A 230686-nucleotide genomic window follows, 5' to 3' on the forward strand; every position below is an offset into this window, starting at 1 on the left:
CCTGCGGCTGACCCCGGCCCCCGCCGGCACCCGGCTGGACTTCACCGGCCGCGCCACCGCCGACGGACGCGCCGCCTCCTTCGCCCCCGAGGCCGCGGCCACCGCCCTGCGCAGGCTCCTCGACCGGGCCGCCCGCCAGCTGGCCGCCGGGTCCGCGATCAGCGACCCCGTCGCCGAGGCCGAAGCCGCGGAGGCCGACGCTCCGGTGGAGCCCGGCGACGACGTCACCGAGGTCAGCGCCACGGTCTTCGAGACCGAGGTGCCGCCCCCGTCCCTGGACCCCTCCCTGGACCCGTTCCTGGCCGGAGGGTTCGAGGACCTCGACGCGAACGGAGCCCCGCGGCCCCCGGCCGAGGCCGCCCACGCCCGCCGCACCATGATCGGCCGCAGCGCCGAGGAGGTCGACCACGCGCCCCCGCGCGGCCGTTACGCCCCGGTGCCCGCCCCGGCCGCCACCGCCACCGGCGACAGCCTGCGCTGGATCGCCCCGGCCGCCGCGCTGGCGCTCGCCTCGGCCGTCGTCATCGGCCGGGCCCTGCGCCGCCGCCGCTGACCTGCGCCCTCGGCCACGTCGATCCGCCGGACACCCCCTAGGGTCGACCGCATGAGTACGCAACTGAGCGCCGGCGGCACCGAGGTGACTGTCGACCAGGAGAACGGCTGCCGGATCAGCAGCCTGCGCATCGACGGGACCGAGTTGCTGCGTCAGGGGCCGCGGTACGGAGCCTTCCCGATGGTCCCGTGGTGCGGCCGTATGAAGGACGGCCGGTTCCACGACGGTGCGACCGTGCACCAGATGCCCCTCGACCATCCGCCGCACGCCCTCCACGGCTTCGGCCGTGACGCGCGGTGGCGGCCGGCCGGCGCCTGCGCCACCGAGGCCGCTTTCACCTACGACCTCGTCGACCCGTGGCCGACCCCCGGCCGGGTCACCCAGGTCGTCACGCTCGCCGAGGACTCGCTGACCCTCACCATGGGTGTCGAGACGTACGGGGACTCCTTCCCGGCCCAGGCCGGCTGGCACCCCTGGTTCCTGCGCAACCTCGGCGGTCGGGACGTGGAGCTCTCCTTCGACCCCGCCTGGCAGGAGGAGCGCGGCGCCGACCACCTCCCCACCGGCAAGCGCATCGACCGGCAGCCCGGCCCCTGGGACGACTGCTTCGGCATGCCCGACGGCGTCGACGTCACCCTCACCTGGCCCGGCACCCTGGAGCTGCGCGTCACCAGCAGGTCCGAATGGGTGGTCGTCTACGACGAGGAGGCCGAGGCCGTCTGCGTCGAGCCGCAGTCCGGCCCGCCGAACGGGATCAACACCGCTCCGCGCCTGGTCACCCCCGTGGACCCGTTGGAGGTCTCCACGACCTGGACGTGGCGTCGCCTCGCGTAGCCCGCAACTAAGCTCGTCGGCATGAGTGACGTACGCGATGCGCTTCTGCAGCAGATCAAGGACAAGGCCGTCGTGCACGGCAAGGTGATCCTCTCCTCCGGCCGGGAGGCCGACTACTACATCGACCTCCGCCGGATCACCCTCGACGGCGAGGCGGCCCCGCTGGTCGGCCAGGTCATGCTCGACCTCACCGCCGAGCTCGACTTCGACTGCGTCGGCGGTCTGACCCTCGGCGCCGACCCGGTCGCCACCTCGATGCTGCACGCCTCCGCCGCGCGCGGCCAGCGCCTGGACGCCTTCGTCGTCCGCAAGGCGCAGAAGGCGCACGGCATGCAGCGCCGCATCGAGGGCACCGACGTGAAGGGCAAGCGCTGCCTGGTCGTCGAGGACACCTCGACCACCGGCGGGTCCCCGCTGACCGCCGTCGAGGCCGTCCGCGAGGCCGGCGGCGAGGTCGTCGCCGTCGCCACGATCGTCGACCGCGGCGCGGCCGACGCGATCGCCGAGGCGGGTCTGCCCTACCTCACCGGCTACCGCCTCGAGGACCTCGGGCTGTCCTGACCGGCCACCGCGACAACTGGTGACGAAGGTCCTCGGCCGCCCTTGAGGTGGACCTGACCTGGCCTTTCCCCACGGCCCGGGATGTTTCACGTGAAACATCCCGGGCCGTTCGCCCACCACGTGAGACCGGCGGGCTGGACCCTTGCGCGGAGTCTGGAAAGATAGGCGCGACGATGACGTCGCCCCCAGGTCAGGGCCCGCAATAAGCACACTCCCCGCACATCCAAGGAGCGGACAGATGCCCATCGCAACCCCCGAGGTCTACAACGAGATGCTCGACCGGGCGAAGGCAGGCAAGTTCGCCTACCCGGCCATCAACGTGACCTCCTCCCAGACCCTGCACGCCGCGCTGCGGGGCTTCGCGGAGGCCGAGAGCGACGGCATCATCCAGATCTCCACCGGTGGTGCGGAGTTCCTGGGTGGCCAGCACAACAAGGACATGGTCACCGGCGCCGTCGCCCTGGCCGAGTTCGCGCACATCGTCGCCGCCAAGTACGACATCACCGTCGCCCTGCACACGGACCACTGCCCCAAGGACAAGCTGGACGGCTACGTACGTCCGCTCCTGGACATCTCCGCCGAGCGCGTGGCCCGCGGTCTGAACCCGCTCTTCCAGTCGCACATGTGGGACGGCTCCGCCGAGACCCTGGCCGACAACCTGGCGATCGGCCAGGAGCTGCTCGCCAAGGCCGTCGCGGCGAAGATCATCCTTGAGGTCGAGATCACCCCGACCGGCGGCGAGGAGGACGGTGTCAGCCACGAGATCAACGACGAGCTCTACACCACCGTCGAGGACGCGATCCGTACCGCCGAGGCCCTGGGCCTGGGCGAGAAGGGCCGCTACCTGCTGGCCGCCTCCTTCGGCAACGTCCACGGCGTCTACAAGCCGGGCAACGTCGTCCTGCGTCCCGAGCTCCTCAAGGACCTCCAGGCCGGTGTCGCCGAGAAGTTCGGCAAGGCCTCGCCGTTCGACTTCGTCTTCCACGGCGGTTCGGGCTCCACGGCCGAGGAGATCGCCACCGCGCTGGAGAACGGCGTCGTGAAGATGAACCTGGACACCGACACCCAGTACGCCTTCACCCGCCCGGTCGTGGACCACATGTTCAGCAACTACGCCGGCGTCCTGAAGGTCGACGGCGAGGTCGGCATCAAGTCGAAGTACGACCCGCGCACCTGGGGCAAGGCCGCCGAGGCGGGCATGGCCGCGCGCGTCGCCGAGGCGTGCGCGAACCTGCGCTCCAGCGGTACCAAGCTCAAGTAACCGGCCGCAGCCGCAGTCGCGGCAGCAGTCGCGCAGGAGGGCCCGGCCCCCGTCCCAGGACGGGGGCCGGGCCCTCCGGCTGTGTGAACGGCCTCCGCGCGCGGCCCACCCCGCAGCACAACGGGCGGGTGCCGGACGGGACGTCGGGTCGGTGGTGGCGGGGGGACGGCGGGTTTTGCGGATCACCGCACCCGGCAGACTGGGGGCATGTCCATTCACCAGAACCTGCTCGGGGGCCCCGCCCCCACCCACCTCCCCGACGAGCCCGGCCGTGAGGCCATCGCCGCCGGCACCCCGGCCGTCGAGGTGGCCGCCGCGCACCCCACCTCCTCCCTCGCCTGGGCGGTCCTGGCCGACGAGGCCTTCGCCGCCGGCAGCACGGTGGAGTCCTACGCCTACGCCCGTACGGGCTACCACCGCGGTCTCGACGCGCTGCGCCGCGCCGGGTGGAAGGGCCACGGCCCGGTCCCGTGGGAGCACGAGCCGAACCGCGGCTTCCTGCGCGCCCTGCACGCCCTGGCCCGCGCGGCCGGAGAGATCGGCGAGAAGGAGGAGTACGAGCGCTGCACGACCTTCCTGCGCGACTCCTCCCCGACGGCCGCGGACACGCTGAGCGCCTGAGGCCGTACAGCGGGGAGTGACGCGCGGACATGCTGTGTGGTCTGCGTCACTCCCCGCTGGAGCGTTGCCATGACGGGGTCCTATGATGCGGGCAGGGGACCGGGGCTCCACTCACCTCACGGAAGGAGCGGACCGCTACCCGGAAGCACGTGTCGAGGAGACAGCGATGTCGAACACCCTTGATGCCTCCGGAGTCGGCGGGGACACCCCGAACCTCGACTTCGACGGCACGACCCCGTACGAGGACTACGTCCAGGCGGACGTCCTCACCCACCTCCAGCAGCTCCGCTCGGACGACCCGGGCGAGATGGTCTTCCTGGTCACGACCCAGGTCATGGAGCTGTGGTTCACGGTCATCGTCCACGAGTGGGAAACCGCCGCGAAGGCGCTGCGCGAGGACCGGATCCCGGTCGCGATGGACGCGCTGAAACGTTCCCTTCGTGAGCTGGAGGCCCTCAACGCCTCCTGGCGCCCGCTCGCCCAGCTCACCCCGGCGCAGTTCAACGCCTACCGCGGCGCCCTCGGTGAAGGTTCCGGTTTCCAGTCGGCGATGTACCGCCGGATGGAGTTCCTGCTCGGCGACAAGTCCGCCTCCATGCTCGTCCCGCACCGGGGCGCGCCGCGCGTCCACGCGGAGCTGGAGAAGGCCCTCCAGGAGCCCAGCCTCTACGACGAGGTGCTGCGCCTCCTGGCCCGCCGCGGCCTGCCGGTCCCGGAGTCCGTCCTGAACCGCGACCTGTCGCTGCGCTACGAGGCCTCCCCCGAGGTCGAGGCCGTCTGGACCGCCCTGTACGCCGCCCCGGACGAGAACCTGGACCTCCACCGCCTCGGCGAGGTCCTCACCGACGTCGCCGAGCTCGTCTGGCGCTGGCGCAACGACCACCTGGTCGCCACCCGCCGCGCGATGGGTGCGAAGACCGGCACGGGCGGCTCCGCCGGCGTGGCCTGGCTGGAGAAGCGCGCGACGAAGAACGTCTTCCCGGAGCTCTGGACGGCGCGCAGCCATGTCTGAGGCCTCGACCGACCGCGCCACCGAACTGCGTGACCGCGCGGCCGCCCTGGACGCCGCCGACGAGCTCGGGAAGCTGCGCGAGCGCTTCACCCTGCCCGACGGTGTCGTCTACCTGGACGGCAACTCCCTCGGCGCCCTCCCGGCCGGTGTCGCCGCGACCACCGCGGACGTCGTCGCCCGGCAGTGGGGCGAGCTCCTCATCCGCTCGTGGGACGAGAGCGGCTGGTGGACCGCGCCGGAGCGGACGGGCGACAAGATCGCCCCGCTGATCGGCGCCGCCGCCGGCCAGGTGGTCGTCGGCGACTCCACCAGCGTCAACCTCTTCAAGGCCCTGGTCGGCGGCGCCCGCCTCGCGGCCCCCGGCCGGACCACGATGCTGGTCGACTCCGCCACCTTCCCCACCGACGGCTACATCGCCCGGTCGGCGGCCCGGCTGACGGGGCTGACCGTGGTCCCCGTGGACCCCTCGCAGGCGGCGGAGGCGATGGACGCGGACACCGCCGTGGTGCTCCTGAACCACGTCGACTACCGCAGCGGCCGGCTCCACGACCTGCCGGCGCTCACGGCGGCGGCCCGCGCCGCCGGGGCGGTCGTGGTGTGGGACCTCTGCCACTCCGCGGGCGCCCTGCCCGTGGGACTCGACGCGCACGAGGTCGACCTGGCGGTCGGCTGCACGTACAAGTACCTCAACGGAGGCCCCGGCGCCCCCGCGTACCTGTACATAGCCGCCCGTCACCAGGACGCCTTCGACTCCCCCCTCCCCGGCTGGAACGGGCACGCGGACCCCTTCGCGATGACCCCGGACTACGAGGCGGCGCGGGGCGCGACCCGCGGCCGCGTCGGCACCCCGGACATCCTGTCCATGCTGGCACTGGAGGCGGCGCTCGACGCCTGGGACGGCGTTTCCATCGAGGCCGTGCGCGCCAAGTCCCTCGCCCTGACCGACTTCTTCCTCGAATGCGTGGCGGCGTACGTCCCGCAGGGCCTGGTCGAACCGGTCACCCCGGCCGAGCACGAGCGCCGCGGCAGCCAGGTCTCGCTGCGCACCGAGAACGCCCGCGAAGTCATGGGGGAACTCATCTCCCGGGGCGTCGTCGGCGACTTCCGCGCACCCGACGTCCTGCGCTTCGGCTTCACCCCGCTCTACGTCGGATTCGCCGACGCGGAGCGCGCAGCACGCACGCTGGGTCACATTTTCGGGTGACGCCGTAGCGAAACGTCACATCGCAGGGCGGGCGGGGCCACGGCTCCGTCCGCCCCGTCGCATTCCGGGCCCCGCACGGAACAGCCTGTTCCAGACTGATACGGTCCCGCTCTGCCGGAACACCGGAACATCTGTCCCCGCTGTCCCACGCGTTACCGAGAGGTTGAGCCGATGACGGACCCCGCCGCCGTGGAACGGGACGCCGCCGAGGCCGCCTCGGCCTTCGCCCATCCGGCGGTCGCACCGGACGTGACGGCCGCGTACGGGGAACACCCCGACCAGGTCGTCGACTTCTACGCCCCGCGCGGCGAAAGCGGGGGCCCGGTTCCGCTGGTGGCGGTCCTGCACGGCGGAGCGTGGCGGGCGCCCTACGACAGGCAGCACGTCACCCCCTTCGCGGACTTCCTGGCCCGGCGCGGTTTCGCCGTCGCCAACGTCGAGTACCGGCGCGGCAGTTCCCTGCCGCGCCAGAACGCCGAGGGGCCGGTCGCCGGGCGCTGGCCGGACACCTTCGACGACGTCGCGGCCGCGATGGACGCCCTCCCGGGCCTCGCCGGGACCGCCCTGCCGCAGGCCGACGTCCGCCGCGTGGTCGTCACGGGCCACTCGGCGGGCGGCCACCTCGCGCTGTGGGCCGCGGCCCGGCACGTGCTCCCGTACGGATCCCCCTGGCGGCTGCCCGCCCCGCCGATGCTGCGCGGGGTGGTGGCGCTGGCGCCGATCGCGGACTTCGCGGTGGCGCAGGAGCTGGGCGTGTGCGGCGGGGCGAGCGCGCAGCTGCTGGGCGGCGCGGACCACTGGGACGAGCGGCTGCCGTCCGCCGACCCGGCGTCCCTGCTGCCGACGGGCATCGCCACGGCCGTCGTCCAGGGGCGGGACGACATCGTGGTCCCGCAGCAGGTGGCCGAGGCCTACGTGGCGGCGGCGGCGAAGGCCGGGGAGATGGTGGGGCTGACCCTGCTCGACGGGGTCGGGCACTTCCCGCTGATCGACCCGGCGGCGGACGCGTGCGCGGTGGTGGCGGAGGAGATCTCCCAGCTGGCCTGGTAGCGGACGCCGGCCCTCCGCACACCCCTCGTGGCCAGGGCGGAAACCCATGGCGGCGATCGCCGACACGCTGGGTACTCTGATCAAGATTTGATCAGTTCGCTTTAAAGAGCAAACAAAATGGGGGGGCCGGTGCGCAATCGCCGACTCGTAATGACCGCTGCCTTCGTGGCGGCGGGTCTCGGGCTCGTCCCGAGCATGGCCTCGGCCACCGAGGGGCCGACCAAGCCCGTCGCGCAGGGTCCGGCCAAGACGGGCAATGCCGCGAAGGCTTCGGGCGAGAAGTTCCACAGCCCCGCCGACCGCACGGTGCGCACGACGCTGCCGGGCGCGGGCAACAAGGCCGCCGATGACCACCCGGGGCTGGCCGCGGAGATCACGGGTGAAAGCTTCTCCGCCCACCGGCTGGAGCTCATCACCAAGATCACGGGGCCGGACGTCACGCTCGACGTGGTCGTCGACTGGGGTGACGGCAAGACGGAGAAGACGACCGCCAAGGGCACCGGCGAGGTCTACCACAGCCACACCTACGCCGAGGTCGGCGAGTACGTGGTGAAGGTGACGGTCACCGACGTCGCCAACGGTATCCAGGCCGCCAACCAGATCACGTTCGCCACCGCGGGCGCCAAGTTCACCCCGCACGCCCCGACCCGGCTGCTGGACACGCGCAACGGTACGGGCGCGAAGGCGGGCAAGGTCGTGGGGCGCGGCACGACCCGTGTGCAGGTGGCGGGCAACTCCGGGATTCCCGCCGGAGCCAAGGCGGTCGTCCTCAACGTCACCGTCACGAACACCACCGCCGACGGGCACGTCACGGCGTACGCGGGCGGGGGATCCCGGCCCGACACGTCGAACCTGAACTACACCGCCGGTCAGTCCGTCCCGAACCTGGTCGTCGTGCCGGTGGGCGAGGACGGCTACGTGGAGCTCTTCAACGGCGGCTGGAGCCCGGTGGACCTGGTCGCCGACGTCACGGGCTACTTCACCCGTTCCGCGGCCGGCGGCTACACGGCGATGACCCCGGCCCGGTTCGTCGACACCCGTGAGGGCCTCGGCACCGCCAAGGGCCGGCTCGCCGGGCGCGGGACCTTCACCACCCAGATCGACGGCCTCAAGGGCGTGCCCAAGGGCATCACCGCCGTCGCCCTGAACGTCACGGCCACCAACCCCGGGGAGGCCGGTCACCTGTCCGTCTTCCCGGGCGGGGGCCAGACCCCGACGGCGTCCAACCTGAACTTCACGGCCGGCCAGACGGTCGCCAACTCGGTGATCGTGCCCGTGGGCGCCGACGGCAGGATCAGCGTCTTCAACGGCGCCTGGGCGGGCACCGACGTCGTCGTGGACGTCGTCGGCTACTACAGCAAGGACAGCAAGGCGGCGTACCGGGCGGTCGACCCGTGGCGCGCGATCGACACCCGCGACACCGTGGCGTGGCCGGGTAGGCTGCCGGCCCGCGGGTACTTCTCGCAGTGGTTCGCGCCCGAGCCGGAGGGCGTCGAAGCCTTCACCTTCAACACGACGGTCACCAACACCACGGACTCCGGGTTCCTCTCGGTGGCCCCCAGCCCGCTCCCGTGGGAGGAGAACACCGACCCCAACGCGCCGAAGCCGCCGCGTCCCGGCTCCTCCACCCTGAACTGGACGAGGGGCGCCACCGTCCCCAACCTGGTCCAGACGGGCGTCGGCGAGTACGGGATCATCAACTTCTGGAACCAGGGCTGGAAGGACGCCGACCTGATCGTCGACGTCTTCGGCGTCTACGAGACGAACTGATCCACCGGTCCGCGCACGACGACGAGGGCCCCGCCCGATCTCACGATCGGGCGGGGCCCTCGCTCGTTCTCGCCCGGCGTCAGGAGGTGAAGTAGCCGTTCAGGTCGGCGATCACGTCGGCGGTACCGGAGTTGTTGTAGAAGGTCACTTGGCCGTCGACGACGGGGACGACGACGAGGTTGGCGACGGTCTGCCCGGCCGTGTAGTTGAGGTTCGAGACACCCGGACGCGCGGCCCCGTGCGGGTGGACGATCAGGTGGCTCGCCTCGGTGGGGTTGGTGACCGTGACGTTCAGGACGACCGCGGTCACACCCTGCGCGGGCACGCCCTGGGCACCGGTGACCTGGAGGCTCACCGATCCGCCCGGACCCACCGCCCCGGCGCGGGCGCCGGTGCCGTCGCGGGTGTCGAGGAGCCGGACCGGTCCGGCCGCGGAGAAGGCCGAACCGGTGGCCGCGTAGTAGCCGGTGACGTCGGCGATCAGGTCCACCGAACCGGAGTTGTTGCGCAGGTCGACCTTGCCGTTGACGACCGGGACGGTCACCAGGTTGGGGACGATCTGCCCGGGCGTGAAGTTGAGGTTCGACACGCCCGGCGCCGCCTGCCCGTTGGGGTAGACGGTGACGTGCCCGGCCTCGGTCGGCTGGACGGCGGTGACGTTCATGACCACGGCCGTCACCCCGCTCGCCGGGATCCCCCTCACACCCGCGACCTGGAGGGTGACGATCCCGCCCGGGCCGACGCGCTGCTTCGCCGCGCCCGTGCCGTCACGGGTGTCGAGGAACCGCGCCGGCGTGATCGGGTTGAGTGCGGAGCCCGCCCCGGCCTGGTCGGTGTAGTAGCCGGTGACGTCGGCGATCAGGTCCACCGAACCGGCGTTGTTGCGCAGGTCGACCTTGCCGTTCACCACCGGCACCGTCACCAGGTTGGGGACGATCTGCCCGGGCGCGAAGTTGAGGTTCGACACCTTGGGCACGCTCTGCCCGTTCGGGTAGACCATCACGTGCCCGGCCTCGGTCGGCTGCACCGCGGTCACGTTCATCACCACGGCCGTGACCCCGCTCGCCGGAATCCCCTTCACACCCGCGACCTGCAGGGTGACGACCCCGCCCGGCCCGATGCGCTGCTTCGCCGCACCCGTACCGTCACGCGTGTCCAGGAACCGCGACGGACCGTGCGGCACGAACCGGCTGCCCTTCGGAGCCGGGACGGCGGCGGTGACCGTGTACGCCTTCGGCAGGTACCCGTGGGAGGGCACGCCGGTGGTGTAGCCCACACCGTCGAGGACCAGGTCGTACTGCCCGGGCGTCAGGTCGGTGGTGTCGACCTTGACGGTCAGCGCGGTGCCCTCGGGGTTGACGGAGACCGCCGTCAGGCGCCGCTCGGTGTCGTCCCGCTTCAGCTTCAGCTTGGTTCCGAGGTGCAGTCCGGTACCGCTGACCACGGCATCGGTACGGGTCCCGGACGGGGCGGCCGAGGGGCTGATGCCCTTCGGGTCCTGGCTCGGCGGACGGACGCACCCGGTGTCGCAGACTCCCTGGATGCTGTACTCCACCGGGGTGGCGGTCCTGGCCGGGTTCAGCAGCAGCAGGGCCCGTCCGGCGTCGGCGAAGTGGAGCGTCTGGCAACGCGCTCCGAACTCACCCGAGTTGCCGATGCACTGGTACCCGTAGTAGGAGCTGTCCCAGTTGGTCAGGCTCAGCAGATTGACCTGCGGCTTCGCGAGGTCCGGGGCGCTGGTGGTGCCGAACACGTTGAAGGCCTGACCGGGCTGCACGTCGATGACGGCGCAGTAGGCCGTCGAGGACTCGGTGAGCACCCCGCCGCGCGCGGGGAAGCCGTCGACCGCCAGTTTGTCGGCGGTGCATTCCGGGCTCCAGCCCGTTGCCGTGGCGACCTTCCAGGTGTCCACGTCGGTGTGGATGGGCTTGTCCTTGTACCCGGAGGCCATCACGACCATGACGTACGAGGTCGAGCCGGTCACCTGGCAGGAGAGCCCCAACTGGCGGCAGACGGGCTTGCCGTCGGCGTCGACCGCCATCATCGCCGTGGAGGGTCCGTACCGCGGCTCGTTGAGCGCGCGGGAACTCAGCCAGAACTTGTCGGTGGCGGCCGCGCTCACCCGGACGCACCGGGCGTCGAGCGCCGACGTCAGGTCGAAGGGTGTCGATTGGCCGCCTACCTTGGTGGAGGCGGGGGCGGAGCACTTCGCGGTCGGCGAGATGTCACGCCGGACCAGTTTGTACGTGTCCGAGCCGTAGCCCGTGAAGACCACCATGGCGGTGTACTGGACACCGGCGGTGAGCCGGCACAGGGTGGTGGAGCTGACCGCCGTCGAGCAGGCCGTGGTGCCGGACGGGTCCACCAGCTGGACGCCCCCGTTCACCTTGTTCTGCTCGTTGGTGTAGTCGATCATTTCCGCGGTGGAGTGCTTGTCCGCGGGCAGGCTCAGGCAGTGCTGCCGGACCTGCGACGTCACCGGGGCCTGTGCGCCCCAGGTGCCGTCGAACCCGCTCTGCGGCCAGGCGGCGCAGCCCGCGGCCTCGCCGGTCCGGTGGATCACCAGCTGGTAGGCCTTGTTCGCCTCGCCGCTCAGGACCGCGCGGAACGGCGCGGTACCGGTCAGCTTGCAGACGTGGAAGGCGGAGCCGCCCGCCTCGCACTGCTTGGCGCCGGCGGAGTCGAAGACCGTCACGGCGGCGCCGGTGCCCTCGGCGGGAGGCCGGCCCAGCAGGTACACGCCCTGGCCGGAGGCGGTCGGCAGGGTCAGGCACAGGCGCTGCCCCGGGCCGCCGAAGGTGCCCGCGACGGGACCGGCCGCCAGGCCGTTGTCGTGGGTCGCCGTGCAGCCGCGGGTCTCCTTGGCGGAGTGCAAGCGCATGCCGAACGCGTCGGCGCCGGTGGTCTGGGGGTCGATGGTCCACGTGTGGTCGCCGGGGGCGAGGTCGCAGGAGCCCTGCGAGCATTCGGGCGCCGCCGGGGTGCCGTTGCGGTTGAACAGCGCGCCGTAGAGCTCGGCGTCCTGCTTCACGGGGCCGAAGGAGTACGCGGCGCCCTGCGCGACCCGCAGGGTGCGGCAGCGCGCGGTTGCGCCGAGGTCCGGGGAGACCCCGAAGGCCTGGGGCTCCACCAGCGCACAGCCCTCCGGATCGGAGAGCCGGGCCGCGGTGAAGTCGTAGGTTTCCGCCGTGCCCGGGTGCGACATGACCGAGGTCCGGAAGGGCGCCGTGCCGGTGAGCTTGCAGTCCAGGGCGGAGCTGCTGCTCTGCTGGGAGGAGCAGATCTCCTTGCCGGTGGCGTCGTAGACGCTCCGCAGGACCCGCCAGTTGGAGGCGTACGCGCGCAGCACGTCACCCGCGGCCAGGTCCAGCCCGTAGCAGTCACCCGCCGAGCCGGCCGGCAGCGTGCTGGAGAACGCGGTCGGGGCGCCGAGCCTGCGGTCGGCGGCGCCGACCGTCTTGCAGGCGGTGGTGGAGAGCAGCGGGACGTACGACACCGAGATGGTGTTCGCGGAGCCGCTGGTGCTGCGGACCTCCAGCGTGTGGGTTCCGGCCCCGGTGGTGGGGCAGCGCAGCGCCCCGTACGAGGAGCCGGTGACGTTCTCGCAGGTCACGGCGGCGCCGCCGGGTGCGGTCAGCTTGGTGTGGGTCCACCCGGCCGTCCCCATGACCTGGAGCAGCACCAGGTCGTTCTGCTGCGCCAGGGTGAGCGGGAAGGAGACGCTCTCGTTCGGGCCGAGCGTGCACGTGACGACGGCGTGGGCGGCCACGGCCGCCGGGCAGTCGCCCGCCGCCGCGGTCTGCTGCAGCGTGCGTACGGCGCTCTCGTGGTCGGCCTTCGGGTCCCGCTTCGGCGGGGTCTGGGGCCCGGCCTTCGGCGCGGCCGCCGGGCCCTTGGACGCGTCCGGCTGCGATGCGGCGGCGTCGGCGGCGGGCGGTGCCGCGGCCGCGAAGGCCGGAGCCGCCTGGCCCGCGAACGAGGCCAGCACGGCGAGCAGCAGGGCGCCGGAGGCGGCGATCGCGCCACCCCTGCCCCGTCTGTGCCGGCTTCTTCTGCCGGTCGGCAGTGAACTCATGAACCCCCCTGTCGGACGGGCCCGGCCCCTGTGAGCTGCACAGGGAGCAATGGGCAGCCGGAACGTCGGGCCCGCCCCGCTGGACATAGGGATCAGTTCGGGACAGAAACGCGCCAACTCCCCTTGATCGCACAGGTATTCGCGATCTGTCGGGCGAAGATCTATGTACTCTAGAGCCCAGACCTGAGCACGTTCAAAAATGGGGGGACCGGTGCGCAGTCGCCGTCTCGTAATTTCCGTCGCCGTCATCGCGGCAACCGTCGGTCTCGCGCCGGGCATCGCCCAGGCCGCGGAGCCGGTCACGCCGGGGGTGAGCGCGCCCGCCGTGGACCTGGCCAAGGCCGCTGCACCGAACCTGAACACCTTCAAGAGCCCCGCGGAACGCTCCGTCCGCAAGGCCCTGCCCGGCGCCAAGGGCGGGGTCTCCGCCCAGCAGGCGGCCGGCAACCCGGACCTGGCCCTCGTCCTGAACGCCGCGGCCACCACGGCCCACGCGTTCGACCTGGAGACCACCGTCGTCAGCGCCGACTCCGCGCTGAAGGTCACCGTCGACTGGGGCGACGGCAGCACCGACGCCATGGACGCGTCCGGCTCGACCGTCCTGAAGAGCAGTCACACCTACGCGGAACTCGGCGAGTACACCGTCAAGGTCACCGTCACCGACCCGGCGAACCAGGCCGAGGTCGTCAACACCTTCGAGCTCATGACCGCCGGCTCGGACTTCGTTCCCTACGCCCCGACCCGTCTGCTGGACACCCGCAACGGGACCGGCACCGCGCAGGGCAAGGTCGCCCCGTACGGCTCGACCCGGGTGAAGGTCGGCGGCAACGGCGGGATACCGGAGGGGGTCACCGCCGTCGCCCTCAACGTGACCGTCACCAACACCACCAGCGCCGGCCACGTCACGGCCTTCGCCGAGGGCACCGAGCGGCCGACCACCTCGAACGTGAACTTCGAGGCGGGCCAGACCGTTCCGAACCTGGTGATCGTGCCGGTCGGCAAGAACGGCTACGTCGAGCTGGCCAACCGCGGTGAGCAGTCGGTCGACCTGATCGCGGACGTCACCGGCTACTTCACCCGGACCCAGGCCGGCGGCTACACCCCGATCACCCCGGTCCGCTTCGTCGACACCCGCGAGGGCCTCGGCACCACCCGCGGTCAGCTGCCCGGACAGAAGACCTTCGGCACCAAGATCAGCGGCCTGCGCGGCGTTCCGGAAGGCGTCACGGCCGTGGCGCTGAACGTCACGGCGACCAACCCGAAGGAGGCCGGCCACCTGTCCGTCTTCCCGAGCGGCGGCAGCGTACCGATCACGTCCAACGTGAACTTCACCGCGGGCCAGACGATCGCCAACGCGGTGATCGTGCCCGTCGGCCCAGACGGCAGCATCAACGTCCGCAACGGCGCCTGGGCCGGCACGGACGTGATCGTCGACGTCGTGGGCTTCTACAGCCCCGACAGCAAGGCCGCCTACATGCCGATCAAGTCGGTCCGGCTCCTCGACACCCGCGACCCCCGCTGGCCCCACGGTCCGATGCAGGGCCGCGGCTACATCTGGCACCCGCTGTCCGTGGGCGAGCCCGGCATCGCCGGGTTCGTGCTGAACACCACGGTCACGAACACCGCCGGCGCGGGCTTCCTGTCGGTCGCCCCGGACTCGAACACGCGGGAGCAGTACCGGGACGGCAAGCAGGTCTTCCCGGAGCGTCCCACCGCCTCGACCCTGAACTGGACGGCCGGCAAGACCGTTCCGAACCTGGTCCAGGCGGGCGCCGGGAACAACGGCATCGTCGACTACTGGAACCAGGGCTGGGACAACACCGACCTCGTCGTCGACATCTTCGGCTACTACGAGACCAACTGACCCACCGCCGAGCGCCCCGGGGACGGCCTCCCCGGGGCGCTCAGTGCTGCTCGGGGGGTCGTGGCCTGCCGCCCGGCGCCAGGTGCTCCACCAGTTCGGCCAGGTCCTCGCAGACCTGCTCGATCCTCAGCCGTACGTTGTTCTGCTCGGTGACCAGCGCGGACAGCAGCAGCCCGGTCAGGGCGGCCGCCCCGTTGAGGGCCTGCAGGTTGACCATGAGCTCCAGCAGGCTGTAGTCGACGAACGGTCCGACGTGGTCGTGCGCCGCCGAGATCGCCAGGACCGAGATCAGCAGGGTGCACGGCGCGCTCCCGGCGAACTGGAAGCGTACGGCCGCCCAGATCAGCAGCGGGAAGACGAGGAAGAGCACGGACAGGTGGCTGCGGGTGGCCACGAGGGTGACGAACACGGACGTGACCGCCAGGGCCGACACCTCGACCAGCCGGTAGTCCTCCCGGGGCAGCCGGGCCCGGCGCAGGACCAGGAGCAGCGGGGTCAGTACGAGCACCCCCATGGCGTCCCCGACCCACCAGGCCGCCCACACCGGCCAGAATCCGCCCCGGGGCAGATCGCCGGTGAGGACGAGGGTCCAGGTCCCGGCCGTCGCACTGATCAGCATCGGTAACAGGCCGCCCAGGAAGACGAGCGCCAGGGCGTCCCGCAGCCGGTCCATCTCCGAGCGGAAGTCCACCCGGCGCAGCATCAGGTACGCGCACACCGGGGCGATGGTGTTCCCCGCGAGGATGCCGAGGTCGCTGAGATCGAATTCGCTGATGCGTTCGATCGCGAAGTAGGTGCCGAGGGAGATCCCCGGCCAGACCCGCAGGCCCAGCCAGAGCAGGGCGGCCAGCGCGATGCCGGTGGGCAGCCACAGCGGGGTGACCTGGGCGCCGTCGACGGTGACGCTCTGGCGCAGGCCGATCCGGCCGCCGATGTAGTAGGCGACGGCGACGGCGAGGATCAGCAGGAGTACTTCGGCCGGCCGCCGCCATCGTCGCCATCGCTCGGTGCGCACCACAGCATCAGACAACAGCCCGCGGGCCGGGTGGGGCGTGACACGCGCTAGGGCGCGTCACGGGGTTGCAGGGGCGCTCCCGGCCCCGGCCCCGGCCCCGGCCCCGGCCCCGGGTCCGGCTCAGGCTCCGGGTCCGGCTCAGGGTCCGGACCGGCGGCCGGGGTGGGTCCGGCCGCGTCGTGGCTGAGGACGAGCACCGCGGCGTCGTCCGCGTGGCCCGTCGAATCGGCCACCTTCATCACTTCGGCGGCGAGCTCGGCGGGGTCGGTGCCCGCCGCCTCCCGCACGACCTGCAGGACGCGCTCCAGCCCCACCTCCAGCGGAAACCTCGGGCCCTCGACCACGCCGTCGGTCAGCAGGACGATCGATCCCGCCTGCGTCAGCCGCCGCCGGGTCACCGCGTACGCCGACCCGGGCACCAGGTTCAGCGGCAGCCCGCCGTTGTCATCGGCTATGCCGTATTGGCCGTCGACCGTGGCCCACACCGCGGGGACGTGACCGGCCCGGGCGCTCTCCAGCTCCCAGGTGTCCGGGTCGAAGCGGAGCAGGCTGCAGGTCGCGAAGAGGTCGCGGTTCATCGAGAGCAGCACCTCATTGGCCCGGCTCAGCACCTCGCCGGGGTCGACGACCACGGCCGCCACGGCACGCAGGCAGATCCTGACCTGCCCCATGAAGGCCGCCGCGTCGACGTCGTGCCCCTGGACGTCGCCGATGCAGAGGGCGAGCGCGCCCTCCGGCAGCCGGAACCCGTCGTACCAGTCGCCGCCGATGTCCAGGCCGTGCCGGGCGGGCGAGTACCTGGCCGCCGTACGCAGACCCGGCAGGCAGGGCAGCGTGGTGGGCAGCATCTCGCGCTGCAGGGCCTCGGCCAGTTCCACCCGGGCCTGTTGGAGCTCCACGCCCTGCCGCGCCTGGGCGGTCAGCCGGCCGAGCGTGCTCAGCAGGTCGGCGCTGGCCACCCGAGGGGGACGGCGCCGGCTCATGGAAGGCTCCGACGATGGTGCATCCATCCCTGCTTCCGCCGCCCGAAAGGACGTGCCCATCATATTTCCGCCGACCCGGACCCCGCCCCCCGAGCCCGGAGCCGGCGCAGTCGGCGGGGAGGGTTTTCCCGTGCGAACACCGGGGATCGGGCGATCTTGCAACCGGACCGCACCGCCGGGCAGACCGTCGCCAACTCGGCGGTCGTTCCGATCGGCCCCGACGGGAAGATCAACGTGCGCAACGGCGGCTGGGACCCGGCCGACGTGGTGGTCGACGTCGTCGGCTTCTACACCCCCGAGAGCCGGTCCGCCCTGGTGGCCCACGGGATCCCGTACCGGCTCCTGGACACCCGCAAGGACAGCTGGGGCGGCTGGAAGGCCGGCCCGCTGAAGGCGCGTACGCACTTCCCCATGCGGCTGGAGGGCGACACCACGACCCCCGACGTCGACGGCTGGGTGCTGAACACCACCGTCACCGACACCCGCGGCAACGGCTTCCTGTCCGTGACACCGGACCCGAACTTCTGGTCCGACTACGCGAACGGCACGGCGGTGACGCCGCAGCGGCCCGTCTCCTCGGTCCTGAACTGGACGAAGGGCGCGACCGTGGCGAACGTCGCGCAGACGCCCGGGGGCAAGGGCGGCATGATCGACCTGTGGAACCAGGGCTGGGAGGCCACCCACCTGCTGGTCGACCTGCTCGCCTACTACAAGACGGACTGACCCGGCGGCCGGTACGACGAAGGGGCGGTGCGCCGTACGGCGCACCGCCCCTTCGTGCCGCTGCTGCCTAGAGGAACGAGTTGATCTCGATCGTCTCGGTGCGGCCGGGGCCGACGCCGATCGCGGAGATCGGGGCGCCCGACATCTCCTCCAGGGCCTTGACGTAGGCCTGGGCGTTCGCCGGCAGGTCCTCGAAGGTCTTGGCCTTGGTGATGTCCTCGGACCAGCCGGGGAGGTATTCGTAGATCGGCTTCGCGTGGTGGAAGTCGGTCTGCGAGTAGGGGAGCTCCTCGACGCGCTTGCCGTCGATCTCGTACGCGACGCAGACCGGGATCTGCTCCCAGCCGGTCAGCACGTCCAGCTTGGTGAGGAAGAAGTCGGTCAGGCCGTTCACGCGGGTGGCGTAACGTGCGATCGGCGCGTCGAACCAGCCGCAGCGACGGTCACGGCCGGTGGTCACACCGCGCTCGCCGCCGATGCGGCGCAGGTCCTCGCCGTCCTGGTCGAACAGCTCGGTCGGGAACGGGCCCGCGCCGACGCGGGTCGTGTAGGCCTTGAGGATGCCGATGACACGGCTGATCTTCGTCGGGCCCACGCCGGTACCGGTGCAGGCGCCGCCCGCGGTCGGGTTCGACGAGGTGACGAAGGGGTAGGTGCCGTGGTCGACGTCGAGCAGGGTGCCCTGGCCGCCCTCGAAGAGCACGACCTTGTCCTCGTCCAGCGCGTTGTTGAGGATCAGGGTGGTGTCGGCGACGTACGGCTTGATCTGCTCCGCGTACTGGAGCATCTCCTCGACGATCTGGCCGGCCTCGATCGCGCGACGGTTGTAGAGCTTCGCGAGGAGCTGGTTCTTGCCCTCCAGCGCCGCTTCGACCTTCTGGGTGAGGATCGACTCGTCGTAGAGGTCCTGGACCCGGATGCCGACGCGGTTGATCTTGTCCGCGTACGTCGGGCCGATGCCGCGACCGGTGGTGCCGATCTTGCGCTTGCCGAGGAAGCGCTCGCCGACCTTGTCGAGGGTGACGTTGTACGGCGTGATCAGGTGCGCGTTGCCGCTGATGAGCAGCTTGGAGGTGTCGATGCCGCGCTCGTTGAGGCCGCGCAGCTCGGAGAGCAGGACGGCCGGGTCGACGACGACGCCGTTACCGATGACCGGGGTGCATCCGGGGGAGAGGATGCCGGAAGGGAGAAGGTGCAGCGCGTACTTCTGGTCGCCGACGACGACCGTGTGGCCGGCGTTGTTGCCGCCCTGGTAGCGCACTACATAGTCAACGGATCCACCGAGCAGGTCGGTGGCCTTTCCCTTGCCCTCGTCACCCCACTGAGCTCCGAGCAGCACAAGAGCGGGCACAGGCGTACACCTCTTCCGGATGGGGCATGTCCAAGGTCAGGGGGGCGTACGACGATGTACGCGGGCTGAGCCGTCGGACGGGTTGCCCCGGAATAGACGAAGGCCCTGGCGCAATAGCGCAAGGGCCTCTTGCACAAAGATGCTACCCGAGGAAGGACCGAGGTGTCGGCTCCAGAGCCCACCATGAGCGAAGCGGGCGCGCCGGTAGGCGGTCTGCTGGTGCTCGTCGACCCGGTCGCCCGCCGTCTTGACGGCGAGTCCGTGCGGATCGCGAAAGATGTGTTGTCAGCGGGCGCGGCGGCGAAGATCTGCCTCCCGGATTCGCAGGAGGAATTCGCGCGGGCGCTCGCCCGCAGGGGCCATCGGCAGCCGGTGATCGTGGGTGACGACCGGGCCCTGGTGCGGGCCGTGGGGCTGCTGCACCGGGAGCGAGGGCTGGGCGAGGGCGCGCTGGCGCTGGTTCCGGTGGGGCCGGTGGGGTCCCTGGCGCTGGCGAGGTCGCTGGGTGTGCCCGAGTCGGCCGTCGCGGCGGCCCGGGCGGTGCTGGACGGCTCGGTGAGGATGTGCGACCTGCTGGTCGACGACAGTGACGGGGTGGTGCTGGGCGCGCTGCGGATCCCGCCGCTGCGGGGGCCGGAGCGGGGGGTTCCCAGGCCGGCCGGGCCCTCGGTGTGGAGCGCGTACCGCTCGCTGGTACGGACCCTGGTCCGCCCGGTCGCGGCGGCGGGCGGGGTGGGCGGCGGGCACCACCGGCTGCGGGTGGAGGCCGACGGGGTGCAGCTGGCCGATGTGGACCAGCCCGTGGCGGACGTCTCGGTGCGCACGCGGGGCGACGGAGGGCCGGCGGAGGTCGCGGTGCGCACGGGCGGCGGCTTCGGCGGCTCGACGGTGACGGCCCGGGCGAAGACGGTGACGGTGTCGGGCGCGGACTTCCGCTACCGCGCCGACGGCGCGATGGCCGGCCCGGTCCGCCGTCGTACGTGGACGCTGCGCCCGGGGGCATGGACGCTCACCCTGCCCCGCTGACGGCGGGGGCGGCGACATCGCGGGCGGTGCGGGAGGCGCTGGGCGACTGGCGGCGGGACGCGCTGCTGCTGTGCCTGCTGCCGGTGTTCTGCTGGCCCGCGGTGGTCGCGGCGGTGCTCACGCGCCCGGTGATGCTGGTGGTGCTGCTCGGGCCGGTGGTGCTCGGGGTGCGCGAGCTGTGCGCCGTCCGCCGGGTGCGGCGCGTGGTGCGGGGTCCGGCGGTGCGCTGGGTTCCGTACGAGGCGGAGGTGGTGCGGGTTCGGTGGCGGCCGCCCGTGCTGGTCCTGGGGGATGACCTGGGTGAGGGGCGGCGGCGCGTCCTGACCCTGGGGGTGCTGGGCCGGCGGGTCCTGCCGCCGCGTCCGTGGCCCCGTAGGGAGCCGGCCCCGTCCGTGCGGGCGGTGCGGCTCGCGGGGGACCCGGCGCGGGGCGGGGTCCTGTGGGTCCCGGACGCCCGCCGGCTGGGCCTCGCCCGGCCGGTCCGGCCTGCCAGGGCAAGCCGGGCGACGCGGCCTGCCCGGCCTGTCCGGCCTGTCCGGCCCGGGCCGTCCGTCCGGCGCCGACGGGCGGGGGGTGCCGGCTAGCCGAGGTCGAGCGTCGCCCGGTGGGCGCGCCAGCGGTCCATCAGGCCCAGCATCTCGCCCTGCATGAACTCGAAGAACGCCGCCGTCTCCGCGACGCGCGCCCCGGCCGGCGAATGCGCGCCGAGGCCGGCCGCGCCCTCGCGCAGGGTCTTCTCCCACTGGGTCAGGACCTGGTCGCGCCGGGTGAAGGTCTCGTACCAGAGCTCGTTGTGCAGGACGTACCGGTCCCGGCGCGAGCCCGGTTCGCGTTCGCGGCTGACCATGTTGACCTGCGTCAGGTAGGACACGGCCCCGGAGACCGCCGCGGGGCTGATCCGGAGCGCCTCGCCCAGCTCCGCGGAGGTCATCGCGCCCCCGTCGCTGGCCAGCAGCTGCGCGAAGACCCGCGCGGCCATCCGCTGCATCCCGGCCTCGGTCAGCTGGGCCGCGAACCGCTCCACGAACCGGGAGACCGCTTCCTCGTCCCGCCCGGCGGCCGCGTCCGCGGCCCCGTCCACATCCGTCTTCACCATGTCGTCCGCCACCCTCCCGACTTTACGCGATTCTTGACATTCCCAAACTTCACAAACTTGTGAAGTTGGCGTACGTTCAGAAACATGACGAAGGCAATCAGCGTCGTCGGCCTCCACAAGGCCTTCGGCCGCACCCGCGCACTGGACGGACTCGACCTCTCGGTCACCACCGGCGAGGTCCACGGCTTCCTCGGCCCCAACGGCGCCGGCAAGTCCACGACCATCCGGGTCCTGCTCGGACTGCTGCGCGCCGACTCCGGCGCCGCCGAACTCCTCGGCGGCGACCCGTGGGCCGACGCGGTCCCCCTCCACCGCCGTGTCGCCTACGTCCCCGGAGACGTCACCCTGTGGCGCAACCTCTCCGGCGGCGAGGTCATCGACCTGTACGGGCGGCTGCGCGGCGGCCTCGACCGGGCGCGCCGCGCCGAACTCGTCGAGCGGTTCGAACTGGACCCCACCAAGAAGGGGCGCACGTACTCCAAGGGCAACCGGCAGAAGGTCGCCCTCGTCGCCGCCTTCGCCTCCGACGCCGAACTGCTCGTCCTCGACGAACCCACCTCCGGCCTCGACCCGCTGATGGAGGGGGTCTTCCAGAGCTGCGTCGCCGAGGCCCGCGCGGCCGGACGCACCGTCCTGCTCAGCTCGCACATCCTCAGCGAGGTCGAGGCGCTCTGCGACCGCGTCAGCATCGTCCGCCAGGGCCGCACCGTGGAGACCGGCACCCTCGCCGAACTCCGCCACCTCACCCGCACGTCGATCAGCGCCGAGCTCGCCGGCCCGCCGAACGGCGTGGCCCACCTGCCGGGCGTGCACGACGTCGAGGTGCGGGGGCTGAAGGTCCGTCTCCAGGCCGACACCGACAAGCTGGACGCCGTACTGCGCTCCCTCACCGCATCGGGCGTGCGCTCGCTGACCGCGACCCCGCCCACCCTCGAAGAGCTCTTCCTGCGCCACTACACCGACGGCGAGGCGAACGCGCGATGACGCGACGAACGGCGGAGCAACCGCCGGAGGAACGGCGGGCGGCCGGCCTCGCGGGGACCGGCGTCCTGCTCCGGCTGGCCCTGCGCCGCGACCGGGTGATGATGCCGGTCTGGATCCTGGCCACCACGCTCCTGGTGGCGGGCATGCCCGGCTCGCTCGGCAGCGTGTACGCCACCGCCGCCGAACGCGCCGAGGTCGCCGCCTCGATGAACGCCAACGGGTCCATGCGCGCGCTGTACGGCCCGGTCTTCGGCGATTCCCTCGGCGGCCTGACCGCCTGGCGCGCCGGCGTCTTCGGCGCCGTCCTCGCGGCTGTCATGAGCCTGATCATCGTGGTCCGGCACACCCGCGAGGAGGAGGAGACGGGCCGTCAGGAAATGCTCTCCGCGGCGATGGTGGGCCGCCGCGCCCCGCTGACCGCCGCCCTGCTCGCCGCCCTCGTGGCCAACACCTGCCTGGCCCTGCTCGTCGCCGGCGGACTCGCCGGGCAGGGCGCACCGGGCGCCGCCGCGCTCGGACTGGCCCTCGCCGGCACCGGCATGCTCTTCGCCGGCACGGCCGCCGTCGCCGCCCAGCTGACCGAGAGCGCCCGGGCTGCCAAGGGGCTCACGGCCGCCGTGCTGGGCGCGGCCTTCGTCCTGAAGGCCGCCGGCGACGCCGGCACGGCGGACGGCCGGTCCGCCCTGACCTGGCTCTCACCGCTCGGCTGGGTGGAGAACGTACGGGCCTTCGCCGTCGAACGCTGGTGGGTGCTCCTGCTGCTCGCCGCCGCCGTCGGGGCGCAGGTGGGCGCCGGGTACCTGCTGGCCGGACGCCGTGACCTGGGGATGAGCTTCCTGCCGTCCAGGCCGGGGCCGGCCCGGGGGCGTCTGGGCTCGGCGGGCGCGCTGGCCTGGCGGCTGCAGCGCGGCACCCTCGCGGGCTGGAGCGCCGGCTTCCTCACGGCCGGTGCGGTCTTCGGCGGGATGGCGGACGGCGCCGCGGACCTGGTCGGCGGCAACGACAGGACCCGCGAGATCATCGAGCGGATGGGCGGGCAGAGCGGGCTCACCGATGCCTTCCTCGCCACGATGGCCGGCATGTTCGGCATGGTCGCCGCCCTGTACGCGGTGTCGGCGGTCCTGCGGCTGAGCGGTGAGGAGTCGGCGCAGCGGGCGGAACCGCTGCTCGCACTCCCGGTCGGCCGGCTCCGCTGGGCCGGCGGCCACCTGGCCGTGGCCTTCGGCGGTTCGGCGCTGATACTCCTGCTGGCGGGGCTGGGCCTCGGCCTCGGGCACGGCGGCGACGTGGGGACGACGGTCGCGGCCACCCTCGCCCAGCTGCCCGCGGTGTGGGTGATCGGTGCGCTGGCGGCGCTGCTCCACGGCGCGCTCCCCGCCTACGCGGCGGCCGCCTGGGCGGTGGCCGGCGGCGCCCTGGCCCTGGGCTGGGTCGGCCCGGCGCTGGACCTCCCGCAAGGGGTGCTGGACCTCTCGCCCTTCGCCCACCTGCCCAGGCTCCCGGGTGCGGAGTCCCTCTCGTGGGCCCCGCTCCTGGCCCTGACCGCCCTGGCGGCGGCCCTGACCGCGGCCGGCCTCACCGCCCTGCGCCGCCGCGACCTGACGTCCTAGAACTCCACGAGCAGGCGTTCCAGCCCGCGGATGACGTACCCGTCCTGCCACCGCGGCTCCTCCACGAGCCGCAGTGGCGGGATCCCGTCCGCCAGCAGCGCCCCGAACGACGCCTCCAGCTCCCGCCGCGCCAGCGGCGCCCCCAGGCAGTAGTGGATCCCGGCCCCGAAGGTCAGGTGGGGGTTGTCGGCCCGCGAGAGGTCCAGCGTGTCGGGGTCGTCGAAGCGTGCGGGATCCCGGTTCGCGGAACCGAACAGCAGGGCGACCTCCGCCCCGCGGGGGATCTCGGTGTCGCCGACGCGGATGTCGTCGAGCACCCAGCGTTCGAACATCTGCAGGGGAGTGTCGTACCGCATGAGTTCATCCACAGCTGTGGACAACTTTTCGGGATCGCGGCCGGCGCGGAGCGCGGCGAGCTGATCGGGATTGCGGAACAGCGCCCACCATCCGTTGACCGTGGTGTTGACGGTGGCCTCGTGCCCGGCGTTCAGCAGGAGGACACAGGTGGAGATCATCTCCTGCTCGCTGAGTCGGCCCTCCTCATCGTGGGCGGCGATCAGTCCGGAGATCAAATCCTCCCCGGGGCGTGCGCGCCGCTCGGAAATCAGCTCCCGCAGGTACGCGCTGAAGTCGATGCTGGCCCGCACCGCGCGCCGCGCCGTCTCCTCGTCCGGCCGGAGCTCGAACATCCCGCAGATGTCCGCCGACCAGGGCCGCAGCAGCCCCCGGTCCGCCTCCGGCACGCCCAGCAGCTCCGCGATCACGGCCACCGGCAGCGGCTCGGCGACGGTGGCGAGCAGGTCACCGCCGCCGTCCGCGAGCAACCGCCCCACCAGTTCCCCGGCCATCCGCTGCACGGCCGGCACGAGCCGCTCCACCGTCCGCGGGGTGAAGGCCTTCGCCACCAGCCGGCGCACCCGCGCGTGCGCGGGATCCTCCAGGTCCAGCAGGCCGTTGCCATTGAGCACGTGGAAGGGCTCGTGCTCCGGCGGCGGCGCCTGCCGCCCGAACTCCTCGTGCGAGAACCGGTGGAGGTAGGTCCGCCCCAGCCGCCGGTCCCGCAGCAGCGCACTCACATCGGCGTAGTGCGGCACCAGCCACTGCCCGGTGGCCTCCCACCAGATGGCCCGCCCCTGCTCCCGCAACTCCCGGTACGCCGGGTACGGATCGGCGACGAACGCGGCATCCCACGGATCAAAGCCCATCCCGGCAGACTAGGGGGTGCGCTCCCCGATCGGGCCGGATCAGGCCGGGGTCACCAGGCGGGTCTCGTAGGCGAACACCGCCGCCTGCGTCCGGTCCCGCAGGCCCAGCTTCACCAGGATCCGGCTCACATGGGTCTTGATCGTAGACTCCGCGACGATCAGCCGATCGGCCATCTCCGCGTTGGACAACCCCTGCGCGATCAGGATCAGCACCTCCGTCTCCCGCTCCGTCAGCTCACCCACCCCCGCCGGATCCGCCAGCTTGCGCGCCTCGGAGATCTTCGAGAACTCCGCGATCAGCCGCTTGGTCACCGAAGGCGCCAGCAGGGCCTCGCCGGCCGCCACCACCCTGACACCGTCCGCCAGCTGACGGGCCGAAGCGTCCTTCAGCAGGAAGCCGGAAGCCCCCGCCCGCAGCGCCTGGTACACGTACTCGTCGAGGTCGAAGGTCGTCAGGACCAGCACCTTCGCGTCCGTGTCCGCGGCCACGATCTCCCGCGTCGCCTCCAGGCCGTTCATCTGCGGCATCCGGATGTCCATCAGCACCACGTCCGGCCGCAGCGCCGCCACCTGCGCGATGGCCTCCCGGCCGTCGACCGCCTCGCCCACCACCTCGATGCCGTCCATGGCGTTCAGCAGAACGGAGAACCCCTCGCGGACCATCATCTGGTCGTCGACGATCAGCACCTTGATCGTCATGCCGTCCCTTCCCGCGACTGAGCCACCGGCTCGGACCGGTGGCGCACCGGTATGAACACCGCGACCTCGTACCCGCCCGACTCCGTCCGCTCGGCCGTCATCTCACCTTCCAGCATGGCCACCCGCTCCCGCATCCCGGTGATCCCGTGGCCGGCCCCCGCCGAGGGCCGCACGTCCCCGGTCGGAGCCTCGTTGACGACCCGTATCCCCAGACCGCCCAGCACGTACGACACCTCCACCCCGGCCGCCGCGCCCGGCGCGTGCCGCAGGGTGTTGCTCAGGGCCTCCTGGATGATCCGGTAAGCCGACAGCTCCACGCCCTGCGGCAGCTCCCGCACCGCACCCGTGACCGTCTTCTCCACACGCAACCCCGCCTCGCGCACATTCGCCAGCAGCCCGTCCAGCGAGGCCAGCGTCGGCTGCGGGGCGTCCGGAGCCTCGTAGTCCGCGGAGCGCACCACACCCAGCACCCGACGAAGCTCCGTCAGGGCCGCCACCGCGTTCTCCCGGATGGTGACGAACGCCGCCTCCAGCTCCGGCGGAGGGTTCTTCACCCGGTACGGGGCGGCCTCCGCCTGGATCGCCACCACCGACATGTGGTGCGCCACCACGTCGTGCAACTCCCGGGCGATCGTGGTCCGCTCCTCCAGCAGCGTCCGCTTGTCCCGCTCGACGGCCGTGACCTCCTGCTGCGCGCTCACCTCCGCCTTGGCGTGCCGGCGTATCTGGATGCTGCCGGCGATCACCAGGGCGAACGCCGAGGTCACCGCCATCTCCGGCACGTTCGACCCCCACTGGCCGTTGAACACCACCGACAACGCGCTGCCCAGCGCGAGGGTGAGCGCCCACATCCAGGCCGCCACCCGCGGGCCGGTCCGCAGCGTGACGAGGACCATGACCACGATGTAGGAGAAGAAGGCGCCCGGGGTCCAGGGCCAGGTGCTGCCGCCGCCGAGGGAGGCCAGCACCACCGTCATCGCGACAGCCGCCCACCACGCGCCCACCGGCCGCACCAGCGTCATCAGGACCGGAACCGCGGCTATCAGCCCCATGACGAGCCGGCCCAGATCGCCCAAGTAGCTCGACTGCCCGTCCATCGTGAACAGCACGGCGACGAAGGCCAGGACGCCCACCGCCGCATACCGCCGCCACGGCGCATACCGTCGTATCCCCTTGGGGAGCCGTCGCGAGAAGCGTCCCGGTGCCCCCGCCAGGGGCAGCGGCCGGTAGGCGAAGGCATCGGTGACGAGGTCCCGGCGCAGGGTCGCGATCACCTCCGATGCCAGTCGGAATTCAGGCGTCCGGGCTGTCCCCCCGGTGGTCGTCTCGGTCATGCACACAACCGTAGGTCTGTACCGCCTTCGTCCGCGTCGCCGCTGATGGGGATTTCCCCGGATCCCTCTCAAGTACTACACGGGTCCGTCAGTAGCCCGTCGGACGGATCAGACCGCTCTCGTACGCGAACACCGCCGCCTGCGTGCGGTCCCGCAGCCCCAGCTTCACCAGGATCCGGCTCACATGGGTCTTCACCGTCTGCTCGGCCAGGACCAGGTGCTCGGAGATCTCCGCATTCGACAGGCCCTGGGCGATCAGCGACAACACCTCGGTCTCCCGCTCGGTCAGCACGTCGATCCGGGCCCGCGACGGCGCGCGCGGCGCCCCCAGCCGGGAGAACTCCGTGATCAGCCGCTTCGTGATGTTCGGCGAGAGCAGCGCCTCACCGGCCGCCACCACCCGTACCGCCTCCGCGAGCTGATCGGCCGAGGCGTCCTTCAGCAGGAACCCGGAAGCCCCGGCCCGCAGCGCCTCGTACACGTACTCGTCGAGGTCGAAGGTGGTCAGCACGAGCACCTTCACCGCGGCGTCGGGAACGCGCGTGATCACGGACGTGGCCTCGATGCCGCCCATGCCGGGCATGCGGATGTCCATCAGCACCACGTCCGGGGCCAGCTCGGCGACCTTCGCGACGGCGTCCGCCCCGTCCACCGCCTGCCCCACGACCTCTATGTCGGGCTGGGCGTTGAGAAGCACGGTGAAGCCCTGCCGCACCATCATCTGGTCGTCGGCGATCATCACCTTGATCGGGGTGCTCATGGGGCCTTCTTCGTCTCGGGGCCGGTGCCGGGGCCGGCGGGCCGGCTCTGCGGGTCCATCGGAAGCACTGCGCTGACCTCGTACCCCCCGTCGGGGCGTGGGCCCGCGGCCAGTTCGCCACCCAGCATGCCCGCCCGCTCCCGCATCCCCAGCAGCCCGTGCCCCGCTCCCTGCGAGGGCGCGGTCGGCCGGGTGGCCGCGCTGTTGGCGACGCACAGGTGCAGCTCGCGAGGCCCGTACGCCACGCCGACCTCCACCTGTGAACCGGGCGCGTGGCGCAGGCAGTTGCTGAGGGCCTCCTGCACGATCCGGTACGCGGTGAGCTCCACGCCGGGCGCCAGCGGCCGGCGGACGCCCGCGACCGCGGTGGTGACGTCCAGCCCCGCCCCGCGCACGTTGTCCACGAGGCCGTCCAACTCGGCGAGGGTCGGCTGCGGATGCTGCGGCGCCGAGGGATCACCGGGCTGTTCGGAGCGCAGCACCCCCAGCACCCGCCGCAGTTCCGTAAGGGCCTCCAGCGCGTTCTCCCGGATGCCCGCCAGGTTCTCCTTGAGTTCCTCGGACGGGTCGTCCACGAGGTGCGGGGCGACCTGCGCCTGGATGGAGATCACCGACATGTGGTGCGCGACGACGTCGTGCAGCTCACGGGCGATGCGGCTGCGCTCCTCCAGTACGGTGCGCCGGGCGCGTTCCTCCGCGGTGAGGGTCTCCTGCTCGACCAGTTCGCCCCGCGCCAGCCGCAGGGCGCGCAGCGCGTACCCGAGGAGACCGACGAAGCCGAAGAGGACGGTGACCCCCATGGAGGAGATATGGCTCCCGTCCGGATGGAAGGTCAGCTCGGCCGCCCCGGTCAGGGCGACGGAGATGCCGACGACCCATATGGTCACCCGCGGTGGCACCCGGAGGGCGACCAGCAGCAGCACGGGGGCGAACGCGAACATCCCGCCGGGCGTCCACGGCCAGGTCTGGCCCTGCCCGACGTGGTCGTGGATCATCCAGGCGATCCAGCCCGCGGTGAGCAGGGCGAGCCACCAGGCGGCGATCGGACGGAACATCGCCAGCCAGATGGACAGCGCCGTCAGCAGGGCGACGGCCAGCGGCGGCCCGCCCTTGACGTGGTAGTGGTCCATGAGCTGCTCGGTGGTGAGGAACCCGAAGAACACCGCGGCATAGGCGACGAGTGCGTGCGGCAGCCGGGCCAGCCACCGCGGCCGGCCCATCCTGGGAAGCGGATCACGCCGCAGCGTGAACAGGTCCAGGGCCAACGACAGACGCGGTCCGGCTCCCGGTGCGGCTTCGGCGGACTTCGGCTCGGCCGGGGGCACGCGCTGATCGTTCACATCGGCCAGCCTAGGCATGGGTGATCTCCTTGGCGGAAGTACCCGGGACGCGGGATGCGGCGATGACGGTGACAGGGCGGGGGCGCCGGGCCTGTTCGTGGACGCGGAACGCCGCCAGGCAGAGCCCCAGCGCGGCCGCGAACACCGGCAGCCACAACACCCGGGCCGCTGTCCAGCCGACCGAGTCGGGCACGGTGTGCAGGCCGGGCAGGTCGGCAGAGACCAGCAGCCCGAGGGCGGTGACGGCCATCATGGCGGTCTGGTGCCACAGGAAGACCGTCATGGCGGACAGGTTCACCAGAGCCACCTTCGCCCAGGCCGCCGGCCGCCTCATGCGCCGGGCCAGCCGGTCGCGGACCAGCAGGGCCAGCCCGCACTGGGCCAGTCCGAACGCGACCGCCGCCAGCGTCGGCGGGTTCAGGTTCGAGACGGCCGCTCCCGGCACGCCCACCATGGACGCCGGGTACCCGCCCCACAGGATCAGCGCGGCGGTGGCCGCGGCGCCGGCGCCGGCCAGGAGCCGGAGCCGACCGCGCCGGGCGAGGGCGCCGCGCGCCCACGCGGCGCCCAGCGTGAAGGGCGCGAGCCAGCCCGCGACCACATTGACCCAGCCGATCCACTCGGGCCCGCCCAGCTGGAAGCGCCACAGGTCGACACCCGCCACCACGGCGGCCGGCCACAGCGGGCCGAGCCGGGCCACGAGCGGGGTCGCGGCGGTGAGCGCGGCGAACACCAGCAGGAACCACAGCGGCGACAGCACCAGTCTGACCAGCGTCCGCACGGTGTCGAGCTCCGCCCCGCCGACGAGCATGCCGCCCGCCACGACCGTCCACAGGACGAGCACCGCGGCGACCGGCCGGAACAGCCGGCCCAGCCGCTGCCGCACCCAGGCCCCGTACGAGACGCCCCGCTCGCGCGCCGAGGCGTACCCGAGGGCGGCGACATGGCCGCCGACCAGGAAGAACACGGCCAGCGTCTGGAACACCCAGGACACCGGTGCCAGCCAGGGCAGATGGGCCAGCGGGCTGGTGCCGTGCAGACCGCCGTCGGTGGCGGTCAGGGAGGTGACCAGCCAGTGGCCGAGCACCACTCCGAGGATCGCGAGGGCCCGGAGCGCGTCCACGGCCCGGTCCCGGCCGGCCGGCGTGGCCGCGTCGATGCCCGCCGCCAGGGCGGACCAGCGGGCGCGGAGCTCACGCATGGGAGGCCTCCTGCGAGGGAGCGGTACCGAGCACGATGGCGGCCAGGGCGTCGAGGGAACGGCTGCCCGGCCTGAGGTAGTCGCTGTGGCCGCCGGCTCCGGCGGCGAAGGCCCGCGCCCCGAAGGCGGGGTCGACCGGATCGGTGCCGAAGCCGACCCCGCCGAGCCGGACGTGCGGCACGTTGCCTATCCAGTCGGCGCCGCCCCGGCCCGCCCAGACCCGGGCGGCGGTCGGCAGCTCCCGGACGGATCCGGCGCCCGTGCCCGGGCTGCCGAAGAAGACCATGTCGCCGACCGCGGGACCCGTCCGGGTCCGGGCGCAGACGACGGAGCCGTAGGAGTGGCAGAGCAGCGACAGCCGCGAGCCGGGCGCGGCCATGTCCCGCAACCGGTCCAGGAACGGGCCCAGTTCGGCAGCGGCCTCGTCGGCCCGGTCGGCCGTCAGCACGGCCGTGCTGACCGTGCCCGGGGTGTCGTACCCCAGCCAGGCGACCACGGCGGAGCGGGGATTTCCCGCCCGGAGGCGCTGCTGGAGGGCCACCGCCCCGGACCGGAACCTCTCGTACGTATCGAGGGTGGTGTCGGAGCCGGGCACCAGGACGGCGATCCGGTCGGCGGTCTCCAGCTCGCCGAACACCTCGACGGCCCGGCCCCGGCCGCGGCCGTCGAAGGCGAGGAACTGCGCCGTGCCGCCCGCCGCCATGGCCCGCAGCCGGCCGGCGCGGCCGGAGCGGTCGGCGTCCTGGGCCATCCGGGCCGCCTCGGCGAGGTTGTCGCGGTTGGCGGCATAACGGCTCTGGAGCGAGGCGTCCCCGGCGGACACGGCGGGCGCCGGGGCGGGGGCCTTCGCGGACGCGGCGGCGGACACGGGGACGACCACGGCCGCCGCGACCAGCGAGGCCAGCAGCGTGCGGCGCAGCCGCCCACCACGTGCCCCCGCCCTCCCGGAGCCGAACACCGCCCCGCCCGCGCCGACTCCGTCAGCCGCCCCCGCAGCCCGTGCCGTCCCCGCCCCCGCAGCCCGTGCCGTCCGCGTCGCCGTCCCCGTGGTCATGGTGTGTCCTTCGGTCTCCCGGAAGAGCCGTCAGCGCCCCTCTCCACCACCGAAGTTAGAAATCCGGCCCCCTCGTCCGCGTCCCGCCGCGGAGCCGTGTTCGCACGTAGCTCTCAGGTATGACGGGGGATACTTCAGAGGCACGGCGCGCCTCACCGCGCGCCCGACCAGGCCCCCAACACCCAGCTGGCGCTGGAGAATCGGAGTCCAGCGGTGAGCGACGACGACTGGCGCAGCGACCGCATCGGCAGCGCGCACCGCGGCGTGAACCCCACCGTCCTGCGCCGCCTCACCGCCGGCTTCGCCGTCATCGGGGACCGGCAGTTCCTCCCGGGCTACTCGGTACTGCTGACCGACGACCCGGCCGTGACCCGGCTCTCGGACCTGCCCCGGCCGCGCAGGACCGCGTACCTCGCGGACACGGAGCGGCTGGCCGAGGCCGTCGAGCGGGCCTGCGCGCGGCTCGACCCGGCCTTCCGCCGGGTCAACATCGAGATCCTCGGCAACACCGACCCCTACCTCCACGCCCACGTCTGGCCCCGCTACGACTGGGAGCCCGACGACCGCGTCGGACGGCCCGTGTGGCTCTACGAGGAGGAGTGCTGGCGCGGCGAGCGGCACGCGCTGGGTCCGCGCCACGACGCCCTGCGGGCAGCGATCGGCGAGGAACTGGACCGGATCGGAGCGGCCGTGGCGGCGCCCTGACCCAGGCGCCCTGACCCAGGCGCTCAGGCGCTCAGGCGCCCAGACGCCCAGACGCCCAGACGCCCGGTCGAGCGGCCGCCCCGAAGGAGGGCGGTGAGCCCGCCGCTCAGTCCGCCACCAGGGGTTCGACGTATCCCGCCCGCCAGCTCGGGGCGGGGTCCTGGCCGGGGCTGGTCCAGTACTCCCGCGCTTCCACGATCTCCCCGTCGTGCACGGTCCACAGGGAGACGGCCCGGTAGACGACGTGGTCCTGGGGCATCTCCACCTCGGTGACGACGTGGTCCCCGTCGGCCAGGATGCGGAGCACGCGCACGGGCTTCTCGTCCGAGTAGCCGTCGTCGCTGTTCACGGCGATGAAGTTGGCGCGCCCGACGATGCGCTCACCGCTCACGGGCCACTCGATGACGGCGTCCTCGGCGATGAGCCCGGCCACGCCGTCCCAGTCGCGTGCCTCGATCCGCTCCCACAGTCGTGCCACTACCCTCAACGGCTCCATGTGCCGCAGTGTCCGGCAGCCCGGGCGCATGCAACAAGCTTTGCCTGCAGGCTTATTGACCTCGACACAAACGGTGCCGGTCACTGCCTCCGGTAGTCGAGCGGGGGACTGTCGCTGCCCGCCAGCTCTCTGCGCAGGACGCCGTCGGGCAGAAGCCGCAGCAGGCTCCGGCCGCCCGGCGTGCAGGTCGGCGGGGCGCCCGAGGTGACGGTGGAGGCGTCCAGCTCCACGGGATCGGGCACGGCCAGCAGGGGCGCGGTCCAGGCGCAGGCGAATCCGGGGTCCTGGACGGACAGGGACATCACCTGTTCGCCGACGCGGCCGGGCGCGAGGGTGAGCCGCCAGGTCTGGCTGCCGCGGACTGCCTGCCAGGTGCCGGTGTAGGCCTCGGGCAGGCCGCCGGCCGCCGGGGCCGGGGACGGCGCGGACCCCATGGCCGAAGCGGAGGCTGAAGCGGAAGTGGAACCCGAGGCGGAGGCCGGGCCCGGCCCGGCCGTCCCCGGCGTACGGGAACTCGTGACGGGCGGTCGCGGATCGTCGGCCCCGCTCATGACCGCGTACACGGTGCCGGCCGACAGGACCGCGACGACCGCGGCGACCGCGAGGAGCAGGGCGGTGGACGCCATCCAGGGCCGGGTCGGAGGGTCCGGTTCCGGCGGCGGGTAGGCGGAGTAGGAGGGCGGCAGCGGAGGCGGCGCCGGCATCGCACGGTCCGGCCCGGCGTCCTCACGGTCCAGCAGCTGTACGGCGTGCCGCCCGAGCCGGGCCACCAGCGGGGCCGGCAGCCAGGGCTCCAGGGCCCTCCCGTCGGCCACGGTGTCGTCCGCGCCGACCCGGGCCAGTACCTCGGCGGGCCCGGGCCGCGCGCCCGGATCCCGGTGCAGGCAGTCCCGTACGAGGCCGAGCAGCTGGGCCGGTACGCCGGCCAGGTCGGGTTCCGCTTCGGTGCTGCGCAGCAGGAGTGCCGCGAGGCCGCCGGGCTGCTCCGCGTCGCCGAAGGGCAGCCGCCCCGTGGCCGCGTACGCCAGGACCGCACCGAGGCAGAAGACGTCGCACGCGGCGGTCACCGGCTCGCCGCGGATCTGCTCGGGGGCCATGAAGCCGGGAGAGCCGATGACTTCGCCGGCCCGGGTCAGGCCGGCGTCGTACCCGGTGGGGGCGCGGGCGATGCCGAAGTCGATGACGCGGGGCCCGTCGAGGGTGATCAGCACGTTCGAGGGCTTCAGGTCGCGGTGGACGATGCCGGCGCGGTGGATGTCCTGGAGGGCGTGCGCGAGGCCGGCGGCCAGGATCCGCAACGATCGGTCCGGCAGCGGACCGAAGTCGTGGGCGACGACCCGGCGCAGGCTCGGCCCGGCGACGTAGCCGGTGGCGAACCAGGGGGTCGGCGCCTCGGTGTCAGCGTCGAGGACCGGGGCGGTCCACTCGCCGCCGACCCGACGGGCCGCGTCGACCTCCTGGCGGAACCGGATGCGGAACTCCTCGCGGGCGGCGAGCCCGGGGTGGACGAGTTTGACCGCGACGGTGCGGCCGCGGTCGGAGCGGGCGAGGTAGACCTGGCCCATCCCTCCGGCTCCGAGCCGTGAGAGCAGGCGGTAGGGGCCGATGCGGTGCGGGTCGTGCGGATGCAGTTGTTCCATGGCCGGGTGGTCCTCCCCCTGCTGGCCGAACAGCTCCGCTGGGAAGGACGGTCGGGGGCGCCCGCCGGTTGCCTCCGGCGGCCCCCGCAGGGGCCCGAAACCCTGAGCGAACGGCTCACTCGACGGGGCTCGGGCCCGGAGGGCGGGGCCGTCGTCAGACCCCGGCCCGGCCGTGCCCCCCGCCCGTACCGAGCGGACCGACCGCAGAGGGACCGCCCGGATCAGCCGGACCGTCCGGACCACCCCGATCAGCCGGATCACCCGCATCACCCGGGTCGGCCGGGTCGCGCGGTGCGGGCAGGGTGTCCAGTGCCGCGGCGAGGCGCTCCAGGACCCGGACCGTCTCCGCGAAGGCGGTGTCGCCCAGCTCCGCCGCGAGGCGGGTGGCCATCGCCGCATGCCCCGGACCGATCCGGTCCACCGCCGCGCGGCCCTCCTGCGTCGGCCGCAGCAGCTTCGCCCGCCGGTGCGCGGGGTTCGGCGCGTACTCCGCGAGGCCCTTGGCGACGAGCAGGTCCGCGATGCGCTGGACGCTCTGCCGGGTGATCCCCATGTTCCGGGCGATGCCCGCGACGGGCAGCGGCTCCCGCAGCACCGCTCCCAGCACCTGCCACCAGGCGGCGGTCAGCCCGGCGGGCCGTGCCAGCTCCTCGGAGAGGGAGAGGAACTGGCCGTTCAGCCGGAACACCCCGAGCGCGGTGCGGCTCAGCAGGTCCTGCCGGGTCCGGGTCGACCCGGGCGGCGACAGCGGCTCAAGCATCGCCGGCCGCCGATGCCGCCATCAGGACCGGGTACGCGCTCGCGTCGGAGTCGTGGAAGAGCCCGTACCAGGCGTCCAGGACGTCCGGCTTGTAGACGTCCAGGCGGGCGAAGACCTCGCGGGCGAAGGCGACCGGCTCCGTCGGACCCGCGGTGATCAGGTCCCCGTCGGTCACCGCGTCGGCCTCGACGTAGTTCCCGGCACCGCCGTAGCCCGGCTGTTCCGCCAGGTAGAAGGAGACCCCGCTGGTGTGGGCGCGGTCGTCCAGCAGGCCCTCGCGGGCGAGGCCGGCGGTGGCCCCGCAGATCGCCGCGACCGGCACCCCGGCGGCCAGGAACTCCCGGGCCTTCGCCGCGAAGGGCGCCAGTTCGTCGCCCGTGTCCCACAAGGAGGCGCCGGTGAGGATCAGCAGCGAGGAGTCCTCCGGTCGCAGATCGGCGAGCCCCAGGTCAGGCTGGATGCGGATGCCGCCCATGGTGGTGACGGGCGCTCCGGCGGCGAAGCCGACCGTCCGCACGACGTGGCCGCGCTGGGTGAGGTGCGCGGTGGTGTGGCCGGTCTCCCAGTCCGCGTACGTGTCGTAGACCGCGAGGTGGACGGGCTTGCGTGCAGCGGTCTCGCTCATGGTGTGTCGCCTCCAGCGTCGGTGGTGCCAGGTGCCTGCGGCGCTCGCAGGGGCCCGGAGCGGACTCCGGGGTGGGCCCGATGGGCCGGAGCGGTCCGTGACGGCCGAGTGGTCCCGGGTGCTCGCGGTGCGTGCCGCGAGGCCGTCGTACCGGCCCTTCCATGAAAAGCGCCTATGACAAGAGACTGTCATATCGACAGGATGCTGTCAATACTTCGGGCCGGCGCTCCGGCGGCGCAGACAGACTGCCGAGACCGGCCCGCCACCCCCATACAGTCCGCCGATATCCCTCCCCACCTGCGCACTTCTAGCGTGTCGCCATGACCCCTCATGCCACCCCGCACACCCTTGCCGCCGTGAAGGACGCAGACCGGAAGCACGTCTTCCATTCCTGGTCCGCCCAGGCCCTGATCGACCCGCTCGCCGTCGCGGGGGCCGAGGGCTCCTACTTCTGGGACTACGAGGGCAAGCGCTACCTCGACTTCTCCTCCCAGCTGGTGAACACCAACATCGGTCACCAGCACCCCAAGGTCGTCGCCGCGATCCAGGAGCAGGCCGCCCGGCTCTGCACCCTCGCGCCCGGCTTCGCCGTCGACGTCCGCTCCGAGGCCGCACGCCTCATCGCCGAGCGGACCCCCGGCGACCTGGACAAGATCTTCTTCACCAACGGCGGCGCCGAGGCCGTCGAGAACGCCGTCCGCATGGCCCGTCTGCACACGGGCCGCGCCAAGGTGCTCTCCACCTACCGCTCGTACCACGGCGCCACCGCCGCCGCGATCAACCTGACCGGCGACCCGCGCCGCTGGCCGTCCGACACGGCCGCCGCCGGTGTCGTGCACTTCTGGGGCCCGTACCTCTACCGCTCGGCCTTCCACGCGACCACCGAGGCCGAGGAGTGCGAGCGCGCCCTCGCCCACCTCGCCGACACCATCGCCTTCGAGGGCCCGCAGTCGATCGCGGCGATCATCCTGGAGAGCGTGCCCGGGACCGCCGGCATCATGGTCCCGCCCGCCGGCTACCTCGCGGGCGTCCGCGAGCTCTGCGACCGCCACGGCATCGTCTTCATCCTCGACGAGGTCATGGCCGGTTTCGGCCGCACCGGCAAGTGGTTCGCCGCCGACCACTGGGACGTCACCCCCGACCTCATCACCTTCGCCAAGGGCGTCAACAGCGGCTACGTGCCGCTCGGTGGCGTCGCCATCTCGGCGGCCATCGCCGAGACCTTCGCCACCCGCCCCTACCCGGGCGGGCTGACGTACTCCGGCCACCCCCTGGCCTGCGCCGCCGCGGTCGCGACGATCACCACGATGGAGGAGGAGGGCGTCGTCGAGCACGCCGCCCACCTCGGCGAGAACGTGATCGGCCCGGCGCTCGCCGAGCTCGCCGAGCGCCACCCCTCGGTCGGCGAGGTCCGCGGCCTCGGCGCCTTCTGGGCCCTGGAACTCGTACGGGACAAGGAGACGCGAGAGCCGCTCGTCCCGTACAACGCGGCCGGTGCGGACAACGCCCCGATGGCCGAGTTCGCGGCGGCCTGCAAGGCCTCCGGGCTGTGGCCCTTCGTCAACATGAACCGCACCCACGTCGTCCCCGCCTGCACCATCACGGAGGCGGAGGCGAAGGAGGGCCTGGCCCTGCTGGACGACGCGCTGACGGTCGCCGACCGCCACACCACCGCGTAACCGGGTGCCCGGAGGGCGGTCGGTGGCGGTGGCCGGTTCGCGCCGGTGTGATTCTCGTCCTCACAGGGGTCGGATCCACACATAACCACCACCAACCGTCCGGTTTCGGCCTCGCTGTCTGGCCTATGGTGTCCGGAGCTCTACGACAGGAGACGGACCCCTATGCCAGGCAGCGGCGCTGTCACCCGCAACACACTTCGCCAGCAGATCGCGGACGCGCTGCGTGACGAGGTGCTCGCGGGACGCCTGCCTCCGGGGACCGAGTTCACCGTCAAGCAGATAGCCGAGCAGTACGAGGTCTCCGCCACCCCGGTGCGCGAGGCGCTCGTGGACCTCTCGGCCCAGGGACTGCTCGAACTGGTCCAGCACCGCGGCTTCCGCGTGCGGATCCTCTCGGTCGACGACTTCCGCGGGATGATCGAGGCCCGTGCGCTGGTCGTGGACGGCATCTTCCGCCGGCTCGCCGAGCGGGGCACCGCCCCCGGCTCCGGCGAGATGCTGGTGTCGGTGCGCCGCCGGGGCGAGGAGGCGCGCAGGGCGGCCGAGAGCGGCTCCCTGGAAGTGCTGATCGGCTACGACCTGCGCTTCTGGCGGGAACTGAGCGGGCTGGTCGCCAACACCTACATCACCGAGTTCCTGCACCGCATCCGTGTGCAGTGCTGGGTCTTCGCCGTCCCCCACCTCCAGCGCGAGGAGCAGCTGCGCGAAGCGCTATGGGACGGCCACAGCGCTCTGGTGGACGCCGTGACGCTGGCGGACGCCGACGCGGTGCGCCGCATCGTGCAGGGCTACAACGAGCACGCGCTGGCCTGGGCCGCCCGGCTCTGACCCCGGGGGCGTCCCCGCGGCCCGTAGTTCTGCGCACCCCTTCGCGGAGGGTGTCCGGCACACTACGCTGGCCGAATCGGCGACAACGACTGATCGGAGGCCGAGTGGCCTGTGACCTGTGGCTGGTCCCCCTTGTCGACGTGCTGTGCCACAGCCCCGACAACCCCTTCGCGGAAGAGATCGCCTCGTACGACAAGGCGCTGGGTGAGGCCGGACTCCCGTCCGTGCCCGTGTTCGCGTACATGCCGGGTCTGAGCGGGGACGTCGCCCCGGTCGCCGGTTTCGACTACGACGCCCTGCATTTCCTGAGACGGGCCTACCTGCTCCAGCTCTGCGGCCTGCCGGTGACCCCGGTGGACGAGCTGGGCGGGGACTACGAACAGCTGCTGGAGATGTTCGAACCCACCGCGCAGCAGTCGCACCTGGTGTGGCACTACGACCACGCGGGCGCGTACGTGCCGGTGGACTTCGCGGCGCCGCTGGCGAACGAGGAGCTGCTCGCCGGAGGCGGACCGCTGGGGTCCGCGCAGGGGCTGCTGCGGGAGCTGCTGTTCGTCGCCCCCGCCATCGGAATAGACCCGGGGAACCCGCCCGCGGCGCCGGCGCCGCCCGGGCGGCCGACGTCGCTGGAGGAGCCGGCGGGACCGGTCCCGTACGACGGCAGCCCCTTCGCCCGTGAGCGGCACGTCTGGCTGGGACTGCACGCGGCGGCGACGCGCAGTCTCGGACAGGGCTCGATGATCATCTTCAGCTGACCGGTGGGCGGGGCGGCCCCGCCCCGCCCCTCGGCCGGATCAGCGCGGCTGCTCCGGCGGCCGCTGGCGCGGCATGTTCGGGCGGGTGCCGGGCGGCAGCGGGAAGCGGGCCGGCGGGACGTACGCGTCCGCGCGGGCCCCGGAGGCCCCCAGCGACTGCATCACCAGCGGCGCCGGGCCCGACCGGAACTCCACCATCCAGTCCGCCGTCTCCGACCGCACCAGCTCCGTGATGTCCTCGGAGAAGCGGCGCAGCACGGTCAGGCACCGCTCGGCGGCCTCGCTGGCGGTGCCCTCGGTGGGGCCGAGCACCTCGCGGACGTTCTCCGACGCCCAGTCGAACTGGAGGGTCTGCAGCCTGCGCTGCACCGCCTGGGCGGTGGCCACGTCCCGCATCCACCCCGACGTCAGCCCGAAGAACCGGTCGCAGGCCAGCGCGGCCGCACCCAGCAGCAGCGCCAGGTACCCGTACGTCGACCCGCCCGGCGCCGAGCCCGTCAGTTCCAGCACCGGCATCGCGGCGCCGGTGACGGCCCCCAGGGCCGCGCCGACGCGCAGGACGCGCGCCCCCCGGCGCTTCCACGCCCGGTCGGACAGATACCACTCGGCGGTGCGCAGCGCGTCGGCCTCGACCCGCCGGTAGAGCTCGTCGAGCCGCTCGGCGGGTTCCCCCCAGTCCCCGAGGGGGAAGGGCCGACCGGTCAGATCGCCCGCCGCCATCGGTCCGCCGCCTTCCTCCCGGGGATCCCGGGGTGGCCCCTCGGGCTGCATCTCCGGCTGGCTCACCCGGCACTCCCTCTGCCTGCGCTGACGTGTGGTGGTGCGCGTGTGCGCAATGATGCGCATGCTCTTCCTACCTTCGAATGACGGGCGATGGACAACGAATCCCGCGATTTCCGCTCGCAAGGAGGTCTCCATCAGGTACGCGTACGCCCCGACTCTCACTCGAAAGAGTTGGTCCTCACGGCGTAGGGCGCGGCGCGCGGGGAGCACGTAGGCTCGGATTGACCAAGCGTTCCGAAGGTCTCGGGGCTGCGAAGGTCCCGACGGTACCGACGTACGGAAGTGAGTGCCCTGTGATTCCCGGTGGTGGCCAGCCCAACATGCAGCAGCTGCTCCAGCAGGCCCAGAAGATGCAGCAAGACCTCGCCGCGGCCCAGGAGGAGCTGGCGCGGACCGAGGTCGAGGGCCAGGCAGGCGGCGGCCTGGTCAAGGCGACCGTCACGGGTTCCGGCGAGCTGCGTGCGCTGGTGATCGACCCGAAGGCCGTGGACCCGCAGGACACCGAGACGCTCGCCGACCTCGTGGTCGCGGCGGTCCAGGCCGCGGGCGAGAACGCCCAGGCGCTCCAGCAGCAGAAGCTGGGCCCCCTCGCGCAGGGACTGGGCGGCGGCAGCGGCATTCCCGGGCTGCCGTTCTAGCAGTACCCTCCTGCGTCTCCCGTTCCTCCCCCATCCGACGAAAGAAGGCAGTCCGTTGTACGAAGGCGTGGTCCAGGACCTGATCGACGAACTGGGCAGGCTGCCCGGCGTCGGGCCCAAGAGCGCGCAGCGGATCGCCTTCCACATCCTGCAGGCCGAGCCCACCGACGTCCGCCGCCTCGCGCACGCGCTGCTGGAGGTCAAGGACAAGGTCCGCTTCTGCGCCGTGTGCGGGAACGTGGCGCAGGAGGAGCGGTGCGGCATCTGCCGCGACCCGCGCCGCGACGCGACGGTCATCTGCGTCGTGGAGGAGCCGAAGGACGTGGTCGCGATCGAGCGGACCCGCGAGTTCCGGGGGAAGTACCACGTCCTCGGCGGCGCGATCAGCCCGATCGAGGGCGTCGGCCCGGACGACCTGCGCATCCGCGAGCTGCTGGCGCGGCTGGCGGACGGCGAGGTGACCGAGCTGATCCTCGCCACCGACCCGAACCTGGAGGGCGAGGCGACCGCCACCTACCTCGCCCGCATGATCAAGCCCATGGGCCTGAAGGTCACCCGCCTGGCCAGCGGGCTCCCCGTCGGGGGAGACCTGGAGTACGCGGACGAGGTCACGCTGGGGCGGGCCTTTGAAGGAAGGCGACTTCTCGATGTCTGACGCAACGCTGCACGCACTCGGCCAGGACCCGGACGACTTCGCCGCCTCGATCGCCGACCAGATCGAGTCGTTCATCGTCGCGGTCACCGAGGTGGCCAAGGGCGAGGACCCGGACAGCGCGGTGCCCTTCCTCCTCCTGGAGGTGTCGCAGCTGCTGCTCGCGGGCGGCCGGCTGGGCGCGTACCAGGACGTGCTGCCCGACGAGCGCTACGAGCCCGACCTCGGCCCGGAGCCGGACGTCGACGAGCTGCGCGAGCGCTTCGCGCACATGCTGGAGCCGGTCGACGTGTACTCGGAGGTGTTCGACCCCTACGAGCCGCGCAAGGCCCCGGTCGCGCACCGGATCTCCGACGACCTGGCGGACGTCGTCGCCGACCTGCGGCACGGCCTCATCCACCACCAGGCCGGCCGGATCACCGAGGCGCTGTGGTGGTGGCAGTTCTCGTACTTCACCAACTGGGGCCCGACGGCCTCGGCGACCCTGCGCGCCCTCCAGTCGCTGATCTCGCACGTGCGGCTGGACCAGCCGCTGGCGGCCCTGGACGGCCTGGACACGGACGAGGACATGACCGAGGACGACCTCGCGGAGCAGGCCGGACAGGTGATGGCGCAGGAGCTCGGCGGCCTGGGCCGCACCTGACCCTCCCGCGCGGGAACCCGGACTCTGATCTTTTCGTCTCATGATGTGGTACGAGACGGTCGGATCCCGGGCGCTCGTTACACTGCACCAGCAATGAGACGGACTGAGCGAGGAGCGCACGTGGGCCTTGTCGTGCAGAAGTACGGAGGCTCCTCCGTAGCCGATGCCGAGGGCATCAAGCGCGTCGCCAAGCGGATCGTGGACGCCAAGAAGAACGGCCACCAAGTGGTCGTCGTGGTGTCCGCGATGGGCGACACGACGGACGAGCTGATCGATCTCGCCGAGCAGGTTTCACCGATGCCTGCCGGGCGCGAATTCGACATGCTGCTGACCGCCGGAGAGCGGATCTCCATGGCCCTGCTGGCCATGGCGATCAAAAACCTGGGCCACGAGGCCCAGTCGTTCACCGGTAGCCAGGCAGGCGTCATCACCGACTCGGTCCACAACAAAGCGCGCATCATCGATGTCACGCCGGGCCGTATCCGCACCGCGCTGGACGAGGGCAACATCGCCATCGTCGCCGGTTTCCAGGGCGTGTCCGCGGACTCCAAGGACATCACCACCCTCGGCCGCGGCGGGTCGGACACCACCGCCGTGGCGCTCGCCGCGGCGCTGGACGCCGAGGTCTGCGAGATCTACACCGACGTCGACGGCGTCTTCACCGCGGACCCCCGCGTCGTGAAGAAGGCGAAGAAGATCGACTGGATCTCCTCCGAGGACATGCTGGAGCTCGCCGCCTCCGGTTCCAAGGTGCTGCTGCACCGCTGTGTCGAGTACGCACGCCGATACAACATCCCGATCCACGTCCGCTCGTCCTTCTCGGGACTGCCGGGCACCTGGGTCAGCAACGAGAATCCGCAAGGGGACGAGCAGGTGGAGCACGCCATCATCTCCGGAGTCGCTCACGACGTCTCCGAAGCCAAGATCACGGTCGTCGGCGTCCCGGACAAGCCGGGCGAGGCCGCGGCGATCTTCCGCGCCATCGCGGACGCCGAGATCAACATCGACATGATCGTGCAGAACGTCTCCGCGGCCTCGACGGGCCTCACCGACATCTCCTTCACGCTCCCCAAGGCCGAGGGCCACAAGGCCATCGACGCCCTGGAGAAGGCGAAGGGCGCGATCGGCTTCGACTCCCTGCGCTACGACGACCAGATCGGCAAGATCTCCCTGGTCGGCGCCGGCATGAAGACGAACCCGGGCGTCACCGCCTCGTTCTTCCAGGCGCTGTCCGACGCGGGCGTCAACATCGAGCTGATCTCCACCTCGGAGATCCGCATCTCGGTCGTGACCCGCCAGGACGACGTCAACGAGGCCGTCCGCGCCGTGCACACGGCCTTCGGCCTCGACTCCGACAGCGACGAGGCCGTCGTCTACGGAGGCACCGGACGATGACGGCACCCCGGTCGACCCCGGCTCCGGCTCTCGCCGTCGTCGGGGCGACCGGAGCAGTCGGTTCGGTCCTGCTCCGGATGCTGTCCCAGCGGGCGGACGTCTGGGGCGACATACGCCTGATCGCCTCCGTGCGCTCGGCGGGCCGCATGCTGTCCGTCCGCGGGCAGGAGTGCGAGGTGCTCTCCCTCACCGAGGACGCCTTCGACGGCCTCGGCCCGGGCGACGTCGCGGTCTTCCTGACCCCGGCCGAGGTCTCGGCCCGGTGGGCCCCCGTCGTCACCGCGCGCGGCGCGGTCGTCGTCGACCAGTCCGCCGCCTTCCGGGACGATCCCGAGGTGCCGCTCGTGGTGCCCGAGATCAACGCCCACGCGGCCCGGATCCGGCCGCGCGGGATCGTCGCCGCCCCCGACACCGTCACCGCCGCGATGATCGCCTCCCTGGGCGCGCTGCACGCCGAGTACGGGCTGACCGAGCTGGCCGTTTCCACGTACCAGGCGGCGAGCGCCGCCGGCCGGGCCGGCTCCGAGGCGCTGCGCCGCCAGCTGTCGCTCGTCGCGGGGACCCCGCTGGGCGAGCAGCCCGGCGACGTGCGCCGTGCCGTGGGCGAGGACACGGGCCCCTTCGCGGCCCCCCTGGCCCTCAACGTCGTGCCGTGGTGCGGCGAGCTGAACGAGGACGGCTGGTCCTCGCACGAGCTGGCCGTACGGGCGCAGACCCGCCGGATCCTCCAGCTGGAGGCGCTCCCGGTGTCGGTGACCTGCGTCCGGGTGCCGGTGCTGACCGGGGACTCGCTGACGGTGCGGGCCGGTTTCCAGAACGAGGTGAAGGCCGCGCGCGCCCGGGAGATCCTCGAGGCCGCGCCCGGCGTCGTGCTCGTGGACGACCCCGCGGCGGGGGAGTTCCCCACTCCCGTGGACGCCGCCGGGACGGATCCTGCCTGGGTGGGGCGGGTGCGGGCCTCGCTCGACGACCCCTACGCGCTGGAGTTCTTCGTGTGCGCCGACAATCTCCGCCAGGGGGCGGCGCTGAATGCCACGCAGATCGCGGAACTGATCGCGGGTGAATTTGCGTAATTCGCTTTGTAGGATCGGTGCCGATCCCTTGATCAAGGTGATGGCCCGACTGCCGTTTCGCTGGACGGGGCAATCGGGAAGAGCGGGTACGCATGAGCGCAATACGGATTTCTCTGGTGAGGCTTCCACGCGCGTACAACCCTGACGGGGGGACGCGTGTCCTACAGGCGTGGCAGAGGCACTGCTCGAACTGGCCGTCCTACCGGCACGCACGGGGATCCTCCCGCCGCGCCGGGACTTCCGCACGCCCGGCGGCGGTCTTCCTGTGATCGTTCCCGTCCCGCCGACGGGGACCCCCGAGGCTCCCGCCGGGACCGCCGCACCACTCCCGGGCGGCCTCGTGCCCACACAGCGCGACAGCGCTGAGGCGGACGGGAGCGGCAAGGACTCGACGGCCGTGGCCGTCGCCGATGCGGCCGTCGCCGATGCGGTCGTGGCCGATGCGGTCGTGGCCGATGCGGTCGTGGCCGACGCGGTCGCCGACGTGGTGGCCGGCACCACCGTCGACCACCTCACGGCGACGTACCAGGCGCACTACCGCTCCCTCCTCGGCCTCGCGGCGCTGCTCCTCGACGACACCGCCTCCTGCGAGGACGTCGTGCAGGAGGCGTTCATCCGGGTGCACTCGGCCCGCAACCGGGTCCGCGACCGCGAGAAGACCCTGGCGTACCTGCGCCAGACCGTCGTGAACCTCTCGCGTTCCGCCCTGCGCCGGCGCATCCTCGGTCTCAAGCTGCTGTCGAAGCCCATGCCGGACATGGCGAGCGCCGAAGAGGGCGCCTACGACCAGCTGGAACGGGACGACCTGATCAAGGCGATGCGGGGGCTCCAGCGTCGCCAGCGCGAGGTGCTGGTGCTGCGCTACTTCGCGGACATGACGGAGTCCCAGGTCGCCGAGACCCTCGGGATATCGCTCGGCTCGGTCAAGGCGTACGGATCGCGGGGCATTGCCGCGCTGCGGGTGGCGATGGAGGCTGCGCAGTCATGATGGACGACCACACGGCGCCGGACGGCGCGAGCGGCGAAGAGGAGCTGCGCATCCTCCTGCGCGGCGCCGTCGAGGGCCTGCAGCCCTCCGAGGACGCACTGGAGCGGCTGCTCCACGCCGTCCCCGCCCGCCGGGCCCGCAGGCGCCGGGCCGTCGTCGGCGCGGCCGCGGCCGCGCTGCTCGCGGGGACCGCGATCCCGGCCGCACTGCACCTGAGCGGCGGCGGGAGCACGTCCACGGACCGCCAGGCGATGGCCGGCCACGAGGCGCACTCCGGCGACAAGCAGGGCGGCGCGTCCGACCCGCACCAGAACGGCTACGGGTCCTACCCGAAGGCCGGCGGCTCCCCCGGCGGCTCCCCGGACGCGGGCGGCGCCACCGGGCAGCCGGACCCCTCGCAGGGCGGCGCCCCGGCGGGCGGCCTGACGTCCGGCCCGGCGGGCACCGGCACCTCGGGCGGACCGGCCGGTTCCGCGGCCGGCTCGGGGACGGGCACGGGCCCGATGCCGCCGGTGGCCGCTCCGGGCGTGCCCGGGTGCGGTGCCGAGCAGCTCGGCGTCGTGGGCTTCGTGCGCAATCCGGAGACCGACGGCCGGGTGGCGGGCGGCTTCCGGGTCACCAACGTCTCGTCCCAGGGCTGCGCGGTCACCGGCCGGGACACCGTGAAAGCGGCCTCCACGCCCGTCGCGGCGCTCGGCCCGGGCTCCGGGGTCGCCGTGGTCGGCCACACCGCGGGCGGCCCCGGCAGCGGGCTGCTGCCCGACCCGTCGGCGGAGGCGTCGGTGGTGGTGCTCCCGCCGAACAAGTCCTACGAGGTCCGCTTCGCGTGGGTGCCGCCGGGCGAGCCCTGTACGGCGAACGGCTCGGACGGGTCCGGCAAGCCGCCGCAGACCGGCTCGGCCGGCACCTCGGGCGGTCCGGGCAGCGGGTCGGCGTCGGAGCCCCAGACGGGCACGCCCCAGGCGCCGAGCGTCGTCGAGGTGTCCCACACCCCGCAGACGAGCGGCGCACCGACGACGCGGACGTCGATCCCCGACGCCTGCGGCGGCACGGTCTACCGGACGGGTGCGATCCCGGTCGACGACTGATCCTCCGACGCGGTCGCGGTCGCGGTGGCGGTGGCGGTGGCGGTCTCGGTCGCGGCCGGCGCGGAGGGGTCGAGCAGACCCGCCTCCGCGTCGCGGAGCGTCTCCACCTCGCGGCGGTAGAGCCGGAACCACATGAAGAGCACGAAGGCGACGAAGACGAACCACTCGCCGGTGTAGCCGAGGTTCTGGAAGGCCTTCAGGTCGAGCCCGGTGTTGGCCGGAGCCTGCGCGGGCACCGGAAGCATCCCGTCCACCGGGGTCTGCACGGTCAGCCAGGCGTCGTACAGGTCGTGCGGGACGAGGTTGACCAGCGTGGCCGCCGCGATCACGCCGAGCTGCCCGGAGGGCAGACCGCCCTGGGCGTGGACTCCCTTCGTGCCCGCGTTCTCCGAGGCCTGGAGGGCACCCGTCACCTCCACCCGGCCCGTCGGCGCGGCCGGCGCCTTCGCGGGGTCCGCCACGCCCGGCAGCCAGCCCCGGACCACCGGGACGGCCTTGCCGGAGTCGGTCTTCAGCAGCGTCAGGACGTAGAAACCGGACGCCCCGTCGAGCCGCCGCTCGGGCACCAGCATCTGCTCGCCGTACTCACCGGACGCCGAAGCCAGCCGCCCCGAGGTCTGCGTGTCGACCGGGAGCAGCGAGTCCAGGGGGGCGGCCGCCCGGTCGACGGGCCGTTCGGCGGTCGCTTCCCGGTGGCTGTCCACGCGGGCCTCGAACCGGCCGAGCTGCCAGGACCCCATGAACAGGCAGAAGGGGACCGCGAGCGCGACGAAGACGTTGATCCCCCACCAGCGCGGGGTCAGGAGAAACCGGTGCACCCCACCACCGTACGGGGGGTGCACCGGCCACCGGTCCTCAGGGTCGGGCGGGCAGGTGCTTCAGCGCGAACTCCAGCTCCATGCGGACCTGCTTGATCCGCTCCTCCACGACCAGCGAACCGTGCCCCGCGTCGTACCGGTACACCTCGTGCACCGCCCCGCGCGCCGCGAGCCGGTCCACGTAGTTGTCGATCTGCCGGATCGGGCAGCGCGGATCGTTGACGCCGGCCGCGATGTACACGGGCGCCGTCACCCGGTCCACGTACGTCAGCGGCGAGGACGCCTCGAAGCGGTCCGGGACCTCCTCCGGCGTACCGCCGAAGAGCGTGCGGTCCAGGGCCTTCAGCGCCTCCATCTCGTCGTGGTAGGCCGTCACGTAGTCCGCGACCGGTACGGCGGCCAGGCCCACGGCCCACGCCCCGGGCTGCGTGCCCAGGCCCAGCAGCGTCAGGTACCCGCCCCAGGAGCCGCCCGACAGGACCAGGCGCGCCGGGTCCGCGAGGCCGCAGGAGACCGCCCACGCGCGGACCGCCTCGATGTCCTCCAGCTCGATCAGGCCGACCCGGTGCTTGAGGGCGTCCGTCCACGCGCGGCCGTAGCCCGTCGAGCCCCGGTAGTTGACCCGGACCACCGCGAAGCCGTGGTCCAGCCAGGCCGCCGGGGCCGCGGCGAAGGCGTCGCTGTCGTGCCAGGTCGGCCCGCCGTGGATCTCGAAGACGGTCGGGAAGGGGCCGTCGCCGTGGCCCGCCGGACGCTGCACGAGCGCGTGGATCCGCCCGCCCGGACCCTCCACCCAGGCGTCCTCCACCGGCAGCGAGCCCGGCGGCCGGAAGCCCGGCGGGTCCAGGACGACGCCGCCCGCGGTGGACCGCACCGCCGAGGGCTCGGCGGCCGAGGACCACATGTACTCCACCGTCCCGTCGGGCCGCGCGGTGGCGTCCGTCACCGACCCCGGCGGCGTGTCCACGCGTACGAGCTCCCCCGCGGCCAGGTCGTAGCGCCACAGCTCGCTGCGCGCCTCGAAGCTGTGCGCGATCAGCAGCGCGGAGCCGTCCGGATACCACTCGGCGCTGACGTCGCCCGGCAGGTCGATCGCGAGCTCCTGCTCGGTGCCGGTCGCCACGTCCCAGACCAGCGGCTCCCAGCGGCCGCGCCGCTGGTGGCCGATGAGCAGCCGCGTGTCGCCGGCGACGGGGGCGAAGCCGAGCACCTCCAGGCCGAGCTCCTGCGTTCCGCCCCGGGAGTCGTCCAGCTCGGCGACGGTGGTCCCGTCGAGGGTGAGGACGCGCAGGGCCGAGTGCATCGCGTCGCCGTGCTCGGTGTGCTCGACGGCCACGAGCGTCCCGTCGTGCGACAGGTCGCCGACGCCGGCGGACTCCCGGTGCCGGTAGATCACCGTGGGCGCGGACCCGTCCGGGCGGACCACGTGGATGGTCGAGCCGTCCTCGTCCGTGGAGCGCCCGACCACCGTGGTGCCGTCGCGCCCGATGGCCAGCCCCGCCGGGTACGAGGGCTCCAGGCCGGGGGTGGCCGGCTCGTCCGGGCCGCCCGCGAAGGGCTGGCGCACCCACGTGCCGAACTCGTCGCCGTCGGTGTCGGAGAACCACCAGATCCACTCGCCGTCGGGGGAGAGGGCGCCGTCGGTGGTGCCGTTGGGCCGGTTTGTGGCCTGCCGCTGCAGGCCGGTGGCGCGGTCCCAGGCGTAGATCTCGAACGTGCCGGTCGCGTTGGAGACGAAGAGCGAACGGTCCGGGGCGTCCTCCGCCCAGTCGGGCAGCCCGACGCGCGGCGCCCGGAACCGCTTCTCCCAGTCGGGCATCTCGGGGGTGATCTCGCTGTCGCTGGTCATGCGCCCATTGTTGCCGCAGAGCCCTCCGGGATGCCGACTGCTCCGAACGGGCGCACAGTGGAACCCGTACTCCAAGGAGGAACGATCATGGCCAAGAAGGCTCGCACCGGCCACCACATGCACCAGGACTCCGAACGCGCGCTGGCGAAGAACACGGCGGCCGAGGCCCGTGCGAAGGCCGCGTTCAGGGACGCGCACTCCACGGCGGCGAAGACGCGCGGCATGCAGCAGAAGGCCCAGGCCAAGCGCGGCTGAGCGCCTTCGTCCGTACGCTGGCGCCATGCGGATGATCGTCCGGGGTGCCCGGCTGCTCCACACACCAGGTCTGTCCGACGTCGAGGTCGGGGAGGACGGCCGCATCGCGCGGGTGATCCCCCACGACGACCAGAAGGAACCGCCGGCCACCGGTCTCCTCGTCGAGGCGCACGGCAGCCTGCTCACCGCACCCTTCGTCGACCCGCACATCCACCTCGACACGGCGCTGACCGCCGGCGAGCCGCGGCCCAACGCCTCCGGCACCCTGTGGGAGGGCATCGCCTGCTGGAGCGAGCGCAAGCGCACCCTCACCCGCGAGGACGTCGTCGAGCGGGCCACCGAGGTGCTGCGCTGGCAGGCGGCCAACGGCGTGCTGCACGTCCGTACGCACTGCGACGTCACCGACCCGTCCCTCACCGCGCTCGACGCGCTGCTGGAGGTCCGCGACCGGGTGCGGGACGTGATGACCCTGCAGATCGTCGCCTTCCCCCAGGAGGGCATCGTCTCCTTCCCCGACGGCGAGGCCCTGCTCCGCGAGGCCGCCCGGCGCGGGGCGGACGTCGTCGGCGCGATCCCGCACTTCGAGGACACCCGCGAGGACGGCGTCGCCTCACTGCACACCGCGTTCGCCGTGGCCGAGGAGCACGGGCTGCGCGTGGACGCCCACTGCGACGAGATCGACGACGAGCAGTCCCGTTTCGTGGAGGTGCTGGCCACCCTCGCGCTGCGCTCGGGCCTGCGCGAGCGCGCCACCGCCTCGCACACCACGGCCATGGGCTCCTACAACGGCGCCTACAGCTTCAAACTCCAGCGGCTCCTGTCCCGTTCGGGAATCAACCTGGTCGCCAACCCCTTCGCCAACCTCAACCTCCAGGGGCGCTTCGACGCCTACCCCAAGCGGCGCGGCCTCACCCAGGTCCGGGAGATGCTGGCGGCCGGGGTCAACGTTGCCTTCGGGCACGACGACGTGATGGACCCGTGGAACGCCCTCGGCACCGCCAATCCCCTCCAGACCGCCCTCGTCGGCCTGTACGCCGCCCAGCTCACCGGCGCCGACGACATCCCGGTGGCCTTCTCGATGGTGACGGACCGTGCGGCGCGGGTCCTCGGCCTCGGCGCCGAGGAGTACGGCATCACCGAGGGCGCGCCCGCCTCCTTCGTGCTCCTGCCCGCCCCCTCGCCCGAGGAGGCGCTCCGCCGCCAGGTCCGCCCCCGCTACGTGGTCTCGCGCGGCTCCGTCCTCGCCGAGACCCCGCCCGCACCGACCCGGCTGTCCTGGCCGGGGGAGCCCCGGTCGGACGTCGACTTCACCCGCCGCCTAGGCTGACGTGCCATGACGTGGACGCTTGACACCCCATCAGCCCGGGCCGCCCTGGAGATCGCGTCGGAGTACGCGGACACGGCGCTCCTGAACCACTCCGTGCGCTCCTACGCCTTCGGGGCGCGGTACGCGGCCGACCACGGACTGGATCACGACGAGGAGCTCTTCTACGTCGCGGCCCTCCTGCACGACCTGGGCCTGACCGTGCCGTTCGACAGCCACACCCTGCCCTTCGAGGAGGCGGGCGGCCACGTGGCGCGCGTCCTGACGGCGGGCCTGGGCTGGCCGGCGGAGCGCCGGGCCCGCGCCGAGGAGGTCATCGTCCTGCACATGCGGGACGACGTGAGCGCGGCCGAGGACGTGGAGAGCCACCTCCTCCAGGTGGGCACGAGCGCCGACGTCTCGGGTCTGCGCGTCGCCGAGTTCGACCCGTCCTTCACGGCCCGCCTCCTCGGCGCACACCCACGGGCCGGCTTCGGCCCCGTCTTCACCGCCCTCGTAGAGGACCAGGCCCGCCGCAAGCCCGACTGCGCGGCCGCCGCCTACGTCGCGGGCGGCGCGGCCACCCGCATCGCGGCCAACCCCCTGGACGCGTGAGGCGGCTGCGGCGGCTGCGGCGCCGGCGCAGGGTCACGTGGATCCGTCACCGCTTCGGATAGCGTGCCCGCATGTCGTGGGACGAGGACGGAACACCGCACCCGCTCGCACAGCGCCGCACCGGCCGCAGCGAACTGGACCCGGACCGGCTTCCCGAGATGCGGGAGCTGGAGGTGCTCGGCTGGGAGCCGGCCCCCGAGGACCTGCGCTGGGTCTACCTCCCCTACGTCTGGCCGCCGGCGGCCCGTACCTGGATCCCCGACCGCTCCACCCACTGGGCGGTGGACACCGAACTGGACGGGCACGGCCACATCACCGGCGTGGAGTGCGCCCCGCTGCCCGAGCCGGACCTGCGCGACCTCGACCGGGAGGCCGACGAGGCCCTCGCCGCCCTCGGCCTCCCGCCACGGCCCGGGGGGCGCATCTGGCTGCTCCGGCCGGTCGGCCCCTTCACCACCGTCGCCGCGGTCCTCGACCACCTCGACGCCGCCCTGGCCGCGGCGGGCCCCTCCCCGGACCTGCCGGCCCTGGCCCGCGCGGAACTGGCCGCCCTCGACGCCACCCCGTAGGCGCTCCGGTGCTCCGCTGACTACCCTGGACCTCGGGGGCAGCGGCGGGAGGCGGTCTCATGAGGCGGCGGCATCACTTCCACATCGACCACGCGGGGCACTCCGTCAGCGCCACGGTCCAGACCGGCCGCACCGCCGTCGTCGAGGTCCTGGTCGACGGCAAGGAGACGGGCCACGCGACGACGCACCACGACCACCCCGTGACCGTCCGCATCGAGCTGCCGACGGACCCGCCGACGAAGGTCTCCGTCCGCGCGACCCCGGGCCCGGGCATCCCCCGCTGCGTATTCGAGGCCCCGGCGATCGAGCCGCACATCATGTCGCCCCGCCCCTACTGACGCCCCAAACGCAGGAAGGGCCTGATCCGATTTCTCGGATCAGGCCCTTGACCTGGTCTTACTCTGTCGGGGTGGCGGGATTTGAACCCACGACCTCTTCGTCCCGAACGAAGCGCGCTGCCAAGCTGCGCTACACCCCGATCGTCGCCCTGAAGTGTTGCTGTCCTGGCGACATCGATTACTTTAGCGGACCTCTCGCCGGAGACGAAATCCGGTTTTCGCGGAGTGGGCGCGCGGTCGCTACTCCTTCGGGGTCAGCGTCAGGAGCGTCGCCTCCGGCGGGCAGGCGAAGCGGACCGGGGTGAAGCGGTTGGTGCCGCAGCCGGCCGAGACGTGCAGGTAGGAGCGGTGGCCGGCCGCCTCGTGCGTGGACAGCCCCTTCACCCGCCCGGTGTCCAGGTCGCAGTTGGTGACCAGCGCCCCGTAGAAGGGGATGCACAGCTGCCCGCCGTGGGTGTGGCCCGCGAGGATCAGCGGGTACCGGTCGGCGGTGAAGGAGTCCAGGACGCGCAGGTACGGAGCGTGCACCACGGCCAGCGAGAAGTCCGCGTCCGCCTCCGGGCCGCCGGCGACGCTCTCGTAGCGGTCCCGCTTGATGTGCGGGTCGTCGAGTCCGGTGAAGGCCAGCTCCAGGCCTTCCAGCTTCATCCGGGCCCGGGTGTTGGTGAGGTTCAGCCAGCCGGCCGCGTCGAAGGCGTCCCGCATCTCCTCCCACGGGTTGTGCACCGCGCCGACGACCGGCTTGTTGCCGTTCAGGCCGTGCCGGCCCTGGACCTTCTCGACCAGGTAGCGCGCGGGGTTGCGCAGCCGCGGCCCGTAGTAGTCGTTCGAGCCGAAGACGTAGACGCCGGGGAAGGACATCAAGGGGCCCAGCGCGTCGAGGACCTCGGGAACGCCCTCGGTGTCGGAGAGGTTGTCGCCGGTGTTCACGACGAAGTCGGGGCGCAGGCCGGCCAGCGACTGCAGCCAGGCCCGCTTCTTGCGCTGCCCGCCGACCATGTGGATGTCCGACACCTGGAGTACGCGCAGCGGGCGCATCCCCCGGGGAAGCACCGGCACCGTGATCCGGCGCAGTCGGAAGGACCGCGCCTCGAAACCGGCGGCATAGGCCACACCCGCGGCCCCCACCGCAGCGATTCCGGCAGCCGCTTTCAGGGGTACTCCGTAACGCGCACGCATGGACCCATCGTCGCAGACCCGAAAACAGGTGGGCGCCATCGTCCCCGCACCTGGCACACTCACCTGCATGACCACGCTCAAGGCCAAGCTCCAGGAAGACCTCACGACCGCCATCAGGGCGCGCGACGAGCTGCACTCGTCCACGCTCCGCCTGACCCTCGCCGCCATCACCAAGGAGGAGGTCGCGGGCAAGGAGGCCCGTGTGCTCTCCGACGAGGAAGTCCTCAAGGTGATCGCCAAGGAGGCGAAGAAGCGCCGCGAGGCCGCGGACGCCTTCGCCCAGGGCGGTCGTCCCGAGCAGGCCGCGCGCGAGAGTGCCGAGGGCGAGTTCCTGGACACCTACCTGCCCAAGCAGCTCTCCGACGAGGAGCTCGCCGGGATCGTGGCGGAGGCCGTCGAGGAGGCCCGGTCGGCGGGTGCCGAGGGGCCGCGGGCCATGGGCGCCGTCATGAAGATCGTGACCCCGAAGGTCGCCGGGCTGGCGGAGGGCGGGCGCGTCGCCGCCGCCGTGAAGAAGGCGCTCTCCTAGGGGTGCCTCGCCGAAGACGCACGACATGAGGGAGGGCCCCAGCCGGATCCGGCTGGGGCCCTCCCTCGTGCTGGCGCCGCGTACGGCCCGTTACGGGCCCTGGCCGCCGATCACGGCGCCCGGGTCGATCGTGATCCCGGGGAAGGGGGTGTCCGGTCCGCCGGTGCCGCCGCCCGTGGCGCCGCCGCCCGGGCCGCCCGTCTGGCCTGCGGTCTGACCGCCCGGCCGTCCGCCGGGCTTGCCGTCGCCGCCGGGCTTGCCGGGCCGGCTCGGATTGGTGGACGGCTTGTTGCCGCGGGAGCCGCCGGAGGGGACGCTCGGTTCGGCGATGTGGACCGTGGCGAAGCGCAGGGCCTCGCGGCCGGACAGCGCGCCCGTGATCGCGTCCTTCCAGATCGGGCCGGGCAGGCCACCGCCGAAGACCTTCTCGAAGGGCTTGCCGCCGATCACGATGTTCTCCATCGTGATCTTCTTCGCGCCGCCCGAGCCGACCCACACCGCGCCGGAGACGTTCGGGGTGTAGCCGACGAACCAGGCGTTGTAGCGGGAGTCCGTCGTACCGGTCTTGCCCGCGCTGTCGCGGTCGGTCAGGCCGGCCCGCTCACCGGTACCGGAGTCGACCACGCCGCTCAGCAGGGTGTTGATGGTGTCGGCGGTGTTCTGCGACATCGCCCGCTCGCACTTGGTCTTGGGCACCGCGAGCGCCTTGCCGTGCGCGTCGGTGATCGACTCGATGGCGACCGGGGTGCAGTAGACGCCGCGGTTGGCGAAGGCCGCGTAGGCGTTGGCCATCGTCAGCGGGGACATCTCCTCCGAGCCGAGCGCGATGGCGGGGCCGTCGGCCAGCTTCGCGCCGCTCGCCGGGACCACGCCGAGCTTCTGCGCCATCTCCGACACCGGGCACAGGCCGATCTCGGAGATCATCTCGACGAAGTAGGTGTTGATCGACTTCTCCATCGCCGTACGCAGCGCGTACGGGCCGACCTCGTCCTCGGTCTCGTTCTCCGCGGATTCCTTCTGGGTGTTGACGTACTGCGAGCCGTCGCAGCGGGAGATCGGGCTCGGGTAGTCCATCTTGTTCGGGGCCCCGTAGACCTTCGTCGGCGGCATGCCCCGCTCCAGGGCGGCGGCGGCGATGAACGGCTTGAAGGTCGAACCGACCTGGAAGCCGAAGTTCGAGCCGCCCATCCGCTTGTCCACGGAGTAGTTGATCTGCGTCTCGTTCTTGCCGAAGCCGTACGGCTTGGACTGGCCCATCGCCAGCACCCGTCCGGTGCCCGGCTGGACCATGGTCACAGCCGTCGCGATGGAGTCCTCCTGGTAGACGTGGTCCTTGATCGACTCGTTGGCCGCGTCCTGCGACTGCGGGTCCAGGGTCGTGCGTACGGTCAGGCCGCCCTTGTTCCAGAGCTTCGCCCGCTCCTCGCGCGTCTTGCCGAAGACCGGGTCGGTCAGGAAGGAGTTGCGCACGTAGTCGCAGAAGAAGCCCGCGCCCTTGACCGCCGTGATGCAGCCGTTCTTGGGCCTGGTGACCTTCAGGGCGACCGGCTTGGCCTTCGCGGCGTCGGCCTCCGCCTGGGAGACGTCCTTGGTGTCGGCCATCCGCTGGAGGACGACGTTGCGGCGCTTCGTCGCCTCCTGGTTGTCGTTCACCGGGTCGTAGCGGCTCGGCGACTGCACGACGCCCGCCAGCAGCGCGGACTCGTCCAGGGTGAGGTCCTTGGCCGGCTTGCTGAAGTAGCGCTGGGCCGCGGACTCGATGCCGTAGGCCTGCTGGCCGAAGTAGGTGATGTTGAGGTAGTTCTCGAGGATCTTCTTCTTCCCGAGCTCCTCCTCGACCTGGATCGAGTACTTCAGCTCGCGGATCTTGCGGCCGAGGCTCTTCTCCTGGGCCTCGCGCACCTTGGTCTCGTCGTCGCCGGCCTCTTCGACGAACACGTTCTTCACGTACTGCTGGGTGAGCGTGGACGCGCCCTGCGCCGCCCCGCCCTCCTGCGCGTTGCGGTTGACCGCGCGCAGGATGCCCTTGAGGTCGACCGCGCCGTGCTCGTAGAAGCGCGAGTCCTCGATCGCGACGATCGCCTTCTGCATGTACGGCGAGATCGACGTGAGCGGGACCACCTGCCGGTCACGCGAATAGACGGTGGCGATCAAGCCACCCTCGGCGTCCAGAATCGTGGTCCGCTGGCTCAGCGGTGGAGTCTTGAGATTGGCCGGGATCTCGTCGAATCCCTCGACCGTGCCCTTGGCGGCCAGTCCCAGGGCGCCTGCAGCCGGAATCGCCATGCCCGCCAGCACGACTCCGGAGAGAACCGACACCCCGAGGAACTTGGCGGCCTGCTGGCTCCCGGTGAGCCCGCCGCCCGAGCGCTTCTTTCCCATGGAGGGCAGCCTACGTTCTGATTCGCCGGACACACGCGAATGCCTTGGCCTAAGCTGTCCCCAACTGTCACAGCAGTCCGGTGCGACATCAACCCCTCGGCTTGATTTTCACCCTTCCCGAATGGGGTGGACTGATGTCCGAATCTCGCTGCCCCGGTGAACTCGATCTGCCGATTGCACCCGAATCGTCGGAATGGTCGGGCATGTCGCCGGATCACTCCGTCGGGTGATCTGCCGCTTACCCATAGTCCGTTCGGACCATTCAAGATTGGGCCCGTCGGGGGTGTTGCACTGTGCCCGCCTTCCGTAACGTCCTCAACTGGCAGCGGTGAATATGCCGCTACCGCCGTGGGGGAGCCTCGATTCGGGAGAGGACGGCGCCGGGATGGGCTGGGTTACCGACTGGAGTGCGCAGGCAGCCTGCCGCACTACCGATCCGGATGAACTGTTCGTTCAAGGAGCGGCACAGAACAGGGCCAAGGCGGTGTGCACCGGATGTCCGGTGCGGACCGAATGCCTGGCCGATGCGCTCGACAACCGCGTCGAGTTCGGCGTGTGGGGCGGAATGACCGAGCGGGAACGACGTGCGCTGTTGCGCCGGCGTCCCACCGTCACCTCGTGGCGACGGCTGCTCGAAACCGCCCGTACGGAGTACGAGCGCAGCACGGGCATCCTCACCATGGATGCAGACGCGGAGATCGACGTTCCGTACGAGACGTACGCGGCAGCCGGGTAGAACACGCGGCCGCCACCTTCGTACGAACGCCTACGCTCCGGCCGGCACCCCGGCCGCGAGTCGTTCTCCGATGGCCCGCAGCCCGGCGAGGTCGTGCACATCGCCGGGCAGGGCGGCCACTTCGGCCACCGCCACCTCTGGGTGAAGCGAGGTGAAGCGATCACGCGTGCGCTGCTCACGCGCGATCACCTGCATCCGTTCGGCGTGCAGGCGCAGCAGTCCTGCCGTGATCCGGTCGACGGCCGTGGTGTCGTCATCGGCGCCGGGGGGTTCGGCGGCCGTGTCACGAAGTCCAGCTTTCCCGGACTCCTGATCGACAATGCCGCCTTCTTCAAGATTCTCTGCGGCGGCCAACGCCCGTTCGGCGGACAGCTGGTCGGCGCCGCTGCCGTGCACCCGGTTGAGCACCAGACCGGCCAGCGGCATGCGCTCCGCGGCAAGCCGCTCCACGAAGTACGCGGCCTCGCGCAGGGCGTCCGGTTCGGGCGCGGCGACCACCAGGAAGGCCGTACCGGGTGCCTGGAGCAGCCGGAAGGTCGCGTCGGCGCGCGTGCGGAAGCCGCCGAACATCGTGTCCATCGCCGCCACGAAGGTCTGTACGTCCTTCAGCAGCGAAGCGCCCATCAGCTTGCTGAGGGTGCCGGTCATCATCGACATGCCGACGTTGAGGAACTTCATCCCGGCCCGGCCGCCGACCTTCGCCGGAGCCATCAGCACCCTGATGAACTTCCCGTCCAGGAAGGACCCGAGACGTTTCGGCGCGTCCAGGAAGTCCAGTGCCGACCGGCTCGGCGGGGTGTCCACGATGATCAGGTCCCAGTCGTCCCGGGCCCGCAGCTGCCCGAGCTTCTCCATCGCCATGTACTCCTGCGTGCCCGCGAATCCGGCCGACAGCGACTGGTAGAAGGGGTTCGCGAGGATGGCCCGGGCGCGTTCGGCGTCCGCGTGCGCTTCGACGATCTCGTCGAAGGTGCGCTTCATGTCCAGCATCATGGCGTGCAGTTCGCCGCCGTCCTCGCCGGCGCCCGCGACCCTTCGCGGGGTGTTGTCCAGCGAGTCGATGCCCATCGACTGCGCGAGCCGCCGCGCCGGGTCGATGGTCAGCACGACCGCTTTCCGCCCGCGCGCGGCCGCCCGTACGCCCAGTGCCGCGGCCGTGGTGGTCTTGCCGACGCCGCCCGCCCCGCAGCACACGATGATGCGGGTCTCCCGGTCGTCCAGCAGCCGGTCGACCGCCAGCGGCGGCGGAGTGTCCAGGCCCACCGTGTCCACTCCCTCGCGTCCCTCGCTCATTCGGCCACCGACTGCTTCCGGAGTTCCTTGGCCAGCTCGTACAGCCCGGCCAGGTCCATCCCCGCCCCGAGCAGGGGCAGTTCGTACGTCGGCAGGTCCAGGCCCGCCAGTACGGCGCGCTGCGCGCGCTCCAGCTCCACCCGGCCCGCGTGCTCGGAGGCCTGCGCGAGCAGCGGCTCGACCAGCCGCTCGGCCAGCCCGCCGCGGCGCGCGCCGCCCAGGCCCGCCCGCGACAGCGCCTTCGCGACCCCGGCGCGGTGCTCCTCGGCCGCGGTGCGCAGGGTGTCCTCGTCGAGGTGGTGCGGGCGGACCATGTTGACGACGACCCGGCCCACGGGCAGCCCCGCCTCGCGCAGTTCCTCGATGCCGTCCGCGGTCTCCTGGACGGGCATCTCCTCCAGGAGGGTGACCAGGTGCACCGCCGTCTCGGGGGACTTGAGCACCTTCATCACGGCCTGCGCCTGGTTGTGGATCGGGCCGAACCGGGCCAGGCCCGCCACCTCGTCGTTGACGTTCAGGAACCGGGTGATGCGCCCGGTCGGCGGCGCGTCCATGATCACGTGGTCGTAGACGTACTGGCCGGCCTTGTCCTTGCGGCGCACCGCCTCGCACGCCTTGCCGGTCAGCAGCACGTCGCGCAGGCCCGGGGCGATGGTCGTGGCGAAGTCGATGGCGCCGAGCTTCTTGAGCGCGCGTCCGGCGGAGCCGAGCTTGTAGAACATCTGGAGGTAGTCCAGCAGCGCCCGTTCGGCGTCGATGGCGAGCGCGAAGACCTCGCCCCCGCCGGGTGCCACCGCGATCTTCCGCTCCTCGTAGGGGAGCGCCTCGGCGCCGAAGAGCTGCGCGAGCCCCTGCCTGCCCTCGACCTCCACCAGAAGAGTCCGTCTGCCCTCGCGCGCGAGGGCAAGCGCGAGTGCCGCGGCGACCGTGGTCTTGCCGGTGCCGCCCTTGCCGCTGACCACCTGGAGCCTGCTCACATCGCCCGAGCCTAACCACTCGGGTCCCGGGGCGCGCATGAGCCCCGCATCTCAGGCACTACCCTCGCTCCCATGACCAAGAAGTTCGAATACGCGACGGTCCCGCTGCTGGTCCACGCCACCAAGCAGATCCTGGACACCTGGGGCGAGGACGGCTGGGAGCTCGTCCAGGTCGTGCCCGGCCCGAACAACCCCGAGCAGCTCGTGGCCTACCTCAAGCGGGAGAAGGCATGAGCGGCGTCGTCGACGCGAAGCTGGCCGAGCTCGGCCTGACCCTGCCCGAGGTCGTCCCGCCGCTGGCCACGTACCAGCCGGCCGTGCGCTCGGGTGCCTACGTCTACACCGCGGGCCAGCTCCCGATGGTCAAGGGCAGCATGCCGGTCACCGGCAAGGTCGGCGCCGAGGTCTCGCCGGAGCAGGCCAAGGAACTGGCCGCCACCTGCGCGCTGAACGCCCTGGCCGCCGTCAAGTCGGTCGTCGGTGACCTCGACAAGATCGCGCGTGTCGTGAAGGTCGTCGGCTTCGTCGCCTCGGCCCCCGACTTCACGGGCCAGCCCGGCGTGCTGAACGGCGCGAGCGAGCTGCTGGGCGCCGTCCTCGGCGAGAAGGGCGTGCACGCCCGCAGCGCCGTCGGTGTGGCGGTCCTGCCGCTCGACGCGCCCGTCGAGGTCGAGATCCAGGTCGAGCTGGTCCCCGGAGCCTGACCCCTGCGGTGAGCCGTACGCATCCGGGTGGCGGCGCCGCCACCCGGACTGCGCCCCGGCGCCGGGCCCGGCCCCCGTGGGCTTTGCCCGGAGCGGGGCGCGGGCCGGGGCGCCGTCCAGCCCGGCCGCACGTCGCGCGGCGCGCGGCGGGTGCCGGGAGGGGGCCCTCGAACATCGGGCCGGATGGCCGTAGCATCCGGCCATGCCGAATGGTCAGCAGCAGCCCCCCGCCGGGGGCCAGTGGTACCCGCCCGAATGGCCCGACCGCATCCGCGCGCTCGCGGACGGCTCGCTCACCCCGGTGCCACCGCGGCTCGCCGCCACCGTGATGCTCCTGCGCGACACCCCGGACGGCGGCCCCGTCGTCCACATGCTGCGCAGACGGGCCTCCATGGCCTTCGCCGGCGGCGCGTACGCCTATCCGGGCGGTGGGGTCGACCCGCGCGACGAGGAGCACCACGTCGGCTGGGCGGGGCCCTCCCAGGCGGACTGGGCGGCCCGGCTCGGGACCGATCCCCGCACCGCCCAGGCCATCGTGTGCGGCGCCGTACGGGAGACCTTCGAGGAGGCGGGCGTCCTGCTCGCCGGCCCGGCCCCGGACACGGTCGTCGGCGACACCACCGGCGACGACTGGGAGGCGGACCGGCAGGCCCTCGTGGCGCGCGAGCTGTCCTTCGCGGACTTCCTCCACCGCCGCGGCCTGTGGCTGCGCTCCGACCTGCTCGGTGCGTGGGCCCGCTGGATCACCCCCGAGTTCGAGCCGCGCCGCTACGACACCTGGTTCTTCGTCGCCGCCCTCCCCGAGGGGCAGCGCACCCGCAACGCCTCCACCGAGGCCGACCGGACCGTATGGATCCGCCCGGCCGACGCGGCCGACGGTTACGACAAGGGCGAGCTGCTGATGATGCCGCCCACCATCTCCACCCTGCGCTCCCTGGAGCCGTACGGGAGCGCCGCGGACGCGCTCACCGCGGCCGCTGCCCAGGACCTCGCCCCGGTGCTGGCCCAGGCCGTGCTGGAGGGCGGCGAGGTGGTGCTCAGCTGGCCGGGCCACGACGAGTTCACCAAGCGCGTCCGCCTCGGCCGTCCCGGAGGCCCCGCATGAGCGACGCCGCCGCACTGCCGGGACAGCCCCGCGGATTCGTCACCTCCGGGCCTGCGACCGCCCGCGCGGTGAACGTCCTGGCCCCCAACGCCTCCGCGATGACCCTGGACGGCACCAACACCTGGCTGGTGTCCGAGCCCGGCTCGGACCTGGCCGTCGTCATCGACCCCGGACCGCTGGACGAGGCACACCTGCGGGCGGTCGTCGCCACCGCCGAGGAGGCGGGCAAGCGGGTCGCGCTCACCCTGCTCACCCACGGCCACCCCGACCACGCGGAGGGCGCCGGCCGCTTCGCCGAGCTCACCGGTACCAAGGTCCGCGCGCTGGACCCGGCCCTGCGGCTCGGCGACGAGGGCCTGGCCGCCGGGGACGTGATCCGGACCGGCGGGCTGGAGCTGCGCGTCGTCCCGACCCCCGGCCACACCAGCGACTCGCTCTGCTTCCACCTGCCGGCCGACCGGGCGGTGCTGACCGGCGACACCATCCTCGGCCGCGGCACCACGGTGGTCGCGCACCCCGACGGCCGCCTCGGCGACTACCTGGACTCCCTGCGCCGCCTGCGCTCGCTCACGGTGGACGACGGGGTGCACACGGTCCTGCCGGGGCACGGGCCGGTCCTGGAGGACGCGCAGGGCGCCGTCGAGTACTACCTGGCCCACCGGGCGCACCGGCTGGCGCAGGTCGAGACGGCCGTCGAGAACGGCTTCACCACCCCCGAGGCGGTCGTCGCCCAGGTGTACGTGGACGTGGACCGCTCCCTGTGGCCGGCGGCGCAGTGGTCCGTCCGGGCCCAGCTCGAGTACCTTCAAGATCACGGACTGATCCCCGGAGGGCCCGAATGAACACCGTGTTCCTGCTCGTGATGCTGATAGGCACGGCCGGGTGGATCACCTCGACCGTGTCCCTGCGCGTGAAGAGCCTCCAGCTGCAGGCGGAACGGGCGGAGCGCCGTCTGGCGCTGCTGCTGGACCACCTGGGCATCGAGGAGCCGGAGCCGGCGGGCATGGACGAGGTGCGGGCCCTGATCCGGGAGGACCGGCTGATCTCGGCGATCAAGAGCTACCGCCGCATCACCGGCGCGGGCCTGGCGGAGGCCAAGCTGGCCGTCGAGGCCCTCGCCCTCACCGTCAAGAAGGACTAGGGCGCGTCTTGGTGCCGTGGCGCGCCGTGTACTCGTCCGCGAGCCACGGCCCGAGGTCCTCGACGTAACCGCGCGGCACGGCCGGGTCCTCGACCGGATCCAGGGCCACCGCGGCCGCGGCCCGCATCTGGGCGGCGCGCTCGGGGTAGTAGGCGCCGAAGACCTCCGCGGACTCGGTCAGATCGCTGGTCCAGCCGCCCCACCGCGGCATGACCAGGGTGAATCCCGTGCGCACCAGGCGCCGGGCGAACAGGCGGCTCAGCCGCCGGTACTCCTCCGGGGCGACGGCCTCCCTCAGCCTCGTGCGCCACGCGGGCAGGAGCGCGGCGAGGTCGCCGTTGGTCTCACGGGCGAGCAGGCTGTCCGGGCGGTAGCGGGGCAGGTGCTCGGCCAGGTCCGCGCCGAGCAGCGGGGTGCACAGGCAGGCGAGGAACCAGCCCAGGTCGAATCGTTCCTCCTCGCTCAGCACGGTGCCCTTGTCGTGGAGCAGCACACCGACCCCGTCGATCTGCTCGAAGTCCTCGTCGATGCCGCGCGCGAGGACCTCGGCGGTGTCGCGGTCCTCGTCCGAGGGCGCGCGGTGCAGGACGAGCAGCAGGTCGAGGTCGGAGCGCCCGGGCACCGCGGTGCCGCGCGGCACGGACCCGTACAGGTACGCGCTGTGCAGCCGCCGCCCGTACGCCTCGGCCGTGCGCTCGCGCGCGGCGGCCACGACCTCGCGGAACTCGCCCTGTACCTGCCCGAGGGAGCCCTCCCGCTCGAAGTACCCGTACGCGTCCAGACCCCTGTGCTCCATGCTTCCACTGTGCACAGGTCGGCCCCGTAGGCGTACGAGGCGCGGGGGCCCGGGGGACACGACCCCCGCCGATGGAGTCGCGGCGGGTACGCGGAAGGGCCCTGTCCGGTGCGGACGGGGCCCTTGCGACGGGTGCTGAGGGTGTCAGCGGGAGCGCTTCGCGAGGCGCTCCACGTCCAGCAGGATCACGGCACGCGCCTCCAGGCGGAGCCAGCCGCGGCCCGCGAAGTCGGCGAGGGCCTTGTTCACGGTCTCGCGCGAGGCGCCGACGAGCTGTGCGAGCTCTTCCTGCGTGAGGTCGTGCACCACGTGGATGCCCTCCTCCGACTGCACGCCGAAGCGGCGCGACAGGTCGAGGAGCGCCCGGGCCACGCGGCCGGGAACGTCGGAGAAGACCAGGTCGGACATCTGGTCGTTGGTCTTGCGCAGGCGCCGGGCCACGGCGCGCAGCAGCGCGGTCGCGACCTCGGGCCGGGCGTTGAGCCAGGGCTGGAGGTCGCCGTGGCCGAGGCCGAGCAGCTTGACCTCGGTCAGCGCGGTGGCGGTGGCGGTGCGCGGGCCCGGGTCGAAGAGCGACAGCTCTCCGATCAGCTCGCCGGGGCCGAGGACGGCCAGCATGTTCTCGCGGCCGTCGGGGGAGGTGCGGTGCAGCTTCACCTTGCCCTCGGTCACGACATACAGCCGGTCGCCGGGGTCGCCCTCGTGGAACAGGGCGTCACCGCGTGCGAGGGTCACCTCGCCCATGGAGGCGCGGAGCTCCGCGGCCTGCTCGTCATCGAGCGCCGCGAAGAGCGGGGCGCGCCGCAGAACGTCGTCCACGAGTCTCTCTCCTATGTCGACCTGCTCAGGGGACCGCTCCCCATTTTGCCGGACGGCTCAAACAGTGCGATCAATCACAAGGATGCCGGACGGACGGGCGTGCTGTGCGGCGAGAGGCCAATCGGAGTGGTGTTACCTGAGGTCCGGGCGGGTGTCAGCGGCCGGCCTTAGGCTGGCCGGGTGTCCAATAAGCCGGTGAGAGCACAGGCCAAGGGGTCCGCAGGAGTGACGGACGCCCAAAATTCAGCCGTGGGCGAACAAGCACCCTCGAAGGTGCCCCCGAAGGCCGCGACCGCCCCTCAGGGCAAAGTTTCGGCCAAGAAACCGAAGCCGGCCAAGCCGGAATCCCGCCTGGCCATGGTGCGCAGGGCGCGCCGCATCAACAGGGAGCTGGCCGAGACCTACCCGTACGCCCATCCGGAGCTCGACTTCCGCAATCCCTTCGAGCTCCTCGTCGCGACGGTGCTGTCCGCGCAGACCACCGACCTGCGGGTGAACCAGACGACCCCGGCCCTCTTCGCGGCCTACCCGACCCCCGAGGACATGGCCGCGGCCGTCCCCGAGGATCTGGAGGAGCTCATCCGGCCGACCGGGTTCTTCCGGATGAAGGCCAGGTCGCTGATGGGCCTGTCGCAGGCGCTGCGCGACGACCACGGCGGGGAGGTGCCCGGCCGGCTGGAGGACCTGGTGAAGCTGCCGGGCGTCGGCCGCAAGACCGCCAACGTGGTCCTCGGCAACGCCTTCGGCGTTCCCGGGATCACGGTGGACACCCACTTCGGCCGGCTGGTGCGCCGCTGGAAGTGGACGGAGCAGGAGGACCCGGAGAAGGTCGAGGCGGAGATCTGCGCGATCTTCCCGAAGAGCGAGTGGACGATGCTGTCGCACCGGGTCGTCTTCCACGGCCGCCGCATCTGCCACGCCCGCAAGCCCGCCTGCGGGGCCTGCCCGATCGCCCCGCTCTGCCCGGCGTACGGGGAGGGCGAGACGGACCCGGAGAAGGCGAAGAAGCTGCTCAAGTACGAGAAGGGCGGCCAGCCGGGCCAGCGGCTGAGCCCGCCCCCGGACTACCCGGGCCTGCCGGCGCCGCCGTTGGGCGCGGACCTCGCGCAGGAGTCGCCGGAGTCCTAGGCGGCAGTCCCAGGAACGATTCGGTACCCGGACCGCGTTTGCGGTGTGGGAGACGCTGTTGACAGTAGAACGCGGACAGAGGTGCCTATGACGCGCGGTACACGGGACGAGGCCGGGGTCACTGCGGGAGTGCGCGAGGGGGGCGGCCCGGCCGTCACCACCGCCGGGCTGCCCGACTGGCTGGATCCCGTCGTCGAGGCCGCCCGGACCGTGGAGCCGCGGCAGCTGAGCCGGTTCCTGCCGCCCGAGGACGGCCGGGGACGGCAGTCCGCCGTCCTCATCCTGTTCGGCGAAGGGGCCCGCGGCCCGGAGCTGCTGCTGATGGAGCGCGCCGGCACCCTGCGCTCGCACGCGGGCCAGCCGTCCTTCCCGGGCGGCGCGCTGGACCCCGAGGACGGGGATCCGCAGACCACGGGCCCGCTGCGGGCCGCGCTGCGCGAGGCCGAGGAAGAAACCGGACTTGATCCTTCCGGTGTTCAGCTCTTCGGGGTGCTTCCCCGGCTCTACATCCCGGTCAGCGAGTTCGTCGTGACCCCGGTCCTCGGCTGGTGGCACACCCCGAGCCCCGTCGGTGCCGTGGACCCGGCCGAGACGGCCCGGGTGTTCACGGTCCCGGTGGCCGATCTCACGGATCCCGGGCACCGGGTCACGACGGTCCACCCGCGGGGGCACCTGGGGCCCGGTTTCACCGTCGAATCGGCCCTCGTCTGGGGTTTCACGGCCGGGGTGATCGACCGGATCCTGCACTTCGCCGGCTGGGAACGTCCGTGGGACCGATCACGCCAGGTCCCGCTCGACTGGCACGCGTGAGACGGTGGCCCACGTGAACGTGCTGGACATCCTGTTGCTGCTCGCCGCCGTATGGTTCGCGATCGTCGGTTACCGCCAGGGCTTCGTCGTCGGCATCCTGTCGGTGATCGGCTTCCTGGGCGGTGGCCTCGTCGCCGTTGCCCTGCTCCCGCTGATCTGGGACCGGGTGACGGACAACGGCACCCAGGTGTCCACCACGGTCGTCGTCATCGCCGTCGTGGCGATCATCATCTGCGCCTCGGTCGGCCAGGCGCTGACCACCCATCTCGGCGGCAAACTCCGCCGCCAGATCACCACGACGCCGGCGCGCGTGCTCGACGCCACCGGCGGGGCCCTGGTCAACGTGGTCGCGATGCTGCTGGTGGCCTGGCTGATCGGCTCGGCGCTCGCCGGGACCTCACTGCCCACGCTGGGCAAGGAGGTCCGCAACTCCAAGGTCCTCCTGGGCGTTTCGCGGGTGCTGCCAGACCAGGCGAACAACTGGTTCTCGGACTTCAGCTCCACCCTCGCGCGCAACGGCTTCCCACAGGTGTTCAGCCCGTTCTCCAACGAGCCCATCACCGAGGTCAGGGCGCCCGACCCGGCGCTCGCCACCAGCCCCGTCGCGGACGTGGCCAAGCGCTCCATCGTGAAGGTCGTCGGTACGGCGCCCAGCTGCAGCAAGGTGCTGGAGGGCACGGGCTTCGTCTTCGCACCCGGCAAGGTCATGACCAACGCGCACGTCGTCGGCGGCGTCGGCGAGCCGACCGTCCAGATCGGCGGCGAGGGCAAGCTGTACGACGGCAAGGTCGTGCTCTACGACTGGGAGCGCGACATCGCCGTCCTGGACGTGCCCAAGCTGAAGGCGCCGCCGCTGGAGTTCACCGACAAGGACGCGGCGAGCGGCAGCGACGCGATCGTCGCAGGCTTCCCCGAGAACGGCGCGTACGACGTCCGCGCGGCCCGCGTCCGCGGCCGGATCAACGCCAACGGACCGGACATCTACCACCGCGGTACTGTCCGACGGGACGTCTACTCGCTGTTCGCGACGGTCCGCCAGGGCAACTCCGGCGGCCCGCTGCTGACGCCCGACGGCAAGGTGTACGGGGTGGTGTTCGCGAAGTCCCTCGACGACCCGAACACCGGCTACGCGCTGACCGTGGACGAGATCCGCGACGACATCCAGAACGGCCGGACCGCCGAGCGCCGGGTCGAGAGCCAGGGCTGCGCCCTCTGACGGGGCGCCCGCGCCGGGCCCCTACGTCCGTGGATGCCGCAGGCGTGCGGAGACCCAGCGGGCCCGGCGGCGCAGGATGCGGGGGATCCCCAGGTGTGGGTCGTGGCCGTGTCGGCCGGCCCTCTCGTGCGTGCCCGGCGTAGCGGCCGAGCGGCGTTCGTGCGCGGTGTCACCGAAGTCGTGCGTCCAGCTCATACTCCGAGCTGTGCCCGGGCCCCAAGGTCCGTAATCCCTCCCGGCGCGGCCAATTGGCCTATGCGCCAGGCATTTGAATGCTCGTAAGACGAACCGGCGAGTGAACTGCCGTTCGTACGAGGGGTGGTCAGCGGTCCGGCTCGGGGTCCTTCAGCCAGTTCACCAGCTCGGTCGAGAAGGCGACGGGGTCCTCCTCGTGCGGGAAGTGCCCGAGCCCGTCGAACAGCCGCCACCGGTAGGGGGCTTCGACGTACTCGCCGGATCCGGCGGCGCTGCGGGTGCGCATCACCGGGTCGAGCGAACCGTGCAGGTGCAGCGTGGGCACCCGTACCGGGCGCTTCATGCGCCGGTTGAACTGGAGCCCGTCCGGCCGGGCCATCGACCGCATCATCCAGCGGTACGGCTCGACCGAGCAGTGCGCGGTGGACGGGATGCACATGGCCCGCCGGTACACGGCGAGGTCCTCCTCCTCGGGAGGCCGCGGCCCCGACCAGTCGCGGATCAGGTCGCCCACGAGGGCACCGCCGTCGGCGACGAGCTGCCGCTCGGGCACGAACGGCCGCTGGAAGCCCCAGATGTGCGAACTCGCCCGGGTCTGCCCGAAGTCCGACAGCATCGCCGAGCGCCACCGCCGCGGATGCGGCATGGAGGAGACGACGAGCCGGCGCACCAGCTTGGGCCGCATCACGGCAGCCGTCCAGGCGAGGTACCCGCCCAGGTCGTGCCCGACGAGCGCGGCGTCCGGCTCGCCGAGGGACCGTACGACCCCGGTGATGTCGAGCGCCAGGTTGGCGGGGTCGTAGCCGCGCGGGGTGCGGTCGCTGCCGCCGACCCCGCGCAGGTCCATCGCGACGGCCCGGTACCCGGCGTCGGCGAGCGCGGTCAGCTGGTGCCGCCAGGTCCACCAGAACTGCGGGAAGCCGTGCAGCAGCAGTACCAGCGGTCCGTCACCGAGCTCGGCGACGTGGAAGCGCGCGCCGTTGGCGGCCACGTCCCGGTGCGTCACCGCTTCCCCGCCGGGGAGGCCGAGCCGCACCGCCGTGGCAGCGGTGGGCGGAATGCTGGGGTCCGGCGTGGGCGCTGTCATGAGGACGAGCGTGCCACACCCACAGCCTTGTCACTCACCGGCCGCGGGTGCGGCTTGACGGTCCCGACCAGTGCGGCGGTCTGCTTGACCGAGGCGATGGACTTCTCCGGCGGCTTGACCTTCTTGAACTTCCGTACGGCGATCAGCGCGAGGATGCCGGCGATCAGCAGGAACGCGCCGCCGACGATCAGGAAGGACCAGGCGAGGCCGAGCCCGAGGTTGTGGATCCCGTACGCCGCGGCGAAGGTCAGCACCGGGAGGGAGAAGACCGCGAACACTCCCGCGGCGGCGATGGAGGCGGAGCCGCTGCCCACGCGCTTGGCGTCCTCGCGGAGTTCCGCCTTGGCCAGGGCGATCTCGTCGTGAACCAGGGCGGACATCTCGGCGGTGGCCGAGGCGACCAGCTGGCCGAGTGTGCGCTCGGCTCCCTGCGCCTCTTGGTCCACTGCGCTCATCGCTCTCTCCCTCTGTCGTCTGCTGCCGGGCGGCCGTCCCCGCGGCCGCCGCCCGGCCGGCGTGCGGCTGTCCCGCGTCGGTCCTGCGTCGTCACTCAGATCATGCCGGACGGTCGGCCTCGGTGGTGGACCCGGCTGCGGTTTGGAGCGCGGCGGCGGCCGCCTTCTCCGCCTTGCGGCGGTGTTCCGCGGCCCGGTCCTCGTAGATCTTCGCCATCCGCAGGTGGTACTCGGGCTTGTCCTCCTCGTAGATGTCCGGGATGCCGTCGTGGTCCTCGTCGCGCTCCTCGGCCTCGGTGAGCGTCCGGTAGCGGCGGTTGCGGAGCTTGAGCAGGACGCACGCGATGACGGCGGCGATGAGGGACCCGATCAGGACGGCGGCCTTGATCTCGTCGGTGAGGGTCTCGTCGCCCGCGAAGGCGAGCTCGCCGATGAGGAGGGAGACGGTGAAGCCGATTCCGGCGAGCGTGGCCACGGCGAGTACGTCCGGCCAGGCCAGGTCCTCGTTCAGCTCGGCCCTGGTGAAGCGGGCGGCCAGCCAGGTCCCGCCGAAGATGCCCGCGGCCTTGCCGACGACGAGGCCGAGGACCACGCCGAGGGTCTCGGGGCGGGTGAAGACCTGCGCGATGGCCTCGTCGGAGAGGGAGACCCCGGCGGACAGCAGCGCGAAGAGGGGGACGGCGAGACCGGCGGAGACGGGCCGGACGAGGTGCTCGATGTGTTCGCCGGGTGAGGTCCGCTCGCCCTCCGCGCGGGTGCAGCGGAGCATCAGGCCCATGGCGACGCCGGCGATGGTGGCGTGGACGCCGCTGTTGTACATCAGGCCCCAGATGACCAGGGCGAGCGGGACGTAGACGTACCAGCCCCGGATGCCGCGGCGCAGCAGGAACCAGAAGAGGACCAGTCCCACGAGTGCGCCGCCCAGCGCCAGGAAGTCGATCTCGCTGGTGAAGAACACCGCGATGATCATGATGGCGAAGAGGTCGTCGACGACGGCGAGGGTCAGCAGGAAGGCGCGCAGGGCCGAGGGCAGGGAGGTGCCGATGACGGCGAGGACGGCGAGCGCGAAGGCGATGTCGGTGGCCGTCGGGACGGCCCAGCCGTCCATCGATCCGTTGCCGGTGAGGTTGACCAGCGCGTAGACGAGCGCGGGCACGGCCATGCCGCAGAGGGCTGCGATCACCGGGAGCGCGGCGGCCTTGGGATCGCGCAGGTCGCCCGCGACGAGCTCGCGCTTGAGCTCGATGCCGGCGACGAAGAAGAAGATGGCGAGGAGTCCGTCGGCCGCCCAGTGCTGCAGCGAGAGGTCCAGGCCGAGGGAGGCGGGGCCGATGTGGAAGGACCGCACGCTCGCGTAGCTGTCCGAGACGGCGGGGATGTTGGCCCACAGCAGGGCTGCGATCGCGGCCACGAGCAGCAGGATGCCGCCCACCGTCTCGGTGCGCAGGGCATCGGCGATGTAGCGGCTCTCGGGCAGTGAGAGGCGGCCGAGCAGCTTGCGGCTCTTGTGGTCGGTGGGGCTGGGCGCGGCCACGAGGGGCACCTCCGGGGGCTGTTGGACGGCATGGCGGAACTCGTTGCCGACCAGACTTCCCGGCGCACCCTGAGGTCTTTCTTTACGCTTTCAATATTTTACAGGGTGCACGCGAGGGTGTATCCGGCGATCATCACTTTATGCGCGAAAGGGGCACCCGGCGCGTCGCGCCGAGTGCCCCTTCCCGTGTGGGTCGCCGGTGTCGCCCTGTCAGTCCTCGCTGCCAGCGGCCGGGAGCTTGCTCTGGATCAGGTCCATGACCGAGGAGTCGGCGAGCGTGGTGACGTCGCCAACCGCGCGGTTCTCCGCGACGTCGCGCAGCAGGCGGCGCATGATCTTGCCCGAGCGGGTCTTCGGCAGCTCCTGCACCGGCAGGATCCGCTTGGGCTTGGCGATCGGGCCGAGCGTGCTGCCCACGTGGTTGCGCAGGTCCGCGACCAGGCCCTCGGTCTCGGAGGCGCTGCCGCGCAGGATGACGAAGGCCACGATGGCCTGGCCGGTGGTCTCGTCGGCGGCGCCGACCACGGCCGCCTCGGCGACCGACGGGTGCGAGACGAGGGCCGACTCGACCTCGGTGGTCGAGATGTTGTGGCCGGACACGAGCATCACGTCGTCCACCCGGCCCAGCAGCCAGATGTCGCCGTCGTCGTCCTTCTTCGCGCCGTCGCCCGCGAAGTACTTGCCCTCGAAGCGCGACCAGTAGGTGTCGATGAAGCGCTGGTCGTCACCCCAGATGGTGCGCAGCATCGACGGCCACGGCTCGGTGAGGACCAGGTAGCCGCCGCCGCCGTTCGGGACCTCGTGCGCCTCGTCGTCCACGACGGTGGCGGCGATCCCGGGCAGGGCGCGCTGGGCGGAGCCCGGCTTGGTGTGCGTGACGCCCGGCAGCGGGGAGATCATCATCGCGCCGGTCTCGGTCTGCCACCAGGTGTCCACGATCGGGCAGCGGTCGCCGCCGATGTGCTTGCGGTACCAGACCCAGGCCTCGGGGTTGATCGGCTCGCCGACCGAGCCCAGGACGCGCAGGCTCGACAGGTCGAACTTCGCGGGGATGTCGTCGCCCCACTTCATGAACGTGCGGATGGCCGTGGGCGCCGTGTAGAGGATCGTGACGCCGTACTTCTGCACGACCTCCCAGAAGCGGCCCTGGTGCGGGGTGTCCGGCGTGCCCTCGTACATCACCTGCGTGGCGCCGTTCGCGAGCGGCCCGTAGACGATGTAGGAGTGCCCGGTGACCCAGCCGATGTCGGCCGTGCACCAGTAGACGTCGCTCTCCGGCTTCAGGTCGAAGACCGCCTGGTGGGTGTACGCCGCCTGGGTGAGGTAGCCGCCGGAGGTGTGCAGGATGCCCTTCGGCTTACCCGTCGTCCCCGAGGTGTAGAGGATGAACAGCGGGTGCTCGGCGTCGAACGCCTGCGGGGTGTGCTCGGCGGACTGGCGGCCGACCACCTCGTGCCACCAGACGTCGCGGCCCTCGGTGAAGGCGGTGTCCTGGCCGGTGCGGCGTACGACGAGCACGTGCTCGACCTGCGGGCACTTGGCGACGGCCTCGTCGATGGCGGGCTTCAGGGCGCTGGGCTTGCCCCGGCGGTAGCCGCCGTCGGCGGTGATGACCAGCTTGGCGTCGGCGTCCTGGATGCGGGAGGCGACGGCGTCGGCGGAGAAGCCGCCGAAGACCACGGAGTGCGCGGCGCCGATGCGGGCGCACGCGAGCATGGCGACGACCGCCTCGGGGATCATCGGGAGGTAGACGGCGACACGGTCGCCGGCCTCGACGCCCAGTTCGGTGAGGGCGTTGGCGGCCCTGGAGACCTCGTCCTTGAGCTCGGCGTAGGTGATCGCGCGGCTGTCGCCGGGCTCGCCCTCGAAGTGGATGGCCACGCGGTCGCCGTTGCCGGCCTCGACGTGGCGGTCCACGCAGTTGTACGCGACGTTGAGCTTGCCGTCGGCGAACCACTTCGCGAAGGGCGGGTTGGTCCAGTCGAGCGTCTCGGTCGGCTCGGTGGCCCAGGTCAGCCGCCGGGCCTGCTCGGCCCAGAAGCCCAGCCGGTCCGCGTCGGCCTGTGCGTACGCAGCCTCTTTCACATTGGCGGCGGCGGCCAGATCGGCAGGCGGTGCGAACCGCCGCTCCTCCTTGAGCAGATTGGCCAGGCTCTCATTGCTCACGACATCTCCCTTTCCCAGGGTGTCCGTTGTGTCCCCGGGCATAGCTCATCAGTCTGCGGCCCAGGTGACAAGGGGTAGCCTGAAATTGGTTTAGACCTATATCACGCAGACGGCCCGCACGAGAACGGCGTGCGAACGGCCCCTCCCCGCTGCAGGGCGCGGGAAGGGGCCAATCGATGGCACGGATACCGGAGAGTATCGGTTCAGGCGTGCTGGCCGACGGTGTCGAAGACCCTGCAGTCGAAGAAGTCCTCACCCTCGGACAGCAGGTACGCCTGGGCCTCGCCCACGTGGAAGTACATCCCGTGCAGCTCCAGGGTGCCCTCGGCGAGCCGCCGGGCCACCGATTCGTGGGCCCGCAGGTGCTCCAGCTGCTGGACCACGTTGGTCAGGCACAGCTGCTCCACGGCGTCGGCGGGGAGCCGGCCCGAGATCCGGGCCCAGGCGTGGTGGCGGCTGGCCATCCGCTCCAGGCTGGGCAGGCCGTGCCGCAGCCAGCGGCGCAGCGGGGTCATCGCGACCCCCGGCGCGGAGCTGAGCAGGGCCTGCATGGCCCCGCAGCCCGAGTGCCCGCAGACCGTGATGCTGTCGACCTTCAGCACGTCCACCGCGTACTCGATGGCCGCCGCGACGGAGTCGTCCGTGGACTCCGCGCCCGGCAGCGGCACGAGATTGCCGACGTTGCGGACGGTGAACAGGTCTCCGGGACCGCTCGCCGTGATCATGCTGGTCACCAGCCGGGAGTCCGCGCAGGTGATGAAGAGCTGCGAGGGCCGCTGCCCTTCGCGGGCCAGCCGGGCCAGCTCGTCCCGTACGTGGGGTGCGGTGTCCCGTTGGAAGGCGCTGATCCCGCTGGCCAGTTGGCCCGCGCCGCGCCGCCGGGGCGCCGGCGAGACGTCCGGCGACCCGCCGTGCTCGGCCCCGCTCTCCCCGTCCGTGGCCGCCGCTGCCGCCATGGTCGCCGCGGTGGCAGTTGCCGTACGGGCGCTCGTGGCGCGGTGGTCGCAGTGGTTCTGCCAGGGGGTCCAGGGGCGGCAGCACTGGTGCGTTCCGCGGTGCTGCCCGCGCCGGGACCGGTCGGCCTGGTGGCCGCCCTCGCCGTGGCGGGCGTCGTGGCCGCGGTCGGCCCCGTGCCCGCCGCCGGCCCCCTCCGCCCCGTCTGCTCCGTCCGGCCCGTCGGGGGAGCCGGCCCCGCCGGCCGCGGCGGGGTCCGTCCCGTTGATCTGGGCGGCCTGCCCCGAGCGGCCGGTGACCTCCAGGGTTCCCCCGTGCGCCAGGTGGGACTGCTGCCAGTCCTGGATCGTCTCGTAGGCCGCGTGGTCCATGAAGGAGCCGTCGAGCTCGACCACGGCGTGCGCGTCGTACGGGATCTGGTTCAGCACCCGGCTGAGCCGCGGTACCGCCAGGAAGGTCAACTGCCCGCGCGCCCGCACCCGGTGGACGCCGTCGGCCGTCCGCTCAAGGGTGATGCGGGTCCGGGCGAGCCGGTGCAGGGCCAGGGCGACGGCCACCGCGATGCCCACGGCCACGCCCTCCAGCACCCCGCCGAGCACCACGGCCACGATGGTCGTGCCGTAGACGAGGGCCTCCCGGTGCCGGGTGACGCTGCGCAGGTGGGTGATGCTGACCATCTGCACGCCCACCGCCATCACCAGGGCGGCCAGCGTGGCCAGCGGGATCAGGTCGAGGAGCGGGACCAGCAGGAAGGCCGCGAGCAGCACCCAGAAACCGTGCATCATCGACGACTTCCGGCTGGCCGCACCGGACTTGACGTTCGCCACGCTGCGCACGGCCACACCGGTGATGGGCAGCCCGCCCAGGGCCCCGGAGACGATGTTCGCCGCACCCTGCCCGCGCAGTTCCCGGTCGAGGTCGGCGCGCGGCGGGCGGTTGTCCGTACCCCGCTCGGAGGCGATCAGCTTGTCGGTCGCGACCGCGGAGAGCAGCGACTCCACGCTGCCGACCAGGGTGATGGTCAGGACGGCGGCGATGAGCCCGAGGACCGGCCCTTCGGGCATCTCGGGAAGGGCATGGCTGCGCCAGGACGGCAGGTCCACCCGGGGCAGGCTGAGCCCGGCCAGTGCGGCGAAGGCGGTGGCGGCGGCGACGGCGGCCAGCGGCGCCGGCAGCTTGCGCAGGGCGCGGCCGGCCCGTCCGGGCAGCCGCGGCCAGCCGAGCAGGACGACCAGGGTCAGTGCGCTGACCCCGAGCGCCACCGGGTGCAGGTCCGCCAACTGGGCAGGCAGGCCGACGACGTTCGCCACGGCCGAGCTCTGCGGCGTGCCGCCGAGCACGATGTGCAGCTGGGCCAGCGCGATGGTCACACCGATGCCCGCGAGCATGCCGTGCACGATGGCCGGGCTGACCATGAGCGCGGACCGGGCGGTGCGCAGGGCGGCGAGGCCGAGCTGGCAGACCCCGGCGAGCACGGTGATGGCGCACGTGGTGCGCCATCCGTACCGCTGGATCAACTCCGCGGTGACCACGGTCAGTCCGGCTGCGGGCCCGCTCACCTGGAGCGGAGCGCCACCCAGGCGTCCGGCGACGATCCCGCCCACCGCGGCTGCGACCAGACCCGCCTGGAGCGGCGCTCCGGTGGCCAGGGCGATGCCGAGGGAGAGGGGCATGGCGATCAGGAAGACGGCGATGGAGGCGGAGAGGTCCGCCGGGAAGTCTTTGCGGACCCCTTCGGGTGCGCGTGTGGGGGAGGTGGCTGTCATCGGGTCCCGTCTCCTCTGGGATGAGGGTCGAAGCGGCGGGAATCTCAACACTCGGTAAATGAACGGTAATGGAGAGTAAAGATGAGTGGTGGAAAATTCGGGCAAATGGCTTATGAATTAACACTCAAGGGTGATTAAGCATTTTGTCCGGCTTGTCCTACCTTCCTCACGGTGGACCGCGTGGGACGTTGCGGCGCGGAAGTCCTGCGATGGCAACTGCGAGGGAGAGGTGGGGCGGATGATCGCCGCCACGAAGAAGATCGCCGGCGGCCTGGTCGCCACGGCGCTGGTCCTGGGCGTCGCCGGGTGCACCGCCTCGGAACCCGCGAAGTCCCCGCCCGCCGGCGGCCCGAACGCGCGGAAGGGCGCCGCGGAGGCCCCCGGCAGCGTCAACCGCCCCATCGGCGACGGTTCGACCGTGTACACCGGGCCGCAGCCGAACGTGGTGAAGCCGCAGAAGCTGAAGCCGGGTGAGAAGCCCCCGCAGTTCGTGGTGTTCTCGTGGGACGGGGCCGGCGAGGACAGTCAGAAGCTCTTCTCGCACTTCCGCGAGGTCGGCAAGAAGTACAACGCCCGAATGACGTACTTCCTCAGCGGCGTGTACATGCTTCCGGAGGAGAAGCGTTTCCTCTACACCGCTCCGCAGCATTCGCCGGGCCGCTCCGACATCGGCTTCGGCGATCTCCAGGGCATCAAGGACACCGCCACCCAGGTCCGCGCGGCCTGGCTGGAGGGCAACGAGATCGGCACCCACTTCAACGGCCACTTCTGCGGGCCGGACGGTGGCGTCGGCACCTGGTCCGTGGACGAGTGGAAGAGCGAGATCAACCAGGCCAAGTCCTTCGTCAAGAACTGGAAGACCAACGCGGGCCTGAAGCAGGAGGAGGGGCTCCCCTTCGACTACGACAAGGAGCTCGTCGGCGCCCGCACCCCCTGCCTCGAAGGCCAGAAGAACTTCATGCTGGCGGCGAAGGGCATGGGCTTCCGCTACGACTCCAGCGGAATCAGCAAGCAGATCTGGCCCAAGAAGACGGACGGGCTCTGGGACGTCCCGCTCCAGCTGGTGCCCATGCCGGGACGCGCCTTCGACACGCTGAGCATGGACTACAACTACATGGTCAACCAGTCCGGTACGACCTCGCAGGGCGACCCCTCGCAGCACACCTACTGGGGCGACCAGATGCGTGACGGCCTGCGGCAGGCCTTCGACCGCGTCTACCAGGGCAACCGTGCCCCGCTGATCATCGGCAACCACTTCGAGTCCTGGAACGGCGGCACCTACATGCGTGCCGTCGAGGAGTCCATCAAGGGCATGTGCACCCAGAAGGAGGTCCGCTGCGTGCCGTTCCGGGAGCTGGTGGACTGGCTGGACGCCCAGGACCCGAAGGTCCTGGAGTGGATGCGCACCCTCGACGTCGGCGAGGCGCCGAAGGAGGGCTGGACGAAGTTCCTGACCGCGGGGCCTCCGGCGCCGCCGGCCGCCCCCGCTGGCGTCAAGCCGGCTGCGGAGCCGGCTGATGGGTCTGGGGACGAGGGCTGACGATCTCCTCGACGCCCGCGCCGCCGTCGAACGCGTCGAGGGCGTCGAGGCCCTCGCGCAGGACGAAACCGGGGTCGACCTGATCCGCCAGGTCGGCCCCGGTCTTGGCGTTGCCCCAGCTCTCCGCGTTCTTGAGGTGGAAGCTCACCATCTGCTCGGTGTACCGGGCCCAGTCGCGGTGGGCGTAGGAGTCGTCGGCGGCGTCCTGGAGCGCCTGGAGGGCGAACCGGTTGGTCGCCTCCAGCAGTTCGAAGGGGGCCGGGCGGCCCTTCTCCATCGCCCGCACCCAGTCGGAGTGCCCGACGGTGACCAGCAGGTCCTCGCCCACCTCGTCCTGGAGGAACTCGATGTCCTCGGGGCCCTGCACCTTGTTGCCGATGACCTTGAGCGCGACCCCGAAGTCCCGTGCGTACTCCTTGTACTGGCGGTAGACGGAGACGCCCTTGCGGGTCGGTTCGGCGACGAGGAAGGTCACGTCGAAGCGGGTGAACATGCCCGAGGCGAAGGAGTCCGAGCCCGCCGTCATGTCGACGACCACGTACTCGTCCGGTCCGTCGACGAGGTGGTTGAGGCAGAGCTCGACCGCTCCGACCTTGGAGTGGTAGCAGGCCACGCCCAGGTCGGCCTCGGTGAACGGCCCGGTGGCCATGAGGCGCACGGGCTCCCCGTCGAGCAGGACCGTGCGCGCGCAGGCCTCGTACACCGGGTTGTCCTCGGTGACGCGCAGCAGGCGCGAGCCGCGGCCGGGCGGCGTGGTCTTGATCATCGTGTCGGCGGACGCGATGCGCGGGTTGGAACCCCGCAGGTACTCCTTGATCAGGGGCAGGTGCGCGCCCAGGGCGGGCAGTGCGGCGGCCTCGTCCTCGCAGAGTCCGAGCGCGGCGCCCAGGTGCTGGTTGATGTCGGCGTCCACCGCGACGACGGGGGCTTCATTGGCAGCGAGGTGGCGGATGAAGAGGGAGGACAGCGTCGTCTTGCCGCTGCCGCCCTTTCCCACGAAAGCGATCTTCATGTTCACCAAGCGTAGTGGGTGAGTAGCGCTCAGTTGTCAAGGTGAGTGAAGAAGACCACTCCAAGGAGGGGTCGGTGCCATGCCCGCGCAGTGCGTAGGCTCCCTACTTATGAGTAGCGCTTCTGACCCGTTGGCCGCCCTCGCCGGGCTGCCGGGTGTCGCCGATTCCGTGGATTCCGTACGCAAGGCCGTGGACCGGGTCTACGGGCACCGGGTGATGCGCCGCCGCAGCGCTGAGATCACCTCGGAGGCCGCCCTGCGCGGCGCCCGCGGCAGCGCGGCGCTGTCCGGCGCGGACTGGGCGCTGGAGGAGGTGCGGCGGCGGACCGACTTCGGCGCCGAGCAGGAGGCGCTGACCGTGGGCGCCGCTCTGCGCCTCACGGCGGAGGCCGGCCAGCTGCTGAGCATCTGGCGCCAGTCGCCGCTGCGGGTCCTGGCGCGCCTGCACCTGGTGGCGGTCGGATCGACCGCCGAGGGGGACGTGGTGGGCCGCCCGCGCCTCGCGGGCGAGCCGGTGGTCGAGCCCCTGGTGGAGGCGCCGCTGCCGAGTGCCGAGGAGGTGGCCGGCAGGCTGGACGGCCTGTCCCGGCTCATCATCGCGGGCGGTTCGGCCCCGGCCCTGGTCACGGCGGCGGTGGTGCACGGCGAGCTGCTGGCCCTGCGGCCGTTCGGCTCGTACAACGGGCTGGTCGCGCGGGCGGCCGAGCGCATCGTCCTGATCAACAGCGGGCTGGACCCCAAGGCGATCTGCCCGGCGGAGGTGGGTCACGCGGAGCAGGGGACCGAGGCCTACCTGGCGGCCTTCGACGGCTATCTCTCCGGGACGGCGGAGGGCATGGCCGCCTGGATCGGTCACTGCGGCCGGGCGATCGAGCTCGGGGTGCGGGAGTCGACCGCGGTCTGCGAGGCCCTGCAGCGCGGCGCGGCCTGAGCCCTCGCCCCCGCCGCAAGGGGCCCGGAAGTGCCCGGACATGGGTTGCGGCGACACCGTCTTGCTTTGGTGTCGCCGCTGGCATTCACGCCCAGGTACCAAGCGTCCTCGAAAAGTTGCCCATCAGGTCGGGTACTTTGCCCGTCACCTGGTGCGGCTGGCCCGTAATCGACGGGTCGACGTCGCGTGGGTGCTCGGCGTTCATGCTTCGGTCCGTGGGCCTTACTGCGGTTTAAAGATGATCCTCTCGGATGTTCTTTGGTCTCGCGGGCCGTTGCTTTATTTGTACTCCGCTTTGCTCCTATGCGAAACCCCTGGCTCCACTTTTTACTTTCCGGGACGAGCGGGGGCGAACCGGACAGCCCTCATGAGGTGCAGGCGGGGCAATCAGCCGGAGGCGGCCGACAGCGCGGCCCGGCGCCGGCTCGCGTACCAGACCAGCCCGGCGGTGGCGGCAGCGGCGCCCACCGCGGCCGCCGCGATCAGGGCGGGGCGTGCGGGCATCGACAGCCCGGGGAGCCGCTGCTTCAGCCGCACGGGCCGGTTGAAGACCAGGACCGGCCACTCCCGCGCCGTCGCCTCGCGGCGCAGCGCGCGGTCGGGGTTGACGGCGTGCGGGTGTCCGACCGCTTCCAGCATCGGGATGTCGGTCGCCGAGTCGCTGTAGGCATAGCACCGGGCGAGGTCGTAGCCCTCGGACTCGGCGAGCTCCCGCACGGCCTCCGCCTTGGTGGGGCCGTAGGCGTAGTAGTCGATCTCGCCGGTGAAGCAGCCGTCCTCGCCCACGACCATGCGCGTGGCGACGACCCGGTCCGCGCCGAGCATCTCCCCGATCGGCTCGACCACCTCCGCTCCGGAGGTCGACACGATCACCACGTCACGGCCGGCCGTGTGATGGGCCTCGATCAGGGACGCGGCCTCGTCGTAGATGATCGGGTCGATGAGGTCGTGCAGGGTCTCCGCGACGATCTCCCGCACCTGCTGCACGTTCCACCCCTTGCAGAGGGCGGACAGGTACTCCCGCATCCGCTCCATCTGATCGTGGTCGGCGCCTCCGGCCAGGAAGATGAACTGGATGTAGGCGGTGCGCAACACGGCTCGCCGGTTGATCAGGCCGCCTTGGTAGAAGGACTTGCTGAACGTCAAGGTGCTCGACTTCGCAATGACCGTCTTGTCCAGGTCGAAGAAGGCTGCGGTGCGAGGCGAGGAGTGCGGCAAGGGCTGATTTTCCACGCCCCGAGCATATGCGCCCTCCATTCGGCGTAAGGTGTGGCGCGTGGGTTTGCCTGAGAGGGCTCTCGGGTACACCATGGAAGTCACGGATCGTTCGCGACCGTGCTAACCCGGTCTGGCTCCTCCCCCCCCGAGTCGGACCGTGGGGACGACCCCCGCTCTCCCCCCCGGCGGGGGTCGTCGCATGTCCGGACGCGGTTCGCGTCCCCGGCTCCGGCCCTGACCGACCATCTCCTCGGTCCTTCCTCTTCTGTGCGGCCCGTCTGCCGCAGGCCCTCACCACGTCGAACTCGTCACGCTGCGTAGTGGTTCCGCCGCGCTCCGGAACTCACCTGTGAGGGTGACCGGGTTATTCACAATCGATGGGTTGTCCACAGTTATTGGGCAAGATCCACTTCTTTTTCCGGATCGCTGCACGGTGATTCCAGCCGCGAAGTCCGCGGTGCTGGGATTTGCAGTGAGAAGGGGGCGGAGATCGTGGCTCGATCGAAGTCGTGCGAAACGCCGAAGACCGTGTCGACCGGAGGGGTGGCGGGGACGGGGGGAGCGGCCGCGGGGGCCGCCGCGGACGCGCCCACCGGGCGCCGGCCGCTGATCATCACCGAAGATCCCCTGCTGCTCGACGACTTGCTGAGGCTGTGCGCGGCGGCGGGGGCCGATCCGCACGTGCTCGCCGCGGCGCCGGGGCGCGGCGGCGAGGCCGCGGAAGCGGAGGCCGCCCCCGCCGGAAGCGGGGGCGATGTGCCGGTTTACCCAACTGGCTTTAATGATACGGGAGTTGGCTGGGAGTCGGCCCCGCTGGTGCTGGTCGGGGACGACGCCGCGCGACGCGTGCGGGGCGCTCCGCGCCGGGCCGGGGTCTTCCTCGTCGGCCGGGACCTCGACGATCCCCTCGTGTGGCAGCGGGCGGTGGAGATCGGCGCCGAGGAGGTGCTGCGCCTCCCCGATGCCGAGAGCCGGCTCGTGGACCGGATCGCCGACGTCGTCGAAGGGGCCGGACGGCCCGCACTCGCCGTCGGCGTGATCGGAGGCAGCGGCGGGGCGGGCGCCTCCACCCTCGCCTGCGCCCTCGCCGTCCGGGCCGCCCGCGCCGGCGAGCGGACCATGCTCATCGACGGTGATCCCCTCGGCGGCGGCATGGACGTGCTGCTCGGCGGCGAGGGCGCCGAAGGACTGCGCTGGCCGGACTTCGCGGCCTCCCGGGGGAGGGTGGGCGCCGGAGCGCTGGAGGAGTCCCTGCCCGAACTGCACGCGTTGCGGGTACTCAGCTGGGACCGGGGGGACCGGGTGGTCGTGCCGCCCGCCGCCGTCCGCTCGGTGGTCGCCGCGGCGCGCCGACGGGGCGGCGTCGTCGTGGTCGACCTCCCGCGCCGGGTGGACGAAGCCGTGGCCGAGGTGCTGTCCCAGCTCGACCTGGTGCTGATGGTCGTGCCCGGCGAGCTGCGGTCGGTGGCCGCGGCCGGCCGGGTGGCCGCCGGGGTGCGGATGGTGGCCCGGGACGTCCGCGTCGTCGTACGGGGCCGCTGCCCCGGCGGTCTCGATCCGGAGGACGTGGCCGGGCTGTTGGGGGCACCGCTGGCCGGTGAGGTGCCGGTCGAAGTGGGACTTCCGGGGCGGGTGGCCGAAGGGGAGCCGCCGGGGTCGCAGGCGCGCGGCGCCCTGGCCCGTTTCTGCGACGGCTTCTGGCAGCGGGCCCTCGGCGCCGCCCAGGGGGTGCCGGTATGAGCGCGGTGCTCCTGGACGCGGTGCGCAGGCGGCTCGCCGAGAGCGGGGCGGAGCCGACCCCGGCGCGGGTGGCGGCGGCCCTGCGCGCACAGGGCCGGCTGCTGGGTGACGAGGAAGTGCTCGGCGCGGCCGCCGAGTTGCGTTCCGAACTGGTCGGCGCGGGGCCGCTGGAGCCGCTGCTGGCCGACCCGGAGGTGACGGACGTGCTGGTGGCGGCCCCCGACCGGGTGTGGGTGGACCGCGGTGGCGGGCTGGAGCTGACCCGCGTGACCTTCGCCGATGCGGGGGCCGTGCGCAGGCTCGCCCAGCGCCTGGCCGCCGTGGCCGGTCGCCGTCTCGACGACGCCCGCCCGTGGGTGGACGCCCGGATGCCCGACGGCACACGGCTGCATGCCGTGCTGCCGCCGGTCTCGGTCGGCTCGGCCTGTCTCTCGCTGCGGGTGGTGCGGCCGCGGGCGTTCACGCTGGAGGAGCTCGTCGCGGCGGGCACGCTGCCGCCCGGCGGGCAGCGGCTGCTCCGGGAGATGGTCGAGGCCCGGCTGTCGTTCCTCGTCTCGGGTGGGACGGGGACCGGCAAGACCACCCTGCTCAGTGCCCTGTTGGGGTTGGTGGGCCCGGGAGAGCGGATCGTGCTCGCCGAGGACTCGGCCGAGTTGCGACCCGACCATCCGCACGTGGTGCGGCTGGAGACCCGGCCGGCCAACCAGGAAGGGGCCGGTCTGGTCACCCTGGCGGATCTGGTCCGGCAGGCGCTGCGGATGAGGCCCGACCGGCTGGTGGTCGGCGAGGTGCGGGGCGCCGAGGTCGCGGACCTGCTCGCCGCCCTGAACACCGGCCATGAGGGCGGCTGCGGCACGGTGCACGCCAATGCCGCCGCCCATGTCCCGGCCCGGCTGGAGGCGCTGGGGACGGCCGCCGGGCTCGACCGGGGCGCCCTGCACAGCCAGTTGGCCGCCGCGCTGACCCTGGTGCTGCACCTGGTCCGGGATCGGGAGGGGCGGCGCCGGGTGGCCGAGGTGCACGTGCTGGAGCGGGACGCCGCCGGACTGGTGGTGACCGTACCCGCGCTGCGGTGGGCCGCCCGGGGCTTCGTGCGGGAGCAGGGCTGGGACCGGCTGCGTCCGCTGCTGCGAGGTGTCCGGTGAGCGCCGGGGCGGGGCTGCCGCTGCCGCTGTTCGCGGGAGTGCTGTGCGCGGGCGCGGCCGCCTGGGGGATCGCCGGGTGCGACCGGGTGTCCCGGCGGGCCCGGGTGGTGCTCGTCGGCGGGGGGAGGCCGCCGGTGTGCGGGCCGCCGCGCCGGGAGCTGCTGCTGGGCGCCGTGCGGGTGCGGGCCGTGCGGTGGCGGGAGTGGGCCTGCCTCGCGGCCGGGCTGTTGATCGCGCTCCTGGGCGGGTCGGTGTTCCCGCTGCTGGCGGGAGGGGCCGCGGTGCCGCTGGTGCGGCGGTGGCTCCGGGCGCGGGCGCGCGAGCGGGCCCGGTCCGCGCGGGCCGCCGAGGTGGTGGCCCTGTGCGGGGCGGCGGTGGGCGAGCTGCGGGCCGGGGCCCAGCCCGGGCAGGCGTTGACGGCGGCGATACGGCGGACGGCCGCGGGCCCGGGCGGGCCGGGTGCGGCGGAGGCGGGAGTGCTGGCCGCCGCGGCGTTCGGCGGGGACGTGCCCGGGGCGCTGCGGCAGGCGGCGCGGGAGCCCGGCGCGGAGGGACTGGCCGGGATGGCCGCCTGCTGGCGGGTGTCGGTGGACGGCGGAGCGGGACTGGCCGCCGGGCTGGACCGGTTGGAGGGGGCCCTGCGGGCCGAACGGGACCGGCAGGAGTCGCTGCGGGCCCAGTTGGCGGGGGCGCGGTCGACGGTGCTGGTGCTCGCCCTGCTGCCGCTGGTGGGCCTGTTGATCGGCACCGGGCTGGGCGCGGATCCGCTGCGGGTCCTGCTGCACACGCCGATGGGGTGGGGCTGTCTGCTGGCGGGCGGGGTGCTGGAGGCGATGGGACTGCTGTGGTGCCGGCGGATCGTCCGGGCGGGTGAGCGGTGATGGCCGGATCCTCCGTCCACAGGCTGGGGATGGTCCTGAGCCTGGTGGCGGCCCTGTGGACGGTGTCGGCGGTGGTGGCACGGGTCAGGGCGCGCGCCCTCCGGCGCAGGACCGCCGCGGTGCTGGGGACGCGTCTGCGGTCTCGCGGGCCGGTGTCCGGTGCCGCGCTGCGGGATGCGGTGGTGGCGTGGGCCGGTCCGGCCGGGGCGCTGCTGGCGGGCTGGGTGCTCGTCGGCGGGGTGGCCGGGGTGGCCGCCGGCTGCCTGGTCGCGGTCGGGGTGCTGCGCCGGCGGGCCCGGCCGCGGCCGCCGGCCGGGGTGGACCATCGGGAGGCGGAGCGCCAGCTGCCGTTCGCCGCCGACCTGCTGGCCGCGTGCCTGGCGGCCGGCGCCGGGCCGGTGGAGGCCGCGGAGGTGGTGGGCGAGTCGCTGGGCGGGCCGGTGGGCGAGCGGCTCGCGAGCGCCGGGGCGGAGCTGCGGCTCGGCGGTGAACCGGGCTCGGGGTGGGGGAGGTTGGCGGAGATACCGGGTGCCCGGGCACTCGCCGACTGCCTGGAGCGTGCCGCGCGGACCGGGGCGCCCGCGGCGGAGCCGATGTCCCGGCTCGCCGCCGGGCTCCGGGAGGACCGGGCCCGCCGGGCCGGAGCCAGGGCGCAGCGGGCGGCGGTCCTCGTCACCGCCCCGGTGGGGCTGTGTTTCCTCCCCGCTTTTCTCGCGATCGGGGTCGCGCCGGTGGTGATCGGTATGGCCTCGGGACTTCTCTCGAGCACCTGAAGTCGCATTGACCACACATCAACAACGGAAATACACAGGAGGTTGCCATGAGGATCATCTGGTTTCGTGTGCGGACGGCGCTCGGCGGTCGCGGGAGCGACGCGGGGATGTCCACTTCGGAATACGCCATGGGCACGATCGCGGCCTGCGCATTCGCGGCTGTTCTCTACAAGGTGGTGACGAGCGAAGTCGTCGCCACGGCCCTCCAGTCGACCATCGGGAAGGCGCTCGATGTGCCGTTCTGAGGGCTCGTCAGGGGGAGGCCGGGGAATGCGGGATCGCGGATATGTGACCGCGGAGGCCGCCCTGGTGATTCCGGCGCTGGTGCTCTTCGCGGCGATGCTGGTGTGGGCGCTGATGGCGGCTGCCGGACAGATCCGGTGCGTGGACGCGGCCCGGGCCGGTGCCCGGGCGGCGTCCAGGTCGGAGCCCGCGGAGGTGGCGGTGGCGGCGGCGCGCGAGGCCGCGCCGCCGGGGGCGCGGGTGGAGCTGGAGCGGGTGGGCGACCTCTGGCGGGTCCGGGTGGCGGCGCCCGTTCCGGGGCCGGCCGGGATCCCGCTGCGGCTGGGCGCGCAGGCGGTGGCACTCGCCGAGGACAGCGTGGGGCCGCCGCCGTGAGCCGGGACCGGGGCTCGGCCACGGTCTGGGCGGCGCTCGTGGCGACGGTGCTGGGGGCGGTGTTCGCGGGGGTGCTGCTGCTCGGCCAGGCCGTCGTGGCCCGCCACCGGGCGGCGGCGGCCGCGGACCTGGCGGCGCTCGCGGCTGCGGCCACCTGGGCGCACGGCCCGGACACCGCCTGCGCCGCGGCGCTCCGGGTGGCCCGGGCGCAGGGCGCGGAACTCGCCGGGTGCCGTCTCGGGGGCGAGGTCGCCGAGGTGGAGGCCCGGGCCGCGGCGGGCCCCTTCGCGCCCCTGATACGGGCCCGCGCGGGCCCGCCCCGGGAGCCGCCCGCCCCGAGGACCCGCGGAGCCGTCAGGGCAGGCCCGACAGTCCGCCCGGAGCAGCCGGCTCGCGGGCGGCTCGGGGCCCGCAGCGTCCCGTAGGGCCGCCCGCGGCAGGCCCGGCAGCCCGCCGCAGCTCCCAGCGCCTGGGAGCTGCGGCGGCGGCAAAGGGCCCGCAGGGTCCCGTGGGGTCCCGTGGGGCCCGTCCGGGGCGGCCCTGGGTGGGGCGGGGCCCGGGGTCTGCCGGGGGGCGCCAGGGGCGCCTGCCGGGGACGGCCCGGGGGTGTCCGGGGCGCGGCTCAGCACGGGGCTGGGGCCAGGACGGGGCTGGGGCGTGTCTTTCGGATCCTCGGTGCCGTGCCTTGCCTCGCAAGGCGGAGGAGCTCCCCGCCGACGTGGCGAGGCGCGGTGCCGGGCAGCGCGGGCCCGGCAGGATCCGAAAGACGCCCCCTAGGGCCGGTCCGGGGCGGACACGTCAGGGGGGCTTTCGGAGAGGAGGCGGGTGAGCAGGCGGATGGCGCCGCGCTTGTGGAGGGGGTCGTTGCCGTTGCCGCACTTGGGGGACTGGATGCAGGAGGGGCAGCCGGCCTCGCACTCGCAGGCGGCGATGGCGTCGCGGGTGGCCGTCAGCCAGGCGCGGGCCGTGTGGAAGGCCCGCTCCGCGAAGCCGGCGCCGCCGGGGTGGCCGTCGTAGACGAAGACTGTGGGGAGGAGGGTGTCGGGATGCAGCGGCACGGAAACGCCGCCGATGTCCCAGCGGTCGCAGGTGGCGAACAGCGGCAGCATGCCGATGGAGGCGTGTTCGGCGGCGTGCAGGGCGCCGCCGAGGATCTCCGGGTTGATCCGGGCCTCGTCGAGCTGGTCCTCGGTCACCGTCCACCAGACGGCCCTGGTGCGCAGGGTGCGGGGCGGCAGGTCCAGCTTGGCCTCGCCGAGGACCTCGCCGGTGATCAGCTTGCGGCGCAGGTAGGACACGACCTGGTTGGTCACCTCCACGGAGCCGAAGCAGAGCCGGGCCGAGCCCCAGGGGATCTCGGTCTCGGTTTCCAGGATGGAGATGGAGGTGGTGTCGCGGGCCGTGGTGGAGAAGGGCGGGTCCGCCGCCTCCACGAGGGCCGCAGAGCCCTCCAGGTCCAGGTGCTGCACGAGATACGTGCGGCCCTGGTGGAGGTGGACGGCCCCCTCGTGGACGGTGGTGTGGGCGGCCGACTCGTCGACCGTGCCCAGCAGCCGGCCGGTGGAGGCCTCGACGATCTGTACCGGGCGGCCGCCGCCGCCCCGGATGTCGGTCAGGTCGGAGGCCCGCTCCCGGCGGGTCCAGTGCCAGCCGGACGCCCGGCGGCGCAGCAGCTTCGCCGCTTCGAGCTGGGGGAGGAGTTCCTCGGTGGTCGGGCCGAAGAGGTCCAGGTCCGCGTCGGTCAGCGGGAGCTCCTCGGCCGCCGCGCACAGGTGCGGGGCGAGGACGTAGGGGTTGTCGGGGTCCAGGACGGTGGCTTCCACCGGTTGGCGGAACAGCGCCTCCGGATGGTGGACCAGGTAGGTGTCGAGCGGATCGTCGCGGGCGATCAGCACGGCCAGGGCGCCCTGGCCCGAGCGGCCGGCGCGGCCCGCCTGCTGCCACAGGGAGGCCCGGGTGCCCGGGTAGCCGGTGATCAGTACGGCGTCCAGGCCGGAGACGTCCACGCCGAGCTCCAGGGCGGTCGTGGCGGCCAGCCCCAGCAGCTCTCCGGAGTGCAGGGCCCGCTCCAGGGCCCGGCGCTCCTCGGGCAGGTAGCCGCCCCGGTAGGCCGCGACCCGCCGGGGCAGGGACCGGTCCACTTCCGCGAGGCGCTCCTGCGTGATCACGGAGATCAGCTCGGCGCCGCGCCGGGAGCGCACGAAGGCGACCGTACGGACCCCCTGGAGCACCAGGTCGGTCAGCAGGTCGGCGGTCTCCGCGGTGGCCGTACGGCGTACGGGAGCGCCCTTCTCGCCCCGCAGCTCGGTGAGCAGCGGGGGCTCCCAGAGGGCGAAGACCAGCTCGCCGCGCGGTGAGGCGTCGTCGGTGATCTCGATCACCGGTACGCCGGTCAGCCGGGAGGCGGCGGCCGCCGGGTCGCTGGCGGTGGCGGAGGCCAGCAGGAACACCGGGTGCGAGCCGTAGCGGGCGCACAGCCGCCGCAGGCGGCGCAGCACCTGGGCCACGTGGGATCCGAAGACGCCGCGGTAGGTGTGGCACTCGTCGACCACCACGTAGCGCAGGGCGCGCAGGAAGGAGGACCAGCGGGGGTGGGCGGGGAGGATCCCGCGGTGCAGCATGTCGGGGTTGGTGAGGACGTGATTGGCGTACTGGCGCACCCATTCGCGCTCCTCGAAGGGCGTGTCCCCGTCGTAGACCGCGGGGCGGACGGCGTTGCCCAGCGGGGCGGCCAGGTCCCGTACGGCGCGCCGCTGGTCGGCCGCCAGGGCCTTGGTGGGGGCCAGGTACAGGGTGGTCGCGCCCCTGCCGTTCGGCGCCTGGGCGCCGTCCACGAGGGCCGAGAGCACGGGCGCGAGGTAGGCCAGGGACTTGCCCGAGGCGGTGCCGGTGGCCACGACCACGGATTCTCCGTCCAGGGCGTGTTCGGCGGCCGCGGCCTGGTGTTCCCACGGATGGCCGATCCCGGCGGACTGGATGGCGGCTACTACATCCGTTCGGATGCGGTCGGGCCAGACTGCATGACGGCCCTCCCGAGGGGGCAAGTGCTCCGTATGGGTGATGCGCGCAGAGCGGAAAGGCCCCCGTGACAGGCGGTCCAGGACCGTGCCGGGGGTGGGTCGGGAGTCCGCGTCTGCCGTGGGCCGTCCGGGACCGTGAGTGTTGGCCATCGGAACCGAGTGTGTCACCGGCGTGCGGGACAATGGTCGGAAGGCGTCGTGCGCGCCTGCCGGTAAGTGATTGAATGCCATTGCGGCAGCCAATCCCTCACCTACCTTCGGGTGGGGAGGCCCCTGGGGGGCGCCGCTCGATAGCAAGGTGCTGGAGGATCCGTGGACCTGTCCCTGTCGACTCGCACTGTCGGCGACCGTACGGTCGTGGAGGTCGGTGGCGAGATTGATGTGTATACCGCGCCCAAGCTGCGCGAGCAGTTGGTCGAGTTGGTGAACGACGGCAGCTACCACCTGGTCGTCGACATGGAGCGAGTGGACTTCCTCGACTCCACCGGACTTGGTGTGCTCGTGGGAGGCCTCAAGCGCGTCCGCGCGCACGAGGGTTCGCTCCGCCTGGTGTGCAACCAGGAGCGCATCCTGAAGATCTTCCGCATCACCGGTCTGACCAAGGTGTTCCCGATCCACACCACGGTGGACGACGCCGTCAACGCCACCGACTGACGGCTCCAGGCGGCCCCCGGCAGTCTCCGGGCAGCTGGGGGCCGACAAGGAGAGCGGGGGTTCCGGGCCATGGATGGCCCGGGCCCCTGTCAAGGCACGCCCGTAGTCCGAGGGGGACGCGCATGGCCACCGTTGAACTGCGCTTCAGCGCCCAGCCCGAACACGTCCGGACGGCCCGCCTGGTCGCGGCCGCCGTGGCGCGCAGGGCCGGCGTGGAGGAAGCCGTCCTCGACGAGGTCCGCCTCGCCGTGGGCGAGGCCTGTTCGCGTGCCGTCGGACTCCACCGGACCAACGGCCTGACCGCACCCGTCCGGGTGGTGCTGACCGAAGAGGACAAGTCGTTCTCCATCGAGGTCGGCGACGAGGTCCCCGGCCCGGGCGGGAGTCCGGCCGAGACCGTGTCCGGCCTGGCCGCGGTCCAGGACTCCGACGGGGACACCGAGGACGAGATGGGTCTCGCGGTGATCAGCGGGCTCGTCGACGACGTCGAGGTGACCAGTGGGGAATCGGGCGGGACCATCCGGATGAGCTGGCCCGTCTCGGGGTCCTCCGACCTTCCCTGAGATCAATGGCGCGCACAAACCCTCCTATCTTCTGATCTTTATCAAGGCCCTGCTGAGCAGGGCCTTTTTCATTCCTCTAGATCAATGAGCATCCGTCAATGCCTTTGCCCCATTACTACTTTCGGGGGTAATGGAGTGACGCGATCTATTGCTGAGGAGCAGGAGCACGCCAATTGCGTTTCCTGCGCACTGTTTTGATCGGGGCGCGCTCCCTACAATCCGTCCACATCTTGAGCTCATCACGTCAAGGAGGACGAATGACGGGGCTCTTCACCCCTCTCGCGCCGGATAGCACCACTGATCTGGCATCCGCAGTACTCACCGATGACAATCGGCTCATCGTGATGGTCATTGCGGCCGTGGCACTCGCCGCACTCGTCGTCGCGCAGATCCTGGTCCGCCAGGTCCTCGCCGCCGACGAGGGAACCGACAGCATGAAGAAGATCGCCGCGGCCGTCCAGGAAGGCGCCAACGCCTACCTCGGCCGACAGCTGCGCACCCTCGGCATCTTCGCCGTCGTGGTCTTCTTCCTGCTCTTCCTGCTCCCCGCCGACGACTGGAACCAGCGGGCGGGACGCTCCGCCTTCTTCCTCGTCGGCGCCATCTTCTCGGCGGCCACCGGCTACATCGGCATGCGCCTGGCGGTCCGCGCCAACGTCCGCGTCGCAGCTGCGGCGCGCCGGGCCACCCCGGCCGAGGGGGAGCCCGCCAAGGACCTGACCGAGGTCTCCCACCAGGCGATGAAGATCGCCTTCCGCACGGGTGGCGTGGTCGGCATGTTCACCGTCGGCCTCGGCCTCCTCGGCGCCTCCTGCGTCGTCCTGGTCTACGCCGCCGACGCCCCCAAGGTCCTGGAGGGCTTCGGTCTCGGCGCCGCCCTGATCGCGATGTTCATGCGCGTGGGCGGCGGAATCTTCACCAAGGCCGCCGACGTCGGCGCCGACCTGGTCGGCAAGGTCGAACAGGGCATTCCGGAGGACGACCCGCGCAATGCCGCGACCATCGCCGACAACGTGGGCGACAACGTCGGAGACTGCGCCGGAATGGCGGCCGACCTCTTCGAGTCCTACGCCGTCACCCTCGTGGCCGCGCTCATCCTCGGCAAGGCGGCCTTCGGCGACCTGGGCCTCGCCTTCCCGCTGATCGTGCCCGCCATCGGCGTCGTCACCGCGATGATCGGCATCTTCGCGGTCTCCCCGCGCCGCAGCGACCGCAGCGGCATGACCGCCATCAACCGCGGCTTCTTCATCTCGGCCGTGATCTCCCTGGTGCTGGTCGCGATCGCCGTCTACGCCTACCTCCCGGCCACCTACGCGGACCTCGTCGGCGTCGACAACGAGGCCATCGCCAACCACTCCGGTGACCCGCGCGTCCTGGCCGTCGTCGCAGTCGCCATCGGCATCGTGCTGGCGGCCCTGATCCAGCAGCTCACCGGCTACTTCACCGAGACCAACCGCCGTCCCGTCCGGGACATCGGCAAGTCCTCCCTGACCGGCGCGGCCACCGTCGTCCTCGCCGGCATCTCCGTCGGCCTGGAGTCCGCCGTCTACACGGCGCTGCTCATCGGCCTCGGCGTCTACGGGGCGTTCCTGCTCGGCGGCACGTCGATCCTGCTCGCCCTCTTCGCGGTGGCCCTGGCCGGCACCGGCCTGCTCACCACCGTCGGCGTCATCGTCGCCATGGACACCTTCGGACCCGTCTCCGACAACGCCCAGGGCATCGCCGAGATGTCCGGGGACGTCGAGGGCGCGGGTGCCCAGGTCCTGACCGACCTGGACGCCGTGGGCAACACCACCAAGGCCATCACCAAGGGCATCGCCATCGCCACGGCCGTGCTCGCCGCCGCCGCGCTCTTCGGCTCGTACAACGACGCGATCGCCACCGCGGTCAAGGAGGTCGGGGCCAAGGCCGGGGAGATGAACCTCAGCCTGGACATCGCACAGCCCAACAACCTCGTCGGGCTGATCCTGGGCGCGGCCGTGGTCTTCCTGTTCTCCGGCCTCGCCATCAACGCGGTCTCCCGCTCCGCGGGCTCGGTGGTCTACGAGGTGCGCCGCCAGTTCCGCGAGCACCCCGGGATCATGGACTACAGCGAGAAGCCCGAATACGGGCGCGTCGTCGACATCTGCACCAAGGACGCGCTGCGCGAGCTCGCCACGCCCGGCCTGCTCGCCGTCCTGACGCCGATCGCGGTGGGCTTCAGCCTCGGCGTGGGCGCGCTCGGGTCCTTCCTCGCCGGCGCCATCGGCACGGGCACGCTGATGGCGGTCTTCCTCGCCAACTCCGGCGGCGCGTGGGACAACGCGAAGAAGCTGGTCGAGGACGGCCACCACGGCGGCAAGGGCAGCGAGGCCCACGAGGCGGTCGTCATCGGCGACACGGTCGGCGACCCGTTCAAGGACACCGCCGGTCCCGCGATCAACCCGCTGCTCAAGGTCATGAACCTGGTGGCACTGCTGATCGCGCCCGCCGTCGTGCAGTTCAGCTACGGCGCGGACACCAGCCCGACCGTACGGGCGATCGTCGCTGTCCTCGCGATCGGCGTCATCATCGGCGCGGTGTACGTCTCCAAGCGCCGCGGCATCGCCGTGGGCGACGAGAGCGACGAGAGCGACGGGACGGCCGAGCGGGTGGCCCAGTCGGCAGACCCGGCGACGGTCTCCTGACCGAGGAACCGACCCGAGGACGGGCCGGGCCGGGCAGGGCCGGCCGTGCGCCCGAACGGCGGACAGGCGGCGCGGACTGACGCGCCGTCTGTCCGCCTTTCTGCGTCCCCGGATGGCGGGCGTGTATCTTCCGGGCCGAGAGCCTTCGAAGGGACCAATCCGGTGAACAAGAAGCTTGCGGCCGCGTTGTCGGGCAGTGCGGTGCTGATGCTCGTCCTGTCCGGCTGCGGCGGAGACGACGGCGACGAGAAGGCCAACGCCTGGGCCAAGAAGGTCTGCGACCAGTGGCAGCCCGAACTCAAGAAGATCGAGACCGCCAACGCCGACATCAAGCGGGTGGCGACGGAGAGCAGCAAGCCCGACGAGGTCAAGCAGACGGACGCGGCGGCCTTCGCGACCATGTCGGAGTCGTACAAGACGATGGGCAGCGCCCTGCAGCAGGCGGGGGTGCCGCCCGTCAAGGACGGCGCCACGACCCAGGCCGCGGCGGTCAAGGGCTTCGAGTCGACCTCCAAGGGGTACGCCGACCTGAAGGCGAAGATGGACACCCTCGACCCCGCGGACCAGACGAAGTTCGCCGACGGCCTCAAGGAGGTCGCGGGCGGGCTGGAAGCGGCGACGAAGGGCGGCCAGGACGCGCTCGCCACGCTCAACGAGGGCGGCCTGGACAAGGCCATCAACAGCCAGAAGGGCTGCCAGGTCGCGGCGCCTTCGGCATCGCCCAAGTAGCCCGGCCCGCAGGGGCGCGTAGCGCTGTAGGAAGACCCGGGCGGCCGGGCTCCCGTGAGGGGGCCGCGGCCGCCCTTTCGTGCGTACGGGCCCGCGGTGAGCCGTAGTACGGGCCCCAGCGGACACAATGGACGCGTGAGTACCACGAGCCTCCCCACTCCCGACCATGCCGCCGAGCTCCGCAGCGCCATGCTGGCCGCCGGCTTCACCGCCGACGGGCTGCTCGACCTGCTCGGCGCCCCCGCCTACGCCGCGCTCGCCCGCAGCGAGACCGTGCCCGCCCTGCGCGCCACCCGGGGCGGCGGCGACGGACCGCTCGCGACCCTGGTCCGGCTGTTCCTGCTCCAGCAGCCCGTGCCGTACGTGCACGCCGCGTCGGCGATGCCGGTCGAGGCCGCGCTCGCGGACGGCTGGCTGCGGCGCGAGGGCGACGAGGTGCACGCCACCGTCGACGTGCGCCCGTACGGCGGCCCGGACGGCGAGGACTGGTTCATCGTCTCGGACCTCGGCTGCGCCGTGGGCGGGGCCGGCGGGATCGGCAGCCGGGAGGAGGGCGTCGTCCTCGGCGTCGGCGGCGCCTCCACCACCCTGGCCGGGATCACCGTGCGCATCCCGGTCGGCTCCGCCCTCGACCTCGGCACCGGATCCGGCATCCAGGCGCTGCACGCCACCCGGCACGCGACGCGGGTCACCGCCACCGACGTCAACCCCAGAGCCCTCGGATTCACCCGTTTGACGCTGGCGCTCTCCGGGGCACCGGCGGCCGAGCTGCTCACCGGCTCGCTCTTCGAACCGGTCGGCGAGGCCACGTACGACCTGATCGTGTCGAACCCGCCGTTCGTGATCTCCCCCGGCGCCCGGCTGACGTACCGCGACGGCGGGATGGGCGGCGACGACCTGTGCCGGACCCTGGTCCGGGAGGCGGGCGCGCGGCTCAACCCCGGCGGGTACGCGCAGTTCCTCGGCAACTGGCAGCACGTGGAGGGCGAGGACTGGCACGACAGGCTCCGCTCCTGGGTGCCGCGCGGCTGTGACGCCTGGATCGTGCAGCGTGACGTGCAGGACGTGACGCAGTACGCCGAGCTGTGGCTGCGCGACGCGGGCGACCACCGCACCGACCCCGCCGAGTACGCCCAGCGGTACGAGGACTGGCTGGACGAGTTCGACGCCCGCAAGACCAGGTCGGTCGGCTTCGGATGGATCACCTTGCGCCGGACGGACGCGGCCGAGCCCTCGATCGTGGTCGAGGAGTGGCCGCACACGGTGGAGCAGCCGCTCGGCGATGCCGTGCTCGCCCACTTCGCCCGCCAGGACTACCTGCGCGAGCACGACGACGCCGCCCTCCTGGAGGCCCATTTCACGCTGGTGGAGGAAGTGGTCCAGGAGCAGGTCGGCCCGCCCGGCGCGGAGGACCCGGAACACGTCGTGCTCCGGCAGAACCGCGGAATGCGGCGCGCCACGAAGGTCGACACGGTCGGCGCGGGCTTCGCGGGAGTGTGTGACGGCTCACTGAGCGCCGGGCGGATCCTGGACGCGATCGCGCAGCTGATGCAGGAGGACCCCGTCGTGCTGCGGGACCGGACCCCGGAGGCCATCCGGCTGCTGGTCGAGCAGGGCTTCCTGGAGCCCGTGACGCGCCCCGGGCAGTAGCCGGCACCGGGATGTAACCCGGGGTTCGCCCGGCGTACCCCGGGGTCCGGCAGTGTGCCGGACAGCGGGGTCCGGGGGGAGCCCGAGAGCGGCCCGGGGGTGAGGGGGAGCGGCACGGAAGGCGGTACGGCGATCTTCGCCGGGGCCGTGTTCCCGCTGTTCGGGGCCGCTCCGCAGGCCTGGACGGGAGCGCGCGCCGGCCACCGTGCGCCGGTGGAGCGAGGTGCGCGCCCCGTCGTGGTCGAAGCGGCGACTCCGCTTTTTCGGCGGGATTCCGGCGGGGTTCCGGCAGGGTTCCGGTGAGGGTTTCGACACCCTTCGGGGCCCGGGGCGCCGCACGGCTCCGGCGCCGCCGCGGGGGGTCCGCCGACGGCCGTGGCACCGGCCCGGAAAGCCGGTGCGGGACGGGCTGCGGGACGGACCGCGGGCGGGGGGCCAGACGGCCCCCCGGCCACTCGGCCCGGTGATCGGGAAGGGGCGGGCGCGGCATCCGGGCGGCAGAAACGGCACTTGTCGGGTTACCGTTCGAGTGGCCGTTGCGGGCTTGTGCCGTTTGACACGGGGGCGGGTTGTACCGTCACACTCCGCAGCGTCGCCGTACCGCGACCGAGTGCCGACCGGAGAGAAGAGCCAAGTTGTCCCCGACTAGCGAGACCGCAAAGGGCGGCCGCCGACTCGTCATCGTCGAGTCCCCAGCCAAGGCGAAGACGATCAAGGGCTACCTCGGCCCGGGATACGTCGTCGAGGCGAGCGTCGGGCACATTCGCGACCTCCCGAACGGCGCGGCCGAGGTTCCCGACAAGTACACCGGCGAGGTCCGCCGCCTCGGCGTGGACGTCGAGCACGACTTCGCGCCGATCTACGTCGTCAACGCCGACAAGAAGGCCCAGGTCAGGAAGCTCAAGGAGCTGCTGGCCGAGTCCGACGAACTCTTCCTCGCCACCGATGAGGACCGCGAGGGCGAAGCCATCGCGTGGCACCTGCAGGAAGTCCTCAAGCCCAAGGTCCCCGTCCACCGGATGGTCTTCCACGAGATCACCAAGGACGCGATCCGCGACGCCGTCGCCAACCCGCGCGAGCTCAACCAGCGCATGGTCGACGCCCAGGAGACCCGCCGCATCCTCGACCGCCTCTACGGCTACGAGGTCTCGCCGGTCCTGTGGAAGAAGGTCATGCCGCGCCTGTCGGCCGGCCGCGTCCAGTCGGTGGCCACCCGCCTCGTCGTCGAGCGGGAGCGCGAGCGCATCGCCTTCCGCTCCGCCGAGTACTGGGACCTGACCGGAACCTTCTCCACCGGCCGCGCCGGGGACCCGTCCGACCCGTCCTCACTGGTCGCCCGCCTGAACATGGTGGACGGCAAGCGCGTCGCGCAGGGCCGTGACTTCGGTTCGAACGGGCAGCTCAAGAGCGAGGTGCTGCACCTCGACGAGGCGGGCGCCCGGGCGCTGGCCGCCGCGCTGGAAGGTGCCTCGTTCGCCGTCCGGTCCGTCGAGTCCAAGCCGTACCGCCGCTCCCCGTACGCCCCGTTCCGTACGACGACGCTCCAGCAGGAGGCCTCGCGCAAGCTGGGCTTCGGTGCGAAGGCGACGATGCAGGTGGCGCAGAAGCTGTACGAGAACGGCTTCATCACCTACATGCGTACGGACTCCACCACGCTGTCCGACACCGCCGTGTCGGCCGCCCGGGCTCAGGTCACCCAGCTCTACGGAGCCGACTACCTGCCGGAGAAGCCGCGCGTCTACGCCGGCAAGGTCAAGAACGCGCAGGAGGCGCACGAGGCGATCCGTCCTTCGGGTGATCGTTTCCGCACCCCGGCCGAGACGGGTCTGACCGGCGACCAGTTCCGCCTGTACGAGCTGATCTGGAAGCGCACCGTCGCCTCCCAGATGAAGGACGCCGTCGGCAACAGCGTCACCGTGAAGATCGGCGGCCGGGCGTCCGACGGCCGCGACGCCGAGTTCAGCGCGTCCGGCAAGACGATCACCTTCCACGGCTTCATGAAGGCCTACGTCGAGGGCGCGGACGACCCGAACGCCGAGCTCGACGACCGCGAGCGGCGCCTGCCGCAGGTCGCGCAGGGCGACGCGCTCACCGCCGAGGAGATCACGGCGGACGGCCACTCGACCAAGCCGCCGGCCCGCTACACCGAGGCCTCGCTGGTCAAGGAGCTCGAAGAGCGGGAGATCGGCCGGCCGTCGACGTACGCGTCGATCATCGGCACGATCCTCGACCGCGGCTACGTCTTCAAGAAGGGCACGGCCCTCGTGCCGTCCTTCCTGTCGTTCGCCGTGGTCAACCTGCTGGAGAAGCACTTCGGCCGGCTCGTCGACTACGACTTCACCGCGAAGATGGAGGACGACCTCGACCGCATCGCGCGGGGCGAGGCCCAGTCCGTGCCGTGGCTGAAGCGGTTCTACTTCGGCTCCGAGGACGCCACCGAGGTCGTACCGGCCGACGGCGACCACCTCGGCGGTCTGAAGGAGCTGGTCACGGACCTGGGCGCGATCGACGCCCGGGAGATCTCCTCCTTCCCGGTCGGCGAGGGCGTCGTGCTGCGCGTCGGCCGCTACGGCCCGTACGTGGAGCGGGGCGAGAAGGACGCCGAGGGCCACCAGCGCGCCGACGTCCCCGACGACATGGCTCCGGACGAGCTGACGGTCGCCTATGCGGAGGAGCTGTTCGCGAAGCCGAGCGGCGAGTTCCAGCTCGGCAAGGACCCGGTCAGCGGGAACGAGATCGTCGCCAAGGACGGCCGCTACGGGCCGTACGTGACGGAGATCCTGCCCGAGGGCACGCCCAAGACCGGCAAGAACGCGGTCAAGGCGCGGACGGCCTCGCTCTTCAAGTCGATGAGCCTGGACACGGTCACCCTCGACGACGCCCTGAAGCTGATGTCGCTGCCGCGGGTCGTCGGCGCGGACGCCGAGGGCGTGGAGATCACGGCGCAGAACGGCCGCTACGGCCCGTACCTGAAGAAGGGCACGGACTCGCGGTCGCTGGAGACCGAGGACCAGCTCTTCACGATCACGCTGGACGAGGCCCTCGCCATCTACGCGCAGCCCAAGCAGCGCGGGCGGGCAGCGGCCAAGCCGCCGCTGAAGGAGCTGGGCACGGACCCGGTCAGCGAGAAGCCGGTGGTGGTCAAGGACGGCCGCTTCGGGCCGTACGTGACGGACGGCGAGACGAACGCGACGCTGCGGCGGGACGACGACGTCGAGACGATCACACCGGAGCGGGGCTACGAGCTGCTCGCGGAGAAGCGGGCGAAGGGCCCGGCCAAGAAGACGGCGAAGAAGACCGCCGCCAAGAAGGCCCCGGCGAAGAAGGCGACCGCGACGAAGACCGCGGCCGCGAAGAAGACCGCCGCGAAGAAGACGACGACCGCCAAGACGACGACCGCCAAGAAGACGGTCGCGAAGAAGACGGCGGCGAAGAAGACGGCCGCGGCCCCGGCTGCGGACGAGTAGTCACCACGGGAGCCCCGTGCCCTGGCACGGGGCTCCCGCGCGTCCGGATCCGGCCGCTCCGGCGTTTGACGCACGGGGTTCGGGGCAGAGTGCCGCAACGGCGCCGGGCCGCTTCCCGGAAGGTGGGTCCGGGGTCACACCCGGGCTTGTCCACAGGCTTCCGCAGCCGCCAAGCGCAGCGGATAGGCTGGGCGGATGACGCGAGCCGAGCAGCCGGCGGTCGTGACCGCCCCGGCGAACCCCACCTACGACGAAGCCCTAGCCGCGGATTCCCGTGAGCGTGCGGTGCGCGCACTGCTGCGCACCCCCCGGCTGCGCCGGCTGTGGAGCGCCCAGCTGGTGAGCGGCATCGGCGATGCCCTCGCCCTGCTGGTGCTGGTTCTGCTGGCCCTTCAGGCAGCCGCCTCCGAAGGGGCCTTCGGCGGTGGGTACCGCGGTGCGGCCCTCGCCGTCGCCGCCGTCTTCGGTGTCCGGATCCTCGCCACCCTGTTCTTCGGCGCCGTCCTGCTCGGCCCGCTGGCCGGACTGCTCGGCGCCGGCGGCAAGCTGGACCGCCGCTGGACGATGATCGGCGCCGACGGGGTCCGCCTCGCGCTCTTCGTCGTCGCCCCGCTGTGGCTCGACTGGATCCCGGCCCACGCGCTCACCGCGCTGCTGGCCACCGTCTTCGTGTCCGGCGCCGCCGAACGGCTGTGGACGCTGGCGAAGGAGAGCGCGGCGCCCGCCCTGCTGCCCGAGCCGCCGCCGGAGGGGGCCACCGTAAGGCCGCTCCCGGACCACATGGACGCCCTGCGCCGGCTGACCCTGCGTACGGCCTTCGCGGCGCTGCCCGTCGCGGCGGCCGCGCTGCTCGCGGCGACCCTGGTCGGCAAGGCCCTCGGCCTCGGCGTGGACTGGTTCGCCGCGAACCAGGCCGCCCTCGGCTCGTACGTCGCCGCCGGCCTGTTCGCCGCGTCGGTCTCCCTGCTGCTGCCGCTGGTGCTGCCCACCGGGGCGACCCCGCGGCCCCGTTCCCCGCTGGAGGGCCTGCGCGCCCCCAAGGCGGGCGACCGGCCCGACAAGGGCCGTACCGGCGTCGTCCCCCTGCTGGTCCTGAGCTGCGCCGCGGTCGCCGGAGCGGTGTCCAGCGCCGTCGCCGTGGCCGTCCTGCACGCCTTCGACCTGGGCGGGGGCCCGGCCGCCTTCGCACTGTTCGTCCTGGCGCTGGTCGGCGGCACCGCCGCCGGCATCCGCGCCACCCAGGCCGGCAAGGTGCTGCCCGGCCTGTCCCGGCGCCGGCTGCTGGCCCTCGCCATAGCGGTGACCGGCCTCGCGCTGCTGCTGAGCGGCCTCGTCCCCGACACGGCGACGGTGCTCTTCCTCTCGCTGCTCGCCGGCACCACCGCGGGCGTCGCCGCCAACACCGGCCACACGCTGCTGGACCAGGAGACCGAGGAGTTCCGCCGGGCCCGGGTCACCGAGCACCTCCAGGCCGTCGTACGGGTGGCCGTGGCCGTCGGCGCCGTCGCCGCGCCGGTCCTGGCCGCGGTGATCGGCCCGCACCGGCTGACCGGCGCCGAGATCGTCTTCTCGCACGGCGGAGCCGCCTTCACCCTGATGCTCGTCGGCGCGCTGCTGCTGCCGGTCGCCGTGGTCGTGCTCACCAAGGCCGACGACCGCAGCGGCGTGCCGCTGCGCCGCGACCTGCGCGACGCGCTGCGCGGCGGGGAGCCCGTACAGGCCCCGGCCACCACCGGTTTCTTCATCGCCCTGGAAGGCGGCGACGGAGCCGGCAAGTCCACGCAGGTCCAGGCACTGGCCGAGTGGATACGGGGCAAGGGGCACGAGGTCGTCGTGACCCGTGAGCCGGGAGCCACCCCGGTCGGCAAGCGGCTCCGCTCGATCCTGCTCGACGTGTCCTCGGCCGGACTGTCGAACCGTGCCGAGGCCCTGCTCTACGCGGCCGACCGCGCGGAACACGTGGACACGGTGGTGCGCCCGGCCCTGGAGCGCGGCGCGGTCGTCATCTCCGACCGCTACATCGACTCCTCGGTGGCCTACCAGGGCGCCGGCCGCGACCTCTCCCCGACGGAGATCGCCCGGATCTCCCGCTGGGCCACCGACGGGCTCGTACCGCACCTGACCGTGCTGCTCGACGTGTCGCCGGAGGCGGCGCGCGAGCGGTTCACGGAGGCGCCGGACCGGCTGGAGTCGGAGCCGGCGGAGTTCCACCAGAGGGTGCGGGCCGGCTTCCTGACCCTCGCCGCGGCCGACCCCGGCCGCTACCTGGTGGTCGACGCCGGGCAGGACCCGGACTCGGTGACCACCGTCGTACGGCACCGCCTGGACCGGATGCTCCCGCTCTCCGAGGCGGAGGTGGCCGCGCAGGCGGAGGCCCGGCGCCTCGCCGAGGAGGAGGCGCGGCGCAAGGCTGAGGAAGAGGCGGCGCGCAAGGCCGAGGAGGCGCGGCTGCGCGCCGAGGAGGAAGCGCGCCTGGCCCGTGAGGCCGAGGAGGCGCGGATCAGGGCCGAGGCCGAGGCCGCCCGCAAGGCGGAGGAGGAGCGGCTTCGCCTGGAGGAGGAGGCCCGGGCGCGGGCCGAGGCCGAGCGGCTGCGCGTGGAGGCCGAGGCGAAGGCGCGCGCGGCGGAGGCCGAGCGGCTGCGCAGGCAGGCCGAGGAGGAGGCCCGGCTGCGGGCCGAGGCCGAGGAACGGCGGCTGGAGAAGCAGCGGCGGGCCGAGGAGGCCCTGCTGAAGGCCGAGGAGGCGCGCCGGCTGGTGGAGGCCTCGGCGGCCGAGGCGGCGGCGAAGGCGGCTGCCGCCGCTGCGGCGGAGGCCCAGGCGGCTGCGGCAGAGGAGGCCCGGGCGGCTCAGGCGGCGCCGGCGTCCGGTCCGGCGGCGTCCGGTCCTGCGGGGGGTTCCGCCGCGGCGGACGCGCCCCGGATCGACATGACGAAGGAGCCGCACCCGGACGACGCGGTGACGATCGAGACCCCGTCGGTCAAGCGGGTCGTGCGGCCGGACGACGTCACCCAGACCGTGCCGGTGCCGAAGGTCGACCCGCAGGCTGCGGCGCCCGACGCGGCGGAGACGGCGGTGCTGCCGCCGGTGCGTCCGGCCGACGAGACGGCGGTGCTGCCGCCGGTGCGTCCGGCCGACGAGACGGCGGTGCTGCCGCCCGTACGCCCGGACGACCAGCGGGGCTCCGGTTCGGCCGGCGGCTCCGGCAGTGGCGGACGTGCCCATTCCGCCACCCGGCCGACGGCCCGCCGCCCCGAGGAGGACCCGGCCGACCGGGTCCCGTCGGGCATCTTCCGGGATGCGAGCAACGACCGGACCCGGGAGCTCCCCGTCGTCGACGACGACGGGCGGCCGCGCCGCCCCCGCCCGGACTGGGCGGAGGAGACCCCGCTCGACGACCTGCCGACCCTGGCGGACGAACTGCTCGGCCGCCGCCGGGACGACGAGGACGACGACGAGGGCGAACGCGGAGCGCGCCGCCGCCGCTGAGGGCGGACGTACGGGATTGTCAGTGGCGCCCGCGACAATGGGTGCACGGAGAGTGAGAGGTGGTGGGCGGGATGTCCGTGTGGGACGACCTGGTGGGCCAGGAGCGGATCCAGACGCAGCTGGCCGCCGCCGCCCGCGATGCCGATGCGCAGGTCACGGCCGCCACGGACGGGACCGCGCCGCCCGCCGCGTCGAAGATGACCCACGCCTGGCTCTTCACGGGACCGCCGGGATCCGGGCGGGTCACCGCAGCCCGGGCCTTCGCGGCGGCCCTGCAGTGCACCAGCCCGGACCGCGCCCTCGGCGGTGAGCCGGGCTGCGGGTTCTGCGACGGCTGCCACACCACGATGGTCGGCACGCACGCGGACGTCTCCAGCATCGCCGCGGTCGGCAGCCAGATCCTCGTCGACGACATGCGGGACACCGTCCGCAAGTCCTACACGTCCCCCGCCACGGGCCGCTGGCAGATCATCCTGGTCGAGGACGCCGAGCGGCTGAACGAGAAGTCCGCCAACGCGGTCCTCAAGGCGGTGGAGGAGCCCGCGCCGCGCACGGTCTGGCTGCTGTGCTCGCCCTCCCTGGAGGACGTGCTGCCCACCATCCGCTCCCGCTGCCGGCACCTCAGCCTGAGCACCCCCTCGGTCGCGGCCGTCGCCGACACGCTGGTGCGGCGCGACGGCGTCGAGCCGGCGGTGGCGCTGGCCGCCGCCCGGGCCACGCAGGGGCACGTCGACCGCGCCCGTCGGCTCGCCACGGACGAGGCGGCCCGGGAGCGCAGGGCGACGGTCCTGAAGCTCCCGCTCCGGGTGGACGACATCGGAGCCTGTCTCAAGGCCGCCCAGGAGCTGGTGGACGCCGCCGGCGAGGACGCCAAGCAGGTGGCCGAGGAGGTCGACACCAAGGAGACCGAGGAGCTGAGGGCCGCCCTCGGCGCCGCCGCCGGGACGGGCGGGCGGATGCCGCGCGGCACGGCGGGCGTGATGAAGGAGCTGGAGGACAAGCAGAAGCGGCGCCGGACCCGCACCCAGCGCGACAGCCTCGACCTCGCCCTCACGGACCTGACCGGCTTCTACCGCGACGTCCTGGCCCTCCAGCTGGGCTCCGCCCTCGCCATCGCCAACGAGGACGTACGGCAGGACCTGGAGCGCATCGCCAGGGCTTCCGGTCCGGAGCGGACCCTGCGCCGGATCGAGGCGATCATCGCCTGCCGGGACGCCCTCGACCGCAACGTCGCCCCGCTCCTCGCGGTGGAGGCGATGACCATGTCGCTGCGCGCGGGCTGATCCCCGCCGGGCGTGTCCACTCCCGGTTGACCGGCTCACCCTTACGAGGGAACCGGCCGCCGGAGCCGGAGCGGGCCCGGTCCGGGCGCCGCCCGGCGGGCGCCACGGAAGGCCCGGATCCGTCCGGAGCAGAGGGCCCGACCGGGTCCTCCGCCAGGACGTAGGCTCCGAGGATGGACACCAGTCGCGTGCTGCGTACCACCGGGACCGTGATCGCAGCTGCCGGGCTGCTGCTCTCCGGATGCACCTCTGGCGGGCCGGAGACGCTCCAGGCCGCCGCGTCGGCGCGAGGGGAGGCCGGCGGCACTCCGTCGGTGCAGCCGTCCCCCGACGCCGCCGCGATGCGCCCGTACTACGAGCAGAAGCTGACCTGGCGCGACTGCGGTGTCCCCGGCTTCCAGTGCTCCACGATGAAGGCCCCGCTGGACTACGCGGACCCCGGCTCCGGACAGGACGTGGACATCGCGGTGGCCCGCCGCGTGGCGACCGGCCCCGGCAAGCGGCTCGGTTCGCTCGTGGTCAACCCGGGCGGCCCCGGCGGCTCCGGGATCGGCTACCTCCAGGCGTACGCGGGCATCGGATACCCCGCCCCGGTCCGGGCCCGGTACGACATGGTCTCCTTCGACCCGCGCGGCGTGCAGCGCAGCAGCCCCGTCGAGTGCCTGACCGGCCCGGAGATGGACAAGTACACCCAGGTGGACCAGACCCCGGACGACGCGGCCGAGCGGGCGAGCCTGGTGGCGGCCTTCAAGGAGTTCGCGGCCGGCTGCCAGGCCCGCTCGAAGCGGGTCCTGCCGCACGTCTCCACCGTCGACGCCGCCCGCGACATGGACCTGCTGCGCGCCGTGCTCGGTGACAAGAAGCTCAACTACGTCGGCGCCTCCTACGGCACCCTCCTGGGGGCGACGTACGCGAACCTCTTCCCGGACCGGGTCGGCCGGCTGGTCCTGGACGGCGCCATGGACCCCACCCGCGCCGCGCTCGATCTCAACCGGGACCAGACCGCGGGCTTCGAGACGGCCTTCACCTCCTTCGCCAAGGACTGCGCGAAGCAGCCCGACTGCCCGCTGGGCAAGGGCAGCCCGGAGCAGGTGGCCGCCCGCCTGAAGGACTTCTTCCGCAAGCTCGACGCCCAGCCCGTGCCCAGCGGCGACGAGAGCCGCCCGCTGGGCGAGGCCCTCGCGACGACCGGGGTGATCGCGGCGCTCTACGACGAGAACGCCTGGCCCCAGCTGCGCGAGGCGCTGACCTCGGCGATGAACGGCGACGGGGCGGGCCTGCTGGGCCTGGCCGACAGCTATTACGAGCGCGGGGCGGACGGCAAGTACGCCAACCTGATGTTCGCGAACGCCGCCGTCAACTGCCTCGACCAGCCCGCCGCCTTCGACGGCCCGGACGCGGTCGACGCGGCGCTCCCGTCCTTCCGCAAGGCCTCCCCGGTCTTCGGCGCGGGCCTGGCCTGGGCCGCGTTGAACTGCGCTTACTGGCCGGTGAAGCCCACGGGCCAGGCGGGTCCGCTCACCGCGAAGGGCGCCGCGCCGATCGTGGTGGTGGGCACCACCCGCGACCCGGCGACCCCGTACAAGTGGGCACAGGCGCTGGCCGACCAGCTCGCCTCGGGCACCCTGCTGACCTACGACGGCGACGGCCACACGGCGTACGGACGCGGCAGCGACTGCATCGACACCGCGATCAACCGCTACCTACTGGAGGGCAAGCCTCCCCAGAACGGCAAGAAGTGCTGACCCGCCGACGGGCCGGCTGAACCTCCCGCGGAGACGGGCGCAGTGCGTGCGGGATCCGGCCGGGTCCGTGACCTGCGCCTCACCCTCACGAAACCTGGTTCGGGGCACCCGCCGAGACCCTGTAGACTTGGCGCCGCTGCTGATGAGCGATCCCTTCCGAGGGAATACTTGTCTCCCCAGCGGTGCCGCCTTAGCTCAGTTGGCCAGAGCAACGCACTCGTAATGCGTAGGTCTCGGGTTCGAATCCCGAAGGCGGCTCTGTAGAACCCCCAGGACTCACTCGCCGTGACCTGGGGGTTTTGCTATTTCCGGGGCCGGTCGGCGCATGCGGAGGCTGGGGCCCGAAACCCCGTGCGTGAGCGATGCGTGAGCGGAGGGGCCGTTAGCCCTTCTTAGCGGCCTTCTTGGCCTTGCCCTTCCTCTTCCCCTTGGCCTTCGCCTTCTCGGCGTGCCTGGCCTTCTTGGCGGCCTTGCGGGCCTGCTCCTCCTGCTCCGCCTTGCGTTGGAGGGGGACCAGCTTGGCCGTGGCCTCGGCGGCTCTCTTGCCGACGTGGGGGAGCACGCTCTGGTAGATGTCGCGCGTGATCCGGGTGTCGCTGTGGCCGAGCGTGTCCGACACGATCTTGATGTCGATGTCGGCCGCCAACATGAGCGTCGCCGCGCCGTGACGGAGATCGTGCAGCCGGATCGGCGGCAGCCCGGAGGCCGCGACGAGCCGCTCGAAGAGGTCGGTGACCTTGCCCGGGTGGAGCCAGGAGCCGTCCTCCTGGGTGAAGACGAGCCCGGTGTTCACCCAGGCCGCCCCCCACTCCGCGCGGTCGGCTTCCTGCTGCTTGCGGTGCCGCTCCAGGACGCCGACGGTGTCGTCGTCGAGCGCGACGACGCGGAAGCCGCTGTCCGTCTTCGGCTCGGACGCCTCGACCCCCCAGCCGTCCTGGACGAGCTGCCCCGTCACGGTGAGGGAGTGGCGGTCGAGATTGGTCTCCGACCAGGGCTGCCCGCACGCCTCCCCGCGCCGCAGGCCGCGGAAGGCGATGAGGTGCCACATGGCGTACAGCCGATCGCCTGCGACGAAGTCGAGGAAAGCGCCTGTCTGTTCCGGCGTCCAGACCATCACCGGGGAGGGCTTCTCGCCGGTCTGCTCCCACTTGGCGACTCGCTCGTCCGTCCATACCAGAGCCTTCGGCTTGCGCACCGGATCGATCTCGACGTGGGCCGCCGGGTTGAACGTGATGATCTGCTGCCCGATCGCATCGTTCAGGGACGCGCGGAGCGTGGCCTTCACGTGCTGGCGCGTGGCGGGGCCGGTCACCCGGCGGAAGGCCGGCATCGCGTCGAGCGCCGCCTTCAGCGCCTTCCGGCGAGCACGGTTCTCGCCGCCCTTCCACGAGATCGTCGCCAACTCCTCTACGGCAGCACGTCGCTGGGCGTTCTGCTCCAGGACCTCTGCGTTGCCGTCGGCGATGGCCGTGAACATCTCGCTCAGGTGGCTGACCCGCAGCCGGTCAAGGCGCCGGTGCCCGATGTGCGGCTTGAGGTGCACGCGGATGTCGGTCTCGTACCGGCTGATGCCCGACTTCCGGATTCGCTTGCCCGCCAGCCACCGGTCCAGCCACTCGGCGACGGTCAGGCTGCCGACGAGGTCCTGGCCGGCCTTGAGTCGCCGCCGTGTCTCCTCTACGTCCGGCAGGGGCAGCTTCTCGCCGCTGACCTCCGCCAGCATCTCGGCGACGAGCTGGATGCCTTCGGGGTCATCGGCCTTGGCGAGCCCGAGGAGAGCGCGCACATGGTCGAGGTCGGCCTGCGCCGCCTTGACGTTGGTGTACCCACCACGGGCGAACGAACGCCTGCTGCCGTCCTCGCGGAATGGCAGCTCCTGACGTATGGAGTACGTGCAGTGGTTCCTGCTGTTGCGCTTGGGGCAGGAAGTGCCGAGTTCCTTGCCGGTCTTGGGGTCGCGGCAGGAGCAGCGGCGGTAGGTGGAGCCCTTCAAATGTCGTCCTCTTCGTCGGTACCGGTATCGGGTGGGTCGATGTCGGCGAGTGCTGATGGCAGGTTTGGCGGGGTGGCGCCTTCGTCGCGGATTTCCCATCGGAGGCCGTAGAGCTCCTGCTTGGCGTCCTCGGCCTGTCTGGCGTAGTGGTCCCTCTTGCGTTCGGCCTCCTCGCGCTGGGCGGGGGTGGTCGCCGTTTTGGCCGCGAACCCGGTCCGTTCTGCCTCGTAGAGGGCGGCCTCGATGATGCGGACCAGGCTGGCGTGCCGGTTGAACTCGGGGATGAGTCCGGCGTCGTTGTCGCCGCTGGACTCTTCAGCGGTGAACTTCCGCATGGCGTCCCAGGTCGGGACGAGGTACTGGAAGGGGAGTTCCTGGGTCTCCTCGACGTAGCCGACGGGGAAGATCAGGCAGATCGGGGACGTGTACAGGGCCGCGGCCAAGACCATGACGTCCACCAGAGGCAGGTTGGCCCTTCGGCCGGACTCCAGGTTCGCGATCACGTTGCGCGGAATCGGGTGCCCTAGTTCTTCACATCGGTCTGCCAGCCGTTGGGCGCTCCACCCCATCTCCTTCCGTCGTCGGCGGACCTCGCCGGCGACGTTGTTCTTGATCCGGTCGACCCATTCCGGGAAGTCGTCAGGGTCTCCATCATCCAAACGGCGTTGTGTCATGGAGACACATTAACTTCCTTAGCGTTGTTCTCGTAGGCCCGGAGTCGGAAGCGGTTGCCGTGTTCGCCGAGGGCTGTGACGAGAGGAGCGCTGCGTGCGCGATGAACCGATGGCCGGCCAGTCGAATGGCATGAGGCGAGAGGAGTTGCTGGCCCTCCCGGTGGCCATTGACCTGGATACCGGCAACCGGGCCCTGGGTCTCGGGCGGAGTAAGGGCTACGAGTTGGCCAAGCGGGGCGAGTACCCGTGCAAGGTCCTGAGGCTGGGCAAGGCGTACCGCGTGGTGACCGCCGACCTGTTGAATCTGCTGGGTCTGGCTGCTTGAGGGCGAGAGAAGGTAGCAGACCCTTCTGCGCTGAGCTGACACAGAAACGCTGGACTGTGCCCGGGGTCGTACGTACTGTTCGTCGTCGCCCCGCGTGGCCAAGTGCCCACGAGAGACGAGCGGGCCCCTGGCAAGCCGACGCCGGAGGCACCCGCAACATCCCCATCCGCGACCACACGGTCAACCCCGGAGGCCTGCACGGCCGCAGCCACCGGAGAAGGAGCTGCCCCTTGGAAGCTGCGATACCTGACACCGAATCCCCATCCGATACGGCCACCTGGCCGCTGACCGCGATCCCCGGCCAGCCGGGCGCCCACCTCCAGGATCCACAGCCTGTGGGTGCCGAAGCACCCGAGAGCCCTGTGGCAGAGGTCGCGCCCGCCAAGGAGGACGCCCCTCTTACTGAGGGCGCGCAGGTCCTGTGTGACCTGCGCGCGGAGATCAGCCGCTATGTCGTGCTGCCGAGCGATGAAGCACTCTCGGCGGTGACGCTGTGGGTGGCCGCCACTCACCTGCAGACCGCATGGCAGCACGCCCCGCGCTTGGCGGTGCTGGGCCCCGCAAGGCGGTGCGGCAAGTCGCGGCTGCTGGACGTCATCACCGAAGTCGTCCACAACCCGCTGATCACGGTGAACGCCTCCGCCGCCGCGATCTTCCGGTCGATCACCGACGTCCCGCCTACGCTGCTCGTGGACGAGGTCGACACGATCTTCGGCTCAGTGAAAGTGGCGGAAAAGAACGAGGAGATGCGCGGCCTCCTCAACGCGGGCCACCAGCGCAACCGTCCCACCCTGCGGGTGTCCGGGCCCAACCATGAAGTGGTCCAGTTCCCCACCTTCGCGATGGCCGCTCTCGCCGGCATCGGGAACCTGCCCGACACGGTCATGGACCGGTCCATCGTCCTGCGCATGCGCCGTCGCGGGGGCGACGAGAGCGTTGAGGAGTTCCGCGTCCCGCGAGACGTCGCCAAGCTCCACGATCTGCGTGACCGCCTCAAGGCGTGGCTTCTCCCTCGGCACACGGAGGCAATGGATCTGGTGCCGCCCATGCCGGTCCGAGACCGGGCCGCCGACACCTGGCAGCCGCTGATCGCCGTGGCCGACCTCGCCGGTGGCCAGTGGCCCGCCCTCGCACGCACCGCGTGCGCCCGGATGGTCGCCGCCGAAACCGAGGCCGAGGAGGAGCACCCCGGCGGAGCGCGGATCCTCGCCGACATCCGCCGCGTCTTCGCAGCCCAGCGCGAGGTCGACAGCCTCACCACCGAGGAACTCCTGCACCACCTGTGCCAGGACCCGGAGGACCCGTGGGCGGAGTGGGGGCGAGGCGGGCTGAAGCCTCGTGACCTCGGCGCGATGCTGCGCGGGTTCGGCATCGTCTCCGGCAACGTCCGGCTCGCCGACGGCACCCAGCGCAAGGGCTACATGCGCCACAAGTTCCTCGACCCCTGGCGGCGCTACTGCCCCACTGTCCACCCCGTCGGCCCCACCGGTCCGCCCAGCGAGAGCTGACACCCGAGCCGCCACGGTTGCCGTCCTTGCCGTCCCTGCCGTGACATCGCAGGTCAACAGGCATGCGGCCAAGACGGCAACCGGGCCCAAGACATCCCACCCAGGACGGCACCCGCATCCGTCTTGCCCCGTCCCCAACGTCTTGGCCCGTATCACCCCAGGTCACAGGGCTGCCGCCCGAGACGGCAGACAGCAGGTCGCCGTCCTCCGGGCGAGAGCACCGGTACCCGAAATCGGCGGGGAGGCCCCGCCCTCGCTTGACGCCCAAGACGCCCGCAGGGCCCGCCAAGACGAAAGGCCGGCACGCCCCCGTACCGGCCCTGACCTGCGATTTCAACGGCCAAGACGTTTAAGACGCCTCACGCACCCCCGAAGCCACGTAGGAGCATCCCCACACCCATGGCCACCCTTGCCACACCCACCACCACAAAGCACGAGCCCAGGTGTGACGGCGCACCGCCCGGAGGCGGGAACGAAGTAACGGCCGCGCAAACCGCTGAGCGGTACACGCTCGCAGCGGCCGGGGCCGTCATCGTGGCCCTTACCGCCGGAGCGTTCTGGCTCTCGTACGCGCACCTCGCCGAGGTCGCCGGACGCCACGGTCTGGCCGCCTCCCCTGTCCGCCAATGGGCCTGGCCCGCGACCCTGGACGCGTTCATCGTCGCCGGCGAGCTCCTGATGCTCCGCGCAGGATTGCGCCGCGTCACCGACTGGTGGGCGATCGCCCTCACCACCACCGGTTCCCTCGGCTCCATCGCCCTCAACGTCGCGGGTGTCAGCGGCACCCGGGGCGCCACCACGGTGCCGCTGCTGGACTACGTGGTCGCGGCTGTACCCCCAGCCGCTGCTCTCCTGGCCTTCGGCGTCCTCATGCGCCAGATTCATGAGCACGTCGCCTCACCCGCCACCCCACGCAGCACGGATGACCGCAATCGCCCAACGGCGGTCCCCGTCCTACTCCCGGAGGCCGAGGGGAGCGCCTTCGACGGTCGACCCGAACCCATGGGGGGCGAGCCAGAGGGGCCAGGGGCCACCGCAGCCGAGACTGCCGCGGAGCCGGACGATGACCCCCGCGAGGCTGCCGCACCCGCGGCCCCGTCCCGGAAGGTCGGGCGACCGACAACCGGTGACCTGGACGACTTCCTCGCGATTGTGGAGAGGCTGGGAGGGGAGCCGACGCTGAAGCAGATGAGGACGGCCATCGAGGGCGAGGGCCACTCGATCAGCAACGAGCGCCTGGGGAAGGTCAAGAGGGAGCTTGCGGATCTCCGCAAGCAGCAAGCTCTGACCGGAACCATGCCCGGATACTGACCGATATTCACCGCAGGTCAACGCCGGTAAGGCCGGACGGGGACTGGGGCTGGCTGACGGCCACGATCCCCGTCGATCACCACGCGATCCCCGTCCCCTCGCCCCGGCCCGGTCCCCAGCCCGCGAGCTGTGCTCCACGTTCCCCTCACAGTGGCAGCCATCCGCTGCACTTCGGGGACCGCCGGCCATCCGGTCAGCTCTGGCTGCCGTGCGCCGCAACTCGTGCCAACACCATGGGCGCCCGCCCTCCGACCCCGTTTGTCCCGCACTGTCAGCCCACCCTCCGCATCGGAGAAGCACCCTGTGACGCTCGACCCGAACGACCCCGATTCCACGCCCTCGCTGAACTCGAAGCAGCCTGGGCAGAAGGCCCATTGGCGGACCGTGTTCGGGATGACGGCCCCTGGCGGAGCCAGTAGTACCCCGTGTCCGACTCAAGGTCGGTCTTCGGGGGTCTCCGCCCCGGGGGTGGCGGAGACGGCCCAGCGCCAGGGGGCGCCGGACCGTGAGGTCGGGTCCGAGGGCGGCCCCGACCAGGACACGCTCCACGCCGTCCAGCGCGAGATCCTCCACGCCGAACGCAGCGCCGCGCCCGCCGCCGGCGAGCCGACGGTGAAGAGTGTCCAGCCCACGATCCGCCGCTTCACCGGCAACAAGCGCGGTGACCGGGTCGGCCCGCTGCGCTTCACCGACGACGAACGCCCCCGCCTCCAAGAGGCCGCCGCCGAGCACGGCTACAAGGGCGAATCCGGCTTCGCCGCCGACATCGTCCTCGCCTTCATCAACGGGCGGTTCACCGCCAACCTGCCCCTGTCCGAGGATCGCCGCCGCACGCACGTCTTCCGCGCCCAGGTCCTGCGCCAGTGCAACCGCATCGGCGTCAACATCAACCAGATCGCTCGCGCCCTGAACAGCGATCTCACCCCGCCCGACATACGCCAGCACCTCGACGAGCTCCACGACCTCCTCGTCCTGATCGCCGAGACCTTGCGCGAGCCCGCCAATCCGAGGGAGGTCCGACAGCCGTGATCGCTGCCATCAAGCCCTCCGGCGCCAACACCCGCGGACTGCTCGCCTACCTCTACGGCCCCGGCCGCCACGACGAGCACACCGACCCGCACGTCGTGGCCGGCTTCGCCATGCTCGCCATGCCCGACCCCGGCCGCGACGAGAACGCCACCCTCACCCAGCTCGCCCGCTACCTCGACGCACCCGTACGCCTCCGCAATAGCGAGTTCGGCAAGAAGATCACCGACCACGTCTGGCACTGCCCCGTCCGAGCAGCCCCCGAGGACCGCCACCTCTCCGACGCCGAGTGGGGCGAGATCGCCCAGCGCATCGTCGCCGCGGCCGGCATCGCCCCCGAAGGCGACGACCTGGCCTGCCGCTGGATCGCCGTACGGCATGCCGACGACCACATCCACATCCTCGCCACAACCGTGCGAGAGGACGGCCGCCGACCCAAGCTCCACGACAGCGGCATCCGCGTGGGCGACGCTTGCCGGCAGATCGAGAAGGACTACGGCCTGCGCCGCTTGAAGAAGGGCGACCGCACCGGGACCCGCGCCCCCAGCCAGGCCGAGATGCACAAGGCTCAGCGCCTCGGCTGGGAACAGACGAGCCGCGAGTGGCTCCAGGACCGCATCCGCGCCGCCATCCCCCACGCCCGCACGGCCGAGGAACTACTCGCCTACCTGGAAGCCGACGGGATCGCGGTCAAGGCCCGGCGCGGCCCCTCCGGAGACCTCCTCGGCTACGCCGCGGGCCGCCCCGGCGACCTCAACAAGGACGGCGAACAGGTCTTCCACCCAGGCGGGAAGATCGCCCCCGACCTCACCCTCCCCAAACTCCGGGACCGCCTCGAAGCCGGCCAGCCCGAGGAACACCCCACCGCCCGCCGCAACCAGCCCGCCACCCCCTGGCACCAGGCCACCGAAGCCCTCGACTCCTTCCGCACCGACCTCGCCGACGACACCCACGCCCAGGCGCACATCACCGCTCTCGGCGAACTCCTCGAAGCCGCTGCCCAGAAGGCCCCCACCCAGCTCCGCGCTGAACTCCAGTCCGCATCCAAGGCGTTCACGCGCGCCCAGCGCTCCCAGATCCGGGCGGAAGACCGCGCCGCCCACGCCATCCGCAACGCGGCCCGCGACATTGTCCACACCGCCACCGGCCCCGACGGCAGCGCCCTCGCCGCCCTCATCGCAGCCCTCCTGTGGGCCGGGATCATCGCCGGCCGCTGGCACGAGGCCAAGGGCCACGCCCATCAGGCCGACGCCGCCCGCCAAGCCCTCCACCACCTGCAGGCAGCCGCCGACCGGGCCCTCACACCGACGCTCGTCGTACTCGAGCAGCGTCAGCCGAGGGAGGAAGCCCGCCGGACCCTCGCCAGCGACGTACGCGCCGCCGTCCCCGACCAGGCCGACCGGATCCTCACCGACCCCAGCTGGCCCGCCCTCGCCGCCCTCCTGGCCGACGCCGAAGCCCGAGGCCACCAACCCCACCAGCTCCTACAGGAGGCCGCAGCCCAGCGCGAACTCGCCACAGCCCGCCAACCCGCCCGCGTCCTGATCACCCGCCTCCAGCACACCGGCCGCAACCCCAGCCCCAACCCCCGCGCCGAAGCCGCCCGCCGCCGCACTACTGCCAACGGCATGGCACTCCCCGGTCAGCAGGCCGGGAACACGCCGCCAGCCACGGCACCTGTGCCCCCTGCGAGTCAGTCCGGTCGGTCTCGTCGCTAGCGACGGTGAAAACAAGAGAGCGGGGGGAGCGAGTTGATCTCACTCCCCCCGCCTCTTCATCCAGGTCAGCCCCGGGTGGCGCGAGCCCTCGTCCAACGCTCGGCAACGGATGCGTTCATCGTGTAGAAGAACTCCGACTTGAGCCCCGGCTCGCTCGTGAGCGCTTCCACCCACGTCATCGGCCAGTTGCGGCGCTTGTAGTGCTTGCGTACGGCGCGAGTGAATGCCGAGAGGTTGCCCTGCAGGCTCTTCTTCTCCATGCCTAGGTGGTTGGCGATCGAGGTGTAGCTCACGCGTGTGTCGGGCTGCTTTGCCAGGAAGTCGAGGACGCGGACGACTGTCTGAACCGAGCCCAACGGTTCGATGGCTAGCCTGCGGAAATCTTCTACGGTCCACTCGACGACCGGGAGCGTGTCGCTGTCCGGTGAGTCCGCCGCCGAGCTCGTTGCGGAATCAACCGACGGAACCATGGAGACACGTGGAGTACCGGCCGTGGCTCCGGTCAGTTCCGCAAGGTAGGCGTACACCTGCGTGACGTACTGGATCGGCACGGGCACCGAGACGAACTGCGGCTGGGTTTCCTGCGTCATGATCCCTCCCCTGGTCTGTCTGCCAGCGCTCTCGCCTGGCGACGTGTCTGACTCTGACACACCGACTGCTACGCGTCTACCAGTTAGTGCCGGTTACTGTCGTTCCTACTTCCGTTAGAGTTCCAGCTACTCACGGCTAGTGGACCTGTTCGTCAATGCGTACGTGGGCGCCTTGGATGCATCAACTGTTTGCGGCGGTGGACCATGGGCCCGCACGACGCCCGCCGGACCGTGAAAACCGTGGGGTCCCCTGTCACCGGCTGCCCTTACCTTTGTCGGCATGACAGAAGCTGCTGGTCCATCTGAGGCCACGCGTCGGAGTGCGATAGAGGCCGAACTGAAGCGGCTCGAAGAGAGCGCGAAGTACAGCGGGCAGATGCAGTTCGAGCTGACCAAGCAGTGGCGCGGCATCAACCTCGGCCTTGGCCTGCCAGCAAGCGTGCTGGCAGGTATCTCTGGTGCAGCCGCGCTCGTCTCTACCGCCGGGCGGGTTCCGGCCGGCATCCTGGCGCTCGTCGCGTCTGGTTGCGGCGCCATCCTCACCACCATCAATGCCTCGCACCGGATGAACCAGGCCGCGGCAGCGGGCAACGCCTACTTGGAGATCCAGACCGCAGCCCGTCAGGCCAGGGAGATCGACCTGGATTACTCCTCCATCGATGAGGCACGTCAGGCCTTGGCCGAGCTCACGGCTCGGAGGGATGAGCAGAACAAGACCGCTGAGCCCCCGAACAAGCGGGCCTACAAGCGGGCCCAGCGCAACCTCGACGGCGGCGGGCAGACCTACGCCGTCGACGAGACGACCACGACGACGGGGCGGTAGAGCAGGGATGGCACTCACGGTTTTCCAGGCCTTCGACATCTTCCTGGAACGGCTTACGCCCCTCCCGAGCGAGCGGGACGCCAAAGCCCGGCATCGGCTCAGCGTCGAAACCTCGCTTAAGGGCTCCGCCAGTTTCGGCGTGCACCGCTTCCGCGAGACCGGCTCGTTCGGCCACGGCACAGGCATCCGTAACCACTGCGACGTCGACCTGCTAGTCAGCATGACCGGCAGCAAGCCCACTTCTGACACCGCTCTGCGATGGGTGAAGGAAGCCCTGAAGGCCAGCTTCCCGATGACCATCGTCGAGATCCGCCGGCCTACCGTCGTCGTCAGGTTCGCTGGCGGAGCAGAGCAGTGGGAGATCCTCCCCGGGTTCCGTGCCTCACCTCAAGGCGAGACGCCGGTCTACGACATCCCCGGACCGGCAAGCGGGTGGATGAGCTCGGCCCCGACGGCGCACCTGGACTACGTCAACGGGGTCAACCAGCAGGCTGGCATCCTCGGGGGAGCGAAGAAGTTGGCCCGGCTCGCTAAGGCGTGGAAGTACTACAACCAGGTGCCGATCTCCTCCTTCTACCTGGAGATGCGCGCCGCCCAGTACATGGCGGCTCAGGCGTCCTTCAGTGCCGCCCTGCACCTCTGCGGCTATCTGGAGTGGCTCGACCAGATCGCTCTGGCAGACATGAACGACCCCATGGGGAAGGCAAGCCGGTTCTCCGCGTGCTCCAGCGCGGCAACAAAGACGACCGCGTTGTCCAACCTCCACACTGCCGCGACTCGCGCCAGGAAGGCCGTCACTGCTGAGCAGGCTTGGAACACACGGCAGGCCCTCGACTACCTGGACCTTGTGTTCGGCCACCAGTTCCCCAAGTCCTGACGGCAGCCTCTTCGTGGGCTTCGTCGGACCTAACCTCTCCGGCCGGCAATGCCCAGGAAGGCTTTCCCCCGCTGACCTGGCGCTGCCCGAAGCGCACGCGGCCGTCATGCACCACGACGGCCGCAGCGATGGGCCGCTGAGTGGCCGCCCTTACCTGCACACCTCTTCTTCGATGGCGCGAGCGATCTGGGGCCACGGGGCACGTAAGACGCTGAAGAGCGACCAGTAGTCGTAAGCCTCACGAACCACGGAACTGGTACCAAGGCATACCGCTCCCGAGTCGATCGTGCCTATGACCCGCCGGGCGATGCCCCCAGCCCCATGGGGTGCGGGGTAGATGCCGTTGCCAAGGAGGAGGGTGGCGGTACGGATGGCATCCAGCGTGGTTGGTGGTGCTGCACCGGCGAAGCGCCCATAGATCAACTCCTGCCAGGTCTGCTGGGTACGTGCCCAGGCGAGGCGTTCCAGTCCGGTTCCGAGATCTACGGCCATGCGGGTCGGGTCATCGGCATTCCACAATAGGACGATGTCGCCAAGGCCGAGGTCGAGGTGGCGGAAGTGCAGCGTGATGCCTGCGACCTCACGCCGGCGCCAGGGGGCGACAGTCCCGTAGATGCTCAGGTGGCGGGCGTGGAAACGGAGTTGGGAGAGGACTGAGAGCCAGCCGTCGAGAATGGCCCCGTACTCGTCGAGTCGTTCTATGGGCTGGACGCGGGAGACGTTGACGAATGAAGTCAGGAAGCCGTCACACAGGTTGCCTGAGGTGTCGCGTTCGCCAGTGAAGCGAACGACAGGCTGGGGGAGGAACCCGCGGCGGTACGTCTGGGGTCTGCCGTCTTTGAGGAGCGGGTCGAGAGCCTGGACAGCCGAGATGGTGAGCTCTGTATCGCGGCCCCAGCGGAGCGGGAGACAGTCGTCGCGTGGAGCGCCGACGTTGGCGAAGGCGGTCTCCAGACTGCGGAGGAGTTCCTTCCACGAAGGAGGCCGGCGCGGGGGACGGTATGGGCTGCCGCGGTGCGGGTGCTGGATTTCGATGCGGGGGCCGTCGACCGTGAACTCCCAGTGGGGGCCTAACGCCGCGCGGAGCACGGCAGGGATCCGTGCGGCCAGCGCATCTCCGGCCGCACTCTTTGCTGCAGTCAGCACGATCGGGCTGCCATCGCCGAGAAGTGCCGCGCGGGGTCGAAGCGGCGCAGGCCGATCTCTTGGACCTGACCGTGGTCGAGGTCCTCAGCCTGCCCGATGGCGCGGGCCAGCAGGTGGGCCGTCGCCTCGTCGTCCTCTTCGGGGTTGGCCACGCTGATGGCACCGGTCTGGTCGCAAAGGGCGGCTTCGGCGCAGGTTCCAGTGCGCCAGGTGAGGGCGGCCATGGGGGTGCCGGCTCGGAGGGACTCGCCGAAGACGGCAGCGCCGGCTTCCACGTAGGTGCGGGCGTAGGTGTAGACGAAGACGGAGGCGTCGCGGAGAGCGGCCGTCTTGGCAGGGCCGCCGAGTTCGCCGACCCACTCGACGTGGTCTGCTCCGAAGAGGCGGCCGTGGCTCTGTACGTAGTCGTGATCGAAGACCGGGCCGACGACGCGGATCTTCCGGCCCAGGATCTGGGCAGCGCGTACGGCCAGGTGTGGCGCCTTCTCGGCGTCGATGCGGCCGAGCCAGACCAGATCCTGTCCCGCGACGGCCGGCGGCTCCTCCTCGTTGAGGCCGAGGTGGACGGCCAGCTCGGAGATCGGCTGGTGGTCGGCGTACCGTTCGACCATCTCGGGCGAGTAGCAGTAGAGGCGCGACCGCTTGCCGTCGAAGGCGGTGGCGGTGTGCTGGAAGACCGGCGAGTGCTGGAACGTGGCGACGTCGCAGTCCAGAGCATTCCAAGTGCGGGTCCAGGCAGGCAGCGAGGGGTACTCGTGCCCCACGACCAGGAGGTCGTACCCGGCGTCGCGGAGCTCGCGCTCGGCGAGCGATCCGGCGGTGATGTCCTCCAGACGGACCGGCTTACGGACCCAGTCGTTCTCCAGGTCCGTGAGCCAGCCCGGCCCCAGGAGGTGTACGTCGGCGCCTGCGGCCCGGGCGCCTACGGCGACCGCCCACAGCCATCGTTCGATCCCGCCGTACCCGGCGGGTGGAAAGGCGTAGCTACCAGGGAAGTCGCAGACGCCGACGAGCACGTTATGCCTCCGGTGTTCCGTCCGCCGAGATACGGCGGAAGCCGAGGTACGGGAAGAGAGATTCGGGAAGGACGAGGGAACCGTCCTGCTGCTGGCACTGCTCGAGGAGCGCGGCCACGGTGCGGCCGATGGGCAGCCCGGAGCCGTTGAGGGTGGCGACGAGCTTGGGCTTGCCGTCCTCGCCTCGGGTGCGGATGTTCGCGCGGCGGGCCTGGAAGGTGCCGAAGTTCGAGATCGAGGAGATCTCGCGGTACGTGTTCTGGCTGGGGATCCAGACCTCGATGTCGTACGTGAGCTGGGCGGAGAAGCCCGTGTCGCCGGCGGCCAGCTTGACGACGCGGTACGCGAGGCCGAGCTCCTTCAGGCATGCCTCGGCGTGGCCGACCATCGTTTCCAGCGTGGCGTCCGCGTCCGCTGGGTCGACCATCTGGACGATCTCGACCTTGGCGAACTGGTGCTGGCGGATCAGGCCGCGGGTGTCGCGGCCGTACGAGCCCGCCTCGGACCGGAAGCACGGCGTGTGCGCGGTGAGGGCCAGCGGCAGGTCGGTCGGCGGGATGATCTCGTCGGCATAGAGGTTAGTCAGCGGGACCTCGGCCGTGGGGATGAGGAACAGTTCACGGTCGGCTACGCCGGTCTTGAACAGGTCCTCCTCGAATTTCGGCAGCTGTCCGGTGCCGGTCATCGTCTTTCGGGTGACCAGGTAGGGGACCGCGTGCTCGACGTACCCGTGGCGACGGGTGTGGATGTCGAGGAAGAGCGTCGCCAGGGCGCGCTCCAGTGCGGCGCCAGCGCCGCGGGATACCGCGAAGCGGGGGCCGGACAGCTTCGTGGCACGGGCGAAGTCGAGGATGCCGGTGCCCTCGCCCAGATCGACGTGGTCCTTCGGTTCGAAGGAGAAGGCCGGCGGGGTGCCGACGCGCCGGACCTCGACCGCAAACTCCTCCGAGTCGCCGTCCGGGGCCGCGTCGTCGGGCAGGTTCGGGATGGTCAGGAGGAGCTCGCTCAGCTCCTGCTGGACCTGCTCCTGCTCGGTGTCGATGTCTCGGATCTGGTCCTTGAGCTCGCGGGCGCGCTCCTTCAGCTTGGAGATGTCGCCGCCCTGCTTGGCCGTCTGCTGGACCTCGCTGGCCACCCCCTTGGCCTCCGCCCGCAGCTCGTCGGCTGAGCGGATGCTCTGGTTGCGCCGGGACTGGAGGTCTTCCAGCCGGGACAGGTCCAGGGAGTAACCGCGACGAGCGAGCCGACGAACTGCTTCGGCACCCATTTCAATCAGGGCGCGGGCATCATGCATGAGGAAGATCCTTTTTATCCAGCGAGTGGGATGGGGATACCCCATCGACGTTAGCAACCGTCGACCCCTCGCTGATCCGCAATATCGCCGCGTCACTGGCGCCGGTGATCTCCCTACACGCACCCGAATGAAGATCGCCCAGGAGTGCGGTGATCAGAATGGGCAGCTCGTCATCGGGAATGGCGACAGGCTCGACGTACGGGGCCTCGGGGAAGAACAGCGGCATGGCCTCTCCCTCCGCGCGGTCGCGGTACCAGAGGAGGACCGAAACCAGCAGGCCGTGCCCGACGAGGACCCGGGGCCCAGGGCGCTCCAGAGCCCCGAGCACTCCGGCGAGCATCCGGCGGATGCCCTCGCTCTGAGACTCGGAAGCGCCGGGTGGGCGCTCGCCGGAGCCGTGCGTGTCGAGCCAGACGGCGTATTCGAGGAAGGGACTGCTCTCGAATTCCCCGTAGTCCAGTTCGTTCAGCCGGGGGTCGACCACGAGCCCGGCGGACGGGATACCCATCAGCATCGAGGTCGTCTGGCGAGCCCTCGGGAATTCGCTGGTCAGCCACGTGGCCACCGAGTGCAGGGGGAGCGTGGTCCAGGCGTGGCGCAGGGAGTGCCGACCTTCCTCGTTGAGGTGGATGTGCTTGGTCGGGTCGCCGTTGACCAGGTAGCGCTTGCTGTAGTTCGTCTGGCCGTGACGGAGGACGTACGTCGTCATTGGTCACCCCCTGCTCCAGTAGCCAGCAGATCGGACAGGACCGCGGCGATCTTCGGCTCCGCGGGGTCGTGGATCTCCCTGTAGTAGAGGAGGCCATCGACAGCGAGGGCCCTGCACCACGGCAGGATCTCCGGTACGGGGATGCGGGAGATCCGAGCGGCGGTGGCCAGCCGATCGGCCATCCCCTGGTCGAGGTCGTAATAGACGCTCCAGAAGGCCCAATCGAAGACTGCGTCACCTTCCACAGGGTGTGGATCGATCACGTGTGGTTGCCGCCGCGCGTCGAAGATGACGTTCTCCGCGTACAGGTCCGCGTGCAAGACCGTCGTCCGGGCAGGGGCTTGGCTCAGGCCAGCGAGCCCGTGACACGCCTCCCGGACGAGTCCGTCATGGGTGCCGAGGTCGAGCGCCTGCGCTCGTTGGTGGATGCGAGGCAGAACGACCTCGCGCATGAAGTCGGTCAGCATGGGCACGCCCGATCCGGGCCTCCGGCGACCAAGGGCATGGAGCCGGTGGATCGCGCCAGCCACCGATTGCGTCGCCCGTTCGGGACGATCGGCACCCCCGGGCCGTCCGCCGACCAGCTCCAGAGCTGCCACCGAGAGGTCATCCGCCGCTTCGGCTACGTTCGCGGTCGGGCCGCTGGCCCATACCCGTAGCGCGGTGATCTCGTGGCGGTAGCGGATGGGGTCGACCCACGCCTTTAGAACCAACCGGCTCCCGTCGGGTGCCACGGCGAGCGCGACCGCAGAGGCGTGCCCGGCATCGTGGTAGCCCCTCAGCGAGAGGTCCCACCGCTTCGCCGCCTCGGCCAGGAGGCCCGGGGCGGCCTCCAGCCACTCCTGGACCGACGGACCGTAGTGCGCGAGCAGCCGCTCCCGACACCCCGAGGGCAAATCTCCGAGCGTCTGCGTCGCCATCAGCTCAGCACGATCCCGTCGGAGACCAGCTCGTCCGTGAGGGCGGGGAAGCCCTCCAGTGCCTCGGCCACGAGCGCCTGGATCTTGTCGGTCTCGACGTCCGGGGAGGACAACCGGACCAGGATCCGCCACGGCTGGTCGAGACACTGGCCGGTGGTGCTGACCAGGTGCACCTCCGCGTGCCCGTCGGTGGCCTCGTGCAGCCGCTCGGCCAGGCGCTGGGCGGCAATGTTGTAGAGCTTGCCGACGTGGTAGACGGGGTTCTTGCCGTTGGCGCCCTCCAGGTTCATGGGCCGCAGCGGCGTGATCAGCCCGTTGACCCGGTTGCCGCGGCCGACGACGCCCTCGTCGCCGGACTCGATTGAGCTCCCGGTGTACGTCAGGTACAGCTCGTCCTTCTCCGGGACATCGCGGGCGTTGAGCCGGAAGCGGGCCGGTGCGCCGGGGAGGCGGAGGCCGGCCATGCGGTAGCACTCGGCCAGGACGGTCTCGGCGTTGCGGACGTACTCGGCGCGGCTGCCGACGTGTCGCGACTTCTGCGGGACGCACAGGACGACGTCGGCCTGGTCCCCGTCCCAGTAGCCCATGAGCTTGACGTCGGATCCGCACCAGGCGTGGGAGAGGGTGAAGTCGCTCTCGCCGGAGAAGTGGTTCACCAGCTCGCGGACGAACGACTCGAAGGCGTTCTCCGGGGCCCAGCCGGTGCCGAGGGAGGTGTCGTTCGAGAGCCGCACCCGACGCTCTCGCAGGTCGTCGATGGAGCGTGGGTTGAACCAGCGGGTGCGGTCCGGCACCGCGTCGCCCGTGAGGACCGCGCCGGGGCTGGAGTTGCTGGTGATGTTGAACGTGATGTCGAGGTGATCCGACACTTCCGGGAGCTGCTCGGCGAAGAACGCCCTGACCTCGGCCTCGACGATCTCCTCAACGGGGATCGTCTGGCCTCCGCACATGGGCGCGGCCCGCCCGTTGACCAAAACACGGACCGGGGCCGTCATCCGACCAGCGCCGTAGCGGACCTCGCTGGCCCCGCCGAGGAGGGCGAGCTTGTCGAAGTTGTGGTGCAGCACGGCGCCGAAGCGCTGGACCGTGTAGTGGCTGTAAGCGCGGGACAGCCGCTCGGCGAGGTGGTCGGCCAGGGTATCGGGGTGTCCGAGTCCCTTCCGCTCCACGATGGTCGTCGCGTCGGGCTTGGTGGTGCCCGTCTCGATGGACAGGAAACCGCCCTCAGTCGTGATGGTTTTGCGCATGACAAACTCCGATCTCTCTGCCTGAAGAAGACGGGTGGGACGGATGAGCGTCATTAGCCAAAGCCGGTTGATGCAGGTTGAGTTGCTCGCATTTCCCAGCGGCGTTCTCGGTCTGTTGCGACAGTAGCCAGGGCGCCCCGCGACACCCCGGAAAAACCTTCCGGGGTCCACTTCGGCCACGAGGTGATGATCAGGACATGCGAGGGATGACAGAGAACCTGACCATCGGGGAGCGCGTTGCCTGGTATCGGCGGCGGCGCGGGCTCTCCCAAGAGGTCTTGGCCGGTCTTGTCGGCCGTACGACGGACTGGCTGAGCAAGGCGGAGAACAACCGGATCGAGCTTGATCGCCTCTCGGTGATCACCTCACTCGCCGACGCCCTCGACGTCTCCCTCGGAGACCTACTCGCGGAGCCGACGCTCATGGAGTGGTCGGCCGACAGCGGCCACCGCACAGTCCCCGCGCTACGCGAAGTGCTGATGGACTACAAGCAGCTCACGCCCCTGCTGGGCCCTGCACCCGATGACGAACCACCTGCCCTACAGGACCTTCGTGCCAACGTGGGCGACGTCCTCGACGCCTACCAGGCATCCCGTTACGGCTTCGCCACCCGACGTCTTCCCCTCGTCCTGGCCGACGCGCTCGCCGCATCCCGCGGCTATTCGGGGTACGAGGGGGAGGAGGCCCATGCTCTGCTCGCCCTGGCCTACCACGGCGCAGCCATGGTGCTGGGGAAGGTCGGAGAGCCTGAGCTGGCATGGATCGCCGCTGACCGAGGTCTGGCAGCGGCGCAGCACAGCGGCCGAAGCGAGGTCACAGGTTCGCTTTTCCGAGCGGTGACGCACTGCCTCCTGGCCACCGGACGCTTCACGGCAGCGGTTCAGCTCGTGAACGACGCGGCAGCCGTCATGCAGCCGGAACTGGGCACTGCAAACGCCGAGTACCTCTCGGTGTACGGCACGCTGTTCCTCACCGGGGCGATGGCCGCCGCACGAGCAGAGGACCGGGCAGCAACGCAGACCTTCCTCCGAGAGGCCGACGAGACCGCGCAGCGACTCGGCGCCGATGCCAACCACATGTGGACAGCCTTCGGTCCGACGAACGTCGCGATCCACTGCGTAGCCACCGCCGGCGAACTCGGAGACATCCAGATCGCCGCGGACCTCGGCGCACGCATCGACACCAGCGGAATGCCAGCGGAACGGCGCGTGCGGCACAGCCTCGAAGTTGCCCGGGCGCTGAGTGCCTGGAACCGGACCGACGAAGCCCTGGCCGTACTCCTGGAAGCCGAACAGGCCGCCCCCGAACAGGTCCGGCACCACTACATGAGCCGAGAGCTGGTCATCGGCTGGATACGCGGTACCCGAGGCCGGCCCTCCCATCCCGTGGCCGACCTGGCCCGCAGGCTCCGCATCGTCGCTGGCGGCTAGAGTCGAATCCGTGAGCGAGAACGAGCACGAAGCGAAGATGGCCCACCCCCGCATGGCGGCCGGCGCTCTCTTCTTCGACGAAGCTGATCGAGTCCTCCTCGTCGAGCCGTCGTACAAGGACTACCGAGACCTTCCCGGCGGATACGTCGAACAGGGCGAGTCGCCCCGACAGGCATGTGTGCGCGAAGTCCACGAGGAACTGGGCATCAAGCCCCACATCGGCCGCCTCCTCGTCGTCGACTGGGCGCCGAACCCGGGAGAGGGAGACAAGGTGCTCTACCTCTTCGACGGCGGCCGCCTAAGCGCAGACCACCGCCAGCAGATCGCACTGCAAGCGGACGAGCTACGCGGCTACGACTTCCACCACGCCGAACAGGTGCCTCAACTCACCATCCCCCGCCTCGCTCGCCGAATCGCCGCTGGCATCCAGGCCCGAACGAACGGCCTGACTGCCTACCTGGAACACGGGAAGTCGCCGGAAACCGGGGCCTGACCACACCTGCGTTTAAGCGACCCCGCCGGTCGAGCGGCTGCCAGCCGGGGCCCGAGGGAAAGAGAATGGCGACACCCTCTCCGTCAAGATCGGCGCCTTTCATTTACTGCCAGCCCTTGCTCCCCGAGGTCGGATGCGGGGGCGGCTTCGCCGGGCCCCGGGCGGCAGAGGCTGTTATAGGACATTGCTTCTCCGCCGGGCAGGCTGACCGGCTCGGTTGGGCTCAAAGGCTCCTCCGCATGAGCGGACGGTGAGGCGCGAGGTGGGCCGGGCCCGCTTCCCTGTCCAGCAGAAACGGATTTCGGGGAGCCAGCCCGGCATCAAGCGAGAGGATCTCGTGGGGCCAGCATGATTCGCCGCCGGAATCACCTTCCTTACTGGCGTTGCTGTTCGATGAGGTCTAGGTAGCGGCTGTAGTGGGCGTCGGCGACCTGCCGGTTCCGAACCAGGCTTCCTTCCTCCATGCGGTAGGTGCGGTCACGGTCACCTCGGAAGGAGAGCCAGTTGAAGCTGGTGGTAATCCAGACATCGTCGAAGACGAGAACCTTGGCATGGGTGCTCTTGAGCCGGGTGAAGGTGAATTTGCCCGGATAGCGCCCCGCGAGGTTCTCAAGCTTGCGCACGGCGGCTGGGTCCGTCTTGGTGTCGTTTTGCTCGTAGCCGTAGGCGATGTGGACGCTGACACCACGCCTGAGCCGGGTTTCGAGCTTGCTGAGGAAGTCCGTCGTGATGATCGCGTTCTTGATCCACGGCGAGATCAGTAGGATCCGGTTCCTGGCATGGATGAGGGCTTCGTCGAGCAGTTCGGGGTGCTCGAAGACGCCAATTGCGCGAATCTCTTCACGTACCGGCTCGGGTGTGACCAGAGGCCCGGCTACCGGCCCTGCGGAGCCGAGCTGGACGGCGGCTTGCTCGGCGCGTTGCTGAGCGACTGCCGGCAGGGGGACGCGGCTCTTCTCCAGTTCCGGGTCCAGGACGGGTCGTTCCGGCGCGGGTTCGACCTGGATCCCCAGTGCCTTGGCTCCGCCGTGACTGAGCAGGGCGATCTCGTGGGCGTGGCTGAGCTCGCCGTCGACGACGACGCCGAGCTGGATGTCGGTACGCTCCGCGTCCGCGTACACGAGGACCTTCGCGGGGATCACACGGCGGGCTTTGGCCTGAGTGACGCCCCTTACCTGAAGTACTTCGCGGTCAGTGTTGCCGCGTTCGCGCAGGAGCGTGTTGATGTCGGCCGCGGAGATGTCACTCATCTCGACCTGCCCCTGCTGGGATGCGGGCAGCAGAAGCATGCCGCTCTCTTCTGCCTGGCTGCGGGGTACGGCGGTGTGCCGATCGTAAGGCTTCGCCTTCCACAGCAGCTGGTCATAGACGAGCGGCTGGTCGACCCTTACGGGGGTGATGGCGGCGAGCTCGCGGGCGGTCTGTTCACCTCGGGCGGTTAGCCGCAGGTTCCTCGTGCCCGGCTGAGCTGCAGGGCCGGGCAGGGCGTAGGTGAGGAAGTCGGCGGAGAAATGGTCGGCGATGGTCTGGTTGACCATGCGCTCTGGGAGGCCGAGCAGCCCAGTGATTCCTGTCTCGCTGGTGACCTTGTTGTTGACCAGGCGGAGGACGAATTCGTCCAGGAGCGGCAGCCGCTTGCGATCCTGGGCCAGGACGTCAGCGGTGACGAGGGCGACTGGGAGGCCGGCGTCAACAATCGCAACCAGGTCCAGGCCGGGCCGGGCGTTGTGGAAGCGGACAGCGAGGAGGCTGTCGGGGCTAAAGGTAGGCATCGCGGATCTCGCACTCCTCGGTGTGGCCACTCATGTAGTCGAGCACTTCACGCAGGGCGCCGGGCTTGCTGCGGCAGAAGGCCCCGTCACCGACCACGATGAGTCCGAAGCGGGCTCGGGAAAGCGCCACGTTGATGCGTCGCCAGTACGGCTGGCCGAGGAAGCCGAACTCGGATCGCGCGTTGCTCCGCGTGACTGAGAAGACCGCGAGGTCGCACTCGCGTCCTTGGACGGCGTCAACTGACAACACCTCGGGCGCGAAGTGCTTGAGCCTCACCGAAGCCAGGCGTCGGCTGAGCTCCTCGACCTGCCGTCCGTAGGGAGCGATGACCAGAACCTCAAGCTTGCGGCTGCCAGGAGGTTTGATCAGCTGCTTCTCGATGGCCTGGTCGATAACCTCCAGGCGCTTGATAGCGAGCTGGGCCTCGACCCTGTTGGAGATGCTCGTCTCAGCGGCGCTGCGCTCAGACTCCCGACGGTTGGGCAGTGCAGAGGTGTCGAGCCACAGGACGGGCTTGTTGATCTGGTCGTAGCCGGGCAGCACATGCGGGTTAGGGGAGAGGAGCTTTCCCTCGTAGAAGCAAGTGGAGATCAGGTTTCCGATTGCGGGTGTCATGCGGTACTGCTCGCGCAGGAGGTGCTTGACCGGGGGTTTTGTGTGGTTGGCCAGGTACTGGAACAGGGTGGTGGTCACCAGTTCAGGAACGAGCTGGTGGTCAGACATGATCTTGTTGTCGCGGAGGAGATCCTCATCGATCGGCGGAAGCTGGTTGGTGTCGCCTACCAGGACCCACTGCTTGGCCTTCGCTAGCGGGACAAGAGCTTCTGTGGCGGTTGCCTTGGATGCCTCGTCGAAGATGCACAGGTCGAACTCGAGGTCCCGTGCTGCGGGATGGCCGAGGAAGCCCAGGGCGGTGCCGCCGATGACCTGTCGAGTGCGGAGGAAGGCAGCGATCAGGTTCTGGTCTGTTCCAATCCGTTGCAGCCATTCGCCCTGCAGGCGTAGCAGCCGCATCAGCTCCTGGCCGGGGCCGGAGGAGCCCAGTAGGACTTCGACCGCGTCACGTACCTCAGAGGCGGGCATTTCTTCACGCAGAGTGAGGTCACCGACGATCAGGCGCTGAGCCTCGGTGAATAGCTCTCTGCGCCGATCGAGGAGCTGATCACGGCGGGCGCGAACGGTGACAACTTCCTCACCGAGCTCACGTGCGGACGTGGTACGTTCCGGCGCTGGCTGGCTGGTGAGCTCATCCAGCTTCCCGGTGACGTGTTCGAGGTCGGCGGCCACGGAGGCCAGCTCTTCCAGCGACAGTGCGGCTTTGAGGTGGCGGCCTTCCAAGCCATTGCGAGTGGCGACGCCGTCGAGGTACTTCTCGGCGCGGGTCCGAACACCCTGAGTCCAGCGCTTGACCTGCTTGTCCAGGAGGAGGGGCTGGGCGCTGACTGCGACGCGCGGGTCATCGGGGTGGCCCAGGCGGACCAGGCCTCCGATGCCCGCCTCCTCGATCCTCCGCAGGGCGTTGTCGATGGCGATGTGGGTCTGGCTGACGATGAGGATGCGAGCGTGGGAGTTGCGCTTGAGGGTCTGTTCGACGATCTCGGCGATGACAGTGGTCTTACCCGTCCCGGGTGGCCCTTCGACGAGGAGCAGGTCCTGAGTGCCCAGGGCGTGGGCTACGACGGCGCGCTTGCTCTTGTCGAGATCGCCACGGAACCAGCTGGTGACGTCAGCAGGCGGCCGAGACTCGATGGCGGCGGGGTTGTCGATGATTTCCCGCAGGAGGGGGTTCGCCGTCTGGCCAGCGGCCACGTTGGTCAGGGCATCGCGCTGCCGATTCAGAGCGCTCTGGCTGGGGCCGAGGAAGGGCAGCAGCACACCGCGGCCGGGTAGGACCGTGTCCGGGCGCGAGAAGCGGATGACCAGGGTGTCGTCGGTCTGGGCGGTTACCTCCCCGCGGTCGACGGGCCGGCTGTACGGGTAGGCCGCAATCGACCACTCCTCGCCCACCAGAGAGGCATTGGTCGGCGAGGCCAGCTGGAATACACGGGTGCGGCCACTCCCGTTGACGCGGTCGTACTCCATTGGCTGGCGGCCGCCAGCGGCGACCTCTTCGCGGGCTTCCAGAAGCCTGCGCCAGCCCTCGAACAGGTCACCCAGGTTGTTGGCCTGGCGGGCCTTGGCCTCCTCCTCCCGCTGTGCCAGATGCTCGTCGAGGCGGTCTAGGAGGAGGTTCCGGCCCTCGTAGGCCGGGTCTTCGCCGGGGTCGGTGAAGGTCCACGTGAGGACCGGCCCCACAAGCATGGAGCGCTCACGCCGCTTCGCCAGCCACTCCTCCGACCTGGACTCCGCAGCAACAATCACGGACCGGTCTGAGTAGCGGTCGTCCGGTACGAGGCGGAAGAACCAGGAACGGCCAAAGATCCGCAGGGTCCCGGTGTCGACCTCATCGGTCTGCGGGTTATGCCCGTAGTCGGCATGGACCGTGCCGCTCAGGTCGGCGAGGACTGCGGATGTAGCCCGGTCCCAGTCGGGTTCGGTACCGCTGGGGACTTCGCTGAGGTTTTCCGCCGCGCGACGGGTCAGCTTGAGCCACAGGAAGTTACTTCGGCGGGCCTCACGACTACTGCAAACCCGGTCGGCGTCCAGGAGGCGCTGTTCGAGTACCGCAGCGTTCGCCGGGCGCTTCTTCGGATCGAAGTCGATGCAGGACCGCAAGACTTCGCGGATCTCCGTGTCGAGGTCGAGTTCGTCGAGCACCGGGGAAAGATCGGGGTAGTCAGCAGCCTTACCGCCGGAGAGCACCTGGATGGCCAGGACTCCGTAGCCGTAGACATCCCGGACGTACGGGATCGCGTCGTCCTGCTCCGGCGGTGCGTACAGGTTGGAGCGGAACTCGGCCACCGTCGCGTCCGTGACAGCAGCCTTGGAGCGGATCTTGGCGATCCCGAAGTCCGCCAGTTTGGGCGTACCGTCCTCGGCAAGGAGTACGTTGCCGGGCTTGAGATCGCGGTGCTCGACCTGGTTCGAGTGAGCGTGGGCCAGTGCGCTGGCGAGCGGCTTGCCGATGCGGTCGAAGTAGGACGTCCAGCTGAGAGGCCGGCCAGCGGCCATGTCGTCCTTGAGGCTGCGGTCGACCCACTCCAGAGCAATGAAGTACTGCTCGAGGTCCTCGTCCCATCCGGAGTCCAGCATGCGCACGATGTGCGGGTGCTGGAGCGCTTTGAGTGCGCCTGTCTCCCGTTCCAGGAAGATCTTGATGATCTCGTCGTCATCACGCTGCCGCAGCAGCTTGATGGCTGCGAAATCACCGACCGCACTGGTCCGATCGACTGCCTTGCGGACTTCGGACAGCCCACCGATGCGCGGAGCGTTCCCTAGCAGCAGGAAACGATCCTTGATCATCTGTGCCCCCACGCACCACTCCTCATTCAACATCACGACTGATCGCGCCCGCCCAGTGCCCATCTTGCCAGCCGTTATGGCCTCGATCAGGGTGTTTGGCAGAGCCCGTGATCGGGGTTCCGGTTCGATCCGAGGTCATCGACAGTCGACTTAGCCGCGGGCGTCGAGAAGTCACCAGCATGGACGTAGAGACGTCTCGGCCTGCCTTGCCGTGCTATCCGTTGGTTCGTGCGAGCCTCATGGCCCCTGCCTTCCATTGATCGTGCCGAGGGCCGCTCGGATGCTGGCACCCGAGCCCCGTCTGATCTGTGCTCTGCGTAAGCTGACGCTCAATCGGATCCAAACAACGGTGGGGGCACGGCAAGGTGGATCAGCGGCTTCGTCATCTCGCAAAGGCATCGCCGAACTTCGGAGACCTGTACGTTCATCAGCCACTGCTGGCGTTGTACGGGTCGCAGGCCGAGCTGAACGTCTTCACCAACCCGAATGCAGCGTCCGTCAGCGCGCGTCAGTTCGGCGAGGTGCTTGCTGAGGAGCTGGTGACCCGTACGGGTACGCGGGTCGAGGGCACCCGCCAGGTGGACCGGCTCCGTGCCCTTACCCGCATTGGCGCCCTGACACCGCCGGTACGCAACGCCATGGACAAGCTCCGCCGCAGCGGCAACGAAGCAGTCCACAACCACCTCTTCGACACGGCAGTTGCCCTGGAGGCCGTTCGTCTGTGCTGGGAGCTTGGGGTCTTCTTCGACCGGGCTCTGACCGGCTCGCGCGCGGTTCGGGCCTTCGTGCCTCCTGCGCTGCCGAAGCTGAAGAACCCTGGAGAAACTGCCAAGCTCCGGGAAACGCTCGACCACCAGCGGCAGACCCTCGCCGATTCGCGAGTAAAGCTCAGCGACACCAGCGACCGGTTGGAGGCCGAGCGCCAAGCCCGCACAGAGGCCGAGGCGCTCATGGTGAGTGCCCAGCAGGCGCAGTCGGCCCTAGCCGAGAAGCTAGAGCAGCTTCAGGCAGAGATCGCCTCGATGCGCACCGCTCAGCAGGCAACGTACGAGAAGGAGCGCAAGCAGCCTCGACAGATTGCCGTAGCTGCTCGGGACGCGATCGTGGAGCGCGCCCGGCGTCCTGCCCCGCTCAACGAGGTACAGGCTCGTGTCCGCATCGACGCGATGCTGGAGGCGGCGGGCTGGATTGTCCAGGACCGCAAGGACCTGAACATCACGGCCGGCCGAGGTGTGGCCGTACGCGAGTTCACGCTTGCCACCGGCCGCGCGGACTACGTGTTGTACGTGGACGAGCAGATCGTGGGCGTCATCGAGGCCAAGCGAGAGGGGTCCCACCTGGGCAGCGCGCTGGCCCAGAACGAGCGGTACGCCAACGGCGTCCATCGGGACTACCGGCTGGCTGTGTGGTCACAGGCAGAGCCCTTCGCCTTCCGATACGCGACAACCGGCACTGAGACGTACTTCGTCAACCGTCTGGACCCCGAGGCTCGCTCTCGCGAGGTGTTTACCTTCCACAAGCCGGAAACGGTCGCGGGCTGGATGGCGAGGGCTGAGAAGGCTGACGAGGACCGTCGGCTGGGTCGGCTGAATCCCGAGGCACCCACCTTCCGAGCAGCGTTGCGCGACCGGATGCCGGTGCTGGAAAAGTACGGGCTGCGCGACGCCCAGCACGAAGCGATCACGAACCTGGAGCAGTCGCTCGCGTCAGATCGCCCCCGAGCGCTGATCCAGATGGCAACGGGCGCGGGCAAGACATACACAGCCGTTACCTCCACCCATCGTCTCCTCAAGCACGCTGGCGCCAAGCGCGTGCTGTTCTTGGTGGACCGGAACAACCTGGGCCGCCAGGCACTGGCGGAGTTCCGCCGCTACAAGACTCCCGATGAGGGCCGCATCCTCACGGACATCTACAACGTGGACCGGCTCGGCGCAGCTGGCATCCAGGACACCTCGGCCGTAGTGGTCTGCACGATTCAGAAGATGTATGCCCTACTCAAGGGCGAGACTCTGGCAGACGACGACACAGCTGACGACATCAAGGACGCGCAGGAGGCCGAGGGCGGAGACCAGGCGTACCTGCTGGACCAGCCTGCCTCCGTGGAGTACCGGCCCGAGGTGCCGATCGAGGCGTTCGACTTGATCATCGTGGACGAGTGCCACCGGTCCATCTACGGACTGTGGCGAGCAGTCCTGGACTACTTCGACGCCCATCTGGTCGGCCTGACGGCCACGCCCACACCCCAGACACGGGGCTTCTTCGACAACAACATGGTGTCCGAGTACACCTTCGAGCAGGCCGTCGCTGACGGCGTCAATGTCGACTTCGACATCGTCCGCCTCAACACCACCATTCGCGACGACGGTGGCGCGAAGATCGAGGCGGGTACGACCGTACGTATCCGCGATCGCAAGACTCGGGCTCAACGCTACGAGGAACTCGACAAGGACTTCGACTACACCACCAAGGAGCTGGGCCGCTCGGTCATTGCCGAAGACGAGATCCGCGCGGTCCTCACCACTTACAAGAACAATTGGCAGCGCTGGTTCCCCAGCCGGGCCGACCTGCCCAAGACCCTGGTGTTCGCGGTCGGGGAGGACCACGCCGAAGAGGTTCTGAAGCAGGTCAAGGAGGTCTTCGGGCGGGGCGATGACTTCGCCAAGAAGATCACGTACAAGTCTCGCAAGAACGGCGAGAACCCTGATGAGCTGATCAACGACCTACGCAACTCTCCCCGCCTCCGGGTCGCAGTCACCGTCGACATGATCGCTACGGGCACGGACGTGAAGGCTTTGGAGTGCGTGATCTTCCTGCGCTCGGTGAAGAGTCCCGTCCTGTTCGAACAGATGAAGGGCCGCGGCGCCCGCTCCATCGACTCTGACGAGCTCCGGGCTGTCACTCCTGAAGCGGCCAAGGACGTGGCCAAAGACCGCTTCGTCCTCATTGACGCGGTCGGGGTCACCGACTCCCCGCTCGTTGACGCCCGTCCATTGTTGCCAGCCGGCGACAAGCAGATTGCTCTGTCCAAGCTGCTGGACAAGGCCGGCACGAAGTCCATCACCACGGACGAGGCGGAAACTCTGGCCCGCCGCCTAGCCCGGGTTGACCGCCAGCTCGTCCAAGAAGAACGAGACAAACTTGAGGAGGCCGCCGGCGGTACATCGTTGGCTGCTATCGCGCGGGCCATCGCCGATGCAGTGGACGTGGATCGTCAGGATGTAGCTCTGCGTGAGGGCGGCGAAAAGGCGGCCCGCAAATTGGTCACGGACGCCATCGCACCGCTCACCGGCAACCCTGAGCTGCGCAAGCTGATCCTCGACATCCGCCACAAGCAGGACCTCACCTACGACGAGACCACCGAAGTTGAGATCTCCTCCCTCGTCGAGGTCCCGCGCGAGGAACGCGCACGCAAGGAAATCGCTGAGTGGGGAACCCTTCTCACCAAGGCCCAGCGTGACCAGAACGCTGCGATCCAAATCGCACTTGGTTCTGGCAGCGGACGTCGTTCGGTTGCCGAGAAGCGTGCGGCGCTGCGTGACCTCATCGCCACGATCACGGTAAGCAAGCGCACCTGGACACCGACCATACTTTGGGGTCTCTACGAGGACCTTGGCCGCGCAGCATCCCATCCTGGCAGGGAGGCCGGCCTGGGTGACCTCATAGCCCTCATCCGTTACGAGCTGGGTGCGGACAGTGAGCTACGTCCGTACCGTACCGTGGTTCACGAGCGCTTCCAGGGTTGGCTGCTGCGACAGGAGCAGGCGGGCGTGGAGTTTACCGAGGATCAGCTGCAGTGGCTGGAGCGAATCCGTGACGTGATCGCGAGCGATGTCGGCATCGAGTCGGCGGAACTTCAGATCGAACCGTTTACCGCATACGGCGGTCGCAGCGGCTTCGCGAATGCGTTCGGCGGTAAGAGCAAGGCGCAAGAACTATTGGGCGAGCTGAATCAGGAACTGGCTTGAGAGGGACAGAACTTCCGGCGGGGTGGACTTGGGTGTCCCTCGATCAGGTCGCCGATGTCAGTGGGGGTATTCAGAAGCAGCAAAAGCGAAGGCCAGTCGATAACGCTTATCCGTTCCTTCGTGTTGCGAATGTGGGACGCGGCTCCCTGGACCTCTCGGATGTGCATCGGATTGAACTGTTCGAAGGGGAGTTGGAGCGGTTCCGCTTGCAGCGGGGTGATCTATTGGTGGTCGAGGGAAATGGAAGCCCCGATCAGATCGGGCGAGCCGCTGCGTGGCTTGGCGGCATCCCGGACGCTGTCCATCAGAACCACTTGATCCGGGTGCGTCCCGGTGGTGCTTTGCTGTGGCGCTATCTGGAGCTTGTCTGGAACTCTCCACTCGTTGCGGACCAGCTCTTGAGCGTGGCTCAATCCAGCAGTGGCTTGTACACGCTGAGCACATCAAAACTTAAGCGAGTCGAACTTCCGGTGCCGCCACTGGAAGAACAGCAGCGCATCGCCGAATCTCTCGAAGTCCTCATCTCGCACTTGGACTCGGCGGTTTCTACCCTGGAGAGCTCTCGTCGCAGGCTGGAGGGACTCCGCAAGACGGTCTTCCTCGACCTTGTCCCTGAGGAGCCGCCAACTGACTGGCGTCGTGCCACCGTCGAAGAGGCCGGCACTGTGGAGTTGGGGCGGGCTCGTCATCCGGATTGGCACAATGGGCCGGAGATGCGCCCGTATCTGCGCGTCGCCAACGTCTTCGAGGACCGCATCGATGCTTCGGACGTAATGGAGATGGATTTCACCGGCCTGTTCGAGAGGTACAAGCTTCACGATGGAGATGTGCTCCTGAACGAGGGGCAGAGCCCTCATCTCGTCGGGCGGCCTGCGCTGTATCGAGGGTATCCGGAGAACGTGGCCTTTACTAATAGTCTCCTTCGCTTCAAGGCGAACCCCGACGTTCTCCCTGAGTGGGCCCTCATGGTGTTTCGTAGGCACCTCCATGCCAGGCGTTTTATGCGTGAGGTGCGGATTACTACAAACATTGCCCACCTGTCTGCGAAGCGACTAAAGGTGATCGAGTTCCCGATTCCGTCGCTGGAGGTCCAGAAGGAGCGAGTCGCGCGCTGTGATGAGCTACTTTCCGGCCTTGCCGCAATTGATCGCGTAGTCGATGGGAATCTTAAGCGAGCAAAGGCTCTCCGGAAGGCTCTTCTTCGCCGTGCGTTCAGTGGCGGACTTGTGGACCAGAATCCCGCTGATGAGCCAGCCCCCACGCTGCTGTCGCGCATCCAAGCTGAGCGCGCTGTGCCGTCGAAGCCCAAGCGGACCCGGCGGGGCTCCACAGTCCTCCGTGAGACCAGCACTGCAAAGTCGACGGCTCCCGCACCTGATCATTCCCCTGCCCCCGCCCTCTCTGTACAGCAGGAGTTCCCCCTGTGACCGCCCAAGCCCCCGCCGATATCGAGTCTTCCTCCAGCCCCGTGGGCGGCGTTGCCGAGCCGTCCCCTGAGGTGAAGGCCAAGGCGGCTGCGCAGACAAACAGTTTGGTCGCCAAGCTGTGGAACTACTGCAACGTGCTGCGTGACAACGGCATGTCGACCATCGAGTATGTCGAGCAGCTCTCTTACCTGCTCTTCCTCAAGATGGTTGACGAGATGGTCGAGGAGGCTTGGGACGACGAGGTAGTCACCGAGATCGTCCCGGCGGGGTACGACTGGAAGTCTCTCGCTTCCAGGCGCGGTGTCGACCTGGAGAGGCATTACCGAGACATCCTCGACACCCTCGGACGCCACCCCGGGACAACTATCGGAACGATCTTTGCCGAGGCGCAGAACCGGATCACCAAGCCGGCCCTCCTTGAAAAGCTTGTGGTCGAGCTGATCGGCAAGGAAGAGTGGACGGTCAAGGGAACGGACCTCAAGGGCGATGCCTATGAGGGGCTCCTCTCGAAGGGCGCCTCCGACACCAAGACTGGGGCTGGCCAGTACTTCACCCCGCGAGCACTGATCGACGCCATGGTGGACGTCGTGCAGCCCACCCCGGAAGACACCATCGCGGACCCGGCCTGCGGCACTGGCGGATTCCTCATTGCTGCCCACAGCTACTTGCGCGCGCACCATATGCACGAGCTGGACACCGAGAAGCGGACCTCTCTGCAGCGCGGCGAGCACATCATGGGCAACGAGCTGGTCGTGGGAACTGCCCGGCTCGCTGCAATGAACATGCTGCTGCATGGCATTGGTACGAGCGATAGCCCCAGCCTGGTCACCGTGGGTGACGCACTTGCCGAAAAGCCCAGCGGGCGCCACGCATCTCTGGTTCTGGCCAATCCGCCCTTCGGCCGCAAGTCCGCCATCGCCGTGATCGGGCAGGACGGGGAAGTGGAGAAGGAGGACGTTCAGTACGACCGCGACGACTTCACTGCCACCACGACGAACAAGCAGCTGAACTTCCTCCAGCACATCATGTCGCTGACGGCTGTCGATGGCCGCGCGGCGGTTGTTTTGCCTGACAACGTCCTCTTCGAAGGCGGCGCGGGCGAGAAGATCCGCCGCCGGCTTCTCGATGAGTTCGAACTGCACACGATCTTGCGGCTGCCTACAGGCATCTTCTACGCCGGCGGGGTTAAGGCTAACGTGTTGTTCTTCGACAAGAAGCCTCCGCGTGCAGACGGCAAGCCGCACACCACCCAGACATGGATTTACGACTTCCGCACCGGCCAACACTTCACCCTCAAGCAGCGGCCTCTGACGCGCGCCCACCTCGACGACTTCGTCGCTGCGTATCGCCCAGGGGAGCCCCGTACCGCCCGTGTGTCTTCAGAGTCCCCGGACGGTCCGTGGCAGGTCTTCTCCTACGACGAGCTGATTGCCCGCGACAAGGTGAACCTTGACATCACCTGGATGAAGGACCCAGCCCTGGCGGATGCCGATAGCGGCTTGGCGCCAGAGGTCATCGCCCTGGAGATCATCCAAGACCTCCAGGCCGCTCTTGTGGATTTTGCCGCCATCGCCGAGGCGCTGGGCGAAGAGGTTCCGGAGGACTTGGAACCGGAGTAGACCGCCGCGGAAGGACGCCGTTGCGTGAGCGCTGCGTGAGCGGACTGGGTGGCACGGGGTGGATTGGGCGGCACGTGGGTTCAGGGGCGTAGGTCTCTGACCTGGGGAAACGGGATTCTGCGGCATGGCCCGGCACTAGCCGGGATGATCTTGTGGGGCCTCGTAATGCGTAGGTCTCGGGTTCGAATCCCGAAGGCGGCTCGGATCAGCCCCAGGACTCACTCGCCGTGACCTGGGGCTTTTTCATGTCTTGGCCCGTCGAGGGTGGCGCATGGGAAACCCCAGGGCGGAGTTTTCCGGCCTGGGGTTTCGTCGTGCAGGGGGTGGGTTGGGGCTCGGCGGCGGTGCGCGGCGGGTGGGCCGCGCACCGGCCGGGGTGGTCAGGCCTTGTCTGCGGCCAGGATTGCCTTGGCGGCCAGTTGGACGCCGGGGGCGCGCAGGAAGGTGTAGTGGTCGCCGGGGACGCGGACGGTGTGGGTGTCCGTGCCGAGCAGGGCGGTCCAGAGGGCCGACAGGTCCGGGGACTGTTCGGCCGAGACCACCAGGACGGGGGCCGCCACGGGCTCCGGGCGGTGGCCGCCGATCAGGGTGATGTGCGCCTTGAACACCTGGAACCTGCGGTTGATGTCCTCCTGGACCTCCTCGGTGTCGCCCGATCCGCCGGTCAGCTTCTCGCCGAACCAGCGCAGCTGCTCGGCGACCGGCGTGGTCTGCGGGTCGGGCAGTTCGCCCGCGTCGGGGCCGAGGGCGCGGGCGCCGTCCAGGACGAACTGGGCGGCGAAGGCCTGCTCGCCGACCCCGGAGACGTCGTCCGCGGAGAAGGGGGTGTCCAGCAGGCCGACCAGGGCCACCTCGGCGCCCGACTCCTCCAGGCGGCGGGCGATCTGGAGGGCGAGCAGGCCGCCCATGGACCAGCCGGCCAGGCGGTACGGGCCGGAGGGCTGGGCCTGGCGGATGGCCTCGGTGTACGCGTCGGCCATCTCCTTGAGGTCCTGCCGCGGCACGCTGCCGGCCCGCAGGCCCGCGGCCTGCACGCCGAGCACCCGGTAGCGGTCCTGGAGTTCCTGCATCAGCCCGAAGTACGGGTACACGGTGCCGCCGACGGCGTGGATCAGGAACAGCGGGTCGCCGTCGGTGCGCTCCGACAGGGGCACGATGGTGTCCGAACCGGGGGCGGTGACCGCGGTGTTCGGGGCGGCCGGGCCGGCCGTCTCCTCCAGGGCGTCGAGGTCGTCCAGCTCGTCCAGCGGGGCGTCCTCCAGGCCGTGCTTGGCGACCAGGGCCGCGGCGAGCCGGGCGGGCGTGGGCGCGAGGAAGATCGCGGTCACGTCCGTGTCGACGCCGAGGTCCTTGCGCAGGCGGGTGATCACCTGCATCGCCTGGAGGGAGTTGCCGCCCATCTCGAAGAAGTTGTCCTCGACGCCCACCCGCGGCAGCTTGAGGATGTCGGAGACGATGTCGGCGAGGACCGTCTCCAGGATGGTGCGCGGGGCGACGTAGTCGCCCGAGTCGCCGGGGCCGTCGGGGGCGGGCAGGGCGGCGCGGTCGACCTTGCCGTTCGCGTTGAGCGGGAAGGTGTCGAGGATGACCAGGTGGGCGGGGACCATGAACGCGGGCAGCGCCTCGCCCAGGTGCCCCCGCAGGTCGCCGACGGTGACGGCCGGCGCGTCGGGGTTGGTCCGGGCGTAGCCGATGAGGTTCTTCTGGCCGGCCTGGTCCTCGCCGACGATGATGATGGCCTGGGCGACGGAGGGGTGGGCGGCGAGCACGGCCTCGATCTCGCCGAGCTCCACCCGCAGGCCGCGGATCTTGACCTGGTGGTCGAGACGGCCGAGGTACTGGAGGTTGCCGTCGGGCAGGCGGCGCGCCAGGTCGCCCGTCTTGTACATGCGGGCGTCCGGGACCTCGCTGAACGGGTCGGTGACGAAGCGCTCGGCGGTCAGCTCCGGGCGGCCCAGGTAGCCGCGGGTGACGCTGGCGCCGCCGATGTGGAGTTCGCCCGCGACGCCGACCGGTACCGGGTTGAGGTGCTTGTCCAGCACGTAGGCCGTGTAGTTCGTCAGGGGCAGACCGATCGGCGGCGGGTCGATGCCGTCGTCCTGGCACCGGGCCATGGTCGAGCCGACCGTGGTCTCGGTGGGGCCGTAGCCGTTGATGAAGCGCATGCCGGGGCGCGCCCAGTTGCGGACCAGCTCGGAGGAGAAGGCCTCGCCGCCGGCGATGACGACGCGCAGGCTCGGGAACTGCTCCTCGGCCAGCAGGTTCAGCACGGCCGGGGGCAGGCACATGAAGGTGATGCCCTCGCCGCGGATCAGGTCGGCCAGGCGCGGCGGGGAGAGCAGGGTCTGGGTGCTGCCGAGGACCAGGGTGGAGCCGGACAGCAGCGCGCCGAAGATGTCCAGGACGGACACGTCGAAGTTGAGCGAGGCGAACTGCAGGATCCGGTCGCCCGGGCCCAGCGGCCAGAACTCGATCTCGGCGTAGCAGAAGTTGACGGCGTTGCGGTGCTCGACGACCACGCCCTTGGGGCGGCCGGTCGAGCCCGAGGTGTAGATGACGTAGGCGACGTCCGACGGGCTCGCGAGGGCTTCGAGGGGGCTGTCGTCCAGCGCGGTGAGGTCGTTCCAGGACCGGTCCAGGTCCAGCACCGTGACGTCGTCGGTCGGTACCGCGGAGGCGCTGGCCTCGTCGGTGAGGACCACGGTCATCTTGGCGTCCTCGACCATGAAGGCGAGGCGGTCGGCAGGGTATTCCGGGTCCAGCGGCACGTAGCCGCCGCCGGCCTTGAGGATGCCCATGAGGCCGACGATGCGGCGCACCGTGCGCTGCATGCTGACGCCGACGAGCGCCTCCGGGCCGACGCCGAGCTCGCGCAGCCGCCGGGCGACCTGGTTGGCGCGGGCGTCGAGCTGGGCGTAGGTCAGGCCCTCGCCGTCGAGCTCGACGGCCATGACGTCGGGGTGCGCCGCGACCTTGGCCTCGAAGGCCTGGTGCAGGTTCCAGTCGGGGAAGTCGGCCTTGTCGCTGTTCCAGGTGACGAGCTCCTGGTGGAGCTCCGCCTCGGTCATGATCGGGAGCTGCGAGATGCGGGCGTCGGGCTCGGCCAGGAGGCCGTCGAGCAGCGTCTCGAAGTGGCCCAGCAGGCGCTGCGCGGTGGCGGCGTCGTACAGGGCGGTGGCGTAGCTGAGGTTCAGCCCCAGCCGGCCACCGCTCTCGACGGCGGAGACGAGCAGGTCGAACTTGGCGGCCTCGGCCGGGAGTTCCTCGGAGGCCCAGGTCATGCCGCCGGGCCGCAGGTCCCGCTTCTGGTCGTCGGAGAGCATGAAGCCGACCTGGAACACGGGGGAGCGCGAGGGGTCGCGGGGGGCCTTGGCGGCTTCCACGATCTTGGCGAAGGGCAGGTCCTGGTGTCCGAAGGCGCCCAGCGTGGCGGTCTTGGTGCGTTCCAGGACCTCGCGGAAGGTCGGGTCGCCGGACAGGTCGACCCGGACCGGCAGGGTGTTGATCAGGTAGCCGATCACCGGCTGCAGTTCGGGGCGGCTGCGGTTGGCGCTGACGGTGCCGACCACGATGTCGTCCTGGCCGCTGTAGCGGTGGAGCAGGACGTGGTAGGCGGCCATCAGGGTCATGAACAGGGTGGCGCCCTCGTCCCGGCCCAGCGCGGTGAGCCGGGTCAGGACCTTGTCGCCGAGGTCCCTGGACTCGGTCGTCCCCTGGTACGTCTGGACCAGGGGGCGGGGGCGGTCGGTCGGCAGCTGGAGCACCGGCGCGCCCTGGAGGTTCTCGCTCCAGTACTCGGTCAGCTCACGCAGCGTCTCGCCCTGCAGCCGGTCGCGCTCCCAGACGGCGAAGTCGGCGAACTGGATGGGCAGTTCGGCCGGCTGCGCGGCCGTCCCGGCGACGGCGCCGGAGTACGACTCGGACAGCTCCGCCAGCAGCACGGGGAACGAGGAGCCGTCGAAGACGGTGTGGTGCACGGTTATCAGCAGCACGTGGTGCTCGTCGGACAGCTGCTGCAGCAGGGCGCGGAACAGGGGGCCGCGCTCCAGCTCGAACGGACGGGCCGTCTCCTTCTGGGCCGCTGTGCGCCAGGCCTCCTCGACCTCGTCGGCGGCGACGTGCCGCTGGTCCACGAAGGCCAGCTCGACGGGCGCGGCCGGGTCGACGACCTGGACCGGCGCGCCGTCCACGGTGACCAGGCGGGTGCGCAGCGCCTCGTGGCGGGCGACGAGGGCGTCCAGGGCGGCACCGAGGGCGGCGCGGTCGAGGACGCCGGTCATCCGTACGGCGCCGGCGATGGTGTAGGTGGATTCCCCGGGAGCCAGCTGGTCGATGAACCAGAGCTGCTCCTGTCCGTAGGAGAGCGGCAGGTCCTGCAGCGCGGGCGAGCGGCGGGGGATCGAGGAGATCGGGGGGGCCGTGCGACGCAGCCTGGCGGTCAGCGCGGCCCGCTGGGAATCGGTCAACATGACTGGGTAGTCCTTCTTTCAGGCAGTGGATGGTGCAGCGTCCGGGGCGCGGTCACGACTCGGCCGCGCGTGACTACGCGACGCTTGTGGGCTGGTCGGCGTCGACGGGACCCTGGGGCATCTCCCGCAGCCGGTAGACGGGAGAGAAGGTGATCCACACCGCCGGCAGCGCGATGCCGGCGACGCCGACGGCCAGGGCGGTGCGCAGCCCGAAAACGGAGGCCAGCGAGCCGGCCAGCAGTGCGCCGAGCGGGATCGTGCCGTAGAGGATGAGCCGGTAGCTGGCGTTCATCCGCCCCAGCAGGCGGGCCGGTGTGACGGTCTGGCGCAGGGTGAGCGAGTTGACGTTGAAGACGGCCAGGTTGAAACCGTGGACGGCGAGCGTCGCGCCGAGGACCACCAGCGAGAACAGGCCGGTGTCGCCGGGCACGAGCAGCAGTACGGGTGACAGGCAGGCCAGCAGCGTGACCAGGCGCAGCGCCGGGCCGAAGCCCAGGCGCTTGCTGATCCGTCCGGAGAACGTCGCGCCCAGCAGGGCGCCGACCGAGCCGGCGCCGACGACCAGGCCGAGCTGGAACGGGCTCAGGTCCAGTGTCCTGACCGCGTAGACCAGGAAGACCGTCGTCATGACGTTCTCGAACAGGTTGAACACGGCCGACTGGGTCGCCAGGTGCCGCAGGATGCGGCTGCCGACCACCGTGCGCAGGCCCTCGGCGATGTCGGCGCGTACGGACTTCGGTTCGGCGGGCTGCTCGGGTTCGGCCTCCGGCCTGCGGATCCACCACAGGGCGACGGCCGAGGCCAGGTAGGTGGCGGCGCCGACGGTCAGCGCGACGGGCGCGGTCAGCGCGCCGACGAGGAAGCCGGCCAGCCCGGGGCCGGCGATGCCGGCCACCGAGTAGCTGGCCGTCATCTTGCTGTTCGCGTCCGCCAGGTCGTCCTTGTCGACGAGTCCCGGGATGTAGGAGAGGATCCCCACATCGAACAGGACCGTCGCCACGCCGGCCATGAACCCGACGACGTAGAGCCACGGGAGCGAGAGCACGCCGAGCAGGTGGGCCACCGGCAGGGCGCCGATCAGCAGCACCCGGACCGCGTCCGCCGCGATCAGGGTCGGCTTCCTGCGCCGCCGGTCGAACCAGACTCCGGCCAGCAGGGTCACCAGTACGTACGGTGCGAACCTGGCGACATTGAGCAGGCCGATCTGGAACGCGCTGGCGTTCAGGGTGATGACCGCCGCCAGCGGCAGCGCGATGTCGGTCACCTGCGAGCCGACGAGGGAGACCGTCTGCCCGCTCCAGAGTTTGACGAAGTCCCGGTTGGCGAGGACGCCGCGTCGGCCCGCGGTGTCCTCACGCCCCTGCGTGGTGGTCAATGCTCTCGCCTCCTCAGTTGGCCAGGGCCACGCCGACGGGCTGCGGGACGGCAGCGTCGGTGTGCAGGCCGAAGGCGCTGTGCAGGACCCGGGCGGCCTCGTCGACCGCGCCGGAGGCGACGTGGCAGGAGACCCGGCTGGGGGTGCTGGTGACCAGCACCGGCCTGATGCCCGTGCGTTCGAGCGATTCCAGGATCCGCAGGGTGACCTCGGACCGGTTGCCGCAGGCGTCGCCGGCCACGCTCACACTGCCCAGTTCCTCGTCGTGGACCGCGACGGCGGCGCCGATGTCGCCGAGGGCGGCGATGACCGCCTGCGGTTCGGCTCCCGGCGAGGTGAACCGGAGTTCGCCCGGGCTGCCGATGATGGATCCGACCGGCAGGCCGTGGCCGGCGAGGGCCGCCGACACCTGCGCGGGCGTCAGGCCGTCGACCTGGTAGAGCGGGTCGTGCCGGCGGTGGGCGACGCCGATGATCCGGGCCGTCTCGAACATGTCGTTCTCCTCCCTGACTTCTGTGATCCATGTGCCGGGTTCGCCGGTGAACGAGGACCGGACGTGGATGGCGACACCGTGTGCCGCGGCGAGCTCCACGGCGCGTGGCTGCATCACCTGGGCGCCCGCCTCGGCCAGCTGGAGCATCGCCTCGTGGCTGAGCCGGTCCAGGCGCCGTGCGTCGGGGACCACCCGGGGGTCGGCGGTGAAGACCCCCGGGACGTCGGTCCAGATGTCGCACTCGGGCAGCCCCAGTGCGGCCGCCACGGCGATCGCCGAGGCGTCCGAGCCGCCGCGGCCCAGCGTGGTGACGTCACCGTCGTCGGTGACGCCCTGGTAGCCGGTGACCAGGACGATCAGGCCCTGTTCCAGGGCCGCCACGATCCGGGCCGGGTCGATCGACTGCATACGGGCGTTGCCGTGCGCGGTGTCGGTCAGCACTCCGGCCTGGCGGCCGTTGAGGGAGACGGCGCGCTCGCCCAGCTCGTGCACGGCGATCGCGGCGAGTGCGCACGACATGGATTCCCCGACGGCCAGGAGCGCGTCCAGCTCCCGGGCGTCGGGCTGCGCCGTGAGGATGTTCGCCATCTCCAGCAGGTCGTCGGTGGTGTCCGACATCGCGGACAGGACCGCGACGACGTCCGCCCCCGCGCGCCTGGCCTCCACCAGCCGCTGGGCGACCCGGCGCAGCCGGTCCATGTCGCCGACCGAGGAGCCGCCGAACTTCCACACCACCGGGCGCAGCGGGCGTCCGGACGGGCTCGTCGCGGACACGGGTGACTCGGGTGACACAGGTGACACTGGTCCTCCCCGTCCTCTAGCGCGCGGCCGACTGGTCGCCGACCAGCCGGACCCAGCTCGCGAAGAACGCCAGGCTGTGGCTGCGCCACAGCCGCAGCGGCTGGTCCAGGTCGACGCCGACCGGTGCCCGTACGCCGGCCACCTGCTGGTCCACGTCCCTGCGGTACTCCTCCGCCAGCCGCGAGCCGTAGTACTCGGGGTGGCCGGTGTGCATCAGGACGGAGTGGTCGTAGGACTCGGCGATCACCGTGCCGGCGCCCTCGGCCCGGGCCAGTGCGCGGACGGTGGTGCTGGCGTCCAGCGCCTTGTCGTCGAAGCCGGCGAAGCGGCTGTGCGTGGACCAGAAGCGGTCGTCGAGGGACGAGGCGACGGGGCCGTCCTGCGCCAGCAGCTCGGTCTCGTACATGCCGGAGATCTTGGCGCTGTAGATGTCCTTGGGCAGCCCGTAGATCAGGTGGCCCACGCCCATCGCGCCCCAGCACAGGCCGAGCAGCGGCGAACCCTGCGCGTGGACGTCCTGCACCATGTCGTTCAGCTCGTCCATGAACCGCACCTCCTCGAAGGGGAGGTGCTCCACCGCGGCGCCGCTGACGATCAGGCCGTCCAGCGGTGCGTCGGCGGTGGCTTCCTGGTAGGTGCGGTACGTCGCGGCGATGCGGGCCGGGTCGTCCAGGTGGTAGCGGCGCGAGGAGATCCTGATCCACTGCAGTTCGAACGGTCCCGCCAGGGACAGCTGCGGCATCAGCCAGTTCTCGTACTGTTCCGCGTTCGGCATCAGGTTGACGATGCCGATCCGCGGCGGCCGGCCGGCTCGTCCGGACACGATCGTGCTCATCGGCCGGCCTCCGCGGCGAGTTCCGCCTCCAGCGTGGTGAGCGCGTCGCGCAGGATCGCCACGGCGTCGTCGGCGACCTCGACGGTGATGTTCAGCGGCGGCAGCAGCCGCACGACGCTGTCGCCCCGGCCGCCGAGCTCGACGATCAGGCCCCGGCGCAGTGCCTCCTGCTGGAACCTGGCGGCGACCTGGGTGGCGTCCGCGGTCGGTGCGGCGGCCATCTCCATGCCGAGCATCAGGCCCAGGCCGCGTACGTCGGAGACCAGCGGGCTGTCGCCGAGCACGGTCAGCTCGCCGAGCAGGTGGTCGGCGATCTTGCGGACGTGGGCGAGCAGGTCCTCGCGCTCGACGACGTCCAGGAAGGCGTTGGCGCTGGCGAAGGCGAGGTTGTTGCCCCGGAAGGTGCCGATGTGGCTGCCCGGCGTCCAGGTGTCCAGGTGTTTGCGGTAGAGGATGGCGGCGACCGGCAGCCCCATTCCGGACAGGCCCTTGGAGGCGACGACGACATCGGGGGTGATGCCGTACTGCTCGAAGGCGAACCAGGTGCCGGTACGGCCGCAGCCGGTCTGGACCTCGTCCACGATCAGCGGGATGCCGAGCTCACGGGCGGTGTCGGCGACCCGGTGGACGAACTCGCGGCGGGCCGGGATGGCGCCGCCCTCGCCCTGGACCAGCTCCATGATGATCGCGGCCGGCAGCTGCACCCCGCCGTGGGTGTCGGTCAGCGTGTTCACCAGGACCTCGGCGCAGTTGGTGCTGCAGCTCGTGGGAGCGAGGCCGACCGGGCAGCGGTGGCAGTAGGAGTACGGGGTGAAGTGGATGCCCGGCAGCAGGTTGTGCAGGCCGGTCTTGGGAGCGTGCTCCGAGGTGAGGGACATGGCCCCCTGGGTGGAGCCGTGGTAGGCGCCCTGGAAGACCACGACCTGGCCGCGGCCGGTCGCCTTCTTGCACAGTTTGATGGCGGCCTCGACGGCGTCGGAGCCGGTCGGCCCGCAGAAGTGCATTTTGTAGTCGTCGCGGATGTGCTCCGGGAGCATCCCGATCTGACGGCGTTTGAACTCGTCGCGCACCGGGGTGGGGAAGTCCAGGCCGTGCGTCAGTTTCGGCAGCTGGGCGGTCACGGCCGCGACCAGCTCCGGGTGGTTGTGGCCCAGGGCGAGGACGCCCGCGCCGGAGAGGAAGTCGATGTAGCGGCGGCCGTCGACGTCGGTGATGTGGGACCCGGACGCCTCGGCGATCGCGACGGGGATGCGGCGCGGGTAGGTGCGGGCGTTGGACTCGGTGGCGGCCTGGCTGTCGAGCAGCACGCGTCCGTTGGGTCCGGGCTGGGTGAGGTCGACCGCCGGTCTCGGTGAGGTCGCTTCGAGCGTCTGCATGATCGTCTCTCTCAGATCTCGGAACCGGACGCCTGGGCGGCGACCAGGTCGGCAGCGCCCCGCTCGGCGACCAGGCGCCGCTCAAGGCTTTCGACGATGGCCTGGGAGCGCAGCGCCAGCAGGCTGAACGAGCCCGCGTCGCCGAGCCCGTGCGTGGACTCGCACAGCCCGTTGACGAAGATCGGCGGCACCTCGCGCTCGAAGGCCGGGTGCGGGACCACGCCGTAGTCGTAGCCGACGGACAGCGGCCGGCCGTCGGTCACGCCGAGCACCTGCGTGAGGTCCTTGAGCAGCGGCGGGAGCTGCTCGGTCCGGCCGGTGATCCCCAGGTCCAGGTAGCCGGTGGCGAGGACGACGCGGTCGGCGTGGATGCGCTCGCGCTCACCGGTGATGTGCTCGGAGAGGTCCAGCGCCACGCCCTCGGGGGTGCGCTCCACGGCCTCGACACGGCGGTTGGTGCACAGGCGTATGCGCTCGCGGCCGTCGAGCTCGTCCTCGTACATGCGCATGTAGAGGGCGCTGACCACGTCCGCGTCGGCGGCCGAGTAGTTGGTGGGCCGCAGCTGGTCGCGCAGCCGCTTCTTGCCCTCCTCCGACGCGTGGAAGTAGTACTCGACGAACTCCGGGAAGTAGACCTCCTCGGAGAAGGGGCTGGTGTCCTTGAGCCGGTAGCCGAAGCCGGTCATCACGTTGACGATCCGGGCGGCGGGGAAGCGCGCGATCAGGTCGAGCACCACCTCGACCGCGCTCTGGCTGGCGCCCACGACGGCGAGCGTGCCGTCGAAGTCCCGCTCCAGGTCGGCGATGTTGGGGAGGAACTGGGAGGTGTGGAAGAGGTGCGGGGCCGGCACGCCGGAGAAGACCTCGGGGACGTTCGGGGTGCGGCCGGGGGCGACCACCACGGAGCGGCCGCGGTAGGTCGTGCCGTCGGCGGTGCTGACCTCGACGAGCGGGCCGTCGCCGGTCGCGGTCACGTCGATGCCGGTGACCTCACGGCCGTAGTCCACGTCCGCCCCCACGTTCTGGGCGACCCACTGGACGTAGCGCGCGTACTCCTTGCGCAGCGGGTAGTGGGAGGGCAGGTTGAGGTGTTTGAAGAGACGGCCCTGCTCGTGCAGGAAGTTGGTGAAGGTGTAGCGGCTGCGCGGGTTGCGCGGGGTCACCAGGTCGCGCAGCGGGTTGTTCTGGATGTCGGAGCCGTCCAGGAGCATGGCGCGCTGCCAGTAGGGGCCGGGCTCCCGCTCGATGAACTTCACCCGGGCCTGCGGCCACAGCTCCTCGAACGCGACGGCGACGGCGACGTTCGCTGGTCCGTATCCGACGCAGAGAACGTCATAGGCATCGTGCACGCTGATCCTCCAAAGTTGAATGGCACGGGCATGCCGACGGCATGCCGGCTGGGTCACGGACGGGAGACCGCCTGCACATCAGCGCAAGCGCCGTCGGAGTACGGCCCGGCCGCATGGCGGCCGGCGAAGAACGCGCCGTCGCTGAGGGCCCCCGCTGCGTGCGGGACCGCCCACCCTGCGGCTTCCGGGCCGGTGAGGTCGCTTGCCGGCGCGGGGCCGGCGGTGTCCGTAGCCGCACCTTCGGTGTCCGCATTTCTGGTCATTTGAACTGCAGCTTCCGTCGGCGTCCGGGATGTAATGAGCTTTTCACTCACCGCTACCGGTTGGCTTCCGCCGGGCTTCCGACCGTGCGGTATCGTCCAGAAACGCAGGTCATCAGGTGGGGGGGCGGTGCCCCGTGCGCGTAAGGCGGACGGGGCCAGGAGGGAGCTGAGTGACATTCGAGTTCCGTGTTCTCGGGCCGATCACGGCATGGCGTGACGGACTCGCAGTCAGACTCAACGGGCGAAAGACCAGATCGGTGCTCGCCGCGTTGCTGCTCCGCTCCGAACACGTCGTCCCGGTGGAACGACTCGTCGCGATCCTGTGGGGGGAATCGCCGCCGCCGACCGCCGTGGCCCAGATCCAGAAGTGTGTGTCCCAACTGCGCGGCGAGCTGGGCCCGGAGCTGATCATCCGGTCGGGCAACGGCTACCGCCTGCACCTCGGCGAGCACCGGTTCGACCTGCGGACCTTCGACCGGGCCGTCGCGGACGCCAGGGCCGCGCTCGCCCAGGACCGCCGGCTCGACGCCCTGGAGGCGTACTGCGCCGGGCTCGCCCAGTGGCGGGGGGAGCCACTGGCCGACGGCACGGAAGAGCTGATACGGACCGAGTCGCCGGCGCTGGAGGAGCGCCGGATCGGTGTCCTCATGGAGCGCATCGAGACGGAGCTGGCCCTGGGCCGCCACGGCGAACTCGTCAGCGAGCTCAAGGCGCTGGTCGGGGAGCAGCCGCTGCGGGAGCGGCTGCGCGGCCAGCTGATGCTGGCGCTCTACCGCTGCGGCCGGGTGGCCGACGCCCTCGCGGTCTACCAGGCCGGGCGCACCCTCATCGCCGAAGAGCTCGGCCTGGAACCGGGCGGCGAACTCCAGCGCCTCCACGAGGCGATCCTGGTCGGCGGCCCCGGCCTCGACCTGCCCCGCAAGGAGCCCGACGAGGCGCCCGAGCGGGTCTGGTCGCCCATCGCCCCGGTCGTACCGGCCCAGCTCCCGCCCTCGATAGCCGACTTCACCGGACGCGCCGACCAGGTCGGCCGCATCCGCGAGACGCTGACGACGGGGGACAAGGAGTCACTGGCCCTCGTCGCCCTCTCGGGCAAGGGCGGGGTCGGCAAGTCCACCCTCGCGGTGCAGGCCGCGCGCCGCGTGGCCGACCAATTCCCCGACGGGCAGCTGTACATACGCCTGCGCACGGCCGACACCCGGCCGCTCGACCCCCTGGTGGCGCTCAAACGCTTCCTGCGCGCGCTCGGCGTCGGCGAGGAGGGCATCCCGGACGACCTGGAGGAGTGCAGTGAACTCTTCCGCAGCCGGACCGCCTCCTCCCGCATGCTCATCCTGCTCGACGACGCCGTCAGCGAGGCACAGGTCAGACCCCTGCTCCCCGGCTCACCCGGCTGCGTCGTCCTCATCACCAGCCGGCCACGGCTCACCGGCCTGGAATCCGCCACCCACGTCGACCTCGACGTGTTCAACGCGGAGGAGTCCGGGGCGCTGATCGAACGGATCGCCGGACGGCACCGCGTCGTCGGCGACGAGGCGACCACGGCGGAGATCGCCCGCCTGTGCGGCTACCTTCCCCTCGCCGTACGGATCGCCGCCGCGCGGCTCGCCCAGCACTCCCAGGGCGGCATCACCCGGTTCGCCCGCCGCCTCGCCGACGAGCGGCGGCGACTGGACGTACTGGTCTCCGGCGACCTGGAGGTGCGGGCCACGCTCGCGACCGGCTACCAGGAGCTGGGCCCGCGCGAACGCGAGGCGTTCTGCCTGCTGGGCCTGATCGACGCGCCGGACTTCGCGTCCTGGTTACTGGCGCCGTTGCTGCGCATCACCATCGACGAGGCCGAGGACCTGATCGAGGAGCTCGTCAGCACCCAGCTCCTCGACGTCATCGGATGTGACGTCGCAGGCCAGACCCGGTACCGGTACCACAACCTGGTCCGGCTGTACGCCAAGGAGCGGGCCCAGGCCGAGTACTCGCAGGCGCAGTGCCGCGAGGCGCTCGCCAGGGTGCTGGACGGGTGGCTGATCCTGTCCACCACGGCCGCGCAGCGCATCACCGGTGAGCGCTCCCAGGAGTGGCCGGCCGGGGCCCGCGGCGCTTCGCAGCGCTACGACGGCTTCGACCGCTCCGACGTCGACTACATCGTCGAGGACCCCTACCTCTGGTTCGAGGCCGAGCGTCCCGCGCTGGCGTCCGCGGTCGCGATGGCCTGCTCGAACGGCTTCGGCCGGATCGCGTGGGAACTGGCCGACAGCACGACCGACTTCCTGGAGCTGCGCCACCTCTACGACGACTGGGAGGCCAGCCACCGCCTCGCCCTGGCGGCGGCCGAAGCAGACGGCGACACCCTGGGTGTCGGCGTCATGTCGTTGCGCCTGGCCAACCTGCGGTGCATCCGCAGGGACCCCGAGGCCGGCCTGGAACTCGTCGACCGGGCGGGCGCCGTCTTCGAGGACCTGGGCGTCGGCGCCCTGCGCAGCGAGTGCCTGGTGATCCGCGCCGGCGCGCTGCGCGCGCTGGGCCGGCTCGGGCCCGCCCTCACCGAGGTGACGCGGGCCACCGAGCTGGCCCAGGACTCCTCCAGCCGCTTCGCGCAGGCGCTCGCCGCCCGCGAACTGGGCACGATCCGTTACGAGCAGGGGCGCTGGGAGCTGTCCTCGGCCGCCTTCCAGGAAGCGGTCCGGCTCGGCCGCCTGGCCGGCAACCGGCGTGAGGAAGCCCTGGCGTTGCGCCACTGGGCCGTCGTGCTGCGCCACCGCGGGGAACTGCAGGAGGCGAGGGAGAAGGCGGAGACCGCCCTCGCCGCCTTCCACGAGCTGGGGGACCGGCCCTACGAGGCGTTCAGCGGTCTCACTCTCGGCCTGAGCCTGCTGGAGCTGCGCGATCCGTCCGCCCGGCGGTTCATCGAGGAGGGCCACGCCGTCCTGCGGGACATGAACCTGGAGTTCGGGATGGGCGAACTCTTCTACGTGCTGGCCTCCCTGGAGCTCGCCGACGGCCACATCGACCGGGCCGTCGACCGGCTGGCCCAGTCCATCCGGCTGCTGGGCGCGGAGCCCGTCCACCACGTACTGCTCTCCGCCGTGGAGCTGCTCTGCCGGGCGCTGGACGCCGAGGACCGGGCGGCGGGCCAGGTGCTGCGCCTGGAACTCGCCGAACTGGCCGCCTGTATCGGCACCCCCGCACCGGCCCACCGGCTCGATTCGATCCTCGCCCTGGTTGCACGCAGAGTGACCGGAAGGAATCCGGTAGTGACTCTGTCTAGAGTTCCGGTTCTGCAACCGCTCCACTGACCACGGAAACGGACGGCGATCCATCGTGAAGAAGACCACCATCGTCAGCGACCCACGCGCGATGGCTGCGGGCAAGAGATCCGGCACGGACGTCATCGGCGTGCGCAGGACCCTTGCGGTGGAAGGACTCTGAGAAAGGCCGGAGGGCTGCTCCGCACATGCGTGTGACTCTGGTGAACATGCCGTGGGCTTCCTTGGACACGCCGTCCCTCGCGCTGGGGATCCTGCATTCCATCGGCCGCTCCCACCGGGCGGACGTGGAGACGGTGAACGCCAACCTGGACTTCTACGACTGGGCGGCGGAAGCGATCGGACTGAGTGTCGAGGACTACGAGTTCTTCGCCAGCCACGCGTACTTCGAAGGCTACGGGGACTGGGTGTTCTCCAGCGCCCTCCACGGTGTTCCGGCGTGGCGGGTGCGCGAATTCGAGGAGCGGATGGCGCACGGGCTCAGCCCGCACCTGCGGGCCGTGACCCTGGCCCTCCACGAGGCGTCCGCGCGGTTCGTCGACGAACTGGCCGCGCGGATCGCCGACACCCGGCCGGACGTGGTCGGCTTCACCACCACGTTCCAGCAGAACACGGCCGCCCTGGCCACCGCCGCGGCCGTCAAGAGGCTCTCGCCCGACACCGCCACGGTGCTCGGCGGCGCCAACTGCGACGGCCCGCAGGGCGCGGCCCTGCACCGCAACTTCCCCGCCGTCGACTACGTGGTCCGCGGCGAGGGCGAGCGGGCCTTCCCCGCGCTGCTCGGCGTGGTCCGCGGCGAGGTGGAGCCGGCGACGGTCCCCGGGCTGTGCTGGCGCCCGGCCGACGGTGCGCACCGGGCGAACGCGATGACCCGGCTGCCGCTCCCGCCGGGCGAGCTGAAGCAGCCGGACTACCGGCCGTACTTCACCCGGGTGCAGACGTCGGCGGCCCGCTCCAGGATCGAGCCGAAGCTGGTGCTGGAAGGCTCGCGCGGATGCTGGTGGGGCGAGAAGCACCACTGCACCTTCTGCGGACTCAACGGCTCGTCGATGGCCTTCCGCAGCAAGGCCCCCGAGACGTTCCTGAGCGAGATCCTGGAACAGACCCGCCGCCACCAGGTGCTCGACGTCCTCGTCGTGGACAACATCCTCGACATGGGCTACCTGCGCAGCGTGATGCCCGCTCTGATCGAGCGGGGCCACGACCTGCGGTTCCACTACGAGATCAAGTCCAACCTCCGCTACCGCCATCTGCAGACGCTCGCCGACGCCGGCCTCGTCCAGGTGCAGCCCGGTATCGAGAGCCTGAGCAGCCGGGTCCTGCGCCTGATGGACAAGGGCGTCACCGGCTGCCAGAACGTGCGCCACCTGCGCGACGCCCAGTCCGCCGGGCTCTTCGCCACGTGGAACTACCTCTACGGCTTCCCCGGCGAGCGGGAGCGCGACTACACGGACGTGATCCGGCAGTTGCCCGCCCTCGCCCACCTCACCCCGCCGGACGGCGTCACCCGCATCGAGATCGAGAGGTTCAGCCCCTACTTCGACCGGCCGGAGCTGGGCTTCGCCCCGCTGCGCCCGGCAGCCCACTACGCGATCGTGTACGACCTGCCGGAAGCGGAGCTGTACGACCTGGCCTACCTCTTCGACGCCCCGCACGCCGGCATCGACGAGACCGCCGCCAAGCAGCTCGCCGCCGCCGTCGAGCGGTGGCGCGACCTGCACCTCCACAGCAGCCTCACCCGCTGCGACATCGGATCGAGAATCGTGCTGACGAACCGGCGGGAAGACTTCGACTGGACGACGCGGAGCATCACGGACCCGGTCGAGGTGGCCGCGTTCCGCCTCCTGGAGGACCCGCGGAGCCCGCAGTCGCTGACCCACCGGCTCAGCGCCCGGTTCAACGCCAGCGTCTCCGCGGCCCGGGTCGCCGAACTGCTCGCCGAGTGGGGCGAGGCCGGGCTCCTCTACGAGGACGCCGACCGGTACGTCCACGTCGTGCCCCTGGGCACCAACGCGGAGCTGACCCGCCTCGGCGGCTGCGCCCCCGACCTGACCCGGGACTTCGCACGGGCCCCCGTCCCCGCGTACGAGGACGCCTCGTGACCGCCGCCCGCAAGCCGGTGATCGACCTCTGGCGGGACTACCGGGACCACGCGCGGACGCTTCCGGGCATGCACCTGGGCAGCGTCGCCGTCGCCGACGCCTGCGTGGACGCGGCGGACACCGCTCGTGAGCTGTACCGCACGGGCGTGCGCAGGGCCGAGTTCAGCACCCTGGTGGACCTGTCCGCCGCGGCCGAGCCGCTCTGCGCCGTACGGGTCCTGGACCTGGTCCGGGAGCTGACCGCCTGGGGCGTCGTCGTCGACTGGCGCGTGCGACTGCCCGACGCGGGGTCGTGCCGGTCCGGCCCGTCGGCGTTCACGCTCAGCCATCTCTACCCGCCGTCCGGGATCGTGGGACCGGCCGACGCGGCGGACCTGCGCTCGGCCTGGGCCGAGGGCTTCTTCCTCGGCAAGTGCCTCGTCCGCAACGGCCCCGGCTTCCTGGAGATCCGCGACCACCGGTCCGGTGTGCTGAACCGGATCGTGATCGACGAACCGGACTACCTCGCCGGGGTGGAGGCGGTCCGCGCGGCCCCGACGGCCGACGGCCTCGACCCGTCGGTCCGGGCCGATCTCGAGGCGGAGTCCCTGCTGGTCGGCGTCGGCGACCTCTGGTGGTGGGCGCCGCACCGCCCGCACCGCTGGCCGCAGCCGCCCTTCCGGGTCTGACCGGGCCGGCGCGGGTCCCCCGCCCAGGGGATCAGAACACGGGCAGGGCGGCGAGCGTCGTGCCGTCGAGGAGGAACACGCGGTTAGCGGCGGCTGCAAGGCCGCGTGACGCGGCGTCGGCGCCGAGGTCGGCGTCGACGCCGACGGTCCAGCGGTTCCTTCCGTCGGACCGCCGACGCTGCGCACGCGCCGCCGGTCCCCCGGTACCACGTAGACGGCCTCCTCGTCCGCGGCGAGGGCAGGTCCGCGCGCAGGTCACGACGCTCAGGGGCTTCCGCCCTTCAGGAGGCGCACGGATACAGGGTCGCGGTCATGGGTGTCTTACGTGGGGAACTCTCCGAGCCAGCCGTGTTCGACGAGGTACTTCGGGATGAAGGGCGATTCGACGCCGATCGGCAGTTTCCCGTCGTAAGCCAGGCATGCCATGGCGAGCGGCCCCAACGCGAGCGCGCCGTCGATGTCCTCCGTGCGTTCCTCGGACAGCGTCCAGTAACCCTTGTGGAGGTTCAGCGCCTCCGCCAGGGCCGGGCCGAAGCCGTCCACGTTCCGGCGTACGAAGGTGTAGAAGAGGTTGATCGGCGGATACAGCAGGCCCTGGAGCAGATCCTGCGGAAGGCTCCTCGCGACCTCAGGGTTCGACATCTCGATGGCGGAGATGAGCTTGTCCGCCACCGTCGGCCGCCGGAGCCAGTAGGACTGTTGGACGTCCACCCAGTGGTAGTAGAACTCCTCGTAGGAGTCGTCAGCGGAGCGCAGTCGCTCCAGCGGAATCTCGCACAACCCGGTCATCCGGCGCTGTTCACGGCAGATGACGGCCAGCCAGAAGGCAAGAAGCCAGTTGCCCGCATCGGCGAACGGCTGAGGGCCGATGGCCTTGAGGGTGCGTGCCCTACCACTGATGAAACATTCCACGGTCCCCTCGCTTGCGCCGGTCACGGCGAACAACGCCGAGCCGAGCTGCATCGCGGTGACCGTGGCCTGCCACGTCTCGAGCGTGTCGGCTTCCGGGTCGGCCACGCAATGGGCCTGAAGGGCAAGGACGGCGGTGCTGAACGCGAAGTCGATGGCGTCCGCCGACTCTTCGAGGTTGTCGACGCGGCGCGCCACGGAAGCGCTCAGCCGCCCGGCGAATCCAGCTGCATCGGGCCCGGCTGCCAGGTGGGTGGCAACGGTCACAGTCACGGAAGAGTCCTTTGCTGATGCCGACGACCTCGTGGGCGGGCCCGGTACCCGGGGAGCGACGGCGCCGAAGACGGACGAGTGCACCTGTACGGCCAGCAGCCAGGACTGCCAGGCGTTGGGCTACGCGTCGAACTCGCCGCGCCAGCCGAAGTCGAGCAGGGCCTCGGGGAGGTAGTCGGTCTCGACCTCGACCGGGATGCCGTTCGCCTTGGCGAGGCAGGCGATCGCCAGCGGTGCGAGGGCCACGACGCCCAGGATGTTGTGGGCACGGTCCTCGTCGGCGGTCCAGTACTCCTTGTGCCAGCGGACGGCGTCGGCCAGCGCCTCGTTGAAGCCGGCGACGTCGTTGCGCAGGTAGCGGTAGAGCATCATGATCGGCGGGTAGCGGAGCTTGCTCATCTCCTCCGCATCGACGACGCGGGCCTGCTCGGGAGCGCTGAGGTCCACAGCGCGCACCAGGTGGGTGCGCAGGTCGTCACGGCGAAGCCAGAAGCTCTGGAGGGTCTCCACCCATGCGTAGGTGTACTCGTCCAGGGCTCCGCCGAAGTCGCGGAGCAGCGAGACCGGGATCCGGGCCAGCATGTCGAGGCGGGCCGCTTCACGGCAGATGACCCCGAGGTAGAAGGCGTCGAGCCAGGTGTCCGCGTTGAGGTAGGTCTGCGGTCCCGTGGTGGCGAGGTGGCGCTCTTCCTGGCGGATCTTGCAGGTGACCGTCTCCTGGTCGGGAGCGGTGGTGGCGGCGAAGACGGCCGAGTGCACCTGCATGGCCAGCAGCCAGGACTCCCACGTCTCCAGCATGACGGACCGGGGGTCCCCCACATTGCGGACGAGGGCTACGTTCAGCGACTCCATGACGGCGTCGGCCCTGGAGGTGTGCGAGGTCTCGATCCTCTCCAGGGAGTCGGACAGGGACTCCTCCATGACGGGAACAACGGCCGCCATCTTGTCCGTCTGATAGTCCTGGCGAGGCACGATCACGGGCACTGCTCCTTTGTCATATCTTGAAGAATTCGAGGACGGCCCCAGCGTACTTACCGCCTCCGTCGGTGGCCTTCACCATGGCGTACTCGAGGTTGCCGTTGTCCAGGGCCGTTTTGAGCTCCTTGGCCAGGTCCGCGTTCGTCCATACCTTGCCCGCGGCATCCGTCACTTCCAGATCCGGCCGACGCCTCATCTCGGCGATGATCGTCCGCAGGTACGGTTCGGTGCCCTGCTTCACCATGAAACCTTGGGCCCCGGTACCGACACCCTTGCGCCAGAGCAGGCCGGAAGAGGGTGCCTTCGCCTCGATGACCATCAGCTTCCCGTCCGGGCGGCGGTACAGCTGGTCGAACATGTTGGCGCCGTTGGGCGTCTTCGGAAGGGGCTGCTCCACCGACCCGGGGAACCGCTCCGGGACCACGTGCAGCCGTGCCGCGTCCTCACCCAGGCGTTCCGAGAACGAGGTGTTGTTGGAGGTGTTCTCGCCCCACCGCGGCGTCATGCGCGTATCGAAACGCTCCTGCGCCCTCGTCAGCCTGTCCAGTGTCTCAGCGGTGGGCGAGGCCTTGTGCGCGCGCTCCGCGTTGGCGAGTTCCACCGAGGCCTTGCGGTCCTTCGCAACGTCATCGAGGTGGTTGATCTCGGGAAGGTCATTCCTGCGGCCCAGTTCCTCGCGGCCGAACCTCGTCTCGGAGCCGGCCGGTGGGAGGCTGTTCTTCGAGATCCAGGACCCGTCGCTGTCCTTCGCCAGGATCGGCAGCTCGACGTCGTCGATCTTCGTGTGGATGCTGTGACGGTGCCCGTCCGACCGGTAGTACTGGTTGAACCAGGTCTTGTCGGGGTCGTTCGCCTTCTGTACGAACTCGTCCTGCTTCGCCTTGACCTGTTCAGGCGTCAGCTGCTGCCCGGAGCCGGACGGCGTCGGCTGGCCGTCGTGGCCGCCCGCCGGGGTCGTTCCGTCGCCCGCCCGGGCCGCGTCGTCGCCGACGCCCGGTATGTCGTCGAAGCCACCGGGGCCGCGGCCACCCAGCGGGTCGTGGGTGCCGGCCGGGCCGCCGGGGGCGTCGCCGTGGCCCGCCGTGCTGCCGGGGCCGTCCGGGTGGGTGGCGCCGGAGCCCGGGGTGTCCGGGTGGGTGGCGCCCGTGGGGGACGGGGAGTCCGGGCGGGAGCCGCCGGGGTTGTTGAGGTCGTTGCGCGGCATGTTGTCCGGGGCGTGGCCGCCCGGTGTGTGGTCGCCCGCGTGGCCGCCCGGGGTGTGGTCGCCGCCGCGGCCGCCGACGCCGGTCAGTTCGTGCTCCGGGACCCTGACCGGGGTGGCGTCGACGCCGCGCGGGGCGTTGTCTATCGCGTGGACCGGGTCGGAGATGTCGGAGCCGAGCCGGATCGCGTCGTCGCCGCCGCGGCCGCCGACGCCGACCAGCTCGCGCTCCGGGACCCTGGCGGTGGCCGGGGTGTCGGCCTTCGGGGCATCGGTGCGCGGGACGTCCGCGCCCGCGTCCGGGCGGCCCTTCGGGGCGTCCTTGACGGACTGGTCGAGGGAGCCGTCCGCCTTGAAGATGTTGCCGTCGGGGTCCATGAACCGCGGCGGGCCGTCCACCGGGAGCTTGACCGTGCCCGGCGGGAACGTCGTGGTGCCCTCGGGGAGCTTGATGTTGCCGTCGGGGAGTTTGATCGCGCCGTCCGGGACGGCCGAGCCCGACGGGAGGTGGATCGCGCCGTCGGGGAGGTGGATCGCTCCCTCGGGGAGGGCCACCGCGCCGTCCAGGTTGATGTTCGGGACTTCGACCTTGCCCATGCCCCGCAGGCCGGCCATCACGTCGCCGATCTTCGAGAAGCCCGCGCCCGCGCCCTTGAAGATGTACGTCATCGGGTCGATCGCGTGCCCGGCCTTGCCCGCGAACGACAGGGTCTTGGCGACCGCTCCCGCCTTGCCGGCGCCGGAGGCGGCGCCGCCCGCGCCGCCGGTGAAGATCGTGGTCACGACGTTGAAGGTGACCGCACCCGCCGCGCGGGACGGGTTCGAGCCCCACTGGTCCCAGGCCAGGAGCGCCTTGCCCGTCTCCTTCATCGCCGTACGCGAATCCCGCAGCCACGAGGGCAGTTTGTCGTCCGGTGCGGCGAGGAAGAGGGGGCCGACGCCCGGGATCGTCGAGATCGCCAGACCGGTGCCCAGCTTGGCGAGGCCGGTCCAGGACTGCTTGAACACGTCCCAGCCCTGCAGGCCGACCAGGCCGCCCAGACCCTTGAGGGTGCCCCAGATACCGTCGACGACGATGCCCTTGCCGAACTCCCAGGCGTGCTCCCAGATCTGCCACGCCGGGATGGACTCCTCCACCGCGTCGCCCCAGGGCAGGGACTTGGACTGCTTCATCGCCTCGGCGTCGTAGCCGTACATGTCCTTGGCGTTGGAGCCGTCGTTGACCCGCAGCGGCTTGCCGCCCACCAGTGCGACGATCTTCGCGTAGGCCGCCCGTTCCACTTCCTGGAACTCGGCCCAGACCTCGGCGATCTCGTTGCGGCGATCGAGGTTCTCGTCGATCAGATCGCCGTCTTCACGCCACTTGCTGTCCTTGTCCGTCTTCTCGCGGAAGGCCGCCGCCTCCGCCTTCAGATTCTCCAGCTTCTTGATGACGGGTGCGGCGTCGCGCGAGTACGTGCCCAGCGCGCCGGCGATGGTGCACATGTCGGAGCTGAGCTTCAGGCCGAGGTCGGAGACCGGCTTCGTCGTCGCGAAGAGCTGGTCCGCCTCCGGCGCCTGGTAGAAGGCCTGCAGGCCGCCGAAGCTCGTGTGGACGTCCGACGCCTTCGTCGAGACCGTGGCCCCGCCGGACGAGATCAGCTTGACCTTCGCGTCCAGCACCGCCAGGTCACCCGTGAAGACCGGCACCTCGGCCGGATCGACCGGTGCGTTGCCGCTCACTTCTTGGTCCCCGTCTTCTCGCGCAGGATGTCGAGGTTCACGGACCTGGCCGCGTCCTGGGCGGCCTTGGCCTGCTCCAGGTCGCCTTCCAGGTAGTCGTTCGTCGCCGCCACAGCGCCGAGGATGCACGCCTCGATCCGCTCGGCCATCGACTTGAACTCGGGCTTGCGCGCCGTCAGGTACTCACCCAGGGCGGCCGCCACCGGACCCATCGCCTTCTGGGACAGGGGCGGCGCTCCCACCGGCACCGGGCCCTGCAGCTTCGTCTCCGCCTGTGAGCCCGGGACGGCCGTCCCCGCGGCCTGGGCCGCCTCCGACATGGCTGTGAGCAGCGCGTTCAGGGCCTTCTCCAGCTCGCCGGCGTTCCCGCCGACGGTCTTCAAATGGCCCTGCACACCCTGCGGCTTGATGTCCCATGACGTCATGGACGACCCACCCCCGTGAATCCGACTGTCCTGCTGCCCTACCGACCTGCTGCCCTACCGAACTACGGAAACGATCCTGCTCAGCCGATTCTGTCGACCGCGGCCTTCGCGCGCTGGAGCGTCTGCTGGGCCGTCGCGTCGTTCTTCTCCAGCGTCGTGTTCAGCAGCTGGATGATGTTCTTGACCTCCTGGGAGGCGTTCTTCCAGCGCAGTTCCTTGGCGTGGTAGTCGTCCGCCACACCGTCCGCCGCGAAGTCCGACATCGCCGCGGCCACCTGCGCCTCACGCGCGGCGATGACCTGCTCCAGCTGGCCGATCACGCCCTTGATGCCGCCCTGCACCTCCGTCGAGGCACCCAGGTCGTACGCACGACGGTCCGTCCCACCTGTACCCATGACAACCACACTCCCCGTTGAAGCCGAAGAAAGAAAGGAGACCCGGAGCCCGGCGGGCTCAGCGGCCGCGGAAGCGGGCCGCGTCGAAGTTCGCCGCGCCCTGCGACTGACGGGCGTTCTCGCCCTGCTCCTGGTCACCCGACCCGAACGCCTGCTCCATGCCCGACTGGCCGCCCAGGATCGCCGCCAGAGAGGCGTTCAGCTCCTTGGCGATGCCGTCCGCACGCAGCTTGAACGAGTCGAACGCGACCTTGCCCTGACCCTGGAACTTGCCCTCCAGCGGCTGCGCCGCGGCGACCAGCTGCTTGATGAGCGATCCCAGGTCGGTATTCGAGTTACGCGACCCCGACATCAGGTTCGTCAGAACCTGCGTCCCCATGTCGAACTTCATCCCACACTCCCCCGCACTCTCCGATGGCGATCAACCGATCGCCAGTATGACCAGTTCTATCAACATACATCGCACCTGCAACCAGCAACGAGCCAGTTGTGACTTACCCATGACAAACCGCCAGGCATCTTCACGATCCCTTCAGATGCCGCGTCAGCCGCTCGAAGTCCGCCCATCCCGCCAGGTCCGACGGGTCACCCGGCAGCGGGTAGTAGTAGCCCGGGCGGGACTTGGGCCCCAGCCGCACCGGCGGTTCGGCCAGCGGCGTGTGCCGGGCCCGGTCGTCCGGCATGCCGCGCACCTCCTCCGCACCCAGTACGAAGGCCAGCGGCACTCCCGGTCCCTCGAAGCGCGGCGGTACCAGCAGGTCGCGCCGGGCTTTGCGGAGCTGTACGAGCATCGACTGGAGCCGGTGGCGGGTGACGAGGGCCTCCGCGACGCGCGGGAGGGCGTCCAGCGGCGGCTCCTCGCCGTCGCCGTAGCCGAGCGCCATCGTCACGGTCTCCTCGACCCCCGCCTTCGTACGGCTGATCCGCACCGTGGCGAGTCCCGGCCGCTCCGGGCTGCCGACGACCACGAACCACGTCGGCTCGGGGGCCCGCGCGAACGCCACGTCCGTCAGCCGGCCCGGCGACCAGGGCAGGTTGGCGGGCTCGGCCGTGCCCCAACCGGCCGGCGGGGCGCCCGTCAGCTCGCGCCACGCCGTCTCCAGGGCCCCGCCGAGGACCAGCCGGTCGTCCGCGGGGTGGATGGTGCGGAAGGTGAGGGCCAGCTGCCGGTCGCCCGTTTCCACCACCTCCTTGTAGGCGGAGGCGACCGGGGTCCGCGGGTCCTCCTCGGTGGCGTCCGGCGACACGAGCGTGGCGAACATGCCCTCCTGCCAGCGCAGCACCGCGCCCGAGAGGCCGTCGTAGTAGCCGTCCCGCTGGTCCTGCACGACCCACCGCGAGGGCCATTCCGGCATGTTCGCCAGAACCGCCGGGGACAGCACCGTCCCGGGCGGCGTCACGATCTGCAGGCCCCGCTCGGCCGCGGCGGCGGCCCGGAAGGCGTCGGAGAGCCAGGCCGTCATCGCGACGACCGGGCGGTCCATGATGACCACCGCGACGTTCCGGGTCAGCACGTCGACGGCGGGCTGCGCCGCGGCGGGCGTGGGCGCCACGCTGATCCCGTCGCTCTGCACCACCGCCACCGACCGCGCGGCCTCCGGCGGCCAGGCGCTCCCGGAGGCGAGCGAGGCAAGGCGGGCCGCGAAGGTGCCCGCGAGGCGTTCGGCCTCGGGCACGCCGGTGGTGGCGCGGGCCTCGGTCCACCAGTAGGGGACCCGCGGCGGGGTCGCGCCGAGCAGCCGCTCCGCCTCCCCCTCGACCTGTACGAGCAGCGGTGCCTCGACCGAGACGAGCGGCCGCCCCTGCTCGTCGCAGAGCTGGATGACCGCTCCCTCGCCGGCGCTCTCCACCAGCTTGTCGGGGCCGCCGGAGAGCAGGCCGGCGAGCACCGCCCAGGGGGCGGGCATCTGCTGGGTCAGGGCTACGACGTCCTTGGTCATGTGCTCCTGCGGCCCTTCACTCGGATGCGTACACGGTCTGGATCAGGCGGTTGGACTGGCCCCTGCGGACGAGGACGCCGCGGCCGGCGGGCTGCTGGGAGGCGTACACCCCGGGGAACAGCTGGCCCTCGCTCCGGTCGCCCGCCATGACGACCGCCGAGGCCCCCGATTCGCGCAGGCCCTGCACCAGAGGCTCGTACATGCCGCGCGAGGCGCCCGCGACACGGCGGGTCAGGACGAAGTGCAGGCCGATGTCCGCCGCCGACGGGATGTAGGGGACGAACGGGGCCAGCGGCGACTGTCCCGCGGTGGTCAGCACGTCGTAGTCGTCGACGAGGACCACGATCCGCGGGCCGCCGCCCCAGCTGCCCGGCTCCAGGTCCTCCAGCGGGGCGCTGTCGTCGGGCATCCGCCGCTCCAGCTCGCTGGCGATGCCCGCGGCCAGTCCGGCGCACATCTTGGCGTTGTAGGCGTAGCCGCCGTTGAACTCCTCCGGGACCACGCCGCGCAGGCTGCGCCGCGGGTCCATGATCGCGAAGACCAGCTCGTCCTCGCCGTAGCGTTCGATGAGACCGCCGGCGATGGTCTTCAGCAGGTTCGTCTTGCCGCATTCGCTGTCGCCCATGACCAGCAGGTGCTGGTCGTGGTGGAACAGGTCGAGGAGTACGGGCGCCAGCGCGGTCTGGTCGAGGCCGACCGGCACTCGCTTCGGCTCGGCGACCGGGCCCGGCAGCAGGTGCGGCTCCAGGACGTGCGGGAGCACCCGCACCGGCTGGGCGGCGTCGCCGCTCCAGGTGGCGCGGATCGTGCGGGCCGTGCGCTCCAGGACGGCGCCCAGTTCCGAGGTGTCGGTGAGGCCGTCCGTGCGGGGCAGCGCCACCTGCGCGAACAGCTTGCCGTCGGTGAGGACGCGGCCCGGCTCGTCGGGCGCGAGGGTCTCGGCGAGCTTGCGCTCGATGCTGGACTCGCTGGGGTCGTTGAGGCGCAGCTCGACGCGGGTGCCGAAGTTCGACTGGACGGCGATGCGGACGTCGTTCCAGCGGAGCATGCCCGCGACGACGTGGATGCCGTAGCCGCCGCCGCGCTTGAGGATGTCGACGACGGCGTCGTCGAGCTCCTCGAAGTCGTCGCGCAGCGCGCCGAAACCGTCGATGACGAGGACGATCTCGGCGGAGGCCAGCTGCGGCAGCCGGCCGGCCGCGTGCAGGGTGCGCAGCTGCTCGACGGAGTCGATGCCGTGCTCGCGGAAGAGGTCCTCGCGCAGGGCGAGCATGGTGCGCACCTCCTCGACGGTGCGGGCGGCGCGCTCGCGGTCGGCGCGTCCCGCGATCCCGCCGACGTGCGGCAGGCCGGACAGGGCCTGGAGGCCGCCGCCGACCAGGTCGAGGCCGTAGACGCCGACCTCCTGCGGGGTGTGGGTCAGTGCGAGGGAGAGGACCAGGGTTCGCAGCAGGGTGGTCTTGCCGGACTGCGGGCCGCCGATGACGGCGGCGTGGCCGCCCGCGACGGTGAGGTCGAGGTACCAGCGGCCCTGCCACTGCTTCGTCGGGTCGTCGAGCAGGCCGAGCGGCACCACGAGCCGGTCGCGGCGCTCGGTGAGCTGCATTCCGCGCACGCCCACGTCGAGGGGGCCGGCGACGGAGTCCAGGGGGACCGCGGCGGGCAGCGGGGGCAGCCAGATGCGGCGCACCGGGCCGGCGGCGTGCTCCAGCTGCTCGACGATGACGCCCATCTCGGTGGGACCGGTCTCGCGCCGGCGCGCCGAGGGCTCCTGGCCACCCGTGCTCTGCGGCTCGGACAGGGAGTTGAAGGCCCCGTACTCCAGGGCGAGCGGGCCGCTGTCCTCGTCCTCGGCGCGCTGCACGGGGCCGCGGTAGGCGCCGGAGACGTAGCTCGCCTTGAAGCGTTCGTAGTGGCTGGTGTCGACCTTGAGGTAGCCGAAACCGGGCAGCGGCGGCAGGTGGAAGGCGTCGGTGGTGTCCAGGACGGTGCGGGACTCGTCCGCGGAGAAGGTGCGCAGGCCCAGCCGGTACGAGAGGTAGGTGTCCAGGCCCTTGAGCTTGCCGCCCTCGATGCGCTGGCTGGACAGCAGCAGGTGGACGCCGATGGACCGGCCGATGCGGCCGATGGACAGGAACAGATCGATGAAGTCGGGTTTGGCGGTGAGGAGTTCGCCGAACTCGTCGATGACGACGAACAGGTGCGGGAGCGGGTCCAGGTCGGGCCGGCGGTCTGCGCGCAGCGCGGCGTAGTCACCGATGTCGGCGACGTTGCCGGCGTCCTTGAGGACCTGCTGGCGGCGCTTGACCTCGCCGGCCAGCGAGGCGTGGACGCGCTCGACGAGACCGGCCTGGTTCTCCAGGTTGGTGATGACGCCGGCGACGTGCGGGAGGTCCGCGAACGGCGCGAAGGTCGCACCGCCCTTGTAGTCGACGAGGACCAGGGCGAGGTCCTCCGGCGGGTGCGTGGCCACCAGGGCGAGGACGAGCGTGCGCAGCAGCTCGGACTTTCCGGAGCCGGTCGCGCCGACGCACAGACCGTGCGGGCCCATGCCCAGCTCGGAGGACTCCTTGAGGTCCAGCAGGACGGGCTCGCGCGAGTCGCTGATGCCGATGGGCACGCGCAGGAAGGCGCGTTCGCCGCGCGGGGCCCACAGGCTCGCCAGGTCCAGGCGGGCGACGTCGTCGATGCCGAGCAGGTCGGCGAAGTCGACCGGTCCGGACAGCGGGGCGTCGATGAGGGACTCGGCGGACAGGCGCAGCGGGGCAAGCATCCGGGCGAGGCCCTCGGCGAAGGGGATGCCGACCTCGTCGACGGTGCCGTGGGCACTGATGGGTTCGTCCTGGCGCAGGTCCTCGATGAGTACCCGGTCGCCGTCGACGGTGATCCGTACGCCGACGTGTCCCGGCTCCTGGATGCGCTGTTCGAGCAGGTGGAGGACGGTGACGCCCATGTCGCGCAGGCCGACCGCCTCGTCGGGGAGCGGCAGTTCGACGGCGTCCTCGCCGTGTCCGTCGGTCACGACGAGCAGCCGGGACGTCATGGACAGGGCGTCCTTGCCGGACAGTCCGCGGCGCACCTCGGCGGCGTAGGAGGCGCGGCGGCGCAGCTCGGGGCCGATCTGCCGGGCGAGCTGGTCCGCGGAGGGGGCGATGCGGCGGGCGGCGACGGGGCCGTCGAGCTGCTCGGTGTCCAGGAGGTGCGGCATCCACTTGGCCCACTCCCAGTCGGGGAGCCGGTCGCCGGGCGCGGCCAGTGCGATGGCCACGTCGTCGGGGGCGTGCATGGCGGCGGCCTGGACCAGCAGGGCGCGTGCGACGCGCAGGCAGTCCTCGCGGGGCCCGATGACGCTGATGTTGCCGATGCGGTCGAGGGGCACGGTGAGGGGCAGCTCGGTGCCGTTGCGGAAGCGGGCCGTGAGCGCCGAGGCCTCGTTCAGCATGAACTGGTCGGGCGGGGTGAGGACCGTGGAGCCCTGCTGGCCGATCTGCAGGTCGCGGACCGGCATCTCGCCGGTGCCGACGCGCACGCGCAGGAAGTCCCCGTCGGTGCGGCGCCGTTCCCACAGCCGGGCCGGGTCGCGGACGATGTCGTACAGGGCGTGCGGCGGCGGGTTGAGCACGTCGGCGTGCTCGCCGCGTTCGCGTTCCTCGGCGGAGAGTTCCTCGCGCAGGTCCTCCAGGTAGGCGAGGTAGGCCTCGCGCTGGGTACGGCGGGTGCGCTGGGCCTTGCCGCGCTGCGAGAAGACGAGCGCGACCGAGCCGATGATGGTGACGACGAGGATCAGCGCGCCGAGCGCGGCGAACTGGCTGTTGCGGACGACCGTCATCATCACGACGGACGACATGACGCCCGCCACGGGCAGCAGCGACATCGCGATGCTGCCCGCCTTCCCCTCGGGGAGGTTGGGCGGGGCCTCGATGGTGCGTGCGGCGGGCGGCGCCGGGGGCCTGACGGTCCGCGCCGGGCGGTGGATCAGTCGGGTACTCATCGTCAGTGGCGCTTCTGGGAGAGCTGGAAGACGTCCGCGGCGAGCCGGGCGGCGGTCTGCCGGGTCGAGTGGGCGAGCAGTTCGGTGCGGATGTGGCCGCCGTCCGCGAGGTGGCGGTCGTAGGGCAGGACGTGGACGCTCGGCCCGGCCGCCTCCAGCGTGCGGACCGCGTCGGCGAGGTCGACTCCGCAGTGCGGCGCCTGCTCGGTGATGACGACGCAGGTGCTCGCCAGCATGTGCGGCGGCAGGCCCTGCATCCACTGGAGGACCGCGTACGTGCTGCTGACGCCGTCCAGGGTGGCGGGGGTGGCCAGGACACGGGCCTGGGAGGCGGAGAGGGCGACGCGGGCGACCTCGGCGGGGAGCGTCTCGCAGTCGACGACGGTCACGCCGAAGTAGCGGCGCAGCGCGACCATGGCCCGTTCGTAGGAGGGGGTGTCGAGCATCGCGCCGATCTGGCCCTGGCTGCCGGGCAGCAGCCAGGCGTTGTCGCGGAGCTGGACGAGGTAGCCGGTGATGTCGAGCAGCGACATCTGGGGCTCGACGATGTCGGCGACGTCACCGGTGGTCCAGCGCAGGTTCTCGGCGCCGAGCCGGATCGGCAGGGAACCGAGGGCCGGGTCGGCCTCCACGAAGAGGACGGGGTCCTGCCGGTAGTGCGCGTACGTGGTGCCGAGCAGGGCGGCGACCGTGGACTTGCCGGCGCCGCCGCGGATGGAGGTGACGGCGATCTGGCGGCCGGTGGTGACGGGCTGCTGGAGCAGTTCGGCGGCGCGGGTGGCTTCGGCGACCTCGCGGGCGGCCGACGAGGAAACGGTTCTCCGTACGGCGCGCAGGGCGCGGGCGGTGAAGGGCTCGCCGTGCCGGGGCTTGCGGCCGGCCCCGGAGAGCTGCCGGTCCACGGCCGGCTTGGAGTCGGGGGTACGGGCCCGCTGCCCCTGGCCGGCGGCGGGGGCGTACGCGCCCCGGGGCTGCGGCGGCTGCGGCTGCTGCTGCGCCTGCGGGTACGGCTGTGCCTGCGGCGGGAGCCCGCCCCGGCCGCCGGCGGGCGCCGGGGCGGCCGCGCCCGGGCCGGGTCCCTGCTGCGGATACCCGTAAGCGGGAGCCTGGGCGGGAGCGTGCCCACCGGGGCCGGCCGCCGGGCGCGGCGCCTGGCCGGGGCCCTGCGGTGCGGCGCCCGGGGCGGGGGCCTGCCCGGCGGGACCCGCGGCCGGCTGCTGCTGCGGCCCCGCCTGCCCCTGCGCCGGAGGCTGCGCTCCGCCCTTGAGGTCGCGCAGGACGTCGCCCTGCCAGTTCTCTGCGTTCGGCATGTCTGCCCCTGCCCCTCTTCCTCAGAACTTGTTGAGCAGCTGCCCGTACACGCCGAACACCCCGACGGCGAGCGGGAAGAGCCCCACCATGCCCACCGATTCGACGAGGTCGGCCGTGCGCCGCAGGCGGACCTGCACGTGGTCCGGCGGCTGCACCGCGAGGACGAGCAGCGGCAGCAGCGCGGCCACGACCAGTACGGCGAGCGGGCCGGCGCCCCCGTCGTGCCCGGTCCACAGCATCACCAGGCGTACGACGAGCAGGGCCGCGGCGGCGATCAGCGCCACGACCTCGGCCACCAGCGGGAAGGCGCGTGCCCTCGACAGCAGGACGACGGCGACGAGCGACGGCAGTGCGACCGTCCACACGGAGGGCTTCTCGGCGAGCGTCAGCAGCCAGCCGGCGGCCGCCGCGGAGATCGCGGTGACGATCGTGGCGAGGGCGAGCCCGCGGTGCGTGGCGGCGAGGGCGTTGCCCACCTCGTGGCGGCTGACGGAGGCGCCGCCGGAGCGGCGGTCGTCCAGGGCGGTCAGCCCGGAGGCCATCAGGGCGAGCCGCGGCAGCAGGCCGAGCAGCACCACGGAGACGAGGGCCATGACCGCGCCGAGCCGGGCCGGGTCGTCCTGGACGGCGGCGACGGCCTCCCACAGGGCGGTGATCACGGCGGTGGCCACGGCTCCGAAGAGCCCGCCGCGGCCGAGCGGCGAGAAGTGGCCGAGCAGTGCCAGTGTCAGCACGAGCGCGCCGGCGACGGCGGCGAGCCGCGCGGTGCCCGGCCAGTCGTGGGCGTCCGCGGCGGTCCACGCGGTGAGGACGCCCAGGCCGCCGGAGGCGAGCAGGAGCGCCGTCGCCAGGCCCCGGTTGCCCTGGCCGATCCGCGAGACGAGGGCGCCGGCCACCATCAGGACGAGCGTGACGGCGGCCAGGCCGCCGGCCAGTGCCCCGAGGGCGAACTCGTGGCGGGCGAGCAGTGCGGCGGTCACCGTGAAGGCCACGGTCGCCACGCCCGCGCTGCCCCGCCGGGCGGCGGGACGCCAGCGCCAGGCCTGCAGGTCGAGGTCGTCCGAGACCAGGTCGGTGACGTCGTGGACCACCGGGGCGGGCGGTGCGGAGTGGCTCCTGACCAGGCGCAGGACGGCGCCGTCGGCTATGCCGGCCGTCGCGAGGGTGCTGTCGTGCGGCAGCGCGGAACCGTCCGGCGCGATCAGCTGGCGGGTCAGCGGCCGGGACGCGGCCCGGTCGTCGAGCAGCTGGAGTATGTCCGGGAGCAGTTGGCCGATCGGGGTGTCGGACGGCAGGACCATGTCGGCACGGCGCCGCTCACCGATCAGGGTCACCCGGCTGAGTTGCGCCCGGGAAGTCGTTGCTGTGCTCACCACTTGCGGGAACCTATCATCGCGGGTTTGCGACCTTTCGGGGCCAAGGGGGACGAGGCGCCGCCGCCGGACCGTGAACTCTCCCGGATCTGCACGCCTGATGCTTCTTCCTCTAGGACTGCACCGGCCCCGGCGACTGGGCCGAGTGCGAGGGCGTCGGCTGTGACGTCTTCTTCGGTGGTTTCGGGGACTTCGACGCGGACGGGCTCGCCGGAGCGGACGGCTGCTGCGATTTCGCGGGCTGTCCGTACGGCTGCAGCTGGCCCTGCTGTTGCTGTTGCTGCTTCTGCTGCTCGGCCTTCTGCTTCGCCAGGGTGTGCTGGACGAAGGACCAGCCGACGCAACCCGCGCACAGGACGGCCGCGATGGCGATGCCCGCGAACAGTTTCCCGAGCCGCTCGTCCGCCGTGCGCCGCGCCCGCTGGGCGCCGAAGAGCAGGGCGTCCCTCATCCTGCGGCGGCGTACCGCCACCGACTCCAGAAGCTGGCTGTCGTAGTCCCGTGCCATCTGTCGTCCGTCGCCCCAGTCCCGGCTCGTCGAGCGCCTACCACCGCTCCAGGGCGCGGCTCCTGAGTGTGCGCCATGCCGAGCCCCCGTGTTTTGCCTCTGCAACATAGAGCATGTGTGCGGATCGAGCACATCCGGACCGGGGAGTGGGCCGGGCGACCCGGGTCGCCCGGCCGCGAGCGCGGGGTTAGCGTGGATGACGGGGCTTGCTCCCGGCGCGTGACTTCGTCCTGCTCGTGTGAGGAGGCCGGACATGAGGACAGCCTGGCGCAGTGCGGCCGTGGCCGCGGCGGCCCTCGGCCTGGTGGTGTCGCCGGTGGCCGCCGGTGCGGGAGCGGCGTACGCGGGGGGCGCGGCCGCCCCGGCGCGGCCGGCCGTGACGGTACCGGCTCCCACCCCCACCCCGGCCCCCACTGCCGTCTCCGAGGAGTTCCCGCAGCTGACCCCCGCCGTGGCGCGGGAGCTGGACGGCGCGATCCGGAAGGTCATGACCGAGGCCAAGGTGCCCGGGGTGATCGTGGCGCTGTCGGCGCCCGGCAAGGGCACGTACATACGGTCCTTCGGCGTCGCGGACAAGTCGACGGGCATGCCCATGTCCCCCGGCCTGAACATGCGGATCGGCAGCGAGACGAAGACCTTCACCGTGACCGCCCTGCTCCAGCTGGTCGACGAGGGCAAGGTCGGCCTGGACGACCCGATCGGGAAGTACGTGAGCGGCGTCCCCAACGGCGACCGGATCACCCTGCGCGAGCTGGCGGGCATGCGCAGCGGACTGTTCAACTACTCCGCGGACGAGGCCTTCGGCAAGGCGTTCCTCTCCGATCCCCGCCGCCCCTTCACCCCGCAACAGCTGCTCGGCTACTCCTTCAAGCATCCGGTGCTCTTCGAGCCGAACGCGAAGTTCGACTACAGCAACACCAACCTGATCCTGCTGGGGCTGGTGGTGGAGAAGGTCACCGGGCAGAAGCTCGACGACTACATCAACCGCGAGGTGGTCGCCGCCGCGGGCCTCAAGCACACGCTCTTCCCCGTCGGCGCGCAGTTCCCGAGTCCGCACGCCCAGGGCTACACGGACCAGACGCTGAACGGGAAGACAGCGGTCGCCACCGACTGGAACCCGTCCTGGGGCTGGGCGGCCGGCGCGATGATCTCGAACCTCTCCGACCTGCGGAGCTGGGCCAAGACCGTGGCCACCGGGACCCTGCTGAAGCCCGCCACCCAGGCGGAACGGCTCAAGGTCGTGCCGTCCCTGCCGGGAGCGGGCTACGGGCTGGGCATCTTCAACGTCCAGGGCTGGATCGGGCACAACGGCTCCCTGCCCGGCTACCAGTCGCTGACCGTCTACCTCCCCGGGCCGCAGGCCACGCTGGTGGTCCTGCTCAACACGGACACCGCCTACCGGGGGAACGAGCCCAGCACCCTCCTCGGACAGGCGATCACCAAGATCGTGACGCCCGGCCACGTCTACACGCTGCCGGCCCAGCCCGTGACGGGGCACTGACCGGGCGGCCACCGGTCGGAACTCCCGTCGTAGCGTAGGCGCTTCGAGGCGGCGCGCCACGCACACACCAGGGAGCGGCACATGAGCGGTCAGGCAGCAGAGCAGCACGTCGAACGGTCCACCACCCAGGCCGGTCCGGACATCGTGGTCCGCACGGCCGGCGAGGCCGACGTCGAGACGGCGGCCGCGCTCTTCCGCGGCTACCTCGACTTCTACGAGGTCGACGTCCAGGACGCCGACGCCCCGCGGGCGTTCCTGGCGGAGCGGATCGCGAAAGACGAGTCCCTGGTCCTGCTCGCCGACGTGCCCGGCGCCGGGACCGTCGGTTTCGCGCAGGTCTACCGGGCCTTCTCCTCCCTGACGCTGACGACCGCATGGATCCTCAATGACCTCTACGTCGCCCCCTCGGGCCGCCGCACCGGCGCCGGCCGGGCGCTGCTGCGGGAGGTGCTGCGCCGGGCCCGCGCCGCCGGGGTGGCGGGCGTGCAGCTGGAGACCGCGTACGACAACACGGTCGCGCAGGGGCTCTACGAGGCGGAGGGCTTCGTCCGCGAGGAGTTCCACGTCTACTTCCACGACCTGTCCGGTGTGACTTCGGCCGAAGGGTGAAACATTCCCCCGCCCCCGTCGCGTCAATGGAGTGAGACGGACGCGAGGGGGAGTGGATGCGACAGGGTCGCAGGGACGGGTTCCGTGAATTCGCGGCGGTCCGGTCGGGGCACCTGTACCGATCGGCCTGTCTGCTGGCGAGCGGGGACACCCATCTCGCGGAGGACCTGGTGCAGGAGACCCTGGGCCGGATGTACCTCCACTGGGGCCGGATCGCCCGCGTGGACAATCCGGCGGCGTACGCGCAGACGGTGCTGGTGCGGGCCTACCTCACGCACCGGCGCCGCCGGTCGGCGGGGGAGCGCCCGGTCGGGCGGTTCCCGGACACCGGGGCGGCGGCGACCGGCGGCGACGATCCGGCACTGCGGATGACCCTGCTGGAGGCGCTGGGGCGGCTGGCGCCCAAGGACCGGGCGGTGCTGGTGCTGCGCTACTGGGAGGACCGCAGCGTCGAGGAGACCGCCGACGCCATGAACGTCAGCTCGGCGGCGGTGCGTACGCGCACCTCGCGGGCGCTGGCCCGGCTGCGGGAGGAGCTGGGCGGCAGCCTCGGCGCCTTCGCGGAAATCTGAGGGCGCCGAAGGCGCCGGACCCTGCACCCCCTGCACCGCCCACCCCCACCCTTGAAACGGAAGGTCTAGTTCCTCATGCCCTTTGAAGATGATCTCGGTGCGGCCCTCCGGCAGGCGGGGGACGGCTTCACGGTCGACCGGCACGCCCTGGTGGACGCCGGCGAGGAACGCGGCCGGCGCCTGGTGGCGCGTCGCCGGGCCGCGGTGGTCGGCGGATCCGTACTGGCCCTGGCCGTGATCGCGACGGCCGGCGCCTACACCGGCGGCCTGCTCGACGGCGCGGGCGGCGCGGACGGCGTCGCCGTCGCCGCGGCGCCGTCGCCGGACGGCGGTTCGGGCACCGGCGGCGCGCCCGACGGCGGGGCGGGGAGCCCGAGGGTCGGCAGCGGCGCGGTCAGCGCCGAGCGGATGATGACCAACCTGGAGAAGGCACTGGCGCGCGCGGGCGGGAAGGTGACCCCCACGCATGCGCGCGGCACGGAGAGCGAGGGGGGAGCGGCGGTCTCCGGCGTGTACGACGACGGCAAGGGCAAGGCGGCCATCACCGTCAGCCTCTCCCGGGTGGACCCCAGGGGCAGCCGGGCCGAGCAGCTCACCCAGTGCGGGGACAAGAACCTCCGGGGCTACGACGACTGCCGCACCGAGCCACTGCCGGAGGGGGGCAAGGTCCTGATCGAGAAGGGGTACGAGTACTCCGACCGCCGGGTGGACACCAAGTGCTGGCGGGCCGTGTTCGTGACCGCGGCGGGCTTCCTGGTGGAGGCCTCCGAGTGGAACGCCCCGGCGGAGAAGGACGCGGCCGTCACGCGGCCCGACCCGCCCCTGGACGGCATGCAGTTGAGGGATCTGGTCGTCTCGCAGGTCTGGCGCCCGGCGCTGAACGACCTGCCGGCCGCCGAGCCGGAGCCGGCCCGGCCGGGAGCCGAGTCGGGCACGGCGCTGAAGGACCGGAGCGCCTCCGACGCCCTGGAGTCGCTGCTGGTCCCGGTCGGGATCCCGATCGCCTCCCGGGGCGGGGAGGGATCGTACGGATACGCCGTGCTCGACGACGGCAAGGGCACGTCGCTGGTCCAGCTCAACGTGTCCAAGGGTGCGAGCACCTCGGGCTTCCTGGGCGCCGACGTCATCACCCAGCCCGACGGGACGAAGGTCAGGATCACGCAGGGTCCCGCCGAGAAGGGCAAGGGCCTGGTCCAGTGGACCGTGGACACCCTGCGCGGCAACGGCCTGCGCGTGACGGTGTCCGGCTTCAACGCCGGGAACCAGAACGGCCCCGCCAACCGGCCGACGCCCGCACCCACGCTGGAGCAGCTGAAGGGGATCGCGCTCGCGCCGGGCTGGAACCGGGACCGCAACTAGCCTCGCAGCAGTGTCACTTGGCGTCGGCGTACGACTCCACGACCACTGTCGTGAACGGGAACCGGACCGGGGTGTCGCCGAAGGCGATCCGCCCGGCCCGGTCGCCGGCGGCGCGGATCGCCTCCACGACGGCCTCGGCCTCCTCTGCCGGGCAGTGCACCATCACCTCGTCGTGCTGGAAGAACACCAGCTCCGCGCGCATCCCGGCGGTCGCCTGCCGCAGGGCCGCGAGCATCAGCAGGGCCCAGTCGGCGGCGCTGCCCTGGACGACGAAGTTGCGGGTGAACCGGCCGCGGGCCCGGGTGTTGGTGGAGGCGTAGCTCGGGGTCCAGCCGTCCTCCCGGTCCTGGGAGGTCCCGGCCTCGCCCCCGGGCTCGCCCCCGCCGGGGTCGACGCCCCCGTCGCCGGCCTCGTGGTCGCCGGAGCCGGCGGGCGGCGGGCAGGTGCGGCCCAGCCAGGTGCGTACGAGCCGGCCCTCCTCCCCGGCCTTCGCCGCGTCGTCCACGTACGCCACGGCCCGGGGGAAGCGGCGGCGCAGCGCGGCCAGGTTCTTCAGGCCGTCGCCGGAGGTCTGCCCGTAGACGGCGCCGAGCACGGCGAGCTTGGCCTTGTCGCGGTCGCCGGAGAAGCCCTGCCGGGAGACGGCGGTGTAGAGGTCCTCGGGCCGGCCGGCCACCTCCATGAAGGCGGGGTCGCGGGAGATCGCGGCGAGGACCCGCGGTTCCATCTGGTCGGCGTCGGCGACGACGAGCCGCCAGCCCGGGTCGGCGACGACGGCCCGGCGGATCACCTTCGGGATCTGCAGGGCCCCGCCGCCGTTGGTGACCCAGCGGCCGGTGAGCGTGCCGCCGGGGATGAACTCCGGGCGGAACCGGCCCGCGTGGACCCAGTCGCCGAGCCAGCTCCAGCCGTGGGCGGTGTAGATCCGGTACAGCTTCTTGTACTCGATCAACGGCTCGACGGCGGGATGGTCCAGCTCCTGGATCTCCCAGCGGCGGGTGGACTTCAGCTTGATGCCGTCCTTGGCGAAGGCCCTGATGACCTCCGCGGGCAGGTCGGGGCGTACGCGCCGGCCGAAGGCGGCCGAGACGCGGTCGGCCAGCTCGGCGAGGCGCCGGGGCTCCCCGCCGCCCGCGTACCGCTCGCCGAGCAGCTCGGTCAGCAGGGCGCGGTGCACGTCGGCCCGCCAGGGCAGGCCGGCCCGGTTCATCTCGGCGGCGACGAGGAAGGCCGCGGACTCGGCGGCGACGAGCAGCCGCATCCGGTCGGGGTGCGCGGTCGCGTCGAGCCGCCTCACCTGGCCGGCGTGGACGGCGAGCAGGGCGTCCAGGGAGAGCGGGGCGGGCCGCGGGTCGAAGAGCGAGTCCTGGGCGCGCGGGTCGGCCGCCCGCTGCGGCGGATCGGGCGGTACGGGGGCGTTGTTCAGCCGTGCCCAGGCGGCGGCCGCCGATCGGGGCTCGCCGGAGCGGCCCTCGTGGCCGAGGAGCAGCAGCTCGGCGTCCTCGATGTCGTGGCACCGCTCGACGCGGACGCCGGCCGCGAGCAGGCGCGGGTACACGGCGGCGGTGGACGGCCAGACCCAGCGGGTGCCGTGCGGGGCGCAGCGGACCGCCTCGGCGGGATCGCGGACGCGGAGCGGGGCCGCGTCCGCCCGGGCCGGGTCCGCGGGGTGCACGGGGGCGGCGTGCCACCACCCGTCGCCGTCCTCGGCGAGGGCCCACCGGGGAGTGCGGTCGCTCATGGGTGCGAGTGTCCCACCGGGGTACGACAGCGGCGCCGCGCCGGGCCGTCCGCCTGCTCCGCGCCTCAGCTGCCGGCGGCCCCGGCGGTCTTCGCGCAGACCTCCAGGGCGACGTGCCGCCCGCGGATCGGGGCCGCCCGCGGGGAAGGGACCGGGAAGGGACCGGGAAGGGGACGCGAAGGCGGACATGCCAAGCTGAGAGGCGTGAGCAACCTTGCCGAGACCGTCGACCGGGCCTTCGCCGCAGCCCTCTACGCCCAGGACGACGCCGGGCTGGACACCGGGGCCTCGCTGCTGGTCGCCGATTCCCGGCGCTGGTCCGGGGTGGGCCGGGAGCTGCTGGCGCGCGGGGAGGCGTACGTACGCCAGGGCTGGGAGCGGGGCTGGCAGCCGGCCGACGTGCTGCGGCTGGTCCGCCGGGACCTCGACGAGCGGCACCTGCGGATCACCGGGGACCTGATCGCCGCGGAGGCGCGCCGCTACGCCCGGCTCCCGGAGCGCTGGACCACCGCCGAGGTGTGGTGGAAGAGCGACGAGGAGTACGCCGACGGGCTCGCGCAGCGGGAACGGGCCGACCGGTTCACGCTGGCCACCGCCTTCCTGGAGGTGCTGAGGCTGCTGATCCGGCTGCCGTCCGTGGAGCCCGTGGGTCCGCTGCCCGGCGACCCGGTCGACGCCCTCGCCGAGCACGCCCACATCGAGCCGCGCATGCTGGGCCGCATCCGGGCCCTGCTCGCCAAGGCCGAGGCGACCACCTACCCGGAGGAGGCCGAGGCGCTGAGCGCCAAGGCCCAGGAGCTGATGGCCCGGCACACCGTGGACGAGGCCCTGCTGGCGGCGAGCGGCAAGGGCCCCGCCCAGGTGCCCGCGGCCCGCCGGATCGGCGTCGAGCCGCCGTACGAGGAGGCGAAGGCGGTCCTGCTCGACGCGGTGGCCACCGCCAACCGCTGCCGGGCGGTGTGGAACAGCGGCTTCGAGTTCTCCACGGTGGTCGGCTTCGAGAGCGACCTGGAGGCGGTGGAGCTGCTCTACACCTCGCTCCTCGTGCAGGGGACGGCCGCGATGACCCGCGCGGAGGCCGCGCAGCGGTCGGGCGGACGCAAGCGGACCAAGACCTTCCGGCAGGCGTTCCTGCTGGCCTACGCCAGCCGGCTCGGCCACCGGCTCGCCGAGACCGCCGAGCACGCGGCGACGCAGGCCCCGGACAACCTTCCCGCCCTGGTGGCGCGCGACGTGGCGGTCACCTCCCGGGCCGAGGAGATGTTCCCGCGGACCACCACCACCCGGCTGCGCGGCGCCACCGACCACGCGGGCTGGGAGGACGGCACGGCGGCCGCCGACCGGGCCCACATGGGCGGCCGCCGCCGCCCGCTCCCGTGATCAATACACCTAGGCCGCGTCGTCCGCGCGCATGGCCCGCGCCTCCGACTTCAGGATGCGCATCGACTTCCCCAGCGAGCGGGCCATGTCGGGCAGCTTCTTGGAACCGAACACCAGCAGGCAGACCACCAGGACGACGAGCAGGTGCCAGGGCTGGACGGCGTTGCGGAACACGGGCGTTCCCCTTTCGGACGGACCGGCTTCTCTTCGGGATCCTTCGCGCGACCGGCCCATGGAACAGGCAGGACGATGCTCCGGACAAATCTGAAGAAGTCCTGAAAGTCGTCATTACCGGCGACATGAGCTGGTTGTGGCGGCTAGGTCGGCGCGCGACGAGGTCTCCGACGCCCCCCGGCCCCGAGGGCGGACCTGTCTGTGATCATCGGAACACCCCGCGTGCACGTGCATCTGCGCATGCAGCAGCCAATGAACACAGCTATGATCCGGTGGAGTTGACATCTGCACTATCGGGGGCTTCCTGTGGACCACGCGTACAACGGGATGGCAGCTGCAGAACTCGCTTCCTTGTTTGAGCTGACGTGGCAGAAGAGCAGACACAGCAACTCGCAGGGTTCCTGCGTGGAGTTCGCGAAGCTGCCCGGCGGCGACGTCGCCATGCGCAATTCGCGCTTCCCGGACGGACCGGCGCTCGTCTACACACCGGCCGAGATAGAAGCCCTGCTCCTGGGCGTCAAGGACGGCGAGTTCGATCACTTGATCGGCTGACGGAACGGCGCATTCATCAAGCCATGCACGTGCACTGGCCGGGACCGATCGCAGCGATCGGTCCCGGCCAGTCGTCTTGTACGGGGTGTACGGGTGGTGGCTCAGTCGTGGAGCAGGAACAGCGCCCAGACGACCTTGCCGGTCAGCCGCCCCGCGAGCGGGTGCCAGCCCCAGCTGTCGCTGTAGGAGTCCACCAGGAACAGCCCGCGCCCGGACTCCAGGTCGAAGTTCTCCTCGGTCCGCTCCGGCGAGAAGGCCCCGCCGGGCCGGTCCTCGCTGGGGTCGCGCACCGCGCACACCAGCCGGGTGCTCCACCGCATCAGGTGCAGCCGTACCGGCGGCTCCGGCTCGGCGTCCGGCCCCCGCGACTCCTCCGGCAGGGCGTGGCGCAGCGCGTTGGTGACGAGCTCGGAGACGACCAGGGCGACATCGTCGAAGCGGTCGTCGAGGCCCCACTGGGACAGCGTCGAGCGGGTGAAAGTACGCGCGCCCCGCACCGCGTCGAACCGCGCGGGCAGAGCGCATGAGGCGGACCCGGAGACAGCCGTGGGGTCGACCGGGGGAAGCCCCTGCCGTAACGGCTCGAGCATGGTCGATCCATTCGTCCCCATGCGAGGCACTCCCGGGATTCGCGGACGAAGCGGTGGCTTGTGTCCAAAGAGAACTGCGGGGTGGGTCCCGCGCCGGCGCGAAGAGCACGCAGGTGCGCGGGGACCATCGTTCCGAATGCTCGGGCCGGATGCAAGGGCAGATGCACGTGCACGCGCCGGACCTGTCCGCTCACGTGACGGTTCTTGCTCATTTCTTCCTACGCATACTTACGGACTTCTTTTCCCGGAGACGGGATTCCGTTACAGAACGAGTACGGCCCGATGCGTTTTGGTGGCAGACTGCGGCCTCTGGGGTACGGGGGCCCCGAGACGCCGCGCACACCACGCGCACGCCAATGCGATGGGGAGGGCAGTACTAGTGACCGCAGAAACAAGCGGTTCTGTGGTGCGCCGCATCCTCCTGGGCTCCCAGCTCAGGCGACTCCGAGAATCCCGCGGCATCACCCGTGAGGCGGCCGGCTACTCGATCCGCGCATCCGAATCGAAGATCAGCCGCTTGGAGTTGGGAAGGGTGAGCTTCAAGGCAAGGGACGTGGAGGACCTCCTCACGCTCTACGGGGTCACGGACAGCACCGAGCGCGAGTCCCTCCTGGGACTGGTCCGCGAGGCCAACGCGACCGGCTGGTGGCACAGTTACGGCGACGTGCTGCCGGGCTGGTTCCAGACCTACATCGGGCTGGAGGGCGCCGCGTCGCTCATCCGCATCTATGAGGTGCAGTTCGTCCACGGCCTGCTGCAGACCGAGGCCTACGCCCACGCCGTCGTCAGCCGCGGCATGCCCGGCGCCACCGCCGCCGAGATCGACCGCCGCGTCGCGCTGCGCCTGGAGCGGCAGAAGGTGCTCGTGTCCGAGAGCGCCCCCGTCTTCCACGCCGTCCTCGACGAGGCCGCGCTGCGCCGCCCGTACGGAGACCGCAACGTCATGCGCGGCCAGTTGGAGCACCTCATCGAGGTCTCGCAGCGGCCCAACGTGCAGCTCCAGGTGATGCCCTTCTCCTTCGGCGGGCACGCGGGCGAGAGCGGAGCCTTCACCCTGCTGCGCTTCCCCGAGTCCGACCTGCAGGACATCGTCTATCTGGAACAGCTCACCAGTGCCCTCTACCTGGACAAGGACGAGGAAGTGGGGCAGTACGAGCGGGCGATGGAGCGGCTCCAGGCCGACTGCCCCGACCCCGACCGGACCCGGGATCTTCTTCGCGGCCTACTCCAACTGTCTTGATCCGCACGTAGTATGACGTCTGATCAGTGCATGATGACCGATCGGTCTCCGGTGCAGCGCACGGGTGCGCGCTCGCAGTAAGGGATGGCATGTCCATATTCAGCGACCTCGCTCACCAGTACATCGACGGCGAATGGCTGGCCGGCAACGGTTCATGGGACATCATCGACGTCAACCCGTACAACGGGGAGAAGCTCGCGGCCATCACCGTGGCCACCGTCGAGCAGGTGGACCAGGCGTACCGCGGCGCCGAGCGCGCCCAGCGGGAGTGGGCCGCCACCAGCCCGTACATCAGACGCGCGGTCCTGGAGCGCGCCCTGCGGATCACCGAGGAGCGCGAGAAGGAGATCGTCGAGGCGATGATCGACGAGCTCGGCGGGACGCGTCCCAAGGCCGAGTACGAGGTCCACCTCGCGATGGAGTTCATCCGCGAGTCGCTCCAGCTGGCCGTCCGCCCCGAAGGGCGGATCCTGCCCTCGCCGGTCGAGGGCAAGGAGAACCGGGTCCAGCGGCTGCCCGTCGGCGTCGTCACCGTGATCAGCCCCTTCAACTTCCCCTTCCTGGTGACGTTGAAGTCGGTCGCCCCGGCCCTGGCGCTGGGCAACGCGGTCGTCGTCAAGCCCAACCAGAACGCCCCGGTCGTCGGCGGCGGCGTGATCGCCAAGATCTTCGAGGACGCCGGGCTGCCCGCCGGCCTGCTGAACGTCCTCGTCACCGACATCGCCGAGATAGGCGACGCGCTCCTGACGCACCCCGTCCCCAAGGTCATCTCCTTCGCGGGGTCGGACCGGGTCGGCCGGCACGTCGGCGCGATCGCCGCCCGCCACTTCAAGCGCACGGTCCTGGAGCTCAGCGGCAACAGCGCGCTCGTCGTCCTCGACGACGCCGACCTGGACTACGCGGTGGACGCGGCCGTCTTCAGCCGCTTCGTCTACCAGGGCCAGGTCTGCATGGCCGCCAACCGGATCCTCGTCGACGCCGCCGTCGCGGAGGAGTTCACCGAGAAGTTCACCGCGCGCGTGCGCGCCCTGAAGACCGGCGACCCGCACGAGGCCGACACCCACATCGGCCCGCTGATCAACTCCTTCCAGGCCGACGCCCTGACCGCGCTCGTGGACCAGGCCGTGGAATCCGGCGCGCGGGCACTCGTACGGGGGTCTACGCGCGGCAACCTGGTCGAGCCGACGGTGCTCGCCGGGATCCCCGAGGACTCCCCGCTGCTGGGCCAGGAGATCTTCGGCCCCGTCGCGCTGCTGGTGGTCTTCGACGGTGAGGACGAGGCGGTACGGCTGACCAACGCGACCCCGTACGGGCTCAGCGGCGCCGTGCACACCCGGGACGTGGAGCGGGGCGTGCGCTTCGCCCAGCGGATCGAGACGGGGATGATGCACGTCAACGACTCCACGATCGGGGACGAACCGCTGGCCGCGTTCGGCGGGGAGAAGGCCTCGGGCCTGGGCAGGCTGAACGGGGAGGCCACGGTCGAGGCGTTCACCACCCAGAAGTGGATCTCCGTGCAGCACGGGCGGACGGCGTTCCCGTTCTAGGTCATTAGACTCGGCCGGGCGTAGGCAGCCGCCCGGGGGAGATCGAGTTGAGCAACATACCGGAGACCGGCCGGACCCCTCGGGTCCAGAACCGGCTCGTCGTCATCCAGGTCGTGGTCTTCTCCCTGCTGCTCACGCTGGGCGGACGGCTCTGGTACCTCCAGATCCGCAACGGCCAGGAGTACACGGACGAGGCGAAGAACAACCACGTCCAGCAGGTGGTCCAGCCGGCCGTGCGCGGCTCGATCCTCGACTCGCGCGGGGTCCCGCTCGCCGACAACGCCACCCACCTGGTGGTCTCCGCGAGCCGTACCGAGCTGCTGAAGATGAAGGACAAGGGCAAGTCCGTGCTGACCCGGCTCGCCGGGGTGCTGGGCATGGACCCGCAGGAGGTCGTCGACAAGGTCCGGCTCTGCGACTCCAAGACCAAGCAGCCCTGCTGGAACGGCTCCCCCTACCAGCCGATCCCGGTCAGTGACGAGGCGACCACGGAGCAGGCCCTGCAGATCCGTGAGCACCCCGAGGACTTCCCGGGCATCACGGCCGAGGCGACCGCGCTGCGCCGCTACGCCGCCCCGGACCAGGCCAACACCTCCCAGGTGCTGGGCTACCTCTCCCCGGTCACCGACGAGGAGATCGCCAAGGCGAAGAAGACCGACTCCCCCTACCTGCGCTCCGACCAGGTGGGCCGCTCCGGCCTGGAGCGCACGTACGACAAGGAGCTGCGCGGCAAGGCCGGCATCACCCGCTACGAGGTGGACAACCTCGGCCGGGTCATCGGGCAGGGCCAGACCGACCCGGCGCAGCCCGGTTCGAACATCGTGACCTCGATCGACTCCCGCGTGCAGGCGGTCGCCGAGCGCGAGCTGAACAACGCGATGATCGACGCGCGCAAGGTCCACGACAAGAACACCGGCCGCAACTACGAGGCCGACTCGGGCGCGGTCGTGGTGATGGAGACCAAGACGGGCCGGATCGTCGCGATGGCCTCGAACCCGACCTACGACCCCAACGCCTGGGTGGGCGGCATCTCCGCGAAGGACTACGCCTCCCTCACGGACAAGGAGTCCAACTACCCGCTGCTGAACCGCGCGATCCAGGGACAGGCGGCGCCGGGCTCCATCTTCAAGGTGGTCACCTCGACCGCCGCGGTCAACGCCGGCTACCCCTTCAACAACCGATACCCCTGCCCCAGCTCGTACTCGGTGGGCAACCAGACCTTCACGAACTTCGAGTCGCAGGGCCACGGCGACATCACCATCGGCCGGGCCCTGGAGGTCTCCTGCGACACGGTCTACTACCTGATCGCGGACCAGGAGTGGAAGAAGGACGGGGGCATCAAGCCGAAGAAGGACCCGAACGACTGGTTCTTCAAGACGGCCCACGAGTTCGGTCTGGGCAAGCGCACCGGCATCGACCTGCCCAACGAGGTGCCCGGCCGGGTCCCCGACCGCAAGTGGAAGCAGGACTTCTTCGACGCCAACAAGGATGCCTGGTGCCGGGACGGCAAGAAGGACGGCAGCTTCGCCGAGAAGATCGCCTACGAGAACTGCCGCCAGGGCAACCAGCTGCGCGAGGGTGACGCGATCAACTATTCGATCGGGCAGGGCGACACCCTTGTCACGCCGCTCCAGATGGCGTCCGTCTACTCGGCCATCGCCAACGGCGGCACCCTGCACCAGCCGAGCGTCGGCAAGGCGGTCGTCAGCGCCGACGGGACGTCGGTGAAGGAGATCGCCCCCAAGGAGACGGGCAAGCTCCCGATGAACGCCAAGACGCGCGACAACATCGACGAGGCCCTCGCCGGTGTGGCCACCGACGGCAGCGCCGCCTGGCGCTTCGGCGGCTGGCCGCAGAAGCAGATCCCCATGCACGCCAAGACCGGCACGGCCGAGGTCCAGGGCAAGCAGACCACCTCGTGGTTCGCCTCCTACACCGAGGACTACGCGATCGTCATGACGATCTCCCAGGGCGGCACCGGCTCCGGGGCCTCCGGACCGGCCGTCCGCAAGATCTACGAGGCGATGTACGGGCTCGACCCGACGGGCCGGCAGGACCTCTCCAAGGCGCTGCTCCCGAAGCCCGCCACCGCGCTGCCCGCGATTCGGCCCGACGAGGAGAACGCGCCGAACGCATCGGCCAACTAGGACAGGATCTGACCGCAAGGCTCCGTAGCGTATGAGGTGTCGGGGGAGAGGCCTCCGGCGACACCACACAGAGGCGGTACGGTCATGGCCCAGATTTCCAGCGAGGTCCTCGGCGACGAGCGCGGCACGCTCCTCGCCTTCGTCGAGTCCCAGCGCACGGCGATCCGCGAGACCCTCCTCGGGCTCGACGAGGAGCAGGCGGCGAGCCGCCCGACCGTCAGCGAGCTCAGCCTGTCCGGGCTGCTCAAGCACGTGGCCGAGTGCGAACTGAACTGGCTGCGCATGGCCCAGCAGCGGCCGAACGAGCGGCTGCGCAGCGAGGAGAGCTGGGGTGAGGCGTTCCGGCTCGTCGACGACGAGTCGGTGGCGTCGGTCCTGGAGTTCTGGGACGGGATCCGGCAGGAGACGGAGGCCTTCGTCGCCGCCGTCCCGAGCCTGGACGCCACCTTCCCGCTGCCGCCGGCGCCCTGGTTCCCGAAGGACGGCAAGGTCTCGATCCGCTGGATGCTGCTGCACCTGGTGGAGGAGTTCGCCCGGCACGCGGGCCACGCGGACATCGTCCGCGAGTCCATCGACGGCACCAAGGCCATGGGCTGAACGACGGGGCCGTAGCCTGGCCCCATGTCAGCGATCCGGCTCCTTGTCCTCGGCGCGGTCCGCCAGCACGGGCGGGCCCACGGGTACCAGGTGCGCAACGACCTGGAGTACTGGGGCGCCCACGAGTGGTCGAACACCAAGCCGGGATCGATCTACCACGCGCTGAAGCAGATGGCGAAGCAGGGCGTCCTGCACGCGCACGAAGTGGCGCCGAGCGCGGCGGGCGGACCGCCGCGCACCGAGTACGAGGTGACCGACGCCGGCCGTGAGGAGTACTTCCGGCTGCTGCGCGAGGCGCTCGCGGCGTACGACCAGAAGACGGACGTGCTGTCGGCGGCGATCGGCTTCATGGTCGACCTGCCGCGGGACGAGGTGCTGGCGCTGCTCCGGGAGCGGCTGGCGAAGCTGGCGGGCTGGCGGTCGTCGGTGACCGACTACTACACGCCGGAGGGCGGCCCGGAGGCGCTGGGCCACATCGGCGAGATCATGCACATGTGGGTCCACTCCGCCGACGCCGAGGCGGAGTGGACGCGGGGGCTGATCGCCCGGATCGAGGGGGGCGCGTACTCCTTCGCGGGCGAGGGCGGCGAGCCCTTCGTGGGGGTCCTGGCGGAGGGCCAGGAGAACCCGTACGCCTAATCAAGTTTGACTAGCCTGCAAGCGGGCACTACCTTTGCGTCTCCTGGTAATCAAACTTGAGTAGTGGGGAGTGGTTTTGGCGATCTCCGTCGAAGGCGTCCACAAGAGGTACGGCGACAAGCAGGCCCTGGCCGGGCTCGACCTGGAGGTGGCGGGCGGCACCGTGCACGCCGTGCTCGGCCCCAACGGCGCCGGCAAGACCACGGCCGTGCGGATCATGAGCACCCTGCTCCGGCACGACGGGGGGACGGTCCGGGTGGCGGGCCACGACGTGGCCGCCGATCCGGCGGCCGTGCGCTCCCGCATCGGCCTGCTCGGCCAGCACGCGGCGCTCGACGAGGAACTGGCCGGCCGGCAGAACCTGGAGATGTTCGGCCGCCTCCACCACCTGGGCGCGCGCCGGGCCGGGCTGCGCGCCGACGAACTCCTGGAGCGCTTCGGTCTCGCGGACACCGGCCGCAAGGCGGTGAAGCAGTACAGCGGCGGCATGCGGCGCCGGCTCGACCTCGCCGCCTCCCTGATCACGGACCCGGAGGTGCTGTTCCTGGACGAGCCGACCACCGGCCTCGACCCGCGCGGCCGCGCCGAGGTGTGGAGCGCCGTCCGCTCCCTGGTGGGCGGCGGGACGACCGTCCTGCTCACCACGCAGTACCTGGAGGAGGCCGACCAGCTGGCCGACCGCATCACCCTCGTCGACGGCGGCCGGGTCGCGGCCGAGGGCACGGCCGACGAACTGAAGGCCCTGGTCGGAGCGGACCGGATCGTCGTGGTCCTGCGGGACGCGGCCCGGCTGGCGCAGGCGGCGCGGCTGCTGCCCGACCCTGCCGTCGACCCCGACACCCTGACCCTGAGCTTCCCGGTCCAGGACCGGATGGCCGGCCTGGCCCGGACCCTGCGGACGCTGGAGGAGGCGGGCGTCGAGGCGGCCGACCTCGCCGTCCGGCGCCCCACGCTGGACGAGGTGTTCCTGCGCCTGACCGACCGCGAGGAGGTGGCCGCATGAGCGCGGTCTGGGTGGTCTCGGACTCCTGGACGATGACCCGGCGCGAGCTGGCGCACTGGGCTCGCCAGCCCGTGCAGATGGTCGTCGGCCTGGTCTTCCCCGTGATGATGCTGCTGATGTTCGGCTTCCTGGTGGGCGGCGGCCGCGGGATCGACGGCGAGTACGTCGAGTTCCTCGTGCCGGGGATGCTCGCCCTGACCATGGCCTTCGGACTGGAGGCCACCTTGACGGCCGTCACCCAGGACCTGAACAAGGGGGTGATCGACCGCTTCCGCGCCATGCCGATGTCCTCCTCGGCGGTCCTGGTGGGCCGCAGCGCCGCCGACATGCTCCAGTCGGCGGTGGGCCTGCTGGTGCTGGCCGCGGTCGGGCTGCTGCTCGGCTGGCGCTGGCACGGCGGCGCGGCGGCCGCGCTGCTCGCCTTCGGGCTGCTCCTGCTGCTGCGCTTCGCGATGCTGTGGATCGGGATCTGGCTCGGCATGGTCGCGGGCCGGCCGGAGCTGGTCCAGGCGGTACAGATCCTGGTGTGGCCGGTGGGCTTCCTGTCCAACGCGTTCGCCACGCCGGAGTCGATGCCGGGCTGGCTGGGCGTGGTGGTGGAATGGAACCCCCTCTCGGCGACGGCCACCGCCGTCCGCGACCTGTTCGGCAACCCGGCCGCGGCGCCCCCGTCGTGGGCCGCCGACCACGCGGCCCTGCTGGCGGTCGCCTGGCCGCTCCTGCTGCTCGCGGTCTTCTTCCCGCTGGCGGTGGGCCGCTACCGGGCGCTGAGCAAGTAGCCCGCGAAAGGGGACTTGCACCTCACGCGGCGTGAGGAACCACAGTGAAGGGCGTACCCGAGCAGAGGAGGGAAGAGATGGGCTACTCCGTGGGCCAGGTCGCCGGTTTCGCCGGCGTCACGGTGCGCACCCTGCACCACTACGACGAGATCGGGCTGCTCTCCCCGGGCGGCCGCAGCCATGCGGGACACCGGCGGTACGGCGACGCCGACCTGGACCGGCTGCAGCGGATCCTGTTCTACCGGGAGCTCGGCTTCCCCCTCGAAGAGGTCGCGGTCCTGCTGGACGACCCGCAGTCGGATCCACAGGAGCATCTGCGCCGGCAGCATGCCCTGCTGACCGACCGGATCACCCGGCTCCAGCAGATGGCCAAGGCCGTTGAGCACGCCATGGAGGCGAAGAAGATGGGGATCGACCTCACGCCCGAGGAGAAGTTCGAGGTCTTCGGGGACAAGGACCCGGAGCAGTACGCACAGGAGGTCGAGGAGCGCTGGGGCGGCACCGAGGCGTACGCCGAGTCCCAGCGCCGCGCGGCCTCGTACACGAAGGGGGACTGGCAGCGGATGCAGGACGAGTCCGCCGAGTGGGGCCGCCGGTACGCGGCGGCCATGGAGGCCGGCGAACCCGCCGACGGCGAGGCCGCGATGGACCTGGCCGAGGAACACCGCCTGCACATCCACACGTGGTTCTACGACTGCCCGTACGAGATGCACACGTGCCTCGGTGAGATGTACGTGGCGGACGAGCGCTTCACGGCGTTCTACGACGCGGTGAAGCCGGGCATGGCCGCACACCTGCGGGACGCGATCTTCGCGAACGGTGTGCGCAAGGCGTAAGCGGAATGTCACGCACGCGACCCCCGCCGGTACCTGGAACCGGGCGGGGGTCGTGTGCGTTGATAATTGAAACCGCCCCCATCCCTGCCTTCCCCCCGATCCAGGAGAGCCCGGAACCCGTGTATACGCTTGCGCTCGGCCCTGAGTGGCTGTCCCCGGACTACCTGATCTCGCACTTCGGCCTGATCGGCATCCTGGTCATCGTCTTCGCCGAGTCGGGTCTCTTCGCCTTCCTGCCCGGCGACTCCCTGCTCTTCACCGCGGGCCTGCTGGTCGCGGACGGGCAGTACATCAAGCAGCCGCTGTGGCTGGTCTGCGCCCTGATCGTCGCCGCGGCCATCATCGGTGACCAGGTCGGCTACATGATCGGCAAGTTCTTCGGGCCGAAGCTCTTCAACCGGCCGAACTCCAAGCTCTTCAAGCGGGAGAACCTGGACAAGGCGCACGACTTCATGGACCGGCACGGCCCCAAGGCCATCGTGCTCGCCCGCTTCGTGCCGATCATCCGCACCTTCGCCCCGATGGTCGCGGGCGCCGGCTCGATGAAGTACCGCACCTTCCTGACCTACAACATCATCGGCGGCATCGGGTGGGGCGCGGGCGTCACCGTCGCGGGCTACTGGCTCGGCCAGATCGAGTTCATCAAGACGAACGTCGAGCCGATCCTCGTCGGCATCGTCCTCATCTCCGTCATCCCGGTGATCTTCGAGGTGCTGAAGGCCCGCAAGGAGAACAAGGCGAACGCCGGACAGGCGCCCGACGCGGTCGCCGCCGCCGACGGCACCGGCCCGCAGTCCCCTGGCCAGCGCGGCCGCCACGCCAAGCGCTGATCCGGCCACGGAGCAGTCACCGCGTACGCCCCCGCATGCGGGGGCGTACGTGTGTCCGGACGCAGGTCAGAAGCCCCTGGTCCGCTTCGCCGCCCTGCGCTTGGCGGCGCTCGCGGCCCCCGGGATGCGCATGAACAGCCGTGAGGCCTCCGAGCCCAGGTTGACCCCGATGGCGATGGCCAGCGCGATGGCGGCGGCGTTCACCAGCGAGCCCAGGCCCTCGTTCAGCCGGTTCTCGGCGATCAGCAGCAGCCCGTAGTAGGTCGCCGAGCCGGGCAGCAGCGGGCCGATGGCGGCCGTCACGTACGGCAGGGCGGAGGCGAAGCGGTAGCGGGAGAAGAGCTGTCCGAAGAGGCCCACCAGCCCGGCCGCGACGCACGTGGACGGCACGGGCGGGATCCCGCCCGCGTAGTGCATCGCCCCGAAGGTCACCCACGCCACGGCGCCGTTGAGGGTCACGATCCACACCGTGGAGCGTTCCTGCTGGAGCAGGATCGCGAAGGTGAAGACCAGCACCATGGAGGCCGCGATCTGGATCAGCGGCCGCTGCTGGATCTGGAGCACCTCTTCCGGCCGCGGCGAGGCGTCGAACTGCAGCCCGACGTAGAGCACCACCAGGACGCCCATGATGATGCCGATGAAGAGGTACATGACTTCCAGGAGCCGGGCCGACGCGGTGATGTAGTAGCCGGTCAGACCGTCCTGTACGGCCGCGACCAGGGCCCGTCCCGGCAGGAGCGCGAACAGCCCGCCGGTGATCACCGCGGAGGCCTTGACGTCGATCCCCGTCATGTTCAGCGCCACCCCGATGGCGGCGGGCGGCATCGCGGCCATCACGAACTGGTAGAACTCGGGCAGCCCGCGCCCGGCGCACAGCCAGGCCAGCCGGTCACCGAGGACGGCTCCGATCGCGGCGGCGAAGAAGACGAGGACACCACCGCCGACGAGGGTGGAGGCGGCCCCGGCCAGCAGCCCGGCGGAGGCGGTGAGCATCCAGCCCGGGTACGGGTGCCGGTTGCGGCGGATCTCGGCGAGGCGGCGGTAGGCCTCCTCCAGCGACACGTCGATCTCGTGCGCGCTGATGTCGTCCACGAGGCGGAACACCGCCGCCAGCCGGTTGTAGTCGGTGCCCCTGCGGCGCACGGTCCGGTTGGCCGACACCGGGTCGCCCACGAGCGAGGGGTGGTGGGTGATCGACAGCATGGTGAAGGTGACGGTCGGCTCGCAGCGGTCCAGGCCGTAGGAGCGGGCCACCGCGAACATCGCGGCCTCCACGTCCTCGGCGCCCTCGCCGCCGGCCAGCAGCAGCTCGCCGATGCGCAGGGTCAGGTCGAGCACACGGCCCACGGCGGGGCCGGCCTCGCTCTGCCGCTGGACCAGCTCCGGTACGGGCCGGATGTCGACCGGCATGCGCAGCATCGTGCGCATGCGGTCCTGCCAGGGCGATTCCTTCATCCGCGCGACGGGGAAGCCCTGGCCCGGGGTGTAGGCGGGCGGGGAATGCGCGGCCCGGTAGGTGGCGGGGGCGGCGAAGGCCGATCCGCCGGGCTCCGGCTGCACCGGCTCGGCGCCCGCCGGAAGAGCGAATTCCGAGGTGGGCTGGTCCTCCTCCGAGGATTCCGGCTCGACCCCCGGCGGCGGCGTGAAGGCGCTGTGCGCCTCGTCGGACAGGGGCTTCCTGTCTTCTGCCCCGTCGGCCTGCGCCACGCGTCCTCCAGTCCGTGATCACCCGGAGTATCAGTATGCGGAATCGTTTCCTCCCTCCGCATACCCAGCCCGACCGCACCGCCCGGGAACACGACGGCGGGCGGCATCCCCGGAGGGATACCGCCCGCCATGTCACAGGGGCGCGGGGGGAGACCCCCGGCCCGTCACCGCCGCCGAGCCCGAGCTCAGTGGTGGCCGCCCTGCGCCTCCAGGCGCTTGTACGAGGCCTCGATCTCGGCCTCGGCCTCGGCGCGGCCGACCCAGTTCGCGCCCTCGACGGACTTGCCCGGCTCCAGGTCCTTGTAGACCTCGAAGAAGTGCTGGATCTCCAGGCGGTCGAACTCGGACACGTGGTGGATGTCGCGCAGGTGCTCCACGCGCGGGTCGGAGGCCGGCACGCACAGCAGCTTGTCGTCGCCGCCCGCCTCGTCCGTCATGCGGAACATGCCGATGGCGCGGCACTTGATCAGGCAGCCCGGGAAGGTCGGCTCGTCAAGGATGACCAGCGCGTCCAGCGGGTCGCCGTCCTCGCCGAGGGTGTTCTCGACGAAGCCGTAGTCGGCCGGGTAGCTGGTCGAGGTGAAGAGGCGACGGTCCAGACGGATCCGGCCGGTCTCGTGGTCCACCTCGTACTTGTTCCGCGAACCCTTGGGGATCTCGATGGTGACGTCGAACTCCACGTCCTGCTCCTCCATGATCAGCTTCATTGCTTCGAGACGGCATTGATTCAACTGCGTGCGCGTCCGGCCCAGCCCTGTCGGGTGGGGTGCCATGCTCGCGGCAAGACGCAGTGGTTAAGTGTCCCTCACGCATATGTGTGATCGCGAAAGGGGCTGGTCCGAGGTGCCATTGGTCAAGACGTGGCAGCTCACCGCGGGTGCGGCCGTCGCCGGCCTCGCCCTGTCGGTGGCAGCGGTGGCCGCCGCCGGTCCGTGGGACTCCGGCCAGCGTAAGGCCGAGCGGGACGCAGCCGCCTCCTGGGGCCTTACGGGTGGCGCAGATCACGGTGGCACGGCCCGCGCCGGCTCCCTCCCGCAGGCCGCGCCCAGCGCCCCGGGAGTCCTGGGAGCCGTCGGCCCCGGCGTCCCGCGGGGGCAGGCCGCCGCCGCCGGACCCGCCGACGGGCTCGCCGCCCGGCTGCGGCCGCTGCTGGCCGACCCGGCGCTCGGCACCGTCCGTACCGCCTCCGTCGTGGACACCGCCACCGGACAGGTGCTGTACGACTCCGGCGCGCGCGAGGCGATGACCCCCGCCTCCACCGTCAAGATCGCCACCGCGGCGGCCGTGCTGGCCGCGCTCGGCCCCGAGCACCGGATCCGCACGACCGTCGTGCCCGGCGCCACCCCCGGACAGGTCGTCCTGGTCGGCGGCGGCGACCCCTCCCTCACCGCGAAGAAGAAGAGCCCCGCCGGATCGGGCGGCAGCCTCGTCGCCCTGGCCGCGGACGCCGCCCAGGCCCTCAAGGCCGCCGGCACCGACACCGTCACCCTCGGGTACGACGACAGCCTCTACACCGGCCCCGTCCGGCACCCGATCGGCGTCAATCCCAACATCGCCCCCGTGACCGCCCTGGCGGCCGACGAGGGCCGCCCCGACGACTCCACCTCCGGGCCCGTGGACCGCACCGACGACCCCGCCGGGGCCGCCGCCCGCGCCTTCCGCACCCTGCTGGCGGAACGCGGCGTCAAGGTCACTGCGGAGCCGGTCCGGGCCAAGGCCGCCGCCGGCGCCCAGCCGCTGGCCGTCACCCAGTCCACCCCGGTGGCCGGGCTCGTCGAACGGATGCTGACCAACAGCGACAACGACATCGCCGAGGCCCTCGCCCGCCAGACCGCCCTCGCCTCCGGACAGCCCGCCAGCTTCGAAGGCGCCGAGAAGGCCGTCACCGCCCGGCTCGCCGGCCTCGGCGTCGACATGACCGGCTCCCGCTTCGCCGACGGCAGCGGCCTGAACCGCGCCGACAAGGTCAGCGCCGGCCTGCTGACCGGCCTGCTCGCCAAGGCCGCCGACCCCCAGCACCCCGAGCTGCGGCCCGTCCTCACGGGCCTCCCGGTCGCCGGCTTCACCGGCACCCTGCGCGCCCGCAACGCCGGCACCTCGCCGGCCGCCGGCCTGGTCCGCGCCAAGACGGGCACCCTCACCGGAGTGAACTCCCTGTCCGGCACCGTCGTCGACTCCACGGGCAGGCTCCTCGCCTTCGCCTTCCTCACGGCGAACAGCCCCGGCCCCGAGGGCGCCGAGAAGGGCCTCGACAAGCTGGCCGCGGCCGTCGCGGCCGCTCCGTAGGGGGTCCGCAGGAGGGCTCGCCCACGTACGGTTGACGCATGACGAGCATCAGTGGTGCGGAGATGGTCGACTGGAACCTCGCGGTGGCGACCGCGACCCGGCTGGTGCGACCCGGCCCGGAGGTCACCCGGGACGAGGCGCGGGCCGTCGTCGCCGAACTGCGCGGGCACGCCAGGACCTCGGAACGGCACGTGCGCGAGTTCACCCGGATGATCCCGGACGGCGCGGCCGTCCCCGACACCCCCGTCCTGGTCGTCGACCGGGCCGGCTGGGTCAAGGCCAATGTCGCCGGCTTCCGGGAGCTGCTCACGCCGCTCCTGGGCAAGATGCAGGAGCGGCGCGCCGGCGCCCCCGGCGGAGCGGTACTCGGCGCGGTCGGCGGCAAGGTCACCGGCGTCGAGCTGGGCATGCTGCTGAGCTTCCTGGCCTCCAGGGTCCTGGGGCAGTACGAGACCTTCGCGCCCGTCTCCCGCGACCTGCCGGCCTCCGCGTCGGGCGGCCGGCTGCTGCTCGTCGCCCCGAACATCGTCCACGTCGAGCGCGAGCTGGAAGTGGCCCCGCACGACTTCCGGCTGTGGGTCTGCCTGCACGAGGAGACGCACCGTACCCAGTTCACGGCCGTCCCGTGGCTGCGCGCCCACCTCGAAGGCGAAATCCAGACGTTTCTCGGTGCCACCGAAGTCGACCCGATGACGATCCTGGAGCGCATCCGGGAGGCCGCCCAGTCCTTCGCCGGCGCCCGCCCGGACGCCGAGAACGCAGACGAGGGCCGCTCCCTCGTCGAGCTCGTGCAGACCCCCGAGCAGCGCGAGATCCTGGCCCGCCTCACCGCCGTGATGTCCCTGCTGGAGGGACACGCCGACTTCGTCATGGACGGCGTCGGCCCCCAGGTGGTGCCCTCGGTCGCCGAGATCCGCGAGAAGTTCCAGCAGCGCCGCGCCAGCGGGGCGGGCCGCCTCGACGCCGCCCTGCGCAAACTGCTCGGCCTCGACGCCAAGCTGCGCCAGTACCGCGACGGCGAGCGCTTCGTGCGCGCCGTCGTCGGCCAGGTCGGCATGGAGGGCTTCAACCGGGTCTGGACCTCCCCGAACACCCTGCCCACCAAGGCGGAGATCGACCGGCCCGCGGACTGGGTGGCCCGGGTCCACGGCAAGGGGAGCGAGGGGGGCGGAGAGGACCGGGAGGGGTGACCTCCGGGAGCACGGGGCTGCCCCGCACCGCCGGGGCGGCCCCACAGCGCCCCGCCGCTTCCCTCGCGTTCACCCGCGCCACACGTGACGGAGAGGCCTAAACATGTCTCACTGGGGGAAGCAGCATCACCCGTCCGAGGGACCGTGAGCCGTATAAGGGCGTGCGATGCTCGGGGAACGGCTCGGTTCTGTCACCATCGACGCACTCTGAGTGACATCCTCCCGTTCCGCGGGGGCAGCCGGGCAAGCACCCCCAGCACACCACCCCGAAGCCTCCGAGGCATCCGAACTCCATCGAAGGGCACCGGACATGGGTCCCCATCCTGCGGTCGCGGCGATACGCCTGGCGGTCCGCCGCGTACTCCACGACGTCCTCACCGAGCTCACCGACCGCCCCCGGACCCCGTCCGGAGCCTTCCCCTGCGCCGACCCTCGCACCGGCGCGGGCACCCCGCCACTCGTGCTCGTCGCCTGCTCCGGCGGCGCCGACTCCATGGCCCTCGCCTCGGCCCTCGCCTTCGAGGCCCCCAAACTCGGCATCCGGGCCGGCGGCATCACCGTCGACCACGGACTGCAGGACGGCTCCGACCAGCGCGCCGCCGAGGTCGTCATCCGCATGACCGCGCTCGGCCTCGACCCGGTGGAGTCCGTCGCCGTGCGTGTCGGCCGTGACGGCGGCCCCGAGGCCGCCGCCCGCGATGCCCGCTACGGCGCCCTGGACGAGGCCGCCGACCGCCTCGGCGCCGCCGCCGTGCTGCTCGGCCACACCCGGGACGATCAAGCGGAAACCGTCCTGCTGGGCCTCGCCCGCGGATCCGGCATCCGCTCGCTCTCCGGCATGCCGGAGGTCTCGGGGGGCCCCGGCCGCCCCGGCCGCGGCCACCGCTACCGCCGCCCCTTCCTCCAGGTCGACCGGCAGACCGCCCGCAAAGCCTGCATGGTCCAGTCCCTGGCCGTCTGGGACGACCCGCACAACATGGACCCGGCCTACACCCGCTCCCGCCTGCGCCACGAGGGACTGCCCGCCCTGGAGAAGGCCCTCGGGAAGGGCGTCGTCGAGGCCCTCGCCCGCACCGCCCAGCTCTCGCGCGACGACGCCGACGCCCTGGACGCCTGGGCCGCCGAGGCCGAGGGCGGCGTACGGGACGAGGACGGCCGCCTGGAGTGCGCCAAGCTGTACGCCCTGCCCCCGGCCGTCCGCCGCCGGGTGCTGCGCAGGGCCGTCGTCGCCGCCGGCTCTCCCGCGGGCTCCCTCTTCGCCCGCCACATCGAGGAAGTCGACCGCCTCATCACCGGATGGCGCGGCCAGGGCGCCATCAACCTGCCCGGCCGGGTGGAGGCCCAGCGGCAGGGTGGCAGACTTGTCATCCGGCAGGGCTGATTGGTGCTGAAACACGGCTGAGTCCTCCGGGGGACACCCCGGAGCCCCGGCCGACAACGAAAGTGATGCGGGTGGACGAGAAGGACATGGGCAACGACCTCCAGTCGGTGCTCATCACCAAGGAAGAGATCGACGCGAAGCTGGCCGAGCTGGCCGCGAAGATCGACGCGGAGTACGCGGGCAAGGACCTGCTCATCGTCGGCGTGCTCAAGGGCGCCGTCATGGTGATGGCGGACCTGGCGCGCGCCTTGTCCACCCCGCTCACCATGGACTGGATGGCGGTGTCCTCGTACGGCGCCGGGACCCAGTCCTCCGGTGTGGTGCGGATCCTCAAGGACCTGGACACCGACATCAAGGACAAGCACGTCCTGATCGTCGAGGACATCATCGACTCCGGTCTGACGCTGTCCTGGCTGCTGTCGAACCTCGGCTCCCGCCAGCCGGCCTCCCTGGAGGTCGTCACGCTGCTGCGCAAGCCCGAGGCCGCGAAGGTCGCGATCGACGTGAAGTGGGTCGGCTTCGACATCCCCAACGAGTTCGTCGTGGGCTACGGCCTCGACTACGCCGAGAAGTACCGCAACCTGCCGTTCGTCGGCACGCTCGCCCCGCACGTCTACGGCGGCTGATCCCGCCCCGCCCCCGGGAATCCCCGGCGCAGCCGGGGAACCTGGGGGCGATTCCCGCCGTTGGAGCAGGGGAAGGCGGGTCTGTCACCCGTCCCACGGGCCGCGGGTGACAATTCAGGGGTACATTCCGAAGAACAGTCTTTACTCACACAGCAGCATTTACCTACGGGCAGGAGGGACGGGGCGCCTGGCGCCCCGTATGGATGGACGTGAAGCGATACTTCCGTGGGCCGGTCATGTGGATCGTGCTGGCCGTCCTCGCCGTGGTCGTGTTGATGAATGTCGTCGGCTCCGGCGGCGGCTACAAGTCGGTGGACACCAGCGAGGTCATCAAGGCGATCAACACTGGCCAGGTGGAGACAGCCAAGCTGACCACCGGCGACAGCCAGATGATCAAGATTGAGCTCAAGCAAGGCGAGAAGCTCGGCAAGCACGACGGCACCAAGTTCCAGGCCAACTACATCGGGGATCAGGGCGTCCAGCTCGCCCAGAGCCTCCAGACCAAGTACGACGCCGGTCAGATCCCGGACGGATACTCCGTCACCCCGGACAAGACCAGCCCGTTCCTGAGCGTGCTGCTCTCGCTCCTGCCCTTCGTCCTCATCGTGGTCGTCTTCCTGTTCCTGATGAACCAGATGCAGGGCGGCGGCTCCCGGGTCATGAACTTCGGGAAGTCCAAGGCCAAGCTCATCACCAAGGACACCCCGAAGACGACGTTCGCCGACGTCGCGGGCTCGGACGAGGCCGTCGAGGAACTCCACGAGATCAAGGAGTTCCTCCAGGAGCCGGCGAAGTTCCAGGCGGTCGGCGCCAAGATCCCCAAGGGCGTGCTGCTCTACGGCCCGCCCGGCACCGGAAAGACCCTGCTGGCGCGCGCCGTCGCGGGCGAGGCCGGTGTTCCCTTCTACTCGATCTCCGGTTCCGACTTCGTCGAGATGTTCGTCGGTGTCGGTGCCTCGCGTGTCCGTGACCTGTTCGAGCAGGCCAAGGCCAACGCGCCGGCGATCGTCTTCGTCGACGAGATCGACGCCGTCGGCCGGCACCGCGGTGCGGGCCTCGGCGGCGGCCACGACGAGCGCGAGCAGACCCTCAACCAGCTGCTCGTCGAGATGGACGGCTTCGACGTGAAGGGCGGCGTCATCCTGATCGCCGCCACGAACCGCCCCGACATCCTCGACCCGGCGCTGCTGCGCCCGGGCCGCTTCGACCGGCAGATCGCGGTCGACCGTCCCGACATGCAGGGCCGTCTGGAGATCCTCAAGGTCCACCAGAAGGGCAAGCCGGTCGCCCCGGACGTCGACCTCAGCGCCGTCGCCCGCCGCACCCCGGGCTTCACCGGTGCCGATCTCTCCAACGTCCTCAACGAGGCCGCGCTGCTCACGGCCCGCTCGGACAAGAAGCTGATCGACAACCACATGCTGGACGAGGCCATCGACCGCGTCGTGGCGGGCCCGCAGAAGCGGACCCGGATCATGTCGGACCGGGAGAAGAAGATCACCGCGTACCACGAGGGCGGACACGCCCTGGTCGCGGCGGCCTCCCCGAACTCCGACCCGGTCCACAAGATCACGATCCTGTCCCGCGGCCGGGCCCTGGGTTACACCATGGTCCTGCCCGACGAGGACAAGTACTCGACCACGCGCAACGAGATGCTCGACCAGCTGGCGTACATGCTGGGCGGGCGCGCGGCCGAGGAGCTGGTCTTCCACGACCCGACCACGGGCGCCGCGAACGACATCGAGAAGGCCACCGCCACGGCGCGGGCCATGGTCACGCAGTACGGCATGACCGAGCGTCTCGGTGCGATCAAGTTCGGCGGCGACAACACCGAGCCGTTCCTGGGCCGCGAGATGTCGCACCCGCGGGACTACTCGGAAGAGGTCGCGGCGCTGGTCGACGAAGAGGTCAAGAAGCTCATCGAGACCGCGCACAACGAGGCCTGGGAGATCCTCGTCGAGAACCGTGACGTCCTCGACAACCTGGTCCTCGCGCTGCTGGAGAAGGAGACGCTGGGCAAGGAGGAGATCGCCGAGATCTTCTCGACCATCGTCAAGCGTCCGGCCCGCCCCGCGTGGACCGGCTCCTCCCGCCGCACCCCCTCCACCCGCCCGCCGGTGCTCTCCCCCAAGGAGCTGCAGCTGACGAACGCGGCGAACGGCACGTCGGCCTCCGTCGCGCCGGTCTCCACGGAGAAGGGCATCGAGGTGGCTCCGGAGGACCGCCCGGAGTAAGGGCAGGCTCGACCCACCCGGAATGGAAGCCGCGCCCCCCAGGTTCTAGCCTGGGGGGCGCGGCACATTTGTACGACCGCGTGTGCGGACAGGAACGAGGAAGAGATGACCGACCCAGTGACCCTGAGCGGCGATGAGGGCACGATCGGCGAGTTCGACGAGAAGCGCGCCGAGGCGGCGATCCGAGAACTCCTGTTCGCGGTCGGCGAGGACCCGGACCGCGAGGGCCTCCTGGAGACCCCGGCGCGCGTGGCGCGCGCCTACCGGGAGATCCTGGCCGGCCTGTGGCAGAAGCCCGAGGACGTTCTGACGACGGTGTTCGACCTGGGACACGACGAGATGGTCCTGGTGAAGGACATCGAGATCGTGAGCCTGTGCGAGCACCATCTGCTGCCGTTCCACGGCGTCGCGCACGTCGGCTACATCCCGGCCGAGAACGGCAAGATCACGGGCCTTTCGAAGCTGGCCCGCCTCGTGGAGGTCTACGCCCGCAGGCCGCAGGTGCAGGAACGCCTCACGACGCAGATAGCGGACTCCCTGATGGAGATCCTCGACGCGCGCGGAGCCATCGTCGTGATCGAGGCCGAGCACATGTGCATGTCGGTCCGCGGCATCCGCAAGCCGGGCGCCAAGACCACCACGTCCGCAGTTCGCGGCCAGCTCCGTGCCACGGCCACCCGGGCCGAGGCGATGAGCCTCATCATGGCGCGTTAGCCGCGCCGTCGGTGCTGTCCGCTACGGTCCCCCTCCGTGACGTCACGGAGGGGGACCGGTGCTCTGGGCGCCCTCGTCAGGCGCGGGCGGTGGTCTCAGGGGTGGGGTCCTCGTCCTCGGGAAGCTTCAGGACGCGCTCCAGGAAGAGGGCGGCGGCGATGACCGCGATGCCCGCGAGGACCGAGAAGCCGGCGTACCAGGCCTGGTCGCGGCGGGCGGGGACGTCGAGGGCGTCGGTCAGCAGGAAGACGCCCACGCCGCCGTACATGCCCGCCACCAGCGCGGCCACCAGCGCACTGGCCTGTCCGAAGACCACCGCGCGGGCCGCCATCAGCGGCTCCACGCCCTTCGCACCCGGCCGGCGCTCCCGCTGGGCCTTGAGCCGGGCCTTCAACGACAGCGCGGTGGCCAGCAGCACCACCGCGATGGCCCCCAGGACGATCGGCGCGGCCAGCGGAACGCCCGGCAGGGTGCCGTACGCGTTCCACAGCCGGGCACCGGCCCAGGACAGGACCCCGGCGACCACGAAGATGCCCGCCAGGATCCCCGGCCTCAGTTGCTTCACTTGCCCTTCCCCACTTTCAGCGAGTAGCCGTGAACAGGCTACTAACGACTACTCGGGGAGGTGGAGTTCCAGGTCGGGGCGCGGCGTGACGCCGCTCAGGCCGATTCCGGCCAGGAGGGCGGACACCGGGCCGCGGCCCGGGAGCTGGGCCTCCGGGTCGATGTCGTGCCAGGGGGCCAGCACGAAGGCGCGCTGGTGGGCGCGCGGGTGCGGGAGGGTGAGGACCGGGTCGTCGGAGACGCGGTCGGCGTACGCGACGATGTCGACGTCGATGGTGCGCGGGCCCCAGCGCTCCTCGCGGACGCGGTCGAACGCCTCCTCGATGGCGTGCCCGCGCTCCAGCAGCGAGGACGGGGGCAGGGTGGTCTTCACCGCGATGACCGCGTTGAGGTACGAGGGCTGCGTGCCGGGCTCGACGCCCCACGGCTCGGTCTCGTAGACGGGGGAGACGGCCTTGACCCGCAGGCCGGGGGTGTCGCCGAGGGCGTCGATGGCTCCCTGGAGGGTCTCCAGGCGGTTGCCGAGGTTCGCGCCGAGCGCGATGACGGCCCATTTCGGGTTGGACAGGGTCACGTCCGCCGCGTCGACCGTCTCGACGACGGAGGCGGGTACCGGCTGGACGGTGGGGTCGCTCTGAGCGTTCAGTCCGTTGTTCATGCGCGGCTCCGGGTGATCGTGATGGTCACGTCGTCGAAGGGGACGGTGATGGGCGCGTCCGGCTTGTGGACGACGACCTCCACCTGCGCCACCGCTTCGTGCTTCAGGCACTGCTGGGCGATCCGCTCGGCCAGGGTCTCGATCAGGTCGACGGGCTCGCCCTGGACCACGTCGACGACCTCTTCGGCGACTACCCCGTAATGCACGGTCTTCGCCAGGTCGTCTCCGGCCGCCGCGGGGCGGGTGTCGAGGTGCAGCACGAGGTCGACGATGAAGGTCTGGCCTTCCTCGCGCTCCCGGGGGAAGACGCCGTGGTGCCCGCGAGCCTTGAGGCCGCGCAGCGCGACACGATCCACGCGAATCACTCCTGCTTTCGTAGGTGCTTCCGGCCTCGGGGCTCCCCGCGGCCATGGGCCTGCGCCGAGTGCGGTCGGCGTCGTCCGACTTCGAATTTACCTGCGAAACAGTCCGGTCCCCGCCGTAGGGGTCAGGAGGCGGGGTCCTCGTCGTCCTCGTCGGACTCCGTGAGCACGGGAGAACCGTGGTGGGACCACAGGCGCCAGCCCTCGGATGTGCGTCGGAACACATTCGTGGCGACGACCAGCTGGCCGACGAGCGGGCCCAGCTCTCCGCCGTCCTCGGCGGGGCCGCCGCTGAGGATGTTCTCCGTGCACGTCACCAGTGCCGTGTCGGCTATGACGGCCACCTTGGTGTCGGTGAGGAAGAACTGGATGTACTCGGTGTGGGACATGATCAGCGCGTACGAGCGCAGTACCTCGCCGCGGCCGGAGAGCACCGGCCAGCCGGGGTGGACGCAGGAGATCTCGTCCTCCAGCCAGAGCGCCGACAGAGCGTCGAAGTCCCCCCGCTCCATTGCCTCGTAGAAGGCCGTGTTGACCTCTTCGACCGCTTCGATGTCGGTTCTGCTCACTGGGCTCCTTGTCGGTCGATGAGGATCACAGAGCCCCTTCCACGGCGCGGGCCACCCGAACCGCGTCTGCGGTCGCCCGTACCTCGTGGACCCGTACGGCCCAGGCGCCCTGGTGGGCGGCGATCGCGGAGACGGCGGCCGTGGCGGCGTCCCGTTCGCGGGCCGGCGGCGGCGCGGCGTCCGTCCCGCCGGCCAGGACCCGGCCGAGGAAACGCTTCCGCGAGGCGGCGACCAGCAGCGGGAAGCCGAGGGCGCGCAGGTCCGCCATGTGCGCGACCAGCGCCAGGTCGTGCTCGGCGTTCTTGGCGAAGCCGAGGCCGGGGTCGACGAGGAGCCGCTCGGGGGCGATGCCGCCGGCGACGACCGCGTCGATCCGGGCCCGCAGCTCGGAGGTGACCTCGGCGACGACGTCGCCGTAGACGGCGAGGCTGTTCATGTCGGCGCTGAAGCCGCGCCAGTGCATCACCACGAAGGGCACCTCGGCCGCGGCGACGGCCGGGATCATGCCGGGGTCGGCGAGACCGCCGCTGACGTCGTTGACCAGCGTGGCGCCGGCGTCGACGGCCCGGGCGGCGACGGCCGCGCGCATCGTGTCGACGGAGACGGTGACGCCCTCGGAGGCCAGGCCGCGCACGACGGGGACGACCCGGCGCAGCTCCTCCTCCTCGTCGACGCGGGAGGCGCCGGGGCGGGTGGATTCCCCGCCGACGTCGACGAGGTCGGCGCCCTGGACGACGAGGTCCAGCCCGCGCTTGACGGCGGCGGTGGTGTCGAACCAGCGGCCGCCGTCGGAGAAGGAGTCGGGGGTCACGTTGACCACCCCCATGACCGCGCAGCGGTCCCATTCCGGCAGACCTGCGACCCGGCCCCTGCCCGTGGCTCCGCGCTTCGTGTTCATGGCTCCAGGGTAGGGCTGCCCCGCCTGCCCCAGCCCGCCCGGGCACCGCCCCGGGCCGCCCGGCCCCGGCCGTCGCCCCGCAGGGCCCGCGGCCGGGGCCGGGCACGGCGAAGGCCCGGACAGGGTGCCTGCCGGGCCTTCGGGGTGTCGCGGGGCGGTGGGGGGCGGGGGTTACGCGGCCTGGACCTCGCGCTCCGGCTGCTTCGCGACGGGCGCCATCAGGTTGTGCGCGCAGGTGCGGACCGGCTTGGGGCGGCGGCGGCTGGCGAAGAGCCGCGGCAGGGCCAGGTCCACGAAGCCCTCGGCCTGCATCACGGCGAAGCCGATGCGGGGCAGGTCGCGGTGGGTGCGGTAGACCATGAAGCGCGGCTCCCAGCGGGGGCGGAACTTCGCGTTGAACTTGTAGAGCGACTCGATCTGGAACCAGCGGGAGAGGAAGACCAGCAGGTTCCGCCACATCCGCAGCACCGGGCCGGCGCCGATCTTCTCGCCGCGGGCCAGCGCCGAGCGGAACATCGCGAAGTTCAGCGAGACCTTCTCGATGCCGAGGGCCGGGGAGGCCTCCAGGGAGGCGACGATCAGCAGCTCGTTCATGCCGGGGTCGGCGGCGCGGTCACGGCGCATCAGCTCCAGCGACATGCCGTCCTTGCCCCACGGCACGAAGTGCAGGACGGCCTTCAGATCGCCGAAGGGGCTGGTGTCGCCCTCCTCCACACGGTGGGCGGTGGCGATGAAGCAGTCGCCGTCGCCCTCCTCGCCGACCCGGCCCAGGGCCATCGAGAAGCCGCGCTCGGTGTCGGTGCCGCGCCAGGCGGCGGCGGCGCCGCGCACCCGCTCCAGCTCCTCCTCCGTCAGCTCGCTGACCCGGCGGACCTTGGTGGTGTAGCCGTTGCGCTCGATGCGCTTCACCATCTGGCGGACATTGCGCATAGGGCGGCCCGAGAGGGAGAAGTCTTTGACATCGACAATCGCCTCGTCACCCAGCTCCAGGGCGTCCAGACCGGTCTCGCGGGTCCAGACCTCGCCACCGGTCTCGCTGCAGCCGACGACGGCCGGGGTCCAGGAGTGGGCCTTGGCCTCCTCCATGAACCGCTCGATCGCGCCGGGCCACGCCTCGACGTCGCCGATGGGGTCGCCGGAGGCGAGCATCACACCGGAGACGACGCGGTAGGTGACGGCGGCCTTGCCGCTGGGGGAGAAGACGACGGCCTTGTCGCGGCGCAGCGCGAAGTGGCCGAGCGAGTCGCGGCCGCCGTGCTTGGCGAGCAGCTCGCGCAGCTTGCCCTCGTCGTCGACGGTGAGCCGGGCGGCCGGGTGCTCGGGGCGGAAGGCCAGGTAGATGGTGGTGAGGGCGGTCAGCATGCCGAGCGCGCCGAGGGAGTAGCCGACGGTCCAGGACACCCGGCCGGCGTAGTCGACGGGGCCCTCGAAGCCGAAGAGGCCGTAGACGACGTGAGTGATCTGCTCGTACAGACCCGGGTTGCCGACGACCTTGCCCGGGTGGACGTTGACGATGACCAGTCCGAGGCCGATGGAGCCGGCGCTCATCAGGACGAAGTTCGCGAGGGCCTTCCAGCGGCTGCGCGGGTCCGGCAGCGCCTTGAACTCCGCCTGGTGGCGCAGGAGCAGCGCGAGGAGCACCGCCGCGATGACCACGCCGATGACCGAGTGGCGGTAGGTGAACTGCGCGGCCGCGCCCGCGGGCAGCAGGACGACGGCGGCCCGCCAGGCGCGCCGCTTGTGCCGCTTGAGGCCGTGGGCGAGCAGCAGGAGCAGTACGCCCGCGCTGATGGAGAGGGCGGCCGCGAACGGGCCGAGGGACCCGGGCAGCACCTCGGTGACCGCGTGGATCCGGCTGTGCCGGAAACGCGGGAAGACACCCGCCGCGATGTCCAGAAGGCCGACGATCATGACGGCCGTACCTACCAGGCCGGGCACCGACTCCGGCTGTGGGCCTCGGAGGATTCGGCGGACCCTGCTCGGAACCTGTCCCGACTTATCGCCATCTATCCTGCTAGACATCGCTTCCCGTTGCTCCGCGAGAGATCATGTGGCCGAAGGCCGCGACAGCCTCCGGTGTGTGGTGCGTCCCTTAGGACGACATCGACGGACAGCGGGTTCACTCTTCCGTCGGAAATTTCCAGTCCTGCCATCAGAAAGTCGACTGACTGCTCATGGGTCTCACCAGTAATACGGTCCTGGCGCTGGCCGTCCTCGCCGGTGTGCTGCTGTTCGCGGCCACCATCTGGTTCTGGCCGAAGCTCTCGGGCCGCACCTGGCGTGCGTTCGCCGGCCGGATCGGGCTCCTGCTGGCGACCCAGCTGGCGCTGTTCTCGGCGGTGGGTCTCGCGGCCAACAAGTCGTTCCTGTTCTACGGTTCCTGGGCCGACCTGTTCGGCCAGGAGACGTCGATGGGCAAGGTCGTCGACCACTCGATGAGCAGCAAGGACATCAAGGTCGTCGACAAGCAGAAGCTGGACGTCCCCGGTGGTGCCAAGCCCCAGGTGGGCGGTCAGATCCTGAAGGTTGCCATATCCGGCCAGAAGTCGAAGATAACGAGCCCCGGCTACGTGTGGCTCCCGCCGGAGTACTTCCAGCCGCAGCACAAGGACGAGAACTTCCCCGCGTCCATCGTCCTGACGGGCTACCCGGGCACCGCCGAGAACCTGATCAAAGGGCTCGACTACCCGATGAAGGCCTTCAGCCTGTCCAAGGCGGGCAAGATGAAGCCGATGATCCTGGTCATGCTGCGCCCGACCGTGGCGCCGCCGCGGGACACCGAGTGCGTCGACATACCCGGCGGCCCGCAGACCGAGACCTTCTTCGGGGTGGACCTCCCGCAGGCCATCCAGGACACCTTCCGGGTCGGCAAGAAGCCCGAGAACATGGGCTTCATCGGCAATTCCACGGGTGGTTACTGCGCCCTGAAGATCGCCGCGCACTACCCGCAGACCTTCGGTGCCGCCGCGGGCCTGTCCGCGTACTACGACGCTCCGGACGACCCGACGACCGGTGACCTGTTCCACGGGGACGAGAAGCTGAAGAAGCGCGCGGACATCCTGCACGTCATGGAGAACAAGAAGCCGGCCGGTACGTCCTTCCTCGTCACCAGCAGCGAGAAGGGCGAGCCGAACCTCGCGGACACCAAGAAGTTCATCAAGAAGGTGCAGGGCCCGGACCGGGTCTCCTCCATCATCCTCGACAGCGGTGGCCACAACTTCAACACGTGGCGCCGTGAGATCCCGCCGATGCTGATGTGGATGAGCGGCCGCATCCAGGCCTGACCGCCGGGCGGTACGGCCTGCGCAGAGAGGGGCCCGACCTCAGGTCGGGCCCTTTCTCATGCCTCCTGCAACTCCGCCCGGCGCAGCGCCCGGTGGATGTCCTGCGGGGTCAGTACGCCGGCCAGCTCGCCGGAGTCCGGGTCCGTCACGCCGATCCGCCCCGAGTCCTCCTGGAGCAGTGCGGCGAGGGCCTCGCGCAGCGTCGCGCCCAGCCGGACCGACACCGGTGGCGCCGTCCCGTCGGCCGGTGCCAGGTCGGCGGCCCCGACCGTGGTGACGGCGAGCCGCTTGAGTCCCCGGTCGGCGCCGACGAAGGAGGCCACGTACGGGGTGGCGGGCGCGCCGAGCACCGCCGCCGGGCGGGCGAACTGCTCGATGGTGCCCGTTCCGTAGACGGCGATGCGGTCGCCGAGCCGGATCGCCTCCTCCAGGTCGTGGGTGACCAGCAGGATCGTCTTGCGCACGGTCTTCTGCAGGGTCAGGAACTCGTTCTGGAGCCGCTCGCGGACCACCGGGTCCACCGCGCCGAAGGGTTCGTCCATCAGCAGCACCGGCGGGTCGGCGGCGAGCGCGCGCGCCACGCCGACGCGCTGGCGCTGCCCGCCCGACAGCTGCTCCGGGTACCGGCCGCCGTACACCGACGGGTCCAGCCCCACCAGTTCGAGCAGCTCGGCCGCCCGGGCGCGGGCCGCCGCCCTGGGGGTGCCGATCAGCTGCGGCACGGTCGCGGTGTTCTCCAGCACGGTCTTGTGCGGGAAGAGCCCGACCTGCTGGATGACGTACCCGATCCGGCGGCGCAGCTCGACCGGGTCGGCGGCCGCGATGTCCTCGCCGCCCAGCAGGATCCGGCCGGACGTCGGGTCGATGAGCCGGTTGACCATCTTCATGGTGGTCGTCTTGCCGCAGCCGGACGGTCCGACGAGCGTGACCAGCTCTCCCTCCGCCACCTCGAAGGACAGGTCCTCGACGGCCGTCGTCCCGTCGGGGTAGCGCTTGGTCACATGCTCGAATCGGATCACGGACCCATCTTTCCCCACGGGCGTCGTCCGAATGTGAAGGGCGTGTTGCCCTCTGCGAAAGATTCCGGCCATCGGGACCGGCGGGGGTTAGGGTCGTTCAAGCCGATCGATCGAGCATATGTACGTTTCATGACGGGGGGTGAGGTACATGCCGGCACAGAACTGCCTGGTGGCGAACGACTGGATCTGCTGGGACTACGTCACCTCCCGTTCCCAGGAACTCACCGACGCCACCGTCGAACACGTGTGGATCACCGGCGCGTCCGTCCTGATCGGCCTGGTCGTTTCCGTGCCGCTGGCCCTGCTGGCCCGCCGCGGCCGGAGCTGGGCGGCGCCCGTGCTCACCTTCACCACCCTGCTCTACACGGTCCCCTCGCTGGCCATGTTCTCCCTGCTGCTGCCCGTCTTCGGGCTGTCGGCGGCGCTGGTCGTCACCGGCCTGGTGCTGTACTCGCTGACCATCCTGGTCCGCAACGCGCTGGCCGGCCTGGAGGCCGTCCCCGAGGAGGTCCGGGAGGCCGCGCGGGGCATGGGCTACGGCCCCGGGCGGCTGCTGTGGCAGGTGGAACTGCCGCTGGCGCTGCCCGCGCTGCTCGCCGGCGTACGCATCGCCACGGTCTCGACGATCGCGCTGACCACGGTCGGCTCCATCGTCGGCAAGGGCGGCCTCGGCAACCTCATCGCCCCCGCGGTGAACAGCTCCTTCAAGGCGCAGGTGCTCACCGCCTCGGTGCTGTGCGTCCTGCTCGCGCTCGTCGCGGACCTGCTGCTGCTCGGCCTGCAGCGGCTGCTCACGCCGTGGACGCGGGCCGGCGCCCGCCCGGCCGCCCCGGCGAAGGGGGCCTGACGGCATGGGCGTGGTGGGAGGGGCCTGGGACTGGCTCGCGAACGGAGCCAACTGGGCCGGAGAGAACGGCGTCTGGCACCGGCTCGGCGAACACGTCTACGTCAGCGGGCTCGCGCTGGCCATCGCCTGTGCGATCGCGCTGCCGGTCGGCCTGTACCTCGGCCACCTCGGCCGGGGCGGCACCCTCGCGGTGAACGTCTCCAACGTGGGCCGCGCGGTCCCGGTCTTCGCGGTGCTGGCGCTCTTCATGGTCTCCCCGCTGCGCAACGCGGGATATGTGCCGACCGTCGCCGCCCTCGTACTGTTCGCCGTCCCGCCCCTGCTGACGAACGCGTACGTCGGCATGCGCGAGGTGGACCGCTCGGTCGTGGAGGCCGCCCGCGGGATGGGCATGTCCGGCGGGCAGCTCTTCTGGCGGGTGGAACTGCCGCTCGCGCGCGGCCTGGTGATGACCGGGCTGCGGTCGGGCTCCGTGCAGGTCATCGCCACGGCCACGATCGCCGCCATGGTCGGCCAGGGCGGCCTGGGCCGGATCATCACCGCCGGTTTCAACACCTACAACACCCCGCAGGTCGTCGCCGGAGCCCTGCTCGTGGCCGCCCTGGCCCTGCTGGTGGAGGGTGTGCTGGTGGCGGCGGACCGGCTGCTGCCCCGGACCGGTGCGGCCCACCGCTGATTCCCCTCCCCTCTTCCCCCTTCCCCTTCCTCCCTCGAACGGAGCAACTCCATGACCAAGACCACGCGCGTCCTCGGCGCGTCCCTGGGCGCGCTGGCCCTGACGGTGTCGCTGGCCGCGTGCGGCGGTGACAGCCTGGAGAAGAGCAAGGACGGCGGCTCCTCCGCCCCGGCCGCCGACGGCAAGGGCAGCCTGGTGATCGGCGCGGCCGGGTTCACCGAGTCCAACGTGCTGGCGGAGCTGTACGCGCAGGTCCTGAAGGACGCGGGCTACAGCACGTCCGTCAAGACGGTCAACAACCGCGAGCTGTACGAGCCGTCGCTGGAGAAGGGCGAGATCGACGTCGTCCCGGAGTACGCGGCCACCCTCGCGGAGTTCCTCAACGCCAAGGTGAACGGGCCGAAGGCGCCCGAGGAGAAGCCGGTCGCCTCCAGCGACGTCGCGGCGACGGTGGCGGGCCTGGAGAAGCTCGCGGCCCCGCTCGGCCTGAAGGTGCTGCCGGCGGGCGCCGCGGTCGACCAGAACGCATTCGCGGTGACCAGGGAATTCGCCGAGAAGAACAACCTCAAGTCGCTTTCCGATCTTGGTAAGTCGGGGCTGAAGGTGAAGATCGCGGCCGGTGACGAATGCGCCGTGCGCCCCTTCTGCGGCCCCGGGCTGACCAAGACATACGGAATTCAAGTTTCCGGTGTGGACCCGAAGGGCGTCGGCACCCCGCAGGCCAAGCAGGCCGTCAAGGACGGCGTCGACCAGCTCGTGCTCACCACGACCACGGACGCCACCCTCGACAGCTTCGGCCTGGTCCTGCTGGAGGACGACAAGAAGCTCCAGAACGCGGACAACGTCCTCCCGGTGGTCAACGCCAAGGACGCCGGAGCCCCCGAGATCGCGGCCGCCCTCGACAAGCTGACCAAGGTCCTCACGACCGCCGATCTGGTCGACCTGAACCGGAAGGTGGACGCCGAGCGCGCCAAGCCCGCCGACGTCGCGAAGAGCTACCTGGAGTCGAAGGGCCTTCTGAAGAAGTAGTGCCTACTGGTTGGTGGAGGAATGTGGGGTAACTGCCCGGGAACAGATTGCCGGGTGGGTATCCCACACGACCTCTACTCCCTGTAAATTTCAGGCCATGCCCCGAGGACGCCACCGCAATCCCGAACCCCTGCACCGGCTGCTCGCTCCGTCGGCCGTCGCCGCCGTCTCCGTGGCCGGCGCCGGCTCGGCCTGGCTGCTGGCCGGCCCCGAAGACACGACGGCGCTGAGGCTGCTCGTGGCCCTCGCCGCGGCCGCCGGGATCGCCGGCGCCGTCATGATGCGGTCCTGGGACCGTGCGGCGGGCCGCCGGGTCGCGGAACTGGCCCGCGAGCGGGTCAAGGACGAGTGGCGGACCGACGAGCGGATAGCCGAGCTGGAGTCCGACCTCGAAGAGGCCCGGATGCTGCGCGGCAGGCTCGACGCCAAGCTGCGCGCCAAGCGCGTCGAACTGGCGGGCCTGCGGGGCGAGCACGCGGCCCTGCTGCGCCGGTACGCGACGGCCGAGACCGAGCGCGCCAGCGCCCTGGAGAAGCGGCGGCTGCTGGCCATCGAGGCCGCCGCGGCCCCGGCGCCGACGGACACCAAGCAGCTCCCGGCCGTCTCGGAGGAGCGCACCTCGGCGGGCGCGCCCACCTCCCTCGGCTACGCACGGGCCCACGCGGCCATGGCCGCGCTGGCCCGCAAGGCGCAGGAGCGGGCGCTGCCCAAGGCGCGGGCCGTGGGCGAGCTGCCCACGGTGCCGCCGGCCACCTCCGGCTCCGTCCCGGCCCGCCGCCCGGCGGCCGCCGTGGCCCCGTACGCGGCCCAGCGGCGTACGGCCTCCCGCGTCGAGGGCGGCTTCGACTTCTTCGGCACCAAGAACTCGGCGCAGGCGCGCGCGGCGATCGAGGCGGTCCAGAACGAGGACCTGGCCGACGTGGTGGGTGCCGAGGCCCTCGCCGTGCACAAGGCGGAGTCCGACCGGGAGACGGCCGAGCCGGAGTTCAAGCCGCCGACCGAGGAGACCCGCGCGGTGGGCCAGGTCATCGACCTGACGGCCCACGACGAGACCGAGCCGATCGACGTGGTCCGCCTGCGCACCGCGATCTCGTAGCGGCCTGATCAGAAGAGCGGCAGCTGCCCGGGGAATTCGGGCAGGACGAAGCCGTCCAGCGTCGGCGCGGCGGCGCCGAGCACCACCCGGGCCCGGGATCCGGGGCAGGACACCAGGTCCGCGCGGTCCCGCGGGGCGGGAGGGTCGTGGCGGGCGATACGGCCCGCGGTGACGGCGCAGTCGCGGCCGCAGACGGGGCAGGCCCGGCGGGGGGAGTGGGACATGCCGCCAAGTCTGCCCTGCCGTACCGACAATCAGTCCCGCACGCCCTGCGCGGTCCGCCGCTCCGCCAGCCAGACCTCGTGCGTCCGCTCCACCCGGGCCCACAGGGCGGCCCGGTCGGCGGGCGTCAGGTCGTCCGTGGCCCGGCCGAAGTCCTCCAGGACCTCGAAGAGGTCCTCCGGCCCGGACAGCACCCGCTCGCCCGTCTGCTTCCCGCGCTCCGTACGGATCAGGACCTTGCCGCGCAGGCCGTCCGTGCCCTCCGCGTCGCGCCGGAACACCGCGAAGGTCCGTACGAACGGCGACTCCGTGTCGGTGGACAGCCACGCGTGCATCGCTTCGAAGTCGGCCGTCCGCGCCGGGGCGTCGCGGAAGTTCATCCGTCGCGCCCCGCCGGACGAGGCGAAGAAGGACCAGCCGGGGCCTTCGCCCTCCAGCGGCTCCAGCCGTGCCAGGGAGTAGGCGAAACCATTCTGCTCGTAGGTGCCCGCGCGCAGCGGCAGCGGATCGTACGGGCCCATGTCCCCGAGCCCGGCGTCCACCCAGTACTCCGCGCCCTCGACGCGGACGGTCAGGACGAGGTGGTCGCCCCGGACCGCGCGCGAGGCGGCGTCGGCGCTGACGGCGCCGACGTGGCGGGTCACGTCGTAGCCCAGGGCTTCGAGGAGCGCCCCGAACGCCCCGTTGAGGTGGAAGCAGTAGCCGCCCCGGCCGGCGGTGAACCGCCGCACGGACAGCTCGGGGTCGATGCCCGGCGGCCGGCCGAGCTGGATGTCGACGTTCTCGTAGGGGATGCGCTCCAGGTGCGCGCGCTGGAGCGCGAACAGCCCGGCGGCGCTGGGCGCGCCGGGGTCGGCGACGCCGAGGCGGCGCAGGTAGCCGTCGAAGAAGTCTGAGGTCATCCGGCCACGCTACGCGCGGAGGCCTTTACTCCCTTTGAATTACGGCTACTTGTCGATGTCGCCGACGACGAAGAACAGTGAGCCCAGGATCGACACCATGTCCGCGACCAGCTGCCCCGGCAGCAGGACCGCCAGCGCCTGGATGTTGTTGTAGGAGGCGCTGCGCAGCTTCAGCCGGTACGGGGTCTTCTCGCCCTTCGAGACCAGGTAGTAGCCGTTGATGCCCAGCGGGTTCTCGGTCCAGGCGTAGGTGTGGCCCTCGGGCGCCTTCAAGACCTTGGGCAGGCGCTGGTTGACCGGGCCCGGCGGGAGGCCGTCCATCCGGTCCAGGCAGGCCACGGCGAGGTCGAGGGAGTTGTGGGTCTGCTCCAGCAGGCACTCGAAGCGGGCCAGGCAGTCGCCCTCGGTGCGGGTGACCACCTTCAGGACGTCCTGGAGCTCGCCGTAGGCCAGGTACGGCTCGTCGCGGCGCAGGTCGAAGTCGACGCCGGAGGCGCGGGCGATCGGGCCGGAGACCCCGTACGCGTGCACCGCCTCGGCGGACAGGACCCCCACGCCGCGGGTGCGGCCGCGGAAGATCTCGTTGCCGTGGACCAGCTTGTCGTAGACGTCCATCCGGGTGCGGACGTCGGCGATGGCGGCGCGGGCCCGGCCGAGCCAGCCGGCCGGGAGGTCCTCCTTGAGGCCGCCGACGCGGTTGAACATGTAGTGCATGCGGCCGCCGGAGATCTCCTCCATGACGGCCTGGAGTTCCTCGCGCTCACGGAACGCGTGGAAGATCGGGGTGATACCACCCAGTTCGAGCGGGTACGAACCGAGGAACATCAGGTGGTTCAGCACCCGGTTCAGCTCGGCGAGCAGCGTCCGCATCCACACGGCCCGCTCGGGGACCTCCATGCCGAGCATCCGCTCGACCGCCATGACCACGCCGAGCTCGTTGGAGAACGCGGACAGCCAGTCGTGGCGGTTCGCGAGCATCACGATCTGCCGGTAGTCACGGGCCTCGAAGAGCTTCTCCGCGCCGCGGTGCATGTAGCCGACCACCGGCTCGGCGCTGGCGATCCGCTCGCCGTCCAGGACGAGGCGCAGGCGCAGCACGCCGTGCGTGGAAGGGTGCTGGGGGCCGATGTTGAGCACCATGTCGGTGCTCTCCGCCGCGCCGCCGATGCCGACCGTGGTCTCCGTCATGCGGGCATTGTCTCAGTCCTAAGGTGGGGGAATGGATACGGGGACGAAGGGTGAGACGGACGGCCTGCGGTGGGTGGGGCTGCCCGGCGGGCTGCTCACCATGCGGCGGACGCTGCTCGTGGTCTGGTCCGGTCTGCTGGCGGTGGCGACCGCACTGCCGCTCGGGCTGCTCGTGGGTCCGGCGTGGGCGGCGGCCGGGGCGTTCTGGCTCGCCGCGGGGGGCTGGGGCTGGGCGCTCCTCGGCCGGAACTGGCGGTCCTGGCGGTACGCGGAGCGCGCCGACGACCTGCTGATCAGCCGGGGAGTGCTGTGGCGGGAGCAGACCGTGGTCCCGTACGGCCGGATGCAGCTGGTCGAGGTCACCTCGGGCCCGGTGGAGCGGCGCTTCGGCCTGGCCTCCCTGCAGCTGCACACGGCGGCGGCGGCCACCGACGCCCGGATCCCGGGGCTGGTGCCGGCCGAGGCGGAGCGGCTGCGCGACCGGCTCGCCGCCCTCGGCGAGGCAAGGTCGGCGGGCCTGTGACCTCCGGTCCGGTGGGCGAGGAGCCGGTGACCTCCGGTCCGGTGGGCGACGGGGCGGGTACCCCGGGGCCGGCGGGCGGGCCCGCGGCCGGTCCGGCCGCAGGCGCGCCGGGTACTCCCGGGCCGGCGGGTGGCGGCGCGGGGGAGCCGGGCGGGCAGGGCGTGACCGAGCGACGGCTGCACCCCTTCACGCCGCTGCGCCGCGCCTGGGTGCCGATCGCCGCGACCGTCGGCGTCCTCGCCCAGCAGGGCGACCGGGCGGCGCGCTGGGTGGCGGACCTGTCCACGCTCCTGCGGCTGGTGACGCTGGTCGGCGTGGTCCTGATGTTCGGCGTGTACGGGTTCCTGAGCTGGTGGTTCACCCACTACGCGGTGACCGACACCGAACTGCGCATCCGCACCGGGCTGCTCTTCCGCCGCACCGCGCACATCCGGCTGGACCGGCTCCAGGCCGTGGACGTCACCCGGCCGCTGCTGGCGCGGCTGACCGGGGTCGCCAGCCTGCGGCTCGACGTGATCGGCACCGAGGAGAAGGACCAGCTGGCCTTCCTCGGCGAGCAGGAGGCCGTCGCCCTGCGCGCCGAGCTCCTGGCCCGCGCAGCCGGCTTCGCCCCCGAGGAGGCGGTGCGCCTCGGCGAGGCCCCGCAGCGCGAACTGCTGCGGGTCACCCCGCGCGAGCTCGCCGTGTCGCTGGCGCTCAGCCTCGGCGTCTGGGCCGCGCTGGCCGGCGGGATCGTCGCCCCGTTCGCCGTGTGGTGGTTCAGCTCCAGCCCCTGGGTGGCCGTCGCCACCCTGCTCCCGATGCTGGGCGCGGTCTGGGCGGGCACCGCCGGCCGTTTCCTCACCGAGTACGACTGGCGGGTCGCCGAGTCCCCGGACGGGCTGCGCCTGGACCACGGGATGCTGGACCGGGCCCACGAGACCGTGCCGCCGGGGCGCGTGCAGACCGTACGGATCGTGGAGCCGCTGCTGTGGCGGCGCAGTGACCGGGTCCGGGTGGAGCTGGCCGTGGCCGGGTCGAAGAACGAGGTCCTGGTGCCGGTGGCCTCCCGGGCCGCCGCGTACGCCGTGATCGCCCGGGTCCTGCCCGGGGTGGACCTGGCGGGCCTGTCCTTCTCCGGTTCCCCGGACACCGGTTCGCGCTGGGTGGTCCCGGTGTGGTGGAAGGGCTACGCCCTGGCGGTCTCCCCGGAGGTGTTCGCCGCCCGGCACGGCCGCCTGTGCCGTCGTACGGAGATCGTCCCGCACGCCAAGGTGCAGAGCGTCCGCTTCACCCAGGGGCCGTGGGCCCGCGCCCGCGGTGTCGCCGACGTGCACGTGGACACCGGCGCGAACGGCACGGTCACCGCCCGGCTGCGGGAGGCTTCCGCGGCCGCGCGGCTCCTGCACGAGCAGGCCGCCCGCTCCCACACCTCCCGCGCGACGGCCCGCCCGGACCGCTGGATGACCGAGTCCGGCCCGGAGGCGTGAGGCGGCCACGACCCTGCGCCCTCGTCAAGGAAATCTTGACAAGACGATCATGTCAAGGTTTCCTTGACGTATGTTGATCTTGCGATCGAAGGACGGCCGGGACCCCTTTCCCGCCACCCCCTCCATGGCCGCCGCCCTGCCGCTCGGCGTGGCTCTGCCCGCCCTGAGCGTGATGTTCGGCGACCGGCTCGGCACCCCCGTCACCCTCGCCCTGATCCTCGTGGGCCTCGTGCTCATCGCCTGTACGGCCGCACTGGCCGGCCGGGCGGCGGCGGACTCCGAGCGGGCGCGCCGCGACGAGGCGGTCCTCGACGCCCTCGAACCCCTCGCCGGACTGCGCCGATGAGCGACGGACCGCTGCTTGAGCCGGTGGAGATGGACCGGATCCGGGAAGGGATCGCCGCGGCCGTCCTCGGCGCCCCCGAGGGGCTGGCCGAATCGCTCGAACACGACCCGCACGGGTACCTGCGCCTGGTGGACGCCTCGCGCGTCGGTGCCGAGGAGGCGAGCCGGCTGCTGCGCGAGGCCGTTCAGGGCGCCAGGGCCGCCGGCCACAGCTGGGATGCGGTGGGCCGCGTCCTGGGCGTGAGCCGCCAGGCCGCCCAGCAGCGCTTCGCGGGCAAGGCGGCGGGCGGCGCGAGTGCGTCGGCGCCGCCCGCCGGGGGGCCGGACGCTCCGGAGCGCCGGACCCTCGGGGGCCTGTCCGCCTTCAATGAGATGGCTGCCCTGGAAGAGGCCGGCCGCGACGGCTGGCACATGGTCGGCTACGGCCCCTTCTTCCACGAGGTGGAGGCCTCCGGCCACCCCTGGGAGCACTGCCGGGTGACGCTCCCGTCCGTCGGGCGGCACCGGCGGATGGAATCGGAAGGCTGGATTCCGGTCGGTGCGGGCTGGTTCCCCTGGCGCTACTACAAGCGGCCCCTGGGCCCGGGCGGCTGAGGGGCCCGCCGCAGCGGGGCCGGACCCCGGCCCCGGACCCCGGCCCGGGACCCCGGCCCTGACCCCGGCCCGGGCCCGCCCGACGGGGCGGCCGGGGCCGGCTATCCGGCCCCGCCGCCCGCGCGGACCAGGCCCGTCTCGTACGCCAGGACCACGACCTGGACCCGGTCCCGCAGCCCCAGCTTGGTCAGGATGCGGCCCACGTGCGTCTTCACCGTCGCCTCCGACAGCACCAGCCGCGCCGCGATCTCGCCGTTCGAGAGCCCCTGCGCCACGAGCAGCATGACCTCGCGCTCGCGCTCCGTCAGCCGCTCGATCTCCTTGTTCTCCGGCTCCTGCGTCGTGGTCGGCAGCATCGGCGCGAAGCGGTCCAGCAGGCGCCGCGTCGTGGACGGCGCCACCACCGCGTCCCCGCTGTGCACCGAGCGGATGGCGCCCAGCAGTTCGGCCGGCGGCACGTCCTTCAGCATGAAGCCGCTCGCGCCCGCCTTCAGGCCCGAGAAGGCGTACTCGTCCAGGTCGAAGGTGGTCAGGATGATCACCTTCGGGTGCTCCTCGGGCTCGCAGATCCGCCGCGTCGCCTCGACGCCGTCGAGCCTGGGCATGCGGACGTCCATCAGCACCACGTCCACCTTCGTGGCCCGCAGCACCTCCAGCGCCTCCAGGCCGTCACCCGCCTCGGCGACCACCTCCATGTCCGGCTGGGCGGCGAGCACCATCCGGAAGCCGGTGCGCAGCAGGACCTGGTCGTCGACCAGCATCACTCGGATGGACATCAGTTACCTCGTCCTCGTCATCTCTTCTTCAGGGGAAGCAGTGCGCTGATCCGGAAGCCGCCACCGGGCCGCGGCCCCGCGTCCAGGGTTCCGCCGACCATACCGATCCGCTCGCGCATGCCGATCAGCCCGTGTCCGGCGCCGTCCGCGCCGCCGTCCTCGTACAGCTCGTGGGCCGCGCCCCGGCCGTCGTCCTCGACCAGCAGGCCGAGCCCGTCGTCGAAGTAGACCAGCCGGACGCTGGCCTTCGCGTCGGGGCCGCCGTGCTTGCGGGTGTTGGTCAGGGCCTCCTGCACGATCCGGTACGCCGTCAGCTCGACGCCGCTGGGCAGTTGCCGCGGGGCGCCCTCGACCTCGAAGTCCACCGTGAGCCCGGCGGCCCTCACCTGCTCGACCAGGACCTCGATCTGCTCGACGTCGGGCTGCGGCACGTAGTCCTCGGACTCCTGCGGCTCGCCCGTGCGCAGGACGCCGAGCAGCCGGCGCATCTCGGCGAGGGCCTGGCGGCCGGTGCCGGAGATGGTCTGGAGCGCCTCCTTGGCCTGCTCGGGCGCCACGTCCATGACGTAGGCGGCGCCGTCCGCCTGGACCACCATCACCGAGACGTTGTGCGCGACGACGTCGTGCAGCTCGCGGGCGATCCGGGCGCGCTCGGCGGCCACGGCCACCTTGGACTGGGCCTCGCGCTCCTTCTCCAGCCGCTGGTTGCGCTCGACCAGCTGGGCGTAATAGGCCCGCCGGGTGCGCAGGGAGTCGCCCAGCACCCAGGCCAGGACGAAGGGGACGATCATGAAGATGGCGAAGAGGACGTTGTCGACGTCGTTGGTGCCCTTGTCCACGCCGTAGCGCAGGAAGTAGAGCGGTGCGGCCACCAGCCCCCAGCCCAGGGCCGTGCGCGAGACCCAGCGCGGGACCTCGCTCGCGGCGACCGTGTAGAGGATCACGAACATGGCGATGTCGTAGAAACCCGCGACGATTCCGCCGGCCAGCTGGAGCAGGCCCGCCCCGAGGGTGAGCCAGAACATCGCCTGCGTCCACTTGCGGCGCAGGGCCAGGGCCGTGCTCAGCGCGAGCACGACGGGGACCGCGACGATCTTGAGGGGCCGGCTGATGTCGGGCTCGCCCACGACGTTCAGCATCGAGACCCCGAAGAAGAGCACAGCCCAGAAGCTGTCGACGCCCGTCGGGTGTCTGCGGAGGAAGTCGTAGAGGCGCTGCACGTAACCCAGAGTAGGGAACGGAGATAGGTGCTGGAGTCAACCAGAGGTCCGAACCTGACACCGGGGACATACTCCCCAAGGTGGAGGGTGAGCATAGCCTTCGGTGATGAGCACTCCTGGTGGACCCACCGCCGCGGTCCGGTGGCGCAGCGCGATGGAAGCCGCGCTGTACGGGCCCGGCGGCTTCTACGTGCGCCCCGGCGGCCCGGGCCCGGCCGGCCACTTCCGTACCTCCGTGCACGCCTCCGCCCTGTACGCGGGGGCCGTGGCCCGGCTGCTGCGGTGGGTGGACGCCGAGCTCGGGCACCCGCCGGAGCTCGACCTCGTGGACGTGGGGGCCGGGCGGGCGGAGCTGCTGGCCGGGGTGCTCGCCGCACTGGATCCGGAGACGGCCGCGCGGGTGCGCCCGTACGCCGTGGAACGGGCGGAGCGGCCGGGCGGCCTCGACCCGCGGATCCGCTGGAGCGCACAGCCGCCCGAGGGCGTGACCGGGCTGCTGTTCGCCAACGAATGGCTGGACAACGTCCCCCTGGACGCCGCCGAGGACGGGGCCTACGTCCTGGTCGCGCCGGACGGTACGGAGAGCCGGGGCGGCCCGCTGGAGGACGCCGACCGGGCCTGGCTGGAGCGGTGGTGGCCGGGCGGCGGCCGCGCGGAGATCGGCCGGACGCGCGACGAGGCATGGGCGGCGGCCACGCGGACCCTGGAGCGGGGTCTGGCGGTGGCGGTGGACTACGCCCACACCCGGCAGGCCCGGCCCCCGTACGGCACCCTGACGGGATTCCGGGGCGGCCGGGAGGTCCCGCCGGTCCCGGACGGCTCCTGCGACGTCACCGCCCACGTGGCGCTGGACTCCTGCGCCGGGCCGGATTCGGTGCTGCTGACGCAGGCCGAGGCCCTGACCGCCCTCGGGGTCTCGGGCGCCAGGCCGCCGCTGGCCCTGGCCTCCTCGGACCCGGCGGCCTACGTCAGGGCGCTGGCCGCGGCCGGTGAGGCGGCGGAGCTGACCTCCCGGTCCGGTCTGGGCGCCTTCGGCTGGCTGGTCCAGCCGGTCGGCGTCCCGTCCTGGCCGGAGCGGATGCCGCAGTCGCCGTCGCGGCCGCGGCCGTAACCGGAGCGGACCTGAGGCGCCGCGCAGGGCGTCACGCGGGAGGGGCCGGATCCCCATCGGGAATCCGGCCCCTCCTCACGACAGCGCGCTACAGCCGCGGGCCGCCTACTGGTTCACCTCGTCGTGGCCCGTGTGCAGGCCGCCGCCACCGCCGCTGCCGCCGGGGGTCGGCGTCGACACGACCGGCTTCGACAGCGGGGCGAGGTCGTGGGCGTAGTGGCCGACCGCGTCCGCGATGACGTCGACGTTGATGTCGAGCGCCTTCTGGTCGATGTTGGTGATGTCGTCACCCTTGCCGTGGTAGTTCACGTCGTAGGCGACACCGGCCTGGCCGCCGAACTTCGCGGCCTCCTCGGGCGTCTTGATGCCCTCGGCGCCGGTGAAGGTGCCGCCGGACGGGATGCCCACCTCGATGAACGGGCCGTAGTCCGAGCGGCCCGAGAAGTCGGTGCCCGCGTGCGGGATCTTCTTCGAGTCGAGGAAGTCGGTGATCCCCTTCTCCAGCTGGGCGGAGCCCTCCGGGCCGGGGCCCGAGCCGACGCCGTCCGAGTTGTCACCGTCGTAGACGAAGTACGCGGCGTTCGGCGAGCCGATCATGTCGAAGTTCAGATAGAGCTTGATCTGCTTCTTCTGCGCGTCCGTCAGACCGGCCACGTACGCCTCGGAGCCGAGCAGGCCGAACTCCTCCGCCGACCACCAGGCGAACTTGACCTTGTTCTTGACCTTCTTCTGCTCGCTCGCGAGCCGCTGCGCGACCTGGAGGATGCCGGCCGAGCCGGAGCCGTTGTCGTTGATGCCCGGGCCGGCCGCGACCGAGTCCAGGTGCGCGCCGAGGAAGACGGTGTTGTTCTCGTCGCCGCCCTTGGTCTCGGCGATGACGTTGAATGTCTTGCGGTTCTCGCGCAGCTCGCGGATGTCGAGGGTGACCTCGACCGGTCCGGCGGCGGCCTCGGCGGCCAGCTTCTCGCCGTCCTCCTGGGTGATGCCGCCCGTGGGGACCTTGCCCGCGGCGGGGTCCCCTATGGTGCCGTTCAGGGCGCCCGCGGTGTTGTTGTAGATGACCGCGCCGACCGCGCCGGCCGCGGCCGCGTTCTGCTGCTTGATCGCGAAGGTGCAGCCGCCGCGCTTGACCAGGGCGATCTTGCCCGTGAAGGCGCCGGCGGCGAAGTCGCCCGGCTCGCAGCCGTTGGTCCCGTCCGCGTCGACCGGGGCGACGGCGACCGGGGCCGTCACACCGCCCTCGGGGGAGTTCGCCGTGTAGGTCATCAGGTGGATCGGCACGTCACGCCCGCTCGCACCGTTCACCGTCAGCTTCTCTTCGATGGTCTCGACGAAGACGAAGTCGAACTCGTTGCGGGTGACCGTGTAGCCGGCCGCCTTGAGCACGGCCTCGATGTACTTGGCCGACTGCTCGTGGCCCTTGGAACCGGCGGCCCGGTTGCCGTTGTTGTAGTCGGCGATCGACTGCAGGACCTTGAGGTGGTTGAAGGCTCCCTTGCCGGTCGCGTCCTTGACCAGCTTGCGGGCCAGCGCGTCGCCCTTGGCGGCGTCGCTCTGCGGGCTCCCGGTGGCACCGGCCGGTCCGGCGAGCAGCAGGGGCGAGACGAGGGCCGCGGCTGCCAGGGCGGCGGTTGCTGCGGCTATACGGCGTGAGGGCATGAAGATCCTTCCACGACAAAGGCGAGCAGGGCGGGCGGAGCAGGGCAGGGCTGGGCGAAGCAGGGCACAGCGCGACGAACGCGCCGGACCGGACGTGCGGATGCGGTGCGCGTTACGTGGGCGAACAGTGAGCGCACGTTAGACAGCAAGTGGCCACCATGGCCAGAGTTTTCGCTGTTTTCGGTTTATGAATTCCGTATATCGGTGAGTCTGGGCCGGTCAAATCCAGCCATCCGCACGCCCGTTGCCCCTACCGGAGGATGCCCTCGATGAAGTCGGAGCCGATACGGGCGACGGCTGCCAGATCCAACTCGTGCTGGGCATAACGGCCTTGCCTCCGCGTATGCATCAGACCGGCCTTTTTCAGGACGGCCAGATGCCGCGACACCTCCGGCGCGGTGATCCCGTACACGGTCGCCAGTTCGCTCGTCGTGTACGGGGCCCGGGCCAGGCTCCGGCACAGCATCATCCGCATCGGGTGCGCCAGTGCCTCCATCCGCCGCTGGAGCAGCTCCACCGAGCCCGGCCCGGAGGCCGGTTCGGGGGTGTCGAGCGGATAGTGGACCACCGGCCGCCAGCCCGGTGCGTGCAGCACCAGCAGGTGCGGCCAGCCGAAGTTGGTCGGCACGAAGACGAGGCCGCCGCCTATTCGCGGATCGGTGGCCGTGGTCGTGCCGTGGACCATCTTGTCGGCGGTGATGGTGGTGAGGCCCTCGTCGACGCTCAGGGCCGTCGAGACGTCCTTCAGCGCGGCCGGCAGGCCCTTGCGGCGCAGCAGCTCGGCCTTGTGCCGGGCATCGGCGCTCTGCCCGGGCTCCAGGCGCTTCCACGTCTCGGCGAAGAACGCCTCGTCGCAGTCCTCCAGCAGCCGCCGCAGCCACACCCGTACGGCCGCGGGGTCGTCCAGCAGCCGCACGGAGAAGGCCAGCTGGCGCGGGCCGCGGGCGGCGGCCACCTCCAGCGCCTTGGCCCGGGCCGCCGGGTTCTTCAGCGGCGAGGGCCCGCCGCCCTCGTTGTAGAGCGCCAGCCAGCAGTGCTCCAGGGCCGCCCCCACGAACCGCTCGTCGTCCAGCCGGTCCAGTACGTCGAGCTCCTCGGCCAGCGTCGCCGCCGGCCGCCCGGCTTCCCCGGGGATCCCGGCGAAGGGCATGAAGATGTCGGAGAAGGAGCTGCGCCACATGAACTCGGCCTCCAGCAGACGGTCCGCGAGACACGGATCGAGCGAGGCCGAGGTGGCGGTGGTCCACGAGGTGAGCCGCGGGTGGTGCCCCGGCTGCGAGAGCGCGTGCAGGGCCATGCAGAGCTCAGCGAGCGGCGAGGGCGCGAAAGTGATCCGCTCGTGGGGGAGCCCGGCGATGTCGATGGTGACGCTCATCGGGCCATTCTGTCTGTTCCCGCACGTCGGGACGCCCCCCGGCGGCCTCCCGGCGCCGCCGTACGAGTGGCCGTGCGGGCCCCGGCGCGGCGGCCGGACGAGTGATCACCACCGTCTTCCGGCCCGCCCCGCGGGCGCTTCCCGGCCGAACAATTGACGGGGAACGTCAACCGTCGTGCGCGACGGGGCCGACGGGGTGAGGGTTGATGCATGACAGCGATAGAGCAGTACCTCATCGACACCTACCGCGCGTCCCAGCACGGTGACCCCATGCCCCCGCCGCCCGGCCGGGACGACGTCGCCGTCGTCCGCGCGGCCCGCTCCCACCAGCAGTTCCGGGCCGTCCTGGACGGCGGCGAGGCCCGCCACCCCTGGAGAGCCGCCCTGCGCCGGATGCTGACCCGCCCGCGCCCGTGCTGACGCCCGGCGCGCACACCGCGACCGCGGCCGGACGGTCCGGATCCCGCCCGTGACGGCAGGGACCCGGACCGGGACCGCTACTCGAAGTTCGGCGCGTTGCGCTGGTACACCAGCCGCAGGCCGATCAGCGTCAGCCACGGCTCGTGGTCGTCGATCACCGACGACTCGCCCAGCACCATCGGGGCCAGACCGCCCGTGGCGATGACGCGGACGTCGTCCGGATCGCCGTTCGGCCCGGCCAGCTCCTTGGCCATCCGCGCCACGACCCCGTCGACCTGGCCCGCGAAACCGTAGATCACGCCCGACTGCATCGCCTCGACCGTCGACTTGCCGATCACGTGGCGCGGCCGGGCCAGCTCGATCTTGCGCAGCTGGGCGCCCCGTACGCCGAGCGCCTCCATCGAGATCTCTATCCCCGGCGAGATCACCCCGCCCACGTACTCGCCCTTCGCGGACACCGCGTCGAAGGTGGTCGCCGTACCGAAGTCGACCACGATCGCCGGACCCCCGTAGAGCTCGACCGCCGCGACCGCGTTGATGATGCGGTCCGCGCCGACCTCCTTCGGGTTGTCCATCAGGATCGGCACGCCCGTCTTGATGCCGGGCTCCACCAGCACCGCCGGCACGTCGCCGTAGTAGCGCCGGGTGACCTCGCGCAGCTCGTGCAGCACCGACGGCACCGTCGAGCAGATCGCGATGCCGTGGATCCCGTCGCCCAGCTCGCTGCCGAGCATCGGGTGCATGCCCATGAGGCCCTGCATCAGCACGGCCATCTCGTCGGCCGTGCGCCGCGGGTCGGTCGAGATCCGCCAGTGCTCGACGATCTCGTCACCGTCGAACAGGCCCAGGACCGTGTGGGTGTTGCCTACGTCGATGGTGAGGAGCACCGGTTACACCGCCTCGCGCAGATCGAGACCGATGTCCAGGATCGGCGAGGAGTGCGTGAGCCCGCCGACCGCCAGGTAGTCCACGCCGGTCTCCGCGTACGCCCGCGCGGTGTCCAGGGTCAGCCGGCCCGAGGACTCCAGCACCGCGCGGCCGGCCACCAGCGTGACGGCCTCCTCGGTCTCCGGGACGGTGAAGTTGTCCAGCAGGATCAGGTCGGCGCCCGCGTCCAGGACCTCGCGGACCTGGTGCATCGTGTCGACCTCGACCTCGATGGGGACCTCGGGGAAGGCCTCGCGCACCGCGTTGAAGGCCTGCGCGACACCGCCCGCGGCGACCACGTGGTTGTCCTTCACCAGCGCCGCGTCCGACAGGGACATGCGGTGGTTGACGCCGCCGCCGCAGCGGACCGCGTACTTCTCCAGCGAGCGCAGGCCCGGCGTGGTCTTGCGGGTGTCGCGCACCTTGGCCTTGGTGCCCTCCAGGACGTCCGCCCAGCGGCGGGTGGCCGTCGCGATGCCGGAGAGCCGGCACAGGATGTTCAGCGCGCTGCGCTCGGCCGTCAGCAGGTCGCGGGTACGGGCGCGGACCGACAGCAGCACCTCGCCGGCCTTGACGGTGTCGCCGTCCTCCGCGTGGCGCTCCACCTCGAAGGCCTCCGTGCAGACCACGGAGAACACCGCCTCGGCGATGCGCAGGCCCGCCACGACGCCGTCCTCGCGGGCGACGAAGTCGGCGACGGCCTCGGCGTCCTCGGGGACCGTGGCCACGGTGGTGACGTCCACGCCGCCGTCGAGGTCCTCGGAGAGCGCCATGTGGGCGATGTCCTCGACCTCGATCGGGTCCAGGCCCGCGTCCGCCAGCAGCTCGGCGAGCGCCGGGTCGAGGCCGCTCTCCTCGCCGTCGCCGCAGGCGCAGTCGTCGCCGCAGCCGCCGTCGTTCTGGTCGATGAGGGGAAGTTCGGGGGTGCTCACGGTCACTGCTCCAGGCTCGGGGTGCTCAGGGGGTGCACGGACGGGAAGTCCGCGGAGTCGGTGGGTACGACGACCAGGGCCCGCTTCTCGGTGGCCGAGAGCCGGACCACCAGGTGGCGGCGCCACCGGGCATCGTCCCGGTCGGGGTGGTCCTCGCGCCAGTGGCAGCCGCGGGTCTCCTCGCGGCGCTGCGCGGCGGCGACCAGGACCCGCGCCACGCACAGCAGGTTCGTGGCCTCCCAGGTGTCCACACCCGGCTCGGCGGTCTTGCCGTGCGCTTCGAGTTCGTTCAGGGCCGTGGCGTACAGCCCTTGCAGGGCCTCGGCCGCCGCGGCCAGCGACGCGGCGGAGCGGAGCACGCCCGCGCCGCCCGTCATGATCCGCTGGACCTCGAACCGGGCCCCGGCGGGCTGCAGCGGACCGGTCGAGGGGACCGGGACGCCGGGGCCGCCCCCGCCGTACTCCTGAGAGGTGATGTCCTCGGCGATCCGCTCGGCGAAGACCAGGCCCTCCAGCAGGGAGTTGGAGGCGAGCCGGTTCGCGCCGTGCACGCCCGTGCAGGCGACCTCGCCGCAGGCGTACAGGCCGGGGACGGTGGTGCGCCCGTGCAGGTCGGTCCGGACACCGCCGGAGGCGTAGTGCGCGGCGGGCGCCACCGGGATCGGCTCCGTCACCGGGTCGATGCCGTGCGAGCGGCAGGCCGCCAGGATCGTCGGGAAGCGCTGCTCCCACATCTCGGCGCCGAAGTGCCGGGCGTCCAGGTACATGTGCTGCGCGCCCTGCTCCTGCATGCGGCGCATGATGCCCTTGGCGACGATGTCGCGCGGAGCCAGCTCGGCCAGCTCGTGCTGGCCGGTCATGAAGCGGACGCCGTCCGCGTCGACGAGGTACGCGCCCTCGCCCCGCACCGCCTCCGACACCAGCGGCTGCTGCCCCTCGGCGTCCGGGCCGAGGAACAGCACCGTCGGGTGGAACTGCACGAACTCCAGGTCGGAGACCTCGGCTCCGGCGCGCAGCGCGAGCGCCACGCCGTCGCCGGTGGACACCGAGGGGTTGGTCGTCGCGGAGAAGACCTGGCCCATGCCGCCCGTCGCGAGGATCACGGCGGGCGCGTGGACGGCGCCGACGCCGTCGTGCTGCCCCTCGCCCATGACGTGCAGCGTGACACCGGCCGTACGGCCCTGCGCGTCCTGCAGGAGGTCGAGTACGAGCGCGTTCTCCACGGTCTCTATGCCGGCGGCGTGCACGGCCTCGACCAGCGCCCGTGAGATCTCGGCGCCGGTGGCGTCGCCGCCCGCGTGCGCGATCCGCCGGCGGTGGTGGCCGCCCTCCCGGGTCAGCTCTATCTCGCCGGTCTCGGCCGAGGTGTCGAAGACCGCGCCGGTGTCGATCAACCGCCGTACCGCGTCCGGGCCTTCGGTGACGAGCAGCCGGACGGCCTCCTCGTCGCACAGGCCGGCGCCCGCGACCAGGGTGTCGTCGAGGTGCTGCTCGGGGCTGTCGCCCTCGCCGAGGGCCGCGGCGATGCCGCCCTGGGCCCAGCGGGTGGAACCGTCGTCGAGCCGGGCCTTGGTGACCACGACGGTACGGCGGCCCGCGGCCGCGCAGCGCAGCGCGGCGGTCAGACCCGCCACACCGGATCCGACGACCACGACGTCGGCGTCGAGGGACCAGCCGGGCGCCGGCGCGTGCAGCCGTATGCCCGTGCTGCCGGCGGGGCCTCTGCCAGGGGTGCTCACGAGTGTGCTCCGAATTCCAATGGGATGTTGTCGATCAGCCGGGTCGTGCCCACCTTCGCGGCGACGGCCAGCACGGCCTGCCCGGTGAAGTCGGGACCGGCCTCGGTGAAGTCCTTCGGGTCCACCAGCGCCAGGTAGTCCAGCACGAGCGGCGGCTCCGAACGGGCCGCGTCCGCCAGGACGTGGCCCGCCGCGGCCCGTACCGCGTCCGGCAGGCCCGCGCAGGCCGCGGAGACGGCGTGCGCGTCCGCCGAGGCGCGGATCTCGCCCAGCCTGGCCAGGGCGGTGGCCCGCTCGTCGCTGGCCGGGGCGGCCTCGGCGCGGGCGCGCAGCGCCGCCTGCGCGGCGAGCCGGTCGCGTCCCGCGAAGAGGGCGCGCGACAGCGCCAGCGCGGTCTGCCGGTCCGCGGGGGAGAGGTAGCGGTTGCGGGACGACAGCGCCAGGCCGTCCTCCTCGCGGACGGTCGGTACGCCGACCACCTCCACGGGGAAGTTCAGGTCGGTCACCATCCGCCGGATCAGGGCCAGTTGCTGGGCGTCCTTCTGGCCGAAGAGAGCCAGGTCGGGGCGGGTCAGGTGGAGCAGCTTGGCGACGACGGTCAGCATCCCGTCGAAGTGGCCCGGCCGGGTGGCGCCTTCGAGGCGACCGCCCATCGGGCCGGCGGTGATCCGCACCTGCGGGTCCCCGCCCGGGTAGACCTCGTCGACGGACGGGGCGAACACCGCGTCGGCGCCCGCCTCTTCGGCGAGCGCCAAGTCCGCGTCGAGGGTGCGCGGATACCGGTCGAGGTCCTCGCCCGCCCCGAACTGCAGCGGGTTGACGAAGACGGTCACGACGACCTGGCCCTCGGGCCCGGCCAGTTCACGGGCGGTCCGGACCAGGGTGGCGTGGCCCTCGTGCAGGGCGCCCATGGTCATCACCACGGCCCGCCGCCCGGTGCGCGGCAGCTTGTGCAGCTCATCGGCGGTGTGCAGCAGCAGCTCGGTCACTGATCGCCCCCGTCAGGGTCCGTGTCGGCGAGTACGCCGAGCAGGTCCTCGGCGAGTTCGGGCTTGAGCAGACCGTGCGCGAGGGCCCGGTCGGCGGTGGTGCGGGCCATGGCCAGGTACCCGGCGACCGTGCCCGGCGCGTGCCGGCGCAGCTCCGAGACGTGCGCGGCGACCGTCCCGGCGTCACCGCGGGCCACCGGCCCGGTCAGGGCCGCGTCCCCGGAGCGCAGGGCGTTGTCGAGGGCGGCGCCGAGCAGCGGGCCGAGCATCCGGTCGGGGTGCCCGACCCCGGCCTTGCGCAGCAGCTCCAGGGACTGGGCGACGAGCGTGACCAGGTGGTTCGCACCGAGGGCCAGGGCCGCGTGGTAGAGCGCGCGGTTCTCCTCCGCGATCCACTCGGGCTCCCCGCCCATCTCGATGACCAGGGCCTCGGCGGCCAGCCGCAGCTCGTCGGGGGCGGTGACGCCGAAGGAGCAGCCGGCCAGCCGCTGCACGTCGACCTCGGTACCGGTGAAGGTCATCGCGGGGTGCAGGGCCAGCGGCAGCGCGCCCGCGCGGCGCGCCGGGTCGAGCACGGCGGTCCCGTACCGGCCGGAGGTGTGCACGAGGAGCTGCCCGGGCCGGATCGCCCCGGTCTCCGCGAGCCCCTCCACAAGGGACGGCAGCGCGTCGTCGGGGACGGTCAGCAGGACCAGGTCGGCCAGCTCCAGGACCTGCCCGGGCGGCACCAGCGGCACGTCGGGCAGCATGCGCGCGGCACGGCGCACGGAGGCGTCGGACACTCCCGACACGGCGACGGGACGGTGGCCCGCCTGCTGGAGCGCACGGGCCAGCGCCGGGCCGACGCGGCCGGCCCCGACGACGCCGACGGCGAGCCGGGCAGGGCGCGGCTGCTGTGAATGATTCACGCGGGGAATGCCTTCCGTTCCAGTCCGCGGGGGTACCGGACGATACGCCGCCATGCTAGCCCGTGGGGGTCTTGGCCGGTCGGGGACGAGGGGCGAGGATCAGGGGTCATGAGCGACGGCAACGAGGAAACGGAACGTACGGCGCGGCTCGTGGCGGCCTGGCGGGCGGCGGGACGGACCCTGACGCACAGCCCGCGCGAAGCCACCGTCGGCGAGTCGCTGGCGCGGCTCGCCGAGGCCCCGTACGACATGGACGCGCCCACCGACATCTACGGCGACGGGATCGTCGCCGAGCTGGAGCGGCGGGTCGCGGAGCTGCTCGGGACGCAGGACGCGGCGTTCTTCCCCAGCGGCACGATGGCGCAGCAGATCGCCCTGCGCTGCTGGGCGGGCCGGACCGGCAACCCGGTCGTGGCGCTGCACCCGATGAGCCACCCGGAGATGTGGGAGGGCGACGCCCTGTCGACGGTCTCCGGGCTGCGGGTCGTCCACCCGACGACCGAGGCGCGCCAGCCGACCCCGGAGGAGGTCGCGGGCATCGGGGAGCCGTTCGGCACGCTGATGCTGGAGCTCCCGCTGCGCGAGGCCGGATTCCTGCTGCCCACCTGGGAGGAACTCCAGGCGCTGGTGGAGGCCGGCCGCGAGCGGGAGGCGGCGATCCACTTCGACGGCGCCCGGCTGTGGGAGTCCACCGTCCACTTCGGCCGTCCGCTGCCGGAGATCGCCGGTCTCGCCGACTCCGTGTACGTCTCGTTCTACAAGTCGCTGGGCGGCCTGAGCGGGGCGGCCCTGGCCGGGTCGCGGGAGTTCGTGGAGGAGACCAGGGTCTGGCGCCACCGCTACGGGGGCCAGATCTTCCGGCAGTTCCCGCAGGCCCTGTCCGCGCTGGCCGGCCTGGAGCGGGAACTGCCGCGGCTGCCGTCGTACGTGGCCCAGGCGCGGATGGTGGCCGGGGCGCTGCGCGAGGCCCTGGCGAAGTCCGGCGTCCCGTGGTCGCGCGTGCACCCCGAGGAGCCGCACACGCACCAGTTCCAGGTGTGGCTGCCCTACGAGCCGGACCGGCTGACGGACGCGGGCCTGCGGCAGGCGCAGGAGACGGGCACCGTCTTCTTCCGCCGCTGGTCGCCCGGGGGGCCGCCGGGCCTCGCGGTGACCGAGCTGGACATCACGGAGCCGGGCCTGTCCTGGACCGCGTCCGACGTCCACGACGCGGTCTCGGCCTTCGTGGCCCGCATCTGACGCCGCCCGCGCGGGGCCGGACACGGTCCCGCCGCGGCCCGCCGACCCGGCCCCCCACGCACCCCGCCGGCCCCCGCCGGACCCGCCCGCAGGCCCGCCGGCCTGCGCACGGACGGCCGTGCCGTGTACCACCCGCACCCCCGCAGGGCGGCGGCGAAACGCCGAATTGCGCGAAAGTCGCCGGTGAGGACCGGACACGGAGTTACCGTCCCTTGACCGCAATTACCGGCCACCGTGCCCGGAGGAGACACCATGACCGCTCAGCCCGCGTGGCGGAAGTCCTCGTTCTGCGGCGACGGCGACGCCTGCGTCTACGTCGCCGTCACCCCCGGAGCCCTCGTGAAGGTCGCCGACCGGGTCGACCCCGCCCACCTGGTCCTCGCCACCACCCAGGCCGCCTGGGCGGACTTCCTGCGGGCGGTCAAGGAGACCGGCTGAGGTCCGGCCCGTACCGGTCCGCGCCGCGCCGCACTCGCCCCTCCTGAGGGGATTTTGTCCGATTAGCGCGTATCTTCGGCATCATGCCCACGCCCTACGGATCCCGCGGCGGCATGGCGTTCAGCGCCGCCGAGCTGCACGTGCTCAGGCGTTCGCTCGCCCACGCCCTTCAGTCCTCCTCGGCGCCCCTGGCGGCCGAGGAGGTCCAGGACTGCCTGCGCCTCGCGCAGTCGGTGGACGAAGCGGTCCGGGAGGCGGGCCGGCTCAGAGCCTTCCTCCTGGACGATCTGGCCCGCTACCGGGGCGCCCTGCCCGGCAGCCTCTCCGGCTATCTGGAACTGCTCCGGGAGGCCCTCGCCGCGGGCTACGAGCCGACCCCCGACGACCTGGCAGCCCTGCGCGCGCTGCGCGCCAACCCGGCCGCCGCCGCGCTGCTGGAGCGGGCCCGGACCGTCGCGGAGCGCTCCGTACGGCGCCGCCTGACCGCGAACCCCGCCCCCCGGGCCCGACGGCTGAGCCTGGCGGGCGGCCGGGAGGAGCCGCCGCGGCCGGCGCCCGCGCCCAAGGAGCGCCCGCGCCCCGAGCGGCCGGTGCCGACGCCCGGCGAGGTCTTCCCGCCGCGCCGCAAGCCCACCCCGCCCCCGGCGTCCGGACTCGCCGTCGTGTGAACGCGCCCGGGCGGCCCGGGCCGCCCGGACCGGCCCGGGTCCGCTTGGCTACGCTGGGGGGCATGGACTACGTCTCCGCGCTCGTGCCCCCCTTCGTGATGGCCGCGTTCTTCATCGCCCTCGTCGTGACGATCGTGAAGAGCCAGGGCGGCTCCAACAAGTCCAAGGAGGACGCGGCGGTCGACGCCGTGATCGCCCGGGCCGAGGCCGCCCGCCAGCAGCAGAACTAGCCTTCACCTTCCGCGCGGGTGCGCGGCCTGCGGGCCGTGCGCCCGATTTTGTTGCGCGTTGCCGGATGAATGGTCGGGCAATTCCGCACAAACCGCACTATCGTGCTGTTGTGCCTCGCCCCTTGGGAGAACTCGAAGACGCCGTCATGACGCGGGTGTGGCAGTGGAACCGCCCGGTCACCGTTCGGGAAGTCCTGGAAGACCTCCAGCAGGAACGGTCCATCGCGTACACCACGGTCATGACCGTTATGGACAATCTCCATCAGAAGGGCTGGGTCCGCCGGGAAGCCGAAGGCCGCGCCTATCGATATACGGCGGTCTCCACCCGCGCCGCCTACTCGGCCGCACTGATGAACGAAGCCTGGTCGACGAGCGACAACCCCGCCGCCGCTCTCGTCGCCTTCTTCGGCATGATGTCCGCAGAACAGCGCGAAGCCCTCCGCGACGCCGTCCGGGTCGTCCAGTACGACGGCGAGTCCGCCGCCGACGCCCCCGCGGAACCCCACGGCGAACCCCGCGCGGAAGCGCCCGCAGAACCCCCCTCCGCGCCTTCCGGCGAACCTTCCCCGGAACCTTCCGCGGAACCTTCCGCGCCACCGGAAGCCGAAGGACGGTCCGCCGAGCACCCGAGGCCGCCGGGGCGATAGCGTCCGCAGCCATGGGAGAGTTTTCCTCTGCACACGCAGAAACAGTGACGATCCGTCGTGCCCGCACACGCGATGTTCCCGCGCTGCGCCGCCTCCTCGACCAGTACGTGCAGCAGCGGATCCTGCTCGACAAAGCACCCGTCGTCCTTTACGAGGACATCCAGGAGTTCTGGGTCGCGGAACGCGACTCCGACTCACAGGTAGTGGGCTGCGGCGCACTCCACGTGATGTGGGAAGACCTCGCCGAAGTACGCACTCTCGCCGTCGACCGCGACTTGAAGGGCGCCGGCGTCGGCCATCAGGTGCTCCAGCAGTTGTTGAGCACCGCCCGCGCGCTCGGGGTGAGCCGGGTTTTCTGCCTGACCTTCGAAGTCGAGTTCTTCGCGAAGCACGGCTTCGTCGAGATCGGCGAGACCCCGGTCGACACCGATGTCTACATGGAGCTCTTGCGTTCCTATGACGAGGGCGTCGCCGAGTTCCTCGGTCTCGAACGAGTGAAGCCGAACACCTTGGGCAACAGTCGGATGCTTCTGCACCTCTGATCGATGGCCTCAGCTTTTCCGGCGCTCCGCGCACCTGTGGCCTATGTCCGAATCGCGCACGTTTCCCGCCCCGTTGCGGTCTCGAACCTCTCCCGGGGGGTTTGTGTTTTCCAGGCAAAAGCGGTTTCCTTTCCGCGTACTGCTTTTCGATGAAAGGAAATCCCGGTGGCACAGAAGGTTCAGGTCCTTCTTGTCGACGACCTCGACGGTGGCGAGGCGGACGAGACGGTGACGTTCGCTCTGGATGGCAAGACCTACGAGATCGACCTCACCACCGCCAACGCTGAAAAGCTCCGCGGTCTGCTCGACCCGTACACCAAGGGCGGCCGCCGCACCGGTGGCCGTGCCACCGCGGCCCGCGCCAAGGGCCGCGCCGCCGCGGCGACCGGCAACCCGGACACCGCCGAGATCCGCGCGTGGGCCAAGGAGAACGGCTACAACGTGAACGACCGCGGCCGCGTCCCGGCCGAGATCCGCGAGGCCTACGAGAAGGCCAAGGGCTGACGGACCCCGTTCGTACGCCGCCCCAGCCGCGCCCGGTGGCATTCCGTCGCCGCCGCCGCGACCAGGCGTACGAGATCGGGCCCGCCGGCGGGCCCTGCGGCCCGCCCGGGACCGGGCAGGGCCGGCAGCAGCGCCTCACACCCCTGCTCGGGGGGTCGCAGCCACACGGCGGCCCCCCGAGGGCTTCCTCCCAGGGGGAGCCCCGGTGGAGCCGGGGCGGTGATCCGCCCGCCCGCACCCAGGGCGGCCAGATCCAGGGCGACCCCGCCCCACTCCAGCCAGTCGAGCAGCCCGTCGAGCTCCTCTGCGCTCCCCGGGGCCACCAGGAACCGCATCCGGCGCCCCATCACGGCCACCGGACCCGTGGCGACCGGCCGGCGCAACAGCGCCGTACCGGCGTCCGACGGCAGCTCCAGCACGTCGAAGCCGATCCCGGTCACGAGCTGGACCGGAGGCCCGCCCGTGACGGTCCAGCCCAGCACCCTCCCATACCAGGCGGCGTACGCGTCCTCCTCGGGCGCGACGCGGGGCGGCGGGACGGTCGGCAGGACGGTTGCGGCCATACCCGGAGCAACTGCGGAATCGTGCGGGGGTTACGGTGGAGGTCACGTTCCGCACTCGCAGATGTGCGGAACGTAAACGTCCATGGAGGCGGAGTCCCACATTCGAGACGGAACTCTGTTCGCCCTCAGCGGAGGGAACCGGCGCCACCGGCATGGAGTGTCAGCCCTTACGGGTAAGACATTCCTAGTGGATCGGGGCGACACGCTGATTTGACCGGCTTCCGTTCGCCGTCGGCGTACACGCATGACGGGTATCTGCCTGGCCTGCGGGAACATCGTCTCGCACCATCGAGTTGGAGCAGTTGTCGGCTCTTCGAGCCGGTTTTCCCGCTGATGCAGGGGTGAGCCGTGGACGGATGTCGGCAGTTGGAATGAGCTGTCCCGCCCCGCGGGACTAGCATGCGGAAGGACAGGGCGGGGACCGACCCCGAACTGCCCGACCGCTCTGAGGAGCGATAAACGATGTTCGAGAGGTTCACCGACCGCGCGCGGCGGGTTGTCGTCCTGGCTCAGGAAGAAGCCCGGATGCTCAACCACAACTACATCGGCACCGAGCACATCCTCCTGGGCTTGATCCACGAGGGTGAGGGTGTCGCCGCTAAGGCCCTGGAGAGCCTCGGGATTTCGCTCGAGGCTGTTCGCCAGCAGGTTGAGGAGATCATCGGTCAGGGGCAGCAGGCCCCGTCCGGCCACATCCCCTTCACCCCGCGGGCGAAGAAGGTCCTGGAGCTTTCGCTCCGAGAGGCCCTCCAGCTCGGCCACAACTACATCGGCACCGAGCACATCCTGCTCGGCCTGATCCGCGAGGGCGAGGGCGTCGCCGCCCAGGTCCTCGTGAAGCTGGGCGCCGATCTCAACCGAGTCCGGCAGCAGGTCATCCAGCTGCTCTCCGGCTACACCGGCGGGGGCAAGGAGTCGGCCACGGCCGGCGGCCCGGCCGAGGGCACGCCCTCGACCTCGCTCGTCCTGGACCAGTTCGGCCGCAACCTCACCCAGGCGGCCCGCGAATCCAAGCTCGACCCGGTCATCGGGCGCGAGAAGGAGATCGAGCGGGTCATGCAGGTGCTGTCCCGCCGTACCAAGAACAACCCGGTCCTCATCGGCGAGCCCGGCGTCGGCAAGACCGCCGTCGTCGAGGGCCTGGCGCAGGCGATCGTCAAGGGCGAGGTCCCCGAGACCCTCAAGGACAAGCACCTCTACACGCTTGACCTCGGCGCCCTGGTCGCCGGTTCCCGCTACCGCGGTGACTTCGAGGAGCGCCTGAAGAAGGTGCTCAAGGAGATCCGCACCCGCGGCGACATCATCCTGTTCATCGACGAGCTCCACACCCTCGTGGGTGCGGGCGCCGCCGAGGGCGCGATCGACGCCGCCAGCATCCTCAAGCCCATGCTGGCCCGTGGTGAGCTCCAGACCATCGGTGCCACGACGCTCGACGAGTACCGCAAGCACCTCGAGAAGGACGCGGCCCTCGAGCGCCGCTTCCAGCCGATCCAGGTGGCGGAGCCTTCCCTCCCCCACACGATCGAGATCCTCAAGGGCCTGCGCGACCGCTACGAGGCCCACCACCGCGTCTCCATCACGGACGAGGCACTCGTCCAGGCGGCGACGCTGGCCGACCGGTACATCTCGGACCGCTTCCTCCCGGACAAGGCGATCGACCTGATCGACGAGGCCGGTTCCAGGATGCGCATCCGCCGGATGACCGCGCCGCCGGACCTCCGCGAGTTCGACGAGAAGATCGCGGCTGTCCGCCGGGACAAGGAGTCGGCCATCGACTCCCAGGACTTCGAGAAGGCGGCTTCTCTCCGCGACAAGGAGAAGCAGCTGCTGGCGTCGAAGACCAAGCGCGAGAAGGAATGGAAGGCCGGCGACATGGACGTCGTCGCCGAGGTCGACGGCGAGCTCATCGCCGAGGTCCTCGCGACCGCGACCGGCATTCCCGTCTTCAAGCTCACCGAGGAGGAGTCCTCGCGACTGCTCCGCATGGAGGACGAGCTCCACCGTCGGGTCATCGGCCAGAAGGACGCCATCAGGGCGCTCTCCCAGGCGATCCGCCGTACCCGTGCGGGTCTGAAGGACCCGAAGCGCCCGGGTGGCTCGTTCATCTTCGCCGGCCCGTCCGGTGTCGGTAAGACCGAGCTCTCCAAGACGCTCGCCGAATTCCTCTTCGGCGACGAGGACGCGCTGATCTCCCTCGACATGTCGGAGTTCAGCGAGAAGCACACGGTTTCCCGCCTCTTCGG

Annotated in this window: 200 protein-coding genes, 2 tRNA genes and 1 pseudogene (2 of these 203 running past the window's edge); 115 read left to right on the forward strand and 88 right to left on the reverse strand. The window is 71.5% G+C overall.

Translation table 11 applies throughout. The features are described 5' to 3' along the window. The 9 genes from IG86_RS0101895 to IG86_RS39645 form a co-directional block, all read left to right on the forward strand. A protein-coding gene (locus tag IG86_RS0101895) for an SRPBCC family protein (protein WP_030817420.1) crosses the window boundary here: on the forward strand, positions 1–553 show its 3' portion. It extends 272 nt beyond the left edge of the window; only the last 553 of its 825 coding nucleotides appear in the window; the start codon falls outside the window, past its left edge; it ends in the stop codon at positions 551–553. 51 nt (positions 554–604) lie between these two features. Then, positions 605–1387 carry an aldose epimerase family protein gene (locus IG86_RS0101900; RefSeq protein ID WP_030894183.1) on the forward strand — a complete coding sequence of 261 codons (783 nt, stop codon included), beginning with the start codon at positions 605–607 and terminating at the stop codon, positions 1385–1387. A gap of 21 nt (positions 1388–1408) precedes the next feature. Beyond that, complete coding sequence (gene pyrE / locus IG86_RS0101905; RefSeq protein ID WP_030817422.1) at positions 1409–1948, forward strand: orotate phosphoribosyltransferase; 540 nt, start codon at positions 1409–1411, stop codon at positions 1946–1948. Positions 1949–2186: 238 nt separating this feature from the next. Next, complete coding sequence (gene fbaA / locus IG86_RS0101910) at positions 2187–3209, forward strand: class II fructose-bisphosphate aldolase (RefSeq protein WP_030817424.1); 1023 nt, start codon at positions 2187–2189, stop codon at positions 3207–3209. Between the two features lie 207 nt (positions 3210–3416). After that, entirely contained in the window at positions 3417–3830 is a 414-nt protein-coding gene (locus IG86_RS0101915; RefSeq protein ID WP_030817425.1) for a DUF3151 domain-containing protein, read from the forward strand. A gap of 166 nt (positions 3831–3996) precedes the next feature. Beyond that, on the forward strand, positions 3997–4842 hold the full coding sequence (locus IG86_RS0101920; protein ID WP_030817427.1) for a tryptophan 2,3-dioxygenase family protein: 846 nt from the start codon (positions 3997–3999) through the stop codon (positions 4840–4842). Next, positions 4835–6046 (forward strand): kynureninase, encoded by a 1212-nt coding sequence (gene kynU, locus IG86_RS0101925; RefSeq protein WP_030817428.1) that lies wholly within the window; start codon positions 4835–4837, stop codon positions 6044–6046. Before IG86_RS0101920 ends, kynU begins: the two co-directional genes overlap by 8 nt. A 171-nt stretch (positions 6047–6217) precedes the next feature. Beyond that, positions 6218–7096, forward strand: a complete 879-nt coding sequence (locus IG86_RS0101930) for an alpha/beta hydrolase family protein (RefSeq protein ID WP_030817429.1) — start codon at positions 6218–6220, stop codon at positions 7094–7096. Positions 7097–7246: 150 nt separating this feature from the next. Beyond that, positions 7247–8866: a hypothetical protein gene (locus IG86_RS39645; protein ID WP_045936295.1), complete on the forward strand. Its 1620-nt coding sequence runs from the start codon at positions 7247–7249 to the stop codon at positions 8864–8866. Positions 8867–8945: 79 nt separating this feature from the next. On the opposite strand, the gene IG86_RS44110 is transcribed toward IG86_RS39645, so the two are convergent. Further along, positions 8946–12941: a hypothetical protein gene (locus IG86_RS44110; protein ID WP_157854750.1), complete on the reverse strand. Its 3996-nt coding sequence runs from the start codon at positions 12939–12941 to the stop codon at positions 8946–8948. Between the two features lie 211 nt (positions 12942–13152). Here IG86_RS44110 and IG86_RS40495 point away from each other — a divergent pair, with 211 nt between their 5' ends. Continuing rightward, on the forward strand, positions 13153–14805 hold the full coding sequence (locus IG86_RS40495; protein WP_157854751.1) for a PKD domain-containing protein: 1653 nt from the start codon (positions 13153–13155) through the stop codon (positions 14803–14805). Between the two features lie 40 nt (positions 14806–14845). On the opposite strand, the gene IG86_RS0101950 is transcribed toward IG86_RS40495, so the two are convergent. Then, positions 14846–15823 carry an MASE1 domain-containing protein gene (locus tag IG86_RS0101950; RefSeq protein ID WP_030817437.1) on the reverse strand — a complete coding sequence of 326 codons (978 nt, stop codon included), beginning with the start codon at positions 15821–15823 and terminating at the stop codon, positions 14846–14848. Positions 15824–15867: 44 nt separating this feature from the next. Further along, entirely contained in the window at positions 15868–16803 is a 936-nt protein-coding gene (locus IG86_RS0101955) for a PP2C family protein-serine/threonine phosphatase (protein WP_078905769.1), read from the reverse strand. Between the two features lie 156 nt (positions 16804–16959). Here IG86_RS0101955 and IG86_RS0101960 point away from each other — a divergent pair, with 156 nt between their 5' ends. Further along, positions 16960–17526, forward strand: a complete 567-nt coding sequence (locus IG86_RS0101960) for a hypothetical protein (RefSeq protein WP_030817441.1) — start codon at positions 16960–16962, stop codon at positions 17524–17526. Between the two features lie 67 nt (positions 17527–17593). On the opposite strand, the gene IG86_RS0101965 is transcribed toward IG86_RS0101960, so the two are convergent. Continuing rightward, complete coding sequence (locus tag IG86_RS0101965) at positions 17594–18877, reverse strand: adenylosuccinate synthase (RefSeq protein ID WP_030027643.1); 1284 nt, start codon at positions 18875–18877, stop codon at positions 17594–17596. Between the two features lie 183 nt (positions 18878–19060). Here IG86_RS0101965 and IG86_RS0101970 point away from each other — a divergent pair, with 183 nt between their 5' ends. Continuing rightward, entirely contained in the window at positions 19061–19903 is an 843-nt protein-coding gene (locus IG86_RS0101970) for a diacylglycerol kinase family protein (RefSeq protein WP_030894195.1), read from the forward strand. After that, positions 19879–20487: a hypothetical protein gene (locus tag IG86_RS0101975; RefSeq protein ID WP_157854752.1), complete on the forward strand. Its 609-nt coding sequence runs from the start codon at positions 19879–19881 to the stop codon at positions 20485–20487. The genes IG86_RS0101970 and IG86_RS0101975 overlap by 25 nt, the downstream gene beginning before the upstream one ends. Here the strand turns inward: IG86_RS0101975 and IG86_RS0101980 are convergent. Continuing rightward, positions 20484–20999: a GbsR/MarR family transcriptional regulator gene (locus IG86_RS0101980; RefSeq protein ID WP_051784933.1), complete on the reverse strand. Its 516-nt coding sequence runs from the start codon at positions 20997–20999 to the stop codon at positions 20484–20486. The two genes, IG86_RS0101975 and IG86_RS0101980, sit on opposite strands and share 4 nt — an antisense overlap. A gap of 84 nt (positions 21000–21083) precedes the next feature. On the opposite strand from IG86_RS0101980, the gene IG86_RS0101985 reads away from it, so the two are divergent. Then, positions 21084–21983, forward strand: coding sequence for an ABC transporter ATP-binding protein (locus IG86_RS0101985; RefSeq protein ID WP_030894203.1), 900 nt, complete (start codon positions 21084–21086; stop codon positions 21981–21983). Next, complete coding sequence (locus IG86_RS0101990; RefSeq protein WP_030894206.1) at positions 21980–23593, forward strand: ABC transporter permease; 1614 nt, start codon at positions 21980–21982, stop codon at positions 23591–23593. Before IG86_RS0101985 ends, IG86_RS0101990 begins: the two co-directional genes overlap by 4 nt. On the opposite strand, the gene IG86_RS0101995 is transcribed toward IG86_RS0101990, so the two are convergent. The 7 genes from IG86_RS0101995 to IG86_RS0102025 form a co-directional block, all read right to left on the reverse strand. Then, on the reverse strand, positions 23590–24798 hold the full coding sequence (locus IG86_RS0101995) for a cytochrome P450 (protein WP_030894208.1): 1209 nt from the start codon (positions 24796–24798) through the stop codon (positions 23590–23592). The two genes, IG86_RS0101990 and IG86_RS0101995, sit on opposite strands and share 4 nt — an antisense overlap. A gap of 39 nt (positions 24799–24837) precedes the next feature. Beyond that, positions 24838–25497 (reverse strand): response regulator, encoded by a 660-nt coding sequence (locus IG86_RS0102000; protein WP_030817456.1) that lies wholly within the window; start codon positions 25495–25497, stop codon positions 24838–24840. Beyond that, positions 25494–26831, reverse strand: a complete 1338-nt coding sequence (locus IG86_RS0102005) for a sensor histidine kinase (RefSeq protein ID WP_030894212.1) — start codon at positions 26829–26831, stop codon at positions 25494–25496. The genes IG86_RS0102000 and IG86_RS0102005 overlap by 4 nt, the downstream gene beginning before the upstream one ends. Positions 26832–26919: 88 nt before the next feature. Continuing rightward, positions 26920–27591 carry a response regulator gene (locus IG86_RS0102010; RefSeq protein WP_030817459.1) on the reverse strand — a complete coding sequence of 224 codons (672 nt, stop codon included), beginning with the start codon at positions 27589–27591 and terminating at the stop codon, positions 26920–26922. Beyond that, positions 27588–28931 carry a sensor histidine kinase gene (locus tag IG86_RS0102015; RefSeq protein WP_030894214.1) on the reverse strand — a complete coding sequence of 448 codons (1344 nt, stop codon included), beginning with the start codon at positions 28929–28931 and terminating at the stop codon, positions 27588–27590. Before IG86_RS0102015 ends, IG86_RS0102010 begins: the two co-directional genes overlap by 4 nt. A 10-nt stretch (positions 28932–28941) precedes the next feature. Further along, the gene (locus IG86_RS0102020; RefSeq protein WP_030817462.1) at positions 28942–30132 is read right to left on the reverse strand and encodes an acyltransferase family protein; all 1191 of its coding nucleotides are present in this window, start codon (positions 30130–30132) and stop codon (positions 28942–28944) included. Then, positions 30125–31186, reverse strand: a complete 1062-nt coding sequence (locus IG86_RS0102025; RefSeq protein ID WP_078905770.1) for an alpha/beta hydrolase — start codon at positions 31184–31186, stop codon at positions 30125–30127. The genes IG86_RS0102020 and IG86_RS0102025 overlap by 8 nt, the downstream gene beginning before the upstream one ends. 213 nt (positions 31187–31399) lie before the next feature. Here IG86_RS0102025 and IG86_RS0102030 point away from each other — a divergent pair, with 213 nt between their 5' ends. Continuing rightward, a complete protein-coding gene (locus IG86_RS0102030) occupies positions 31400–31891 on the forward strand; it encodes an HIT family protein (RefSeq protein WP_030894218.1) in 492 nt (163 codons plus the stop codon). Between the two features lie 106 nt (positions 31892–31997). Here the strand turns inward: IG86_RS0102030 and IG86_RS0102035 are convergent, their stop codons facing one another. The 4 genes from IG86_RS0102035 to IG86_RS0102050 all read right to left on the reverse strand — a co-directional run bounded on the left by IG86_RS0102035 (position 31998) and on the right by IG86_RS0102050 (position 35412). Further along, positions 31998–32387 (reverse strand): nuclear transport factor 2 family protein, encoded by a 390-nt coding sequence (locus IG86_RS0102035; RefSeq protein ID WP_030648037.1) that lies wholly within the window; start codon positions 32385–32387, stop codon positions 31998–32000. 80 nt (positions 32388–32467) lie between these two features. Next, complete coding sequence (locus IG86_RS0102040) at positions 32468–34027, reverse strand: serine/threonine-protein kinase (protein WP_030894221.1); 1560 nt, start codon at positions 34025–34027, stop codon at positions 32468–32470. 154 nt (positions 34028–34181) lie between these two features. Then, the gene (locus tag IG86_RS0102045; RefSeq protein WP_078905771.1) at positions 34182–34787 is read right to left on the reverse strand and encodes a MarR family winged helix-turn-helix transcriptional regulator; all 606 of its coding nucleotides are present in this window, start codon (positions 34785–34787) and stop codon (positions 34182–34184) included. Continuing rightward, positions 34780–35412, reverse strand: a complete 633-nt coding sequence (locus IG86_RS0102050; RefSeq protein ID WP_030817467.1) for a DJ-1/PfpI family protein — start codon at positions 35410–35412, stop codon at positions 34780–34782. Before IG86_RS0102050 ends, IG86_RS0102045 begins: the two co-directional genes overlap by 8 nt. Before the next feature lie 320 nt (positions 35413–35732). Here IG86_RS0102050 and IG86_RS0102055 point away from each other — a divergent pair, with 320 nt between their 5' ends. The 3 genes from IG86_RS0102055 (at position 35733) to IG86_RS0102065 (ending at position 38674) form a co-directional block, all read left to right on the forward strand. Next, positions 35733–37091 (forward strand): aspartate aminotransferase family protein, encoded by a 1359-nt coding sequence (locus IG86_RS0102055; protein WP_030817468.1) that lies wholly within the window; start codon positions 35733–35735, stop codon positions 37089–37091. Positions 37092–37253: 162 nt separating this feature from the next. Beyond that, positions 37254–37919 carry a GntR family transcriptional regulator gene (locus tag IG86_RS0102060; protein WP_030648050.1) on the forward strand — a complete coding sequence of 222 codons (666 nt, stop codon included), beginning with the start codon at positions 37254–37256 and terminating at the stop codon, positions 37917–37919. A 104-nt stretch (positions 37920–38023) separates the two neighbouring features. Beyond that, positions 38024–38674, forward strand: coding sequence for a hypothetical protein (locus IG86_RS0102065; RefSeq protein WP_030648052.1), 651 nt, complete (start codon positions 38024–38026; stop codon positions 38672–38674). 39 nt (positions 38675–38713) lie between these two features. Here IG86_RS0102065 and IG86_RS0102070 read toward each other — a convergent pair whose 3' ends face one another. After that, a complete protein-coding gene (locus tag IG86_RS0102070) occupies positions 38714–39460 on the reverse strand; it encodes an SLATT domain-containing protein (RefSeq protein WP_030817469.1) in 747 nt (248 codons plus the stop codon). A 290-nt stretch (positions 39461–39750) separates the two neighbouring features. On the opposite strand from IG86_RS0102070, the gene IG86_RS0102075 reads away from it, so the two are divergent. The 7 genes from IG86_RS0102075 (at position 39751) to IG86_RS0102105 (ending at position 45934) form a co-directional block, all read left to right on the forward strand. Next, positions 39751–40095 (forward strand): YbaB/EbfC family nucleoid-associated protein, encoded by a 345-nt coding sequence (locus tag IG86_RS0102075; RefSeq protein WP_075970649.1) that lies wholly within the window; start codon positions 39751–39753, stop codon positions 40093–40095. 55 nt (positions 40096–40150) lie between these two features. Beyond that, a complete protein-coding gene (gene recR, locus IG86_RS0102080; RefSeq protein WP_030648057.1) occupies positions 40151–40750 on the forward strand; it encodes a recombination mediator RecR in 600 nt (199 codons plus the stop codon). After that, positions 40743–41390 (forward strand): DUF5063 domain-containing protein, encoded by a 648-nt coding sequence (locus tag IG86_RS0102085; RefSeq protein ID WP_030817470.1) that lies wholly within the window; start codon positions 40743–40745, stop codon positions 41388–41390. Before recR ends, IG86_RS0102085 begins: the two co-directional genes overlap by 8 nt. Before the next feature lie 120 nt (positions 41391–41510). Further along, a complete protein-coding gene (locus IG86_RS0102090) occupies positions 41511–42785 on the forward strand; it encodes an aspartate kinase (protein ID WP_030648061.1) in 1275 nt (424 codons plus the stop codon). Beyond that, positions 42782–43858, forward strand: a complete 1077-nt coding sequence (locus IG86_RS0102095; RefSeq protein WP_030894227.1) for an aspartate-semialdehyde dehydrogenase — start codon at positions 42782–42784, stop codon at positions 43856–43858. The genes IG86_RS0102090 and IG86_RS0102095 overlap by 4 nt, the downstream gene beginning before the upstream one ends. A 433-nt stretch (positions 43859–44291) precedes the next feature. Then, positions 44292–44846, forward strand: coding sequence for a SigE family RNA polymerase sigma factor (locus IG86_RS0102100; RefSeq protein WP_045936597.1), 555 nt, complete (start codon positions 44292–44294; stop codon positions 44844–44846). Next, positions 44843–45934 carry a hypothetical protein gene (locus tag IG86_RS0102105; RefSeq protein WP_037847104.1) on the forward strand — a complete coding sequence of 364 codons (1092 nt, stop codon included), beginning with the start codon at positions 44843–44845 and terminating at the stop codon, positions 45932–45934. The genes IG86_RS0102100 and IG86_RS0102105 overlap by 4 nt, the downstream gene beginning before the upstream one ends. Here the strand turns inward: IG86_RS0102105 and IG86_RS0102110 are convergent. Together IG86_RS0102110 and IG86_RS0102115 are read right to left on the reverse strand one after the other, a co-directional pair. Beyond that, the gene (locus IG86_RS0102110) at positions 45901–46752 is read right to left on the reverse strand and encodes an SURF1 family protein (RefSeq protein ID WP_078848233.1); all 852 of its coding nucleotides are present in this window, start codon (positions 46750–46752) and stop codon (positions 45901–45903) included. The two genes, IG86_RS0102105 and IG86_RS0102110, sit on opposite strands and share 34 nt — an antisense overlap. 37 nt (positions 46753–46789) lie before the next feature. Next, positions 46790–48601, reverse strand: coding sequence for a S9 family peptidase (locus tag IG86_RS0102115; protein ID WP_030817475.1), 1812 nt, complete (start codon positions 48599–48601; stop codon positions 46790–46792). Positions 48602–48688: 87 nt separating this feature from the next. Here IG86_RS0102115 and IG86_RS42825 point away from each other — a divergent pair, with 87 nt between their 5' ends. The 5 genes from IG86_RS42825 to IG86_RS0102140 all read left to right on the forward strand — a co-directional run bounded on the left by IG86_RS42825 (position 48689) and on the right by IG86_RS0102140 (position 51681). Continuing rightward, positions 48689–48856, forward strand: coding sequence for a hypothetical protein (locus tag IG86_RS42825; RefSeq protein ID WP_157854753.1), 168 nt, complete (start codon positions 48689–48691; stop codon positions 48854–48856). Positions 48857–48881: 25 nt separating this feature from the next. Next, on the forward strand, positions 48882–50183 hold the full coding sequence (gene codA / locus IG86_RS0102125) for a cytosine deaminase (protein ID WP_234316052.1): 1302 nt from the start codon (positions 48882–48884) through the stop codon (positions 50181–50183). Between the two features lie 6 nt (positions 50184–50189). Continuing rightward, on the forward strand, positions 50190–50774 hold the full coding sequence (locus tag IG86_RS0102130; RefSeq protein ID WP_030817477.1) for an HD domain-containing protein: 585 nt from the start codon (positions 50190–50192) through the stop codon (positions 50772–50774). Between the two features lie 71 nt (positions 50775–50845). Then, on the forward strand, positions 50846–51343 hold the full coding sequence (locus IG86_RS0102135; RefSeq protein ID WP_030817478.1) for a DUF5956 family protein: 498 nt from the start codon (positions 50846–50848) through the stop codon (positions 51341–51343). Positions 51344–51402: 59 nt separating this feature from the next. Next, positions 51403–51681, forward strand: coding sequence for a hypothetical protein (locus IG86_RS0102140; protein WP_030817479.1), 279 nt, complete (start codon positions 51403–51405; stop codon positions 51679–51681). A 66-nt stretch (positions 51682–51747) separates the two neighbouring features. Here IG86_RS0102140 and IG86_RS0102145 read toward each other — a convergent pair. Together IG86_RS0102145 and IG86_RS0102155 are read right to left on the reverse strand one after the other, a co-directional pair. Further along, positions 51748–51821 (reverse strand) — tRNA-Pro (locus IG86_RS0102145). 100 nt (positions 51822–51921) lie between these two features. Beyond that, positions 51922–52860 carry a metallophosphoesterase gene (locus tag IG86_RS0102155; RefSeq protein ID WP_030817480.1) on the reverse strand — a complete coding sequence of 313 codons (939 nt, stop codon included), beginning with the start codon at positions 52858–52860 and terminating at the stop codon, positions 51922–51924. A gap of 67 nt (positions 52861–52927) precedes the next feature. Here IG86_RS0102155 and IG86_RS0102160 point away from each other — a divergent pair, with 67 nt between their 5' ends. Then, positions 52928–53389, forward strand: a complete 462-nt coding sequence (locus tag IG86_RS0102160; protein WP_030817481.1) for a GatB/YqeY domain-containing protein — start codon at positions 52928–52930, stop codon at positions 53387–53389. Between the two features lie 90 nt (positions 53390–53479). Here the strand turns inward: IG86_RS0102160 and IG86_RS0102165 are convergent, their stop codons facing one another. Further along, positions 53480–55771 carry a transglycosylase domain-containing protein gene (locus tag IG86_RS0102165; protein ID WP_030817482.1) on the reverse strand — a complete coding sequence of 764 codons (2292 nt, stop codon included), beginning with the start codon at positions 55769–55771 and terminating at the stop codon, positions 53480–53482. 385 nt (positions 55772–56156) lie between these two features. Between IG86_RS0102165 and IG86_RS0102170 the strand changes: the two genes are divergently transcribed. Continuing rightward, the gene (locus IG86_RS0102170) at positions 56157–56507 is read left to right on the forward strand and encodes a WhiB family transcriptional regulator (RefSeq protein WP_030648100.1); all 351 of its coding nucleotides are present in this window, start codon (positions 56157–56159) and stop codon (positions 56505–56507) included. A gap of 30 nt (positions 56508–56537) precedes the next feature. On the opposite strand, the gene bagB is transcribed toward IG86_RS0102170, so the two are convergent. Beyond that, a complete protein-coding gene (gene bagB / locus IG86_RS0102175; RefSeq protein ID WP_045936591.1) occupies positions 56538–57800 on the reverse strand; it encodes an ATPase BagB in 1263 nt (420 codons plus the stop codon). Beyond that, positions 57797–58777 carry an ATPase BagA gene (bagA, locus tag IG86_RS0102180; RefSeq protein WP_030817484.1) on the reverse strand — a complete coding sequence of 327 codons (981 nt, stop codon included), beginning with the start codon at positions 58775–58777 and terminating at the stop codon, positions 57797–57799. The genes bagB and bagA overlap by 4 nt, the downstream gene beginning before the upstream one ends. Positions 58778–58849: 72 nt before the next feature. Between bagA and IG86_RS42080 the strand changes: the two genes are divergently transcribed. From IG86_RS42080 to IG86_RS0102205, 5 genes are all read left to right on the forward strand, one after another. After that, positions 58850–59011, forward strand: a complete 162-nt coding sequence (locus IG86_RS42080; RefSeq protein ID WP_007264966.1) for a Sp36 family protein — start codon at positions 58850–58852, stop codon at positions 59009–59011. Further along, on the forward strand, positions 59008–59481 hold the full coding sequence (locus IG86_RS0102190; protein WP_030648108.1) for a RidA family protein: 474 nt from the start codon (positions 59008–59010) through the stop codon (positions 59479–59481). Before IG86_RS42080 ends, IG86_RS0102190 begins: the two co-directional genes overlap by 4 nt. 202 nt (positions 59482–59683) lie before the next feature. After that, on the forward strand, positions 59684–60586 hold the full coding sequence (locus IG86_RS0102195; protein WP_030817485.1) for an NUDIX hydrolase: 903 nt from the start codon (positions 59684–59686) through the stop codon (positions 60584–60586). Continuing rightward, positions 60583–61428: an MBL fold metallo-hydrolase gene (locus IG86_RS0102200; protein WP_030894234.1), complete on the forward strand. Its 846-nt coding sequence runs from the start codon at positions 60583–60585 to the stop codon at positions 61426–61428. Before IG86_RS0102195 ends, IG86_RS0102200 begins: the two co-directional genes overlap by 4 nt. Next, positions 61425–61727: a hypothetical protein gene (locus tag IG86_RS0102205; protein WP_030817487.1), complete on the forward strand. Its 303-nt coding sequence runs from the start codon at positions 61425–61427 to the stop codon at positions 61725–61727. The genes IG86_RS0102200 and IG86_RS0102205 overlap by 4 nt, the downstream gene beginning before the upstream one ends. On the opposite strand, the gene IG86_RS0102210 is transcribed toward IG86_RS0102205, so the two are convergent. Both IG86_RS0102210 and IG86_RS0102215 read right to left on the reverse strand, forming a co-directional pair. Then, complete coding sequence (locus IG86_RS0102210) at positions 61714–62523, reverse strand: nucleotidyltransferase domain-containing protein (protein ID WP_030817488.1); 810 nt, start codon at positions 62521–62523, stop codon at positions 61714–61716. The two genes, IG86_RS0102205 and IG86_RS0102210, sit on opposite strands and share 14 nt — an antisense overlap. A gap of 144 nt (positions 62524–62667) precedes the next feature. Beyond that, the gene (locus IG86_RS0102215; protein WP_003981529.1) at positions 62668–63342 is read right to left on the reverse strand and encodes a Crp/Fnr family transcriptional regulator; all 675 of its coding nucleotides are present in this window, start codon (positions 63340–63342) and stop codon (positions 62668–62670) included. A 249-nt stretch (positions 63343–63591) separates the two neighbouring features. On the opposite strand from IG86_RS0102215, the gene nth reads away from it, so the two are divergent. From nth to IG86_RS0102230, 3 genes are all read left to right on the forward strand, one after another. Then, positions 63592–64470, forward strand: a complete 879-nt coding sequence (gene nth / locus IG86_RS0102220) for an endonuclease III (RefSeq protein ID WP_030894238.1) — start codon at positions 63592–63594, stop codon at positions 64468–64470. Positions 64471–64557: 87 nt separating this feature from the next. After that, the gene (locus IG86_RS0102225) at positions 64558–65280 is read left to right on the forward strand and encodes an NUDIX hydrolase (protein WP_173429151.1); all 723 of its coding nucleotides are present in this window, start codon (positions 64558–64560) and stop codon (positions 65278–65280) included. A 13-nt stretch (positions 65281–65293) separates the two neighbouring features. Then, the gene (locus IG86_RS0102230; protein ID WP_030817492.1) at positions 65294–66496 is read left to right on the forward strand and encodes a MarP family serine protease; all 1203 of its coding nucleotides are present in this window, start codon (positions 65294–65296) and stop codon (positions 66494–66496) included. Positions 66497–66818: 322 nt separating this feature from the next. Here IG86_RS0102230 and IG86_RS0102235 read toward each other — a convergent pair whose 3' ends face one another. From IG86_RS0102235 to IG86_RS0102255, 5 genes are all read right to left on the reverse strand, one after another. Next, positions 66819–67778 (reverse strand): alpha/beta fold hydrolase, encoded by a 960-nt coding sequence (locus IG86_RS0102235; protein WP_030817493.1) that lies wholly within the window; start codon positions 67776–67778, stop codon positions 66819–66821. Next, positions 67775–68233, reverse strand: a complete 459-nt coding sequence (locus IG86_RS0102240) for a phage holin family protein (protein ID WP_030648136.1) — start codon at positions 68231–68233, stop codon at positions 67775–67777. The genes IG86_RS0102235 and IG86_RS0102240 overlap by 4 nt, the downstream gene beginning before the upstream one ends. 100 nt (positions 68234–68333) lie before the next feature. Further along, the gene (nhaA, locus tag IG86_RS0102245) at positions 68334–69767 is read right to left on the reverse strand and encodes a Na+/H+ antiporter NhaA (RefSeq protein WP_030817494.1); all 1434 of its coding nucleotides are present in this window, start codon (positions 69765–69767) and stop codon (positions 68334–68336) included. A 210-nt stretch (positions 69768–69977) separates the two neighbouring features. Next, positions 69978–71975, reverse strand: a complete 1998-nt coding sequence (gene acs / locus IG86_RS0102250) for an acetate--CoA ligase (RefSeq protein ID WP_078848234.1) — start codon at positions 71973–71975, stop codon at positions 69978–69980. Between the two features lie 161 nt (positions 71976–72136). Beyond that, positions 72137–74653 (reverse strand): bifunctional SulP family inorganic anion transporter/carbonic anhydrase, encoded by a 2517-nt coding sequence (locus IG86_RS0102255; protein ID WP_051784914.1) that lies wholly within the window; start codon positions 74651–74653, stop codon positions 72137–72139. Positions 74654–74891: 238 nt separating this feature from the next. Between IG86_RS0102255 and IG86_RS0102260 the strand changes: the two genes are divergently transcribed. Then, positions 74892–76193, forward strand: a complete 1302-nt coding sequence (locus tag IG86_RS0102260; protein WP_030817497.1) for a polysaccharide deacetylase family protein — start codon at positions 74892–74894, stop codon at positions 76191–76193. On the opposite strand, the gene IG86_RS0102265 is transcribed toward IG86_RS0102260, so the two are convergent. Beyond that, positions 76147–77205 carry an ATP-binding protein gene (locus IG86_RS0102265; RefSeq protein ID WP_234348774.1) on the reverse strand — a complete coding sequence of 353 codons (1059 nt, stop codon included), beginning with the start codon at positions 77203–77205 and terminating at the stop codon, positions 76147–76149. The two genes, IG86_RS0102260 and IG86_RS0102265, sit on opposite strands and share 47 nt — an antisense overlap. A 109-nt stretch (positions 77206–77314) precedes the next feature. Here IG86_RS0102265 and IG86_RS0102270 point away from each other — a divergent pair, with 109 nt between their 5' ends. Continuing rightward, positions 77315–78136 (forward strand): Fic family protein, encoded by an 822-nt coding sequence (locus IG86_RS0102270; RefSeq protein ID WP_030817499.1) that lies wholly within the window; start codon positions 77315–77317, stop codon positions 78134–78136. 387 nt (positions 78137–78523) lie between these two features. Here IG86_RS0102270 and IG86_RS0102275 read toward each other — a convergent pair whose 3' ends face one another. Then, entirely contained in the window at positions 78524–79393 is an 870-nt protein-coding gene (locus IG86_RS0102275) for an HAD family hydrolase (protein WP_045936593.1), read from the reverse strand. A gap of 504 nt (positions 79394–79897) precedes the next feature. Here IG86_RS0102275 and ssd point away from each other — a divergent pair. Genes ssd through IG86_RS0102310 form a run of 7 tightly spaced genes read left to right on the forward strand, consistent with a single transcriptional unit; the run spans position 79898 to position 84936 of the window. Next, positions 79898–81094, forward strand: coding sequence for a septum site-determining protein Ssd (gene ssd, locus IG86_RS0102280; protein WP_030894250.1), 1197 nt, complete (start codon positions 79898–79900; stop codon positions 81092–81094). After that, positions 81091–82239 (forward strand): TadA family conjugal transfer-associated ATPase, encoded by a 1149-nt coding sequence (locus IG86_RS0102285; RefSeq protein ID WP_030817501.1) that lies wholly within the window; start codon positions 81091–81093, stop codon positions 82237–82239. The genes ssd and IG86_RS0102285 overlap by 4 nt, the downstream gene beginning before the upstream one ends. After that, positions 82236–83120, forward strand: coding sequence for a type II secretion system F family protein (locus IG86_RS0102290; protein ID WP_234316054.1), 885 nt, complete (start codon positions 82236–82238; stop codon positions 83118–83120). The genes IG86_RS0102285 and IG86_RS0102290 overlap by 4 nt, the downstream gene beginning before the upstream one ends. Next, positions 83120–83893, forward strand: coding sequence for a type II secretion system F family protein (locus tag IG86_RS0102295; protein ID WP_030817503.1), 774 nt, complete (start codon positions 83120–83122; stop codon positions 83891–83893). Before IG86_RS0102290 ends, IG86_RS0102295 begins: the two co-directional genes overlap by 1 nt. 47 nt (positions 83894–83940) lie before the next feature. After that, entirely contained in the window at positions 83941–84138 is a 198-nt protein-coding gene (locus IG86_RS0102300; protein ID WP_030648173.1) for a DUF4244 domain-containing protein, read from the forward strand. Between the two features lie 25 nt (positions 84139–84163). Further along, entirely contained in the window at positions 84164–84511 is a 348-nt protein-coding gene (locus tag IG86_RS0102305; RefSeq protein ID WP_167751124.1) for a TadE family type IV pilus minor pilin, read from the forward strand. Next, positions 84508–84936, forward strand: coding sequence for an Rv3654c family TadE-like protein (locus IG86_RS0102310; protein WP_063761486.1), 429 nt, complete (start codon positions 84508–84510; stop codon positions 84934–84936). Before IG86_RS0102305 ends, IG86_RS0102310 begins: the two co-directional genes overlap by 4 nt. A 348-nt stretch (positions 84937–85284) precedes the next feature. On the opposite strand, the gene IG86_RS0102315 is transcribed toward IG86_RS0102310, so the two are convergent. Continuing rightward, positions 85285–87762, reverse strand: coding sequence for a DEAD/DEAH box helicase (locus IG86_RS0102315; protein ID WP_078848100.1), 2478 nt, complete (start codon positions 87760–87762; stop codon positions 85285–85287). Positions 87763–87843: 81 nt separating this feature from the next. On the opposite strand from IG86_RS0102315, the gene bldG reads away from it, so the two are divergent. The 10 genes from bldG to IG86_RS0102365 all read left to right on the forward strand — a co-directional run bounded on the left by bldG (position 87844) and on the right by IG86_RS0102365 (position 104032). Beyond that, positions 87844–88185: an anti-sigma factor antagonist BldG gene (gene bldG / locus IG86_RS0102320; RefSeq protein WP_030028781.1), complete on the forward strand. Its 342-nt coding sequence runs from the start codon at positions 87844–87846 to the stop codon at positions 88183–88185. A gap of 122 nt (positions 88186–88307) precedes the next feature. Continuing rightward, positions 88308–88748, forward strand: a complete 441-nt coding sequence (locus IG86_RS0102325; protein WP_030817508.1) for an ATP-binding protein — start codon at positions 88308–88310, stop codon at positions 88746–88748. 257 nt (positions 88749–89005) lie between these two features. Further along, entirely contained in the window at positions 89006–91414 is a 2409-nt protein-coding gene (locus tag IG86_RS0102330; RefSeq protein WP_030817509.1) for a sodium-translocating pyrophosphatase, read from the forward strand. Between the two features lie 162 nt (positions 91415–91576). Continuing rightward, the gene (locus tag IG86_RS0102335) at positions 91577–92143 is read left to right on the forward strand and encodes a hypothetical protein (protein WP_030648192.1); all 567 of its coding nucleotides are present in this window, start codon (positions 91577–91579) and stop codon (positions 92141–92143) included. 135 nt (positions 92144–92278) lie between these two features. Beyond that, complete coding sequence (locus tag IG86_RS0102340; RefSeq protein ID WP_030817510.1) at positions 92279–93793, forward strand: DUF7059 domain-containing protein; 1515 nt, start codon at positions 92279–92281, stop codon at positions 93791–93793. A 635-nt stretch (positions 93794–94428) separates the two neighbouring features. Then, on the forward strand, positions 94429–97260 hold the full coding sequence (gene topA / locus IG86_RS0102345; RefSeq protein WP_030894263.1) for a type I DNA topoisomerase: 2832 nt from the start codon (positions 94429–94431) through the stop codon (positions 97258–97260). Positions 97261–97455: 195 nt separating this feature from the next. Beyond that, a complete protein-coding gene (tmk, locus tag IG86_RS0102350) occupies positions 97456–100746 on the forward strand; it encodes a dTMP kinase (RefSeq protein ID WP_030894265.1) in 3291 nt (1096 codons plus the stop codon). Between the two features lie 71 nt (positions 100747–100817). Beyond that, positions 100818–102029: a DNA polymerase III subunit delta' gene (locus IG86_RS0102355; RefSeq protein ID WP_030817513.1), complete on the forward strand. Its 1212-nt coding sequence runs from the start codon at positions 100818–100820 to the stop codon at positions 102027–102029. Positions 102030–102202: 173 nt separating this feature from the next. Further along, entirely contained in the window at positions 102203–103774 is a 1572-nt protein-coding gene (locus IG86_RS0102360; RefSeq protein WP_030894268.1) for an alpha/beta hydrolase, read from the forward strand. 184 nt (positions 103775–103958) lie between these two features. Beyond that, positions 103959–104032, forward strand: a tRNA-Thr gene (locus IG86_RS0102365). A gap of 124 nt (positions 104033–104156) precedes the next feature. On the opposite strand, the gene IG86_RS0102370 is transcribed toward IG86_RS0102365, so the two are convergent. Both IG86_RS0102370 and IG86_RS0102375 read right to left on the reverse strand, forming a co-directional pair. Beyond that, a complete protein-coding gene (locus tag IG86_RS0102370) occupies positions 104157–105767 on the reverse strand; it encodes a tyrosine-type recombinase/integrase (RefSeq protein WP_030894271.1) in 1611 nt (536 codons plus the stop codon). Continuing rightward, on the reverse strand, positions 105764–106441 hold the full coding sequence (locus IG86_RS0102375) for a helix-turn-helix domain-containing protein (RefSeq protein ID WP_030894274.1): 678 nt from the start codon (positions 106439–106441) through the stop codon (positions 105764–105766). The genes IG86_RS0102370 and IG86_RS0102375 overlap by 4 nt, the downstream gene beginning before the upstream one ends. A gap of 109 nt (positions 106442–106550) precedes the next feature. On the opposite strand from IG86_RS0102375, the gene IG86_RS0102380 reads away from it, so the two are divergent. From IG86_RS0102380 to IG86_RS0102400, 5 genes are all read left to right on the forward strand, one after another. Continuing rightward, positions 106551–106766 carry a hypothetical protein gene (locus IG86_RS0102380; protein ID WP_234348785.1) on the forward strand — a complete coding sequence of 72 codons (216 nt, stop codon included), beginning with the start codon at positions 106551–106553 and terminating at the stop codon, positions 106764–106766. A 230-nt stretch (positions 106767–106996) separates the two neighbouring features. Further along, complete coding sequence (locus IG86_RS0102385) at positions 106997–108274, forward strand: DUF3631 domain-containing protein (RefSeq protein WP_051784915.1); 1278 nt, start codon at positions 106997–106999, stop codon at positions 108272–108274. A 399-nt stretch (positions 108275–108673) separates the two neighbouring features. Next, on the forward strand, positions 108674–109585 hold the full coding sequence (locus IG86_RS39655; protein WP_051784916.1) for a DUF2637 domain-containing protein: 912 nt from the start codon (positions 108674–108676) through the stop codon (positions 109583–109585). 468 nt (positions 109586–110053) lie between these two features. Next, complete coding sequence (locus IG86_RS0102395) at positions 110054–110614, forward strand: MobC family plasmid mobilization relaxosome protein (RefSeq protein ID WP_030894283.1); 561 nt, start codon at positions 110054–110056, stop codon at positions 110612–110614. Further along, complete coding sequence (locus tag IG86_RS0102400; protein ID WP_030894285.1) at positions 110611–112329, forward strand: relaxase/mobilization nuclease domain-containing protein; 1719 nt, start codon at positions 110611–110613, stop codon at positions 112327–112329. Before IG86_RS0102395 ends, IG86_RS0102400 begins: the two co-directional genes overlap by 4 nt. A gap of 65 nt (positions 112330–112394) precedes the next feature. Here IG86_RS0102400 and IG86_RS0102405 read toward each other — a convergent pair whose 3' ends face one another. After that, the gene (locus IG86_RS0102405; protein WP_030894288.1) at positions 112395–112919 is read right to left on the reverse strand and encodes a hypothetical protein; all 525 of its coding nucleotides are present in this window, start codon (positions 112917–112919) and stop codon (positions 112395–112397) included. Positions 112920–113199: 280 nt separating this feature from the next. Between IG86_RS0102405 and IG86_RS0102410 the strand changes: the two genes are divergently transcribed. Together IG86_RS0102410 and IG86_RS38280 are read left to right on the forward strand one after the other, a co-directional pair. After that, complete coding sequence (locus tag IG86_RS0102410; RefSeq protein ID WP_030894290.1) at positions 113200–113742, forward strand: SLATT domain-containing protein; 543 nt, start codon at positions 113200–113202, stop codon at positions 113740–113742. A gap of 7 nt (positions 113743–113749) precedes the next feature. After that, positions 113750–114619, forward strand: a complete 870-nt coding sequence (locus tag IG86_RS38280; RefSeq protein ID WP_030894292.1) for a nucleotidyltransferase domain-containing protein — start codon at positions 113750–113752, stop codon at positions 114617–114619. On the opposite strand, the gene IG86_RS45275 is transcribed toward IG86_RS38280, so the two are convergent. The 7 genes from IG86_RS45275 to IG86_RS0102445 are packed head-to-tail and all read right to left on the reverse strand — an operon-like array spanning position 114537 to position 120951. Beyond that, positions 114537–114815 carry an NUDIX domain-containing protein gene (locus IG86_RS45275; RefSeq protein ID WP_338116713.1) on the reverse strand — a complete coding sequence of 93 codons (279 nt, stop codon included), beginning with the start codon at positions 114813–114815 and terminating at the stop codon, positions 114537–114539. The genes IG86_RS38280 and IG86_RS45275 overlap by 83 nt on opposite strands. Beyond that, positions 114770–115765 carry a hypothetical protein gene (locus IG86_RS0102420; protein ID WP_030894294.1) on the reverse strand — a complete coding sequence of 332 codons (996 nt, stop codon included), beginning with the start codon at positions 115763–115765 and terminating at the stop codon, positions 114770–114772. The genes IG86_RS45275 and IG86_RS0102420 overlap by 46 nt, the downstream gene beginning before the upstream one ends. Continuing rightward, positions 115759–116781, reverse strand: coding sequence for a glycosyltransferase family protein (locus IG86_RS0102425; protein WP_030894295.1), 1023 nt, complete (start codon positions 116779–116781; stop codon positions 115759–115761). The genes IG86_RS0102420 and IG86_RS0102425 overlap by 7 nt, the downstream gene beginning before the upstream one ends. A 1-nt stretch (position 116782) precedes the next feature. Next, complete coding sequence (gene serS / locus IG86_RS0102430; protein ID WP_030894298.1) at positions 116783–118075, reverse strand: serine--tRNA ligase; 1293 nt, start codon at positions 118073–118075, stop codon at positions 116783–116785. Next, positions 118068–118784 (reverse strand): histidine phosphatase family protein, encoded by a 717-nt coding sequence (locus IG86_RS0102435; protein ID WP_030894299.1) that lies wholly within the window; start codon positions 118782–118784, stop codon positions 118068–118070. Before IG86_RS0102435 ends, serS begins: the two co-directional genes overlap by 8 nt. Continuing rightward, a complete protein-coding gene (locus IG86_RS0102440) occupies positions 118781–119704 on the reverse strand; it encodes an aminoglycoside phosphotransferase family protein (protein WP_030894301.1) in 924 nt (307 codons plus the stop codon). Before IG86_RS0102440 ends, IG86_RS0102435 begins: the two co-directional genes overlap by 4 nt. Further along, positions 119704–120951 (reverse strand): methionine adenosyltransferase, encoded by a 1248-nt coding sequence (locus IG86_RS0102445; RefSeq protein ID WP_030894303.1) that lies wholly within the window; start codon positions 120949–120951, stop codon positions 119704–119706. Before IG86_RS0102445 ends, IG86_RS0102440 begins: the two co-directional genes overlap by 1 nt. 206 nt (positions 120952–121157) lie before the next feature. On the opposite strand from IG86_RS0102445, the gene IG86_RS0102450 reads away from it, so the two are divergent. Then, entirely contained in the window at positions 121158–122381 is a 1224-nt protein-coding gene (locus IG86_RS0102450; RefSeq protein WP_030894305.1) for a helix-turn-helix domain-containing protein, read from the forward strand. Between the two features lie 10 nt (positions 122382–122391). Beyond that, positions 122392–122874 carry an NUDIX domain-containing protein gene (locus tag IG86_RS0102455; RefSeq protein WP_244305758.1) on the forward strand — a complete coding sequence of 161 codons (483 nt, stop codon included), beginning with the start codon at positions 122392–122394 and terminating at the stop codon, positions 122872–122874. A gap of 374 nt (positions 122875–123248) precedes the next feature. On the opposite strand, the gene IG86_RS0102460 is transcribed toward IG86_RS0102455, so the two are convergent. Together IG86_RS0102460 and IG86_RS0102465 are read right to left on the reverse strand one after the other, a co-directional pair. After that, complete coding sequence (locus tag IG86_RS0102460) at positions 123249–124646, reverse strand: phospholipase D-like domain-containing protein (protein ID WP_030894309.1); 1398 nt, start codon at positions 124644–124646, stop codon at positions 123249–123251. Continuing rightward, complete coding sequence (locus tag IG86_RS0102465; protein WP_244305759.1) at positions 124633–128061, reverse strand: AAA domain-containing protein; 3429 nt, start codon at positions 128059–128061, stop codon at positions 124633–124635. The genes IG86_RS0102460 and IG86_RS0102465 overlap by 14 nt, the downstream gene beginning before the upstream one ends. A 353-nt stretch (positions 128062–128414) precedes the next feature. Here IG86_RS0102465 and IG86_RS0102470 point away from each other — a divergent pair, with 353 nt between their 5' ends. Genes IG86_RS0102470 through IG86_RS0102480 form a run of 3 tightly spaced genes read left to right on the forward strand, consistent with a single transcriptional unit; the run spans position 128415 to position 135060 of the window. After that, the gene (locus IG86_RS0102470; RefSeq protein ID WP_030894313.1) at positions 128415–132014 is read left to right on the forward strand and encodes a DEAD/DEAH box helicase family protein; all 3600 of its coding nucleotides are present in this window, start codon (positions 128415–128417) and stop codon (positions 132012–132014) included. Next, positions 132011–133441 (forward strand): restriction endonuclease subunit S, encoded by a 1431-nt coding sequence (locus tag IG86_RS40770; RefSeq protein WP_276329185.1) that lies wholly within the window; start codon positions 132011–132013, stop codon positions 133439–133441. Before IG86_RS0102470 ends, IG86_RS40770 begins: the two co-directional genes overlap by 4 nt. A gap of 41 nt (positions 133442–133482) precedes the next feature. Then, the gene (locus tag IG86_RS0102480; protein WP_037941808.1) at positions 133483–135060 is read left to right on the forward strand and encodes a type I restriction-modification system subunit M; all 1578 of its coding nucleotides are present in this window, start codon (positions 133483–133485) and stop codon (positions 135058–135060) included. Positions 135061–135440: 380 nt separating this feature from the next. On the opposite strand, the gene IG86_RS0102485 is transcribed toward IG86_RS0102480, so the two are convergent. The 6 genes from IG86_RS0102485 to IG86_RS0102510 all read right to left on the reverse strand — a co-directional run bounded on the left by IG86_RS0102485 (position 135441) and on the right by IG86_RS0102510 (position 145758). Continuing rightward, positions 135441–139529 carry a non-ribosomal peptide synthetase gene (locus IG86_RS0102485; RefSeq protein ID WP_051784917.1) on the reverse strand — a complete coding sequence of 1363 codons (4089 nt, stop codon included), beginning with the start codon at positions 139527–139529 and terminating at the stop codon, positions 135441–135443. Positions 139530–139602: 73 nt separating this feature from the next. Beyond that, on the reverse strand, positions 139603–140904 hold the full coding sequence (locus IG86_RS0102490) for an MFS transporter (protein ID WP_051784918.1): 1302 nt from the start codon (positions 140902–140904) through the stop codon (positions 139603–139605). Positions 140905–140917: 13 nt separating this feature from the next. Continuing rightward, entirely contained in the window at positions 140918–142171 is a 1254-nt protein-coding gene (locus IG86_RS0102495) for an aspartate kinase (RefSeq protein WP_051784919.1), read from the reverse strand. Positions 142172–142214: 43 nt separating this feature from the next. After that, positions 142215–143033, reverse strand: coding sequence for a homoserine O-acetyltransferase/O-succinyltransferase family protein (locus tag IG86_RS0102500; protein WP_051784920.1), 819 nt, complete (start codon positions 143031–143033; stop codon positions 142215–142217). Beyond that, positions 143030–144409, reverse strand: a complete 1380-nt coding sequence (locus IG86_RS0102505; RefSeq protein ID WP_037847110.1) for an aspartate aminotransferase family protein — start codon at positions 144407–144409, stop codon at positions 143030–143032. The genes IG86_RS0102500 and IG86_RS0102505 overlap by 4 nt, the downstream gene beginning before the upstream one ends. Positions 144410–144420: 11 nt before the next feature. Beyond that, positions 144421–145758, reverse strand: coding sequence for a lysine N(6)-hydroxylase/L-ornithine N(5)-oxygenase family protein (locus IG86_RS0102510; RefSeq protein ID WP_045936354.1), 1338 nt, complete (start codon positions 145756–145758; stop codon positions 144421–144423). A 520-nt stretch (positions 145759–146278) separates the two neighbouring features. Between IG86_RS0102510 and IG86_RS0102515 the strand changes: the two genes are divergently transcribed. The 3 genes from IG86_RS0102515 to IG86_RS0102525 all read left to right on the forward strand — a co-directional run bounded on the left by IG86_RS0102515 (position 146279) and on the right by IG86_RS0102525 (position 152054). Beyond that, complete coding sequence (locus IG86_RS0102515; RefSeq protein WP_051784921.1) at positions 146279–149314, forward strand: AfsR/SARP family transcriptional regulator; 3036 nt, start codon at positions 146279–146281, stop codon at positions 149312–149314. A 158-nt stretch (positions 149315–149472) separates the two neighbouring features. Continuing rightward, a complete protein-coding gene (locus IG86_RS0102520) occupies positions 149473–151386 on the forward strand; it encodes a RiPP maturation radical SAM C-methyltransferase (protein WP_030817524.1) in 1914 nt (637 codons plus the stop codon). Further along, the gene (locus tag IG86_RS0102525) at positions 151383–152054 is read left to right on the forward strand and encodes a DUF5825 family protein (RefSeq protein WP_030817525.1); all 672 of its coding nucleotides are present in this window, start codon (positions 151383–151385) and stop codon (positions 152052–152054) included. The genes IG86_RS0102520 and IG86_RS0102525 overlap by 4 nt, the downstream gene beginning before the upstream one ends. Before the next feature lie 321 nt (positions 152055–152375). On the opposite strand, the gene IG86_RS0102530 is transcribed toward IG86_RS0102525, so the two are convergent. From IG86_RS0102530 to IG86_RS45455, 11 genes are all read right to left on the reverse strand, one after another. Then, positions 152376–153236 carry an immunity 49 family protein gene (locus IG86_RS0102530; RefSeq protein ID WP_030894328.1) on the reverse strand — a complete coding sequence of 287 codons (861 nt, stop codon included), beginning with the start codon at positions 153234–153236 and terminating at the stop codon, positions 152376–152378. A 120-nt stretch (positions 153237–153356) separates the two neighbouring features. Then, positions 153357–154214 carry an immunity 49 family protein gene (locus IG86_RS0102535; protein ID WP_030817527.1) on the reverse strand — a complete coding sequence of 286 codons (858 nt, stop codon included), beginning with the start codon at positions 154212–154214 and terminating at the stop codon, positions 153357–153359. 16 nt (positions 154215–154230) lie between these two features. Continuing rightward, on the reverse strand, positions 154231–157137 hold the full coding sequence (locus tag IG86_RS0102540) for a hypothetical protein (RefSeq protein ID WP_030894331.1): 2907 nt from the start codon (positions 157135–157137) through the stop codon (positions 154231–154233). Further along, positions 157134–157562 carry a DUF6507 family protein gene (locus IG86_RS0102545; RefSeq protein WP_030817529.1) on the reverse strand — a complete coding sequence of 143 codons (429 nt, stop codon included), beginning with the start codon at positions 157560–157562 and terminating at the stop codon, positions 157134–157136. The genes IG86_RS0102540 and IG86_RS0102545 overlap by 4 nt, the downstream gene beginning before the upstream one ends. A gap of 80 nt (positions 157563–157642) precedes the next feature. After that, positions 157643–157957: a pore-forming ESAT-6 family protein gene (locus IG86_RS0102550; RefSeq protein WP_030656543.1), complete on the reverse strand. Its 315-nt coding sequence runs from the start codon at positions 157955–157957 to the stop codon at positions 157643–157645. A gap of 58 nt (positions 157958–158015) precedes the next feature. Beyond that, complete coding sequence (locus IG86_RS0102555) at positions 158016–158348, reverse strand: hypothetical protein (RefSeq protein WP_030656542.1); 333 nt, start codon at positions 158346–158348, stop codon at positions 158016–158018. A gap of 130 nt (positions 158349–158478) precedes the next feature. After that, on the reverse strand, positions 158479–159897 hold the full coding sequence (locus IG86_RS0102560) for a DUF6177 family protein (RefSeq protein WP_030817530.1): 1419 nt from the start codon (positions 159895–159897) through the stop codon (positions 158479–158481). Between the two features lie 16 nt (positions 159898–159913). Continuing rightward, a complete protein-coding gene (locus IG86_RS0102565; RefSeq protein ID WP_030894334.1) occupies positions 159914–163888 on the reverse strand; it encodes a type VII secretion protein EccC in 3975 nt (1324 codons plus the stop codon). 2 nt (positions 163889–163890) lie between these two features. Further along, a complete protein-coding gene (locus IG86_RS0102570) occupies positions 163891–165198 on the reverse strand; it encodes a MinD/ParA family ATP-binding protein (RefSeq protein WP_030894336.1) in 1308 nt (435 codons plus the stop codon). Between the two features lie 21 nt (positions 165199–165219). Next, positions 165220–166575, reverse strand: a complete 1356-nt coding sequence (gene eccD, locus IG86_RS0102575; RefSeq protein WP_030817535.1) for a type VII secretion integral membrane protein EccD — start codon at positions 166573–166575, stop codon at positions 165220–165222. Positions 166576–166684: 109 nt separating this feature from the next. Beyond that, positions 166685–167080 carry a hypothetical protein gene (locus IG86_RS45455; RefSeq protein WP_078848103.1) on the reverse strand — a complete coding sequence of 132 codons (396 nt, stop codon included), beginning with the start codon at positions 167078–167080 and terminating at the stop codon, positions 166685–166687. 253 nt (positions 167081–167333) lie between these two features. Here IG86_RS45455 and IG86_RS0102585 point away from each other — a divergent pair, with 253 nt between their 5' ends. The 4 genes from IG86_RS0102585 to IG86_RS0102600 all read left to right on the forward strand — a co-directional run bounded on the left by IG86_RS0102585 (position 167334) and on the right by IG86_RS0102600 (position 171121). Continuing rightward, entirely contained in the window at positions 167334–168581 is a 1248-nt protein-coding gene (locus IG86_RS0102585; RefSeq protein ID WP_030894338.1) for a serine hydrolase domain-containing protein, read from the forward strand. A gap of 81 nt (positions 168582–168662) precedes the next feature. Beyond that, positions 168663–169190, forward strand: coding sequence for a GNAT family N-acetyltransferase (locus IG86_RS0102590; protein WP_045936356.1), 528 nt, complete (start codon positions 168663–168665; stop codon positions 169188–169190). Between the two features lie 56 nt (positions 169191–169246). Further along, entirely contained in the window at positions 169247–169762 is a 516-nt protein-coding gene (locus tag IG86_RS0102595; protein ID WP_030894340.1) for a SigE family RNA polymerase sigma factor, read from the forward strand. A 75-nt stretch (positions 169763–169837) separates the two neighbouring features. Then, a complete protein-coding gene (locus tag IG86_RS0102600; RefSeq protein ID WP_030894342.1) occupies positions 169838–171121 on the forward strand; it encodes a hypothetical protein in 1284 nt (427 codons plus the stop codon). 13 nt (positions 171122–171134) lie between these two features. On the opposite strand, the gene IG86_RS0102605 is transcribed toward IG86_RS0102600, so the two are convergent. Beyond that, a complete protein-coding gene (locus tag IG86_RS0102605; protein ID WP_030817542.1) occupies positions 171135–172862 on the reverse strand; it encodes a bifunctional 3'-5' exonuclease/DNA polymerase in 1728 nt (575 codons plus the stop codon). Between the two features lie 204 nt (positions 172863–173066). Here IG86_RS0102605 and IG86_RS0102610 point away from each other — a divergent pair, with 204 nt between their 5' ends. Continuing rightward, entirely contained in the window at positions 173067–174242 is a 1176-nt protein-coding gene (locus IG86_RS0102610; RefSeq protein WP_030894343.1) for a DUF2786 domain-containing protein, read from the forward strand. 9 nt (positions 174243–174251) lie between these two features. Here IG86_RS0102610 and tatA read toward each other — a convergent pair whose 3' ends face one another. Beyond that, positions 174252–174416: a Sec-independent protein translocase subunit TatA gene (tatA, locus tag IG86_RS0102615; protein ID WP_030817545.1), complete on the reverse strand. Its 165-nt coding sequence runs from the start codon at positions 174414–174416 to the stop codon at positions 174252–174254. Between the two features lie 306 nt (positions 174417–174722). Here tatA and IG86_RS0102620 point away from each other — a divergent pair, with 306 nt between their 5' ends. Beyond that, positions 174723–174968 (forward strand): DUF397 domain-containing protein, encoded by a 246-nt coding sequence (locus IG86_RS0102620; protein WP_030656519.1) that lies wholly within the window; start codon positions 174723–174725, stop codon positions 174966–174968. A gap of 101 nt (positions 174969–175069) precedes the next feature. Here the strand turns inward: IG86_RS0102620 and IG86_RS0102625 are convergent, their stop codons facing one another. Beyond that, the gene (locus tag IG86_RS0102625) at positions 175070–175558 is read right to left on the reverse strand and encodes an ATP-binding protein (RefSeq protein WP_030817546.1); all 489 of its coding nucleotides are present in this window, start codon (positions 175556–175558) and stop codon (positions 175070–175072) included. A 361-nt stretch (positions 175559–175919) separates the two neighbouring features. Between IG86_RS0102625 and IG86_RS0102630 the strand changes: the two genes are divergently transcribed. The 9 genes and pseudogenes from IG86_RS0102630 (at position 175920) to IG86_RS0102670 (ending at position 185176) form a co-directional block, all read left to right on the forward strand. Further along, the gene (locus IG86_RS0102630; protein WP_045936357.1) at positions 175920–176798 is read left to right on the forward strand and encodes a helix-turn-helix domain-containing protein; all 879 of its coding nucleotides are present in this window, start codon (positions 175920–175922) and stop codon (positions 176796–176798) included. 89 nt (positions 176799–176887) lie between these two features. Then, positions 176888–178345: an aldehyde dehydrogenase family protein gene (locus tag IG86_RS0102635; protein ID WP_030817548.1), complete on the forward strand. Its 1458-nt coding sequence runs from the start codon at positions 176888–176890 to the stop codon at positions 178343–178345. Positions 178346–178392: 47 nt separating this feature from the next. Continuing rightward, positions 178393–180459 (forward strand): annotated as a pseudogene (gene mrdA / locus IG86_RS0102640) (penicillin-binding protein 2); the annotation flags it as partial. Positions 180460–180576: 117 nt separating this feature from the next. Further along, on the forward strand, positions 180577–181089 hold the full coding sequence (locus IG86_RS0102645) for a DinB family protein (protein WP_030894347.1): 513 nt from the start codon (positions 180577–180579) through the stop codon (positions 181087–181089). Positions 181090–181113: 24 nt separating this feature from the next. Then, positions 181114–181728, forward strand: a complete 615-nt coding sequence (locus tag IG86_RS0102650) for a PadR family transcriptional regulator (RefSeq protein ID WP_030817552.1) — start codon at positions 181114–181116, stop codon at positions 181726–181728. Between the two features lie 70 nt (positions 181729–181798). After that, a complete protein-coding gene (locus IG86_RS0102655; RefSeq protein WP_030894348.1) occupies positions 181799–182731 on the forward strand; it encodes a daunorubicin resistance protein DrrA family ABC transporter ATP-binding protein in 933 nt (310 codons plus the stop codon). Beyond that, entirely contained in the window at positions 182728–183510 is a 783-nt protein-coding gene (locus tag IG86_RS0102660) for an ABC transporter permease (RefSeq protein WP_030817555.1), read from the forward strand. The genes IG86_RS0102655 and IG86_RS0102660 overlap by 4 nt, the downstream gene beginning before the upstream one ends. 77 nt (positions 183511–183587) lie before the next feature. Beyond that, positions 183588–184346: a MerR family transcriptional regulator gene (locus tag IG86_RS0102665; protein ID WP_030817556.1), complete on the forward strand. Its 759-nt coding sequence runs from the start codon at positions 183588–183590 to the stop codon at positions 184344–184346. Between the two features lie 119 nt (positions 184347–184465). After that, positions 184466–185176: a DedA family protein gene (locus IG86_RS0102670; RefSeq protein ID WP_037941786.1), complete on the forward strand. Its 711-nt coding sequence runs from the start codon at positions 184466–184468 to the stop codon at positions 185174–185176. Between the two features lie 66 nt (positions 185177–185242). Here IG86_RS0102670 and IG86_RS0102675 read toward each other — a convergent pair whose 3' ends face one another. Further along, positions 185243–186883: a threonine/serine exporter family protein gene (locus IG86_RS0102675; RefSeq protein WP_030894350.1), complete on the reverse strand. Its 1641-nt coding sequence runs from the start codon at positions 186881–186883 to the stop codon at positions 185243–185245. Between the two features lie 185 nt (positions 186884–187068). After that, entirely contained in the window at positions 187069–187563 is a 495-nt protein-coding gene (locus IG86_RS0102680) for an inorganic diphosphatase (protein WP_030031597.1), read from the reverse strand. Between the two features lie 163 nt (positions 187564–187726). Here IG86_RS0102680 and dacB point away from each other — a divergent pair, with 163 nt between their 5' ends. The 6 genes from dacB (at position 187727) to folE (ending at position 195311) form a co-directional block, all read left to right on the forward strand. Then, entirely contained in the window at positions 187727–189169 is a 1443-nt protein-coding gene (gene dacB / locus IG86_RS0102685; protein ID WP_037847118.1) for a D-alanyl-D-alanine carboxypeptidase/D-alanyl-D-alanine endopeptidase, read from the forward strand. A 38-nt stretch (positions 189170–189207) separates the two neighbouring features. Further along, a complete protein-coding gene (locus IG86_RS0102690; RefSeq protein WP_030817560.1) occupies positions 189208–190359 on the forward strand; it encodes a zinc-dependent metalloprotease in 1152 nt (383 codons plus the stop codon). A 310-nt stretch (positions 190360–190669) separates the two neighbouring features. Next, positions 190670–191740 (forward strand): tRNA lysidine(34) synthetase TilS, encoded by a 1071-nt coding sequence (gene tilS, locus IG86_RS0102695; protein WP_030894352.1) that lies wholly within the window; start codon positions 190670–190672, stop codon positions 191738–191740. A gap of 65 nt (positions 191741–191805) precedes the next feature. After that, positions 191806–192366 (forward strand): hypoxanthine phosphoribosyltransferase, encoded by a 561-nt coding sequence (hpt, locus tag IG86_RS0102700; RefSeq protein WP_030010907.1) that lies wholly within the window; start codon positions 191806–191808, stop codon positions 192364–192366. A 203-nt stretch (positions 192367–192569) separates the two neighbouring features. After that, on the forward strand, positions 192570–194597 hold the full coding sequence (ftsH, locus tag IG86_RS0102705; RefSeq protein WP_030656490.1) for an ATP-dependent zinc metalloprotease FtsH: 2028 nt from the start codon (positions 192570–192572) through the stop codon (positions 194595–194597). Between the two features lie 105 nt (positions 194598–194702). Continuing rightward, positions 194703–195311: a GTP cyclohydrolase I FolE gene (gene folE / locus IG86_RS0102710; RefSeq protein WP_030656489.1), complete on the forward strand. Its 609-nt coding sequence runs from the start codon at positions 194703–194705 to the stop codon at positions 195309–195311. Positions 195312–195387: 76 nt separating this feature from the next. On the opposite strand, the gene IG86_RS0102715 is transcribed toward folE, so the two are convergent. The 6 genes from IG86_RS0102715 to IG86_RS0102740 all read right to left on the reverse strand — a co-directional run bounded on the left by IG86_RS0102715 (position 195388) and on the right by IG86_RS0102740 (position 200384). Beyond that, positions 195388–195876, reverse strand: a complete 489-nt coding sequence (locus IG86_RS0102715) for a DUF3180 domain-containing protein (RefSeq protein ID WP_030817561.1) — start codon at positions 195874–195876, stop codon at positions 195388–195390. Between the two features lie 48 nt (positions 195877–195924). Continuing rightward, complete coding sequence (gene folK, locus IG86_RS0102720; protein WP_030656485.1) at positions 195925–196533, reverse strand: 2-amino-4-hydroxy-6-hydroxymethyldihydropteridine diphosphokinase; 609 nt, start codon at positions 196531–196533, stop codon at positions 195925–195927. Continuing rightward, positions 196530–196889 carry a dihydroneopterin aldolase gene (gene folB, locus IG86_RS0102725; protein ID WP_030010912.1) on the reverse strand — a complete coding sequence of 120 codons (360 nt, stop codon included), beginning with the start codon at positions 196887–196889 and terminating at the stop codon, positions 196530–196532. Before folB ends, folK begins: the two co-directional genes overlap by 4 nt. Positions 196890–197020: 131 nt before the next feature. Beyond that, the gene (locus IG86_RS0102730; protein WP_030656483.1) at positions 197021–197464 is read right to left on the reverse strand and encodes a nuclear transport factor 2 family protein; all 444 of its coding nucleotides are present in this window, start codon (positions 197462–197464) and stop codon (positions 197021–197023) included. Between the two features lie 25 nt (positions 197465–197489). Next, the gene (gene folP / locus IG86_RS0102735) at positions 197490–198362 is read right to left on the reverse strand and encodes a dihydropteroate synthase (RefSeq protein WP_030894360.1); all 873 of its coding nucleotides are present in this window, start codon (positions 198360–198362) and stop codon (positions 197490–197492) included. A 171-nt stretch (positions 198363–198533) separates the two neighbouring features. Further along, positions 198534–200384, reverse strand: a complete 1851-nt coding sequence (locus tag IG86_RS0102740; protein ID WP_030817564.1) for a phosphatidylglycerol lysyltransferase domain-containing protein — start codon at positions 200382–200384, stop codon at positions 198534–198536. A gap of 152 nt (positions 200385–200536) precedes the next feature. Here IG86_RS0102740 and IG86_RS0102745 point away from each other — a divergent pair, with 152 nt between their 5' ends. Then, positions 200537–201646, forward strand: a complete 1110-nt coding sequence (locus IG86_RS0102745; RefSeq protein WP_030656477.1) for an alpha/beta hydrolase — start codon at positions 200537–200539, stop codon at positions 201644–201646. A 56-nt stretch (positions 201647–201702) separates the two neighbouring features. Here IG86_RS0102745 and IG86_RS0102750 read toward each other — a convergent pair whose 3' ends face one another. Further along, positions 201703–202665, reverse strand: coding sequence for an ABC transporter ATP-binding protein (locus tag IG86_RS0102750; protein WP_030817566.1), 963 nt, complete (start codon positions 202663–202665; stop codon positions 201703–201705). A gap of 148 nt (positions 202666–202813) precedes the next feature. On the opposite strand from IG86_RS0102750, the gene IG86_RS0102755 reads away from it, so the two are divergent. From IG86_RS0102755 to IG86_RS0102770, 4 genes are all read left to right on the forward strand, one after another. Then, the gene (locus tag IG86_RS0102755) at positions 202814–203512 is read left to right on the forward strand and encodes an ABC transporter permease (RefSeq protein WP_030894362.1); all 699 of its coding nucleotides are present in this window, start codon (positions 202814–202816) and stop codon (positions 203510–203512) included. Between the two features lie 4 nt (positions 203513–203516). Next, positions 203517–204188, forward strand: coding sequence for an ABC transporter permease (locus tag IG86_RS0102760; protein ID WP_030817568.1), 672 nt, complete (start codon positions 203517–203519; stop codon positions 204186–204188). A gap of 51 nt (positions 204189–204239) precedes the next feature. Beyond that, the gene (locus tag IG86_RS0102765) at positions 204240–205217 is read left to right on the forward strand and encodes an ABC transporter substrate-binding protein (protein ID WP_030817569.1); all 978 of its coding nucleotides are present in this window, start codon (positions 204240–204242) and stop codon (positions 205215–205217) included. Positions 205218–205314: 97 nt separating this feature from the next. Next, positions 205315–206313 (forward strand): hypothetical protein, encoded by a 999-nt coding sequence (locus IG86_RS0102770; protein WP_030894365.1) that lies wholly within the window; start codon positions 205315–205317, stop codon positions 206311–206313. Between the two features lie 8 nt (positions 206314–206321). Here IG86_RS0102770 and IG86_RS0102775 read toward each other — a convergent pair whose 3' ends face one another. The 3 genes from IG86_RS0102775 to IG86_RS0102785 are packed head-to-tail and all read right to left on the reverse strand — an operon-like array spanning position 206322 to position 208625. Further along, positions 206322–206537 (reverse strand): hypothetical protein, encoded by a 216-nt coding sequence (locus IG86_RS0102775; RefSeq protein ID WP_030656464.1) that lies wholly within the window; start codon positions 206535–206537, stop codon positions 206322–206324. Between the two features lie 30 nt (positions 206538–206567). Beyond that, a complete protein-coding gene (locus IG86_RS0102780; RefSeq protein WP_030894368.1) occupies positions 206568–207437 on the reverse strand; it encodes an arylamine N-acetyltransferase family protein in 870 nt (289 codons plus the stop codon). Positions 207438–207482: 45 nt separating this feature from the next. After that, positions 207483–208625: an NADH-quinone oxidoreductase subunit D gene (locus IG86_RS0102785; protein ID WP_030037418.1), complete on the reverse strand. Its 1143-nt coding sequence runs from the start codon at positions 208623–208625 to the stop codon at positions 207483–207485. A 31-nt stretch (positions 208626–208656) separates the two neighbouring features. Here IG86_RS0102785 and IG86_RS0102790 point away from each other — a divergent pair, with 31 nt between their 5' ends. From IG86_RS0102790 to IG86_RS0102805, 4 genes are all read left to right on the forward strand, one after another. After that, the gene (locus IG86_RS0102790; protein ID WP_030894375.1) at positions 208657–209148 is read left to right on the forward strand and encodes a PH domain-containing protein; all 492 of its coding nucleotides are present in this window, start codon (positions 208657–208659) and stop codon (positions 209146–209148) included. Positions 209149–209159: 11 nt separating this feature from the next. After that, entirely contained in the window at positions 209160–210617 is a 1458-nt protein-coding gene (locus IG86_RS0102795; protein WP_417801451.1) for a PH domain-containing protein, read from the forward strand. A gap of 70 nt (positions 210618–210687) precedes the next feature. Next, on the forward strand, positions 210688–210963 hold the full coding sequence (locus IG86_RS0102800; protein ID WP_157854756.1) for a hypothetical protein: 276 nt from the start codon (positions 210688–210690) through the stop codon (positions 210961–210963). Then, positions 210960–211556 carry a hypothetical protein gene (locus IG86_RS0102805; protein ID WP_051784922.1) on the forward strand — a complete coding sequence of 199 codons (597 nt, stop codon included), beginning with the start codon at positions 210960–210962 and terminating at the stop codon, positions 211554–211556. Before IG86_RS0102800 ends, IG86_RS0102805 begins: the two co-directional genes overlap by 4 nt. Before the next feature lie 101 nt (positions 211557–211657). On the opposite strand, the gene IG86_RS0102810 is transcribed toward IG86_RS0102805, so the two are convergent. Continuing rightward, positions 211658–212332, reverse strand: coding sequence for a response regulator transcription factor (locus tag IG86_RS0102810; protein ID WP_030656452.1), 675 nt, complete (start codon positions 212330–212332; stop codon positions 211658–211660). 17 nt (positions 212333–212349) lie between these two features. Then, entirely contained in the window at positions 212350–213552 is a 1203-nt protein-coding gene (locus IG86_RS0102815; RefSeq protein ID WP_030894381.1) for a sensor histidine kinase, read from the reverse strand. Positions 213553–213658: 106 nt separating this feature from the next. Here IG86_RS0102815 and IG86_RS0102820 point away from each other — a divergent pair, with 106 nt between their 5' ends. Then, the gene (locus IG86_RS0102820) at positions 213659–214663 is read left to right on the forward strand and encodes an SAM-dependent methyltransferase (protein ID WP_051784923.1); all 1005 of its coding nucleotides are present in this window, start codon (positions 213659–213661) and stop codon (positions 214661–214663) included. Positions 214664–214768: 105 nt separating this feature from the next. On the opposite strand, the gene IG86_RS0102825 is transcribed toward IG86_RS0102820, so the two are convergent. After that, positions 214769–216322, reverse strand: a complete 1554-nt coding sequence (locus IG86_RS0102825; protein WP_030894386.1) for a M28 family metallopeptidase — start codon at positions 216320–216322, stop codon at positions 214769–214771. A gap of 250 nt (positions 216323–216572) precedes the next feature. Then, a complete protein-coding gene (locus tag IG86_RS0102830; protein WP_030894389.1) occupies positions 216573–217697 on the reverse strand; it encodes a DUF5937 family protein in 1125 nt (374 codons plus the stop codon). A gap of 210 nt (positions 217698–217907) precedes the next feature. On the opposite strand from IG86_RS0102830, the gene IG86_RS0102835 reads away from it, so the two are divergent. Beyond that, positions 217908–218117 carry a hypothetical protein gene (locus tag IG86_RS0102835; protein WP_030817580.1) on the forward strand — a complete coding sequence of 70 codons (210 nt, stop codon included), beginning with the start codon at positions 217908–217910 and terminating at the stop codon, positions 218115–218117. Positions 218118–218194: 77 nt separating this feature from the next. Here the strand turns inward: IG86_RS0102835 and IG86_RS0102840 are convergent, their stop codons facing one another. The 5 genes from IG86_RS0102840 to IG86_RS0102860 are packed head-to-tail and all read right to left on the reverse strand — an operon-like array spanning position 218195 to position 223612. Beyond that, complete coding sequence (locus tag IG86_RS0102840) at positions 218195–219004, reverse strand: type III pantothenate kinase (RefSeq protein WP_030656442.1); 810 nt, start codon at positions 219002–219004, stop codon at positions 218195–218197. A gap of 3 nt (positions 219005–219007) precedes the next feature. Continuing rightward, the gene (gene nadC, locus IG86_RS0102845) at positions 219008–219976 is read right to left on the reverse strand and encodes a carboxylating nicotinate-nucleotide diphosphorylase (RefSeq protein ID WP_030817581.1); all 969 of its coding nucleotides are present in this window, start codon (positions 219974–219976) and stop codon (positions 219008–219010) included. Between the two features lie 2 nt (positions 219977–219978). Beyond that, positions 219979–221715 carry an L-aspartate oxidase gene (locus IG86_RS0102850; protein WP_030817582.1) on the reverse strand — a complete coding sequence of 579 codons (1737 nt, stop codon included), beginning with the start codon at positions 221713–221715 and terminating at the stop codon, positions 219979–219981. After that, on the reverse strand, positions 221712–222704 hold the full coding sequence (panC, locus tag IG86_RS0102855; protein ID WP_030894392.1) for a pantoate--beta-alanine ligase: 993 nt from the start codon (positions 222702–222704) through the stop codon (positions 221712–221714). The genes IG86_RS0102850 and panC overlap by 4 nt, the downstream gene beginning before the upstream one ends. Then, positions 222701–223612, reverse strand: coding sequence for a Rossmann-like and DUF2520 domain-containing protein (locus IG86_RS0102860; RefSeq protein WP_030817584.1), 912 nt, complete (start codon positions 223610–223612; stop codon positions 222701–222703). The genes panC and IG86_RS0102860 overlap by 4 nt, the downstream gene beginning before the upstream one ends. Positions 223613–223720: 108 nt before the next feature. Here IG86_RS0102860 and IG86_RS0102865 point away from each other — a divergent pair, with 108 nt between their 5' ends. The 7 genes from IG86_RS0102865 to IG86_RS0102895 all read left to right on the forward strand — a co-directional run bounded on the left by IG86_RS0102865 (position 223721) and on the right by IG86_RS0102895 (position 227880). Further along, complete coding sequence (locus tag IG86_RS0102865) at positions 223721–224851, forward strand: threonine aldolase family protein (protein ID WP_030894395.1); 1131 nt, start codon at positions 223721–223723, stop codon at positions 224849–224851. Positions 224852–225103: 252 nt separating this feature from the next. Continuing rightward, positions 225104–225289, forward strand: a complete 186-nt coding sequence (locus IG86_RS0102870; RefSeq protein ID WP_030817586.1) for a DUF397 domain-containing protein — start codon at positions 225104–225106, stop codon at positions 225287–225289. A gap of 83 nt (positions 225290–225372) precedes the next feature. Further along, positions 225373–225957: a hypothetical protein gene (locus tag IG86_RS0102875; protein WP_053678398.1), complete on the forward strand. Its 585-nt coding sequence runs from the start codon at positions 225373–225375 to the stop codon at positions 225955–225957. Between the two features lie 62 nt (positions 225958–226019). Further along, on the forward strand, positions 226020–226187 hold the full coding sequence (locus IG86_RS43470) for a hypothetical protein (RefSeq protein WP_030027391.1): 168 nt from the start codon (positions 226020–226022) through the stop codon (positions 226185–226187). A gap of 110 nt (positions 226188–226297) precedes the next feature. Then, complete coding sequence (locus IG86_RS38290) at positions 226298–226834, forward strand: BlaI/MecI/CopY family transcriptional regulator (protein ID WP_078905778.1); 537 nt, start codon at positions 226298–226300, stop codon at positions 226832–226834. 11 nt (positions 226835–226845) lie between these two features. Further along, on the forward strand, positions 226846–227376 hold the full coding sequence (locus tag IG86_RS0102890) for an amino-acid N-acetyltransferase (protein WP_030894403.1): 531 nt from the start codon (positions 226846–226848) through the stop codon (positions 227374–227376). A 165-nt stretch (positions 227377–227541) separates the two neighbouring features. Beyond that, positions 227542–227880 carry a histone-like nucleoid-structuring protein Lsr2 gene (locus tag IG86_RS0102895; protein ID WP_030656421.1) on the forward strand — a complete coding sequence of 113 codons (339 nt, stop codon included), beginning with the start codon at positions 227542–227544 and terminating at the stop codon, positions 227878–227880. Here IG86_RS0102895 and IG86_RS0102900 read toward each other — a convergent pair. Further along, positions 227859–228443 carry an SCO3374 family protein gene (locus tag IG86_RS0102900; protein WP_030894405.1) on the reverse strand — a complete coding sequence of 195 codons (585 nt, stop codon included), beginning with the start codon at positions 228441–228443 and terminating at the stop codon, positions 227859–227861. The genes IG86_RS0102895 and IG86_RS0102900 overlap by 22 nt on opposite strands. A gap of 462 nt (positions 228444–228905) precedes the next feature. On the opposite strand from IG86_RS0102900, the gene IG86_RS0102905 reads away from it, so the two are divergent. Further along, a protein-coding gene (locus IG86_RS0102905; protein ID WP_030817590.1) for an ATP-dependent Clp protease ATP-binding subunit crosses the window boundary here: on the forward strand, positions 228906–230686 show its 5' portion. 745 nt of this gene lie beyond the right edge of the window; only the first 1781 of its 2526 coding nucleotides appear in the window; it begins with the start codon at positions 228906–228908; its stop codon lies beyond the right edge, outside the window.

Origin of the sequence: Streptomyces virginiae, from assembly GCF_000720455.1 — a bacterium.
Classification (GTDB): Bacteria; Actinomycetota; Actinomycetes; order Streptomycetales; family Streptomycetaceae; genus Streptomyces; species Streptomyces virginiae.

Excerpts from the sequence above, each read along its gene's own strand:
- IG86_RS0102560 (WP_030817530.1), bottom strand. The coding sequence starts at position 159,897 with ATGACCAAGGACGTCGTAGCCCTGACCCAGCAGATGCCCGCCCCCTGG.
- IG86_RS0102505 (WP_037847110.1), bottom strand. The coding sequence starts at position 144,409 with ATGCAGACGCTCGAAGCGACCTCACCGAGACCGGCGGTCGACCTCACC.
- IG86_RS0102020 (WP_030817462.1), bottom strand. The coding sequence starts at position 30,132 with ATGCGTGAGCTCCGCGCCCGCTGGTCCGCCCTGGCGGCGGGCATCGAC.
- tmk (WP_030894265.1), top strand. The coding sequence starts at position 97,456 with ATGACGCGAGCCGAGCAGCCGGCGGTCGTGACCGCCCCGGCGAACCCC.
- IG86_RS0102135 (WP_030817478.1), top strand. The coding sequence starts at position 50,846 with ATGTCGTGGGACGAGGACGGAACACCGCACCCGCTCGCACAGCGCCGC.
- IG86_RS0102295 (WP_030817503.1), top strand. The coding sequence starts at position 83,120 with ATGGCCGGATCCTCCGTCCACAGGCTGGGGATGGTCCTGAGCCTGGTG.
- IG86_RS0102820 (WP_051784923.1), top strand. The coding sequence starts at position 213,659 with ATGAGCACTCCTGGTGGACCCACCGCCGCGGTCCGGTGGCGCAGCGCG.
- IG86_RS0102565 (WP_030894334.1), bottom strand. The coding sequence starts at position 163,888 with ATGAGTACCCGACTGATCCACCGCCCGGCGCGGACCGTCAGGCCCCCG.
- IG86_RS0102240 (WP_030648136.1), bottom strand. The coding sequence starts at position 68,233 with ATGAGCGCAGTGGACCAAGAGGCGCAGGGAGCCGAGCGCACACTCGGC.
- IG86_RS0102210 (WP_030817488.1), bottom strand. The coding sequence starts at position 62,523 with ATGGAGCACAGGGGTCTGGACGCGTACGGGTACTTCGAGCGGGAGGGC.
- IG86_RS0102435 (WP_030894299.1), bottom strand. The coding sequence starts at position 118,784 with ATGACGACGTACGTCCTCCGTCACGGCCAGACGAACTACAGCAAGCGC.
- IG86_RS0102550 (WP_030656543.1), bottom strand. The coding sequence starts at position 157,957 with ATGGGTACAGGTGGGACGGACCGTCGTGCGTACGACCTGGGTGCCTCG.
- IG86_RS0102405 (WP_030894288.1), bottom strand. The coding sequence starts at position 112,919 with ATGACGCAGGAAACCCAGCCGCAGTTCGTCTCGGTGCCCGTGCCGATC.
- bagB (WP_045936591.1), bottom strand. The coding sequence starts at position 57,800 with ATGAGCGAGGGACGCGAGGGAGTGGACACGGTGGGCCTGGACACTCCG.
- IG86_RS0102005 (WP_030894212.1), bottom strand. The coding sequence starts at position 26,831 with ATGACCGAGACGACCACCGGGGGGACAGCCCGGACGCCTGAATTCCGA.
- IG86_RS0102890 (WP_030894403.1), top strand. The coding sequence starts at position 226,846 with ATGGGAGAGTTTTCCTCTGCACACGCAGAAACAGTGACGATCCGTCGT.
- IG86_RS0102315 (WP_078848100.1), bottom strand. The coding sequence starts at position 87,762 with ATGGCATTCAATCACTTACCGGCAGGCGCGCACGACGCCTTCCGACCA.
- IG86_RS0102760 (WP_030817568.1), top strand. The coding sequence starts at position 203,517 with ATGGGCGTGGTGGGAGGGGCCTGGGACTGGCTCGCGAACGGAGCCAAC.
- IG86_RS0101920 (WP_030817427.1), top strand. The coding sequence starts at position 3,997 with ATGTCGAACACCCTTGATGCCTCCGGAGTCGGCGGGGACACCCCGAAC.
- IG86_RS0102130 (WP_030817477.1), top strand. The coding sequence starts at position 50,190 with ATGACGTGGACGCTTGACACCCCATCAGCCCGGGCCGCCCTGGAGATC.
- IG86_RS39655 (WP_051784916.1), top strand. The coding sequence starts at position 108,674 with ATGGCCACCCTTGCCACACCCACCACCACAAAGCACGAGCCCAGGTGT.
- IG86_RS0102500 (WP_051784920.1), bottom strand. The coding sequence starts at position 143,033 with ATGAGCACGATCGTGTCCGGACGAGCCGGCCGGCCGCCGCGGATCGGC.
- fbaA (WP_030817424.1), top strand. The coding sequence starts at position 2,187 with ATGCCCATCGCAACCCCCGAGGTCTACAACGAGATGCTCGACCGGGCG.
- IG86_RS0102775 (WP_030656464.1), bottom strand. The coding sequence starts at position 206,537 with ATGTCCCACTCCCCCCGCCGGGCCTGCCCCGTCTGCGGCCGCGACTGC.
- IG86_RS0101955 (WP_078905769.1), bottom strand. The coding sequence starts at position 16,803 with ATGAGCCGGCGCCGTCCCCCTCGGGTGGCCAGCGCCGACCTGCTGAGC.
- IG86_RS0102095 (WP_030894227.1), top strand. The coding sequence starts at position 42,782 with ATGACGGCACCCCGGTCGACCCCGGCTCCGGCTCTCGCCGTCGTCGGG.
- IG86_RS0102870 (WP_030817586.1), top strand. The coding sequence starts at position 225,104 with ATGACCGCTCAGCCCGCGTGGCGGAAGTCCTCGTTCTGCGGCGACGGC.
- IG86_RS0102650 (WP_030817552.1), top strand. The coding sequence starts at position 181,114 with ATGTCAGCGATCCGGCTCCTTGTCCTCGGCGCGGTCCGCCAGCACGGG.
- IG86_RS0102260 (WP_030817497.1), top strand. The coding sequence starts at position 74,892 with ATGATCGCCGCCACGAAGAAGATCGCCGGCGGCCTGGTCGCCACGGCG.
- IG86_RS0101985 (WP_030894203.1), top strand. The coding sequence starts at position 21,084 with ATGACGAAGGCAATCAGCGTCGTCGGCCTCCACAAGGCCTTCGGCCGC.
- IG86_RS0101980 (WP_051784933.1), bottom strand. The coding sequence starts at position 20,999 with ATGGTGAAGACGGATGTGGACGGGGCCGCGGACGCGGCCGCCGGGCGG.
- IG86_RS0102045 (WP_078905771.1), bottom strand. The coding sequence starts at position 34,787 with ATGCTTGAGCCGCTGTCGCCGCCCGGGTCGACCCGGACCCGGCAGGAC.
- IG86_RS0102570 (WP_030894336.1), bottom strand. The coding sequence starts at position 165,198 with ATGCCGAACGCAGAGAACTGGCAGGGCGACGTCCTGCGCGACCTCAAG.
- IG86_RS0102360 (WP_030894268.1), top strand. The coding sequence starts at position 102,203 with ATGGACACCAGTCGCGTGCTGCGTACCACCGGGACCGTGATCGCAGCT.
- IG86_RS0102805 (WP_051784922.1), top strand. The coding sequence starts at position 210,960 with ATGAGCGACGGACCGCTGCTTGAGCCGGTGGAGATGGACCGGATCCGG.
- IG86_RS0102595 (WP_030894340.1), top strand. The coding sequence starts at position 169,247 with ATGCGACAGGGTCGCAGGGACGGGTTCCGTGAATTCGCGGCGGTCCGG.
- IG86_RS0102830 (WP_030894389.1), bottom strand. The coding sequence starts at position 217,697 with ATGAGCGTCACCATCGACATCGCCGGGCTCCCCCACGAGCGGATCACT.
- IG86_RS0102780 (WP_030894368.1), bottom strand. The coding sequence starts at position 207,437 with ATGACCTCAGACTTCTTCGACGGCTACCTGCGCCGCCTCGGCGTCGCC.
- ftsH (WP_030656490.1), top strand. The coding sequence starts at position 192,570 with ATGGACGTGAAGCGATACTTCCGTGGGCCGGTCATGTGGATCGTGCTG.
- IG86_RS0102635 (WP_030817548.1), top strand. The coding sequence starts at position 176,888 with ATGTCCATATTCAGCGACCTCGCTCACCAGTACATCGACGGCGAATGG.
- IG86_RS0102330 (WP_030817509.1), top strand. The coding sequence starts at position 89,006 with ATGACGGGGCTCTTCACCCCTCTCGCGCCGGATAGCACCACTGATCTG.
- IG86_RS43470 (WP_030027391.1), top strand. The coding sequence starts at position 226,020 with ATGGACTACGTCTCCGCGCTCGTGCCCCCCTTCGTGATGGCCGCGTTC.
- IG86_RS42080 (WP_007264966.1), top strand. The coding sequence starts at position 58,850 with ATGACCAAGAAGTTCGAATACGCGACGGTCCCGCTGCTGGTCCACGCC.
- IG86_RS0102810 (WP_030656452.1), bottom strand. The coding sequence starts at position 212,332 with ATGTCCATCCGAGTGATGCTGGTCGACGACCAGGTCCTGCTGCGCACC.
- IG86_RS0102785 (WP_030037418.1), bottom strand. The coding sequence starts at position 208,625 with ATGACGGAGACCACGGTCGGCATCGGCGGCGCGGCGGAGAGCACCGAC.
- IG86_RS0102865 (WP_030894395.1), top strand. The coding sequence starts at position 223,721 with ATGAGCGACGGCAACGAGGAAACGGAACGTACGGCGCGGCTCGTGGCG.
- IG86_RS0102660 (WP_030817555.1), top strand. The coding sequence starts at position 182,728 with ATGAGCGCGGTCTGGGTGGTCTCGGACTCCTGGACGATGACCCGGCGC.
- IG86_RS0102160 (WP_030817481.1), top strand. The coding sequence starts at position 52,928 with ATGACCACGCTCAAGGCCAAGCTCCAGGAAGACCTCACGACCGCCATC.
- kynU (WP_030817428.1), top strand. The coding sequence starts at position 4,835 with ATGTCTGAGGCCTCGACCGACCGCGCCACCGAACTGCGTGACCGCGCG.
- IG86_RS0102200 (WP_030894234.1), top strand. The coding sequence starts at position 60,583 with ATGAGCGACGCCGCCGCACTGCCGGGACAGCCCCGCGGATTCGTCACC.
- IG86_RS0102765 (WP_030817569.1), top strand. The coding sequence starts at position 204,240 with ATGACCAAGACCACGCGCGTCCTCGGCGCGTCCCTGGGCGCGCTGGCC.
- IG86_RS39645 (WP_045936295.1), top strand. The coding sequence starts at position 7,247 with ATGACCGCTGCCTTCGTGGCGGCGGGTCTCGGGCTCGTCCCGAGCATG.
- IG86_RS0101970 (WP_030894195.1), top strand. The coding sequence starts at position 19,061 with ATGAGCGAAGCGGGCGCGCCGGTAGGCGGTCTGCTGGTGCTCGTCGAC.
- IG86_RS0102605 (WP_030817542.1), bottom strand. The coding sequence starts at position 172,862 with ATGAGCGACCGCACTCCCCGGTGGGCCCTCGCCGAGGACGGCGACGGG.
- IG86_RS0101900 (WP_030894183.1), top strand. The coding sequence starts at position 605 with ATGAGTACGCAACTGAGCGCCGGCGGCACCGAGGTGACTGTCGACCAG.
- IG86_RS0102195 (WP_030817485.1), top strand. The coding sequence starts at position 59,684 with ATGCCGAATGGTCAGCAGCAGCCCCCCGCCGGGGGCCAGTGGTACCCG.
- IG86_RS0102545 (WP_030817529.1), bottom strand. The coding sequence starts at position 157,562 with ATGACGTCATGGGACATCAAGCCGCAGGGTGTGCAGGGCCATTTGAAG.
- acs (WP_078848234.1), bottom strand. The coding sequence starts at position 71,975 with ATGCCCGGGGACACAACGGACACCCTGGGAAAGGGAGATGTCGTGAGC.
- IG86_RS0102255 (WP_051784914.1), bottom strand. The coding sequence starts at position 74,653 with ATGACAGCCACCTCCCCCACACGCGCACCCGAAGGGGTCCGCAAAGAC.
- IG86_RS0101930 (WP_030817429.1), top strand. The coding sequence starts at position 6,218 with ATGACGGACCCCGCCGCCGTGGAACGGGACGCCGCCGAGGCCGCCTCG.
- IG86_RS0102040 (WP_030894221.1), bottom strand. The coding sequence starts at position 34,027 with ATGGAACAACTGCATCCGCACGACCCGCACCGCATCGGCCCCTACCGC.
- IG86_RS0102285 (WP_030817501.1), top strand. The coding sequence starts at position 81,091 with ATGAGCGCGGTGCTCCTGGACGCGGTGCGCAGGCGGCTCGCCGAGAGC.
- IG86_RS0102165 (WP_030817482.1), bottom strand. The coding sequence starts at position 55,771 with ATGGGAAAGAAGCGCTCGGGCGGCGGGCTCACCGGGAGCCAGCAGGCC.
- IG86_RS0102205 (WP_030817487.1), top strand. The coding sequence starts at position 61,425 with ATGAACACCGTGTTCCTGCTCGTGATGCTGATAGGCACGGCCGGGTGG.
- IG86_RS0102630 (WP_045936357.1), top strand. The coding sequence starts at position 175,920 with ATGGGGAGGGCAGTACTAGTGACCGCAGAAACAAGCGGTTCTGTGGTG.
- IG86_RS0102265 (WP_234348774.1), bottom strand. The coding sequence starts at position 77,205 with ATGAAGATCGCTTTCGTGGGAAAGGGCGGCAGCGGCAAGACGACGCTG.
- IG86_RS0102380 (WP_234348785.1), top strand. The coding sequence starts at position 106,551 with ATGGCCGGCCAGTCGAATGGCATGAGGCGAGAGGAGTTGCTGGCCCTC.
- IG86_RS0102665 (WP_030817556.1), top strand. The coding sequence starts at position 183,588 with ATGGGCTACTCCGTGGGCCAGGTCGCCGGTTTCGCCGGCGTCACGGTG.
- IG86_RS0102485 (WP_051784917.1), bottom strand. The coding sequence starts at position 139,529 with ATGTTGACCGATTCCCAGCGGGCCGCGCTGACCGCCAGGCTGCGTCGC.
- IG86_RS0102520 (WP_030817524.1), top strand. The coding sequence starts at position 149,473 with ATGCGTGTGACTCTGGTGAACATGCCGTGGGCTTCCTTGGACACGCCG.
- IG86_RS0102300 (WP_030648173.1), top strand. The coding sequence starts at position 83,941 with ATGAGGATCATCTGGTTTCGTGTGCGGACGGCGCTCGGCGGTCGCGGG.
- IG86_RS0102050 (WP_030817467.1), bottom strand. The coding sequence starts at position 35,412 with ATGAGCGAGACCGCTGCACGCAAGCCCGTCCACCTCGCGGTCTACGAC.
- IG86_RS44110 (WP_157854750.1), bottom strand. The coding sequence starts at position 12,941 with ATGAGTTCACTGCCGACCGGCAGAAGAAGCCGGCACAGACGGGGCAGG.
- IG86_RS42825 (WP_157854753.1), top strand. The coding sequence starts at position 48,689 with ATGGCCAAGAAGGCTCGCACCGGCCACCACATGCACCAGGACTCCGAA.
- IG86_RS0102585 (WP_030894338.1), top strand. The coding sequence starts at position 167,334 with ATGAGGACAGCCTGGCGCAGTGCGGCCGTGGCCGCGGCGGCCCTCGGC.
- serS (WP_030894298.1), bottom strand. The coding sequence starts at position 118,075 with ATGCATGATGCCCGCGCCCTGATTGAAATGGGTGCCGAAGCAGTTCGT.
- IG86_RS0102755 (WP_030894362.1), top strand. The coding sequence starts at position 202,814 with ATGCCGGCACAGAACTGCCTGGTGGCGAACGACTGGATCTGCTGGGAC.
- IG86_RS0102035 (WP_030648037.1), bottom strand. The coding sequence starts at position 32,387 with ATGGAGCCGTTGAGGGTAGTGGCACGACTGTGGGAGCGGATCGAGGCA.
- IG86_RS0102645 (WP_030894347.1), top strand. The coding sequence starts at position 180,577 with ATGGCCCAGATTTCCAGCGAGGTCCTCGGCGACGAGCGCGGCACGCTC.
- IG86_RS0102440 (WP_030894301.1), bottom strand. The coding sequence starts at position 119,704 with ATGGCGACGCAGACGCTCGGAGATTTGCCCTCGGGGTGTCGGGAGCGG.
- IG86_RS0102625 (WP_030817546.1), bottom strand. The coding sequence starts at position 175,558 with ATGCTCGAGCCGTTACGGCAGGGGCTTCCCCCGGTCGACCCCACGGCT.
- IG86_RS0102115 (WP_030817475.1), bottom strand. The coding sequence starts at position 48,601 with ATGACCAGCGACAGCGAGATCACCCCCGAGATGCCCGACTGGGAGAAG.
- IG86_RS0102590 (WP_045936356.1), top strand. The coding sequence starts at position 168,663 with ATGAGCGGTCAGGCAGCAGAGCAGCACGTCGAACGGTCCACCACCCAG.
- IG86_RS0102900 (WP_030894405.1), bottom strand. The coding sequence starts at position 228,443 with ATGGCCGCAACCGTCCTGCCGACCGTCCCGCCGCCCCGCGTCGCGCCC.
- IG86_RS0102790 (WP_030894375.1), top strand. The coding sequence starts at position 208,657 with ATGGATACGGGGACGAAGGGTGAGACGGACGGCCTGCGGTGGGTGGGG.
- IG86_RS0102190 (WP_030648108.1), top strand. The coding sequence starts at position 59,008 with ATGAGCGGCGTCGTCGACGCGAAGCTGGCCGAGCTCGGCCTGACCCTG.
- IG86_RS0102275 (WP_045936593.1), bottom strand. The coding sequence starts at position 79,393 with ATGGAGGGCGCATATGCTCGGGGCGTGGAAAATCAGCCCTTGCCGCAC.
- IG86_RS0102450 (WP_030894305.1), top strand. The coding sequence starts at position 121,158 with ATGACAGAGAACCTGACCATCGGGGAGCGCGTTGCCTGGTATCGGCGG.
- IG86_RS0102170 (WP_030648100.1), top strand. The coding sequence starts at position 56,157 with ATGGGCTGGGTTACCGACTGGAGTGCGCAGGCAGCCTGCCGCACTACC.
- IG86_RS45455 (WP_078848103.1), bottom strand. The coding sequence starts at position 167,080 with ATGGCACGGGACTACGACAGCCAGCTTCTGGAGTCGGTGGCGGTACGC.
- IG86_RS0102235 (WP_030817493.1), bottom strand. The coding sequence starts at position 67,778 with ATGACAGCGCCCACGCCGGACCCCAGCATTCCGCCCACCGCTGCCACG.
- IG86_RS0102745 (WP_030656477.1), top strand. The coding sequence starts at position 200,537 with ATGGGTCTCACCAGTAATACGGTCCTGGCGCTGGCCGTCCTCGCCGGT.
- pyrE (WP_030817422.1), top strand. The coding sequence starts at position 1,409 with ATGAGTGACGTACGCGATGCGCTTCTGCAGCAGATCAAGGACAAGGCC.
- folP (WP_030894360.1), bottom strand. The coding sequence starts at position 198,362 with ATGAACACGAAGCGCGGAGCCACGGGCAGGGGCCGGGTCGCAGGTCTG.
- IG86_RS0102025 (WP_078905770.1), bottom strand. The coding sequence starts at position 31,186 with ATGACCACGGGGACGGCGACGCGGACGGCACGGGCTGCGGGGGCGGGG.
- IG86_RS0102410 (WP_030894290.1), top strand. The coding sequence starts at position 113,200 with ATGACAGAAGCTGCTGGTCCATCTGAGGCCACGCGTCGGAGTGCGATA.
- IG86_RS0102770 (WP_030894365.1), top strand. The coding sequence starts at position 205,315 with ATGCCCCGAGGACGCCACCGCAATCCCGAACCCCTGCACCGGCTGCTC.
- IG86_RS0102600 (WP_030894342.1), top strand. The coding sequence starts at position 169,838 with ATGCCCTTTGAAGATGATCTCGGTGCGGCCCTCCGGCAGGCGGGGGAC.
- IG86_RS0102825 (WP_030894386.1), bottom strand. The coding sequence starts at position 216,322 with ATGCCCTCACGCCGTATAGCCGCAGCAACCGCCGCCCTGGCAGCCGCG.
- IG86_RS0102000 (WP_030817456.1), bottom strand. The coding sequence starts at position 25,497 with ATGACGATCAAGGTGCTGATCGTCGACGACCAGATGATGGTCCGCGAG.
- IG86_RS0102105 (WP_037847104.1), top strand. The coding sequence starts at position 44,843 with ATGATGGACGACCACACGGCGCCGGACGGCGCGAGCGGCGAAGAGGAG.
- IG86_RS0102085 (WP_030817470.1), top strand. The coding sequence starts at position 40,743 with ATGTCTGACGCAACGCTGCACGCACTCGGCCAGGACCCGGACGACTTC.
- folE (WP_030656489.1), top strand. The coding sequence starts at position 194,703 with ATGACCGACCCAGTGACCCTGAGCGGCGATGAGGGCACGATCGGCGAG.
- folK (WP_030656485.1), bottom strand. The coding sequence starts at position 196,533 with ATGAACAACGGACTGAACGCTCAGAGCGACCCCACCGTCCAGCCGGTA.
- IG86_RS0101975 (WP_157854752.1), top strand. The coding sequence starts at position 19,879 with ATGGACGCTCACCCTGCCCCGCTGACGGCGGGGGCGGCGACATCGCGG.
- IG86_RS0102355 (WP_030817513.1), top strand. The coding sequence starts at position 100,818 with ATGTCCGTGTGGGACGACCTGGTGGGCCAGGAGCGGATCCAGACGCAG.
- IG86_RS0102325 (WP_030817508.1), top strand. The coding sequence starts at position 88,308 with ATGGCCACCGTTGAACTGCGCTTCAGCGCCCAGCCCGAACACGTCCGG.
- IG86_RS0101990 (WP_030894206.1), top strand. The coding sequence starts at position 21,980 with ATGACGCGACGAACGGCGGAGCAACCGCCGGAGGAACGGCGGGCGGCC.
- IG86_RS0102555 (WP_030656542.1), bottom strand. The coding sequence starts at position 158,348 with ATGAAGTTCGACATGGGGACGCAGGTTCTGACGAACCTGATGTCGGGG.
- IG86_RS0102800 (WP_157854756.1), top strand. The coding sequence starts at position 210,688 with ATGTTGATCTTGCGATCGAAGGACGGCCGGGACCCCTTTCCCGCCACC.
- hpt (WP_030010907.1), top strand. The coding sequence starts at position 191,806 with ATGCGGGTGGACGAGAAGGACATGGGCAACGACCTCCAGTCGGTGCTC.
- IG86_RS0101995 (WP_030894208.1), bottom strand. The coding sequence starts at position 24,798 with ATGGGCTTTGATCCGTGGGATGCCGCGTTCGTCGCCGATCCGTACCCG.
- IG86_RS38280 (WP_030894292.1), top strand. The coding sequence starts at position 113,750 with ATGGCACTCACGGTTTTCCAGGCCTTCGACATCTTCCTGGAACGGCTT.
- IG86_RS0102875 (WP_053678398.1), top strand. The coding sequence starts at position 225,373 with ATGCCCACGCCCTACGGATCCCGCGGCGGCATGGCGTTCAGCGCCGCC.
- IG86_RS0101915 (WP_030817425.1), top strand. The coding sequence starts at position 3,417 with ATGTCCATTCACCAGAACCTGCTCGGGGGCCCCGCCCCCACCCACCTC.
- codA (WP_234316052.1), top strand. The coding sequence starts at position 48,882 with ATGCGGATGATCGTCCGGGGTGCCCGGCTGCTCCACACACCAGGTCTG.
- IG86_RS0102010 (WP_030817459.1), bottom strand. The coding sequence starts at position 27,591 with ATGAGCACCCCGATCAAGGTGATGATCGCCGACGACCAGATGATGGTG.
- IG86_RS0102690 (WP_030817560.1), top strand. The coding sequence starts at position 189,208 with ATGACGAGCATCAGTGGTGCGGAGATGGTCGACTGGAACCTCGCGGTG.
- IG86_RS0102155 (WP_030817480.1), bottom strand. The coding sequence starts at position 52,860 with ATGCGTGCGCGTTACGGAGTACCCCTGAAAGCGGCTGCCGGAATCGCT.
- IG86_RS0102140 (WP_030817479.1), top strand. The coding sequence starts at position 51,403 with ATGAGGCGGCGGCATCACTTCCACATCGACCACGCGGGGCACTCCGTC.
- IG86_RS0102225 (WP_173429151.1), top strand. The coding sequence starts at position 64,558 with ATGACGCGCGGTACACGGGACGAGGCCGGGGTCACTGCGGGAGTGCGC.
- IG86_RS0102445 (WP_030894303.1), bottom strand. The coding sequence starts at position 120,951 with ATGCGCAAAACCATCACGACTGAGGGCGGTTTCCTGTCCATCGAGACG.
- IG86_RS0102305 (WP_167751124.1), top strand. The coding sequence starts at position 84,164 with ATGCGGGATCGCGGATATGTGACCGCGGAGGCCGCCCTGGTGATTCCG.
- IG86_RS0102460 (WP_030894309.1), bottom strand. The coding sequence starts at position 124,646 with ATGCCTACCTTTAGCCCCGACAGCCTCCTCGCTGTCCGCTTCCACAAC.
- IG86_RS0102740 (WP_030817564.1), bottom strand. The coding sequence starts at position 200,384 with ATGTCTAGCAGGATAGATGGCGATAAGTCGGGACAGGTTCCGAGCAGG.
- IG86_RS0102060 (WP_030648050.1), top strand. The coding sequence starts at position 37,254 with ATGCCAGGCAGCGGCGCTGTCACCCGCAACACACTTCGCCAGCAGATC.
- IG86_RS0102055 (WP_030817468.1), top strand. The coding sequence starts at position 35,733 with ATGACCCCTCATGCCACCCCGCACACCCTTGCCGCCGTGAAGGACGCA.
- tilS (WP_030894352.1), top strand. The coding sequence starts at position 190,670 with ATGGGTCCCCATCCTGCGGTCGCGGCGATACGCCTGGCGGTCCGCCGC.
- IG86_RS0102375 (WP_030894274.1), bottom strand. The coding sequence starts at position 106,441 with ATGACACAACGCCGTTTGGATGATGGAGACCCTGACGACTTCCCGGAA.
- IG86_RS0102270 (WP_030817499.1), top strand. The coding sequence starts at position 77,315 with ATGAGTAGCGCTTCTGACCCGTTGGCCGCCCTCGCCGGGCTGCCGGGT.
- IG86_RS0102835 (WP_030817580.1), top strand. The coding sequence starts at position 217,908 with ATGACAGCGATAGAGCAGTACCTCATCGACACCTACCGCGCGTCCCAG.